The sequence below is a fragment of the Sphingomonas citri genome (assembly GCF_019429485.1).
Lineage (GTDB): Bacteria > Pseudomonadota > Alphaproteobacteria > Sphingomonadales > Sphingomonadaceae > Sphingomonas > Sphingomonas citri.
On sequence record NZ_JAHXZN010000001.1, the window covers coordinates 672898 to 898742 of the forward strand.

Genomic DNA, 225845 nt, shown 5'->3' on the forward strand with positions numbered 1-225845 from the left:
TTGACGCCGCTCTCCGCGCTGACCGACTGCGAGCAATAGCCGCAATCCTCCGGACAACCGCCGGTCTTGATCGACAGCAACGTGGAGAGCTGCACCTGCCCCGGCGCGTGATGCGCGCGGTGGACAGTCTGCGCCTGCCACATCAGCTCGTCGAACGGCAGGTCGAACAGCGCGGCGATCTCGTTCCGCGTCCAGTCGTTGCGTACCGCGCCCGTCACTTCGTCCACTGTATTCCCTTCAACTGCTGCGTTCGCGCGCGGGTCACCTTGGCCAGACATTGCGCCTGCGCCATCGGCTGAAGCGAGCCGCCGGCGAACTCGCCGCTCTCTAGCACGCATTGCTTGTCACGGAACTGGAGCCAGGCGCGCTGGCTGGCGAGCGCCGCCGCGGCATAGCCGAAGCCGCCGCCGCGTGAACCGTCGGCGGCGTCGCGCTTCTTCATGTCGGCGTAGAGCACGCGCCACGCCTGGGTCATCTGCGCGTCGGCCTGTTTGTAGGAGGCGCCGGCCTGCTGGTTCATCTGCGCCTGGGTCTGCGCCGCGGCGGGGGTGGCGACGAGCGCGAAGACCGCGAGCATGACGGCCCGTCCCGTCGTGTCCGGGGATCCATGCTTTCGGCGACGCGACGACCGATGGGTACCCGGCGCGGTGAACCCCGGAACACGTTCGGGATGACGATGGGGGGCGGGGCGCTCTGCCGCGTCGACGGGTGGATGGAGCAAGGACATCACGCGGCCTCCTCGTCGGGCGGCATATTGTGGCCGAGCAGGCGGAGCACCTCCTCCGCCGCCTGGATCAGGTTGGTACCGGGGCCGAAGATCGCCTGCACGCCGGCCTCGCGCAACATGTCATAGTCCTGCGCGGGGATGACGCCGCCCGCGATCACCTTGATGTCGGCGCGTCCGGCCTCGCGTAGGTGGCCGATCAGTTCGGGGATCAACGTCTTGTGCCCGGCGGCGAGGCTGGAGGCGCCGACCACGTCGACGTCCTTTTCGAGCGCGAGCGCGCTCGCCTCCTTCGGTGTCTGGAACAGCGGGCCTGGCACGACCTCGAAGCCGAGATCGCCGAACATGCTGCTGACGAGGTTGGCGCCGCGATCGTGGCCGTCCTGCCCCATCTTGGCGACCAACATGCGGGGCTTGCGGCCGAGACGCCGCTCGGTCGCCTCGACACCGCGGACGAGCCGCGCCCAGCGCTCGTCGTCGGCATACGCGCCGCCATAGACGCCCTTGACCGGCTTGGGTTGCGTGCCGAAGCGGCCGAACACATCCTCCATGGCGGCCGAGATCTCGCCGAGCGTCGCGCGCGCGCGGGCGGCGTCGACCGCGAGGGCGAGCAGGTTGTCGGAGCCGCGCGCGCCCTCGCGCAGCGCGTCGAGCGCGCGTTGGCACGCCGCCTCGTCGCGCGCCGCCTTCACCACGGCGATGCGCCGCACCTGCGCCTCGCGCACCGCGACATTGTCGACGTCGAGGATGTCGATCGGTGCCTCGCCCGCCAGCCGGTATTTGTTGACGCCGACGATCACGTCCTCACCGCGGTCGACCCGCGCCGCGCGCGCCGCCGCGGCCTCCTCGATCATCGCCTTGGGCCAGCCGGCCGCGACCGCCTTGGCCATGCCGCCCTCGCGCTCGACTCGTTCGATGATGTCCCAGGCGCCGTCGACCAGGCTCTTGGTCAGGCTCTCGACGTAATAGCTGCCGCCGAGCGGATCGACGACCTTGGTCATCCCCGTCTCTTCCTGCAGCACGATCTGCGTGTTGCGCGCGATCCGCGCGGAGAAGTCGGTGGGCAGCGCGATCGCCTCGTCGAGCGCGTTGGTGTGGAGCGACTGGGTGCCGCCCAGCATCGCCGCCATCGCCTCGATCGTGGTGCGCATCACGTTGTTGTAGGGGTCCTGCTCGGTCAGCGACACGCCGCTGGTCTGGCAGTGGGTGCGCAGCATCTTGGAGCGCTCGTCCTTGGCGCCGAGCTGCGTCATCGCGCGATGCCACAGCACCCGCGCGGCGCGCAGCTTCGCCACCTCCATGAAGAAATTCATGCCGATCGCGAAGAAGAAGCTCAAACGTCCAGCGAACTTGTCGATGTCGAGCCCGCTGGCGACGCCGTATTTCACATAGTCGATGCCGTCGGCGATGGTGAAGGCGAGCTCGTGGAGCTGCGTCGCCCCCGCCTCCTGCATATGATAGCCGCTGATCGAGATGCTGTTGAACTTGGGCATCTCGCGCGACGTATAGGCGAAAATGTCCGAGATGATCCGCATGCTCGGCTCGGGCGGGTAGATGTACGTGTTGCGGACCATGAACTCCTTGAGGATGTCGTTCTGGATGGTCCCGTCGAGCAGCTTGCGCTCGACGCCCTGTTCCTCGCCCGCGACGATGAAGAAGGCGAGGATCGGTATCACCGCGCCGTTCATCGTCATGCTGACCGACATCTGATCGAGCGGGATGCCGTCGAAGAGGATCTTCATGTCCTCGACGGTGTCGATCGCGACCCCGGCCTTGCCGACGTCGCCGGTGACGCGCGGATGGTCGCTGTCATAGCCGCGGTGTGTCGCGAGATCGAAGGCGACGCTGAGCCCCTTCTGCCCCGCGGCGAGGTTGCGCCGGTAGAAGGCGTTCGATTCTTCCGCGGTGGAGAAGCCGGCGTACTGACGGATCGTCCACGGCCGGCCCGCGTACATCGATGCGCGCACGCCGCGCGTGAACGGCGCGAAGCCCGGCAGGCCCGGATCCCAGCCCTCGACATCGGCGACGGTATAGAGCGGCTTGACGTCGATCCCTTCCGGCGTGTGCCAGGTCAGGTCCCTGCCCTTCACCTCCCGCGCGGCGGCGTCCTGCCAGTCGGCATGACTCGGTCGCGTCGTCGGCTCGGGCGCGGCGGTGGGCTCGCGGGTGCTGCCGGCGTCCTCGCCGAGGTTGGTCTCCATCTCGGCCATGTCAGGCGCCCTTGAACGCGGGCGCGCGCTTCTGCAGGAACGCCGAGCCGCCCTCGACCGCGTCGGCGGTGCCGCGCATCGCGCGCTGGTCCTCGGCCTCGCGCGCGAGCGCGGTGGCGAGGTCGCTCTCCAGCGCGGCGTGCAGCCCGCGGCGGATCGCGCCCAACGCCACCGTCGGCCCGGCGGCGAGCCGCTCGGCCAGACCGAAGGCGGCGGCGTCCAGGTCGATATCGGCGACCAGTCTGTGGATCATGCCCCAGTCGAGCGCCTTGGCGGCGAGCACCCGCTCGCCCAGCAGCATCATCTCCGCGGCGCGCGCACGCCCTATCAATCGCGGCAGCAGCCAGCTCGCGCCGCCGTCGGGAACGAGCCCGATGTTGACGAAGGCCTGGAGGAAATAGGCGGTGTCGCTGGCGACGCAGAGGTCGGCGGCGAGCGCGAGGCTGCACCCGATGCCCGCCGCCGGTCCGCGTACCGCACTCACCACGGGCACTCGCGCCTCGGCGACGGCGAGGATCCCGGGGTTGTAGGACTGGGTCAGTGCCGCGTGCGTCGCCGCGCCGGGATCGTCGCTGGCCAGCGCGCCCGCGCCGACGTCGGCGCCCGAGCAGAAGGCGCGACCGGCGCCCTTGATCAGAACCGCGCGCGCCGTGCCGACATCGGCGAAGGCGGCGGTGATCGCCTCGAACATCGCGGGAGGGGCGGCGTTGAGCCGGTCCGGTCGGTTCAGCGTCAGCACCAGCACGTCGCCGCGCCGCTCGGTGAGGATCATCGCCGGCTTAGTCATGCGGGTCTCCGTGCGGCATCTCCATCAGCTCGACGAGCACGCCGCCCATGTCGCGCGGGTGGACGAAAACGATAGGCGTGCCGTGCGCGCCGATCCGCGGCTCGCCCAAAACGGTCGCCCCCTGCGCGGTGAGATGCGCCACCGCGGCGTGGATGTCGGGCACCTCGAAGCAGACGTGATGCTGGCCGCCCGCCGGGTTCCTGCGCAGGAAGCCGGCGATCGGTGACGCATCGTCATAAGGCTGGATCAGCTCGATTTGCGTGTTGGGCGCATCGACGAAGCAGACGCGCACGCCCTGCGCGGGCAGGTCGAACGGTTCGCCGATCACGCTCGCGCCGAGCAGCGTGCGGTACGTCTCGACCGAGCGCTCGATCGAGGGCGTCGCGATGCCGACATGGTTGAGGCGGCCGAGGTCCATCGCAAGCGTCACCCTTCCAGTCGCGGCGCCGGGCGGCCGGTCCGCATCTCCTCGAACGTTTCCAGCCGGACGACGCGACGATCGATCGCGATCATCGCATTAGCCATCTGCTTCATCTGCCCGCGAGTTTCGCGCAGCTCATCTTCGAGCCGCTCCACCTTAGCCTGCAGCAAAAGCACCGACTGGATGGTCTTCATCGCATCGGCGATCATGCTCATCCGAACAGGCCCGCCTGGCGCATCATCGCGTTGATCTCATCGCGTGTCTCACGCAGGCCGTCGATCGAGCGGTCGAGACTCGCATGAATCCGCGGTAGCGCATCGTTCAGTTCCTCGACCAGCAACTCCAACCGCGATCCGTCGTCCATCTCTCCGTCAAGCAGATATCGGCTCGACGCCTCGCGCAGCAAATGGCCCACCGACTGCCTGCTGGACGCGGCGAAAGCTTCAAGCGCAGCCTTGTGTTCGGGGGTGGTCAGAAAGGTCACGCGTTCGGTCTGCATGGATCGCCTCCTTCACATGACCTTATAATATGCAGGGAGCTACTCACAACGGAATGTTGTCGTGCTTCTTCCAAGGGTTCTCCAGTGACTTGCCGCGCAGCTTGCGCAGCCCGAGCGCGATGCGGCGACGGGTGGAGTGCGGCTGGATCACCTCGTCGACGAAGCCCTTGCTCGCCGCGACGAAGGGATTGGCGAAGCGCGCCTCATACTCGGCGGTGCGCTCGGCGATCTCCTCGGGCGTGCGGCCGCGGAAGATGATCTCCACCGCGCCTTTCGCCCCCATCACCGCGATCTCGGCGGTCGGCCAGGCGTAATTGAGGTCGCCGCGCAGGTGCTTCGACGCCATCACGTCGTACGCGCCGCCATAGGCCTTGCGCGTGATCACGGTGATCTTGGGCACGGTCGCCTCGGCATAGGCGAAGAGCAGCTTGGCGCCGTGCTTGATGATGCCGTTATGCTCCTGCGCCGTACCGGGCAGGAAGCCGGGCACGTCGACGAAGGTCACGATCGGGATCTCGAAGGCGTCGCAGAAGCGCACGAAGCGCGCCGCCTTGCGGCTGGCGTTGATGTCGAGCACGCCCGCCAGCACGATCGGCTGATTGGCGACGATGCCGACGGTGCGCCCCTCGATCCGCCCGAAGCCGCACAGGATGTTGGCGCCGTGCGCCGGCTGGATCTCGAAGAAGTCGCCCTCGTCCACCACCTTCCGGATCAGCTCGTGCATGTCGTAGGGCTGGTTGGCGTTGGCGGGGACGAGCGTGTCGAGGCTCGGCTCGATCCGGTCCCAGGCGTCGGCGGTGGGTCGCTCGGGCGCCGCCTCGCGGTTCGACGCCGGCAGGAAGTCGATGAAATCGCGCGCGGCGAGCAGCGCCTCGATGTCGTCCTCGAACGCCACGTCGGCGACGCTGGTCTTGGTGGTGTGCGTCACCGCGCCGCCGAGTGCCTCCTGCGTGACCACCTCGTTGGTCACGGTCTTCACCACGTCGGGGCCGGTGACGAACATGTAGCTCGAATCCTTCACCATGAAGATGAAGTCGGTCATCGCCGGCGAATAGACCGCCCCGCCCGCGCACGGCCCCATGATCAGGCTGAGCTGCGGCACCACGCCGCTGGCGAGCACGTTGCGCTGGAACACCTCGGCATATCCGCCGAGGCTCGCGACGCCCTCCTGGATGCGCGCGCCGCCGCTATCGTTGAGGCCGATCACCGGCGCGCCGACCTTCATCGCCATGTCCATGACCTTGCAGATCTTCTGTGCGTGCCGCTCCGACAGCGAGCCGCCGAAGACGGTGAAATCCTGGCTGAACACGAACACCAGCCGGCCGTTGATCGTGCCCGAGCCGGTGACGACGCCGTCGCCCGGGATCACCTGCTCCGCCATGCCGAAGTCGACGCAATTGTGCTCGACGAACATGTCGACTTCCTCGAAGCTGCCCTCGTCGAGCAGCACGTCGAGCCGCTCGCGCGCGGTCAGCTTGCCCTTGGCGTGCTGCGCGGCGACGCGCTTCTCGCCACCTCCGGCTCGGGCGGCGGCGCGGCGGCGTTCCAGCTCGGCGATGGTCGAGGACATGCAGCTCTCCCGTGACGTGCGAGCGTCGTCCTGCCCGCCACGGCGCGCGCGCGCAAATGCGAAGTTGCGAACTTGCGAAGCATGGCCTTGCGAACTAGGCCGATGCGATGAGACAACGGCTCTACGCCGGCGCCGCGCTGCGCGACCTGCGTCGCGCCGCCGGCCTCACCCAACGCGCCATGGCGCAGCGGCTGACGCTGTCAGTGAGCTATCTGTCGCAGCTCGAGGGCGACGAGCGTCCGCTCACCGGTGCGGTGCTCGCCGCGCTCGCGCGCCACTTCCCGACCGCGCTGGCGCAGATCGAGGGCGAGGTGCCGGCGCGCCGCCTCGCCGCGCTGGCGCAGGCGCTGGCCGATCCCGCCGTCGCGCCGATGCCGCCCGACGAGGTCGCGCGCCTCGCCGAGCAGAGTCCCGACTTGGCCGACCGGCTGATCGCGCTCCACGCCGCCAAGCGCGCCGCGGACGCGCGTGCCGCGCTCGCCGAGGAAGCGATGACCGCCGGCGCGGGCGCACGGCTGCCGTGGGAAGCGGTGCGCGACTGGTTCCACGAGGCGGGCAATTACGTCGACCCGCTCGACCGCGCCGCGGAGGCGCTCGCCGGCGAGCAGGGCGGCGCGGGCAACGGCGAGTGGGTCGACGCGGCGCTGCGCGCGCAGGGGATCGCGATCGCGACCGACCAGCACGACGACGCCGCCCTCGCGCGCTTCGACGGCGCACGACTGACGCTCGCCGCGGCGCTCCCGGCCGAGAGCCGGCGTTTCCTGATCGCGCACCGCCTCGCCGCGCTCGTCTTCGCCGCGCCGATCGACGCGATCGTCGCCGCCGCGCCGCTCGTGCAGGACGAGGCACGCCGGCTGCTCGCTACCGGGCTAGCCAATTACGCCGCGGGCGCGCTGCTGATGCCCTACCGCGCCTTTCGCGCCGAGGCGCGACGCGTGCGCCACGACATCGACCGGCTCGCCCGTCGCTTCGCCACCAGCTTCGAGCAGACCTGCCATCGCCTCTCGACGCTGCAGCGCCCCAGTGAGGAGGGCATCCCTTTCTATTTCTGCCGCGTCGACATGGCGGGCAACATCACCAAGCGTCACTCGGCGACGCCGCTCCAGTTCGCGCGTTTCGGGGGTGCCTGCCCGCTGTGGCATGTCCATGAAGCCGCCGCGATCCCCGATCGGATCCTGGTCCAGCTCGCCGAGACGCCCGACGGCGCGCGCTACGTCTCGCTCGCCAAGGGGCTGGTCAAGCCGTCGGGCCAATTCGCGCGCAGCCCGCGGCGCTACGCGGTGCTGCTCGGCTGCGAGGCGCGCCACGCCCCCGACTTCGTCTACGCCGACGCGGTCGACCGGCGCGGCGCGGCGACCCCGATCGGCATCAGCTGTCGCCTGTGCCCGCGTGTCGACTGCGACCAGCGCGCCTTCCCGCCGACCGATCGCGCCATCGCGATCGATCCCGCGGAGCGGCGCGCGGTGCCATATCGGGTGATGTGAGCGGTGCCATCGGCAAGAAGGGAGTGGCGGGCTCGAGCGGCTATCTCCTGGCATCGTCTTGGACTTGTTCCAAGATCCACTGACCCGCGCGAGTAACGCTTTCGGCGTAAGCGGCGCGGTGGATCCCGGACCAAGTCCGGGATGACGGTCAGGGCGAAGAAGCCAGTGCTTAGTCATTGATCCGCGTCAGTCGGCAACCATCGCAGGGAACGCGCCGCCCCGTTCGCCCGTATCCCTCTCACTACTCACCCGCGGGAGAACGCATCCATGGCGCTCAGCCCGCGCCTGTCCGGTCAGGTCGCGGCGCGCGCGCACCACTCGTCCGCCGCCAAGCTCTTGCGCAAGATCGAGCCCTTCTTCGCGATCGGTCAGGTCTCGGGCGGGCCGCTGCTGCTCGCCTCGCTGATCGCGCTGGTGGCGATCAACTCGCCGTGGAGCGCGGACTATGCGCGGCTGTGGGACCGGCCGCTGCGGATCAGCTACGGCAGCTGGGCGATCGAGCGCTCGGTCGCCGAATGGGTCAACGACGCGCTGATGCCGCTGTTCTTCCTGATCATCGGCACCGAGGTGAAGCGTGAATTCGTCAAGGGTTCGCTGAGCTCGTGGCAGACCGCGGTGTTCCCAGTCGCGGGCGCGATCGGCGGGTTGGTGGTGCCGGTCGGCCTCTATCTTGCCTTCAACTACGGCACGCCGACGCAGCACGGCTGGGGCGTGGTGGCGGCGATGGACACCGCCTTCAGCCTCGCGATCGTGGCGATGTTCACCACCCGCCTGCCGCCGGCGGTCCGCGCGGTGCTGCTCGCCTTCGCCGCGATCGACGACGTCTTCGGGCTGCTCGTCATCGCGGTGGCTTATACCGAGACCTTGCAGCCGTGGTTCCTGCTGCTCGCCGCGATCGGCTATGCCGCGATGATGGTGTTGCTGCGGCTGCGCTGGGTGGCGCCGATCCTCTACATAGCGTGCGGTCTGGTGGTATGGGTCGGCGTGCTCGGCTCGGGCGTCCACCCGACCATCGCGGGCGTAGCGATAGGGCTGCTGCTGCCGACCAGTTCGCGCCTGTCGGAGAAGCGCTTCGTCGAGCGCGTGCAGAAGCCGGTCGACCAGCTCAAGGCCGCGCAGGCCGCGGCCGAGCGCGCGCGCGACGACGAAGAAGCCGAGCAATATCGGGAGAAAGCACAGCAGCGGCTCGGCTATCTGCACGAGATGGCGGCGGCGACCGATGAAGCGGCGGAGCGGCTGGTGCGCATTCTCACGCCCTGGGTGTCGTACATCGTGCTGCCGCTGTTCGCGCTGTCGAACGTGCGGATCCACTTCTCGGCGGCGCTGGTCGGCGACGCGGTGCAATCGCCGCTGGCGCTCGGCATCGTGGTCGGGCTGGCGCTAGGGAAGCCGGTGGGCTTCCTCGCGGCGACGTGGCTGGCGACCCGACTTGGCCAGGCGCGCTTGCCCGACGGCGTGACGTGGCGCATGGTGCTGGGCATCGGCGCCGTGGCGGGTATCGGGTTCACCATCTCGCTGTTCATCGCCGAACTCGCCTTCGCCGAGGCCGAACTGACCGAGATGGCCGCGCTCGCGGTGCTGGCGGCGTCGCTGGTGTCGGGCCTGTTCGGCTACGGCGTGCTGTGGCACGCAGCGTCCGTCGCCGAGGCGAATGCAGTGGAAGCGGGAGGCTAACGCAAGGCAGCCTGTCCGTGCGCGCCCGTTCACCTGCGCGGCGGGTTAGGACAGCGAGCAGCAGGAGCCTCACTCATGTCCGACAATCGCGCCAACGCCGGCGAAGGCGCCGACCCCGCCACCGACATCGACCAGCAGAATGACGGCACCACCACCGAGGATCTTGCCAAGCGCGGCACCGGTCAGAGCCGCGCGGGTGCGGGCGAAGGGCCGGACGCGGACGCGAACGACGAGGCGATCGACCAGGACGAGCGCGACTGACCGGCGCTACGCCGCTTCGTCGTACTGCACGCCCGCCGCGGCGGCGAGCAGCCGCTTCTCCAGCGCACGCTGCCGTGCGCCGGCCGCGAGCTTGTCGCCGGTGAGGTCGGTCAGGTAGAAGACGTCGACCGCGCGCTCGCCATAGGTGGCGACATGCGCCGAGTGGATCGTCACCTTCGACAGGAAAAGCGCGTGCGCCAGTTGGTTGAGCAGCGCCGGCCGATCCCGCGCCGCCACCTCCACCACGGTGAAGCGGTTGGAGGCCTTGTTGTCGACCAGCACGTTGGGCTCGATGCGGAAGGCGTCGGCGCGTGCGCGCGGCAGCGGCTTGGCGCGCAGGCGGTCGGTCAGCTTGCCGCGCCCCGCCAGCGCGTCCTCGATCGCGGTCTTGAGCCGCTCGAGCTGCCCCGCCTCGTCGAACGGCCGGCCGAGCGGGTCCTGCACGAGGAAATTGTCGAGCGCCATGCCGTCGCGGGTGGTGTGGATGCGCGCGTCGATGATGTTGCCGCCGGCGACGTGGATCGCGCCGGCGATGCGGCTGAACAGCCCGGGATGATCGGCGGCATAGACCGTGACCAGCGTCGCGCCGCGCTCGGGATAGACCTGCGCGTCGATTGACAGCAAAGCGTCGCCCGCGCGCGCCACGAAGGCGGCGTTGTGCGCGAGCACGTCGCCCGGCTCGGCGATCCAATAGGCCTCGGGCAGGCGGTGCGCGTAGGCGGCGAGTTCGGCCTCGCTCCAGTTCATCGCCGCGCGCAACCCGTCCTGCTTGGCGAGCAGCCGCTCGCCGCGCCCCTTCTGCTTGTGGCCGAGCCGCAGCACCTCCTCGGCGCGGTCGTACAGGTCGCCGAGCAACTGGCCCTTCCACCCGTTCCATGTCCCCGGACCGACCGCCTTGATGTCGACCACGGTGAGCACCAGCAGCAGCCGCAGCCGCTCGGGGCTCTGCACCACCTCGGCGAAATCGAGGATGGTCTTGAAGTCGGTGAGGTCGCGGCGGAAGGCGGTGGCGCTCATCAGCAGGTGGTGGCGTACCAGCCACGCCACCGTCTCGGTCTCCGCCGGGCTGAGTCCGAAGCGCGGGCCGAGCCGCTCCGCCACCTCGGCGCCGAGGATCGAGTGGTCGCCGCCGCGTCCCTTGGCGATGTCGTGGAGGAAGACCGCGACGTACAGCACGCGGCGCGACACGATCTGCTCGATCACCGCGCTGGGCAGCGGGTGCTCCTCGGCGAGCTGACCATGCTCCAGTCGGCTGAGCAGGCCCAGCGCGCGGATGGTGTGCTCGTCGACGGTGTAATGGTGATACATGTCGAACTGCATCTGCGCGACCACCCGCGCGAAATCGGGCACGAATTGGCCAAGCACGCCGGCCTCGTTCATCCAGCGCAGTGCCAGCTCAGGGTCGGCGTCGCCCGCGAGCAGCTCCAGGAATGCGGCGTTGGCGCGCGGATCGCGCCGCACCGTCGCTGCCAGCTTGGCGTCACGCGTGGCGGCGCGCATCGCGAGTGGGTGGATCTCCTTCGCCTCGCGCGCGGCGAGCGCGAACAGCTCGACCAGCCGCACGGGATCGGCGCGGAGGAACTCGTCGTCGGGCAACGCGATCCGGCCGCCGTCGACGGTGAAGCCGTGGAGCTTGCGCGGCGCGCGGCGCAGGCGTGGCAGGCCGTAGCGCCGCTTCGGCGCGAACCGCTCCTCGAGGTGGGCCAGGAACAGCCCGGTGAGCGAGCCCACCGCCTTGGCCTGGAGGAAGTAGAATTGCATGAAGCGCTCGACCGCCGGCTTCCCCGGTCGCGCCGCGTAGCGCATCCGCTCGGCGATCTCGCGCTGATAGTCGAAGGTCAGCCGGTCCTCGGCGCGCCCGGCGATCAGGTGGAGGTGGCAGCGCACCGCCCAGAGGAAATTGTCGGCGCGGTGGAAGGCGCGATATTCGGTGCGGGTGAACAGGCCGATGTCGACCAGCTCGGCGGCGCGCTGGACGTCGTAGACATATTTGCCGATCCAGAAGAGCGCGTGCAGGTCGCGCAGCCCGCCCTTCCCTTCCTTAACGTTGGGTTCGACCACGTAGCGCGTATCCCCCATGCGGACGTGGCGCGCGTTGCGCTCGGCCAGCTTGTCGGCGATGAACTGGCGCTCGGTGCCGTGCCGCACGTCGTCGTGGAAGCGCTTCGCCGCGTCGGCGTAGAGCGCCTCGTCGCCCCAGACGTAGCGCCCCTCCAGCAACGCGGTGCGTACCGTGACGTCGGCCTTGGCCTGACGCACCATCTCGTCGAGCGAGCGGCTGGAATGGCCGATTTTCAGCCCCAGGTCCCACAAGGTGTAGAGCATCGACTCGATCACCTGCTCGGCCCAGGGCGTCTGCTTGCCGGGCGTGAGGAAGCCGATGTCGACGTCCGAGAAGGGCGCCATCTCGCCGCGACCGTAGCCGCCCACCGCGATCAGCAGCAGCCGCTCGCCCGCGGTCGGGTTGTGGACCGGGTAGAGCCGCTGCGTCGTCACCTCGGCGAGCACGATCAGCAGCTGGTCGACCAGATAGGCCTGGGCGTTGGCCGCCTCGAGCCCGCGCGACGGCGACGCGGCGAGCCGGCGGGCGATCTCGGCGCGGCCGGCGTCGAGCGCCTCGCGCAGCAGTTGGCTCAGCCCGCGGCGCAGCGTCGCGGGATCGTCGCCCGGCAGCGTCGCGGCGGCCTCGACGAGCGCGCGACGGCTGACGATCGCGCGGCGGTGGGGTAGATGGTCGAAACGCCCGGTCATGCGCGCCAGATAGGTCAATCGAGCCGCCGCGTCGCCCCCTTCTGCCGAGCGATCCGGCCCCTCGCGCGAGGACGGCGAGCGCTCAGGCGAACAACGCCGCGAACGCGCGTTCGAACCGCGGTGCCGCTGCCTTGGCGAGCAGCTTGAGCGCGTGCATATCGGAGAGGAGCGCGATCGCCCTGGCATCGCCCTTGGCGATCGTGCGCACGCGCCCGCGATAGTCCGTCTCGTCCCCCATCGACGCGCCGATCGACAGTCGCTTCATATCTGATCATCCGGTCGAGGAAGTCCTCGACGTTGGTGGCGCCGGCCTCGGTGATGGCGACCCGAGCATCAGCAGCTTGCGGAGGAGCACGCCGAACTTCTCGCCCCAATCTTCTCGGACTCCAGGCGCAGGTCGGACGTGGTCTGGTTGACGCTCCCGATCGCGAAGAGTTTCGCGTCGCGCAACCGCGGCGCGAGCAGGTGAGCGGCCACCGTCGTCTTGCCGATTGTGCCCGTCTCATTGATGACCGCCACTCTCACCCGCCATTCCCCAGACCTGACGGCGGCCGCGATCCGAGATCGCCGCGTCTCGCCACCCGGGCACCGCGCGGTGCGGATAACCTCCTTCAATCGTGACCGTTATCAATCTACGCTGAGCGCATGGCGGCACAGAGCGAGCACGCGCGATTGGCGCAGGCGGGATATGAGGCGTTGCAGCGCGGCGACGCGAGCGCGGCACGCGACGCGTTCGAGCGCGTCGCCGCTGCCGGGGTGGCGACGCCGCAGCTATGGCTGCTGCTTGCCCAGGCGCGCGCCGGTACTGGCGCCGAGCGAGGTGCAGTCGCTGACGCGCTCGATCGCGTGCTCGCTGCCGAGCCGCGCCACCGCCAGGCACTGGTGCTGCGCGGCGACTATGCCCAGGACGATCGCGCCGCCTGCTCCTTCTACGCGCTGGCCTTGTCGGGAGCGCCCGAGACAGAGCGCGCGCAGCCGCTGCTCCGCGCGGCGCAGGATCGGCTCGCGGCGGCGTCACGGCGCTTCGCCGACCATCTGCGCGCCGAGGTGGCGGGCACGGACGCGGGCCCGCGCTTCAACGAGGCAGTGGCCCTGGTGACGGGCGAGAAGCAGCTGTTCCTCCAGCAGCCTACGAGCTTCTTCTTCCCCGGCCTGCCGCACCGCCAGTTCTTCGACGCGGCGGAGTTCGATTGGGCGCCGGCGCTCGTCGCCGCCGCGCCGGCGATCCGCGCCGAGCTGGAGGAGTTGATCGCGAGCGGCAGCGGCTCCGCCCCCTATGTCCAGGCCGACCCGACCCGCGCCAGCCGTGGCCACGCGCTGCTCGACGATCCACGCTGGAGCGCCTTTCACCTGCTCGAGAACGGCGTGCCGCATGCCGCGAACGCGCCGCGCTGCCCGGCGACGCTCGCCGCGCTGGCCGCCGCACCGCTGCCGCACATCGCGGGGCGCTCACCGATGGCGCTCTTCTCGGTGCTGCGACCGCACACCCACATCCCGGCGCATAACGGAATGCTCAACACGCGGCTTATCGTCCACCTGCCGCTGATCGTGCCCGAGCGCTGCCGCCTGCGCGTCGGCAACGAGGAGCGCGCGGTGCGCGCCGGCGAGCTGATGATCTTCGACGACTCAATCGAGCACGAGGCGTGGAACGACAGCGACGAACCGCGCGTGGTGCTGCTTTTTGAAATATGGCGCCCTGAGCTGACCGCGGCCGAGCGTGCCGGGCTAACCACGCTGTTCAGCGCGGTCGGACTGTACGACGGCGGGCAGTAGCGGGCGTCCTTTGCCGGGTGCTTCTCGCGTACGCAGGCGGCGGGCGCGCTGCGCCTCACATCTGAGGACGGGGGCGCGGTTCCGCCCTCACAATCCCGCCAGCACCGCCTCGCCCATCGCGGCGGTGGTCGCGTCGCCGCCCATGTCCGGCGTGCGCAGCTCGCGCCCCAGCGCCGCCGCGACCGCCGCCTCGACGCGGTCCGCCGCCGCGTCCTGCCCGAGCGAGTGGCGCAGCAGCATCGCCGCCGACAGGATCGCGGCGCACGGATTGGCCTTGCCCTGCCCCGCGATATCGGGCGCCGAGCCGTGGATCGGCTCGTACAGCCCCTTGCCCGCTCCATCCAGCGCGGCCGAGGGCAGCATGCCGATCGAGCCGACGCACATGCTCGCCTGGTCGGAGAGGATGTCGCCGAACAGATTGCCCGTCACGATCGTGTCGAACGCGCCCGGGTTGCGCACCAGCTGCATCGCGGCATTATCGACGTACATGTGGGTCAGCTCGACCTGCGGATAGTCCACCGCCACCTCCATCACCACGTCGCGCCACAGCTGCGACGTCTCCAGCACATTGGCCTTGTCGACCGAGCAGAGCTTGCCGCGCCGCTTGGCGGCGGTCTCGAAGCCGACGCGCGCGATGCGGCGCACCTCGTCCTCGTCGTAGCGCATCAGGTCATGCCCCTCGCGCTTCCCCGCCGGCGTGGTGCCACGCCCCTTGGCACCGAAATAGACGTCGCCGTTGAGCTCGCGCACGATCACCAGGTCGATCGCCCGCGCCACCTCGGGCTTGAGCGTGGAGGCGTCCTCCAGGCCGGGGAAGATCCGTGCCGGGCGCAGGTTGGCGAAGGTGCCGAGATGCTTGCGGATGCCGAGGATCGCCTGCTCGGGGCGCAGCGCGCGCTCGAGCGAGTCGAACGCCGGGTCGCCCACCGCGCCGAACAGCACCGCCGCGGCGCGATCGGCCAGCGCCAGCGTCTCCGGCGGCAGTGGATGGCCGCTGGTGCGATAGGCCGCGCCGCCGACAGGCGCCTCCTCGAAGCGGAGGCCGAGGTCGAGCGCCTCGAGCACGCGGCGCGCCTCGCGCGTCACTTCGGGGCCGATGCCGTCGCCGGGCAGGATCGCGATCAGGGTGGAGTCGGTCATGCCGCACCGCATGGCGCGGCGCGCGCGCTCACGCAACCGCCCGCGCGAGCCGCGCCACCAGCCGCTCGCGCGCGGCGAGCAGGTCGCGGCGGCGATCGACCAGCACGTCGCGCGCGAGGAAGTGTCCGGTGAGCGTCATCGCGGCGAGCACCTCGTCCCAGCTCGCCACCCCGCCCGAGAGCAGGAACGGCGGCAGCGCGAGCAGCCGCGCTTCATAGCCAAGCGCGCCGGAGCGGCTCACCGCGGCGCCGCTGCGCGGGCTGACATAAGCGAGGTCGTCGCGCGCCCCGGTGACGGTGCAGCCGCTCAGGTCGAGCCCGAAACCGAGCTCGGCGAGCAGCAGCAGCTCGTAGCGGGCGACGCTGCCGGCCCAGCCCTGCGCGCTCGGCGCCGCCTCGATCGCGTCGAACACCGCGGCGAGCGCGTCGTGCAGCCGCGGATAAGGCTGCGCCTCGGGCAAGGCGCCCGCGGTGAGCGCGCACAGCCATTCGATCGCGGCGGCCGGCAGCGGCTGGGCGAACAGCGGCGCGCGGCTGTGCACCAGCTCGACGGTGAGCGCGGCGAGCTGCTCGTCGCTGCGTGCGCGCCAGTCGCCGCGGACGACGTTGCCCGGCTGGAGCGACGGCCGCAGCCGGCGCGAGTGCCCGCCGCGGACATAGCCGGGGCGCACCCCGTCGTCGCGGGTGAAACCGCGCACCACCGCGCCATGCTCGCCGTGCGCGCGGGCGGAGAGGACCAAGGCGTCGGCGGCGAGATGCATGACAACGAGATAGGGCGCCGCTCGCGCGGCCGACAACCCTAGCGCGCGTGGTAGAAGTCGTAGACCTGCTGCGCCACCGCCGCGCTCACGCCCGGCGCCTTGCGCAGGTCCTCCAGGCTGGCGTTGCGCACCGCGCGGCCGGTACCGAAGTGCATCAGCAATGCCTTCTTGCGAGCGGGACCGATGCCGGGAACCTCGTCGAGCGGGCTGGCGCCGATCGCCTTGGCGCGCTTGGCGCGATGCGCGCCGATGGCGAAGCGGTGGACCTCGTCGCGCAGCCGCTGGAGATAGAAGAGCAACGGCGAGTTGACCGGCAGCGTCAGCTCGCGCCCGTCCATCAGGTGGAACACCTCGCGCCCCTCGCGGCCGTGGTGCGGCCCCTTGGCGACGCCGACGAGGCACACGTCCTCGATCCCGAGATCCTCCAGCACCGCCTTAGCGGCGTTGAGCTGGCCGCGCCCGCCGTCGAGCAGCACCAAATCGGGCCAGGCCTCGCCGTCGCGGTCCGGGTCCTCCTCCAGCGCGCGCGCGAAGCGGCGCTGGAGCACCTCGCGCATCATCGCATAATCGTCGTCGGTCGCGGCCTGCTTGATGTTGAACTTGCGATACTGACCCTTGCGGAACCCTTCCGGCCCCGCGACCACCATCGCGCCCAGCGCGTTGGTGCCCTGGATATGGCTGTTGTCATAGACCTCGATCCGGTCGGGCGAGTCGCCCAGCTCGAACAATTCGGCCAGCTCGCGATGCAGCCGCGCCTGGGTCGTGCTCTCGGCGAGGCGGCGCTCCAGCGCCTCCTTGGCGTTGCGGCTCGCCTGGTCGAGCAGACGCTTGCGCACGCCGCGCTGGGGCACGGTCAGCTCCACCTTGCGCCCGGCCTGCTCGCACAAGGCCTGGGTCAGCAGCTCGGCCTCGGGCAGCACGCGGTCGATCAGGATGGTGCGCGCGGGCGGCACCTCCTCGTAGAATTGCATCATGAACTGGGTGAGCACCTCGTCCTCGGGCACGTCGGCGGTGTGCGCGGGGAAGAAGCTGCGGTGGCCCCAGTTCTGCCCCCCGCGGATGAAGAAGGCCTCGATCCCGATCAGCCCCTCGTGGCTGGCGAGCGCGAAGATGTCGGCGTCGCCCACCCCTTCCGCGTTGATGAACTGCGTGCCCTGGATGAAGGTGAGCGCCTTGAGCCGGTCGCGCAGCACCGCGGCGAGCTCGAAGTCCATGTTCTCCGCCGCCGCCTGCATCTGCGCGCCCAGCTTGGCCTGCACGTCGGTGGCCTTGCCGGCGAGGAACTTCTTGGCGTCGCTCACCAGATCGGCATAGCCGGCGGTGTCGATCCGGCCGACGCACGGGGCGGAGCAGCGCTTGATCTGGTAGAGCAGGCACGGCCGGTCGCGCGTCTTGAAGAAGCCATCGGTGCAGCTCCGCAGCAGGAACAGCTTCTGCAACGCGTTGAGCGTGTTGTTGACGCTGCCCGCGCTCGCGAAGGGGCCGTAATAATCGCCCTTGGCGCGGCGCGCGCCGCGGTGCTTCTGGATGCGCGGGAAGTCGTGATCGGCGCGCAGCAGGATGAAGGGGAAGCTCTTGTCGTCGCGCAGCAGCACATTGTACGCTGGCCGGTAGCGCTTGATCAGCTGCGCCTCGAGCAGCAGCGCCTCGGCCTCGTTGTTGGTGGTGACGATCGTCATCGATCGCGTCTGCGACACCATGCGCTGGAGCCGCTTGGGCAGCCGCTCGACCTGGACGTAATTGGCCACACGGTTCTTCAGCGCGCGCGCCTTGCCAACGTAGAGCACGTCGCCCTTGGCATCGTGCATGCGATAGACGCCGGGCTTGAGCGGCAGCGTCTTGAGCACGTTGCGGATCGCCGCCTCGCCCGCCTTGAGGTCGGGGGCGTCGGCGCCGCGGATCGTGAAGGTGGCCTGCTCTTCGTTGAAGCGGTCGGGTGGGCCGTAACTGCCGTTCATCGCGGGCGATCTAGGGGCTGGCACGGCGCGGGACAACGGGGATGGGCGCGCGACGTGCGCCCCACTCCCCACGGCCGTCATCCTGAACTCGTTTCAGGATCCACGGCGCCGCACACCCAGATGCGGGAGCGTGCGCGGGAGGGTGGATCCCGAAACGAGTTCAGGATGACGGAGCAAGAAGAAGAGGTAGCGAGCCGATCGCGGTCCGTTACTTCCCCCCGCTCTTCACCCAATCGCCGATCTTCGCCTCGAGCACCGGCATCGGCAGCGCGCCCGTGTCGAGCACCTGGGCGTGGAAGGCGCGCGCGTCGAAGCGATCGCCCAGCTTCGCCATCGCGTCCGCCTTGAGCCGCGAGATCGTCAGCTGGCCGATCTTGTACGCCAGCGCCTGCCCCGGGATCGCGATGTAGCGCTCCACCTCGGCGGTCGCGTCGGTGCGCGCCATCGGCGAGTGCGAGAGCATGTAGGCGATCGCCTGATCGCGCGTCCAACCCTTGGTGTGGATGCCGGTATCGACCACCAGCCGCATCGCGCGCAGCATCTCGTCGTTGAGCCCGCCCATGCGCTGATAGGGGTCGGTCTCCATGCCCAGCTCAGGCCACAGCGTCTCGGCGTAGAGCGCCCAGCCCTCGACATAGGCAGTGTTGCCGCCGAAGCGCATGAAGGCCGGCAGCGACTCATTCTCCTGCGCCAGGCTGATCTGGAAGTGGTGTCCCGGCACCGCCTCGTGCAGGTACAAGGTCTCCATCTCCCACATGTAGCGGACCGGGAGGTCATAGGTGTTGTAGTAGAACACGCCCGGCCGCGACCCGTCCGGCGTGCCCGACTGATAGGAGCCACCCGCGTCGGTCTTCTCCTTAAAGGCCGGCACCGGGCGGATCTCGAGCGCAGTCTTGGGGATCAGCGAGAATTGTTCGCGCACACGCGAGTCGACGCGCCGCCCGATCGCCTCATAGCCGAGGCGCAGTTGCTCCTTGGACGACGGCTGGAATCTTTTGTCCTCGCGCAGGAAGGTGAAGAAGTCGGCGAGCGAGCCGGTGAAGCCGACTTTGGCCTTCTGCGCCTCCATCGCGCGCGTGATCCGTGCCACCTCGCTGAGGCCGAGTTGGTGGACCTTCTCCGCGGAGAGCGGCAGCGTCGTGTTCGACTCGATGAGATAGGCGTAGAGCTTGTCGCCACCCGGCATCGCAGAGAGGCCGACACTATCGCGCGCGACCGGCAGATACTCCTTCTGGAGAAAATCGCGCATGCGCCGCTGCGCCGGGTTGACCACCTCGGTGATCTGGCGCGTGTAGGCGGCGCGAAGACGTGCCTGATCGGCCGTCGGGATCGCGGCGGGGAAGGTCTTGACCGGGCCGTATAGCGGCGAGCCTTCCGCGCCGCCCTCGAGCAGATGATCGAACTGCGCGATCATGTTGAGCACCACCAGCTTGGGCTGCACGATGCGCGCGCGCATCCCCTCACGGAAGCGCGCGATCGCCTGGTCGAGCAGCTCGGCGTAGCGCGCGTTGCGCTTCAGATTGTTGTCATAGTCGGCAACGGTGTTGAACGGCGCCGCGCCCTGCCCGGAGGCGAGCTCGGGATAGAAGGTCTGCAGTCCGTAGAAATGGTCGAGTGGTCGGACGATGTTGAGCGCGACGAGATCGGGCGCGAGCCCGCGCAGGTTGACCGAGCTCTGCTGCCGGAAGACGTCATAGGCGATCTGGTCGGTGCGGGTGAGATTGGCGCGGTCGATCCGCGCGAGCGCGGCGAGATCGCTCTGCGCGGCGGCGCGCTCCGCGGCGATGTACGAGTCGGAGAAAGGATCGCCGAGCCGGTCGGCGTAGCGCAGGTCGCCGCGGAACAGCGCATTGACCGGATTGCGCTTCAGCGAGGCCTCGTCGCTCGCGGCGAACAGCGCCTTGAGCTTGGCGTCCTCCGCGGAGTCGCCGGGAGCGGCGGCGGCGGGGGCCGACTGGGCGAGCGCCGGCAGTGGCGCGGCGAGGCCGGACGCGAGCAGGAGGGCGACGGCGAACGGGCGCGACATCAGGTCACCTCGGGTGTTTGGAGTGGTGTTGGGATCATGGTAGGCCGAGGCGCCGTGATGCACCGAAGCGCGTGCCCGCACCATCCACCTTCCGTCATCCTAGACTTGTTTTAGGATCCGCGGTGCGGCGCTCTCAGCTGCCGCGGCACTCGTGGGACGGTGAATCCCGAAACGAGTTCAGGTTGACGCCGGTGTGGCCGGCGATGGCGCGCTTTACCGCAGACGACAGCCAGTCGCGCGCGCTCGGCCGGCACTGTAAACGCCGTGCTCCGGCGAGAAGTGGAGCCCAGGATCGCGGGCGATGCTCTTCGTGGCTCTGGGCTCCCGCGTCCGCAGGAGCACGCTAGCGGCGGAGGGACGTGCGAGACGCCCCTGCCCGCTCAATTGAGCCGACCCACCCCGGCGATGGCACGGTCGACCAGCGCCTTGTCGCTCTCGGCGCCGTGGCGCTCCGCGATCAGCGCGGCGGCAGCGGCGGCGGCGGCCTCGGCGGTGCGCGCGCGCACCTCGGCGATCGCGGCGCGCTCTGCGGCGGCGATCTTGTCCTCGGCCATGCGCGCGCGGCGATCCATCAGCTGCTCGGTGTCGGCCTTAGCCTTGGCGACGATCTCCGCGGCCTCATGGTGCGCATTCTCGCGCATCTTGGCGGCATCCGCCTCGGCCGAGCGCGCGCGCGCGGCATATTCGTCGCGCAGCGCCTCGGCCTCGCGGCGCAGCGCCGCGGCCTCGTCGAGCTGGTGGCGGATCTCGCCGATGCGCTTGTCGAGCATCGCCGCGATCGTCTTGGGCACGCGGACGAGCACCATGCCGATCAGCACCACCAGAGCGGCGATGCCGACCCAGCCGGTGTCGTTGAAGCCCAGCGCGGTCGGCGCCGCGTGATCGCCCGCGCCGCCATGCTCGGTCGCGGCGGCATAGCCGCTGCCGTTGGCGAGGTCGTGCGACTCCAGCCCTTCGGAGGCGGGACCCTGGGTGGGTTGAGCGGGAGCGTTAGCCATGGTTCAGCTGCCTGCGCACCGCCTCGTTGGCGGCCTCGGTGGGGACGGCGACGCCGGCGAGGCGCTGCACCAGCTCCTGCGCCGCCTCGGTCGCGATCGTCTGGACGTTGACCATCGCCGCCGCCTTGGCGTTCGCCACCGCGACGTCGTGGTGCGCGACGCGCTCGGCGAGGTCGGCGTCGGCGTGGCGCAGCTGCGCCTCGGCCGCCGCCGCGGCGCGCGCCTTGGCGGCGGCGACCTCGGCCTGGGCCGCGGCGCGCGCGGCGTCCATGTCGGCGTTCCACGCCGCCTCGGTCGTGTCGGCCGCGACGCGCGCGCTCTCCGCGCTCGCGAGGTCCTGCGCGATCTTCGATTCACGCAGGTCCATCACGCCCTGCACCCTGGGCACCATCAGCTTGCCGATCCCGAAATACAGGAGACCGAAGGTGATGAGCAGCCAGAAGATCTGCGAGGCGTAAGTGGCGGCGATCTGACTGATTTGAGGCATGGTGATCCGCTATCCTTGCGGCCCCGCCCGGTGGTCGGGCGGGGCTGGTCCGTCGGCGTCAGGTTACGCGACGAACACCAGGATGATCATCGTCACGAAGGCGAGCAGGCCGAGCAGCTCGGCGCCCGCGAAGCCGATGAAGAGGCGGCCCTGCTGGCCGTCGGCGGCACCCGGGTTGCGCAGCGCGCCCTCGAGGAAGGCGGCGAACACGTTGCCCACGCCCAGCGCGGCGATGCCCATGCCGATCGCGGCGAGACCGGCGCCGAGCAGCTTGGCGGCGTTTGCGTCCATGTCAGTAACTCCCGTTCTTAAACCAAAGGTTGGTGTGGAAACTTCAGTGCAGGTTGACCGCGTCGTTGAGGTAGACGCTGGTCAGCAGCGCGAAGACATAGGCCTGGATCGCCGCGACCAGCAGCTCCAGCAGCGTGATCCCCAGCATCAGCACGAAGCTGGGCACGGTGATCAGCACCGCATAGCCCGGCCCGAGGTTGATGCCGTTGATCACGAAGGCGGCGAGCACCTTGAGCAGGATGTGCCCCGCGGTCATCGCGACGAACAGTCGCAGGCCCAGCGAGAAGGGGCGCACCAGGAAGCTCATCAGCTCGACCACGAAGATCAGCGGCACCATCAGCGCCGGCGTGCCGTGCGGCACGAACAGGCTGAAGAAGTGGAAGCCGTGGCGGCCGAAACCGACGATCAGCACGATCGAGAAGCTGATGATCGCCAGCACGCCGGTGACGGTCAGGTGGCTGGTGACGGTGAAGGGGTGCCAGCCCGGCACGATGCCGACCGGCATGAGGCCGAGGATGTTGGCGAACAGGATGAACATGAACAGCGAGAAGACATAGGGCACGAAGCGCTTGCCCTCGGGCCCGACGTTCGACGTCAGCATGTTCTGGACGAAGCCGGTGAAGCCCTCGACCGCGGCCTGCCAGCGGCCGGGCACGAGCTCGCGCTTCATGCCCCCCAGCATGAAGAGCCACAGCACGACCAGCGTGATCACCATCCACAGCGCGGAGTTGGTGAACGACACGTCATAGCCGCCCACGATCCAGCGCTGACCGAGCACGGGCTCGATCAGGAACTGGTGCATCGGATCGATCTTGCCGCCTTCTGCCGCCACGTGCTGGTCCCTGCGCCTATAACATAGATCAAGCGCCCGGATCGTCCGGACGCTTGGTCGTCAACCGAATGATCTGCCTGAAGGCGACGCCGATCCCGAGGAACAGCATCACGATCAGCACCCAGGGCGTCGTGCCGAACCAGCGGTCAAGGAGCCAGCCGATCAGCGCCGAGCCGACGAGACTTCCGATGAGGGCGGCGAGCACGCGGTTGCCGAGCGCATAGCCCGCATCACCCCCGTCGCGCACAGCCCCCGTGCGAACCGCCTCGTCCCGACGCGCCTGCCTCAACCGATCGTCGAGCGAAGTCAGGCGCGGGTCCGCCGCGTCGTGGAAATCCTGTCCGGGGCCGTTCTCCGCCACGCCGCCACCCTCGCCCTGAAGTTCGTTGACCAGGAGAGAGTGCGCGCGAGCGGCGAGCAGCCCCGCCAAGGCGCCGTCCGGTTAGCCGGGGGGTCCGGGGGTGTCAACCTGTGTGGACGCGGGGTTAACGGAGGTTGCGCGTGACGACGTGGCGACCCGGGCCCATCGCGAACCGCGACCCGCACGGCCGACTTTGCTCCATTTCCGATCATCACGCCGGCGGGAACATCCCGGCATGCAACAAGAAAGCTTAAGCGCCAGATGCCGGAGCAGATAAGATCCTCCACAACGGAGACAAGACTTTTCCGACAAACGGGTCAAGATCCATGACGACGCTACACTTAGTACGCCACTGAGGAGGATCGACATGCGTAAGCTATTAGCGCTAACTTTAGTTTTTTATGTCACTGTGGTGACGCCGGCACAGGCCACCGATCTCGTTAAGAATGGTTCCTTTGAGGAAACCACTGTGAACGGCAAAGACACTTTTGCTGGGCACGTCGACGGCTGGAACGGCGGCGGTAACCTGACCTACATCGCACCGCCGGGGACCGCCGACGATGGGCAAGGTCTCGTTTCCTTATACGGGCCATTCCCCAAGACCAGTCCGGACGGCGGCAACTTCGTGATCGCCGATGGCGACTCCCCGTACCGTGACGCGATCTGGCAGACCATCGCCGGGCTGACCATCGGAGGCGTCTACGAGCTCAACTTCTTCCAAGCGGCAGGCCAGTGGGCCGGTCGCCCCTGGGCCAGCGACACGACCGAGCGCTGGCAAGTCTCCTTCGGCGACGAGACGAAGCAGTCGGACTCATACCAGCTGCCCTTCGAAGGCGTAGGCCCCTGGCAGTCGCAAACCATGCACTTCACGGCAACGTCCACCTCGCAGGTGCTGTCGTTCCTCGCCGACGGCACCCCGGCCGGCGCGCCCCCGATGTCACTCCTCGATGGCGTGTCGCTGTCCTTGACCGCGCTGCCGGAGCCCTCGACCTGGACGATGCTGCTGACCGGATTCGCGGCCGTGGGCGGCGCCATGCGCGCTCGCCGGCGTGGGCAGCAGCGCGCCGCCCTGGTCTGACCTGCCCGGAGGCAAGCATCACATGATCGCGCAGATGATACATCTCAGCGTGTGGCTGGCGGTGCTCGCCGCGATCTTCGTGCCGCTGGAACGCCTGTGCGCTATCCAGCGGCAGACCGGCTTTCGACGGCAATTGCCGCTCGATCTTTTCCTCTATTTCGCGAGCGGCTTCGTGCCGGCGCTCGTCCTCGCCGCTCCTCTCGCTGCGCTGACCGCGCTGGCGCAGTCCCACCTACCGGAGGACTATTGTACCGCGCTCGACCGCCTCCCCGGCCCCGGGCGACTTACAATCTCCTTTGCCGTCGCCGAGGTCGGCTTCTATTGGGGACACCGCTGGTCCCACGAATGGCCATGGCTGTGGCGCTACCACGCGCTTCACCATGAACCCGAGCGACTGGATTGGCTGGTTAACAGCCGCACCCATCCGATCGACATGATCTTCACGCGCCTGTGCGGGCTGGTGCCGATCCATCTGCTCGGCCTGGCGAGTGCGAAGTGGGATCGCGGCGGCGCCATCGCTGCCGCCGTTGTCGCGCTCTCGACATGGTGGGGATTTTTTCTCCACGCCAACGTCCGTTGGCGCTTCGGCTGGCTGGAGCAGCTCGTCGCCACGCCCGCATTCCATCACTGGCATCACGTCGCCGACACGCCGCTCAACCGCAACTTCGCCGCTACCCTGCCCGCGCTTGATCGGTTCTTCGGCACCTTGCACCTGCCCGCTCGGGACTGGCCCGAGCGCTACGGCATCGGCGCACCCCCGCAGCGCGACGCGTCGACTGATGAGCTTTAGCCGACGCTCCCCCTCACACGCAGCGCGAGTCGCGTTGCGGCGCGCCGGCGCCGCGCGTCTGCCAGCTGCCGTCGGGCGCCTTGTACTTCTCGCCCGGCTGGGTCTGCGCGATCAGGTTGCAGCCGCTGGTGAAAGCGAGCTGTTCCACCGTCGCGCCGCTCGCCTGCGCCTTTTGCGTATAGGCCGCTTTGCGCTGGATGTTGATGTTGCTCACCAGCGCGCGCAGCTCGGCGCTGCCGCCGCCGACCACGCCGAGATAGCCGTCGGGCTGCTCGCCGACCTGCCCGGCGGAACGCGCCGCGGCATAAGCGGGATCGCGCTGCGCCAGCGCGGCGGTGGAGAGGCCGGCGAGCGTCACCGCACCGGCGAGCATCAGATAGGCCTTCATCGTCATCACTTCAGAAAATCCCCGGGTTCTGCTGGATCAAGGTCTTCGCCTCATTGTCGAGGCGATACACCACTTCCTGCGTCACGTTGATGTTGAGGTTAATCTGGATCGGCTTGTCGGGCGCGGAGATGTTCACGCACCCCGCGGTGGCCGCCACCAGCGTCGCCGTCGTCATCGCGGTCAAGATCGGGAGGCGCATCGGGTTCGTCAATCCTTCTTGGGTTCTGCCACGGGGGCGCTTGCGGGAGGCTGAACGGTGCCGCCACGGCGATTCTGCTCCTCGATCAGCGCCTGGAGGTTGCGTTTCACCAGCCGCTGCGGGTCGTAGAAGCTCGCCGCCGAGTCGATGAGACCGCGGAACGGCGCACGAATGGTGATGTTGAAGCGGATCGGCAGCCGCGTCAGCCGCCGCAGCAGGAAGTTGCTCTTCGCCCCCTGCCCCTGGCGGATACCGGCGAAGCGCACGCCCGTGACCATCTCGCCCGCGAGCGGCCCGTTCATCTCCACCGCGAGATCGCGATAGGTGAGCGAGCGCAGCGACTGGAAGGCGAGATTGCCCCAGAAGCCGAGGTCCTTCTCGGTCAGCTCGCCGAGATAGGCGATGCTGCCGCCGCCCGCGCGCGCGACCAGCCGCCCGTCCGCGATCCGCCCGCCGCTCTCGTCGAACAGCATCGGCAGCACGCCGTCGAACGTGCCGGTCGCGCTCAGATTCTTGAAGTCGAACTGCTGGAGGAACTTGCCCGCGTCCATGCCGTCGACGCGGAAGGTCAGCCGACGCTCCTGGGTGTTGCCGAAATCGAGCAGGGTCGGCTCCAGCGTCAGCGTCCCGCCAGCGAAGGGCCAGCGCCCCTGCGCGACGCGGACGCGCGTGTTCGGTAGCGTCTGATAGGTGATGCGCCCGTCGAGCACGGGCACGCCGGGGTTGATCGAGCGCACCGTCGCGAACTGGTCGGGCGCGCTCTCCAGCGCGAGCAGGTCGGTGAAGACGATCGATCCCGCGATGCCCTCGACCGGGCCGAAGGCGGCGGCGAGATCGGTGCCTGGCGTGGTGAAGCGGCCGGTGCTGGTGACGCCCTCGGGGGTCCAGCTGATGTCGCCCGCGCCGCTCACCGTCCCGCGCACGTCCGCGATCACGCCGAAGGTCAGCCGGGTGAGCTTCTCGGGCTGGAGCGTCTCGCCGAAGGTAATCCCCGGCACCGCCAGATGCGCGCTACCCGTGCCGGCGGCGAGCCGGTGATCGATCGTGACGTCGGCCACCTTGGTGCCCGTCCCCGGCTCGTGGAGCGTGCCCGCGGCGGCGATGGCGCCGTCGCGCAAGGTCAGCGTGACGTCGCGCGCGGCGAGCGGCTCGAAGCGCGCGGGCGTGGCCTGATCGGCGACGGTGAGCGCCCCGTCCAGCGCGAGCGCGCCGCCGTCGAACCGCCATCGCCCGTCCGCCGCGCTCATCACCAGCGGCACGTTGGCGATCGCGCCGCCCGCCCCGGTGAAGCGCCCCGCCACGCCGGCGCCGCCAAGCGTGCCGTCGAGCCGCGCGGCGTCGATCCGGGTCACGCGGCCGGCCGGGCCGATCAGCGCAGCGACGTCGCTCAGCGCGAAACCGCGATCGGCGAGCCGCAGCCGCGCGTCGCCGGCGGTGAGCCGAAGCGGCGTCCCGCCCAGCGTACCACGCAGCGCCACGTCTTCGATCCGCGCCCCACCGCTCATCCGCCCATTCGCCACGCGGACCAGCGTGCCGTCGAGGGAGCAGAGCGTCAGCGCGGTACGATCCAGCGCCAGGCTGGAGATGACAAGGCGGTCGAACCGCAGCGGCGCGCAGCCGGACGCGAGCGTCAGCGCACCGCCGCGGCCGAGCCGCGCGTCGAGCGCCAGGCTGAGCCGCTCGACGCGTCCGCCGGGCAGCGGCCCCGACAGCGTCGCGCTGGCGCGGAGCCGAACGCCGTCGCTCGTGGGCAAGAAGGAGAGCGGGGTGAGGTCCAGCACGGCGCCGTCGCGGGCGTAGCGCGCGATCGTCGCTGTGCCGCCGACCGCCGAGCCGGGCGCCGCCTGCGTCAGCCGCACCGCCGTCGAGGGCAGCCCTCCGCCGCCGAGCGTCAGCCGACCCGCGAGTCGCGGCCCCGCGGGATGACCGAGCACGATCCCGCCGCCGTCGAGCGACGCGCGCGCGCCGGTCGCCGCGACGATCTCGGCACGGTCGACCGTCAGGAGCGTCGTCGCGCCGCTCGCCAGCGCCAGGTCGGCGGTGACGCGCATCCGCCGCGCCGCGGCGCCGAGGTCCTGAGCCAGCGCGGCGCCGAGCGGCGCCAGCGGCGTGCTGACCGTCGCGTCGCGCACGATCCGCAGCCGCGCCCGCTGGCTCGGCGCGAGCGCCACCGCCGCGGCGTCGAGCCGGCCGGCGAGCGTCGCGCCGCGCTCGGCGAGCCGCCACGTGCCGGAGAAGCGGGTCGGGCCGCCGCTCGCTGCCGCAGCGTGCAGCCGCGCCGCGGTGAGGGCGAGCGTTCCGCCGCTGCGCCGCGCGTCACCCGCGAAGCTGACCGTGCCACCCAGCCCGTCGAGCCGCCCCGCGGCCGCGGTCACCCCCGCCGCACCTAGCCGCGCGCTGCCGCGCCAGCGATCGAGCGCGGGCGACAGCGCGGCGTCGAGCGTGACCGCGGGCGCGACGACCTGCGCGCCCGCGCAGTCGAGCGCCGCGGCACGGACCGGTCCGGCGAGCCGCGGCGCCTTCGCCACCACGCGCACCGACACGCCCGCGTCGAGGCCGCGCAGCGCGCAGCCGCCCGCGTCGAGCAGCGGTGCGGCGGCGAGAAGGCGACCGCTGAACCCGCCGTCGAGCCGTCCGCGCCCGCTCAGCCGCAGTGCCACGTTGCCATGGGGCGTGGTCAGCGCGACCCGCGCGTCGGCGACGTCGAGCTCGATCGCGGGCAGCGCGAAGCCGCCGCCCGAGCCGGCCGGCAGTAGTCGGTCGATCGCGCCGAGCGACAGCTTGCCGTCCGCCAGTCGCGCCGACAGGCGAACATGCCCCGCGCGCACGCCGACCAGCTTCGGCCCAGCGAGACCGATGTCGGTGTCGGTCTCCACCCAGTCGGCCACGAGATCGGGCGCTCGCGGATCGCCGATCACCACCCCGGTGAGCCGCTGGCGACCGAAGCCGAGGTCCTCGATGGCGTAGCGGCCGGCGACCCCGCGTCTCGCCAACTCGCGATCGATCACGTGAGTCGCGATCGGCACGCGCGAGAGCCACAGAGTCGCGCCGGCGGCGAGCGCGAGTCCCGAGACGGCGATCAGAGCGCGTCGACGCGCGCTGGTCACCTCGGATCTCCGTCACGCGTCATTCGATCGCCAGCATAGGCCGCCGCGTCCACCGCGCGCAATTGCACACGATCCCGCGCTCGCCTAGGCGACCCGCGATGGTCGACGAAGAGATCGCCGCGAGCGACGTCCAGGGTCACCGCAAGCGGCTGCGCGAGCGGTTGCTCCTCGATCCCGACGGGCTGCACGATTATGAGTTGATCGAGTATCTGCTCGGCCTCACGCTCCGGAGGGTCGACACCAAGCCGATCGCCAAGGATCTGCTGCGTCGCTTCGGCAGCCTGAACGCCCTGATGGACGCGGATGCGATGGCGCTGACGCGGGTGGAGGGCCTCGGCGAAGTGAGTGTCGCCGCACTGCGCATCGCGCGTGCTACCGCGATCCGCCTGCTGCGTGAGCGCGCCACCGCCGCGCCGATCCTGTCGAATTGGCAGGCGCTGGCGGACTATCTTCATGCCGATATGGCGCACGACACCATCGAACGGTTCCGTGTGCTCCATCTGAATACGCGCAACATGATCATGCGCGACGAAGTGATGGCACAGGGCACGATCGACCAGGCGGCGGTGCACGTGCGCGAGGTGATCAAGCGCGCGCTCGACACCGGCGCCGCGGCGCTGATCCTCGTCCACAACCATCCCTCGGGCGATCCGTCGCCGAGCCGCGCCGACATCGACATCACGCGCGCGATCGTCGCCGCCGCGCGACCGCTCGGTATCTTGGTCCACGACCATGTCATCGTCGCGGGATCGGGGCAGCTGAGCCTGCGCGCGAAGGGGCTGATCTGAGCGGTCGCCGCGCCATTTGCCCCTCACGCCGCACGCTGCTACCCGCCCGCGCATCTTCCCGCCTCGCTCCAGGACCGCGCGCATGATCCCCCGCTATTCCCGCCCCGAGATGACCGCGATCTGGACGCCCGAGGCGCGCTACGCGATCTGGTTCGAGATCGAGGCGCACGCCACCGAGAAGCTCGCCGAGCTCGGCGTCGTGCCGCAGAGCGCCGCGGACGCGCTCTGGGCGTGGTGGGCGACCAAGCCCGCGATCGACGTCGCCGCGATCGACGCGATCGAGGCCGTGACCAAGCACGACGTGATCGCCTTCCTCACCTGGGTCGCCGAGCAGGTCGGCGACGAGGCGCGCTTCATGCACCAGGGCATGACCTCGTCCGACGTGCTCGACACCACGCTGGCGGTGCAGCTCGCGCGCGCCGCCGACCTGCTGCTCGCCGATCTCGACCGGCTGCTGGAGGTGATCGAACGCCGCGCGCGCGAGCATAAGCTGACGCCGACGATCGGGCGCAGCCACGGCATCCACGCCGAGCCGGTCACCTTCGGGCTCAAGCTGGCGCAGGCCTATGCCGAGTTTGACCGGTGCAAGACGCGGCTGATCGCGGCGCGCGCGGATATCGCCACCTGCGCGATCTCGGGCGCGGTCGGCACCTTCGCCAACGTCGACCCGCGCGTGGAGGAGCATGTCGCCGCCGCGCTCGGCCTCGCGGTCGAGCCGGTGTCGACGCAGGTGATCCCGCGCGACCGTCACGCCATGTTCTTCGCGACGCTGGGCGTGATCGCCGGCTCGATCGAGCGCGTCGCCACCGAGGTGCGTCACCTGCAGCGCACCGAGGTGCTCGAGGCGGAGGAATATTTCTCGCCGGGGCAGAAGGGTTCGTCGGCGATGCCGCACAAGCGCAACCCGGTGCTGACCGAGAATCTGACCGGGCTGGCGCGTATGGTCCGCGGCTATGTCACCCCCGCGCTGGAGAATGTGGCGCTGTGGCACGAGCGCGACATCTCGCACTCGTCGGTGGAGCGCTATATCGGGCCGGACGCGACGATAACGCTCGACTTCGCGCTGGCGCGGCTCACCGGCGTGATCGACAAATTGCTCGTCTATCCCGAGCGGATGCAGAAGAATCTCGACCGCATGGGCGGCCTGGTCCACTCGCAGCGCGTGCTGCTGGCGCTGACCCAGGCGGGCGTGAGCCGCGAGGACGCCTATCGGCTGGTGCAGCGCAATGCGATGAAGGTGTGGGAGTCGGATGGCGCGCTCTCGCTCCAGGAACTGCTCAAAAGCGACGCCGAGGTGACCGCGGCGCTGTCGGCGGACGAGATCGATGACAAGTTCGACCTTGGCTACCACCTCAAGCACGTCGACGCGATCTTCGCGCGCGTCTTCGGCGCCTAGCGTCGCACGGCGCCGCGGCGGGCAGCCGGCCCGCCGGTAGTGCCCGGCGCTCCTGACCGGCCGCCAAGCAGCTACGCCCTTGGCGGCTCGTGCTGAGGTCGCGCCCAACTCTGTGTTGTCGTCCCGGGCTGGACCCGGGACCCATGCTGCCGCACACGCCAGACTTCTCACGGAGACCAGGATTCGGACCGAATCCGGGATGCCGGCGGAGGCGTCGATCGCGCCGTGCGTTGATCAGCACGTTCGATCGGATCGTCCTCAAGCCGATGGACCGGGCACCGGCACGCTCAGTCGAGGTAGCGTTCCTCCTCCTCGATCTCCTCGACATAATCCTCTTCCGGCGCGGCGAGCTCGGGCGGCACCACGATCGTGCTCTGCGCCGAGAAGCGTCCCTCGACCTGCGCACCGTTCTCGACCGCCAGCGTGCCGTAGCGACAGTCGCCGAAGATGCGCGCGCTACGCTCGATCACGAGATTGTCGGCGTTGATGCTGCCCTCGACCTGGCCGGCGATGCGCGCTGACTTCGCGACGATGTTGCCGCAGATCACGCTCTCCGCGCCTTGCACCAGCGCGGCGCACTCCAGATCGCCGTCGATCCGACCGTCGATGTGGATGTCCACCGTCGCCGAGACGTTGCCCGTCACCACGACGTCGCCGCCGATCAGCGAGAAGGGCGTGTGCTTCGCGCCGGTCGCGGGCGCGGGCGGCACCAGCGCGGCGGCACGCGTGGGCGGCGCCGGAGGAGGGGGCGGTGCGTGCCGGCTGCCGAACATCGACATGATCATCTTCCTTTCGTGTCGCCGAAGGCGAGGAACGGCTGCGGGTTCACCGCCGTCCCGTGGAGGCGCACCTCGAAATGGACGTGGGTGCCGGTCGACCGGCCGGTCGAACCCATGCGCGCGATGCGCTGGCCGCGCGCCACCTGCTCACCCTGCGTGACGTCGGCGCCGGAGAGATGGCCGTAGCGCGAGGCGATGCCGTCGCCGTGATCGATCTCGACAAGCCGGCCGTAGCCAGCGCGCTCGCCGACGAAGCTGACCCGACCCGCCGCCGCGGCATAGATCGGCTCGCCGTAGCGGCCGCGGAAGTCGAGTCCGGCATGGAAGGTCGGGCGGCCGTTGAAGGGGTCGGCGCGTACCCCGAAGCTGCTGGTCTGGCTCGACTCGCGCGTGGGACGACCGGACGGCACCGAGGCGGCCCCCTGCCCGACCGCGGCCCAGTGCACCACCGAGGTCGCGAGCGCCTCCAGCGCGGCGGGCACGGCGGTGCCGTCGTCGGGCCAGGGGATGAGCGGCCCTCCCTCCGCCCGCCGGCCCCGCGCGGCGAGGCGCTCGGCGTCGAGCCCGAGCCGGTGCAGCGCCGCGGTGCGTCGCTCGCGGTCGGCGTCGAACGTCTTGCCGAGCCCGCGCGCGAACCCCTGCTGCGCCGCATCGAGCGCCCCCAGCGTGTCATCACCCTCGCGCACCGGCCGCTCCAACCCGTGGTGGACCACCGGTTGCCCCAGCTTGGAGGCGACGAGCTGCTCGATCAGCCGCTGGCGCCGGAGCAGCTCGCGGATCGCCGCCGTGTCACGCGGCGCGGCGGCGGGTGGCGCCGCACTCGGGTGAACGACGGCGGGCGGAGGCGCCACGACCGCGACGCGCGACACGCTCGGATCGAGCGCGGGCGCACGCAGGCTCCAAACCACCGCGGTGAGCGTGCCGCCGCCCCAGATCAGCAGCACCAGCGCGCCCGCGGCAAGGGCCCGCAGCTGCGTCCGCCGCGTGATCCGGATGAAGCGGACGCGCCCATCGGAGCGGAGGAACAACTCGCGGTCGACGAAAGTCTGTCGCGACCATGCTTCGATCGCACGCCACGAGCCGTTCTCCGACAAAAGACGCCACCCCGCCGTTGATCCCGTGACCCGCCTAACAACCGGCGCCGCGGTAAGCCAATCCGTCCGGCGCCATTCTCGCCAGAACGGGCCATCCGACCGCGCACGACTTCACGAGAACTATTTCAAATACAGGCCACTACTCGACATCGGTGCGCGGGAACTCTCCCATGGTCAACGGATCGAACACGCTTTCCCTCGCGGCTCTGGGACGCGACAAGGGTGGCATGATCAGGATCCTCGGTGCCGTCCTCGCCGGCGGCCAAGCGCGCCGGTTCGGCAGTGACAAAGCGCTCGCGTCACTCGACGGCACCGCGCTGCTCGACCACGCATTGGCGAGCCTGGCACCGCACGTCGCCGCGCTGGTGGTGGTCGGGCGCGTGTCGGCACCCGTGCCCGTGGTCCCGGATCGGCCGCACCCGGGCCTCGGCCCGCTCGGCGGCATCGCGGGTGCGCTGGCGTACGCCGCGGCGAACGGCTTCGACGCGGTGCTGACCACCGCCTGCGACACGCCTGCGCTACCCGAGTCGCTCATCACCGCGCTCCGCTCCGGCGGGGCTGCGCACGCCGCGGAAGCGCCCACGGTGGGTTACTGGCCGGTGACGCTGGCCGAGCCGCTCGCGACACATCTTGCTGCCGGCGGCGAGCGCTCGATCCGGCGATGGGCGGCGACCGCTGGTGTGATCGCGGCGTGTCCCGGCGTGACGCTGGCCAACGTCAACACGCCCGACGATCTGGCGCGGCTCGCGCGCCGCTGAGCCACGCGGCTCAGCGCGCCGCGGCGACCTCGCGCTCCTTGGCCTCGACCTGGTCGATCAGCGTGAGCACGTTCACGATGAGGACGCGCATCGCCGCCCGCGCCGCCTCGGCGTCGCGCGCCAGGATAGCGTCGCGCACCGCGGTATGTTCGGCAATGCTCGCCGATCGCCCCGATATCCGGTTGGTGAAGCGGATCGAGGTGCGCAGCGCGGTCTCGACGATGTCGCGCAGCCGCGTGAAGAACGGGTTGTTCGAGGCGCGCAACACCGCGACGTGGAAAGCGAGATCGGCGTCGAGCGTGTCGTCTTCCCCCCGCTCGGCGGCGCGCATCCGCTCCAGCCCGGCGCTGATCGCCGCCTGCTGCTCGGCCGTGGCGCGCTGTGCCGCCAGCGCGGCGCCCTCGGGCTCCATCGCGATGCGCAGCTCATTGAACTGGCGCAGCAGCTCGATCGAGAGCTTGCGCTCGAGCAGCCAGCGCAGCACGTCGGGATCGAACAGGTTCCACGCGTCCTGCGGGCGGACGAACGTGCCTTGCTTCGGGCGCGCGCCGAGGAGGCCCTTGGCCGCGAGCATCTTGACCGCCTCGCGCGTGACCGAGCGACTGACGCCGTGAGCCTTGACGATCTCCGCCTCGTTGGGAAAGGGTCGGTCGGCATAGTCGCCGACCACGATCGCGCGCCCGAGCACCTCCTGCAGGCCGTAGGTCAGGTTGCGACCGAGTTCATGCTGCACTGGCGGAGCCCCGTAGCTGACGCGGGCACCGATCGGCCCAACGCGCGACACTAGCCGACCTGATCCGTATCGAGAAGATTAATCATGCTTGTGGTGGCGCGACCCGGAACGGAGCGATCGACGATCAATCACCAGCAAGGCTTTGATATGATTATACCGCTTTTCTCTACCCCCGCGCTCGGCTAGATTGCGGATCAACCATGCAAAGCCTTATTCCTGCGCAACAAAATACGAGAGGAGATGAGATGATCCGCCACCTGCTGCTCGCCGGCACCGCAGCCGTCGGTGCCCTGACCGGGTTGGCGGGGGCGCTGCCTGCCGACGCGCGCGCGATGTGGTCGAAGGACGAGGCGAACCGTTGGTACGGCGGTCAGCCGTGGCTGGTCGGTGCCAATTTCACCAACCGCTCCGCGATCAACCAGTTCGAGATGTGGCAAGCGGACACGTTCAACCCGCGGCAGATCGATCAGGAGCTCGGCTGGGCGCAGGCGATGGGGATGAACGTCATGCGCGTCTATCTCCACAACATGTTGTGGGAGAATGACGCCGCCGGGCTGAAGCGACGCATGAAGCAGTTCCTCGACATCGCCGAGCGGCATCACATCCGCGTCATGTTCGTGCTGTTCGACAGCTGCTGGGACCCGGACCCGGTCGCGGGCCCGCAGCGCCCCCCGATCCCGGGCGTGCACAATTCCGGGTGGATGCAGGCGCCCGGCGCGGCGCGGCTCGCGGACGCCAGCCAGTACGGCAAGTTCGAGGCCTATGTGAAGGACGTCGTCGGCACCTTCGCGCGCGACAAGCGCGTCGTCGCCTGGGACGTGTGGAACGAGCCCAACAACGCGGGCGGCGGCAACTACAAGCCCACCCCGCGCAAGACCGAGCTGGTCGCCGGGCTGCTCGGCCAAGTGTTCGATTGGGCGCGCAGCGTCGATCCGACCCAGCCGCTCACCAGCGGCCTGTGGACCGGCGAGACCTGGGATCGACAGGACACGCTCGACGCGGTCGAGAAGATCCAGGTCGCGCAGTCCGACGTGATGAGCTTCCACGATTATAATTGGCCCGAGCAGTGGGAGAAGCGTGCGCGCCAGATGGCGAGCTACGGCCGCCCCGTCTTGTGCAGCGAGTATATGGCGCGCGGCAACGGCTCCACCTTCGACGGCTCGCTGCCGCTCGGCAAGAAGCTGAAGGTCGCGATGTTCAACTGGGGCTTCGTCGACGGCAAGACGCAGACGCGCATGCCGTGGGACAGTTGGAAGAAGCCCTACACCTATGAGGAGCCGACGGTCTGGTTCCACGAGGTGCTGCGCGCCGACGGCACGCCCTATCGCCCGGCCGAAGTGGCGCTGATCAAGCAGCTGACGACCGAGGCCAACGGCGCGCAGCGGTGAGGCGTGGCGCGTCGCTCGCGCTCGCCGTCGCGCTGCTCGCCGGCTGCGCGACGCCGGCGCACAATCCGCTGTTCGCGGGGGCTGACCCGGCGGTGCTGGTCGAGCATGATACCGTGCGCCTGCTGCCGACCGGTCGAGGCGACACGCTGCGTGGCTGGGTGCGCGAGCGCGGCCGCTGGCGCGCCGGGCCGCCGCTGATCGCGCTCGCCGATATCCGCTGGGCGCCCGACGGCGCGCCGCGCCACTTCCTCTGGGCGCCCGACATGCTGGCGACGAACGGACGCTACTACCTCTATTATTCGATCGGGCCGCAGAACCCGACGCCGAGCCGCATCGGCGTCGCGACCGCCGTTAGTCCAGACGGCCCCTTCGTCGACTCGGGTCGTCCGCTGCTCACCGGCGGCGCGGGGTTCGAGGCGATCGATCCGGCGGTGTTCGCCGACCCGCACGACGGTCGCACCTATCTGCTCGCGGGCGGCAGCGCGGGCGCGCGCCTGCGCATGTTCGAGCTCGCGTCCGACCGAGTCTCGATCGCGCGCGAGCTGCCGGTGACCCAGCCACCCGACTTCACCGAGGGCGCCTATCTGCACGAGCGGGATGGTACTTATTACCTCTCGTACAGCCACGGCCGCTACGATCGCGGCGACTATTCGGTCCACTATGAGACCGCGCCGAGCGTGGCCGGTCCCTGGACCTATCGCGGGCGGCTGCTCGCCAGTGACTCGCGCTACAAGGGGCCGGGACATCACAGCTTCTTCCGCGATCCGGCGGACGGGCGCTGGAAGATCGCCTATCATCGCTGGGAGCATGTCAGCGGCGACGGCCCCTATCGCGGCGAGCGCCAGGTCGCGATCGAGACGATCCGCTACCTGCGCGACGGCCGAATCGCGCCGATCCGGATGACGCCTTAGGGCAGGCGTGAGCCGCCCCTGAAATCCTCCCCGCTTGCGGAGAAGGGAACCGCCGGCCGCGGGCTGGTGCTGGAGGGGATTCTCCACGCAGCGCAGCGCTTGCGGTGAACCCCCTCCACCATGCTGCGCATGGTCCCCCTCTCAGTGCCGGGGAGGAACTCGGACGTCGCGCCACCTTTCTCCCACCGCGACGTTACGTCGCGACCGCATCCCCTTGCCACGGAGCACAACCGGACATATTGTCCGCTTACAACGACTCGCAGACCGCCCGCGGAGGCTCTCCGCGGGCGGTCTGCTGCTGCTGGACGAGACGACATGGCGGAACAGGCTGCGCACCAGAACGACACGCCTGCAGAGGAAGCCGACGACAAGGACGTGGACCAGTCGGCCCCCGCCAAGCGCAAGCTGAGCGGTCGTGCTAAGACTATCCTGATCGCGCTGGCGCTCGGCGCGCTAGCGGGGATCGCGATCTGGTACCTGCGCTACGAGAGCCATGGAAAGTATCTGCAGGACACCAACGACGCCCAGGTGCGCGCCGACATGGTCGTCGTCGCGCCGCGCGTCGCCGGCTATGTCGCTGAGGTGTTCGTGCAGGACAATCAGGACGTGCGCGTCGGCCAGCCGCTCGTCCGCATCGACCCGCGCGACTCGCGCGCCCAGGCGGCGCAGGCCAACGCGCAGATCGCGGTCGCCAACGCGCAGGCCGACAGCGCCCGCGCGCAGGTCGAGGAACAATATGCCGCGATCGACCAGGCGCAGGCGCAGCTGACCGCCGCTCAGGCACGTGCCGCGCACGACGCTGCCGAAGTGCGGCGCTACCGCCCCCTTGCCGCGTCGGGCGCAGAGAGCCGCGAGCAGCTCGCCTCGCTCGAGCTCGCTGCGCGCCAGTCCGCCGACCAAGCGCGCGCCCAGGCGGCCGCGGTGGAGATGCAGCGCCGCCGCGTCGCGTCCTACGGGACCCAGATCAGACAGGGCCTGGCGCAGGCACAGGCGGCGCGCGCGCAGCTCGCCTCGGCCAACGTCAACGTCGGCGCCACGCTGATCCGCGCCGCGATCAACGGCCGCGTCGGCGACAAGACGGTGGAAGTGGGTCAGTATGCGCAGACCGGCACGCGCCTCATGTCGCTGGTGCCGCTCGATCGGCTCTACGTCACCGCCAATTTCAAGGAAACGCAGCTGGCGCTGATGCGGCCGGGTCAGCCCGTCGAGATCAAGGTCGACGCACTCGACGGCATCACGCTGAAGGGCCGCGTCGCCAGCTTCTCGCCGGGCACGGGGGCGCAATTCTCGCTGCTGCCGCCGCAGAATGCGACGGGCAATTTCACCAAGATCACGCAGCGCGTGCCGGTGCGGATCGAACTGGAAGCCACCCCCGAGGTGCGGCGCCTGCTCGTCCCCGGCCTGTCGGTGACCGCGACGGTCGACACGATTTCGGCCAAGGACGAGATCGACCGGCTGCGCGATCGCCAGCGGCAGCTCAACCAGCGGGAGCGCTGAGGTGGCGAGTGCGGCCGCGCCGCGGCGCGGCGGTACCCCAACGCCGGCGCAGGCCACACCGCAGCGCGCCGACCTCGCGGCTTGGCTGGCGGTCGCGGCGGGGACGCTCGGCGCCTTCATGGCGACGCTCGACATCTCGATCGTCAACTCGGCGCTGCCCACGATCCAGGGCGAGATCGGCGCGAGCGGCACCGAGGGCGCCTGGGTGGCGACCGCTTATCTGGTCGCCGAGATCGTCATCATCCCGATGTCGGCCTGGCTCACGCGACTGTTGGGCTTGCGCACCTTCCTGCTGGTCGCGGCGACCCTCTTCACGATCTTCTCGGTGCTGTGCGGCACCGCCGACACGCTGCCGCAGATGATCGTCGGCCGCATCGGCCAGGGTTTCACCGGCGGCGCGATGATCCCCACCGCGCAGACCATCATCGCGCAGCGCCTGCCGCGCGAGCAGCAGCCGATCGGGATCTCCGCCTTCGGCATGACCGCGATCCTCGGCCCCGTGCTCGGGCCGCTGGTGGGCGGCTGGCTGACCGAGAACATCAGCTGGCATTATGCCTTCTTCATCAACCTGCCGATCTGCGCGATCCTGGTGGTGCTGCTGCTCGTCGGCTTGAAGCACGAGAAGGCGCAGCTCCACCTGATCGGCGAGGCCGACTGGCTCGGCATCCTCGGCCTGGCGCTCGGTCTGGGCGGACTCACCGTCTTCCTCGAGGAAGGGCAGCGCGAGCAATGGTTCTCGTCCGAGCTGATCCGCTACATGGCCGCCACGTCGCTGCTCGGCTTCGCGCTGCTGATGGCGGGGCAGTTCCTGGCGCGACGGCCGATCATCAAGCTGCGGCTGCTGCTCGACCGTCAGTTCGGCTCGGTCGCGCTGATGGGCATGGTGGTGGGCGTGGTGCTGTACGGCACCTCCTACGCCATCCCGCAGTTCCTCGCCGCGATCGCGGACTATAATGCGCTGCAATCGGGCAAGGTGGTGCTGCTCTCGGGCATCCCCAGCTTCTTCATGATGGCGATCGTGCCGATCCTGCTGCGGCACGTCGACGTGCGCATCGCGGTGGGCGCCGGACTGATGATCATGGGGACGTCGGCGCTGCTCGATTCGACGTTGACGATCGACGCGGTCGGTGCCGACTTCGTCGAGTCGCAGCTGCTGCGCGGCGTCGGCCAGATCCTCGCCATGCTGTTCCTCAGCCAGGCGGCGGTGCGCTCGGTGCCGCCGGTGGAGGCGGGTGACGCTTCCGGGCTGTTCAACTCGGCGCGCAACCTCGGCGGCAGCTTCGCGCTGGCGGGCATCTCGGTGATCCAGGACCAGCGCAGCTGGTTCCACAGCCGCCGCATCGAAGAGACGCTCAACGCCAACTCGGTGGTGGTGCAGGACTATATCAACGGCACCGCGCAGTCGCTGGGCGGCCGGTCGACCGCATTGCGCGCCCTCGGCCAGCAGATCCAGGGACAGGCGCTGGTGATGACCTATAACGACATTTTCTGGATCATGGGCATGGGCACGCTCGCGGTGCTGCCGCTGGTGCTGTTCCTCCGCCCGCTACCCAAGGGCGCCCCTCCGGCGGCGACACATTGATGCGACACGCTCCCCTGCCCGCTCTCGCGCTGCTCCCGCTGGCCCTGGTCGGCGCCTGTACCGTCGGCCCCGACTATCACGGCCCGCCCGCGACCGCGGCGGACGCGGTGCAGCGCGGCAGCTTCGTCCGCGCCGCCGACCCGGCGCTACGTCCCGGGCCGGGCGTGGCGCGCTGGTGGGCGGGACTCGGCGACGCCACGCTGACCGCGCTGGTCGACGACGCACTCGCGCACAGCCCGACGATCGATGCGGCGCAGGCACGCATCCGCGAGGCCGGCGCGCGGCTGCGCACCCAGCGCGCCAACCAGCTGCCGAGCATCAGCCCGAGCGCGACCTACCTCCACGCGCGGCTGCCCGGCACCGCGCTCGGCAGCGGCAGCGGCGGCAGTGGGGACGCCGGCGGCGAGGCCTCGTCGAGCGGCTCGGACAGCAGCGCGGTCGACTTCTACAATCTCGGCGGCACCGCCTCGTGGGAGCCCGACCTGTTCGGGGCGCGCCGTCGCGGCATCGAGGGCGCGCGCGCGACGGTGGAGGAGCGTTTCGCCGATCTGGCCGACGCGCAGGTGAGCCTCTCGGCCCAGGTGGCGCAGGCCTATGTCGGCCTGCGCGACGTGCAGGAGCGGGTGCGACTCAACGCCGAGTCGAGCCGGTTGCAGCAGCGTCAGCTCGAGCTCACCCAGCAGCGCTACGCCGCCGGCGCGGCGTCGCAGCTCCAGGTCGAACGGCTGCAGAACCAGCTCGAGAGCACCGACGCGCAGCGGATCCCGCTCGGCGCGCAGGTGGCACAATATCTCGACCAGCTCGCGGTGCTGACCGGCCGGACCCCCGGCGCGCTCGACCAGACGCTGACGACCGCCATGCCCGTACCGCTGCCGCCCGCGGAGGTGCCGATCGGCGATCCCGCGGCGTTGATCGCGCACCGGCCCGATATCCGCTCGGCCGAGCGCGCGCTCGCCGCCAGCAACGCGCAGATCGGCGTCAACACCGCCAAGCTGTTTCCATCGCTGAGCTTCCTCGGCATCTTCGGGCTCGGCGGCACCAACATCGGCGACGTGGTCGATCCCAACAAGCTGACCGCGCTGGTCGCACCGATGCTGAGCTGGTCCTTCCTCGACTTCGGCCGCACCCGCGCCGCGATCGACCAGTCCGAGGCGCAACGCGACGTCGCCGCCGCGCAGTATCGCGAGCGCGTGCTCGAGGCGCTGCAGGATGCCGAGACCAGCCTCTCGCGCTTCGGCAACACGCGGCTGCAATATGCGCAGCTGCTCCGCGCCGAACAGTCGGCCGCGCGAGCGGCGACGCTCAACAGCCAGCGCGTCGCGGCGGGGACGAGCAACGTCATCGATCAGCTCGACGTCGAGCGCCAGCGCCTTTCCGCCGCCATCGCGGTGGCGCAGGCCAAGGCACAGCTGACCGACAGCTATATCACGGTGCAGAAGAGCCTGGGTCTCGGCTGGAGCGAGCCACAAGGGCTCAACTCGCCCGCTAACGAGCGGTCACCCGAGGATAGCGACGACACCCAGCGGCACCGCCCACAATAAAAGGTAGCTGATCGAGCCCTGAGCAAGAGCTCGTTGGGCTGCGACAACGGCGCCGCGTGGATCGCGCGACGCCGCTGTCGTTCGTCAGGCGAAGCTGGCCTGCGCCATGCTCAGCAGCCCGGCGGTACCGAGCGACGCGGCGATCGCGCTAGCATCGATACGTGCGCCGACGCCGGCTACCTGTCCCTTTCGCCGCGCCGGTCGAGACGCCGCGCGCCGCAGCGACCGGATCAGATTGGCGGCTTCGTTCGCGACCGCGTCGGGGCCGTCGCTCGTGTCGAACAGCGGCAGGAGCGGCGAGGATCGCTTCGTCAGCGCGGTCTTGAGTTCCCGAAGATCGGCGGTGTCTTTGGCATCCCGAGGGCCAGTTGCCGCGCGCGAGATCTCCTCCGCCACCGACGTCAGCCCATCGAACACCGCCGGTCTGGCGGGCGCCGTCGCCTCGAGCGCGGCTTCACCGGCGACCGGAGGCGAATCCTTCCGCGAGGGGGTCTGCGGCCCCAGGATGGGCACCGGGCCGGCAGCCTCGGCGCTGATCGAGAGAGTCGCGTAGTCGCGCTCGGCGGCGATGATCGCTCGCGCCACATCTTCGAGTTCCTCGGCCAAGATCAAGGCTGCGCGGCGATCCCCCCGGGTGATCGCCGCGAGCGCCTGCATTTTCAGCAACGCCAGCTTCTGGCGCAGCGTCGCCAACGCACGCGCGGCGAGTTCGCCACGATGCGATCCGGCGAGTCTCGCTAGACGTGCCGCGACCTCCTCCATCACCTGGATCCGCCGCTTGGCGGCGCCGTCATCGTGCGAGGTCAGCGGACTCTCGGTCGACGCCATACCGCTGGCAGCCAACCGCGACGGGCGCGAATGGGACTCTAGCAACGTCGCGTAGGACGCTCGCCCCCACTCACCGCGCGCGAACGCGAACGCCACAGAATCAACATATTCCGGAACATGTTGCGCGGGTCGCGCCGCACTCACTGCTGTCACGATGCTCATGGTCGCTCCCCGATCTGCTCCCGACCGCGGCCGGGTTGACTATACAGCGGAGCCTAGCCGACGAACATCAGGATCAAACAATGTCGCGCGAGGCACTCCGTAGCTGTACGACTATATAGAAGAACAACGCCGTGCGGGAGAGGCCCGGCTCCGCCAGATTCACCAATATGACGCAACGATGCCGTACCTCCACCGACAAAGGCCGGACTTTCATGAGAGCGAATACTTTTAAGACCTTGATATTGACCGAGGCCGCAATCCCGCCAGCAGCAGCCGCAGCGCATCGTCGATCTGCTGGCGTCGCTCTGCCGCATTATTGTGCTTGAGCAGCAGCCCGCTCAGCATCCGCATCGCCAGCACTAGGTCGCGTGCGCCGAGCTCGGGCGCGAGTGTGCCGTCGCGGTGGGCGCGCTCGGCGATCGGCTCGAACAGCCGCTCGAGCCGCTGCCGCAACCCGTCGAAGGCAGCGCGGTCGGCACCGTCGCGGGGCATGTCGAGCGCGAGCCTGGCGAACAGCGTCGCGGTCTCGGCCCCGTCCAGGACGACCTGGGTCAGCGCCTCGTCGAGCGGCAGCGCGGGGTCGAGCCGCGCCCGCATCCGCTCGATCTCCTGCTCGAAGACCGCCAGCGCGAGCGCCATGCGATCCTTGAAGTTGCGGTAGAAGGTCCCGCGCCCGACGCCGGCGGCATCGGCGATATCTTCTAGCGGCACGAAATAACCCGCCCGCGCGAAGCACAGCCGCGCCGCCGCGATCAGCGCGTCGCGGCGCGCCTGCGCGTCGCGGCGTAGGGGGCGCGCCGCCACCACGCTGATCTCGTCGCTCATGCGCTCCTGTTAGAGGCTGCGCGGCGTCGGGGAAAGCATGGCCTAGCCAGCGGCGCGCCCCTCGCCTATCTGGCGCGCTTTCCCCATCATACAGGTTCTTCCCATGGGTTTCCGCTGCGGCATCGTGGGCCTGCCCAACGTCGGCAAGTCTACCCTCTTCAACGCGCTGACCGAGACGGCCGCGGCGCAGGCCGCCAATTATCCGTTCTGCACGATCGAGCCGAACGTCGGCAACGTCGGCGTGCCCGATACGCGGCTCGCCAAGCTGGCCGAGATCGCCAAGTCGGCCAAGGTGATCGAGACCCAGCTCGGCTTCGTCGACATCGCCGGGCTGGTGCGCGGTGCCAGCAAGGGCGAGGGTCTGGGCAACCAGTTCCTCGGCAATATCCGCGAGGTGGACGCGATCGTTCACGTGCTGCGCTGCTTCGAGAATGACGACATCCAGCACGTCGACAATCGGGTCGACCCGATTGCCGACGCCGAGACGGTCGAGACCGAGCTGATGCTCTCCGACCTGGAGAGCCTCGAGAAGCGAGTCCCCAATCTCGCCAAGAAGGGCCAGCAGGGCGACAAGGAGGCCAAGCTCGCCGCGGTCGTGCTCGGCCGCGCGCTCGACCTGCTGCGCGACGGCAAGCCCGCACGACTGACCGAGGCCAACGACGCCGAGGAGGCGCGCGTGCTCGACCAGGCGCAGCTGCTCACCGCCAAGCCGGTGCTGTACGTCTGCAACGTCAACGAGGAGCATGCGTCGGCGGGCAACGATTATTCCGCGCGCGTCTTCGCCAAGGCCGCGGCGGAGGGTGCCCAGGCGGTGGTGGTCTCCGCCGCGATCGAGGCTGAGATCGCGACCATGCCCGCCGACGAGCGCGGCGAGTTCCTGTCCGAGCTGGGGCTGGAGGAGACCGGGCTCGCGCGCGTGATCCGCGCCGGCTACGAATTGCTTCACCTGCTCACCTTCTTCACCGTGGGACCGAAGGAGGCGCGCGCCTGGACGATCGAGGCGGGCTCGAAGGCGCCGCAGGCGGCCGGCGCGATCCACTCCGACTTCGAGCGCGGCTTCATTCGCGCCGAGACGATCGCGTTCGACGATTATGTCGCGTGCGGCGGCGAGGCCGGCGCGCGCGACGCGGGCAAGCTGCGCCAGGAGGGCAAGGAATATGTCGTCCATGACGGCGACGTGATGCTGTTCCGCTTCAACGTGTGAGGCCGCCGCGGTCGGTGGCGTTGGTAGCGCTCGGTCTCGCGATCGGCGCGGCCTTCCACGCCGCCGACTTCCTGAGTTATGGCTGGTGGCCCTACCGATTTGGGCCGCCGGCGTTCCGGCTGTTCTGGAACGCGCTGCTGCCGCCCGACCTGACGGTCATGGTGCTGCTCGCGTGCCGCCGGCGCGTCGGCCTGGTGGCGGCGAGCGCGCTGATGACGGCGGATGTGGCGGTGAACGGCTATGCCTGGCGCGCTCGGCTACGATGCTTTCGCCGCGGCGGTCCCGATCCAGGCAGGGTTCGCCCTCTTCGTGCTGATCGTCGCGTACCGCTATTTGGCGGGCGGGCCCTTCACGACCGGCTGATCGAGCAGGTTGGCGTAAGGCGCGCTGGTCGGGGCGCCGGGTGCGTCACGCGGCTCCATCCACTCCGCCTCGTTGCCGGGCGCGGGCGTGATCTGCATCACCGGCGTCTTGGGTGCGGGGCCGGTCGGGCTGGGCGCGGGCGCGGCCTGGTTGCCGTCACCGTCCTTACCGCCGCTACCGCAGGCCGCCAGCGAGAGGAGAAGCAGGAGAGGAAGCGCGCGCATGGTGCGACAAAGCGCCAGCGCGCCGCACGTTCCCGCCGGCTGGCGCGAGCGCATGCGACCGGTTAAGGCCAGGGCGATGCTTCGGCTGTTCGTCTCCCTCCTCGCGCTACTGCTCGCGCTTCCCGCGGGCGCCGTGCCGGCGTGCCACGAGACCTCCACCACGGTGACGGCCCCGATGCAGCATCACGAGCATCGGCCCGCCGCCCCCGGCACGGCGGTCGCGCACGACTGCCTCGGCTGCGTCCCACCGCTCGATCTCGCGGGCGGCGTGGTCGTATCGCCTTGGCGACCGGCCGAGCGACAGCGACCGCCGATGCGCACGAGCATGACCGCCGGCGCGCTGCTGGTGCCGCTCTCCCCACCTCCGCGCGCGGCGTGACTTACCGGGGCGTCGCGCCCCGGACCGTCACGTCTGCAATCGGAGAAAATTGATGTTCCGCCACACCCTGCGTGCCGCAGCCGCGGCCGCTGCCTTGTGCCCGACGCTCGCGTCGGCGCAGCACCATCCGCCCGTCGCCGTACCAACGCCCGCGACCGCGCCTCGCCCGGCCTCAAGCGACGGCGGCCCGATGGACCACGGCGCGATGGGTCATGCCGCCGTGGCGCAGGACGCCGCGCCGACGGCCCACGAACACGCCGGCATGAACCACGCCATGCCGGCGGTCACTGCGTCGGCCGCGTGGCGCGACGCGTCCGACGATGCTCTGGCTCATGCGCCCGTGGGTGCTGCCATGAGCGGCATGACGATGGGCACCGCCGCCGGCTGGTACACGCCCGGCAGCGGCACGTCGCGTAACCCCGCCGGCGAGGGACCGATGCGCGGCGCGATGCTCCACGCCGGCGACTGGATGCTGATGACGCACGGCTATGCCTGGGCGATGGCGACCGATCAGGGCGGGCGCCGCGGTGGCGACGGCGCCTATGTCCAGTCGATGGCGATGGTGATGGCCGACAACGACCTGAGCGATCGCGTGCACCTTCAACTCCGCGGCATGGGCAGCCTGGAGCCCGCGATGGGCGCGCGCGGCTATCCCAATCTCTTCGCCACCGGCGAGACCGCGAACGGTCGCGCGCTCGTCGATCGCCAGCACCCGCACGACCTCTTCATGGAGATGGCCGCGCGCGTCGACTATCGGCTCGGCGGCGACACCAGCCTGTTCGTCTACGCCGCGCCGGTCGGCGAGCCCGCGCTGGGCCCGAGCGCCTTCATGCACCGCGGCTCGGCGCGCTACCTGCCGATGTCGCCGATCACGCACCATTGGTTCGACTCGACCCACATCACCTACGGCGTGCTTACCGCGGGCGTCTCCGCGCCCAAGGTCCAGCTGGAAGGCTCGTGGTTCAAGGGGCGCGAGCCCGACGAGCGGCGCTGGGGCTTCGATCCGATCCGACTCGACTCGTGGAGCGTGCGCGGGACGTGGACGCCCTCGCCCTATATCGCGCTGCAGGTCAGCCATGGGCGGCTCAAGGAGCCCGAGGCGCTCCACCCCGGCGAGGACGAGGACCGCACCACCGCGAGCATGAGCTACGCGCGCGCCGGGCTGGCGACGACGCTGGCCTGGTCGCGCAAGGACCGCCAGCCCGGTGACGTGCTCGACGCCTTCCTCGTCGAGGCCACCTACGAGCTGACGCCGCGCCACGCGGTGTTCGCTCGGGTGGAGAATGTCGCCAACGACGAACTCTTCCCCGACCACGACGACCCGCTCCACGATCGTCGCTTCCGCGTCACCAAGGCGGAGGCGGGTTATGCCTATCGGTTGCCGATCGTCGGGCCGCTCGGGGTCGCGCTCGGCGGCACGGTCGCGGCCTATGCCAAGCCGGCGGCGCTCGACGCCGCCTATGGCGACTCGCCGGTGAGCTGGACGATGTTCGCCAAGTTCGCGGTCGGTCTGTAGCCGCCTAAGCCTATCGTCTGGCGGCGGCGACCTCCGTCGCCGCTAGACTTTTCGCCGTCATCGCAGCGGCGTAAGCGCCCGGCATGACGCTACGCCCGCTCCTCGCCACCGCGCTCCTCACCCTCGGCGGCTGCGCCTACCCCTATACCCCGCCGGCCCTGCCACTCGTGACCGCGCCTGACTCGTCCCGCGCCGCTCCGGCGGGTGCGGCGACGACCGTGGCGGAGGCGAGCCGCCCTGCCCCGGTGACGATCCTCGTCTCGATCGACGGCTTTCGCCCCGATTATCTGCAGCGCGGCGTCACGCCACGGCTGTCGGCGCTCGCGGCGGGTGGAGTGAGCGCGGCGATGAGGCCTTCCTTCCCGTCCAAGACCTTCCCCAACCATTGGACGCTCGTCACTGGCCTGGTGCCGGACCGGCACGGGATCGTCGCCAACCGGATGGAGGACGAGGCTAGGCCGGGCGAGACCTTCACCATGGCGACCGACGATCCCTTCTGGTGGAACGCCGCCGAACCGCTGTGGGTCACCGCCGAGCGCGCCGGCATCGCGAGCGCGACGATGTTCTGGCCGGGCTCCAACGTCGCCTGGGGCGGCACGCGCGATCCCGCCCACCCGCACGCTGATGTCGGCGCGCGCCCGCACGACTGGCAGCAATATAACGAGGCGGTGAGCGACCGGCAGCGAGTCGACGCGGTGCTCGACTGGCTGCGGCGTCCGGCCGCCACTCGGCCGCGCTTCGTCACGCTCTACTTCGACGAGGTCGACACCGCCGGACACGAATACGGCCCCGCTGACCAGCGGACCCTGGCGGCGGTGGCCGCGGCGGACGCGGGTATCGGCCGACTGATCGACGGGCTCGCCGCCTCCGGCCAGTCCGCCAATATCGTGATCGTCTCCGACCATGGCATGGCGCCGATCGCGCCCGAACGACGCATCGCGATCGACTCGATCGTCCCGGCGACCGACGCGCGGGTGATCGAGAGCGGCCCCTACGCGACCTTCGCGCCGCTGCCGGGACGCGATGCCGCGGTGGCAGAGGCGCTGCTGCGCCCGCACCCGCATATGACCTGCTGGCGCAAGGGAGCGCTGCCGCCGCGCTTCCGCTACGGCCGCAACGCGCGCGTGCCCGCCTTCCTCTGCCTGGCCGAGGACGGCGCCGCAGGCGGCTGGATCCTCGCCAAGAACGCGAGCGACGAGGCCACGCACCGTGGCGCGCACGGCTATGACAACGACTCGCCGGACATGCGCGCGCTGTTCATCGCGAACGGACCTTCGTTCGCGGCGGGCCAGCGGCTGCCGACCTTCGACAACACCGACGTGGCGCCGCTGCTGCGAGACCTGCTCGGCCTGCCCGAGGGCGCCGCGCTGGACGGCGACGACGCGCCGTTCCGTCGCGTGCTGCGGCGCTGAGCGCCGCGCCGCTTGATCCGCCGCGACGATCATGGCGAAGTGGCACGCGAGAGGAGAGCGGCGCGATGCAGTATTTCGAGGACATCGCGGTCGGCGCCGTCGCGCGCTTCGGCCATTATGCCGTGACCCGCGACGAGGTGATCGAGTTCGCGCGCAAATACGACCCCCAGCCGTTCCACCTCTCCGACGAGGCCGCGGCGGCGACCCATTTCGGTCGGCTCTCGGCGAGCGGCTGGCACAGTTGCGCGATGGTGATGGCGATGCTGGTGGAGCAGCTCCGCGCAGTCGAGCAGGCGGGGCTAGGATCGCCCGGCATCGACGAGCTGCGCTGGCTCACCCCGGTCTTCCCGGGCGATACGCTGCGATGCGAGACCGAGGTGCTGGAGAAGCGCGTGTCGCGCTCGCGGCCCGAGATGGGGATCTACAAGAGCCGGCTGACCGCCTTCAACCAGCACGACGCGGCGGTGCTGACGATGGTGTCCAACGCGCTGATCGCGACGCGGCCGGCGGGGTGACACTATCAGGTGCCTCGATACGGTACTTCGACAAGCTCAGCGCCACCTCAGCACGAACGACCGGGCGATCCCATTCGCGCTGAGGTGGGACTGAGCCCGTTCAAGCCTCGTCTAAAAGCGCCCGCTACGCTCAGCGCTGAAGCGCGGCCACGCCCGGCAGCTCGCGGCCTTCCATCCACTCCAGGAAGGCGCCGCCCGCGGTCGAGACGAAGCTGAACTGCTCCGCCACGCCGGCCTGGTTGAGCGCCGCGACCGTGTCGCCGCCGCCCGCGACCGAGACCAGGCTGCCCTCCTTGGTCAGCGCTGCCGCGGTGCGCGCCAGCGCTACCGTCGCGGCATCGAACGGTGGCGTCTCGAACGCGCCGAGCGGGCCATTCCACACGAGCGTGCGGCAGGTCTTGAGCACGTCACCCAGCGCCTCGACCGCGGCGGGGCCGACGTCGAGGATCATCTCGTCGGCGGCGACCTCGTGGACATTGACGGTGCGCACCGGCGGGTTGGCGCGGAATTCCTTCGCCACCACCACGTCATAGGGCAGGTGCACGGTGCAGCCGGCGCGGTCCGCGGCCTCGAGGATCTCCTCGGCGGTGCCGGTGAGATCGTGCTCGCACAGGCTCTTGCCCACGTTCACGCCGCGCGCGGCGAGGAAGGTGTTGGCCATGCCGCCGCCGATGATGAGGTGATCCACCTTGCCGACGAGGTGCTTGAGCACGTCGAGCTTGGTCGAGACCTTGGCGCCGCCGACCACCGCCGCGACCGGATGCTCGGAAGCGCCGAGCGCCTTCTCGAGCGCGTCGAGCTCGGCCTCCATCGCGCGCCCGGCATAGGCCGGAAGCACCTGCGCCAGCCCCGCGGTGGAGGCGTGGGCGCGGTGCGCGGCGGAGAAAGCGTCGTTGACGTAGAGGTCGCCGAGCGCGGCAATGCGGTCGATCGTCTCGCGGTCGTTCTTCTCCTCGCCGGCGAAGAAGCGCGTGTTCTCCAGCACCGAAACGTCGCCGGGCTGGAGCGTGGCGACCGCCTCGGCGGCGCCCGCCCAGTCGACGAAGCGCACCGGGCGGCCCAGCACGTTCTCATACGGCCGGGTGATCTGCGCGAGCGAGAACTCGGGCGCGGGCTGCCCCTTCGGGCGGCCGAAATGCGCCAGCACGAGCACGATCGCGCCCTTGTCGGCGAGCTCGGCGACGGTCGCGACGGTGGCGCGCAGCCGCGTGTCGTCGGTGACCTGGCCGTCCTTGAAGGGGACGTTCAGGTCCTCGCGGACGAGGACCCGCTTGCCGGCGACGTCGCCGATATCATCGAGCGTTCGAAAAGACTTGGCCATGAATCCTCGATCCTGATCCTGTCACCGACGGCGATCGTGCCGCCTTGTATCACCATCGCGCAGGCGCCACCGCGCCAGTCGGGCGTCATCGCCTGTTTGAGGCCGGAGGCGAGCGCTTCCATCCGCTCGCACGGGTCGCACTCGCGCGTGATCTCGAGCAGCACGTCGGCGCCGATGCGGAGCACCACGCCCGCGCGCTGCGGCAGGTCGAGCGCGTCGACCAGCAGGTTGGCGCGCCGCTCGGTCCAGTCGATCGTGTGACCGACCAGCCGCATCGCCGCCTCCCAGTCGCCGCGCTCGATCAGCGTGACCTGGCGCTTGTACGGCTTGCCGCGCATCGCACCGCGAAAATCGCCGTGCACCCCGCGCGCGAGCGACACCTCAACGCGCGCGACCGTCTCGACCGGCGCGCGCGAGCGGGCGTGGCGCGCGATGCCGAGCAGCACGCCCGTCACGCCCGCCCGACCTCAGCCGAGCTTCGCCATCGCCGTCGCGGTGTCGACCATGCGATTGGAGAAGCCCCACTCATTGTCGTACCAGCTGACCACACGCACCAGCTTGCCGTCGATCACCGCGGTCTCGAGGCTGTCGACCGTCGACGAATAGGGCGTGTGGACGATGTCGATCGAGACGAGCGGCTCGTCCGAATAGTGCAGCACGCCCTGCATCGCGCCCTCGGCCGCGGCCTTGAGCAGCTGATTGACCTCTTCCTTGCTGGTGTCGCGCTTCGGCGTGAAGGTGAGGTCGACGAGGCTGCCGTCGGGCACGGGCACGCGGATCGCCGAACCGTCCAGCTTACCCTTCAGCTCGGGCAGCACCTCGCCCACCGCGCGTGCGGCGCCGGTGGTGGTCGGGATGATGTTCATCGCCGCGGCGCGCGCCCGGCGTAGGTCGCTGTGGATCTGGTCGAGGATCTTCTGGTCGTTGGTGTAGGCGTGGATCGTGGTCATCAGGCCACGCTCGATGCCGATCGCATCGTTGAGCACCTTCGCGACCGGCGCGAGGCAGTTGGTGGTGCACGACGCGTTCGACACGATCGTGTGCCCGGCCTCGAGCTTGTCGTGGTTGACGCCGTAGACCACGGTCAGATCGACGTTCTTGGCGGGGGCCGAGATCAGCACCTTCTTGGCGCCGGCGTCGATATGCTTCTGCGCGCTGGCGCGATCGGTGAAGAAGCCCGTGCATTCCAGCACGATGTCGACGCCCAGTTCCTTGTGCGGCAGGTTCGCGGGATCGCGCTCGGCGGTGACGCGGATGCGCTTGCCGTCGATCACCATGTCCTGTCCGTCGGCCTCGACCGTGCCGGCGTATTTGCCGTGGACGCTGTCGCGGCTGAACAGCCACGCGTTCGACTTGGTGTCGGCGAGATCGTTGATCGCCACCAGCTCGAGGTCGCTGCCACGCTCGATCAGCGCGCGCGCCACCAGCCGCCCGATCCGTCCGAAGCCGTTGATCGCTACCTTGGTCATGCGCCTGTCTCCGCGTAAGTTCGGTGTCGCGCGTGCCTTTGCGCCGGACGGCGCGCGGCCGTCAACCGCTGCGGTGCATCCGCTCGTCTCTACGCCATCTTGTCGGCGCGCGCGGGCGATCCTATCGCCTCTCCTCATGGACAATCCAGCGATCGACCGGCTCGATGCCGCCATCACCCGCGTCGAACGCGTCTTGGAACAGCGCCTCGCCGCCGCCGCCACGCTCGCGCGCCGCCACGAGGCCCTGCGTGACAAGTTGGGCGAGGCAGTCGCCGCGCTCGACGAGATCATCGCGCGCGGAGGGCAAGACTGATGGCACGCGTGACGCTGCGGATCGGCGAGACGAGCTACGACCTGGGCTGCGGTGACGGCGGCGAGGCGCGGCTGATGCAGGCCGCCGCGCTGATCGATGAGCGCTGGGAGGACGCGCGTCGCGCCGCAGGTGCGGGCGGGGTCAATCGCACGATGCTGCTCGCCGCGCTGATGGTGGCCGACGCGCTGATCGAGGCGCGCGAGGCGCCCCCGCCCGAGACACCCGAGGGGATCGCGCTCGATCGACTGTCGGAACGGCTCGAGAAGCTCGCCGCGGCCCTTGAGCAGGCGCCGCCGACGTCCTAGATAGGGGTCGGCGGGTTCTGCCCGGTACGAGCTAATAAATATCCCTGAGGCTATTCATCTTCCATGGGGGTTGTCCCTGCCCGGATCCTGGTCCGACGTACATGATCCCCACCTGACGTACTGGGCGTCAGTGGATACATCGGCCAACGGCCATGGCGGTCCCGCCACCCCGCCTTTTCCTTCGACATGACCGACAAGCGCGCGCTCCGCGCCGCCGCGCGGGCGGCCCGCGACTCGTTCGTCGCCGCGGGGGTGCCAGCGCTGGCCTGCCCGCGCGAGTTCATCGCGTTGCTCGCGACCGGCCTGGTGGTGGCGAGCTACGCGCCGATCGGCAGCGAGGCCGATCCCGCCGCACTGGAGGCGGCGGCCCGCGCGGCGGGTTGCCGGCTCGCGCTGCCGCACGTGGTCGATCGCGCGACGCCGATCCGCTTCCTCGCCTGGGACGCTGACCACAAGCTCGCTGACGGACCGTTCGGGCTGCGTCAGCCCGATGGTGCGCACGCCGAGGTGGTGCCCGACCTGGTGCTCACGCCGTTGGTCGCGTTCGACGCCGCACTGAATCGCATCGGCCAGGGCGCGGGCCACTACGATCGCGCCTTCGCCGCCTATCCCGCGGCGCTCCGCATCGGTATCGCCTGGAGCGTGCAGCAGCTCGACTCGATCACCCCCGACCCGTGGGACGCCCCGCTCGACGCGATCGTGACCGAGCGCGGCTGGATCGCGGGGGCGGCGCGATGACGCCGTCGTGGCGCAAGCCGGTGGGGATGCTCGCGATCCTGCTGCTGATCGCTATGTGGTGCGTGGCGATCGCGTCGCTCTCCGGCGTCATCGGGCGCTGGCCCGCGCTGCTGCAGCTCGGCTTCTACCTGGTCACGGGCATCGTCTGGATCGCGCCGCTCAAGCCGCTGCTGCGCTGGATGGAGACCGGGCGCTGGCGGTGAGGCCAAATTTCCGCCGGCACGGTTCACTTCTGCCGTCATGCTGAACTCGTTTCAGGATCCACTGGCCCGCAAGCGCCGCACGCTTCAAGTATGCGGCAAGGTGGCTCCTGAAAGGAGTTCAGGATGACGTGAGGCGAGTGGCGGATGCGCGCGCGCCGAGCGCCGATCGCGCGCTCGGATACCGACGACATGCTATGATGGTACGCGACACATCGACGATGGCCACCACCGACCGTGGCGCGAGTGACGGGGCTCGAACCCGCGACCTCCGGCGTGACAGGCCGGCGCTCTAACCAACTGAGCTACACCCGCAACGTGCCGGGCCGGGCCGAGTGGCCCGCCGCGACGTTCGACGGTCATGCTTGGATCTGCGGCCTCCCCGAGGGGTGGCGCGAGTGACGGGGCTCGAACCCGCGACCTCCGGCGTGACAGGCCGGCGCTCTAACCAACTGAGCTACACCCGCTTGCAGAAGCGTGAGGCGCGCCAACTAGGCGGCACGCCGAGGGCTGTCAACGGCTATTCCGCGTCTTTCTCACCGCGCCGCGCGAGCACGCCGCCGCGCCCCTCGCGGGTGCGAGTCAGCGTGCCGTGCTCGAACAGGAAGCCCGCGATATCGGGGCGTCCCGCCGCCGACAGGATGGTCTGCACGATGATCAGGATCGGCACCGCCAGCAGCGCGCCCACCGTCCCCCACACCCAGCCCCAGAACGAGATGGAGATCAGGATCATCACCGGGTTGATGGTGAGCCGGTGCCCGACGATCAGCGGCGTCACCACGTTTGCCTCGATCAGATGCGCCCCGTACATGATCGCGGGCGCCGACAGCGCGGTCCACACGTCGGAGAAGGTCATCAGCCCGCCCACCGCGAGCAGCAGCGCCGCCACCACCGGCCCGAAATAGGGAATGTAGTTGAGCAGCGCGACGATCCCGCCCCACATCAGTGGGAACGGCATGCCGAGCAGGTGGAGTGCGCCCGCGATGATCGCGCCGAGCGCGACGTTGATGACGGTGATCGTGCCCAGGTAGGAGGACACGTCGTCGACCATCTCCTGCAGCACGCGCGCGGTCGCCATCGCGCCGCCGAAGCTCGCGCGCTCGGTGATCATCCGCTCGCGCGTGCGGGTCCAGCCCGAGAGGAAGAAGAAGGCGACCAGGATGGCGTAGAACACCTGGATGATCACCGCTGGCGCCGAGGTGGCGGCGAGCTCGACGATCGAGCTGGGCGGCGCCACCGCCGCGGTGGGCGACGGGCGCACCGGCGTGCTGGCGATCTGGCGCAGCGTGCGGTTGGCGTATTTCTCGAGGCTCGAGTAGAGATCGAGCAGCGGCGCGAGATTGTCCTGGATTCGCCCGATCCGCGACGGCAGCAACCGGAAGAACTCGGTCGCGGGCACGACGATGGCGGCGAGCGCGACGTTGGCGATCAGCAGGAACAACAGCACGCAGACCAGCGCCGCCACCGCCGACGGCAGCCGCCGCCGCTCCAGCCACTCGAGCAGCGGGATCAGCGCGAGTGCGACCACCAGCGCGACAGCGGTGGGCATGAAGAACTCGGCACCCGATTTCAGCGCGAACGGCAGGCCGAGCATCAGCCCGATCCCCGAGGTGAGCGTCAGCGCGGCGAGCAGCCGGTCGCGCCGCAACACCACCTGCGGGTCTCCCTCCGCGGACAGAGCGGCGGCGTCGGGCGGAAGTGTGGCCGGCGTCAGGGCCGGCGGCGGCGGGAGATCGGCCATCGAGAGAACCTAGCGAGAGGAAAGACGGCGTGAAAGCGCGCGGGCGTCAGGCGGCGGCAGCCTGCCAGGGTCCTTCCTCGAGGTAGAGGTAATCGGGGTCGAACTCGCCGACGCGCGCCAGCCCGCTCTCGTCCAGGATCGTCACCGTACCGCGCACCGCCTCGACCAGCTTCTCCTCGCGAAGCCGCCGCAGCGTGCGGTTGACGTGGACGCTGGTGAGCCCGCACGCCTCGCCGAGATCCTGCTGGATCAGCGCCAGCTCGAACGTGCCGTTGCCGCCGCGCCCGGTCGCCTTGAGCCGGTGGTAGGTCTCCAGCAGGAAGTGCGCGATCCGCCCCGCGGCGTCGAGCCGGCCGATGCGGAAGATCCACTCGCGGTGCAGCGCGGCGTCGAGCAGCGTCGAGCGCCACAGGATGCGAGCGAGCTGGGGATGATCGGCGACGATCGAGTCGATCGCGGCGTGTGGGACCACCGCGACCCGCGCCTCGGTCAACGTGCCGACGTCGTGGTCGAGCCGGTGCAGCGGATAACCGTGGAGGTCGACGAAATCGCCGGGCACCTGCAAGGCGACGAGCTGACGGAAGCCGTCGCGCGCGTCCATGTAGCGGCACATCGCGCCCTCGAGCAGCAGCGTGCTGTTGCGCAGTCGGTCACCGCGCCGCGTCACGATCGTGCGCGCGGGCAAGGTATCGATGCGATCGACCGCGCGTTCGAGGATATCCTTGTCCGCCTCGCTCATCGCGTCGCGGCCGCGCCCGCGCAGGAAGTCCCGTGTCACCCGCATTGCCATTCCCCGCTCCACAGCGGAACAGCCCTACGCCGCGAAACGTTCCCGGAACAAGCCCTTGAGCTCGCGCTTGAGGATCTTGCCGTTGGCGTTGCGCGGCAGCGGCTCGGCGGTGAAGCGGATCGCCGCGGGCACCTTGAAGGCGGCGAGCCGCTCGCGCACCCAGCACTGCAATTCGGTTTCCCCGGCGGCGGCGCCCGGGATGAGCCGCACCACCGCGACCGGCTCCTCGCCGAGCACGCGATGCGGCGTGCCGATCACCGCGCATTCGCTCACCGCCGGATGCGCCTGGAGTACGTTCTCGACCTCGATCGAGTAGATATTCTCGCCGCCGCGGATCACCACGTCCTTGGCGCGGTCGAGGATGTAGAGGAACCCTTCCGCGTCGAGCCGGCCGACATCACCGGTGCGGACCCACCCCTCGACGAAGGTCTCGGCGGTCGCCTCGGGGCGGTTCCAATAGCCCGCCACCACCATCGGACCGCGCGCGCGGACCTCCCCTGCCGTGCCGACGGGAAGCGAGACCCCTTCGTCGTCGGTGATGATCACGTCGGCCACCGCCACCGGCAGGCCGGCGCTCTCCGGCCGCGCGAGATAATCCTCCGCAGCCAGCGAGGTCACCGTCGCCATCGTCTCGGTCATGCCCCAGCCGTTCTGCGGCCATACGCCGAACTCGGCGCGGAGCCGCTTCGCCAGTTCGGGCGCCGCCGGCGCGCCCCCGTACGCGATCGACTCGAGGCTGGAGAGATCGAAGCGCGCACGTTCGGGGTGGTCGAGCAACTGCCACGCGATGGTCGGCACGCCGCCGGTGACCGCGACCCGCTCGCGCTCGATCAGCTCCATCGCGCCTACCGCGTCCCAGCGGCGCATGAAGATCGAGGTCGAGCCGCTCGCTACCGCGCCCATCAGCGCCGCCGAGCAGGCGGTGACGTGGAACAGCGGGATCACCGTCAGCAACACGCGCGGCGTCGACGGCGGGGGCGCCTCGCCGCGGCGCAGCGCGTTTCGCGCCGCGGCATAAGCGCTGCTCATGATGTTGGTGGTGAGATTGCGATGCGTGCCGAGCGCCCCCTTGGGCCGGCCGGTGGTGCCGCTGGTGTAGAAGATCACCGCTGGATCGTCCGGCGCGAGCGCGACGGGGGGCAGCGGTCGCTCGGGCAGCGATCCCCATTGCGCAGGCGGGCCGATCAGCGCTTCCAGCGCGGTGGCCGGGCGTCCCAGCGTACCTGTGGCGCGAGTCACCAGCACATCGCCTAGGTGGCGCAACAGCCCGTACAGCGGGATCAGCCGCTCGTGCCGCTCGGCGTCGACGATCAGCATGCGTGCCCCCGAGTCGTCGAGCGCGTAGCGCATCTCCTCGCCGCTCCACCAGGCATTGAGCGGCACGGCGACCGCACCGAGCGCGGTGATGGCGAACAGCGCCACGGGGTAATCGGGCAGGTTGCGCATCGCGATCGCCACCCGGTCACCCGCGCGCACGCCCCGCGACACCAGCTCGGCGGCGAGCGCCGCCACCGCCCGCGCGTGTGCGGCGTAGCTGACCCGCTCGTCCTCATGGATCGTCATCAGCCGCTCGCCGTGACCACGGCTCGCCTCCAGCAGGGCACGCAGCGTCGGCGGCGCGTGCTTCCAGGTGCGCGTCGGCACCCCGCGGATCGTCACCGTCTCCATCTCGAAGGCACTGCCCGGCGCGGTGAGCAGCGCGCGCACCTCATCGTGCGACCGCGCCGGCCAGCCGGCACCCTGCCCGTCCTCCATCGCCATTGCCGCCTCTCTTCGCTCGAACATCGGGTTCGTTGTGGGGCGAGACTAGAGTTGATTTTCGGCCTGCTCAAGGCGATACAGCGTCCGAAGGTTAGAAGGTGAGGTATGGCCACGAAGGCAATAACACGCCGATGCGCCGGACGTTTGACGCAACTCGACCGACGTGTCCGGTACTGCGGTGCGAGGCACCGCCACGACCGACCGCGCCTTCACTGACCCATTCCGACCAGCGCAACACCGCCGCCGCAGGAGCAACGCCCGCATGACCGCCTCTTCCCCGATCCGCACCGAGCGCCACGGCGACGTGCTCGTCATCGTCTCCGACAACCCGCCGGTGAACGCGCTCGGCGCCGCGGTGCGGATCGGGCTGGAGGCCGCGATCAAGGAGGGCGCCGCGGACCAGTCGATCGCGGCGATGGTGATCCGCTGCGACGGCCGCACCTTCTTCGCGGGCGCGGACATCACCGAGTTCGGCAAGCCGCCGGTCGAGCCGTTGCTGCCGGTGCTGGTCGACATGATCGAGGCGTGCGGCAAGCCGGTGGTCGCCGCGATCCACGGCACCGCGCTGGGCGGCGGCTGCGAGGTGGCGCTCGGCTGCCACTATCGCGTCGCGGTGCCCTCCGCGAAGATCGGTACGCCCGAGGTGAAGCTCGGCCTGCTGCCGGGCGCGGGCGGGACGCAGCGGTTGCCGCGGCTCGCCGGGGTGCGGCTCGCGCTCGAGATGACCGCCAAGGGCGAGCCGATCTCGGCGCGGCGCGCGCAGGAGGCGGGGCTGATCGACCGGATCGTCGGCGAGGACAGTCTCGTCGCCGACGCGCTCGCCTTCGCCGACGAGGTCAAGGCGAAGCGACCGATCCCGCGCGCCGCCGAGAAGACCGTCGCGGCCGATCCGGAGGCGGTTGCCGCGTTCACGAAGGAGAACGCCCGCCGCTTCCGCGGCTTCGACGCGCCCGCCGCCAACATCGACTGCGTCGTCAAGGCGACCGAGCTGCCCTTCGCGGAGGGGCTCGCCTATGAGCGGCAGGCGTTCATGCGGCTGATGACCGGCACGCAATCGGCGGCGCAGCGCCACATCTTCTTCGCCGAGCGCCAGGCCGCCAGGATCGACGACGTCCCCACCGACACCGCGCTGCGCCCGATCGCACGGGTCGGCGTGATCGGCGCCGGCACGATGGGCGGCGGGATCGCGATGAACTTCCTCTCCGCGGGCATCCCCGTGACGATCGTCGAGATGGCGCAGGAGGCACTCGACCGCGGCATCGGCGTCATCCGCAGGAACTACGAGGCGACCGCTGCCAAGGGGCGGATGAAGCCCGAACAGGTCGAGGCGGCGATGGCGGCGCTGACGCCGACGCTCGACTTCGACTCGCTCGCCGACTGCGACCTCGTCATCGAGGCGGTGTACGAGAATATGGAGGTGAAGCAGGAGATCTTCGCCCGGCTCGACGGCATCGCCAAGCCGGGCGCGATCCTCGCCTCCAACACCTCCTATCTCGACATCGACGCGATCGCCGCCTGCACGAAGCGGCCGCAGGATGTGCTGGGCATGCACTTCTTCTCGCCCGCCAATGTGATGAAGCTGCTGGAGGTGGTGCGCGGTGCGGAGACCGCGTCCGACGTGCTCGCGACGGTGATGGCGCTGGCCAAGCGGATCCGGAAGGTCGCGGTGGTGGCGGGCGTCACCTACGGCTTCATCGGCAACCGCATGCTGATGCCGCGCCAGGTCGAGGCCAACAAGCTGCTGCTCGAAGGCGCCACGCCCGAGCAGATCGATCGAGTCCACACCGCGTTCGGCATGCCCATGGGGCCGTTCCAGATGGCCGATCTCGCAGGCGTCGACATCGGCTGGCACCGCGACCCGAGCCGCATCGAGAACGTCCGCGACGCGCTCGCCGCCGAGGGCCGCTGGGGCCAGAAGAAGCAGGCTGGCTTCTACGACTATGACGAGAAGCGCAATCCGAGCCCCTCGCCCCGCGTCGCCGAGATCATCCAGGAGTGGCGCGAGAAGACCGGCACGCCGCAGCATGAGGTGACCGACGAGGAGATCGTCGAGCGCACGCTCTACCCGATGGTCAACGAGGGCGCGCTGATCCTGGAGGAAGGCAAGGCGCAGCGCGCGTCCGACGTCGATGTGGTGTGGATCTACGGCTACGGCTGGCCGGTCTACCGCGGCGGCCCGATGTTCTGGGCGAAGACCGAGGGCTATGACAAAGTCGTCGCCGGGCTGGAGAAGCATGGCTTCACGGTGGCGAAGAGCCTGCGCGCGGGCACGATCAAGTGAGGGTGGCGGCCGGGCATCGGCGAGGCGGAAGGCGGCGGCAGCACGAGACCAACAGCGGTGACCCGCGCGTCCCAACCCCTTTCCGTCATCCTGAACTCGATCCAGGATCCACCGTCCCGCACACGCCGCCGCACCTGAGTAGGCGGCACCGTGGATCCCGAAACAAGTTCGGGATGACGCCGGTGGGCGGACGAGGCGGAGCAAGCGGCTCTAACTGCACCACCGCCGCCCCCGCCGCCCACCTCATCTCTCCCGCGAGGACCCAGCGATGACCGACCTCGACACCTTCCGCAGCGAGACCCGCGCGTGGCTCGCCGCGAACTGCCCGCCCGAGATGCGCGAACCGGTGCGCGCCGACACCGACATCTGCTGGGGCGGCCGACGCTACGATCCCGCCGCCAACCCGCCGCAGGCGCGCTGGCTCAAGGCGATGGCCGAGCGCGGCTGGACCGTTCCCGACTGGCCGAAGGAATATGGCGGCGGCGGGCTCTCTCCCGCCGAGACCAAGGTGCTGCGCGAGGAGATGGCCGCGATTAGCGCGCGCAACCCCCTCAACTCGTTCGGCATCTCGATGCTCGGCCCGGCGTTGCTGAAATACGGCACCGAGGCGCAGAAGTTGGAGCATCTGCCGAAGATCGCGCGCGGCGGAATCCGCTGGTGTCAGGGCTATTCCGAACCAAACGCCGGCTCAGACTTGGCCGGGCTCGCCGCCAGCGCCGAGGACGCGGGCGACCATTATGTCGTCAACGGCCAGAAGGTGTGGACCAGCTATGCCGACAAGGCCGACTGGATTTTCTGCCTGGTGCGCACCAGCAAGGAATCGAAGCAGGGCGGCATCAGCTTCGTGCTGTTCGACATGGACTCGCCCGGCGTCTCGACCAAGCCGATCCTGCTGATCAGCGGTTACTCACCCTTCTGCGAGACCTTCATGGACGGCGTGAAGGTGCCCAAGGCCAATCGCGTCCACGACGAGAACAAGGGCTGGGACGTCGCCAAATATCTCCTCGGGCACGAGCGCGAGATGATCAGCGGCATGGGGCTCGCGAGCGGCGGGCGCAACCCGCTGGTGGAGGGCGCGATCGCGACGGTCGGGCTCGATCACGACGGCCGCCTCGCCGACCCGCTGCTGCGCGCGCAGATCGCCTCGTTCGAGGTCCGCGCCAAGGCGTTCGCGGCAATGTCCGAGCGCTTCATCGACGAGCTCAAGGCCGGGCGCGCGCATCCCGCGCAGCCGAGCATGATGAAGTATGTCGGCACCGAGCTGAACAAGGCACGCCACGAGCTGATGATGGCGGCCGGCGGCTCGGACGCCCTCGAATGGGAGAGCGAGCGCTCGCGCGGCGGTGCGGGCGCGCGCGCCTGGCTGCGCACCAAGGCCAACTCGATCGAGGGTGGGACGAGCGAGATCCAGCTCAACATCGTCGCCAAGCGGATCCTCGAGCTGCCGGGGGCCTAGATCGAGACCGTGCTCCTGCGCACGCAGGAGCCCAGGGCCACAAAGCGGCGCACCCGGAACCCTGGGTTCCGGCGTCCGCCGGAACACGGGAATGCCACCATGCCGCTCTACCTCAATGACGAACAGACGATGCTGCGCGATACCGTCAAGGAGTTCGTCGCCGAGCACGCCCCCGTCTCCCACCTCCGCCACCTGCGCGACTCGAACGACCCCGCCGGCTTCTCGCGCGAGCTGTGGAAGCAGTTCGCCGAGATGGGCTTCACCGGCATCCTGATCGGCGAGGACCAGGGCGGGCTCGGGCTCGGCCATGTCGAGGCCGGCGTGGTGCTCGAGGAGATCGGGCGCAACCTCTCGCCCTCGCCCTTCCTCACCACGGCGGTCGCGGCGGTGGAGGCGCTGCGCGGCAGCGCGCAGGCGGCACGCTGGTATCCCGGCATCCTCGCGGGCGAGACGGTTGCCGCACTCGCTATCGACGAGGGCGCCAAGCACCGCGACCGTGTCGCGCTCCGCGCCGAGCGCGCCGGCAACGGCTTCCGCCTCTCCGGCGCCAAGCAGTTCGTCACGCACGGCCATGTCGCCGACGTGCTGATCGTCGCCGCGCGCACCGCCGGCGGCGACGACGACGTCGAGGGGATCACCTTGTTCGCGGTGCCGCTCGACGTCGCCGGGCTGACTGTCACGCCCGAGCGACTCGCCGACTCGAGCGTCGCCGCGCGGCTGACGCTGGAGGACGTGACGGTCGATGCCGACGCGGCGCTGGGCGAGGTCGACGGCGGCCGCACGGTGCTCGATCGAGTGCTGCGCGCCGGGCGCACCGGCGCGGCGGCCGAGCTGGTCGGCGTCGGCGCCGGCGCGATGGACATGACGATCGGCTATCTCAAGCAGCGCAAGCAGTTCGGCGTGCCGATCGGCAGTTTCCAGGCGCTGCAGCACCGCGCCGCGCATCTCTACAGCGAGATGGAAGTGGCGCGCGCCGCGGTGCTCAAGGCGCAGCAGCTGCTCGACGCGGGCAGCGACGCCGCCGACGAGGCGGTCTCGGTCGCCAAGGCGATGACCGGGCTGGCGACGACGCTGTCGGTGCAGGAGAGCGTGCAGATGCACGGCGGGATCGGCATGACCGACGAATATGACGTCGGCTTCTACATGAAGCGCGCGCGCGTGCTCGCCGAGATGTTCGGCGACACGCACTACCACGCCGACCGGCTCGCACGCGCGGCGGGCTATTGAGGCGCGCGATGGCGGAGACGACGCCCGCCGCGCTCGTCGCCGACCTCGTCGATCTGCTCGACGTGGTCGCGGTCGACGTCGACCTGTTCCGCGGGCGCCGCTCGACCGGCGGGGTCGGGCGCGTCTTCGGCGGACAGGTGGTGGCGCAGGCGCTCCAGGCGGCGCAGCGCACCGTCGACGGCCGCGCAGCGCACTCGCTCCACGCCTATTTCATGCGGCCGGGGTCGGAGGCCGCGCCGATCGACTATCGCGTCGCACGCGACTTCGACGGTGCCAGCTTCGCCACCCGGCGGGTGGTGGCGTGGCAGGACGAGCGGCCGATCCTGACGCTCACCGCCTCGTTCCAGCGCGACGAGGCCGGCTTGCACCACCAGTCGCCGATGCCCGACGTACCCGCGCCCGAGACGCTGCGGAGCGAGCGCGCGTGGCGGATGGAGCAGCGCGAGACGATTCCGGAGCGCTGGCGCGAGCCGCTGCTGCGCGAGCGCCCGATCGAGTTTCGCCCGGTCGCGCCGCGCCGCTGGACCGATCCCGCGCCGCGCGAGCCGGTGCAGCACAGCTGGTTCCGCACAGTGGCGCCGCTCGGCGACGACGCGGCGGTGCATCGCGCGATCCTGGCCTATGCCAGTGACACCGCGCTGCTCAGCACCTCGATGCTGCCGCACGGCGTGAGCTGGACGACGCCGGGGATGCAGACCGCGAGCCTCGACCATACATTGTGGCTGCACGCGCCGGCGCGCGCGGACGAGTGGCTGTTGTACGCGGCGGACAGTCCCTGGTCGGGCGGCGGCCGCGGTCTCAATCGCGGCACGATCTATGCGCGCGACGGGCGATTGGTCGCGAGCGTGGCGCAGGAGGGCTTGATCCGGCGGCGGTAGCCGATCAGCTATAAGCCGCTCAACATCGTCACGGTGCGCTACGCCGCGATCATCTGCCGCGCACGCAGCGTCGCCGCCTGGGTGTCGCCGGCCAGTTTCTTCACCTCGGCCGCGACCACCGCGAAACCGCGCCCGGCGTCGCCCGCGCGCGCCGCCTCGATCGAGGCGTTGAGCGCGAGCAGGTTGGTCTGCGCCGCGATGCCCGCGATCGCGTCGACCACACCGGCGAGCTGCTCGACCAACGTCTCCATCTTGCCACGATCGACCTCGGCCTGGCCGCGGTAGCGCTGGCTCTCGCGCAGCCGTAGCTCGACCTCGTCGGCGAGGTTGACCTCGGCGGTCACGTCGCTGGCGAACTTGACGATCCGCTCGACCGCGCCGTTCTCGCCCGTGATGGGAGTATAGACCGCGCGCAACCACACGGCGCTGCCGTCACGCGCGACGCGCTCGAAGAGGCCGCTCTGGTGCTTGCCCTCGGCCAGCGCGCGCCACAGCGCGGCATAGTCCGCCGAGGCGGCGAAGGCGGCGGGGCACAAGGTGCGATGGTGCCGCCCCTCCACCTCGCGCGCGGCATAGCCCATCGCCTTGAGGAATCGCTCGTTCACCCAGGTGATCGTGCCATCGGGCGTGAACTCGATCACCAGCTGCGATCGCTTGATCGCGTCCCACAACGGTCCCTCGCGCACGCGTACTTCCTCAATCACCTGAGAAATTACGTTAAATGCGCAGGCTTAACGAGATGATACCGGCGCGCCTCAGACCGGTTCGTGGATCGGACAACCGTTCGCTCGCGCGCGGAAGTCGGCCGAATGACGATAGGTGTCGCGGCGCGCGCGGTTGATGTTGCCCAGCGGCTGGTGCGCGGCGAGCCCGGTCCACACGCTGAAGCGCAGCTGTTCGTTGACCTGCTCGACCCGTGCCGGGTCCCAGCTGTCCTGCGCCCGCGTGCGGATCACGCCCACGCGGTGAAAGGGCGCCTCCTCCTCGTCCCACTCCACCGTGGGATCCTCTATCGACTGCTGATTCTCGTCGCGCGCGAGCTGGACGCGGAACTCCCACTCGCCCTCGATGTCGCGCAAGCCCTCCTGCACGGCGCGCCGGATCGCGTCGCGCTCGCCGTCGGTGTCGATGATATCGCCCTTGCGCGCGCGAAGCCCCGGCGCAGTCGGCCGAAGGCTGAACTTGGCGACATGATCGCCGTAGCGGAACGGCGTCACGCTGTAATAGGTCTCGCCGACGGGATCGACGTTGGGCGCGCCGCCGAGCGAGTTGATCGCCGGGCTCTCGAGGCCGACCGAGCCGATCACGCTCCGCACTCCGCGCAGCACCGCGGACAACGCCTTCTTCCCCCCTTCGATCGCGTCGGTGGTCGGCGCGAGCAGCTTGAGGCTGCCGAGGAATTTGTCCGCGTCCCTGGCCTGGAACACCTTGCCGTTGACCATGACGAAGTCCTGCGTGCGGCCCTCGGCACCGGGCAGGCGCTCGCCGTCTACGTCGAACACCTTGATCGCCAGCCCGCGCGGCAGGGAGATGGCATCGTCGAGAATATCACCCGGGTTGGTCGAGAGCCGCATCATGACTCGATGCTCCCCCGGCGTGGCGAACAGGCCCTGCGCCAACTCGGGCGGCAGGTCGGCATCGATCGTCAGCACACCCTCGAGCACGCCGTGCGCCTTGGCGTGAACGGCGCGAACGGCATGGCCGTAATCCTCGTGCGTCGTCTCCAGGATCCGGTCGAAGGTCGCGTTGAGCTGCGCGACCGTCTCTGCCTCGTCGGGCTTGACCTGCTCGAGGTCGGGGCGATAACGGATCGGGGCAGCGTACATCGTCGGCTCTCCTGGACGGGTTCTTCCACCAACCCAGGTTAGCCTCGCCCGTTCCACCGCCGGCTATGTCACTGCGTCGCTCGCCCGGTCCAGCGGTTCATCCAGCCGATCACCTCGCGATACCATTGGCGCGAATCCTTGGGCTTGAGCACCCAATGGTTCTCGGCCGGAAACACGAGCAGACGCGACGGGATGTCGCGGCGTTGCAGCGCCGTGAACGCCGCCAGCCCCTGCGTGTAGGGGATGCGGAAGTCCTTCTCGCCGGTGATCACCAGCTGCGGCGTCTTCCAGCGATCGACGTAGTTGACCGGGTTCCACTTCTCGAACGCTTGCGGGTCCTCGAAATAGGCCTTGCCGCCATGTTCCCACTCGTCGAACCACAGCTCCTCGGTCTCGTACGCCATGGCGCGCGCGTCGAAGACGCCATCGTGCTGGACGATGCACTTGAAGCGATCGGGCCAGCGCCCCTCGATCCAGTTCATCATATAGCCGCCGTAGCTCGCGCCGAGCGCGCAGGCGTTGCCGCCGTCCATCCAGTCGAACCGGGCGGTAGCGGCGGCGAGGCCCTTCTGCAGGTCCTCGAGCGGCCAGCCGCCCCAGTTGTCGCGGATCGCGTCGGTGAACGCCTGGCCGTAACCGGTCGAGCCGTGGAAATCGACCGCCACCAGCGCATAGCCCGCACCGGCGAACACCGCCGGGTTCCAGCGATACGACCAGCTGTTGTTGCTCGATCCCTGCGGCCCGCCGTGGACCATATAGGCGATCGGCAGCTTGCCGGTGCTGCCCGCCGGCCGCACCGCATAGCCCCAGACGGTGTCGTCGTTGGCACCCTTGAAGCTGAACCGCTCGACCGCCGGCATGTCGATGCCCGCGAGCCTGGCGGCGTTGACGCTGGTGAGCCGCTGCGGCGCGCGACCCGGCGCCACGCGGTAGAAGTCGTCGGGCGCGGTGAGGCTGTTCATCACCACCACCGCTCCGCGCGCGCCGACCGCCACGGCGGCGACATTGCCCTGCTCGGTCAGCCGCGTGACCTGCCCGCTGCGCGCGTCGACGCGCCACAATGGGTTCTCCTGCGTGTCCTCGGCGGTGACGTAGAGCGAGCGCGAGTCGGGCGCCCAGCGCAGCGACCCGACCGAGCGGTCCCAGCGCTCGGTCAGCGAGGTCGATCGCCCGGTCGCAAGGTCGCGCAGCGTGAGCACGTAGCGATCGGCCTCGTAGCCGGGGCGGCGCATCGCCAGATAGGCGAGCGTGCGGCCATCGGGCGAGACGCTCGGCTGGGTATCGGTGGCGCGGTTCGCGGCGGTCAGGTTGGTCGGCGCGGCGCTGGCGTCGGCCGGCACCTGGAAGACGTCGAGGTTGGTCGACAGCGGCTCGATCCGACCCGCCTCGCGCAGCGCGAAAAAGAGCGTGCGCCCGTCCGGGCTCCAGCTCACTTCCTCCCCGCCGCCGAACGGTTTGGACGGTGTGTCGCCGACCAGCCCGCCCATCACCGAGCGCCCGTTGCCGCGCGCGCCCTGCGCGGTGAGCGGGATCACGAAGAGCTGCGAGCGGGTGCCGTCCGCCCAAGTATCCCAGTGGCGCACGAACAGCTGGTCATAGGTGCGGCCCGCACCGGCATCGGCGCGCTTCTTCACCATCGGCAGTTCGAGCGTGGGCGCACCTGGGTTGCGGTCGGCCCAGACCACGAGCTTGTCACCGGTGGGCGCGACCCTGAAGCCGCCGAAGCCGCCCTTGAAGTCGGTGAGCCGGCGCGGCGTACCGCCAGTCACGGGCACCGCCCAGATCGCGTCGTCGGCGCTGAAATAGACGGTGGTGCCGACGATCTGCGGATCGTTCTCGTCGAGCTTGGGGTCGGCGGCGAGCTTCTCGGGGGCGGCGCCGGCGCGGGTCAGATCGAGCCGCCACAGGTCGTAGCGGCCACGGTCGGCGTCGAGGTCGGTCTCGCGCTGCGCCCACACCAGCCAGTGGCCGTCGTCGGACATCGCTGGCGCGCCGACACGGCTGAGCATCGTGACGTCGTCGATGGTGAGCTGGCGCGCGGTGGCGGGAGTGGCGAGCGCGGCGGCGGCGAGCGCGAGCAGACTCGCGACGGAGGTGCGGTTCATCGCGCGACGATACAGCAGAAGGTGACGGCTGAGACAATCCGCGCGGTGGCGCGCGGCGGTGGGGCGGATCGAGCGGCTCGCCCCCGAATCACCGCGCCGTCCTCCTGCGCACGCAGGGGCCCGGATGCGGCAGGCGACACGCTCGCAACCCTGGCCTCCTGCGTTCGCCGGAAGCCAGCTGCCCCGTCACGCCGCCGCGGTTGCCCCTTCCAGTGCCGCGCGAACCGCCGCGAGTGCCTCGGCCGCCCGTGACCCTTCGGGCCCGCCTCCCTGCGCCATGTCGGGCCGACCGCCGCCGCCCTGTCCGCCCAGCGCGGCGACCGCCCGGCGCAGCAATTCGACCGCGTTGAAGCGCGCCACCAGATCCTCGGTCACCCCGACCGCGACCGAGGCGCGCCCGTCGTTGACCGCGATCACCGCCGCCACGCCCGAGCCGATGCGCTGCTTGGCCTCGTCGACCGCACCGCGCAGGCCTTTGGCATCGAAACCGTCGAGCACCTGGCCGACGAAGGCGACGTCGCCGACCTGCTCCGGCCCCGCCGGCGCGCCGCCGGCACCGCCGCCGAGCGCGAGCGCCTTCTTCGCCTCGGCCAGCTCGCGCTCGAGTCGGCGCCGGTCGTCGAGCAGCGCGCTCACGCGCGCGGGCACCTCGTCGGGCGTGGTGCGAAGCGACGTCGCCACCGCGCGCAGCGTCTCGTCGCGCGCGCTCAGGTAAGCGCGCGCCGCCTCACCGGTCAGCGCCTCGACCCGACGCACGCCGCTGGACACCGCGCTCTCGCCGACGATCTTGAACAGGCCGATGTCGCCGAGCGCGCCGACGTGCGTGCCGCCGCACAATTCGATCGAATAGGTCGCGCCGTCGGCCTCGCGGCCCATCGACACGACGCGGACTTCGTCGCCATATTTCTCGCCGAACAGCGCCATGGCACCCATCGCGATCGCATCGTCCGGGGTCATCAGCCGCGTCTCGACCGCGCCGTTGCCGCGGATCTGCGCGTTGACCGCTGCCTCGGCCTCGGCGAGCTCGGCGGGCGACATCGGGCTGGGGTGCGAGACGTCGAAGCGCAGCCGCTCGGGAGCGACCAGCGAGCCCTTCTGCGCCACGTGAGTGCCGAGCCGCTGGCGCAGTGCCTCGTGCAACAGGTGCGTGGCGGAGTGGTTGGCGCGGATCGCGCCGCGGCGTGCATGGTCGACCGTCAGCCGCACCGCGTCGCCGACCGCCAGCTCGCCCGCGTCGAGCGTAGCGTGATGCACCCACAGCTTGCCGAGCTGCTTCGACGTGTCGGTGACCCGCGCGGCGGCGCCCGCGTCGGTGGCGAGCGTGCCCGCGTCGCCGACCTGGCCGCCGCTCTCGCCGTAGAAGGGCGTCTGGTTGACGATCACGTCGACCTGGTCGCCCGCCGCGGCGCGCTCCACCCGCGCGCCGTCCTTGACCAGCGCGAGCACCACGCCCTCGCCGCTCTCGCTGGCATAGCCGGTGAACTCGGTCGCGCCGAACTGGTCGGCAAGGTCGAACCACAATTCGTCCGAGGCCTTCGCGCCCGACCCCTTCCACGCCGCTCGAGCGGCGCGCTTCTGCTCGGCCATCGCCGCGTCGAAGCCGGCACGGTCGACGCGATAGCCCTGCGCGCGCAGCGCGTCCTCGGTGAGGTCGTAGGGGAAGCCGAACGTGTCGTAGAGCTTGAACGCGGTCTCGCCCGCCAGCGTGTCGCCCGGCTTCATCCCGCCGGTGGCATCGTCGAGCAGGCGCAGGCCCTTCTCCAGCGTCTGGCGGAAGCGGGTCTCCTCCTGCTGCAGCGTCGCCTCGATCAGCGGCTGCGCGCGCACCAACTCGGGGTAAGCGGCGCCCATCTCGGCGACGAGCGCGGGCACCAGCCGGTGCATCAGCGGCTCCTTGGCGCCGAGCAGGTGTGCGTGGCGCATGGCGCGGCGCATGATCCGGCGCAGCACATAGCCGCGGCCCTCATTGGCGGGCAGCACGCCATCGGCGACGAGGAAGCCGGAGCAGCGCAGGTGATCCGCGATGACGCGATGGCTCGCCTGATTGTCGCCGGTAATGGCGGTGTGGGTCAGCGCGCCCGAGGCGGCGATCAGCGCCTTGAACGTGTCGGTGTCGTAATTGTCGTGGACGCCCTGCATCACCGCCGCGACGCGCTCCAGCCCCATGCCGGTGTCGATCGACGGGCGCGGCAGGTCGCCGACGATCGCGTCGGCCTCCTGCACGAACTGCATGAAGACGAGGTTCCAGATCTCGACGAAGCGGTCGCCGTCCTCGTCCGGCGATCCCGGCGGGCCGCCCGGGATGTGCTCGCCATGGTCGTAGAAGATCTCGGAGCACGGCCCGCACGGCCCGTCCGATCCCATCGCCCAGAAATTGTCCTTGGTGGGAATGCGGATGATGCGGTGATCGGGCAGGCCCGCGATCTTCTTCCACAGGTCGAACGCCTGGTCGTCGGTGTGGAAGACGGTGGCGGTGAGCTTGTCGGCCGGCAGCCCCCATTCCTTGGTCAGCAGCGTCCACGCGTGCGTGATCGCCTGCTCCTTGAAGTAATCGCCGAACGAGAAGTTGCCGAGCATCTCGAAGAAGGTGTGGTGCCGCGCGGTATAGCCGACATTGTCGAGATCATTGTGCTTGCCGCCGGCGCGGACGCATTTCTGCGCGCTGGTCGCGGTGGTGTACGGCCGCGTCTCCAGACCGGTGAAGACGTTCTTGAACGGCACCATGCCCGCGTTGACGAACATCAGCGTCGGGTCGTTCTGCGGCACCAGCGGCGCCGAGGGGACGATGCGATGTCCGCTGCCGCCGAAATAATCGAGGAACGAGCGACGAAGGTCGTTGGTCGAGGTGGTGCTGGTCGAGCTCATGGCGGGGTGACTTAATCGCCCCGGGCGGCGCTGCCTAGCCTCGGGCGTTGCAAAGCGGCAACGGTGCGGCCCCATCCCGCTATGGGACAGAAGGTGGGCCTTTGTGAATTTATGGTTAACGGCTAGATGGCCGCGCACAGGAGTAGGGGGATCTCACGACATGAAGGTACGGAAGTGGCTTCTCGCCGCGGCGGCCGGTGCTGCGCTCGCGCCGCTTGGCGCCTCGGCGGCGACCATCGTCGCGACGGATAGCGAGTCGATCCTGCTGGGCGTCCCGCGCTTCGACTCGACGTTGGGCACTCTGAACAAGGTGACCCTCGACGTCAGCGTGACGAAGTTCCGCTCGTGGCTGCTCCGGGCGCCTTCCGGCACGGGGTCGCCGGTAACGCTTGACTGGTCGGTCAACGGCACGTGGCAGCTGCTCGGCAATGGTCTCTCGGCGCCGCTGCTCATCCCGATCGTCGGTAGCGGCAACAGCACCGTCGCGCTCACGCCCGGGGCGGACGTCGATGTCGGCTTTTTCGAGGTGTCCGGCAGCGGCGCCGGGTCGGCGACGCTCGACACCGGATATTTCATCGGCTCGCAGCGCGTCTACTTCAACGGCTTCGATCTCGGCTTCAACGCGCCGCCGGCGGGTGACACGACAATTACCGGCGTGCCGACGGGCGGCGCGGTGACCCATCTGTCGCGCTCCTGCCAGCTCGGCTTCGGCGGCACGCCGATGCCCGCGGACGACGATTTCTGCGGCAGCGTGCGCTACACGCTCACCTACGACTACACGCCCTTCGGCGCCGCGGTGCCCGAGCCGGCGACCTGGGCGATGATGCTGCTCGGCTTCGGCCTCGCCGGGGCCGCGATCCGGCGCCGCCGCGCGGCCGGTGAGCCCGCCGCCGCCTGACGCCTCAGACGGGCCGCTCGATCGACTCGGGCGGCTCGCTGAACCAACGCGGGCCGTCCGCGGTGACGTGGAAGCAATCCTCCAGCCGCACGCCGAACTTGCCGGGCAGGTACAGGCCGGGCTCGTCCGAGAAGCACATGCCGGGCGCGAGCCGGGTGGTCTCGCCGTGGACGAGGTTGACCGGCTCGTGCCCGTCCATGCCGATGCCGTGTCCGGTGCGATGCGAGAGGCCGGGCAGGCGATAGCCCGGGCCGTAGCCGAGCGGCTCGTAATAGCCGCGCACCGCATCGTCGACCGCGCCCGCCGCGACGCCCACCCGCGCGGTGCGAAAGGCGAGCGCCTGCGCCGCCTTCACCTGATCCCACACCCGCCGCTGCTCGGACGAGGCGCTGCCGTGCACCCAGGTGCGTGACACGTCGGACTGATAGCCCTGGACGGTGCAGCCGCAGTCCATCAGCACCACCTGGCCGTCGGCCACCCGGATCACCTCGCGGCTGCCGTGCGGCAGCGCCGCGGCGGGACCGATCAGCGCCAGGGCGAACTCGGGTTCGCCGCCTAGCTTCTCGGTCGCGGCGGTCATCAGCGCGCCGATCTGCTGGCCGGTCATGCCCTTCTCGACCCGCGCGTAGGTCCAGCGATAGGCCGCGAGCGTCACCTTGGTGGCGCGCTGCATCAGCGCGATCTCGCCGGCGGTCTTGATCATCCGGCAGCCGCGCACGACCGGGTTGGCACTGACCAGCCGCGCCCCCGGCAGGTTGCGCGCGACACCGGCATAGACGAAGTAGCGCACGCTCTCCTCGACGCCGATCGGGCGTGCCGCCAGCCCGCGGTCGCGCAGGAAGCCGGCGACCGTCGCGAGCGGGTCTTGGTCTTCCTGCCACACCCGTACCTCGGCCGGCACCGCCAGCGTCTGGCGTACCGACGGTTCCTCGAAGAAGGGCGTGACGACACACGGCTCGCCCTCGACCGGCAGGATCGCGGCGGTGAGCCGCTCGCTGCGCCCCCAGCGCACGCCGCTGAAGTAGATCAGGCTCGATCCCGGCTCGATCAGCACCGCGCCGATACCGAGCGCGCGCATCAGCGCCTGCGCCCGCTCCAGCCGCGAGGCGCGCTCGGCGGCGTCGATCGGGCGCGCGTCGGCGGTGAGGTCACGCAGCGCGGCGAGGTCGGGCGCGGCGGCGCGTACCACCGCGGCGGCCGCGTCAGCCGGCACCGCTCCGACTCCGGCGAGCAGCGCGGCACCGCCCGTCAGCACGTCGCGGCGGGCGGGGCGATAAGGGCTTCGCGTCGTCATGCGCCGGCAGTAGGGCGCTTGACCGAGTGCTCGCAATCCCCTTCCCTCGCGCGCGCATCAACCGGAGCGACGAATGGCCAAACGGCTGACCCTCTACATCCTCGTCGGGCTCGCGCTCGGCCTCGTGCTGGGCCTCGTGCTCAACGTGTGGCTCGACGACGGCACGCCCGCGGGGGCGACACGCGCCACCGAGGTCGCCGGTTATTTCTCGATCGTCACCACGCTTTTCCTACGGCTGATCAAGATGATCATCGCGCCTCTGGTGTTCGCGACGCTGGTGTCGGGGATCGCGCAGATGGGCGACACGCGCGCGCTAGGCCGGATCGGCGCGCGCAGCCTCGCCTGGTTCCTCTCGGCCAGCCTATTGTCGCTCACGCTCGGGCTGATCATGGTCAACCTGCTCCAGCCCGGCGTCGGCGTCGGGCTCGCGCTGCCGGCCGCGGGCGGGACCAGCGGGCTCGAGACCGCGGCATTCAACCTCAAGGACTTCTTCACCCATATCGTGCCGTCCTCGATGGTCGACGCGATGGCGAAGAACGAGATCCTGCAGATCGTCGTGATGTCCGTGTTCGTCGGCGTCGCGATCACCGCGGTGGGCGAGAAGGCGGCGCCCTTGGTGCGCGCGATCGACGCGCTGGTCCATGTCATGCTGCAGGTGACCGACTATGTCATGCGCGTCGCGCCGCTGGCGGTGTTCGCCGCCGTCGCCGGCACGCTGACCGAACGCGGGCCCGACGTGATCGGGCAGCTCGCCTACTTCATGGGCAGCTTCTATCTCACGCTGCTGGTGCTGTGGGCGGCGCTGCTGGGGATCGGCTTCCTCTTCCTGGGACCGCGCATCGGGGCGCTGATCCGCCACGTGCGCGAGCCGCTGCTGGTGGCCTTCTCCACCGCCTCGTCGGAGGCAGCCTATCCGCGCATGCTTGAGGCACTCGACCGCTTCGGCGTGCCGCCGCGGATCGCCAGCTTCGTGCTGCCGCTGGGCTATTCGTTCAACCTCGATGGCTCGATGATCTACATGACCTTCGCGTCGCTGTTCATCGCTCAGGCGTACGGCATCGACATGTCGCTGGGGCAGATGGTGACGATGCTGCTGGTGCTGATGGTGACGAGCAAGGGCATCGCGGGGGTGCCCCGTGCGAGCCTGGTGGTGATCGCGGCGACGCTGCCGATGTTCCACCTGCCCGAGGCGGGACTGCTGCTGATCCTCGCGATCGACCATTTCCTCGACATGGGTCGCACCGCCACCAACGTGATCGGCAATGCGGTGGCGAGCGCGGTGATCGCGAAGTGGGAGGGCGGCTTCGACCCACCCGAGCCGGTCGCGGTCGAATCGGCGCGCGCGCCGGCGGGCGGCGGCCCGGCGCGGCCGGTAGAGCGATTCGGCGACGTGTGAGGGGCGTCAGTAGCTCGGTCGCGGCGACCCCGACGGGTCGGGCATATCGTCCGGTCCCATCACGAAACGCACGCGATCGACACAGCCGCTGCGGCCGCGGTCGGAGGTAGGCAGCGTGGCGGATTGCATCACCATAATGGCCTGACTGCCGAAGTCGGCAGTCGGCTCGGCCGCGATCACGCTGAGGTGTCCGATCTCGCCCCAGGGTGCGACATCGTAACGGATCACCGCCCAGCCCTCGATCATTCGACGACGGTAGGGCTCGGGAAAGGTGAGCCGCGGCGGCGTCAGGAAATTCGGCCGGGCGGGACAGTCAGGGCCATCCTCGGCGGCGCGCGCCGCCTCAGTAAGCTCGGGCGCGACGAGCTTGGCGGGGCGGAGCCAGTACGGATATTGGCAGCCGGTGCGCGCACCCCCGGTGAAGCGGCTGGCGCGCGTCGCGCTCATCGCGGCGGCGTCGAGTGCGGGGTTGCCGGTGCCTTGGATCACCTGCGTGCCACGCGGCCGCCCACGCGCGTCGGTGTCGTACCGGACCATCGTCCAATCGCGCGCACCCGGAGTGGCTTTGATGTGATGGAAGTCTGGTAGGGCGCGGAGAAGCGCCTGGGGTCGCGGCAGATCGAGACACGTGCCCGCGAGTCGCACGCGATCCCAACCCTCCTGCGGCATCGTGCCATTGTCGGGCGCGAGCGTGTAGGCGATGAGGTCGGCGACCGCCGCCTCGGCGAGCGGAGCGATCCTCGGCGTGTAGGTGATCGCGCAGTTCGTCCGCGTTGCGCCCGGGGCGAAGCGAGAGGCGGCCAGCGCGGGTGCGAGGTCCGCGCTCGGCGCAACCTCCTTCGCTTCGGGTCGGATCGAAGTCGGGCGGCCGGTCGGGTCGAGCGCGAACTCCAGCGTCGCAGAGGCGCGAGTCTGCCCCGCGCCCCACAACAGTTCGACGGACGGTTGGCGCAAACCGGTGACGGTGACCAAGACACCGTCGCAGCGGACCTCGCCGGCGCTCCAGCTCAGCAGCTGCCGTTGCACCTCGCGATACGGATAATTAGGTGGAGGTGGAACCTGCGTGTAAGCGGCGAGCAGCGCGACGAGCATCATCCCAGGTGAGCTCCCAGCATCGTAGCCCGGGACTTTCCTCTTCCGTCGCACGGTTGGCAACGTGAACTTGCTCCGATGCGGTTATCCCACCGCCGCACGCCGCCGGTAGCTCAGCGCCTCGGCGAGATGCGAACGGCGGACCGTCTCGGAGCCGGCCAGATCGGCGATCGTGCGGCTTGTCCGCAGCACGCGGGTATAGCCGCGCGCGGACAGCCGCAGCGTCGTCGCGGCCTCCACCAGCAGCGCGCGTCCGGCATCGTCGGGCGTCGCGAAGCGATCGAGCAGGTCGCCGTCGAGCTCGGCGTTGGTGCGCAGCCCCGTGCCCGCGAGCCGCTCGCGTTGCACCTCGCGCGCGGCGGCGACCCGCGCGCCTACGTCGGCCGAGCCCTCCGCCGCGGGCGGCAGCGCCAGCTCGAGCGCGGTCAGCGCGGCGACCTCGACGTGCAGGTCGATCCGATCGAGCAGCGGGCCCGAGACGCGCGCCTGATAGTCGAGGCCGCAGCGCGGAGCGCGTCCGCACGACAGCGCGGGGTCGCCGAGATGGCCGCAGCGACACGGATTCATCGCCGCCACCAGCTGCACCCGCGCGGGATAGGTCACGTGCGCGTTGGCGCGGGCTATGCTGACGGTGCCGCTCTCGAGCGGCTGGCGCAGCGAGTCGAGCACTGCGCGCTGGAACTCGGGCAGCTCGTCGAGGAACAGCACGCCGTTGTGCGCCAGGCTCACCTCGCCGGGTCGCACGCGTAGCCCGCCACCGGTCAGCGCCGCGATGCTCGCCGAATGATGCGGGGCGCGGAACGGGCGCACGCGCGTCAACGCGCCGCCTGCGAGCGCCCCTGCGACCGACTGGACCATCGACACCTCGAGCGCCTCGGCCGAGTCGAGCGGGGGCAGGATGCCGGGCAGGCACGCCGCCATGAGCGACTTGCCCGCGCCGGGCGGGCCGACGAACAGCAGGTTATGCGCACCCGCCGCGGCGACCTCGAGCGCGCGCTTGGCACTCTCCTGCCCTCGCACCTGGCGAAGATCGGGGCCGTCGCGTCGCTCGATCACGTCGCCCGGGCGCGGCGCGGCGAGCAGCTGGCGGCCCTTGAGATGGTTGAGCAGCGCGATGAGATCGGGCGCGGCGATCACCTCCACCTGGCCGGCCCAGGCCGCCTCGCTGCCCTGCGCGGCGGGGCAGATCAGCCCCCTGCCGGCGGCGGCGGCGTGAAGCGCGGCGAGCAGCACGCCCGGCGACGGCGCCAGCCGCCCGTCGAGCCCGAGCTCGCCGACGACGACGTAGCGCTCAAGCGGCGCGGCATCGACCAGCCCCATCGCGGCCAGCAGCGCCAGCGCGATCGGCAGGTCGAAGTGCGAGCCCTCCTTGGGGAGATCGGCGGGCGAGAGATTGACCGCGATGCGCTTGGGCGGGAGCGACAGGCCCATCGCAGCGATCGCGCCGCGCACGCGCTCGCGGCTCTCGCCCACCGCTTTGTCGGCGAGACCGACGAGGTTGAAGGCGGGTAGCCCGGGGATGAGCTGCACCTGCACCTCGACGGCGCGCGCCTCGAGCCCCAGATACGCCAGCGTGGAGACGATCGCGACCATGAAGCCGAGGCAGACCGCGCCCGGCTCCGGCTTGTCAACGTGACGCACCCTCCCCTGCTGACCCGGCGTGGCCGATCGCGCCGCCCGGCCCTGCGCGCGTTGACTTTCGCGCGCCGTTCGCTTAGCGGCCCGGATCGTTCGGGCCGTCCGCGTGGCGGCCCTTTGCCATTCGAATTCGGGAAATGACACATGAAGCGGACCTTTCAGCCGAGCAATCTGGTGCGCGCCCGCCGTCACGGCTTCCGCGCGCGGATGGCCACGGTCGGCGGCCGGTCGGTGATCCGGGCGCGTCGCGCGCGCGGCCGCAAGAAGCTGTCGGCGTAATCGAGCGCTCCGCCGGCCCGGAGCCAAGAATGGCTGTGGGCCGGATGACAAAGCGGTCGGACTATCTGGCCGCCAATGCCGGGCGTCGCGCACCGATGCCCGGCTTCGTGTTGCTGGTGAAGGCGCGCGACGACGGCGACTCCAGCATGCGGCTCGGCATCACCGTCACCAAGAAGGTCGGCAATGCCGTGGTGCGCAACCGCATCAAGCGGCGCTTCCGCGCGCTGGCGCGGGAGGTCCTGCCGAGCCACGGGACGGCAGGCGCCGACCATGTGCTGATCGGCCGGCTGGCCGCGAAGGACCGCGACTGGGCGCAGCTCGGCGCCGACCTCACCCGCGCGCTGGCGAAGACACGCAAGTGATCGCGCGCGCGCTGATCTGGGTCGCGCGCGCCTGGCAGCTGGGGCCGTCGCTGGTGCTGCCGCCCTCGTGCCGCTTCCAACCATCATGTTCCGCCTATGCAATCGAGGCGCTTGGCCGCTATGGCGCGGTCAAGGGCGGGTGGCTGGCGGTGCGGCGGATCGCGCGCTGCCATCCCTGGGGCGGGCACGGCCATGATCCGGTGCCATAAGGAAAGCTTGGGACGCCTGTGAAGGACGAGAGCAAGAACTTCGTGCTGTTCGCGGTGATCGCCGCGCTCATCCTATTCGGATGGCCGCTGGTGCAGAACCGCTTCTTCCCGACGGCGAACCCGCCCGCGACCAAGGTCGAGCAGGGCAAGTCGCGCGCGCTGCCGCAGCCGAACGCCGATCCGACCGCCGACTCGCCCGCCGCACTGCGCGACCGTGCGCAGGTGCTGGCCGAGAGCCCACGCATCCGGATCGAGACGCCCGCGCTCAAGGGCTCGATCAACCTCAAGGGCGCGCGGATCGATGATCTCGTGCTGACCCGCTACAACGAGACGGTCGCCAAGGACTCGCCTCCGATCCGCCTGTTCTCGCCCGCAGGCACGCAGGACGCCTATTTCGCCGCCTTCGGCTGGCGCGACGAGGGGCTGCGCCCGCCCGCTGCCGACGCTGTGTGGACCGCCTCCGCGCCGGTGCTCACCCCGGGCACGCCGGTGACGCTCACCGCCAGCAACGCACAGGGCCAGCGCTTCGCGATCGAGCTGGCAGTCGACAACGACTATCTGTTCACCGTCAAGCAGACCGTCGCCAACGCGGGCCGCGGCGCGGTGCCGGTCGCGGCCTATGGTCTTGTCAACCGCATCGGCGTGTCCAAGGACCCGGACAGCTGGACGATCCACACCGGACCGATGTCGGTCAACAACGGCGCGGCGCATTATAATCCCAACTTCAAGGACCTCGCCTCGGGGCCGGCGCGCTTCACCAGCAACGGCGGCTGGCTCGGCTTCACCGATAAGTACTGGCTCGCCGCGATGGTGCCCGACCAGGGCCGCGCCTTCGACGGCCAGTTCCGCGCCGGTCCGAACCAGAGCTACCAGGCCGACTTCACCACCGCGCCGCAGCTGCTGCCGCCCGGCCGCCAGCTGAGCCAGACCGCCAAGCTGTTCGCCGGCGCGAAGGAAGTGAAGCTGCTCGACCGCTACACCGACACCGGCGCGGTGACGAAGCTCGACTATGCGATCGACTGGGGCTGGTTCCGCCTCGTCGAGAAGCCGATCTTCTATTATCTCGACCTGCTGTTCCGCCTGATCGGCAATTTCGGCGTCGCGATCATCATCCTGACGCTGACGATCCGGCTGCTCGTTTTCCCGATCGCGCAGCGCCAGTTCGCCAGCATGGCGGCGATGCGCGCACTCCAGCCCAAGATGAAGGCGATCCAGGAGCGCTACAAGGACGACAAGCCGCGCCAGCAGCAGGAGATCATGGCGCTGTACAAGGCGGAGAAGGTCAACCCGCTGGCGGGCTGTCTGCCGACCTTCATCCAGATCCCGATCTTCTACGCGCTGTACAAGGCGCTGCTGCTGACGATCGAGATGCGGCACCAGCCGTTCGCGCTGTGGATCAAGGACCTGTCCGCGCCCGATCCGGCGACTATCCTCAACCTGTTCGGCTACATTCCGATCACTTTGCCGCATTTCCTCGCCATCGGCGTGGTGCCGGTGCTGCTGGGCATCTCGATGTTCTTCCAGTTTCGGCTCAACCCGGCGCCGATGGACGACGCGCAGAAGCAGGTGTTCGCGATCCTGCCATGGGTGCTGATGTTCGTGATGGCACCGTTCGCGGTCGGGCTGCAGATCTATTGGATCACCACCAACTGCATCTCCATCGCACAGCAGAAGTGGCTCTACAGCCGGCATCCGCAGCTCAAGCAGGCGCCGGCCAAGTGAGCGAGGACGACGCCGCCTTCGACGAGGAGCTGATCGAGGCGGCGCGCAAGCGCTTCGCCGGTCCGGTAGAGTTCCTGAAGTCGGCGCCCGCGCTCGAATATCTGCCGCCGGCGGAGATGCCCGAGGTGGCGTTCGCCGGGCGCTCGAACGTCGGCAAATCGTCGCTGCTCAACGCGTTGGTCGGCCGCAAGGCACTGGCGCGCACCTCGGTCACGCCGGGGCGCACGCAGGAGCTGAACTTCTTCGACGTCGGCGAGCCGGCGGTCTTCCGGCTGGTCGACATGCCGGGCTACGGCTTCGCCAAGGCGCCCAAGGACGTCGTCAAGAAATGGCGCTTCCTGGTGAACGACTATCTGCGCGGGCGCCAGGCGCTCAAGCGCGCGCTGGTGCTGATCGACAGCCGCCACGGCATCAAGGAGGTCGACCGCGAGGTGCTCGCGATGCTCGACAAGGCCGCGGTAAGCTACCGCCTGGTGCTGACCAAGGCGGACAAGGTGAAGGCGACCGACCTCGCCGAGGTGCTGGCGCGTACCGAGGAGGAGGCACGCAAACGCCCGGCGGCGCACCCACAGATCCTGCGGACGTCGAGCGAGACCGGGATGGGGATCGCCGAGCTGCGCGCGGCGGTGATCGAGTCGATCGGCTAGGCCGCGGCACTGGGTCGGGACGGACGACAGGGTTTAGGCGCGCGGTGCGCGGGGCGGGCGTAGTCGACGCTTCCGATCATCCTTCTCAAGTCCTCTGCGCGAAGGCAGAAAATCCAGACACGCTGACCTTTGCGTTAGAGGCGAGACGTCCGCGCGTCTGGATCCCCGCCTTCGCGGGGATGACCGGAGAAGGGGCGCGGCGGCTCGCGCTCAGCCGCAGCAGGACGTCCGTTTTCGGTTCCCGCCACCAATTGCTGTCGTTCGCGTCTACGTGACATCCGCGCACGCGCCACCTTTGCTCAACCGCGTCAGTGCGCCCGCGCGCGTTCCAGCGCCGCGGCGATCTGGCGCCGCAGCAGTTCGGAGCGGCTCGGCGCGGCGACGGGCGAGCCGAATACCAGCCGCGGCGCCTCGACGAAGACGGGAGCGCGCGCCGAGAGGTCGGCGGTGCGAAGCGGCGTGGCGAGCGGGTCCAAGGTCATCGACGTTACCCTTCGGCCGGAATTGGCCGACGGTGACGCTACGACGGCCATCGCTGCCGCAGGCTCTACGAGCGCGGTTAACTGCGTGGACACGCCCGGCAGGACGACACGCGCGATTGCCCTCCTTGTCCTGCGCGCCTAACCAGCGGGGATGAAGCTGATCATCGGCAACAAGGCCTATTCCTCGTGGTCGCTGCGCGGCTGGCTCGCCTGCCGCCAGTCGGGGCTCGCCTTCGAGGAAGTGGTGGTGCCGCTCTACGACGAGGCGTGGGACAAGCGCCGCGAGGGCGACGAGTTCGCCCCCTCCTCGGGCAAGGTGCCGATCCTCTGGGACGGCGAGGCGGTGGTGTGGGACAGTCTCGCCATCGTCGACTATCTCGCCGACAAGGTCGGGCGTGCGCGCTTCTGGCCCGAGGACGAGGCGGCGCGCGCGATGGCCAGATCGATGGCGGCGGAGATGCACTCCAGCTTCGCGGCGTTGCGTCGCAAGCACGGCATGAACGTGCGCCAGATCTACGCGCCAGGCCCGATCGACGACGACGTCGCCGCCGACCTCACGCGAATCTTCGAGCTCTGGGCGCAGGCGCGCGCGCGCTTCGGTGGGGCCGGCGAGGGCGACTTCCTGTTCGGCGCGTTCGGCGCAGCCGACATCATGTTCGCGCCGGTGTGCACACGCATCGTCACTTACTCGCTCCCCGCCCCCCGCTTCGCCGCCGCTTATATCGGCGCGGTGCTGCGCCATCCCTTCCTCCAGGACTGGATCGCCGGCGCGCAGGAGGAAGAGTGGGTTATCGAGAAGTTCGAACAGCCGGTCGCCTAGTGCGTCCCCTCGTCATCGGGAGCCGACTCGGCCTCGTAGCCGTGCCGCGGATGCCAGCGCATCGCGATATCGGGATAATGGACCGTCGACGCCTCGGGCAGGCTCACCGCGAACAGCACGCAGGGCGAGTCGCTGTCGTTGCGGAGATGGTGCGCGTTCGCCTCCCCCTTGCGGAAGGTGGCGACGTCGCCGGCGCGCATGGGGTGACGACCGGTGTCGTCGACCAGCACCGCCTCGCCGCTGAGCACGACCACCACCTCGTCCTCGCCCTCGTGCCAGTGGCGCTGCGACGACCAGCCGCCCGGCGGCACGGTGACGTGCGTGGCGACGAAGTCGCCCAGCCCCATCACTTCGGACAGCACGCGCACCCTGCGATCGGACGCCGCCGCCGCGAACGGCTCGGGATAGTCGCTGCCCTCGTGCGACGGCAGGCGCTCGACATCGACCTTGGGCATAAGGGACTCCTCGCGTGATCGACGTGGTTCAACTCGCGAGCGCGCTGATCGCTGCCGAGAGCGTGACGCCGGCGCGCGGCGCGGTGTTCGACGTGCTCGAGGCGGCGTTGTGGCCGCTCGGCTTCGCGGTCGAGCGCTTCGTCGCGGGTGAGGCGCCCGACGGGCCGGTCGAGAACCTGCTCGCGACCCGCGGCAGCGGACGTCACCTCGCCTTCGCCGGCCACGTCGACGTCGTGCCGCCCGGGCCGGGCTGGAGCGCGGGCGCGTTCGAGCCCGTGATCGCCGACGGACTGCTGCGCGGGCGCGGCGCGGTCGACATGAAGGGGGCGGTGGCCGCCTTCGTCGCCGCCGCGGCGCGCGTGCCGGCCACGGCCGGGCAGTTGACGCTGATCATCACCGGCGACGAGGAAGGGCCGGCGACCTACGGCACCGTCGCGCTGATCGACCGCATGCGCGCGCGCGGCCTGCTCCCCGACCTGTGTCTGGTCGGCGAGCCCACCTCGGTCGCGGCACTGGGGGACATGGTCAAGATCGGGCGGCGCGGCTCGGTCAACATCTGGATCGACGTGCCGGGGCGTCAGGGGCACGTCGCCTACCCGCACCTCGCCGACAATCCGATCCCACCGCTGGTGGCGGCATTGGTCGAGCTGGACGCGCTGGTGCTCGACACGGGTAGCGACTGGTTCCAGCCCTCCAACCTCGAGATCACCGACGTCACCGTCGGCAATCCCGCGACCAACGTCATCCCCGCGCACGCCAGCGCGCGGCTGAGCATCCGCTTCAACGACCTGCATCGCGGCGCCGAACTGGCGGCGCGAGTCGAGGCGATCGTGCGCGCGCACGCCCCTGCCGCGCAAGTGACGGCGCGCGTGTCGGGGGAAGCCTTCCTGACCGAACCGGGCGCGCTCTCAGCGCTGGTGTCGGCGGCGATCCTCGAGGTGACCGGGCGGACGGCCGAGCTGTCGACCACGGGCGGCACGTCGGATGCGCGCTTCCTGCGGGCATTATGCCCGGTGGTGGAGTTCGGACTGCTCAACGCGACGATGCACAAGGCGGACGAGGCGGTCGGGCTGGAGGATCTGGCGCAGCTCACCGCCATCTATGAGCGGGTAATCGAGCGCGCGTTCGCGGGGTGAGACGCCACTTTGGCGGGTAGAGGGTCGCGTATGAGGTTCGCGCCCCCCGCTCCCATCACCATCGTCATCCCGGACCTGTTCCGGGATCCACTGCCCCACGCCGCCGAAGGCTGCGGATCAAGCCCAGCAGTAGACCCCGGACCAATTCCGGGGGGACGGAGGGAGGAATGGGCGAGGGAGGAAAGCTTCGATCACCGTTTGCGCCGCAGGATCACGTACAGCGCACCCGCGCCGCCGTGCCGCGGGTGCGCGTTGCGGACCGCGGCGATCGCGCCGGCGTGGCGGGAGAGCTGGAGCCAGTCGAGCACCGAAGCGCGGATCGCGCCGCGCGCGTGCGGGCGCTGGCTCTCCGGTCGCGGCGGCTTGCCCGTGACGAGCAGCACGACCCGCTCCCCGCGCGCGATCGCCGCGCCCAAGCCAAAGTCGAGCGCGCTGTGCGCCGAGGCGAGCGTGTGACCGTGCAGGTCGATCGTCCGCTCGGGTGCGACATGGCCGGTGGCGAGCCGTCGGTCCCAGCCGCGGTCGAGCGTCTCGCCGGGGCCGCGTGGCGCTGGCCGCACCGGCGCACTGACGGGAGTCGCCGCGGTCGACCGTGCCGGCGCGGCCGGCTCGGGCAGCGGCGGCGCCGCGGCGACCGACTCGGCGCGTCGTCCTGGCAGCGCGCGCACCGTGGCGCGCACGAGCGCCCACAGCGCTTCCTCGTCAGCGCCGAGGCGTCGTCCCGCCACCCACGCCTCCCGCGGCGCGGCGCGCTACCCAGCGGTCGTAGCTGCCGACCGGCAGCAGCAGGAAAGCGGTACCGCGCGCGCTCATCCCGCCCGCGGTGGCGCGCGCCCCCTCACCCGCGCCCCAGAAGGTGTCTACACGATTGGCGCCCTTGATCGCGCCGCCGGTGTCCTGCGCGATCCACACGCCGTTGGCGTCGGTCCGGTCCATCGAGAGGAAGATCGGCGCGCCCAGCGGCACGAAGCGCGGGTCGGCGGCTACGGTGACGCCGCCGGTGACGGGCAGCCCCAGCGCGCCGAGCGGCGGCCCGTCGAGCTCACGGAAGAAAACGTAGCTCTTGTTCTCGCGCATGATCGCGCGTCCTTCCTCGGGATGAGCGTGGAGCCAGGCGACGATCCCCTGCATCGACGACTGCCCCGGCCCAAGCAGCCCGCGGCTCTTCATCAGTGCGCCGATGCCGGTGTATTCGCGGCCGTTCTGCGTCTCATAGCCGATGCGCAGCACCTCGCCGCCGCGCATCCGCACCAGCCCCGAGCCCTGCACCTGGAGGAAGAACAGCTCGACTGGGTCGACGGCATAGCCGAGCACGCGCGCGCGCCCCTCCAGCGCGCCCAGCTCGATCGCGGTGCGGTCGTAATAGGGCACCAGCCGGCTGCCCTCGACCCGTCCACGGATCTTCTTGCCCGCGAGCGTGTCGACGAAGCTGCCGAGGTCGACGTCGATCAGGTCAGTGGGGCGCGCGTAGATCGGCGCGTAGCCGGGCCGCGGCTCGCGCGCGCCCGCGATCTCGGGGATGTAATAACCGGTGGCGAAGGCGCGGCCGTCACCGACCTGCACCGCCTCGAACCAACGCTGGAAGAACGAGGCGGCGTCGCGCTCGGCGGTAGTCGACGCCGCGGCGCAGGCCGCCTGCCAGTCGGCGCCGAGCGTCAGCCCGCTCGCGTCGGTGCGGCGGACTAGGCTGGGGCAGCTCAGCCGGAAGGCGGCGAGCGCGGCGCTGGCCTGCTCGCCCTCGAGCGGGAGCGTGCTGATCGCGGGTCCTCGCACGATGCCGTTGGCCGACGCGCTGACCGCTCCTGGTACGGTGATACCCGGCACCGGCGCGAGTGGGGTAGATGCGACCGGCTGTCGCGCCGGGCGATCCAGCGGGTAGGAGGTTCGCGCCGGCACGCGCTCGGGGCGGGATTTCGTCGGAGCAGCGACCGGGCGGCTCGCGCTGCTACGTGGCGGTGTTGGTCGCTCGCCGGGTCCGACGCACGCCGCGACCGCCATCGCGCTCGCCACCGCGAGCGCCCCCCTCATCCGCATCCCGCTTCTTTCCCTATCGCACCGTGACCCGCGGCGTCCTCACGCCTCGTCGGTGTCCGCGAGGATCCAGTTCGGGTCAGCGGTCTTCACCTGGCGCACGAACGTCCACACGTCGTGAGTCTCGACCGCGTCGCTGGTCGAGCCGGCGACAACCTGCCCATCGCCGTCGCGGGTAACCGCGGCGATGTCGGCGTCGAAGCGTACCGTCACACGGGCCTCACCGCCGCCGACCGAGGCGGAGGCGATGCTGGCGCGCTCGATCGAGATCAGGCGGTTGTCGAGCACGTGCCCGGCCGCCTGACGCGCCTCGATCGCCTCCTGGAAGGCGGCGAGCACGTCGGGCGCGACGAGCCCGCGCAACGCCTCCACGTCACCGCGCCAATAAGCCTCCAGGATCATGCGATAGGCCGACTTCGCGCCCTCGATGAAGCGGTTGACATCGAACTGCGGCTCGGCGGCGACGAGCGCGCGCAGGCCCGGCTCGGTGCCGCTGTCGAACGGCCGCATCACCGGCTCGCGCACCTCTGGCGTGACGTCCACGGTGCGCGGCAGCGCCGTCGCGCCGACTCGCTCCTCCGCCGGCTTGGGCAGCGGCTGCTCGTGGCCCGAGCGCTTGCCGAGAACCGAGTAGAGCCGCAGGGCGAGAAAGCCGGCGACCATGGCGAGCAGGACTACGTAGAACACGGCAACTCCAGACGGCTGGTCTGCGAAAACTCAACGTCGTACATAGGCATGACGGCGCCGAACATCAAACTGCCCTAGGTCAAATCGCCGGGGCGGCGATTGTATCCCGCCGACCGCGCTGCTAACCGCCGCTGACTGCTGCGCCCGGGCCACCGGCGCGCGCGACACAGGATCGGTGAAGGGACGGACGATGGACAGCCAGGACAATCTCGGCAACGAGCCGCTCGCCAACGGCGCGGACACGGGCCCGGCGGCGGGGCTGATCTCGCAGTACGTCAAGGACCTGTCGTTCGAGAACCCGAACGCGCCAGCGGTCTATCAGGAGCCCAACCCGCCCGAGATCAACGTCCAGTTCGACATCGGCGCGGCGCAGGTGGGCGAGGAAGTCCATGAGGTGACGCTCAAGATCGAGGTACGCGCCACCACGGGCGGCAAGACCGCCTTCATCGCCGAACTCTCCTACGCCGGCCTGTTCGGGCTGCGCAACGTGCCGGCCGAGCATGTCCAGCCGTTCCTGCTGGGCGAGGGCCCGCGGCTGCTGTTCCCGTTCGCGCGCCGCGTCGTCGCCGACGCGATCCGCGACGGCGGCTTCCCGCCGCTGCTGCTCGAGCCGATCGACTTCAACGCCTTGTTCCTCCAGCAGGCACAGGCGCAGGGCGTGTCGTTCGGCGGCGAGGTCGGCCAGGCCTGAGGTCGCGTACGTTCTTCCTGCGCACGCAGGAGCCCAGGGCGGCGAGCGCGGCTCCCGTGTCTCTGGGATCCCGCGTCCACGAGAACACGAGCGACCGTTAACGACATGAACCTCGCCAAAGCGCTCGGATCGGTCGGCGGGCTGACGCTCGCCAGCCGCGTGCTCGCGCTGGTGCGCGACACGCTGCAGGCGAGCTATGTCGGCGCGGGCTTCGCGTCCGACGCCTTCTTCGTCGCTTTCCGCCTGCCCAACATGTTCCGCGCGCTGTTCGCGGAAGGAGCCTTCTCCGCCGCGTTCATCCCGTTGTTCAACCGCAAGGTGGCCGAGGGAGGCGGCACCCCGGCGGGCGTCGACTTCGCCGAGCGCGCGCTGGCGGTGCTGTTCCCGGTGCTGCTCGTCTTCACCGCGGCGATGTTGATCGCGGCGTGGCCGATCACGCTGGCGCTCTCCGGCGGTTTCGACCGACAGCAGCCGACGCCCGAGCAGTTTGCTTTCGCGGTGACGCTGTCGCGCTTCACCATCCCCTATCTAATGCTGATCTCGCTGGTCTCGTTGCTGGGCGGCATTTTGAACTCGCTCAACCGCTTCTGGGTGAATGCCGCGGCGCCGATCCTGCTCAACGTGGCGATGGTCGGCGCGTTGGTGTTCTTCCACGGCGCAGACTCCTACGCCACCGCGCGGGTGCAGGCGATCTCGGTCACGGTCGGCGGCGCGTTCCAGCTCGCCTGGCTGTGGTGGGCGTGCGGTCGCGCGGGTGTCTCGCTCAGGCTGCGCCGGCCGCGCGTCGACGACGACGTGAAGCGGCTGCTCACGCTGATCGTCCCCGCCGCGGCAGGTGCGGGCGCGGCGCAGGTCAATCTCGCCATCTCGACCGCGCTCGCTGGCTGGCTGCTGCCGGCCGGATCGATCTCCGCGATCTACTACGCCGACCGGCTCAACCAGCTGCCGCTCGGCATGATCGGCATCGGGCTCGGCACGATCCTGCTGCCGGTCGTGTCGCGGCTGCTGAGCGAGGGGCGCGAGGCCGAGGCGATGGAGACGCAGAACCGCGGGCTGGAGCTCGCGCTGTTCCTCACCCTGCCCGCCACCGCCGCCTTCGTCTTCGCCGCCGAGCCGATCGTGCGCGGGCTGTTCCAGCACGGCGCCTTCACCGGCGCGGACAGCGCGCGCTCGGCGCAGGCACTCGCCGCCTTCTCGCTCGGGCTGCCGAGCTACGTGCTGGTCAAGGTGCTCACCCCCGGCTTCTACGCGCGCGCCGACACGCGCACGCCGGTGCGCCTGGCGCTCTACTCGGTCGCGCTCAACCTCGTCGGCAATCTCGTGCTGATCCCGACGCTGGCGCACTGGAACATCGGCCAGATCGGCCCGCCGCTCGCCACCGCGCTGGCGTCGACCGTCAACGTCGCCTCGCTGTACGTCGTGCTGGCGCGACGCGGCCATTTCGCGCTCGATCCGCAGCTCAAGCGCAAGGTGCCGCGGCTCGCGCTCGCCGCGCTGCTGATGGGCGGCGCGCTGCTGCTGGTGACGCCGCTGGTCGACCCTTATCTCACCGGCAGCCTCGTCGTGCGCGGCGTCGCACTGGCGGTGCTGGTCGGAGCGGGCGTGGCGATCTACGCGCTCGCCTGCTTCGCCACCGGCGCGTTCCGCGTCGCCGACCTCCGTTCCCTCCTCCGTCGCAGAGCCTCGTCCCGATGACCAAGATGCGCGTCGTCTCCGGTATCAAGCCTACCGGCAACCTCCACCTCGGCAATTATCTGGGGGCGGTGAAGCAGTGGGTCGCGATGCAGGACCAGATCCAGGCGCAGGGCGGCGAGACGATGTACTTCATCGCCGACCTGCACGGGCTCACCGAGTTCATCGCGCCCGCCGAGCTGACCGCCAACACGATCGAGATGACCGCCACGTTGGTCGCCGCCGGGATCGATCCCGAGCGCTCGATCCTGTTCAACCAGGCGCGCGTGCCCGCGCACAGCGAGCTCGCCTGGCTGCTCAACAATGTCGCGCGGGTCGGCTGGCTGAACCGCATGACCCAGTTCAAGGACAAGGCTGGGAAGAACCGGGAGGGCGCCAGCGTCGGGCTGTACGATTATCCCGTGCTGATGGCGGCCGACGTGCTGCTCTACAACGCCACGCACGTCCCCGTCGGCGAGGACCAGAAGCAGCATCTCGAGCTGGCGCGCGATATCGCGACCAAGTTCAACGCCGATTATGACAGCGACCTGTTCTCCTTGCCCGAGCCGCTGATCAGCGCCGCGGCGCCGCGGATCATGTCGCTGCGTGACGCGACGGCGAAGATGAGCAAGTCCAACCCGTCGGAGCAGTCGCTGGTGAAGCTGATCGACAGCGACGAGGTAATCGCGGACAAGTTCCGCAAGGCGAAGACCGACCCCGACCTGCTCCCCGCGACGATGGAGGAGCTCGACGGCCGACCCGAGGCGCGCAACCTGCTGACGATCTTCGCCGCGCTCGCCGATCGTTCGCCGCAGGACGTGCTGAGCGAGTTCGCCGGCAAGGGGTTCGGCGCGTTCAAGCCGGCGCTGGCTGACCTGGCGGTGGCAAAGCTCGCGCCGATCCGCGACGAGATGGTGCGGCTGCTCGACGACCGCGCCGCGATCGACTCGATCCTGGAGCGCGGCGCGGAGAAGGCGCGAGCGCTGGCGACACCGACGCTGAAGGCGGCACAGCGAGCGATGGGGTTGTTGGCGTAACCTGCGTGGGAGTGGTGGCGCATTTTACTGAATGATGGCGCGTTCCTCTCCGCCCGCGGCGTTCCTCTGCGACTCTCACCCGCCGTCATCCCGGACGTGTTACGGGATTCACCTTCTACGCGAGAACAACGCGTTAGAAGTACGCGGCACGGTGGATCCCAGGCCAAGTCCGGGATGACGGGCGAGTAAGGCACAGTAATCCCTCAGCAATGGGGTCGGGGATGCGGCGTCGCCGCCTTTCCGTGGCCGGCGCGTGCGGGGAAGCGCCTCAACCAGCCCTCCCCTGAAGGGAGGCAGATTAGGTTTGGCATCACTCTTGCTCAGCATCTCGCGAGCCGCGGCGACCGCCGCCCGAGAGAGCGAGAGAGCGCATGACCGACACCATCACCCCGCCCGCCCCGCGCGACAACCTCTTCGGCGTCTGCGCCGCGGTCGGCGCGGACCTGGGCTTCAATCCGCTGTGGCTGCGCGCCGCCTTCGCGGGCGCGCTGCTGTTCAGCCTGGAAGCGGTGCTGGCGACCTATGCCGCGCTGGGCGTGATCGTGCTCGCCAGCCGGCTGCTCTTCCCCGATCGCCGGCGCGCGCCGGCCACGGCCGAGATCACCCCGCTCCCGGCCGCGCTCGCGCCGAGCGAGGAGGAGCCGTTGCGCCGCGCGGCGTGAGCGGCGCTCAGGCGCCGAGCTGGCCGAGCAGCAGCCGCACCGCGCCGTCGACCTCGCGGTCGCTGTCGCGCAGCGATTCGATCCGCTTGACCGCGTGGATCACGGTGGAGTGATCACGCCCGCCGAACTTGCGGCCGATCTCGGGCAGCGAGCGGGTGGTGAGGCGCTTGGCGAGATACATCGCGATCTGCCGCGGCCGCGCCACCGCGCGCGCGCGGCGCGCCGAGATCAGGTCGAGCGGCTTGAGCTCGAAATGGTCCGAGACCAGCTTCTGGATCTGGTCGATCGTCACGCGGCGCTGATGGCCGCGCAGCATGTCACCCAGCGTCTGGCTCGCGAACTCGAGGTCGATCGTCGCCCCGGTCAGCATCGCGTAGGCGGTGACGCGGGTGAGCGCGCCTTCCAGCTCACGGATGCTCGCCGTGATCCGCGTCGCGAGCAGGTCGAGCACGTCGGCGGGCACGCGCACGTCGGGCATGTCCGCCACGCGGCGCGCGAGTACCTCGCGGCGCAACGCCAGCGACGAGGGGCGGATGTCCGCGACCAGCCCGCCGCCGAGCCGCCCGAGGATGCGCGGCTCGATCCCCTCGAGTGCCTGCGGCGCGCGATCGGCGGCGATCACCAGCCGCTTACCCGCGGCCATGATCTCGTTGACGGTGTGGAAGAACTCCTCCTGCGTCGAGTCCTTGCCCGCGATGAACTGGAGGTCGTCGATCAGCAGCAGGTCGAGCCCGCGCAGCTTCATCTTGAAAGCGAACGTGTCGCGCGCGCGCACCGCGGCGACGAACTCGAACATGAAGCGCTCGGCCGACATCAGCATCACGCGCGCGCCCGGGTGTGCCGCCAGAAAGGCGTGCGCCACCGCGTTCATCAGATGGGTCTTGCCCTGGCCGGTCGCGCCGTGGAGGAAGAGTGGGCTGAAGCGCACCGGACCGGGCTCGGCCAGCGCGCGCGCGGCGTTGACCGCGACCAGATTCGACTCGTCAACGACGAAGCGCTCGAAGGTGAGCCGCGGATCGAGCTGCGGGCGCTCGCCGGCCTCACCCGATCCCTCGGCGACCGGCTCGATCGGTGCCGCGACCGCGGCGGGGGCGGACAGCACGGCGGTGACAGGTGCGCGCGCCGCGGTCTCGACCTCGACGCTGCGCACGCCGGGCAGCACCGCGCGGAACTCGTGTACCAGCCGCTCGGCATAGTGGCTGCGCACCCAATTGGTCATGAACGGCGACGGCAGCGTCAGGCGGACGTCGAGCGGGTCGGTCGCGTCGGCCAGCGCGATCGGCGCGAGCCACTGGTCGAACAGGCGCGCCCCGGCCGACTGGCGCAGGTTGGCGCGCACCCGGGTCCAGGCCCGTGCCACGTCGCTCATCCCGTCCACTCGCTCCGCCACTTGCGCCACGCACAGCTCTCCCGTTGCCGCGAACGAGTGCGTTCGCGGATCCTTCATTCGCAAAGTCAAACGTCCCCCTGCCCGCGGCCCCTCGCGCGTCGGCTATCAGACGGTGTCTCTGTGCCGCGCCGGACGATCGCCGGTGCGGTTCGACAGGATTAGGAACAGCCGGCTGAGTCGATCAAGACCGGTCGCGGACACAAAATCGAAATAAAGCAGGTTGACTCGCCGCCAGCCGCGCAAATGCGTCGAATTTCGCACAAGCTACTGTAATCACTGGCATTATGTGGCGATATGGCGATCGTATCGGTTGCGAATCGCAGGATTCCCGAGGCTTTTGGAAAGAAGCGTCGACCCGGTCTGGAGATCACCGAAAACGCATACGAAAACGCCCGCCGGGAGCGTCCCGGCGGGCGTTTTCGTAGCGCTGAGAAGGCGTTAGCTTAAGCGAGCCCGGCCACGCGCTTGGTCAGGCGCGAGAACTTTCGCGCCGCCGTGTTCTTGTGGAGTACGCCCTTGGCCACGCCGCGCGCGATCTCGGGCTGCGCCGCCTGCAGCGCGGTCGCCGCCCCGGCCTTGTCGCCGGCCGCGAGTGCTGCCTCGACCTTCTTCACGAAGGTGCGGATCCGGCCGACGCGGTTACCGTTGACTTCGGCCCGGCGCTCGTTGCGGCGGATGCGCTTCTTGGCTTGCGGCGTGTTCGCCATGAACGTCCTCTGACTGTTTCGAATCGATGAAAAGCAGGGCGGCCGGCAACACCGTCACCCTCGAAGGCGCGGCCCATAGCGCGGGTGCCGCGCAGCGTCAACCGCGCTGACAGGCCGGGCACCAGAAGGTCGAGCGCCCGCCCTCGGCATAGCGATGCACCGTCCCGCCGCAGCCGCACGGCTCGCCCTCGCGGCCGTAGACCGCGAACTGCTTGGAGAAATAGCCGAGCTCGCCGTCGGGTCGGGCATAGTCGCGCAGGCTCGACCCGCCCGCCGCGATCGCGGACTCGAGCACGTCGTGCACCGCCTCGACCAGTCGTTGCAGCCGCGACCGGGCGATCCGCCCCGCCGCGCGGCGCGGGTTGATCCGCGCATGGTACAGCGCCTCACAGACGTAGATGTTGCCCAGCCCGGCGACCACCCGCTGGTCGAGCAGCGCGAGCTTGATCGACGTCGTCTTGCCCGCCAGCGCGGTGCGCAAGTGATCGGCGGTGAAGGCCGGGCCGAGCGGCTCGGGGCCAAGCGCGCCGAACGCCGGGAAGTGCGCCAGCTCGTCGGTGGGCCACAGATCGACCGAGCCGAAGCGACGGGGGTCGTTGAGCGCGAGCCGCCGCCCCGCCTGGGTCTCGATCAGCAGATGATCGTGCGCGAGCAACTCGGCCGGATCGACTCGCCAGCGCCCCGACATGCCGAGATGGAAGATCAGCGTGTCGCCGCGATCGGTGTCGATCAGGCCGTATTTGGCGCGGCGCGACAGCGCGGTGACCCGCGCGCCGGTGAGCCGCTGGCGCAGCTCCGCCGGGAACGGCCGGCGCAGATCGCCGCGGCGCGGCTCGACGCGCGCAAGCGTGGCGTCGAGCAGCACCGGCGTGAGCCCGCGCACGGTGGTCTCGACCTCGGGAAGTTCGGGCATAGTGGTGACTTAGTGGCTGTTCCGCGGCTGTACCACCGGTCAGAGATAGCTCAGCCACCAATCGCGCCGGCGTCGTTTCACGCCGGCCCACCAACGCGCGGGAAGGATCAGCACGGCGACCACGCCCAACCAGGCGACATACACGCCGGCGAGCGAGTAGCCCCAGGCGAGCGGCTGGATCGCACCGCTCGTCTGCGCGGCGATGACGTCGAGCGCAGCACCGGTCTGCCCGCTCGCGACCGCCAGCATCAGCATCGCGGCATGCGCGACGTAGATGTGCAGTATATAGGTGAAGAGCGGGGTGCGTCCGAAATCGAGCAGCACGCGCGCCACTGGGCCGCGCAGCCGGTCGAGCAGGAGGAAGACCAGTAGCGCGACCCCGAGCGTGACGAGCACATAGTCGGGCGACGGCGGGTATTTGGAGACGTTGAGGTACGACATGACGGAGCGGACCGGCTCGGCGCGCTCGGCCCAGGGAGATGGATCGCCGAAGCCGTTGCCCGTCCGGAGCAGGACCAAGGTAACCAGCAGGGCGAGCGCCAACGCCCCCAGTGATCGCGTGCGCGCTGGGTCGGGACGAACGAACAGCGGCGCGAGGCCGAAGCCGAGGCACATGATCCCGAACCAGGGCAGTGCCGGGTACATCGCCAGGCTCGGCACGCCCGGCAGGAAGCCGGGGGCGAGCAGCAGCGTACGCGAGACGCCGGCGAGACCGACAGCGCCCAGGCTCGCCGCCGCGGCCCAGGGGCAGGTCGCGACGAGCGCGACGCCGAGGGCGAGCACGAGCGGTGCGGGCAGCCGCGCGACCAGGCTCATCCCGATCATGCTCAGCCCGATCGCGTAGATCACCTGGAGGAAGACGAACGGCTCCCCGAAGTTGAAGCCGAAGCTGACGACGGTGAGTTCCAGCACGATCAGCCAGGCGCCACGCGACAGCAGAAAGCGCGACAGCGCCGCCGGCGTCTTGCCCGCGCGCGCTTGCAGGAAGATCGACACGCCGGCGAGCAGCACGAAGGTGGGCGCGCACAGATGCGTGATCCAGCGGGTGGCGTAGAGCAGCGGCCAGGACCGATCCGGGTCGGTGGGATCGTGCAAAGAGCTCGTCCCGAAGAAGTCGCGGACGTGATCAAGCACCATCAGCGCGATCATCAGCCCGCGCAGCCGGTCGATCGAGTCGAGCCGTCGTGCGCCGCCGCGAGTCCGGCCCGCGTCGGCCGGCTGGACCAGCGGGTCTCCGTTGCCGATCGGCGGCACCGTCGCTCGCATCTTCACCTCTTCCCGCGGCGTTCGGCCCGCCGCGGTTCATCTATCGAATGGATCAGCAGCATCGTCGAGTCAGTGGGCACGCGGGGAGCGACGACGCGATGGATCGCCCCCTTCCCTCCCCAAGGCGCACGCCCTAGAGCGGCGGGCATGAGCGATACCCCCGGCAGCGCCGCCAGCGAGCGCGTGGTCTCCTTCGGTTACGAGGACGTCACCCCGGTCGAGAAGACCGCGCGTGTGCGCGGCGTCTTCTCCAACGTGGCGAGCCGCTACGATCTGATGAACGACGCCATGTCGGGTGGCATGCACCGGCTGTGGAAGGACCGTTTCGTGCGCCGCGTGAAGCCGCGCGCGGGCGAGCAGATCCTCGACATGGCGGGCGGTACCGGCGATATCGCGTTCCGGCTGGCGCAGCACGGCGCGGCCGTGACCGTCGCCGACATCAACCCCGAGATGCTCGAGGTCGGCATGCGCCGCGCGCAGCAGCGCGGCATCGACGGCCTGGTGTGGACCGAGGCCAATGCCGAGACGCTGACCTTTCCCGACCGCTTCTTCGACGCCTATACGATCGCCTTCGGCATCCGGAACGTCACCGATATCCCCGCGGCGCTGCGCGAGGCGCATCGCGTGCTGCGCCGCGGCGGCCGTTTCTACTGCCTCGAATTCTCCACCACGCAATGGCCCGGCTTCGCGGAAGTGTATGACGCGTACTCGCACCGCATGGTACCGAAGCTCGGCCAGCTGCTCGCCGGCGACTCGGACAGCTACCGCTATCTGATCGAGTCGATACGTCGCTTCCCCGACATGCCCGCGTTCGAGCGGATGATCGCCGACGCGGGCTTCGTGCAGACGCGCGTCGAGGCGGTGCTGGGCGGGCTGGTGGCGATCCACAGCGGCTGGAAGATGTGACCTCACCCGTCGTCCACACCTGGCGGCTGCTCAGCTGGGGGCGCACGCTGGCGCGCCACGGCGCGCTGCGCGGGCTTGAGCGCGATCCCAACACGCCGCCGCGGCTACGCCGGCTGCTGCGGCTCGCGCGACTGGGCGCGCGCGTGCCCGCGACGCCGCGCTACGCCGACGCCTTCGAGGCGCTCGGGCCGGCGGCGATCAAGTTCGGTCAGACGCTCGCCACACGCCCGGACCTCGTCGGCGAGGAGGCCGCCCACGACCTGCTGCGGCTGCAGGACTCGATCCCGCCGGTGCCATACGCCGCGATCTCGCAGGTCATGCGGACCAGCTTCGGTCGCCCGCTCGACACCCTGTTCCGCGAGATCGAGGAGGTGCCGGTCGGCTCCGCCTCGATCGCGCAGGTGCACCGCGCGGTCACCACCGACGGCCGGCGCGTCGCGGTCAAGGTGCTGCGCCCCGGCGTCGAGGAGGATTTCGCGCGCGCGATCGACACCTATGAGTGGGCGGCAGCGCAGATCGAGCCGATGGGCGGCGAGATCGCGCGGCTCCAGCCGCGACTGGTGATCGAGACGTTCAAGCGCTGGACCGCGCGCGAGCTCAACTTCACGCGCGAGGCGGCCTCGGCGTCCGAGCTGGCCGAGACGATGACGGCCGAGCCCAAGTTTTTCGTCCCCGCGGTCGACTGGGCGCGTACCACGGGCAAGGTGCTGACGATCGAGTGGATCGACGGCATCAAATTGTCCGATCGGGCGGCGCTGATCGAGGCCGGCTACGACCTGCGCGAGCTCGCGCGCGTGCTCGTCCACGCTTTCCTGCGCCAGGCGATCGCCGACGGCTTCTTCCACGCCGACCTGCACCAGGGCAATCTGTTCGCGCTGCCGGGCGACCAGGTCGCGGCAATCGACTTCGGCATCATGGGGCGGATCGACCGGCGCGCGCGCGTGTGGCTCGCCGAGATCCTCTACGGCCTGATCACGGGCAATTACCGCCGCGTCGCCGAGATCCACTTCGAGGCGCAGTATGTCCCGGCGCACCACAGCGTCGAGGAGTTCGCCACGGCGCTGCGCGCCGTGGGTGAGCCGATGCGCGGGCTGCCGGTCAAGGACATGTCGATCGGCATGATGCTCGACGGGCTGTTCGGCATCACGCGCGACTTCGACATGGTCACCCAGCCGCACCTGCTGCTGCTCCAGAAGACGATGGTGATGGTGGAGGGAGTCGCCACCGCGCTCGACCCCGACATCAACCTCTGGGTCACCGCGGCGCCGCTGGTCGAGGACTGGATCCGCACCGAGCTCGGACCCGAGGCGGCGATCGCCGATCGGCTCGTCGCCGACGTGCGCACGCTCGCGCGACTGCCCGAGCTGGTGCGGCGAATCGAGGCGCGCTTCCCCGCGCCCGGCGGCGCGCCGCCGCGTCCGCCGCTCAAGGAGATCCAGGTGGTGCGCGTCGGCGGCGGCTGGCGCTACGCGCTGGTCGGCGCGCTCGGCCTAGTCGCGGGCGTGGGCGCGATGCTGCTGGCGGCGCCGTGGTGACGCCCACGCCACTGCTGCTCGTCGCGTCGACCCGCCTCGGCAGGGTCGAGCGCGGCGCGGCGCGGTGGTGGTGCGCGGCGCTGCTGCTCGGCCTGATCGCGGCGGTCGGCCTGTCCGAGGTGAGCGCGCGGCCCGCCGCCGAACTGCTCCACGATTCGATCGTCGCGGCGATGCGCCACGGCGGCCATTATTACGAGACCTTCCGCGACCTGGCGCGCACGGCGCCCGACGGCGAGGACGCGCGCGCGCTGCCGCCGACGCTCGCCGCCGTCAGTGCCGCTCTGCCGAATGAGGCGATGCTGCTGCTGGTCGGCGCCGCGCTCGCCGGGCTAGTCGCCGTCGGCGTGCAGCGGCTCGCCGCGCTGTTCGCCGGCGCGGCCGGCCAGGTGCTCGCCGCGCTGCTGCTCGTGGCGGGAACCGCTGCCGTAGCGCTGCTGTGGGAGCAGGCGCCGCACGCCGGCTGGGCCGCACTGCTCACCGCTTACGCCGTGCTGCTGCGCCGCGCCGAGCGCTGGGGCACCGCCGCCGCGCTCGGCTGCGCCGCCGCGGTGATCGATCCCGCCGCGCTGCTCGTGCCCGCGGTGATGGCGGGCTTCGCTCTTTATGACGGTGTCGCGCGCGAGGCGCTGGGCTGGCTCGGCGCGCTCGTCGTTGGCGGCGCGGTGCTGGGCTGCCACCTGTGGACAACCGCTGCCGTCGTGCCGTCGGCGGCGGAGACGCTGCCCACGCTCCCCACGCTGCTCGCGCCGCCGGGCGCGCTGGCGCGGCTGCTCGGCGCCGCGCTGCCGAGTGTCGCCCCCGGGCCGGCGGCGGCGCTGCTGCTGCTCGCGCTGCTCGGCTGGGCGGCGCTGCCGCGCGCGCTCGGTCCGCGCGTGGTCGCGCTCGTGCTGACGGGGCTTGCCGCCGACGGACACGTCGCCGGACTGCACAGCGCCACGTTAGCGACGGCGCTGGTCGCCCCCGGACTCGCGTTCGCGCCCGACGCGATCGCCGACCTGCTGCGGCGCGCGCCGGGACGACGTCGCATCACGGTGACAAGGGTGACACGATGAGCCGGATCCTGCTGATCGTCGGCGGTGGGATCGCCGCGTACAAGTCGTGCGAGCTGGTGCGCGAGCTGCGTCGCCGCGGCCACCGGGTGCGCTGCGTGCTGACCGAGGGCGGCGCGCACTTCGTCACCGCGATGACGCTCGCCGCGCTGAGCGAGGACAAGGTCTACACCGATCTGTGGGACCTCAAGGACGAGGCCGAGATGGGTCACATCCAGCTCAGCCGCGAGGCCGATCTCGTCGTCGTGGCGCCCGCCACCGCCGACCTGCTCGCGCGCATGGCGGCGGGGCTGGCGAACGACCTTGCCACCACGCTGCTGCTCGCCACCGACAAGCCGGTGCTGGCCGCGCCCGCGATGAACGTCCGCATGTGGCTACACGCCGCGACCCAGCGCAACGTCGCACAGCTGCGCGGCGACGGAGTCACGGTGATGGCGCCGGACGAGGGCGCGATGGCGTGCGGCGAGTTCGGCCCCGGCCGGTTGCCCGAGCCGCTGGCGATCGCCGACCGGATCGAGCGCGCACTCGCGCCGCGCGCGGCGGGTGTGTTGGCCGGGCGGCACGTGCTCGTCACGGCGGGGCCGACCCACGAGCCGATCGACCCGGTACGCTACATCGCCAATCGCTCGTCGGGCAAGCAGGGGTTCGCGATCGCCGCAGCGCTCGCCGAGCTCGGCGCGCGAGTCACGCTGGTGGCGGGCCCGGTGGCGCTCGCCACTCCCGCCGGGGTCGACCGGGTCGATGTCGAGACCGCGGCCGAGATGGCTGCGGCGGTCGGAGCCGCGCTGCCCGCCGACGCCGCGGTGATGGTGGCGGCGGTGGCCGACTGGCGCGTCGAGCAGGCGGCGGCGCAGAAGCTGAAGAAGGACGCCGCCGCGCCGGCGCCACTCGCGCTGGTCGCCAACCCGGACATCCTCGCCGGGCTCTCGACCGACCCGCGCCGGCCGCGCCTGCTGGTGGGGTTCGCCGCCGAGACCGAGCAGGTCGTCGCGCACGCCACCGCCAAGCGCGCGCGCAAGGGTGCCGACTGGATCGTCGCCAACGACGTCTCGGGCGACGTGATGGGCGGGGATGCCAACGCGGTGCAGCTCGTCACGGCGCAGGGGTTCGAGACCTGGGAGCGCTTGCCCAAGGCGGCGGTCGCGGCGCGGCTGGCGGAGCGGATCGCCGCCGCGCTGGCAGGCTGAGCGCGGCATCTCGCCCTCCCGAACTACCTCGTCTCTGCCGCCCGCGTCACTCCTCGAGATAGTGGAAATAGCGGAAGTCGGCCGGCTGCCCTGTGCCCGCCATGTCCTGGCACGCCATACCGATGAACGTTCCCGTGAAATTGGGCAGGCCGGGCAAGGTGGCCTCGTCGGAGAGCAGATCGGCGGCGAAGGTCTCGGGTAGCCACGTCCACTCTGCCTCATCCTCGGCACGCACCGCGAAGCGCAGCCGCTCGTGGTCGACCTCCACGCGCAGCGTCACCGGCCCCGCGCCGACCGCAACCGGCGCGCTCACCGTGCTGACGCCTTCGTCGAGCGGTAGCACCGAGAGCACCTGCGCCAGCCGCTCGCCCGCGTCGCCGACGGTGAGATGGAGGAAGTGGAATTTGGTCGCATTGTAATAGCATACGAGGCCCGCAGCCTGCTGGAAGTTGGTGGGGGCATAGTCGAGCAGGGTCTCCGCGGCGTAGCGGAAGGCGAGCGGACGACGCGCGACCAGCGCCTGGGTGAAGTGGCTCCCGATCGTCTCGCGCCCGTGCAGTCGCAGCCAGCCCGGCCGCGCGGTGAGGCTGAAGATCTGCTCGGGATAGGGCGTCCGCAGCCATTGGAAGGCGTGCGGCAGCACCGCGCCGGTGAAATCGTCGCGCTCGCACACCGGCGCGCGCGCGCCCGTGGCCGTGCCGATCGTGTCGACCGGCAGGGCGTCGCCGTTCAGCGTGCGCAGCCAGCCGTCCTCGTCCCAGCGCATCGGCTGGATCGCGGTCTCGCGCCCCAGCACGCAGCGGTCGCTCGCGGGTAGCGGACGCCCGCACAGATAGGTGAGCCAAGTGGTGCCGTCGGGCGCATCGACCAGGTCGCCGTGGCCGGTCCGCTGCAAGGGCGCGTGCGGGCGATCCTTGGCGGTGAGCACCGGGCCGTCGGGATGCGGCTCGTAGGGGCCGAACAACGTGCGCGCGCGCGCCATCACCACCGCGTGGTTGCGCTCGGTGCCGCCCTCGGCGACGAGGAGATGATACCAGCCGTCGCGCTTGTAGAGATGCGGCCCCTCGGTGAAGCCCAGCTCGGTACCGTCGAAGATGACGCGGCGCTCGCCGATCAGGCGGCCGGCGGCGCGATCCAGCTCCTGCGCCACGATCCCACCGAAGCGGCCGCGGCCGGGGCGATGGTCCCACAGCATGTTGAGCAGCCAGCTGCGCCCATCGTCGTCGTGGAACAAGGCCGGGTCGAAACCGCTGCTGTTGAGATGGACGGGATCGGACCAGTCGCCGTCGATCCGATCGCTCGACACCCAGTAATTGTGGAAGTCGCGCAGCGACACGCCCGCCGCGCCGCCCACCGTGGTGCGGCCGTAACGCTTCACGTCGGTGTAGACGAGGTGGAAGCGGCCGTCGGCGTGACTGAGGTCGGCGGCCCAGACACCGCAGGAATCGGGGTCGCCGCGCAGGTCGATCTGCGTGGCGCGGTGCAGCGGCCGCGCCACCAGTCGCCAGTCGGCGAGGTCGCGCGAGTGGTGGATCTGCACGCCGGGGAACCACTCGAAGGTCGAGGTGGCGAGGTAATAATCCGCGCCGACGCGGACGATCGACGGGTCGGGATTGAACCCGCGCAGGATGGGATTGCGGATGATCATGACGGCTTTCGAATGTTCGTCCAGAGCAGCGCGGCGCCGACGAGGTCGAGCAGGCCGAGCAGGATGAAGAAGGGCTGGTAGCCGACCTGATCGACCAGCGCGCCCAGCACCAGGGTGAAGATCAGCACGCCGAGGTTGGCGGCCGTCCCCGAGATGCCGGTCGCGGTCGCCACCTGGTCCTGCGGGAAGAGGTCGGACACCATCGTGATCACGGTAACCGACAGCGTCTGGTGCGCGAAGCCGCCGAGGCACAACAGCCCCACCGCCGCGATGGGACTGGTCACCGTGCCGACGAAGATCATGCCCGTCATCAGCACCGCGCCCAGCGTGAAGGCGCCGCGCCGGGCGTCGATCAGGTTGACCCCGCGGCGCTGCAGCCAGGCGACCACGGCCGGGCCGAACAGGCAGCCGAGGTCGGCGGCGAGGAAGGGCAGCCAGGCGAAGAGCGCGATCTGCTTGAGGTCGAAATGGCGCGCCTGGACGAGGTACAAGGGCATCCACAGCGACAGCATGCCCCACACCGGATCGGCGAGGAAGCGCGCGCCGGCGATGGCCCACAGGTTGCGCCGACGCAGCAGCTCGCCGAGCGGCGGCCGGCGGCGATGCTTCGCCAGCGCCGCCTCCTGCCCGTCCGCGATCAGCTGTCGCTCATCCGCCGAGATCAGCCGGTGGCGTGCGGGCGGTGCGTACCACAGCAGCCAGGCCACCACCCATAGCAGCCCCAGTCCACCCGCGACAAAGAAGGCGGCGCGCCAGCTGTGATGGAACACCGCCCAGGCAACTAGCGGCGGCGCGAACACCGCGCCGAACGAGGCACCGATCTGGTAGATCCCGCCGGCGACGCCGCGCTCGCGCGCGGGGAACCACTCCGCCACCACCTTCATGCCGGCGGGCTGGGCCGAGCCCTCGACCAGCCCGAGCGCGCCGCGCAGACCGGCGAAGCCGAGCCAGCCGGTCGCCAGACCGTGCCCGACGGTGATCAGCGACCATAGCGCCACGAACAGGGTCAAGCCGATCTTCAACCCGATGACGTCGAGCAGATAGCCGGCCACCGGCTGGAACATGATGCCGAGCTGGAATGCGCCGGTGATCCAGGAATATTGCGCCGAGGAGATCGACTGCTCGGCCATGATCGCGGGCGCGGCAACGCCCAGCACGCTGCGCGCGAGATAGTTGATCACCATCGCGCCGACGAACAGCGCGATGATCGTCCAGCGCACGTAGGGGAATCGCGCCACCCGCCCTCCTCGGTAACGTTACCAGCCATGTCGTACGCGGACGGACCCGCCGCTGACAAGCGCTCGCTAGCAGATCGCGCCGCGACCGATACCATTGACGCACCCTCCCGCGTCGATGCAGGTCGGTTCGCAGGAGGCGCCGTCGGCGATCGACGACGCGGAGGCAAGGATCGTCGTGCCCCAGCCGAGAGGACGTCGCCGCGGGGTGACGATCATCCATGTGGCCAAACAGGCCGGCGTGTCGCCGATGACGGTCTCGCGCGTGATCAACGGCGACCCGGGCGTGCGCGAGGAGACGCGGGTCCTGGTCAACGCCACGATCCGCGAGCTTAACTACACCCCCAACCTCTCGGCGCGCAGTCTCGTCACCTCGCGCGAGCTGCGCATCGGGGTGATCTATGCCAACCCCAGTGCCGCCTTCATGAGCGGCTTCCTCGCCGGCGTGTTCGAGGAGGCTTCGGCGCGTGCGGCGCAGCTGATCCTGCTCAAGGGCAAGCAGGGCGGCGTGCCGACCCATGAAGAGATCGAGCAGCTGATCGCCTCCGGGATCGGCGGCGTAATCCTGACGCCGCCGCTGGGCGAGTCGGACGCGGTGCGGCAGATCCTGCGCGATGCCGGGCTGCCGCTGGCGGTGGTGGCGGGGCGCGTGGCCGACGCCATCTCGGTCGGCATCGACGATCGCCGCGCCGCACACGACATGACGCGCCACCTGATCGCGCTCGGCCACCGCCGGCTCGGCTTCATCGTTGGCAACCCCGACCAGACCGCCAGCGCCGAGCGGCTCGCCGGCTTCAGCGAGGCGGCGCGCGAGGCCGGGGTGGAAACCTGCGTGGCGCAGGGCGACTTCAGCTACGCCTCGGGGCTGGTCGCGGGCGAGCGCCTGCTCGACGCCGCCGCGCCGCCCAGCGCGATCTTCGCCAGCAACGACGACATGGCCGCCGCGGTCGTCTCGGTCGCGCATCGCCGCCACCTCGACGTGCCGCGCGACCTCACCGTCGCTGGCATGGACGACAGCATCGCCGCCACCACCTTGTGGCCGCCACTGACGACGATCCGCCAGCCCGTCCAGGAGCTCGCGGGCGAGGCGCTGCGGCTGCTGATCGACGAGATGCGCGCGGCGCAAGGCAAGGGGCCGCGCTGCGTCGCGCGCGTGCTCGACCATATGCTGGTGGAGCGTGAGTCGACCGCACCGCCGATGCGCTGAGCGCCGCCCGTGCTCCGGCGAACGCCGTAGCAAAGGGCGCAGGCGCTTCGCTCTTGACGCTGAGCTCCTGCGCGCGCGCGATAAGCGCGCGACACTTCCGGGCTTGACCCCGGATCCGAGGTCCCGCGAACGCCGCGACCGTTGTTAGCGCTGGACCATGGATCGCGGCTTAAGCCCGGGATGACGGCTTCGACGAGCGTGTGACGACGCAGCCCGAACTCTACTGCCGGCCGCGCGACTCGACGCTATAGCCGTGCAGTCCCATCGGATAGGGATTCACCGCCACGCGCGTCCCCATCTGCCCCGCCGGGCCGCCGAAGCTGGCGCGGTGCCAACGGCCCTGTTTGGCGGTCAGCACGTCGCCGGGGGCAGCCGCCTTGATCAGCGGTTCGCCCTCGATCTGGAGGTCGACGTTGCCCTCCATCACGAACCAGAACTCGTCGTAGCCGACGTGGAAGTGGCCGAGGTTGGAGGATGGCGGCGTCGGCGTGGCGCGACCGCGGATGTTGTTCACGAAAAGGTGCTGCGTGGCGACGAAGGCGGTGGCGCGCGCGCCGCCCTGGACCACGTCCTTGTAGTAATCGAGGTACAAGGGATTGATCTCGTCGGGCGTGCCCGCCCCGCCCGATGCCAGCCGCCGCTCATAGTGGAAGCCGGCGACGTCGCGCGGCCGCTCGGTGGTGCTCGCCACCGGATAGAGCCGCATGTCCGTCGCGGCATGGATCTCGAACCACAAGGCCGGCTGGTCGCCGACGGTCTCGAGCGTGAAGGGGACGCGCAGCGGCACGTCGACCTCGAAGCCCTTGCTCGCGACGAAGCTCGGCTGCCCCGCGATGGCGACGCGCAGCTGCCCGCTCCATACGATGATCGCGGTGCGATTGTCCGAGTAGGCCATCTCGGTCGTCCGCTTGCCGGCTCCCTGTTGGTGCCAGTCGGCGACGAGATCGCGGTTGCGCACGATCGGCTGCGACCAGTCGCTGGCGCCGCGATGGAGCGCGAGCACGTCGGCGAGCTTCCACCACGGCCGATTGGGCGAGTCATAGGCGGCGAAGGGCGTCTTCTTGGGCACCCACATCTCGACCGGCGCGGGCGGCGCCGGGCGCGGCGCCTGCGCGGTGAGTACCAGCGCCGCGGCGGCCGCCGCGGCGACGCGCGCGCGGCGTCGAGTCAGATGGATCATGGTCGCTCCCTTCCTCTGTCGTGTCATTAAGCCGCGGCGACCGCGGTATCTTGGCGCGGCGCACGCTCGGCGCCGATCAGCCGGCGCGGGTCGACGATCGCCCAGGCGGCGATGCCGAGCACCACCACCGCCGCACCCGTGCCGAACGCCGCGGCCCAGCCGTAGCGCGCCGCGATCCACGGCGTCAGCGAGGCGGTGAGCGCGCCGCCGACCTGACAGCCGACGTTCATCAGCCCCGACACCACGCCGGTGTGACGCCCCGCGATGTCCGCGGTGACCGACCAGAAGGAGCTCTGCGACAGGTAGATCGCACCCCCGCCCAGCGCGAGCGTCAGCACCGCAAGCGGTGCGCTGTCGACCTGCGAGCCGACCAGCAGGAACAAGGCGGTCAGCGCGAAGGACAGCATCGCCAGTCCCGAACGCCCCCAGTAGAGACCGTGGCGACGCGATATCGCGTCGTTGATCACGCCGCCGGCGAGGCAGCCGACCGTCATCGCCAAGAACGGCGCCATGCCGAAGAGAGCGCTCGACTTCAGATCCAGTCCGCGTGCCTCGGCGAGATAGATGAAGAACCAGCTAAAGAAGATCCAGATCACGTAGCCGAACGCGAAATAGCTGAGGAACAAGCCCCACACCGCGCGGCTCGTCAGGATCGCGCGCCACGGGATCGGACCGGCGGCGCCCTCGGGCTCGCCGGGCAGCCCGGACTCGATGTGCGCGAGCTCGGCCGCGTTCACCGCGATATGGTCCTGCGGCCGGTCGCGTGCGATGGCGAACCACACGATCGCCGCGGCGAGGCCGATCAGCGCGCAGACGTAGAAGGAGGCGCGCCAGCCGCCATAAGCGATGACCGCGCTGATCAGCGGCGGGGTCAGCCCCGAGCCCGCGCCGACGCCCGCGAAGATCAGGCCGTTGGCCTTGCCGCGCTCCTGTGCCGGTACCCAGCGCGAGACGAACTGATTGCCCGAGGGATAGACCGCCGCCTCGCCGATGCCGAGCCCGAAGCGGACCAGCATCAGCAGCGTGATCGCGTGCGCGCTGCCGGGCGGCACCCAGGCGGTGGCGACGCTGAACACGCCCCACCACAGCAGAGCGAGCGTCAGCAGCCGGCGCGGCCCGATGCGGGCGGCGAGCCATCCCGCCGGCACCTGGAACGCAGCATAGCCGATCAGGAAGGCGCTGAAGACCCAGCCGAGCCGAATTTGGTCGATCTCATACTCCTGCCGCATCTGCACGCCGGCGACGGAGATATTGGTGCGATCGAGGAAGGCGATCGCGCTGATGACGAACAGCATCGCGACCAGCTTCACCCGGACGTTGCTCCGCCCCGCTCCCGTCATCACCGCTCTCCCGGACGCGCGGCCTTGTCACCGCATTATATCCTATATGATTCTGTGTAGAGCCGATGTAAGCGTGCGTAAAGCCCGGCGAAGTCGGGCGCGAGAAAGGGAGAGAGGGTGAAAGCGACCAGATCGCTCGCACGCCGTGCGATGCTACTCACGCTGGCGCTGGCCGGCTCCGCGACCGCGCAGCAGGCGCCCGCGCCGCGGCCGCTGGCGGAGCGCGTCGGCCACACCGATCCGGCCCGCTACCGTCAGCTCGCCAAGGTGCACGACGGCGCCGGGACCATGGCCTTCGCGCCGCTGCTCGGTGCCGACGCGCTCTCGACCAACCTGATCTTCGTCCACCGCGGCGTGATCTCGCCGCACAGCGGGATCGGTCAGCACTTCCACCACCAGTGCGAGGAGATGTTCGTCATCCTCGACGGCGAGGCGCAGTTCACCGTGGATGGCCGCACCGCCACGATCGCCGGACCAGCGGCGGTGCCCGACCGCATGGGCCACGCGCACGCGCTGTACAACGCCTCCGACCGGCCGGTGCAGTGGCTCAACATCAACGTCGGCCAGACGAAGCGCTACGACAATCTCGACCTCGGCGACTCGCGCGAGGGCGCGACGCTCGACCGCGTCGCGCAGTTCGCCGCGGTGAGGTTCGATCGCGATAGGCTCAAGCCGCAGGGCGCGGTCCGCACGCGCCGGCTGCTGGGGCCCGAGGTCTTCACCACGCCCTGGGCATTCGTCGACCATGTGCTGGTACCCCCCGGCGCCGCGCTCGACGGCGCCGCCGCGCCGGGCATCAGCGAGATGGTCTATGTCATCGCCGGCGCGGGCGAGGCGCGGGTCGCGGGCGAGCAGGCGCCGCTGCGCGCCGGCGACGCGCTACCGGTCGAGGTCGGCGCCGCGCGTACGCTGCGCGCCACCGGTGCCGCGCCGCTCGAGCTGATGGTGGTCGGCGTGGCGCGCGATCTCGCCGCCAAGGCCGCCTACGCCGCCTCGCTTCCCTCACGCTGATCCTCGGAAAGGACCTGCCGATGCAACGCCGCTCGCTCCTGCAACTGATCGCCGCAATAGGGGCCGGCTCGACCGTGCCAGCCGCCGCGCGTGCCGCCGCGCCGATGCGCAAGCCGATCGTGCTCTACTGCGATCTCGCGGTCGACCCCGCGCGCGAGCAGGAGATGCTCGACGCCTTCCACCAGCATTTCCTCCCCGCGGCGCAGAGCTTCCGCGGTCGCGGCTTCATCGACCTCAAGATGCTCAAACTCCGCAGCGTGATCCAGGGCCAGCCGACGCCGCCCGCCGGGGTGAACTATCGCTTCCAGCTCACCTATGAGAGCGAGGAGCAGCGACAGGTGTGGATCCGCTCGGACGTGCACCAGCGCAACTGGCCGCTGATCGAGCGCACCGTGCTCAACCGCGACTATCTCGTCCTGCTGACCGACGCGGTATGAGCATGCGGACCGCCCCCCTGCTCGCGGCCGCGCTGCTCGCACCGCTCGCGCTCCTCGCCCCCGCCGCCGCCCAAGAGACGGGTCCGCGGGTCGAGCGGCTCGATCCCGCGCTCGACTCGCTGATCGCGCCGGGCACGGCGGTCGAGCGGATCGCGACCGGCTTCGGCTTCACCGAGGGTCCGCTGTGGCACGACGGCCGGCTGTGGTTCTCCGACGTCAGCGGCGACACGCTGCGCGCGGTCGACCCGGCCGGCCGTGTCGAGGAGCTGATCGGCAATGCCGGCGGCCTCCCCAACCCGCCCGCAGGCAAGAGCATCGGCCCCAACGGGATGGTGTCCGACCGCGACGGTAGCGTGCTGATGGCGCAGATGGGCGCTCGCCGCATCGTGCGCGTGGATGCGAACCGCCGCGTCACGCCGGTGATCACCGACTACCGCGGCAAGCGGCTCAACAGCCCCAACGACCTCGTCTTCGCCGCCGATGGCGCGCTGTGGTTCACCGACCCGCCGTTCGGGCTGTACAACGGCATGGACAGCGATCCCGCCAAGCAGCTGCCGTACAACGCCGTGTTCCGCTACGCCGGTGGCGAACTGACACCGGTGATCACCGACCTGAAGCTTCCCAACGGCATCGGCTTCTCGCCGGACGGACGCACCTTGTACGTCACCGATTACGGGCCGCCGGGCATGATCTACGCCTACGATGTCGGACGCGGCGGGACGATCTCTCGGCGGCGTGTGCTGATCAGCTTTCCCGCGGGCGGGGCCGGCGGCGCCGATGGTCTCAAGGTCGATCGCCGCGGCAACGTCTGGGCGACCGGGCCGGGCGGCATCCGCGTGATCTCGCCCGCTGGGAAGGTACTCGGCCGTGTCGTACTGCCCGAGGCCGCCGCCAACCTCGCCTTCGCGGGTGACGGGCACACGCTGTACATCACGGCGTCGACCAGCGTTTACCGGCTGCGGACCGCGGTGGCGGGGATGCTGCCGCGCTACGCTCGGTAGTAGGTGGCGATCGCCTCGCCCACACCGTCTCGCGCCCTCGCCACGCCCTGCCCAGCGTCATCCTGAGCTCGTCTCAGGATCCACTGTTCCGCAAGCGGCGTGGCACCTGAGTGTGCGGACGGGTGGATCCTGAAACGAGTCCAGGATGACGCTGGGCGGGGCTCGGCTGAGCATCGACTCCGAACGCGGGTGCGCTCCGGCTCAGACGTCCCCCTCAATGCCCCGTCGCGCCGGCCTTCTTGTCCGTCGCCAAGTTCGCCACGAGATAGTCGCTCATCACCTTCTGCTCCTCGGGCGAGAGCTCCGCACCGCGATCGATCATCGACTGCACCAGCGCTGGCCACTCGGCCGCGGTCTTGTGCGCGGTGAAGACCTGGTTGGTGGTGTGACAGAAGCCACAACGCTCGTTGATCAGGTCCAGCCCGGGGCCCGCCGCGGGCGCAGCGGCCGGCGCGGCGGGCTGCTGCGCCGCCAGCGCCACCGCGCCGAGCAGCGCGGTACCGGCGAAGGCGGCGCAACCCGCGGCGAGGCGGACGATCGGGTCGATACGCGTCATGGCAGGCATCCTCAGCGGACGGCGAAGGCGACAACTTGGTCGCTGGTCGCGGGTTGGAAGGCGAAGCCGCCGGTCGCCACCGCGGCGACCATCTGGCGACCGTCGGCGGCCTGATAGGTCATCGGCGTGCCGTAGTTGGAGGCGGGCAACGGCGCGGACCACAGCAGCGCGCCGCTCTTCGTCTCAAAGGCGCGGATCGTGGCGTCGCGCGTCGCGCCGATGAAGGTCAGCCCGCTGGCAGTGGTGATCGGTCCACCCGCGCTGATCACGCCATTCGCGCCGAAGGCGGGATCGTCGTTCGTGCCCAGCACCTTTCGCCACGCCACGGCGCCGGTGTCGACGTTCACCGCGACCAGCTCGCCCCATGGCCCCTTCTGGCACGGCAGGCCGGTCTCCTTGTCCTGGAAATAGGCGTAGCCCGCCTTCATGCCCCAGCTGCCGTCGGGCTGCTGCGCGAGCTGCTGCGGGCTGGCGAGATTGTTGACGTTGACGACGTACAGCCCGCTCTTCGGGTCGAACGCGCCCCCGCCCCAGTCGACCCCGCCGAGGCTGCCGGGGAAGAAATTGACCGCGCTGTCGGCGCGCAGCGGCTGGAACGGCTTGCTCGGCGCGACGGTGAGATCGGCCACCAGCTTCTCGCACGCGGCGCGCAGCGCTGGCGGCCCCTCGACGAGATCGGTAGCGGCATAGCTCAGCCGCGCCAGCGGCGGCGGCGTGACCGGCATCGGCTGGGTCGGCCAGGGCTGCTCGCCGGGGATGTCGGTGTCGGTCGGGACTGGCACCTCGCGCACGTCGTACAGCGGCTTGCCGGTGACGCGGTCGAGGATGAACATCATCGCGGTCTTGTTCATCACCGCGATCGCGGGGATCGTGCGGCCGCGGCGGCGCACCTCGATGAGCGTCGCGCTGGGCAGGTCGACGTCCCAGATGTCGTGGTGGACGGTCTGGAAGTGCCAGAGGTACTTGCCCGTCGCCGCCTCCACCGCGACGATGGAGTTGCCGTAGAGGTTCTGCCCCTTGCGATCCCCGCCCCAGCGATCGAACGTCGGCGCGCCGACGGGCAGATAGGCGATGCCGCGCTTGTCGTCGACGAGCACGAAGGTCCAGACGTTCGTGCCCGAGCGCTTCTGCCAGCTGTCGCCCTCCCAGGTGCCGAAATTGGGCTCGCCCGGCTGCGGGATGGTGTGGAAGGTCCAGAGCAATTTGCCGGTGCGCGCGTCCCAGCCGCGCACGTCGCCGGCGGCACCTTTCACGGGCATCTCCTGCACGCGCGAGCCCGTGATGATGACGTCGCGGTAGATCGCGGGCGGGCTGCTCATGCCGAGCGGCGCGCGCGTGCCGTTCATCACCTCGGGCGTCTTCATGTCGACCGCGCCCGCGGTGCCGAAGCCGGCGGCGGGCTGACCGGTGGCGGCGTCGAGCGCGATCAGCTTGCCGCTGCGCGTGCCGAAGACGATCCGCGCGCCGATCCCCTTGCCGCCAGGCCAGTAAGCGACGCCGCGGGTAGAGGGCTGATCGTTGCCGGGCAGCTGGAATACCCAGCGCTCGGCCCCGGTCGCGGCGTCGAGCGCGACGACGCGCTTGTAGGGCGTGGCGAGATACATGATCCCTTTGACCACCAGGGGCGTCGCCTCGGAGGCCGAGAAGCCGGTGCGGAACTTGGCGGGAACGCTGTCGGGCATCGGGATCGTCTCGCCCGTCGTGCCCGCGGGGCGCATGTGATAGGTCCACACCTGCCGCAGCTTGGCAACGTTCACGGGCGTGATCTCGGTCAGCGGCGAGTGGCGCGCGTGGCTCTCGTCGCGGCCGTAGCCCTGCCAGTCGCCCTTGGCCTGGGCGAGCAGCGGCGCGCCCGCGCCCGACGCCAGCGCCACCGCCGCGACCAGCAGCGTCCCCGCCTGCCCGACGCGCCTCTCAGCGCGCTTGATCCTGCTCGCCACGCTTCACTCTCCCGTTCGGCGACGTTGCGTTCCGCACCGGGCGGCCACAACGTTGTCCTGTCATTTCAACGGTGCTAGCAAGCCGCTCGATCCTATACAATATGATCTGTGGCGGATCGGCGCGGGTTGAGACCGCACGACGCGTGAGGAGAGAGACATGCCGGACTTGCCACTGAAGGGCCTGAGAGTGCTCGACATCTCCCAGGTGATGGCGGGACCGTTCTGCTGCATGCTGCTCGGCGACATGGGCGCGGACGTGATCAAGATCGAACCGCCCCGCACCGGCGATTCGACCCGCCATTCGATGGGCTTCCGGCTCAAGGGCGAGGACAGCCCGGGCTTCCTCGCGCTCAACCGCAACAAGCGCAGCATCACGCTCGACCTGAAGGACGAGGCCGACCGCGCGGTGCTCTACGCCTTGGTGCAGACCGCGGACATCGTGGTGGAGAACGCGCGCCCCGGCGTCGCGAAGCGGCTCGGCATCGACTATGACACGCTTTCCGCGCTCAACCCGCGGCTGATCTACGCCAGCATCTCCGGCTTCGGCCAGACCGGGCCCTGGGCGCAGCGCCCCGGCTTCGACCTGATCGCGCAGGCGATGTCGGGCGTGCTCAGCTCGAACGGCTTCCCCGGCATGGAGCCGGCCAAGAACTCGATCGCGGTGGCCGACCTCGGCGCGGGGCTGTTCTCGGTCTACGGCATCCTCAGCGCGGTGATCGGGCGGCAGGCGTCGGGCGAGGGGCAATATATTGACGCGTCGCTGCTCGAGGCCGCGATGGGGCTCTCGATCTGGGAAACGACCGAATATTGGGGCACCGGCCGTGCGCCGACGCCGATCGGCTCGGCCAACCGCATGTCGGCACCCTATCAGGCGGTGCACGCGTCGGACGATTGGTTCGTGATCGGCGCGGCGAACCAGGGATTGTGGCTCAAGCTGCTCCAGGTGATCGGCCGACCCGAGCTGCAGGACGACGAGCGCTACGCCACCAACGCCGCGCGCGTGGCGAACCGCGAGCTGCTGATCGACGATCTCGCGCCGACCTTCGTGACGCGTACCAGCCAGGAGTGGATCGACGCGCTGCTCGCCGCCGGCGTGCCCGCCGCGCCGATCCTCGACTATGGGGAGGCGGTGGCGAGCGAGCAGGCAGTCGCGCGCGACATGGTGATGCAGGTGCCGCATCCGGTCGAGGGCGAGTTCCGCGCGCTCGGCTTTCCCGTCAAGATGCGCGGGACGCCGCAGGAAGTGCGCCTGCCCCCGCCCCTGCTCAACGAGCATGACGCCGAGATCCGCCGCGAGCTGGCCGAGCGCGGGCTGCTCCCCGCGGCGACCGAGGCGGTGGCGTGAGCGGGATCGTCGTCACGCGTGACGGTGACGCGGTCCATGTCCGCTTCGACAACCCTGCCGCGCACAACGCGCTGACCGGCACGATGTGGCTGGCGCTGCGCGACGCCGCGCGCGCGGTCGCGGACGATCCCAGCGTGCGCGTGGTGACCTTCCGCGGCACCGGCGGGAAGGCGTTCATCTCGGGCACCGACATCACCAAGTTCGCGGACTACGCCGAGGGGGCGCAGGGCGTCGCCTACGAACGCGAGATCGACGAGTGTATGGGCGCGATCGACGCCTTGCCCTGCACGACGATAGCGGTGGTGGAAGGCTGGGCGGTCGGCGGCGGGCTCAACATCAGCTCGGCGTGCGACTTCCGCGTGGCGACGCCTGACGCGCGCTTCGGCTCGCCGATCGGGCGGACGATCGGCAACTGCCTCTCCGCCGCGAGCCTGGCGCGGATCGGCGGCGCGGTGGGCGTGGCGGTGGCGCGGCGGATGGTGCTGCTCGGCGAGATCGTCGCGGCGGAGGAGCTCCGCGCGAGCGGCTTCCTGCTCAAGGTGGTGGAGCGCGACGCGCTCGACGCCGAGGTGGCGGCGCTGTGCGCACGCGCCGCGGAGAACGCGCCGCTGACCACGCGGGTGACGAAGGAGACGCTGCGGCGGATGACCTTCGACGGCCTGCCCGCGATCGAGCCGCTGATCGAGCAGGTGTACGGCAGCGCCGATTTCCGGCGCGGCGTCGCGGATTTCCTCGCGAAGACCAAGCGCGTGCCGGCGTGGACGGGGCAGTGAGGGCGGTCTGAGATCCTCCCCGCTCGCGGGGAGGATTTAGCGCCCTATCCCACGGGTTTCGGCGCGATCATGATCCCGGCCGCCATCGGCTGGCTCGGCGGCAGCGGCAGCTTGCCCGCGGGGAAACCGTTGACCTCGAAGATATAGGCCTGGATGTCGGCGACGGTCTTGCCGGGCAGGCTGCCGGGCGCGCTCAGCGGCATCGTCGTCTTGATCCGCGAGAACAGGTCGCCCGCCGAGGTGCCGTTCCAGTTGTTGAGGAAGCCGCCCCCGACCAGCGCGGGCGCGACGTCGATCCCCGCGAGCGTGTCGCCGTGGCAGGCGGCGCAATTCTCCGCATAGGCCACCTTGCCTCGCGCGGCCTGCTCCGCGGTGTAGACGCCGTTCCAGACATCGCGCTGCCCGCCCTGCGCCCGCACCACCACCGCGCTGCCGAGCGTCAGCGCCGCCGCGCCGAGCGCCCAGAGGCCATATCGCGTCGTTCGCTCCATCATCACGCTACTCCCGGCAGTCGGTAGGCGACCAGCTCCGCGCTGGCGTTGCCGCCGCCCGTGGCGACGACGATATATTGCCGCCCCTTCAGACGATAGGTCATCGGCGAGCCGCTCTGCGGCGCGGTCATGTACACCGCGCCTTTCTCCTCGCCCGTGGCCTTGTCATAGGCGCGCAGCATCGCGCCGCGGATGCCGTACTCGTTGGTGTAGAAGCCCGCCTCGCCGCAGATCACCAGCGTCTTGGTCACCAGCGGGCCGAGATTGCCGGCGCGGCCCGTGCGCGGGATCTTTAGCCCCTTCAGCGCGGGATGGTTGCGCACATTGTCAGGCGTCTCGCCGTGCGCGACCTGCCAGGCGAGGTCCCCCTTGCTCAGGTCGATCGCGGTGATCCGTCCATAGGGCGGCTTGAGCAACGGCAGGCCGTCGACGGCGAGGAAACCCGGCGGAGGTCCCTTGGAGGCACCGGCGGGCTTGCCACCCGCCGGGGCGCCCGCGGGCGGCGCCTCCATATTGGGCATCCTCGGCCTGGTCGAGCCCATCGCCGGCATCGCGCGCGCCTCGCGGCCGGCCACGCCATGCACCTGCGGGAACTCGGACACCTCGGGGTCGGCGTTGGGCACGATCCCCATCAGCGAGGGCTGCGTCTTCGAATAGACGTAGACCATGTGCGTCTCGGGGTCGTAGCAGCCGCCCGGCCAATTGGTCCCGCCCTGGACACCCGGCGCCGAGATCGTACCCCAGCGGCCCGGCTTGCTCACCGTCGGCGGGGTGAAGAGCGGGCCGATCTTGTACGACTTCACGAACTCCACCGCCTTGGTCCGGAGCGCCGGGGTGAAGTCGATGAGGTCGTCCTCGGTGACGCCCTGCACGTCATAGGCGGGCGGTTTGGACGGGACCGGCTGAGTCGGGCTGTACCATTCGCCGGGCACGTCGCCGCGCTCGACCTTGCGTTCGACGATCGGCCAGATCGGCTTCCCCGTCTCGCGGTCGAGCACGTACAGGAAGGCCTGCTTGGTCGGCTGCGCGAGCGCCTTGACGGTGCGCCCGTTCACCGGGATGTCGCACAGGATCGGTGCACACGGAATGTCGCGATCCCACAGCCCGTGATGCACCATCTGATAATGCCAGCGGCGCTGCCCGGTCTCAAGGTCGAGCGCCACCAGCGACTCGCCGAACAACGCGTTTCCACGGCGGAACATGCCCATCTCGTCGCCGGTCGGCAGCTCGACCGGGACGTACACGAGCCCGAGCTCCTCGTCCGCGGACATCTCGGCCCAGGCCCCGGCGTTGCCGGCCTCGTCGGCGTCACCGTTGAGCCAGGTGTCGTAGCCGAACTCGCCCTCGCGCGGGATGGTGTGGAAGATCCACTTGCGCTTGCCCGTGCGCACGTCGAAGCCGCGGATATAGCCCTTCACGTTCTTGCGCACCGCCGGCACGTCGCCCGCGGTGTGCGCCGCGCCGACCACCACCGTGTCGCGCGCCACCATCGGCGTGGCGTGAAGGCCGACGTCGGCGGTGTCGACGTCGAGCTCCTGGTCGAAGTCCTTCTTGAGATCGACGATGCCGTTGGTGCCGAAATTGGGATCGGGGATGCCCGTGTTGGCGTCGAGCGAGACCAGCTGATAGCCGATCGTGACATAGAGGATCCGCTCCATCGTGCCGTCGGTCCAATAGGACACGCCATGGCCGGAGAGCTGGCGCGGCGAGTTGAGCGCGCGCTGGCCCTCGTCCACCCGGTGCATCCACAGCAGCTCGCCCGTCGCCGCGTCGAGCGCGACGCAATCGCGGCGCGAGCCGGCGGGGAGGAACAGCCGGCCCTTCACCAGCAGCGGGGTGGGCTCGAACTGATATTCCTTGCGCGCGCCGAACACGTCGGTCTTGACGCTCCAGGCGATCTCGAGGTCGTTGAAATTGTCGGCGTTGATCTGGTCGAGCGGCGAGTAGCGCGTGTTGGCCTTGTCCGCGGCGTAGCTGCGCCACTCGGTGTCGGGCGGCGGCGCGTCCGCGTCCTGCATCGGCGCCGCCAGCGCCGCCGGGTCGATCGCGAGCACCAACGCCGAGGCGGCGGTGCCCGCCAGCAGGTGGCGTCGGGTGAGACCGGGCGCGCTCACCACGTCACCGCGATGTACTTCGCCTCGCAATATTCGAGCAGGCCATGGTGCGACCCCTCGCGACCCAGCCCGCTCTGCTTCATGCCGCCGAACGGCGCGGCGGCGTCCGACACCAGCCCGCGGTTGACCGCGACCATGCCGCACTCGATCCGCTCGGCCACTGCCAGCGCGCGCTTGAGGTCGCCCGAATAGACATAGGCGGCAAGGCCATATTCGGTGTCGTTGGCGAGCGCGACTGCCTCGTCGGCGGTGTCGAACGCGGTCACCGCCGCGACGGGGCCGAACACCTCTTCGCGCAGGATCTCGGAGCCGGGCTTCACGTCCGCGATCACCGAGGGCGGGTAGAAATAGCCGTCGCCCGCCGGGGTCTCGCCACCCAGCTCGACGCGCGCGCCCTTGCCCACCGCGTCGACGACGAGCCGCTCGATCTTGTCGACCGCCTTGCGGTTGATCATCGGGCCGCACTGGGTGGCGGGATCGGTGCCGGCGCCGACCTTCAGCGCGCCCATGCGCTCGACCAATCTGGCCACGAAAGCGTCGTGGATGCCGCGCTGGACGTACAGCCGGTTGGCGGCGGTGCAGGCTTCGCCGGCGTTGCGCATCTTGGCGACCATTGCGCCCTCGATCGCGGCGTCGAGGTCGGCGTCGTCGAACACCACGAAGGGGGCGTTGCCGCCGAGCTCCATCGACGCGCTGATCACCTGGTCCGCCGCCTCGCGCAGCAGCACGCGACCGACCTGGGTCGAGCCGGTGAAGGAGAGCTTGCGCACGCGCGGATCGTGCAGGATCGCGCTGCACACTGGGCCAGGCTGGCTGGTGGTGACGACGTTGACCACCCCCGCGGGTACGCCGGCGCGGCGCATGATCTCGGCCACCGCCAAGGCGGTCAGCGGGGTTTCCGACGCGGGCTTGAGGATGCAGGTGCAGCCTGCCGCGAGCGCCGGCGCGATCTTGCGCGTCGCCATCGCCGCGGGGAAGTTCCACGGCGTGATCAGCAGCGCGATGCCGATCGGCTGGTACTGCACCATGATGCGGTTGCCGCCCGCGGGCGACGTCGCCAGCTCGCCGGGGATGCGCACCGCTTCCTCGGCGTACCAGCGGAAGAACTCGGCGGCATAGGCCACCTCGCCGCGCGCGTCGGGCAGCGCCTTGCCGTTCTCGAGCGAGATCAGCTGCGCCAACCATTCCTGCTGCGCCATCATCGCATGGAAACAGGCGAGCAGCACGTCGGCGCGCTTGCGCGGCGCGGTCGCGGCCCATTCCGCCGCGGCGGCGGCGGCGGCGTCGACCGCGGCGATCCCCTCCGCCACCGCGGCGTCGGCGACCTCGGTGAGCGTCGCGCCGGTGGCGGGATCGTCGACCGCGATGGTCGCGCCGCTCGCGGCGGCGGTCCAGCGCTCGCCGATCAGCAGGCCGGTGGGAATGGCGAACGGGCCGTCGCCCGGCGGGGTGTAGCTGGTCATCGGAGGCGTCCCGTGCATCAGGCGTGGAGGAGCGTGGCGCGGTCGCCCGCGAAGGCGGCGCGCGTGATGGTCTGCATCGCTGCCAGATCGAGCGGCCGCGGGTTATTCTTGATCAGCCGCGCCGCGTTGAGCGAATATTCCGCGACATGGTCCTGTTGGTCGGCGCGCAGCCCGAGGTCGGCGAGCGAGCGCGGGATGGCGATCCGCTGGAACAAGGCGTCGACCGCGTCGATGAACGCCTGCGCGCGCTCGGGCGGCGTCGCGCCCGCGATCCCGACCAGCTCGGCGAGCTCGGCGAAGCCGTCGGCGCAGGCGGGGCGGTTGAACTGCATGACATAGGGCAGCAGCGTCGCCACGCCCTGCCCGTGCGCGGTGTGCGTGAGGTTGCCGACGGGATATTGCAGCGCGTGCGCCGCCGCGGTGCCCGCGGTGCCGAAGGCGCAGCCCGCCGCGAGTGACGCGAGCATCACGCCCTCGCGTGCCTCGATGTCGCTGCCGTTCACCACGGCGCGCTCGAGGTAGCGGAACACGTTGGTCACCGCCAGCTTGGCGAAATGGTCGGAGAGCACGTTCTTGCCGACGAAGACGTGCTGCTCGGTCAGCATCGCGTCGATCGGGCGCGCCAGCGTCGTATAGGCTTCCACCGCATGGGTCAGTGCGTCGGCGCCGGAGAAAGCGGTGAGCGCGGGCGGACAGGTGACGGTCAGCTCGGGGTCGCAGATCGCCACCTGCGCGATCAGGTGCGGGCTGGCGATGCCGACCTTGGCGCCGCGCTCCTCGTCGGCGACGACGGCGACGGGGGTCGCCTCCGAGCCGGTGCCCGAGGTGGTCGGGACGGCGACCAGCGGCATCACCGGGCCGGGCACCGCGAACTCGCCGTAGTAATCGCGCACGCTCCCGCCATGGGCGAGCAGCACCGCCGCCACCTTGGCAAGGTCGAGCGAGCTGCCCCCGCCGACGCCGATCACCACGTCCGCGTCGTAGCCGCTCGCCGCGGCGACGCAGGCGTCGATCGAGCGCAGCGGCAGGTCGGGCACGGTGCCGTCGAACACGCGCGTCTCCACCCCGTGCGCGGCGAGGTCGGCGAGCATCGCGGCGAACTCAGGTTGCGCGGCCTGGCGCTCGTCGGTGCAGAGCAGCGCGCGCTTGCCGAGCCGCGCTGTGGCCGAGCCGAGCGCGGCACGCTGCCCGCGCCCGAACAGGATGGAACGCGGCAGGCGCGCCGCGCCGAACAGGGCGGGCGCGGTCGGGTCGGACGTCATCGAAGTGTCTCCAGGGGTCATGCCGCGGCGACCGCGTCGGCGGTGGCGAGCCGCCGCGACGCGTCGATCCGCAGGAAGAGAAGAGCGGCGATCGCGCAGAGCACCGCGAGCACCATGAAGGCGGGAAACCAGCCGCTGACCGTGACGATATAGCCCGTCACCGCGGCGGCGATCGCCGCGCCGAGATTGCCCAGCGTGTTCATCACCGCCGAGACCGAGCCCGCGAACTCGCCGCCGATGTCGAGCGTCACCGCCCAGGAAACGCCGACGGTCAGCTCGAGCCCGAACACCGCGACGCAGAAACAGATGATGCTGGCGACGGGCGCGTCGATCGCGGCGGCGAGCGGCATCATCACCGCGGCGGTGACGAAGCCGACCACCGCGACGACGCGCCGCGCCATCTTCAACCCGGCACCGCGCTTGACCAGCAAATCCGAGGTCCACCCGCCGGCGAGATCGCCCACCACCCCCGCCATCAGCGGCAGGCTGGCGAACAGCCCCATGACCGCGAGATCGTAGCCGCGGGCATCGTGGAGATACTTCGGGAACCAGGTCAGGAAGATGTTGATGCAATAGGCGTAGCAGAAATACATCGCCGACAGCGTCCACAGCTGCGGCTGGCGCAGCAGCCGGCGCCACGGCACCTTGGCGCGCGCCGGCCCTGTGCCGAGCGCCTCCTCGATCATCGCGCGCTCGGTCGCGTTCACGCCGCGATGCTCGCGCGGCGTGTCGCGATAATAGACGAACCAGCAGAACGCCCAGACGAGACCGACGCCGGCGAAGAGCAGGAACGGCATGCGCCAGCCGAAGTCGACGATCAGCAGCGCCACGAACACCGGGGTCACCGCGCCGCCGAGCCGGGCGCCGGCGTGGGTGAGCCCCTGCGCCCAGCCGCGCTCGGCGGGCAGCATCCAGCGCGACAGCGAGCGCGTCGCGATCGGAAACGCCCCCGCCTCGCCCATGCCGAACAGGAAGCGACACACCATCATCGATCCAGCCGACCAGGTCAGCGCGGTCGCCGCGGTGAAGGTCGACCACCACACCACCACGCCGGTCAGCGCGCGGCGTGGCCCGAAGCGGTCGCCGAGCCAGCCCCCGGGGATCTGGAACAGCGCATAGGCGAACTGGAAGGCGGCGAAGATCCAGCCCATCGTGACGAGCGAGAAGCCATATTCCTTCTGGATCGACGGCGCCGCGGTCGCGATCACCACGCGGTCCATATAGGTGATCAGATAGGCCAGCACGGTGAGCCACAGCACCGCGTGACGCACCCGCGTCGGGCGCAGCGCTCCCTCGCCCGCTGCCGGTACCGGCTCCGCCAGCGTGCTCGCGGGGATCACGGCTTGGCCGTGCCGCACGCGTCGGCGGCGCGGCCGACGCAGGTCTGCCAGATCGTCGGCACCTTGCGCCCGGCGACATAGACCGCGTTGATCGCGCGCGTGTTGCGGATGTCGAGCGTCGGGTCGCGATCGAGCACGAGCAGGTCGGCCCATTTGCCCGGCTTCAGCACCCCGCTCTCGTTCTCGCGCAGGAAGCTGGCGTTGGTGCCGGTCGCGGCGGTGAGCGCCTGGAGCGGGGTAAGCCCCGCCTTGACCATCAGCTCCAGCTCCCAGTGCGCGAAATAGCCGGGGAAGCGAGCGGTCGGCCCGCTGTCCGTCCCCATGCCGTAGCGCACCCCCGCCATCGCCTCGGCGGCGAGGCTGGCCATCGCGTTGCGCAGCACGGGCGGATATTTGGGGAAGAGCGGTGACGCGGCGAGCTTCTGCTGGCGCTCCTGGCTCTTCAGCGTGGCGATCGTCGCGGGCGCGACTCCGCGCGAGAAGAAGGGCTCGTCGACGAAGGGCAGCAGCGTGTAGGTGAAGCTCGCTTCGCGGCTGAGCGTCGAGGCGAGCTGCCACGTGCCGCGCCGCTTCATCGCGGCTGTCAGCGCCGGGTCGGCGACCCGGTCGCGCACCTGGTGCATGAAGACGTCGACGCCCTCGCGCGTCAGCTCCGCGGCGTTGTCGTAGTAGAAGATGTGCGCCGCCGCCTTCTTGTTCGCGGCGTGGGCGGCGTCGATCACCGCTTTGCTCACCTCATAGGGCATGCGCTTGGCGACGGTGCCGAACTCGTCGTCCATCCACAATTTGACGAAATCGTCGCCCTTGGCGGTCTCGCGCTGGACCATCGCGGTCGCCTCGGCCGGCGTCGCCACCGATTGCTCCAGCCCCGGCACGCCGCCGTAGCTGCCCTTGTACACCACCCCGCGTCCGGCGGTGTAGGCGCGCGCCACGTCGATCCGCCCGGCGCGGCGCTGATCGGCGATCACCTGGTGGATCAGGTCGCCGTCGGTGCCGAGCGTGTAGACCGAGGTGACGCCATAGGCCGCGTACAGCTTGAGCTGTGCCTCGACGTTGGCGCGATCATAATATTTGGGGAAGCTCTGGTCGACGCCGTCGACCAGCCCGAGGTGGACGTGACTGTCGATCAGGCCCGGCATGAGGAACTTGCCGCGAAGATCTTCGACCGTGGCGTCGCTCCGCTTCGGTCGCGCCGCCGAGGCACCAACCCAGGTGATGCGCCCGTCGGTCATGACCAAGGCCTGGTCGGGGCGCGGCGCGCTACCGGTGCCGTCGAACAGCGTGACATGGTCGAGCACCACCGTCTCCGCCGCGGCCCCGCCGCCGAGACACAGCGCAGCTACCGCGACGCCGACGCGAGCCATCGCCCGCGAGCGACCTGGGCGAAACCGCCGCATCGCACTCCCCTCCATGTCATATCCTATATGATCTGACTAAGTAGGGGGGGCTGGACTGTCAAGCGCCGGAACGTCGCGCCAGTCGAATGTTCTCAGGTGCTTGGCGTACCTTCCGCAAGCACGTCGTCCATCCGCTGCTGCGAGCATAAGAGATGATGGCGTACCGCCTGCTCGGCCGCAGCGGGATCGTGCGCTACCAACGCGTCGATGATGGCGCGATGCTCGCGCGCGGCCTCGTGCGGCGCGTTGGTGGCATAGAGCGCGCGGAAGATATGGAGATGCGCGTGGAGCCGCTCGATCGTGTCCGCGATCAGGCGGTTTCCGCTGGCGGTCGCGATCAGCCGGTGAAGCGCGGCATCGGCCTCAGCGAAGCGCGAGTAAGCGCGCGCGTCCCCGTCCGCGACGCCCGACATGTCGCGGTCGATCGCGCGCAAGGTCGCGATGGCCTCGTCGGTCATCGCCTCGGCGGCTCGCGCGGCGGCATAGGGCTCGATCAGCTGGCGCAGCGTGTAGAGATCGCGCACCTCGTGCCGCGTCATCTGCGGGCTGGCGCGGTAGCCGACGTTCGGCATCTTGTAGACCAGCTTCTCGGCCTCGAGCTGGCTCATCGCCTCGCGCACCGGCGTCTGCGAGATGCCGAGCTGGCGCGCGACGGTGTCGATCGCGATCCGCTCGCCCGGCGCGATCTTGAGGCTCATCAGCATGTCGAGCAGATGGTCGTACGCGCGCTCCACCATCGTCGGCCCAGGCGCAGGGCGCGCCGCGCGCGCGTGGGTCGGGGCGGTGCTGGTCGTGTCAAGGTGCCGCAAGTGAGTTCGCCGGTCCATGGGAGGTATGGACCCGATCATATAGGGTTTATACGATCAACGTAAGATGCTGTGCTTGGGCAGCTGTATCCGCGCGACCTTATGATCGAGCGTGCGGGCGTTCGCTGTGGATCGAGCGTGCCGCGCTCTCCTGGTCGATAGAAAGCTGCAGACCAACGGTCCTGGAGGTTGTGAGACCTTGGCGGACTTCCCGCAACGCTTCCCCTCTTCCGTCATCCCGGACTTGTTCCGGGAACCACGCCTCCGCGAGAACAACGCGCCGTCGGTTTGCGGCACGGCGGATCCCCGACCAAGTCCGGGATGACGGTGAATAGGCGAAGGCCCGAATACCTCCGGGATGACGGAGAAGGCGCGAATGCCCACTACTCCGGGGGTGGCGGAGAATGTCGCAGATGCCCGTGCGTCTGGATGACGCACGGGTCGACGCCACCATCATAAGCTGAAGCGCACCCCCAGACGATAGGTCCGTCCCAGCACGTCGTACAGCGCCGGGTTGACGAAGAAGGGCGACTTGGCGGGATCGCGATTGAAGAGGTTGTCGACCTTGGCATAGGCCGTGACCGCCTCGGTGATGTTATAGGTCCCGCCGATGTCCATGTAGAACGCGCCCGGCATGAAGTTCTGGTCGATCGTCGGGCGCTGCGGCGTCGACTCCGGGCAGGTGCCCGGGGCGCATTCGATATATTGGTGGCCCAGCACACCGTCGCTGAACCAGCGCTCCTGCACCAGCAGCGAGAAGTCGTCGGTCTCGTAGGTCTGCACCGCCAGCCACTTCCAGTCGGGCGTGTTGCCGGTGTTCACGCCCGCCGTATCGTTGGGGATCGTGCCGGTAAGACCGGTGTCGGTGACGAACTTGCTGATATGCGTCGCCAGCGCGCGCACGGTGAACCGGCCCGGCAGCCCCAGCGGCCGCTGCCAGCGGTAGCTCGCCTCGATGTCGAAGCCCGACGTGTCGATCGACGCCAGGTTGAATGCCTGGACGTTGATGAAATTGGGGCCGGCCTGGTTGTTCAGGTTGAACGCGCTGCACGTCTCGGGGAGGACATTGCGGAAGCACAGGTTGACGATGTCACCCGCGCCGAGGCTCGAGATCACGTCGGTGATCCTGAGCTTGTACCAGTCGAACGACAGGCTCAGCCCCGGCGCCCAGCTCGATCCCGAGAAGGAGATGCCCGCGGTGGTGTTGCGGGCGATCTCCGGCGTCAGGTTCGGGTTTCCGATCGTGTTCTGGATCGCGAGCACGTTGACGTTGCGGAACGGGTCAAAGAAGTTCGGCTGTGTCGTCGTCACCGGCGCGGCGAACAGCTCGGACAGGTTGGGCGCGCGCACGTCGCGCGAGGTCACGCCGCGCAGGCGGAAGCCGTCGATCGGCAGGTCCCAGGTACCGCCGACCTTCCACGCCCAGACCGTACCCGAGGTGCTGTAGTCGGTGACGCGCGCCGCGCCGTTGACGCTGGCACGACCGACCGAGTCGCCGTTGAGCAGCGGCACGTCGACCTCGACGAACGCCTCCTTCACGCTATAGGCGCCGGTGCCGTTCTTGTAGTTGCCGGCATACCAGTTGTTGCCCCCGGGCAGCTGGACCGGATCGAACGGATAGATCGAGTCGTACGGCTGGTTCTCGATACCCGCGCCATAAGGGTCGGCGGTGACCTTGTAGAACTCGTGCCGGAACTCGCCGCCGAACGCGAGCGACACCGGCCCGGCCCAGGAGCTGAACGGCGAGCCCGAGAAGTTGAGGCTGGCGACGTCCTGCGTCTGGCGCGTGCGCTGCCGCGGGCCATTGGCGGGCATGACATAGTCGAGCGCCTGCTGCGACGGGTTGCCGCCGAAGACGTTGAGCGGCTGGCAACCCGCGGCGCGCGCGACCGGATTGGCGCAGACGATCGCGCCGTCGAGCGTCGTGGCGTTGATCGCGTTGTTGAAGCGGTTGGTCAGCAGGATGTTGTCGACGTCGATCTTGGTACGGTTGGTGCCGTGCTCGACGTAGATATCGTAGCTCCAGTCCGATCCGAACACCGGCTGGCGTCCTTTGGCGCCGACCACGAAGCGATACTGGCGCCGATCGGTATGGACCTGGGTGTTGCCCAGCGCGGCGTTGCTGGTGCCGAACTGGAATTGCGTGATCCCCGCCGTGGCGCAGGCCGCCTTGACCTGCGCGGGGACATAGGGATTGGCGCACTGGATCGTCAGCGCCGGGCGGTTCTGCCCGCCGACAGGCTGGTTGTTGGTCTTAACCTGCGCGATGTTCGAGGTGACGTAGATCTCGCTGTTGGGCGCGAAGTCGAAGCCGATTCGACCGTAGCTGTTGATACGCTCCAGCCCCGACAGCAGCGAGCGTCCGGCGTCGACGTTGCCGGAGAGATCCCCGCCCTGGCAGAACCCGGCGAAACAGCCGATCACCGCCCCCGACGACGTCCGCGACGGCACGCCGTTCGACCCGTACTGGAATTGGAACGGGCTGCCCGACTGGTCGAAGGCGATACCCTGCAGCGGCCCAGCGGTGATCAGGCCGTATTTGGCGAAGGTGATCGACTGGGCATAGTCGCGCAACACGTACTGCGGCGAGCCGTCGTTGGTGACGTTGCGGTTGACCAGCGTCGTCTGCTTGAACCAGTCGCGACCGCCGGCGAGCCCGATGCCGAACTCGCCGCCGCCGACGCCCTCGTCGCGCGCATATTCGGTGCTGCCGACGATGTGGAGCCGGTCGTCGAGCAGGCTGGTGCCGGCGGCGAGCTGGACGAGCACCTGCTCGTTGTCGCCATAATCGGTGATGCCGCCCTGGACGTTGCCCTTCACGCCCTTGAAGCGCGTGTCGGTGATGAAGTTGACCACGCCACCGACCGCGTCCGAACCATAGGACGCGGAGGCGCCGCCGTTGACCACATCGACCCGCTTGATCAGCAGCTGCGGGAATTGGCTGACGTCGGGCACGCCGGTGACGTTGGCGCCGACGACGCGCTGGCCATCGATCAGCGTCAGCGTGCGGATCGCGCCCACGCCGCGCAGCGAGAAGGAGCTCAGCCCCTGTGCGCCGCTCGAGGTGCTGAAGGTGTTGACGCTGGTGCCGCTCGAGCCCTGAAGCGACGGCAGCTGCGCGATCGTGGTGAAGACGTTGGGCTGCGCGTTGGCCGCGATCGCGCCGGAATCGATCACCGTCGTCGGCGTCGGTGCGGTGAAGCCTCCCGTGGTGATGCGTGATCCGGTGACGATGATGTCCTGCGCGGCGGCATCGCGCGCGCCCACGCTGTCCTGGTCCGACTGGGCGGTGGAACCTGCGGTGGTATCGAGCTGTGGCGGCACCTCGGACGGCGTCGTCGCGGCGCCTGCTTCCTGCCCGGCCGGCGTCGACTGCGCCGCGGCGACCGCGGGCAGCGCGATCGCGGTGACCAGCGCGGCGAAGGCCACGCCAGCCCGCATTCCGGCGCGGCGTGCGCTCGTGGTGGCTCTCATCATCGTCCCCTCCTCCAAGAGTTTGTGTCGTTGATCTCTGATCGGCAGCAGTGTGCGGCAGCCGGCTCCGCCATGAGCCGCACTCATCCGCAACGTCGTGGTAGAGTTCGGGTGCTCGCGGGAAGTGCTCTCCCGGCAGTCTTCATCGACCCCCGCTCCGGCGCTCACCCAGCACTTCGCAACGAAAGCTTTCCCCATCGCCGCGACGATGGTGCGTCACCCTCCTCCTCTCACACGTTCTACCATCGCTGGCGAACATACCTCTCCGATCAGCGGATCGATTCGGCAGCGAACGGCGAACGGTAACGTTACCATTGAAGCGTAATCATGCCTTCGTCGGTGTCAACACTCTCTTGTGAATAAAAACTACCTGTGACTATTCGGTGTTTTCGCTGCCACCAACTCTGCGCCCCAGATGATTACGGCTTAAGAATCAATATGTAAGATCGCGGCTGCCGCTACCGGTCGCGAAACAGCAATGGCGCCATTTGATACAGGCTGCGCCGCCACGACAGGAACTCGTGACCGGTATCGGGTGACACGTAGAAGACGCTGTTGAGCCCCGCCCGCTTCAGTGCCTCGGCGTTGGCGCGCGGGTCGGTGCTCGGTCGTCCCGGACCGCCGCGGGTGCGCCCGCCCTCGAGCTCGCGGCTGCCGTAGCTGACGAAGGTGAGGCGGACCTTGTCCTTATAGCCCGGCGCGGCGGCGACGTCCTCGGGCGCGATGGTACCGCCGCTCAGCAGCCCGATCGCGCCGAACGTGTCGAGGTTCTTGGGCGCGATCAGCTTGGTCTCGAACCCGCCCATCGAAAGCCCCGCCATCGCGCGATGCGGCGCATCGGCCTGGGTGCGATAGTGGCGGTCGACATAGGGGATCAACTCGTCAATGAGCACGGTGCGGAACGGCGTGATGTCGAAGCTGGCGAGACCGCCCGGGCTGCCGGGTCGGACGTCGTTGGTCATGCCGTAGGTCATGACGATGATGAACGGCCTCGCCTTCCTGGCGGCGATCAGATTGTCCATGATGAGATTGGCATGGCCCTGGTTGGACCAGGCGGTCTCGTCCTCGCCCCAGCCGTGCTGGAGGTACAGCACCGGGTAGCGCTTGTCATCCGCGGCGTCATAGCCAGGCGGCGTGTAGACGAAGGCGCGGCGGTGCGTGCGCGTGCTCGGCGAGGCGAACAGGATCTGCTCGACGCGGCCGTGCGGCACGTCCTTCACCGCGTAGAAATCGGCGTCGCGCGCGGGGATCTCGATCCCGCTCTCCCACCGCGTCGAGCCGTAAAAATTGAGCGTGCCCGGATCGTTGAAGGTGCCGCCGTCGACGGTGAGGTGATAATAATGGAAGCCCTCGTCGAGCGGCCCCTCCGACGTGCCGGTCCAGCTGCCGTCCGCCGCCTTCGTCAGGACGGTGCCGCCGCGCCCGCCCAGACCGAGGCTGACCCGCACCGCCTTCGCGTCGGGCGCGGTGACGCGGAAGCGGACGTAGCCTTGCGAGTTGACCTGCGGATAGGCCTGGCCGGGCTGGTTGAGCGATGACGGTTTGAAATCTTCGGCGATCGCCGCCGAAGGTGCCGGCGGTGTCGTCTGCGCGAGCGCCGGCGTGGCGGCGACGACGCACGCGATCATGGTGGCACGAGCTAGTCTCATCGCCCCTCTCCTCACCCGGTTCGCGATGCTCTACTCGGCCCGACGAATCCTATCAGATATGTTCTACAGCATTCCGGGAGCGGTGCAAGCCATGGAGGTCTTGGCGATCAGAAGCGGCGCGCCGCATCTGCTCTAGCCACCGGAAAAACATGCGCGGCTTGCCATGGTAGCGGTAACTCGTACGATGCAACGTAACGATAGGGAGAGGCGAGATGCGGCGAGTCATCGGGCGGCTGGGCACAGGTGCGGCCACGCTGCTGGCGGTCATCGGTGCTGCCGCCTCAGCGCAGGTCGCGCGGTTCGAGCGCTTCACCTACCAGGGACGCACGCAGGAGCAGGCGCCGCTGTCCGCCGGCCAGTATCGCAACCCCATATTGAGCGGCTATTACCCGGACCCGTCGGTCACGCGCGTCGGGGACGATTACTACCTCGTCAACTCGTCGTTCGCGCACTTTCCCGGCCTGCCCGTGTTCCACTCGAAGAACCTGGTCGATTGGACCCAGATCGGCAATGCGATCGACCGGCCGGACCAGCTCGACTTTACCGGTCGGCGCGTCTCGGAGGCTGTGTTCGCGCCGGACATCTCCTACCACGCCGGCGTCTTCTACATCGCCAACACCTGCGTCTCCTGCGGCGGCAACTTCGTCATCACCGCGCGCGATCCGGCCGGCCCCTGGTCCAAGCCGATCTGGCTGCCGTTCGAGGGCATCGACCCGTCGATCTTCTGGGAGGGTGACCGCGCCTACATCGTCAACAATCGCGCGCCCAACGAGCCGCCGCGCTACGACGGCCATCGCGCGCTGTGGGTGCAGGAATATGACTGGCGCGCGGGCAAGATGGTCGGGGAGAGCACGCAGCTCGTCAACGGCGGCGTCGACCTCGCGACCAAGCCGGTATGGATCGAGGGGCCGCACCTGCTCAGGAAAGACGGCTTCTATTATCTTACCGCGGCGGAGGGCGGCACCGGCGACAACCACTCGCAGATGGTGTTCCGCTCGCGCGCGCTGCGCGGACCGTTCATACCCTATGCCGGCAACCCGATCCTGACCCAGCGCGATCTGCCGGCGCACCGGGCGCACCCGGTCACCTCGGCGGGGCACGCCAAGCTGGTGAAGACGCAGAACGGCGACTGGTGGGCGACCTTCCTGGCGACGCGCCCCCATGCCGACGGTCATTACAACATCGGTCGCGAGACCTTCCTGCTGCCGGTGACGTGGCGCGGCGGCTGGCCGCACATACTGGAGCGCGGCCGCGCGATCCCCTTCACCGCCGCGCGGCCCCGGCTTCCCGCCAGTCCCGCTCCGACGCTGCCGACGAGCGGCGACTTCGGCTATGTCGACGAGTTCGACGGCGCCACGCTCGGCCTGCAGTGGATCGGCATCCGCACGCCGCGCCAGCCTTTCTACCGGCTCGACGGGGGTGCTCTCGAGCTGAGCGCCGCCGCGCGCTTCGGCGACCTGAGCGGCACGCCCGCCTTCCTCGGTCGGCGCCAGCAGCACCATGTCGCCACGGTGTCGACGGTGCTGCGTTTCGCCCCCGAGCGCGACGGCGTACGCGCCGGGCTGGCGGCGGTGCAGAACGACCGCTCGTTGCTCAAGTTCGCGGTCACGCGCCTCGGCGGCAAGACGATGGTGGCGCTGTACAAGCGCGACCTGGCGGACAGCGACACGCTGGTCGCCTCGGCGCCGGTTGACCCGGGCAGCGGGGTGACGCTGACGATCCGCGCCGACGGCGGGACGATGGCGTTCGACTATGCGACCCGCGGTGCGCGACGAACGCTGACCGACCGGCTCGACACGACCTTCCTCAGCACGCAGCGCGCGGGCGGCTTCGTCGGCACCGTGATCGGGCCGTTCGTCGAGGCGCCGTGACGGGGCTGCACGGGCGCGGCTGCGGCAACGTGGCCCGATAGGATCGAGCAACTCGCTCCTCGTCACCCCGGACTCGTTCCGGGGGCCACTCACCCGCTAGCGCGACCGTAGGGGGCGCTCGCACGGTAGATCCCGGACCTAGTCCGGGATGACGGCTGGGCGCAGTGGCAGCGTTCGCCACAACCCGGAGACGAAGGTACGGGTCAGCCGCGCCGCAACTCCGGCCCGCGCAGCCGCAGCACGTCGCCCGCGCTTAGTCGCGCGGTGACGCGCCTCGTACCGGCACGCACCGTCACCGACCCCGCCAGGTCGGCGCTGACCACCACACGCTCGACGATCCCCGCGCGCCAGGTCAGGTCGACCCGCCGCGCGCCGCGCGCGCGCAGGCCGCGCACCCCGCCGCTCGGCCAGGCGCGCGGCAGCGCCGGCAGCAGCAGGAGCTCGTCGCCGCGGCTCTGCATCAGCATCTCGGCGATCGCGCGCGCGCCGCCGAAATTGCCGTCGATCTGGAACGGCGGGTGCGAGTCGAACAGATTGGGGTAGGTCCGCTCGGGGCCGAGCAGATAGGCGAGGATGCGGTGCGCATGCTCGCCGTCGCGCAGCCGCGCCCACAGATTGGCGCGCCACGCGGTCGCCCAGCCGGTCGACTCATCGCCACGCAGCTCGAGCGAGCGCCGCGCCGCGGCAGCAAGCGCGGGGGTGCGCTCGACGTCGATCTGCGTGCTCGGGAACAGGCCGTACAGGTGCGAGACGTGGCGATGGTGCGGCTCGGGCGCGGCGGCGTCCCAGTCCTCCTGCCACTCCTGCAATTGGCCCTGCGCGCCGATCTTGTCCGGAGCGAGCCGAGCGCGCGCCGCGGCGAGCTCGTTCGCGAAGGCGGCGTCGGTGCCGAGCAGCGCCGCGGCGCGCGCGGTCTGATCGAACAGGTCGCGCAGGATCTGCTGGTCCATCGCCGGGCCGGCGCAGATCGCGGCGCCGCGGGGATGGACGTTCTCCGGCGAGAGCGACGGGCTGGTCACCAGTCGCCCGCTCGCCGCGTCGACCTGGAGCGTGTCGAGGAAGAACAACGCCGCGCCGCGAATCAGCGGGTACACCGAGCGCAGATAGTCGAGGTCGCGGCCGTAGTCGTAGCGGTCCCACAGATGCGTGCAGAGCCAAGCGCCGCCGGTCGGCCACAGGCCATATTGCGCACCGTCGATCGGCGCGGTCGCGCGCCAGCCATCGGTGTTGTGGTGCGCCACCCAGCCGCGCGCGCCGTACATCGCGCGCGCGGTACGCTCGCCCGTCACCGCCAGCTCGCGCACCATCTGCACCAGCGGTGCGGTGCACTCGGGCAACGCGGTCGCCTCGGCCGGCCAATAGTTCATCTCGGTGTTGATGTTGATCGTGTACTTCGAGCCCCACGGCGGCTTGACGCTCTCGTTCCATAGCCCCTGAAGATTGGCGGGCTGGCCCCCGGGCCGCGACGAGCAGATCAGCAGATAGCGGCCATAGTCGAAGTAGAGCTGCGCCAACGCGGGGTCGTCGCCCTGCTGGCTGGCGCGCACGCGCTCGTCGGTCGGCCGCTCGGCCGCGGCGGTGCGGCCGAGGTCGAGGGTGACGCGGCGGAACAGCCGGCGGTTCTCGCGCGCGGCGTCGTCAGCGATTTGGGCGAACGGCTTCGTCGCCGCGCGCTCGAGCTGCGCCGCGGCGATCGCACCGGCGTCGCCGCCGACATCGTCGAAGCGGCGGTAACTCGTCGCCATCGCGACCAGGATGGTCACCGCGGCGGCCCCGCGCACCGTCAGACGCGCGTCGCCCGCGCTCACGGAGCCACCATGCGCCGATACCCGTACGCGCGCCGCCAACCGTGTGGCACCCGCGACGCCGTGCTCGTCGGGCGCACGGCCATCGAGCGCGAGCATATGACCGGTGGCAGTCGCCGCGCCGCGCTGTGGCGTGGTGAGCGCGACGTCGAGGTCGATCGCGCCGGGGCTGTCGACGCTGAGCTCGACCGCGATGACCTGATCCACCGGCGAGGCCAGCACGCGTCGGCGGTGTCGCACCCCGCCCGCGGTGAAGGTGGTGGTCGCGAGCGCCGCGTCGAGGTCGAGCTCGCGGTGATAGTCGCTCGTCGCGCCGAGGCCGGGCAGCTCCAGGATCAGGTCGCCGATCGGCTGGTACGACATCTGACTGAGCGGCTGCGCCATGACCTTGGCGTTGGCGAGCGCCTGCGCCTCGGCGTAGCGCCCAGCGGCGATCAGCCGGCGCACCTCGGGCAGCGCCGCACGCGCCGCCGGATTGACCGGATCATACGGCCCCCCGCCCCACAGGCTGCTCTCGTTGAGCTGGATCCGCTCGCGCGCGGTGCCGCCGAACACCATCGCGCCGAGCCGGCCGTTGCCGACCGGCAGCGCCTCGGTCCACACGGTCGCCGGCTGGCGATACCAGAGCCGCTGCCGGTCGGCCGACCCTTCCTCGCCGCGCACGGGGAGCGCCGCGAGCGCCGCCGATCCCGCCGCCGCGCCGAGGGCGTCGCGCCGCGTCACCCCGTCCCGCCGTGTCATCACGCCCTCCCCCGCTCAACCGCGCAACAGCCGCATCACCGTAGCGCGGATACGCCCGCCCTGCCCGCGCGCCAGCAGCCCGTGCTGCGCCTCGGGCAGATGCGCGAGCGGGTGACCGTCGGGGCGAAACACGTAATGGTCGAAGAAGGCGCGCCATGCCGCGCGCTCGCGCTCGGGCCGCTCCGCGATCGCCGCGACCGCGAGCAGCATCGCGGTGTAAGGCGCATCGGGGCCGGCGCCGACCGCGTCCCACCAATAGTTCACCAGCACGTTGACCGGGCTGAGCGCCTCGACCTGATGCCACCACAGCTTGGGCAGATAGAGCGCGTCGCCAAGTTCGAGCTCGACCGTGATCGCACGCGTCCGCGCGGCGGCGAAGCGCGGGTAGCGCGGGTCGCCCGGCGCCGCGCCGACGGCGAGCCCGACCGGCTGCCCCGCCATGTTATGGTCGATCGGGCCGACGTAGAGGTCGGCGATCGTCTCGGGCGCGAACAGCGTGAAGCGTCGCCGGCCGGCGACGACGCAGGCGAGATTGTCCGAATTATCGTGGTGGCATGCCACCGTGGAGGCGTGGCCGAGCCAGATGCGGGGACGCGCCGTGGCGGGAAGCAGCGGCATCGCATTGTCCTCCGCGAACCCCGGCAGATAGGCGGCGGTCGGGAGCGACCCGAGATAGAGCGTCGCCGCGTCGTCGACGCCCGCTGTGTCGATCACGCGCCGCAGCGCCGCGCCCACGCCAATCGTCTCTCGCTCGAAGTTGAAGCCGTCGAGCGCGTCCTCATAGTAATAGCGACCGCTGATCGCGGGTGCGCCGACAAAAGCCTCCGCCGACTTGCCGGCGTCCAGCGCGACCACATAGTCGAGCAGCGCCGCCGGCGACCGGCTCGCCGCCCGTGTAACCGGCCAATCGGCGCATAGCCCGCGCACGACGAACGGCTCGCACGCCGCGACAAGCTCACCGAAGCGGTCTGGCGCGCCGACCTCGGCGGGCGTGTAGTTCGCGGCGGTAGCGCTCACGCGCCCGCCAGCCGCTCGTTGCGCCGGTGCGCGAGCAGAGCGATCTGCGCGAGCGAGTTGACCAGCGTGTAAACGTGGTGGAGATGGCCGGCGCGGAACAGGCTCAGCGCCGTCGCGTCGTCGAGCTCCGCCAGCGCGTCGCGGCTGACCGTGTACAGGCCATCGAGGCGCAGCCGCTCGCCGTCATCGAACGAGAGCGAGACGTCGATCGGCTCGATCAGCCGCGCGCCGAGCAACGCCGCCAACAGCGCCTCGCTCTCGGCCAGTCCGGCGTGGAGCAGCCCGAGCGCGCGCTGGACGCGGCGGAGGTGCGCGGAGGGCTTCTGCTCCGCGTCGAACAGCGCCAGCTCTCCCTCCTCCGCGGCGAAGCGGGCATGGTCGAGGTCGATCGCGATGTCCTGCTCGACGACGAAGAAGCCTTCGCGTTCGAGATCGAGCGGCATGAGGCCGTCGATCGCGCCGTCGGCGTCGGCGACGAGGGTCTCGCCCGGCACCAGGCCGAGCAGCGCGCCGGCGTAGAAGCGGCCCGTCTCGGGATGTTTGGTGAGCACGATCGGGCAGCGCGTCGCGATCTTGGCGAACTCGCTCGGCACGACTTGGACGAAATGACGTCCCGCGGCGCTGGCGCGGCGCATCGCGAGCGCGGCGTGTCGCTCGCTCGCCAACAGCTGCCAGACCGCCATGTCCCCTCCTCCTCGCCGGGCGCTCGCCTCGGTTCGCGCGAAGGATCAGCGGGCACACGATCAGCGTCAAGTCGTTAGCGCTAAACTGATCCTATATGATCACTTGCCAGATCGGATCGGGCTTATATGTTAGCGCTACATCGAGGTGACAGCCGGGCCGGTCGAGTCGGGCGCACGCGATGATCGATCACGCCGGTGCCGCCGGTACAGAGGAGGAGAGGGGCCATGAGAGAGCCTGAGAGCGTACGTCCTGTCGGTCGCGGCGGACGCGCCACCACCCGTCGCACCCTGATCGCCGCTTGCAGCGGCGCCGCGCTCACCGCCGCGCTGATCGCGCCGGCGCCCGCGATGGCGCAACAGGCCGATCCCGGCAGCGTGCAGAACAGCCAGGCGCAGCCCTCCGCGGGCGTGCAGCCGGCGGTTCCCTCCACCGCCAACACCACCAGCGCCAGCGAGGCGGGCCGCCCGCAGGACGAAGCCACCGCGCCCGACACCAACGGCGCCAACACCGCTGGAAACCAGGCCGGGCTGGACGGCGACACGACACGCGACATCATCGTCACCGGCCTGCGCGGCTCGCTCCAGCGCAACCTCGATATCAAGCGCACCGCCACCGGCGTGGTCGACGCGATCTCGGCCGAGGACATCGGCAAATTTCCTGACACCAACGTGGCGGCGTCGCTCCAGCGCCTGCCCGGCGTGTCGATCCAGCGCTCGGGCACGCGCGGCGAGGCGACGGGCATCACCGTCCGCGGCTTCGGCGGCGACTTCAATACTACGCTGTACGACGGCCGCCGCATCTCGACCGGCACCGGCAACCGCCAGATCGACTTCTCGACCGTCGGCTCGGACTTCATCGGCCAGCTCAGCGTGCTGAAGACCCCCGACGTCACGCTGGCGTCGAGCTCGATCGGCGCCACCGTCGACATCCAGTTTCCCAAGCCGTTCGATCATCCCGGCCTGCGCGTCGCGGCGAGCGCCGCGGGATCGATCCAGGACCGTTCGGGGAAGATCGTCCCGACCGCGGGCGTGCTCGTCAGCAACACCTTCGCCGGCGACACGCTGGGCGTGCTGGCCGACGTGATCTACACGCGGCGCGACACCAAGACCAACCGAGTCTCGGTCTCGGGCTGGGCCGGCGGCTTCTACGCGCCATGCCAGCTGCAGGGCAGCACCGCGGCGAGCTGCAATCCCACCGCCGACACCACCGCCGCCGCGGCGCAGCGCCAGACCGTGGTGGGCTGGTTCCCGCAGCAATATGTGATCGACCAGCAGAACACCAAGGACGAGCGCGTCGACGCCCGCCTCGCGCTGCAATGGCATCCGTCCGAGGACGTGATGGTCACCCTCGACGACAATTTCTCGCGCCAGGAGATCGTCACGCGCTCGTCGGCGCTGGGCGTCTGGTTCAACCAGGGTGCGCTGCGCAACGTCGAGCTCGACGACAACGGCACCGCGATCGACTTCACCCAGGCGGGTTCGCCGACCGACTTCACGGCCGCGCTCAACACGCAGGTCCTGCGTACCAACCAGATCGGCGGCAACGTCAAATGGGACGTCAGCGAGAATTTCACGCTGGAGGGTGATCTCTCCTACGCGAAGAGCTGGCTCAACCCCGACGACGACACGATCGGCAGCCAGAACGGCGACATCGGCTACGGCGGCAATCTCGCCAACAACACCGGGCTCCAGATCAACGGCAAGAGCACCAACAGCTTCCCGTCGCTCACCGTCGTCGGGCCGAACGGCAACGCCGCGGCCTTCGCCGATCCCACGCTGATCGGCTCGCACGTCACGGTGAACCAGACGCAGCAGAACACCGACGAGCTCAAGCAGGCGCGCTTCACCGCGACGTGGAAGCAGGACGACCTGACCATCCGCGCCGGCGGCCAGTATGTCGACGATCAGTTCCGCCTGTCGAACAAGAGCACCTTCACCAACAACTTCTGGCAGGCCTATGCGGGCTATGGCACGCCCTCGGGCCAGGGCAGCGGGATCGCGCCGCTGCCGGCATCGCTCTACCAGGGTAGCGTCTCGCTCGGGCGCAACTTCATCCCGGGCTTCAAGGGCTCGCTGCCGCCGTCGCTGATCGTGTTCAGCCCGGTCGCCTACCAGCAGTTCCTCAGCGGGCTCGGCAACCCGCAGGCGCAGAACATCCCGGGCTTCAACTACCCGACCAACAGCACGGACGGGCTGAACGGCTTCACCGGCAGCTTCGATCAGCTGGTCGATCCCAACAGCCTCCAGAACATCAACGAGAAGACCTGGTCGCTCTACCTCAACGTCGCCTACACCGCCGATATCGCGGGGATGCCGTTCCACTTCGCGGCCGGCGTGCGCAACGAGAACACGCATCTCACCTCGACCGGCCAGGGTCGCCTGCCCGTCTCGATCTCGACGAGCACCGCGGACCCGACGCTGCTCAGCGTGGCGTTCGGCGAGGTCTCGCCGATCAGGGCGAAGAGCAACTACTCGTACCTGCTGCCGACCGTCGACCTGCGGCTCGAGGTCACGCCCGAGTTGCAGCTGCGCTTCGACGCGTCGCGCACGCTGACCCGACCGGGCTTAGCCACGCTCAACCCCGTGCTCGCGGTCGGCAGCGGTCAGCGCGTCGGCGCGCTGACCGCGAGCGGCGGCAACCCAGCGCTGCAACCCTATCTCGCTGACAATTTCGACGTCGCCGCGGAATGGTATTACAAGCGCAACTCCTACCTGTCGGTCGACTTCTTCCTGAAGAACGTCAGCAACTTCATCGTGCAGGGCGTGACGCGTCAGGCGATCAACGGCGTGGTCGACCCGACCACCGGCAACGCTGCGAACTTCGCCGTCTCGCAGCAGGTCAACGGCCCCGACGCGACCGTGCGCGGCGTCGAGCTGGCATGGCAGCAGGTGTTCGGCGACACCGGCTTCGGCTTCCAGGCCAACGCCACGCTGGTCGACACCAACAAGCCCTACGACCCGACCGATATCTCGCAGACTGGCTTCGCGGTGACGGGGCTGGCGAACTCGGCCAATTTCGTCGGCTTCTATGACAAGAACGGCTTCCAGTTCCGCGCCGCGCTCAACTGGCGCGACGAGTATCTGCTGCAATTCGGACAGAACCAGAATACCAGCCAGTTCGGTGCCGAGCCGACCTTCGTCAACTCGAGCCTCCAGCTGGATCTCTCGACGAGCTATGACATCAACAAGAACTTCAGCATCTTTGCCGCGGCGGAGAACCTGAACAACAACCAGCAGAGCACGCACGGCCGCTTCAGCAACCAGCTGCTCGACGTGTTCGATTATGGGCGCCGCTTCATCGTCGGCGGCCACGTCCGCTTCTGACCGGCTCGGGGCCGCGCTTCACCGCGCGGCTCCGCTTCCCGTCACCGCCGCGGTGGCAGCACCGCGGCCGACGCGCTAAGGCTTGGTGCGACAGACGAAGGATGACGGGGCCGATGGCGGAACGGGATGCGGCGCGCGTGGTGGAGCTGCGCGTCATCGACGAGCGGCTGCACGACTGGGGGCTGCCGCGCTATCAGACGGAGATGGCGGCGGGGATCGACCTGCACGCCTGCATCGATGCGCCGCTGACGCTCCAGCCGCAGGCGCCAGCGGTGCTGATCCCCTCGGGCATCGCGCTGCTGATGAACGACCCCTACATGGCAGCCGTGTTGCTCGCCCGTTCCGGCCTGGGCCATAAGAGAGGCCTGATCCTCGGGCAGTCGGTCGGGTTGATCGATGCCGATTACACCGACCAGATCTACATCAGCGCCTGGCTGCGCACGCCGCCGGGCTCCGCGCCGATGGTGATCGAGCCGGGTGACCGGGTCGCGCAGCTCGTCTTCGTGCCGATCCTTCGGCCGGCGCTGCACGTGGTGGAAGCCTTCTCGTCCGAAACGGGTCGCGGCCTTGGCGGGTTCGGCTCGACCGGTTACGGTAGCGCCGCCACGCGGTCGCCCGCGAGCGAGTGAAGGGAGACCGGACGGACTTGTCGATGATCGATGGCGACTCGTGCCAGCGCCGCGCTCGCGAGCTCGTCCGGCCGAGCGGCTGCTCGATCGTGGCGCTGCCGCGGCGCAGGGTGACCAACCGGTGATCGTCGCGCTCGCGCTGCTGCTCCAGGGATCCCCGCTGGCGCCGCCGACCGACTGGAGCGCGCTTCAGCAGGTCCCCTTGCTGCGCCGCTGGGAGCCGGGCGAGCAGGTCACCGCCTTCGTCCACGACGAGGTGCGCGCGGGGCGCTGCGCGACGCCTGACACCAGGCGGATCACGGTCGATCTCGTCGTCTTCCTCGGGGCCGAGGGCCAGGTCCGCCGGATCGTGCCGCGCGCGATCGATTGCCCGACGGTGGAGCAATATGCCTCCGGGCTGACGCTGCGGGCGATGCGCGGCAACGTCGCCGACGTGCCCGCCGCCGGCTGGTACCGCAGTTCGATCACCTTCGAGTGGCCCTGATGCTCAGCGCCGACGAACTCGCGCGCTACGCGCGCCACATCGTGTTGCCCGAGATCGGCGGCGCCGGGCAGCTGCGGCTGCGGCGCGCGCGCGTGGTCGTCATCGGCGCCGGCGGGATCGGCTCGCCGGTGCTTCACTATCTCGGCGCCGCGGGTGTGGGGGGGCTCGACGTCGTCGACGACGACCATGTCGACGCCAGCAACCTCCAGCGCCAGACGCTCTACACCACCGCCGATCTGGGGCAGGCCAAGGCGGCGGCGGCGGCCGCCGCCGTAGCACGGCTCAACCCGCACGTGACCGTGCGGCCGCTGGTGTCGCGCATCGACGTCGCCAACGCCGCGACGCTGATCGATGGCGCCGACGCGGTGATCGACGGCAGCGACAATTTCGAGACTCGGCTCGCCGTCGCCGACGCGGCGCTGGCGCTGCGCGTACCGCTGATCTCCGCCGCGGTCGGCCGGTTCGAGGGACAGATCGGCGTGTTTCGCGGCTGGGAGCCCGACCGGCCCTGCTACCGCTGCTTCGTCGGCGCCGCGCCGCAGCGCGACGGCCTCACCTGCGCCGAGGAAGGCGTGCTCGGCCCCGTGACGGGCGTGATCGGCAGTCTCGCCGCGCTCGAGGTAATCCGCCAGTTGGCGCCGTTCGGCGACGACAGCGCGGGCAAGCTGGTGCTGATCGACCTGCTCGCCCTACGCTTCCGCACCTTGTCACTGCCCAAGGACCCGGGCTGCCCCTCCTGTGGAGCGGGCGCGGGCTGAGCGAGCGGCCTTCCCCGCGGGCCGAACCTCAGCCGAAGAAGCTCGCCGCTGAGCAGACATCGCCATCCCAGCCTCGAGCCGGGATGGCGATACGATGGATCGCGACGTATCGCCCTTCTACCCCAGCCGCTGCTGCGCGAAGGCGCGCACCGCCGGACCGATGTCGTCGCGGGCGAGCGCCAGCGCGAGATTCGCCATGATGAAGCCGGTCTTGTCGCCGCAGTCGAAGCGCTCGCCGTTGAAGGTGAAGCCGTGGAACGGCTGGCGGCCGATCAGCTTGGCCATCGCGTCGGTCAGCTGGATCTCGCCGCCCGCACCCGTCTCCTTGGCGTCGAGGATCTGCATGACCTCGGGCTGGAGGATGTAGCGGCCCGGGATCATCAGGTTGGACGGGGCCGAGCCAGCGGCCGGCTTCTCGACCAGCGCGGTAACCTCGGTCAGCGCGCCGTCGCGCTGGCCCGGCGAGATGATGCCGTACTTGTTGGTCTCCTCCGGGGCGACCTCGAGCGCGCCGATGACGTTGCCGCCGACCTGCTGGTAGGCGTCGACCATCTGCTTGAGGAAGTTGGGCGAGCCCACCATCAGCTCGTCCGGGAGCAACACCGCGAACGGCTCGTCGCCGACGATTTCGCGCGCGCACCACACCGCGTGACCCAGCCCGAGTGGTTCCTGCTGGCGGACATAGACCGGCGAGCCCGGCTGCTGGCGGATCGTCTCGATCACCGCGAGGCTCTTGCCGCGCGCGCGCATCGTCGTCTCGAGCTCGAACGAGACGTCGAAATGATCCTCCAGCGCGCCCTTGCCGCGCCCGGTGACGAAGATCAGCTGCTCGATGCCGGCCTCGAGCGCTTCCTCGACGGCATATTGGATCAGCGGCTTGTCGACGACCGTCAGCATCTCCTTCGGCATCGCCTTGGTCGCGGGGAGGAAGCGCGTCCCCAGTCCGGCGACGGGGAAAATGGCCTTACGCACGGGCTTGATGGTCATTCGGTCCTCCTGATGGCGCCGGCTGTGTACCGGCCGCCTTGGTTCGCGGCAAACCGTTAGCGCGCGCGTAACGACGCCGCGAGCCGATTCGTGTTGCGCTGCACCAAATCCGGGCCCTATGGGACGCGCAAGCGCGGTTGCTCCGTGCCGACGCCGCCCTTATGGCGACGCGTTTCCGCTCCCGTGCCGGCCGTCCGCGACCATGCTGTCCAAATTTCTCCGCTCCTCCCGCCCGGCCCCGGCCGCGAGTTTCTCCGTCGCGCCCGGAGAGCGCCTGTACGCGATCGGCGACGTCCACGGCTGTCGCGACGAGCTGGAGCGGCTGCTGGCGCTGATCGACGCCGATGCCGCCGCCCGGGGTCCGGCGGAGACGTCGCTGATCTTCCTCGGCGATCTGGTCGACCGCGGGCCTGATTCCGCCGGCGTGGTAGCACGGCTGCTCGAGCTCGGGCGAGAGCGCCCGGCCACGCGTTTCCTCAAGGGCAACCACGAGGAAGTGTTCCTGCTCGCGCTGGGCGGTGATCGCGAGGCGTTGCGACTGTTCTGCCGCGTCGGCGGTCGCGAGACGCTGATGAGCTACGGCCTGTCGCGTGAGGACTACGACGCGCTCGACTATGACGAACTGACGGAGCGGCTGCCCGACCTGGTGCCGGCGACGCATCGCGACTTCCTCGATTCCTTCGAGGATCTCGTGATCTCCGGTGATTACGCCTTCGTCCATGCCGGGATCCGGCCCGAGGTACCGTTCGAGGAGCAGGTGCCCGCCGACCTTCGCTGGATCCGCGGCAGCTTCCTCGATTATCGCCGCCCGCATCCCAAGATGATCGTCCACGGCCACACCATCACCGACGACATCGATCGGCGCGCCAATCGCATCGGCATCGACACCGGCGCCTATGCCAGCGGGAAGCTCAGCGCACTGGGGCTCGAGGGTACAGAATCGTGGACGCTGCAAACCTGATCTCCAACGTGGCGGATATACCATAGGATCGCCATAATCGCGCACCTCCCCCCTTGCTTTTCGTCCTCGCGTCGGTAAGTGACAGGCGGAATGCAAAGGGAGTTTGACATGCGTCTTGCCAAGTACATGCTCGCCGCTGCCGCCGCCACGATGGCGGTTGCTCCGGCGGTTGCCGCTCCGGCCAACCCGGCGGCGAGCCTGTCGGTCGCCAAGTCGGCTCGCGCCGGCTCGGCCTCGGCGAAGAAGAGCGACGTCGCTGGCGGCGGCATCATCGTCGCGGTCCTGGCGGCCGCTGCGGTAGTCGCGGGCATCGTCGTCGTCGCTGACGAGGACGACAGCGCGGACAGCAACTGAGCTGACCCGGCTCCCTCGGGAGTAAGAGATAGCGGCCTTCGGGCCGCTATTTTTTTTGCCCGCTTTCCACGCCCTGCCCAACGTCTTGCCTAGACTTGGCCGCGATCGGATACATCTTGGCGCGAGTCAGAGAGCACACCGACGCGTGCGATCAAGCTGATCGGTGCGCAGGAGGACGGCAGCCGTGCCGGCCGTGATCTCACGTTTGCACCAGGCATCGGACTGAACGCCCCACCACATACCGCCCGAGCGCCGGTCCGGACGTCGAACGAAAAAGGGCGACCTCTCGGCCGCCCCCTACTCGTCTCGTCTCGTGACCGTCGACGCGCTCAGCGGCCGCCCGGTGCTCCGCCCGGCATCCCAGGCATGCCGCCGCCGGGCATGCCGCCCATCATCTGCTGCTGCATCTGCAGCTGACGCAGCGTCGCTTCAGGAATGAAGTCCTGCAGCTCGACGTCGAACACCAGCGTCGAGTTGGGCGGGATCGGCCCCGTGGAGCGCTCGCCATAGCCCAGCTCGGGCTTGATCCACAGGCGATACTTGCCGCCCTTGTGCATCAGCTTGAGCCCCTCAGAGAAGCCCGGCACCACGCCCGAGACCGGGAGCGGGGTCGGCTGCTGCGACTTGTCGAAGACCGTGCCGTCGAGCAAGCGACCTTCATAGTTCACCAGCGTCACGTCGGCGTTGGTCGGGCTCGGTCCCTTGGTGTCGCCGGCCTTCAGCACCTTGTAGCGCAGCCCCGACGGAGTGGTGATGATCCCGGTGTCCCCCGCGCGCGCCAGCGCGACCCCGGCGACGAGCGCGATCAGCAGGCCGGCGACCAGCCACAGCACATAGGCGCGCTTGACCGGCTGGAGCGGGACGGCGGTGACGGTTGACATCGGTTCAGGACACCCCGGTTGCGCCGCCACCGGCGGCGATCACGTACGGCAGACAGATACGTCAGCACCGGGCGGGCAACGAGCGCCCGCCCCTTATCCCCGCGCCCGAGAGCGCGCGGACTGCCGCTTACCGCGCGCCGTCGCGCTCGGCGCGCTTGCGCTCCAGCTTCCGCGCACGACGAACCGCGGCGGCGCGCTCGCGCGCGCGCTTCTCCGACGGCTTCTCATAGTGGCGACGCAGCTTCATCTCGCGATACACACCCTCGCGCTGCAACTTCTTCTTGAGCGCGCGAAGGGCCTGGTCGACGTTGTTGTCGCGAACGATGATCTGCATAAAACCGATAAACTCCGGATCAAACGGCTAAAGCGGCAGCGGACGAGGTCCGCGCCGAACACGCCGCCTCTAGCAGCATGGGTGCGCCCCCGCAAGCACCGCGGCTCAGCCGATCACCATCGGCGCGGGAATGACGCGGCGGTGCTGCAACGCGGGCACGCGCGCGCGGACCTCGCGCTGCATGTCGGGGTCGATCTCGGCATAGCCGATGCCGGCGCCCTCGCCCATGTCGAGCAGCACCTCGCCCCAGGGATCGACCACCAGCGAGTGGCCGAAGGTGGCGCGCCCGTCCTCATGAACCCCGCTCTGCGCGGCGGCGACGACATAGCATGCCGCCTCGATCGCGCGCGCGCGCAGCAGCACGTGCCAGTGCGCCGCGCCGGTCGGCCGCGTGAAGGAGGCGGGCACCGACAGGATCGCGGCCCCATTGTCCGACAGTGCGCGGTACAGGTCGGGGAAGCGCATGTCGTAGCAGATCGAAAGGCCCATCCGTCCCAGCGGCGTCGCCGCCAGCACCGGCCGGTCGCCGGCCGCATAGGCCGCTGATTCGCGCCAGCTCTCACCGCTGGGCAGATCGACGTCGAAGAGGTGCATCTTGTCGTAACGCGCGCGGATGTTGCCCTGCGAATCGATCACGAAGCTGCGGTTGGCGTAACGCGCGTCGTGGCGCCGCAGCGCCAGCGAGCCGAGCTGCACCCACACGCCCGCGCGCGTCGCCGCCTCGCGCACCGCGACCAGCACCTGGTCCTCGCCCTCGCGCACGATCGACTGCGCCGCGCGCGCACGGTCGCGGTCGAGCACGCCTGACATCTCGGGCGTGAACACCATCTCCGCGCCGTTCGCGCCCGCCTCCTCGATCGCCGCGGCCAGCGCCGCCGCGTTGCGCGCGGGATCGATCCCGCTGGTGGTCTGGACAACCGCGATCTTGGTCAAACCTTACTCCTCGCCCGCTCCCCAAGAGCAACGCGGTTCGCCGCGCAAGTGTTGCACGCGCGACACAGGGAGTGTGCGAACGCGCTTTGTTGCAGCGGCGTCATCCGCGCGATACGCGTGGTCACCAGTCGGGTCACCATGCCCGACGCCTCGCTCGCTCTCGCCCCGGACCTCGCCGTGGACCTCGCCACCCGCATCCTCATCGTCGACGACGATCCCGGCATCCGCGAGCTCACCGCCGCCTTCCTCGCCGGCCACGGCTATGTCGTCGACGTCGCGGCAGACGGCGTCGAGATGCGCGCGCGGCTCGAGCGGGAGAGCTATGCGCTGATCGTGCTCGACGTGATGATGCCGGGTGAGGACGGCTTGTCGATCCTGCGCTCGCTCGATCGCTCGACCAGCCCGGCGGTGATCATCATGTCGGTCATCAGCGAGGAGGTCGACCGCATCGTCGGGCTCGAGATGGGTGCGGACGATTATGTCGCCAAGCCCGCCAACCCGCGCGAGCTGCTGGCGCGGATCCGCTCGGTCCTGCGCCGCAACCAGGCCGCGGCCAGCGCGACGCCTAGCTCGGGGCGTCCTTATCTTCGCTTCGCGGGCTGGCGGCTCGATCCGGTCGGACGCCAGCTGTTCGACCCCGACCAGGTCGTCATCAACCTCTCCGACGGCGAGTTCCGCCTGCTGCTCGCCTTCGCCGAACACCCGCGGCGCGTGCTGACCCGCGACCAGTTGCTCGACCTGTCGCGCGGGCTCAACGCCGAACATTTCGACCGCGCGATCGACGTCCAGGTCAGCCGACTGCGCCGCAAGCTCACGCGCGACGACGCGCCCGGGGGCGACGAGCTGATCCGCACCGTGCGCAACGAGGGCTATATGTTCACCAGCGACGTCGAGCGGCGCTGAGGCGCCGGCGATGACGCGCCCGTTCCGGCGAGCCCATTCGATCGCGCAGCCGATCTTCGCGCTGGTGATCGCCTCGGTGGTCGCCGCCACCGCGATCCTGTTCTTCGTGACCTTCAGCGGGCCGCCGCCGCGCGTGCCGCCGCGCCCGCTCGAGGCGATCACCGCGGCGCTGCGCGGCCTGCCGCCGCCGCCACTGCCGCCCGAGTTTCGCCGCTTCCGGCCGCCCAGCGGTCGCTTTCGCACGTGGCGGATCGAGCCGCTGGAGACGCTCACCGCAGCCGCCGCGCCGACCCCACGCTGGCGCGAGAAGCTCGACGCGCTGACCCAGGCGCGCATCGCCGCGCTGCTCCACGTCGCACCGCGCGACGTGCTCGCTTTCACTGAGCTGAGTCCGCGCGGCGGCGGGCGCGAATTGTTCGGCTCCTTTACCGTCGCCTGGCGCCTGCCGCAGGGCTGGCGCGTGGTGCGCAGCCCGGCGCTGCCGCTGTTCACGCGCTGGCACCTGAACACGCTGATCGCGATGCTGGTCGCCATCGTAGCGCTTTCGGTCCCGGCGTGGATGCTGTCGCGCGCGATCTCACGCCCGCTCGCTCGGCTCGCCGCCGCGGCCGACCGCGCCGGTACCGGCGCGCCGCTGCCGCCGCTGCCTGAGGGCGGGCGCGAGGTGCGCGAGCTGGCGCACGCGGTCTCGACCATGCACGCGCGGCTCGCCGGCCATGCCGAGTCGCGCACCGCGATGCTGGCAGCGATCGCGCACGATCTCGGCACGCCGCTGTCGCGCCTGGCGTTCTGGGTCGAGCAGCTGCCGGAGGGCGCGCGCGACCGTGCGGTGGCCGACATCGACGAGATGCGCCTGATGATCGCCGAGGTCCTCCGCTTCGCGCGCCATGACGTCGGCCGGCGCGAGGAGACGTTGGTCGAGCTGTCGAGCCTGCTCGATAGCCTGGCCGAGGACATGGCGGTCGGCGGCGCCGCCGTGACGGTCGCGGCGGGTGGCCCTCGCGCGGTGGTAAGCGGCGACCCAAGCGGACTGCGCCGCCTCTTCGCCAACCTGATCGGCAACGCGCTGCGCTACGGCGACTCCGCGGAGCTCACCTGGCGGATCGAGGACGGGCGCGTCACCGTCTCCGTCGCCGACCGAGGGCCCGGCATCGATCCGGCGCAGGCGGAGCGGCTGTTCGAGCCGTTCGTGCGCGGCGATCCCTCGCGCAACCGCTCGACCGGCGGCACCGGGCTGGGGCTCGCGATCGTCCGCTCGATCGCCGCGCGGCATGGCGGCACCGCCGTGCTCGCCAATCGCGACGGTGCGGCAGGCGCGGTCGCGACCGTGACACTGCCGCTGGCGCGCTGACACAATCGGCAACGTCGCGGTAGCGCCCCGACATCACGGCGTGCGGCAGGAGCGGCAGGAGGGTCGCGACGTTCGGGAGCGTCGCTGTTTTCCCCGTCATGGCGGACATGATCCGGCATCCATCGTTCTGCGCGAGCCACGATCGTGGCTCGCGCAATGGCATGGACCCCGGCGCAGGGCCGAGGTGACGATGAGGCGGACGGCGGGGCCCCGACAGCGAAAGGGACCCCGATGCACCACGACGACCACGACCACGACCTCGGCCTCGCGCACGACCTCCAGATCATGGAGCGGATGGTGCAGCGCCGCCGCGCGCTCAAATGGTTCGCCGGCGCGGGCACCGTCGCACTAGTGGCGGGCTGCGGCAGCGGCTCGGGCGACGCCGAGACCGACGTGACAACCACCGCCACCGCCATGCCGACCCCCTCGCCCACGCCGACTCCCAGCGCTACCGCCACCAGCACGAGCAGCGCGACGACCGGCTGCGTCCTCAACGCGACCGAGACCGCTGGCCCCTACCCCGCCGACGGCACCAACTCCTCGAGCGGTTCGACCTCGAACGTGCTCACCGCGACCGGGATCGTGCGCAGCGACATTCGCGCCAGCTTCCTCGGCAGCACCACCGCCGCCACGGGCGTGCAGGTGACGCTCACGCTCACCCTGGTCGACGTCAACCAGTCCTGCGCGCCGCTCGCCGGTTACGCCATCTATCTGTGGCATTGCGATCGCGAGGGGCATTACTCGCTCTACACCGCCGCGGCGGAGAGCTACCTGCGCGGGGTGCAAGTGACCGACAGCAACGGTCAGGTGACCTTCACCACGATCTTCCCGGGCTGCTACGACGGGCGCTGGCCGCACATCCATTTCGAGGTCTTCTCCAGCCTCGCCAACGCCCTCGGTGGCCGTTACGCCACGCTCACCTCGCAGCTGGCCCTACCGTCCTCGACCTGCGCGACCGTCTATGCCGACACCGCCACCTACCCCTCGAGCGCGAGCAACTTCGCCCGCGTCGCGCTGTCGAGCGACAATGTCTTCGGCGACAACACCACCGCGCAGAACACGCAGATGACGCCCAGCTTCACCGGCACGCCGACCGCCGGCTATGCCGCCACCGCGGTGATCGGCTTGGCGCGCTGAACCGGCACAGCTAAGAGGCGCGCCATGACCGGCGCGCCCCTGATCCTCTACAACAGCCTGACCCGCGAGCCGGAGACCTTCCGCCCGCTCGACCCGTCGAACGTGCGCGTCTACTCGTGCGGGCCGACGGTCTATCACTACGCGCACATCGGCAACCTGCGCGCCTATGTCTTCACCGACACGCTCGCGCGCGTGATCCGCTGGAAGGGCTGGCCGCTCACCCATGTCATCAACATCACCGACGTCGGCCACCTCACCTCCGACGCCGACGCGGGCGACGACAAGATGGAGGCCGCGGCGCGCGCCTCCGGCCGCGACATCTGGGCGATCGCGCGCCATTATACCGAGGCGTTCGAGCGCAACCTCGCCGAGCTCAACATCGTGCCGCCGACCCACCTGCCGCGCGCGACGGATCACGTCGCCGAGATGATCGCCTGGGGCGAGGCGATCGCCGAGCGCCACTGCTACCTGCTCGACGACGGCCTCTATTTCGACACCAGCACGGTGCCCGATTACGGCCGGCTCGCCGGCGGGCAGGACGATGCCGCGCACGCGCGGATCGAGGCGGTGGCGGGCAAGCGCCACCCGCAGGACTTCGCGATCTGGCGCCGCACCCCGGCGGGCGAGATGCGCCAGATGGAGTGGGACTCGCCCTGGGGCCGCGGCGCGCCGGGCTGGCATCTCGAATGTTCGGTGATGAGCCGCCGCTATCTCGGCGCGGCCTTCGACATCCACACCGGCGGGATCGACCATCGCGAGATCCACCACCCCAACGAGATCGCGCAGAACCAGGCCTATTGCGACTGCGCCGACACCGGCGCGCAGATCTGGATGCACAACAATTTCGTCGTCGACCGCGGCGGCAAGATGAGCAAGTCGTCGGGCGAGTTCATGACGCTCGACCGACTGGTCGAGCGCGGCTTCCACCCGCTCGCTTATCGTTTGATGTGTCTCCAGGCGCATTATCGCAGCGAGCTCGACTTCTCCTGGGAGAACCTGGCGGCGGCGCAGGTGCGGCTGAAGCGGCTGGTCCACGCCGTCGCGGCGCTGCGCGCGCGCGACCCTGGCGTCGCCAAAGGCGCACCCACAGTCTATCGCGACCAGCTCGACGCCGCACTGAGCGACGACCTCAACACGCCGCGCGCGCTGCCCGTGGTGGACGCGCTGCTCGCCGACAAGCGGATCTCGGCCGCTGACCGGTTGGCGCTGCTCGACGAGGTCGACGCGCTGCTCGGGCTGGGACTGGCGACGCTGACGCGCGAGGCGCTGCGCGTCCGCCCGGCGGCCGCGACGATCGACGAGGCCGAGATCGCCGCCGCGCTGGAGCAGCGTCGTGCGGCGCGCGCGGAGAAGGACTTCGCCCGCTCGGACTCGATCCGCGACGAACTCGCCGCGGCGGGGGTCGAGGCGATGGACGGCGATCCGCTGGGATGGGACTGGAAGATAACGATATAGGTCTTTGTCCGTTTCCTGTGCCCCGGCGCAGGCCGGGGCACAGTTGGGGAACGTTGGTAGCTTCCACAACGGCTTCCCAACTGGACCCCTGCCTCCGCCGGGGCACAGCAGGAGGGGCGAAGTCGCCTCACCCGTCACGTTAGGAGGAACCGTACATGCAGCTCGGGATCGAGGGACGTCGCGCCATCGTCTGCGCGTCGAGCCAGGGGCTCGGCCGCGCCTGCGCCGAGGCGCTCGCCGCCGCGGGCTGTGCGCTGGTGCTCAACGGGCGCGACGCCGAGGCGCTCGCCGCCACCGCCGACGCGATCCGTGCCGCGCACGGCGTCGCGGTCGAGACGGTCGCCGGCGACGTCGCCGACGAGCAGGTCCAGGCCGCGCTGGTCGACGCCGCGGGCGGAGCTCCCGATATCCTCGTCAACAACAACGGCGGCCCGCCGCTGCGCGACTTCCGCGCGATCGACCGCGACGCGCTGCGCGCCGGGGTGGAGGCGAACATGATCACACCGATCCGCCTCACCCAGCGCGTGATCGACGGCATGGTCGAGCGCGGCTTCGGGCGGATCGTCTGCATCACCTCGGCCTCGGTGAAGGCGCCGCTCGCCGGGCTCGACCTGTCGAGCGGCGCCCGCGCCGGGCTGACCGGCTTCCTCGCCGGCGTCGCGCGGCAAGTGGCGCAAGCCGACGTCACGATCAACTTCCTCCTTCCCGGCCAGTTCGCGACGCGCCGGCTCGACAGCGTCCACGCCGCGGCGGCGGAGAAGCAGGGCGTCGACGTCGCCGAGGCGGCGCGCCGCGGGGCCGAGCGGATCCCGGCGCAACGCTACGGCGATCCCGCCGAGTTCGGAGCCGCCTGCGCCTTCCTCTGCTCCGCCAAGGCGGGCTATATCACCGGGCAGAGCCTCTTGATCGACGGTGGCGCCTATCCTGGTATCCTATGAGGCCGGATCGATACCGATGAACATTGCGAGTCGCGCACGTTTCGTTCAAGGCGCGCGACGAAATGGAAGGAAGATTACCGATGGCCACGTCATGGGCCCCCGACAGCTGGATCAAGGCCGAAGCGCGCCAGCTGCCTGACTATCCCGACACCGCCGCGCTCGCCACCGCGACGCATCGGCTCGCCACCTTCCCGCCGCTCGTGTTCGCGGGTGAGGCGCGCAACCTCACCGCCGATCTCGCCAAGGTGGCGGAGGGCAAGGCCTTCCTGCTCCAGGGCGGCGACTGTGCCGAGAGCTTCGCCGAGTTCCACCCCAACAACATCCGCGACACGTTCCGCGTCATCCTGCAGATGGCAGTGGTGCTCACCTTCGCGTCGAAGCTGCCGGTGGTGAAGGTCGGGCGGATGGCGGGCCAGTTCGCCAAGCCTCGTTCGACTGCGACCGAGGTGATCGACGGGGTCGAGCTGCCGAGCTACCGCGGCGACAACGTCAACGACATCGCCTTCACGCCCGAGTCGCGCCTGCCCGATCCCGAGCGGATGGTGCGCGCCTATGCGCAGTCCGCCGCGACGCTCAACCTGCTGCGCGCCTTCGCGCAGGGCGGCTATGCCAACCTCCACCAGGTGCATCGCTGGACGCACGACTTCATGGGTCGCAGTCCCTGGGCGAAGAAGTACGCGGAGACCGCGGATCGCATCGGCGAGGCGCTCGACTTCATGGAAGCCTGCGGGATCAGCCCCGATACGGTGCCGCAGCTGTCGCAGACCACCTTCTACACCAGCCACGAGGCGCTGCTGCTCCCCTTCGAGCAGGCGCTGGCGCGGCAGGATTCGCTCACGGGCGACTGGTACGACACCTCGGCGCATTTCCTCTGGATCGGCGACCGCACGCGCTTCGAGGGCTCGGCGCACGTCGAGTTCCTGCGCGGCATCGGCAACCCGATCGGCGTCAAGTGTGGCCCGTCGCTCGAGCCCGACGCGCTGCTGCGCATGCTCGACACGCTCAACCCCGGCCGCGTGCCGGGCCGGATGACGCTGATCACGCGCTACGGCTTTGACAAGATCGAGGCGCATCTGCCGCGGCTGGTGCGCGCGGTGACGCGCGAGGGCCATCCGGTGGTGTGGAGCTGCGACCCGATGCACGGCAACACCGTCAAGGCGGCGAGCGGCTATAAGACTCGCCCGTTCGATCGCATCCTCGCCGAGGTGCGCGGGTTCTTCGCGGTCCACCGCGCCGAGGGCACGCACGCCGGCGGCATCCACGCCGAGATGACGGGGCAGAACGTCACCGAATGCACCGGCGGCGCGATCGACGTGACCGAGCAGAGCCTGGCCGACCGCTATCACACGCACTGCGATCCGCGGCTCAACGCCGGGCAGAGCCTCGAGCTGGCCTTCCTTCTGGCCGAGATGCTCAACGCGGAGATGGCGGAGCGTCGCAAGGCGGCGTGATCGGTCTCGCACCCAAGGCCGCGCGAGAAAAGCGCGTGACCTTGGGTGCGGCGCGGCGAAAGTCGCTTGACGGCGCGTTCACCGCCACCTAACAGCGCGCCTCCACACCGCGCACGGCCCCTTCGTCTAGCGGTCTAGGACGTCGCCCTCTCACGGCGAAAACACGGGTTCGAGTCCCGTAGGGGTCACCATTTCGGATCGTCCACGATGTGGGCGGCGTCCGGCACGATCGAGCGGCGCTTGACCGGACGTGTCGCACCGATCAGTTGCGAAGCGGTGGGACTGCACTGTCACCTGCCCCTTCGCTGATGCCGAACTTGCCTGCGGCGGTGGGCTCTTAGGAAGTATCCGGGGCGCTCTCCCGCTGGCGTGGACCGGATCCGTGGCAGCACCTCATCCATCCTCGGCGACGCCTGTACGAACTTGGGCCTATTCGGTTTAAATAACTGATCCTTACTGATTTTCCTTTCTGGTATCCGCGCCAGAGGGGGGAAAATCATCGTGGTCATGGGTCTCATCCGGGGCGTCGTCGGCGCGCCGCTATCGCATGGTCATAACAGCGCCCGGAAAGGGCCTGAGCCAAAGACCGTCCCGTCCGCAGGGCTGCTGCGAACACTCGCCGCCCTGCCCTTGGCCTATGTGCGCAAGCGGGAAGCGGTCGCAGCCGCGCGGGTCGCCGCCGGCTATTGCGCCGACTGCGGCATGCTGCCGATCGGCGAAGAAGATCTGTGCGAGGGCTGCTGGGTCGAGCAGCATGCCGGCCCCTGAGCTGATGCGATGCACGCCCGATCTGTCATCGTGCACCTCCATCTCGATGGTCGATGGCGCATCGACGACAAGGGCCACCGCATCGTCGCGACATCGCGACCCCGCTCCTTTTCCGCTGACGCAATGCTATCGCGGGCGCGGCGGCTCGGCGCGACGCAGGCAGTCGGCGGCCTCGTCGCGATAGGCCCGCATCAGTTCGGGATCCTGCGCCTGCTCGGCGAGCAGCGCGTATCGGCGCGCGCGCCGCAGCAGCTTGATCCGGGTCTCGCCGTCCAGCGTGGGTGGGATCGGCGACATTCCTACACTCCGGACCGCGGCGCGAACCGTCACGCGCCCGTCACGACCGTGCGGGCGGAGCGGATCAGCGACAACTTCTCTTCGTGATATACCTCTCCGGCGCGATCGCGGCCCGCTCGGGGCAGCCGCTCAATCGAGCGAGTCGAGGCTCTCGATGATTCGATCCGCCTCGTCCCCGGCGGAGGCCGCTCGCACCTCGGCATGGAGACCGCCGGCGCGCACGATCCGCACCGTGTGCCACCCCAACTGGCGCGGCGCGACGAAGTCCTTCGACGGATTGTCGGCGACATAGGTGAAGGAGGCTCCGCTAAGGCCGAAGGCCGCCTCGAGATGGTCGAAGGCGCGCCGGCTCGGCTTCCAGGCCGCGCGCCCCCAGCGATCGGTACAGACCGCCTGGCGCACGCCGCGGCGGAACAGGTCGAGCGCGCGGAGCTTGCGGCGTTGCGCGTCGAGGAAACCGTCGGTCACGATGGCCACCGCGGTTCCCGCGTCGCGCCGATCGAGGTAGCGCGTGGCGTCGGTTGCCAGCGCGATCCGCGGCCGGTGCTGGCGGTACACCGCGAGCAGGCGCGCCACCAGCGCGGGCGTGGCGGTCTGACCGAGCGCCGCGAGCGAGTCGTCGAAGATCCGTTGCCGCGCCCCCGCCTCGAAGCGCTCGCGCATGAGCGGGCCGAGCCGGTCGAGGCCGAGCCGCGCGCGCGCCCAGTCGCCCGCCGCGGTGAGTCCGCTGACGACATAGTCGCGCTCGAGGTAGAGCGTATCGTCGAGGTCGAATACCATGACCCGCTCGGGTGCGGGCAGCTCAGAGGAAGACGGCATCGTCGTAGCGCAGCATGGTCACGCCGGCGTCCCAGACGTCCGCCGCGCTCGTCGCCTGACCGAGCCGCTCCTCGAGCAGCCAGCGCGCGAAGGTCGCGCCCGCGCGGTGCGCCAGCGGGTAGCCGCCGCCGAAGCGCGCGTTGATCTCGAACACCGAGGGGGCGCCGTCCGAGCCGACGAAGGCCTGGAAGCACCACGCCCCGCGCACCCGCCCGCGCACCGCCGCGCCGAGCCGTCGCGCCACGTCGAGCAGCGCCTCGTGGCGCTCGGTCACGCCCTTCTCGACCTCGCCCGCGCGCACCGCTACGCGGCGGTGCGGCACCGCACAGCGCAACGTACCGGCGTCGTCGAAGAACAGGTTCACTGTATATTCCTGCCCGCCGAGCAGGTGCTGGACGATGTAGGGTTCGGGTCGCGGCAGTGCGGCCAGCTCGGCGAGCGAGCCGAGCCGAGCCAGGCCGCGGCTGGAGCTGCCCCCGCGCGGCTTGGCGATCGCGGGCCAGCGCCAGTCCTCGTCGACTGCCTCTGCCGCCGCGGTGGTCGGCGTCGGCACCCCGGCGCGATCGAGGAAGCGCGCCGTCTCGAGCTTGTCGCGCGCCATCGCCACCAGCTCGGCGTCAGCCACCGCGACATGCGTGCCGACCGCGGCGAAGCGGTCGCGCGCGAGCGCCAGCGCGTAGAGCTCGGTGTCGATCGTCGGCACCAGCAGGTCGATCCGCTCGCGCGCGCAGATCGCCAGCGTCGCCTCGACATAGGCCGGGGTCGTCGCCGCGGGCGCGGCGTGCACGGCGTCGGCCGAGGCACAGGCCGCGCTCCACTCGGGCGCGAGGTCGGTGGCATGGACCTCGAGCGTCGCGCCCAGCGCCGCGGCCGACTCGCGGAAGCAGCGCAGCAGCGCGACCCGGCGCCCGGCCGAGCCTAGCAGCAGGCGAAGATCGGCCATCACCCGACCTCGCGGATGAGCACGAACGCCTCAGCGGCGTGGCGCCCGACGCACGAGCCGCGCACCATCGCCAGCGCGCGCAGCGTCTCGATCGAACGCTCGTCGGGGAAGGCGTGGCACTGCGACTCGAAGCAGCGGAAGGCGTTCAGCTTGGCGTCCAGCGTGTCGGCGACGTCGATGAAGACGTTGGGCTGGAACGACGGCGCCAGATAGGGCGCGGCCCAGTTGGTTTCCGACACCGTCTCGTAGGCGAGCACGCGCGCGGGATAGTCGCTGCCGCGCGGCCGCGCCGCCACCATCGCCGCGTCGAAGATCAGCTGATGGTCGCGGTGCAGGTCGCCGACGAAGGGGACGAACAAGGTGTCCGCGCGCGACGCCACCAACGCGGCGCGGACCGCGGCGTTGATATCAGCCTGCGCCACCCGATCGAGCTCGACCGCGGGCAGGTCGAGATAATGCGTCGTCGCGACACCGAGCAGCGCGTGCGCCGCCGCCGCCTCGCGTCGCACCGCCGCCACCTGCTCGGCAGCGAAGCGCGGCGCGGTGCCGCGCGTGACCACCGCCACCTCGACGTGACGCCCCAGCGCGGTCAGCCGCGCGATCGTGCCGCCGCAGCCGAGCACCTCGTCGTCGGGATGGGGCGCGAGCACCAGCGCGCGCTCAATCCGGTCCAGCATCATTCCCCCTTCGCTCACGCTCGTTATCCCAGCCGCACGTGGAGCGGCGGCGGGCCGGGCCGGTCGCGCTGCCAGCGCGTCACGCACAGCAACTCGCCGTCGCCGCAGCGCACCGTGAAGCTGGCGTCGTCGCGCGCCACCACCTGCCCCGCGAACGCGGCGTCGTGGCCGCGGCCCGGCCGTCGCTCGGCGGCGAGAACAGTGATCTCGCCGCCCGCCGATCGGGTGCGCGCGCCGGGATAGGGTTCGCCGCAGGCGCGGATCAACCGGTCGATCGTCGCCGCGTCGTCGCGCCAGTCGATCTCGGCGTCCTCGGGACGGCGGCGCGCGGCATAGGTGGCATGGCGCTCGTCCTGCGGCGCGCCCGCGGTATCGCCGGCGGCGAGCCGCGTCAGCAGCGGCGGCAACATCGTGGCGAGCGCGGCCATGTGCTTGTCGTAGAGCGTCTGCGCGGTCTCGTCGCGCGCGACGTGGAAGAAGTGCTGCGCCAGGATGGGACCGCTGTCGGTGCCCGCGTCGATGACGAACAGGCTGCCCGCGGTGATCGGCTCATCTAGCAGGATCGTCCAGGGGATCACGCCGCGTCCGCGCAACCGTGGCAGCGCCGCGGGATGGTAGCCGACGGTGCCCATCGGCGCGACCGCACGAAAATCGGCGCCGCACAGCTGCGACCAGCCGATCACCAGGATCACATCGGGCGCGAGCGCGCGCAGCCGGTCGAGCACCGCCAGCTCGTTGCAGTTGGCGGCATGCACGACCTCGGCGCCGAGCGCGCGTGCCGCGTCGCCCAGATCGACGAAGTCGGAATGTCGCGCGCTGAGCTCGGGCGGCAGCGTGACCAGCGCGGCGAGCGTCCAGTCCGGCGCAGCCGCCAGCGCGCGCAGCGCCACCTGGGTGCTCTCAACCGCGCCGACGAGGATCGCCCGCATAGGCACTCCGTATGGCGTCCGCATTGCGCCGCTCGCCGCCGCCGCCGGCGACGAGCAGGGTGCGAAACAGGATCTCCAGATCGAGCCGCAGCCCGCGATGCTCGATGTACCACAGGTCGAGCGCGAGCTTCTCCGCCTCGCTCAGCCGCGTGTTGCCGTTGACCTGCGCCCAGCCGGTCAGCCCCGGGCGCACCCGCGCCCGCGCCGCGCCCTGCTCGCCCGCTGCGGCAATCGTCACCGGCAGCAAGGGGCGCGGCCCGATCAGGCTCATCTCGCCGCGCAGCACGTTCCACAGCTGCGGCAGTTCGTCCATGCGGGTGGCGCGCAGGAAGCGCCCGGTCGGCAGCAGCCGTTGTTCGTCGGGCAGCAGCACGCCAGCGGCGTCGCGCCGCTCATTCATCGTGCGGAACTTGCGGAGCGTGAAGGGCCGCTGTGCCAGCCCCGAGCGCGCCTGCACGAACACGATCGGCCGACCCGCCACGGCCGCCTGCACCAGCGCGAGCAGCAGCAGCAGCGGCGCGACGAAGATCAGGCCCACTGCCGCGACGACGATGTCCACCGCCCGTCGCGCGCTCACGCCGCGGCTTCCTCGAATGAAGGTCCCGCCACCGATGCCGTGTCCGATCGGGTCGCTGACAGGTCCATCGTGTCGAGCAGCAGCCGATTGACGCGCTGCACGGCGTAGCGTTCCGTGGCAACGCGGCGCGCCACCGCGCCCATCCGCGCCGCGAGCGTGGGATCGGCGCAGAACCGCTCCATCGCGGCGGCCAATGCGGCCGGATCGCGCGCCGGCACGACGAGGCCGTTCGCGCCCTGATCGATCGGGTCGCGGCAGCCGGGGCGGTCGGTGGTGATCACCGCTCGCCCGCTCGCCATCGCTTCAAGGATCGTGCGCGGCAGCCCCTCGCGATACCAGCTCGGCAGCACGAACACGCTCGCCCCGGCGATGAAGGGGCGAACGTCGCACGTCTCACCGAGATAGTCGATCACGCCCTCGTCGGCCCATCGCGCGATCTCGCCGGCGGTCACGCCGTCGGGGCCGGGATCGGTCGGCCCGAGCAGACGGAAGCGCGCCCCGGGATAGCGCGCGCGCACCGCGCGCGCCGCCTCGGCATAATCGTCGACGCCCTTGGCCCGCAGCAGACGCGCGATCATCAGGAACACCGGCCCTGGCGGCGGCGGGGTCGCGGCGAAGCGCGTGACGTCGACGCCGGAGCCCGGCACCTGGATCACGCGCGCGTCCGGCGCGATGATGGCGTGGCGCAGCATCTCGGCGCGATCGTCGCGGTTGAACACGAAGACTGCGCGCGCCTCACGCACCGCCGCGCGGTAGAGCAGCGACACGCCGCGGCGCAGCAGCCGCATCCGCGGTGACGCGTCCTCGCCGTAGACATGGCCGAGACCGCTCACCATCGCGTAGAAGCGCGTGCTTGTCAGCCGTGCAGCGAGCCCGGCGTAGATGATCGGCTTCTGCGTGTAGGCGAGCACCACGTCGGGTCGCTCGGCGCGCAGCAGCGCGACGAGCGAGCGCAGCGTGCCGAGGTCCACCAGCGGGTTGAGCCCCACTCGCGCCATCGGCACGCGGCGCAGCGCCACGCCCATCTCGGCGAGGCGTGCGCGCACAGGCGCGTCGTCGTCGGGCGCGCAGGCGATCACCTCGTGACCTGCGGCGACCATGTCGGCGAGCAGCTGCCCGCGAAAGTTGACCAGCGAGTAGGCCAGGCTCGCGACCACCACGACCCTCACGCGCGTGCCCTCGCCCAGTCACGCGAGGTCGGCGTCGAGCGCGCGGCGTCACGGTAGAGCGCGGCGTAGCGGTCGACCACGTCGCGGATGTCATGACGGGCGCGGACGCGCTCGCGCGCGCGCTCGCCCAGCGCCGCGCGCTGGGTCGCGGGCAGCGTGCCGAGCCGCACCAGCGCCGCCGCCAGTGCCGCGGCATCGCGCGGCGGCACCATCGCGCCGGTGTCGCCGATCAGCGCGGCGCTGTCCCCCACGTCCGTGGCGACGCACGGCACGCCCGCCAGCATCGCCTCGCCCACCACGTTGGGAAAACCCTCGCCCCAGGCGGAGGAGAGCGCCAGCAGATCGAGCCCGCCGAGCCAATCGGCGACGTCGCCGCGATGACCGCGACGGATCACGCTGTCCTCGGGCAGTCCGAAGGCGGCCGGCCCGAGCGCGGGATCCTCGTCCATTCCCTTGCCCACCAGCAGCACGCGCGCGGCGAGCCCCTGCCCGCGCGCGATCTCCACCGCGCGGAGCAGGTTGGGCACGTCCTTCATCGGCGCAGCGCGGGCGACCATGCCGATCAGCGGACTGTCGTCGCCATTGATCCCGAGTCGCTCGCGCAGCCTCGCGCGAGCGACCTCGCGCGGCACCGGCGCGACCAGGTCGAAGCCGTTGGGGATCACGCGCTGGTCCGGCGCGCGGAAGCCGAGGCGACGGTACTGATCGGCCGCCGCGTGCGAATTGTAGACGATCGCGCGCGCTCCGCGCGACAGCAGCGCCTGCGTCCGCAGCACCAGCCGCGTCAGCGGCTTCTCCTCGGCGAGGTCGGCGACCGAGTGGCGCACGTTCCAGATCACCGGTGCGCTGAGCCACGGCCGCGCCAGCGCGGCGGCGAGCGTCGCGGCGAGCTGCGCGTGGTGCATCCAGGCGACGATCACGTCGGGCCGTCGCACCGCGATCGCGCGCGCGAGCGACAGCAGCGCGCGCGGCGACGGCATTCCCGCGGACATGCCGAGATCCGCCACCGGCACGCCGGTCGCCGCGATGCGCGCGCCGCCGCGCCCGGGTGGGATCAGCGACACCACCTCGGAACACAGATGCGGGTGGCGGCGGCCGTGCTCGAGCAGCCGCGCCAGCATCGTTTCCGCGCCGCCGACATCCAGTCCCGTGATGACGTGCAGCACCCTCACCGGCCGCACCGCCCGCTACGTCGTCCCACCACGATCAACACACTCCCCCGTACGGCCCGCATCCTAGCCGCAGCCGGCGGCGCGATGGCCTAGCGATTGGGCACATCACCCCTTCGAGTGAGCGCTCGGGACCGGAAGAGCAGCGTCGCCCACCGATCGGAGAGCCGTCGGGAGCGAACGAGCAACCCGGCGTTCACCGGAATCGACCGCGCGTATCGCCCGATGCGTACCGTCATGCTGCGCCGCAACGGGCTACTCTCCTGCGGTCGCGTCCGGCGCCTGGGGGCAGGCAGGGGGAGCTTATGCCGCGGATCTTGAACTACCAACGTTACTCGCGGCGCGTGCGTCGCACCGCCAACCAGCTGTTCGACGCGGTGGCGATCGTCGCGTCGCTGGCGATCGCGCTGCTGCTGCGGATGAGCGGCGCGGTTCCCGCCTCGATGTGGGAGGGCCTGGCCTGGAGCGCGCCCGTCTTCATCGCGGTGGGCTTCCTGGTGTTCAACGCCACCGGCATCTACCGCCGTGTCTGGCGGCTCGCCTCGCTGCCCGACGCGCTGCTGCTGATGGGCGCCGCCGCGCTGGCGGTGACGCTGTCGGTCGGGCTGCTGTCGGTTTCAGGCAATGCCACCTGGCTGCCGCTGTCGGTGCCGGTGATCCACTGGTTTGTCCTATCCGCGACCATGACGGCCGCGCGGCTGTGGCGCCGCGTCGCCAGTGAGCTGCCGCGTCGCGCCCGGGCCGCCTCGGCCGCGCCGCGCGGCGCCGCCACGATCGTCAGCCAGCAGCGCGCGTTGCTCGTTGGCCGCCCCGAGGACGTCGAGGTGTTGCTGCGCCAGATCGAGCAGGAGGAGAGCCCCGCCTATCTGCCCGTCGGGATCCTCGACCTCGACAGCCATGACGCCACGCTGCGGCTGCGCGGCGTGCCGATCCTCGGCATGGTCGACGCGATCGACCACGCGGTCGACACGCTCACCGCGCGCGACGAGCGCCCCAGCGTCGTGATCATCGCCGAGGGGCGCAACGGGGGCGGTGGGCTGCCCGGCGCGCGTCGCGTGCAGCTCGTCAACGCGGCGCAGGCGCTCCATCTCTCGGTACGGAGCGCCACCCCCGATGCCAGCGTGCGCCAGTCGCTCGACGCCGAGTCGATCGACCTCGCCGACCTGCTCGAGCGCCCCGCCACCGACCTCGACGCCGCGGTCGCGGCGCGCGCGATCGAGGGCAAGCGCGTGCTGGTCACCGGCGCGGGCGGCACGATCGGGCGCGAACTCACCCGCCAGATCGCGGCGATGAGGCCCTCCGACATCGTGCTGGTCGATTGCGGGGAGTACAACCTCTACCTCGTCGAGATGGAGCTGCGGGAGAACTACCCGCAGGTGCCCTGCACCGCGGTGCTGTGCTCGATCCGCCAGCGCCAGCATGTGATGGCGGTGTTCGAGCAGTACATGCCCGACTATGTCTTTCACGCCGCCGCGCTGAAGCACGTGCCGCTGGTCGAGTTGAACGTCTGCGCCGGAATCATGACCAACGTGATCGGCACGCGCAACGTCGCCGATGCGGCGCTGCGCTTCGGTGCGCGTGCCTTCGTCCAGGTGTCGACCGACAAGGCGGTGAACCCCGTCAGCGTGATGGGCGCGACCAAGCGGCTCGGCGAATTGTACGTCCAGGCGATGGACTTGCAGGGCGCGGGTCGCCCCGACAGCCCGCGCTTCATGACGGTACGATTCGGCAACGTGCTGGGCTCGAGCGGGTCGCTGATCCCCCTGTTCCAGCGCCAGCTGGCGCGCCGCGCGCCGCTGACCGTCACCCATCCGGAGATCACCCGCTTCTTCATGACCGTCCACGAGGCGGTACAGCTGGTGCTGCACAGCACCGCGCGCACGATGGAGCGCAACGTGCAGCGCGGGCGGATCGTGGTGCTCGACATGGGCGAGCCGATCCGCATCCTCGACATCGCACGCCGGATGATCAAGCTGGCCGGATTGGTGCCCGACCGCGACGTACCGATCCACATCGTCGGATTGCGGCCGGGCGAGAAGCTGTACGAGGAGCTGTTCGACGCGCGCGAGCAACGGCTGCCCTCGGCGATCGAGGGTGTGTTCGAGGCCGAGCCGATCCCCGTCCCCTTGCCCGCGCTCCAGGCGCAGTTCACGCGGCTGGCCGAGGCGGTCGGCGAGCATGATCAAGACCTCGCGCGCGCTCTGCTGTTCGAGCTGCTCGACCCCGACCGGATCGTCGCCGCCAAGGCCGCGGACGAGCATGCCGGCGCGGTGGTCCGCTCGCTCCACGGCAATCGTGAGGGGGCGGCGGCATGAGCGCCGGGCTTCACCAAGCCGCCGCGGCATCGGCTGCGCTGCTCCACGCGGTCCCCGCGCCGATCGCGAGCCGCTGGCCGCGCTACGAGGCGGACGAGATCGCCGCGGTCGAAGGGGTGCTGCGCTCGGGCAAGGTCAACGCGCTCCACCACGGCACGCACAACGCGTTGCTGCAGGACGGCTTCGCCGCGCTCTGCGCGATGCCCCACGCGATCGCGCTGGCCAACGGCACGCTGGCGCTGGAACTGGCGCTGTACGCGCTGAACGTTGGTGTCGGCGACGAGGTGATCGTGCCCGCGCGCAGCTTCGTCGCCTCGGCGAGCTGCGTCGTCACGCGCGGCGCCACCCCGGTGTTTGCCGACGTCGATCCGGACACCCAGGCGCTATCGGCCGAGACGATCGCGGCGCAGCTCACCCGGCGCACCAAGGCGATCATCGTCGTCCATCTCGGCGGACGGCCGGCAGACATGGCGCCGATCGTGGCGCTGGCGCGCGCGCAGGGGCTCCTGCTGATCGAGGACTGCGCCCAGGCGCACGGCGCCACGATCGACGGCCGCGCAGTCGGCGGCTTCGGCGACGCGGCAGCATTCTCCTTCTGCACCGACAAGATCATGTCGACCGGCGGCGAGGGCGGACTGCTGCTGCTGCGCGACGAGGCCGCGTGGCGTCGTGCCTGGTCGATGAAGGACCATGGCAAGGACGCGCGCGAGATCGGCGGTGGCGGCGGCGCTACCGGGTTCCGCTGGCTCCATCACGAGGTCGGCAGCAACTATCGTCTGACCGAGATGCAGGCGGCGATCGGCGTCGCTCAGCTGGCCAAGCTGCCGGCGTGGCTCGCCGCGCGCCGCCGCAACGCCGCGGCGATCCTCGATCCGCTCCGCGGGCTCGACGCCGTCCGGCTGGTCGAGCCGCCGGCCGGGGTGGGCCACGCCTACTACAAGTTCTACGCCTTCGTCCGGCCCGAGACGCTCGCGCCGGGCTGGACGCGCGATCGGATCGTCGCCGAGGCGATCGCGCGCGGCGTCCCCTGCCTCACCGGCAGCTGCCCCGAGATCTATCGCGAGCGCGCCTTCGTCGAGCGCGGGCTCGGCCGCGACACGCCGTTGCCCGTGGCGAAGCTGCTCGGCGAGACCAGCCTGATGCTGCCGGTCGACCCGACGCTCGACGAGGAGGAATGCCGCTACATGGGCGAGACGTTGCGCGCGATCGGGCTCGAGGCGATGGGGCGGACGCATGGTTGAGGGCCTGCCCAGCTTCCTGGTCATCGGCGCGGTCAAGGCCGCGACGACCTGGATCTCGCACCAGCTGCGCTGCCACCCCGAGCTGTGGCTGCCCGATGCCGAGCCGCATTTCTTCAGTGACGACTACGAGCGCGGGCTCGACCATTACCGCTCGCTGTTCGCGCCCGCCCCGGCGGGGCGGCGGATCGGCGAGAAATCGGCCGACTATCTCGCGCATCCCGAGGCCGCCGCGCGCATCGCGGCGGTGCTGCCCGGCGTGCCGATGGTGGTGCAGCTGCGCGATCCCGTCGAGCGCGCCTATTCGGACTATTGCATGCTCTTCCGGCACGGTCGCGTCGGCGGCGACCCGCGCCGCTACCTCGAGAAGCGCGACCCCGCTGGCGCGCGCTTCCTCGACGGCGGCCTCTACGCCCAACATCTCGCGCGCTTCCACGCGCACCATGGGCGCGATCAAATCGCGGTGTTCCTCTACGAGGACGTGATCGAGCAGCCCGAACGCGTGATCGCGCGGGCGTGCGAGCATATCGGCGTCGCGCCGCACATCGAGCCCGCCGCGGTGGCGAGCCGCCGCAACGATGGTGCGGCGGCGATGCTGCCGCTGCCCGTCCGCCGCGTACTGCGCCCGATGCGACCGCTGCTCGACCCGCTGCGGAGCAACCCGCTGCTGGCGCGGCTGCGCGGCACGATGGCGCGGCCGGTGCGCTACCCGCCGCTGACGATGGAGCTGCGCGCGCTGCTGCGCGACTATTACCGCGACGATGTGCTACGCCTGGAGGCGATGATCGGGCGCGACCTGTCGCGCTGGCGCACGGGCGCCGCGGCGGGGGCCAATGACGATCGAGTGACGGCGGCGTCCTGAGCGGATGATCGACCGAGTGACGCGTGAGGGGGGAAGGATGATGCGGACGTGGCTGGGGCTGGCAGCGGCCGGGCTGTCGCTGGCGGGATGTGCGAGTGAATATCGCGGACTGGCGCCGCTGCCCGAGGTGGCGGCGAGCGAGTATCGGCTCGGGCCGGGCGACGAGCTGCGCGTCAGCGTCTTCGGGCTCGACGCGGTCAACAACACCTATATCGTCAGTGACACCGGCGCGATCGCGCTGCCGCTGCTCGAGCCCATCGCGGTGAGCGGCGAGACGGTGCGCGAGGCCGAACGCGCCATCGCCGCCGAGATCAGCCGCCGGCAGCTCGTCAACCAGCCGCGCGTCAGCGCGCAGGTGCAGAGCTATCGTCCCTTCTTCATCACCGGCCAGGTGCAGAAGCCGGGCCAATACGCCTATGTGCCGGGCATGACGCTGATGACCGCGGTCTCAATCGCGGGCGGCTATACCTTCCGCGCCGACACGGACCGCGCGGTCGTGCGCCGCGGCGGCAGCAAGGGCGTCGCGCAGCCGGACGCGCGCATCCTGCCGGGCGACGTCGTCACCGTGGCCGAGAGCACGCTGTGACGGCACCGCGCGGGGCGGGAGCGCCGCCGTGTCGCTGAAGCTGCTGCGCTGCGTGCTGCTCACCGCCGGCGGGGCGATGTGCTGCGCGCAATCACCCGCCGATCCGCAGCGCTCCACCGCCATCGCCGACCTGCCCCGCCCGGGCTACGAGCCGCGCACGCTGACGCTCGGCGGGATCGTGGTGACGCCGCGCGTCGACCTCGGCGCGACCTACAACGACAACATCTTCGCGACGCGGGACGGCGAGATCGGTGACGTCGTGTTCAATCTCCAGCCAGCGCTGGAGGGCCGGCGCCAGACCACGAGCAGCGACCTGCGGCTCGCCGCCAATGCCAACCTCATCCGCTACGCCCGCTACGATCGCGAGAACGTCACCACCTTCCGTGGCCTGGCCGACTGGCGCGGCGATGTCGCGCCGCGCCAGTCGATCCGCGCGCGCGCCTCGTTCGACCGCAGTTATCAGCGGCGCAGCGACCCCGAGGCGGACTTCGGCGCCGGGCGCCGGCCGACGCTGATCGACGTCGCCGAGGCGGGGCTCGACTATCGCTTCACCGGCGCGCGGCTCGGCATGCTCGCGAGCGCGACCGCGACCAATTACAACTTCCTCCCGGCCGCCGACGCCGACCGCGACCTGGCGGTCTACCGCGTCGCTTTGCGCGGCTCCTATGCGGTGAGCGGACGCACCAGCGTGTATCTGCAGGGCTATGCGGTGCGGCGCGACGCGCGGCTTCGGGTCGATCGCTACGGCGTCGACCGCGACGCGTCGACCGCGGGCGCGCTCGCCGGCGTGTCGTTCGACGTCAGCTCGCGCGTGCAGGGCGAGCTAGGGGTCGGCGCCTTCCGCTCCGACCCGTCCGACCCGACGCTGCGCGCCTTCTCCGGGCTCGCCGCGAGCGGACAGCTCACCTGGCAGCCGCGCGTGCGCACGGCGATCACGCTGGACGCGTTCCGCGGCGACGTGGCGACGATCCGGGCCGGCGCGATCGGGCGGATCGATACCCGGCTGAGCCTGGCGATCGACCAGGAGCTGCGCCACGACGTCCTCGCGCGCGCCGCGGTGGGGATCCGCGACATCGCCTATCGCGGCGCGATCGACCGTGACCAGCGCTTCCGCTTCGCCGAGCTGGAGGGCACCTACCTGCTCAACCGCCACCTAGCCGTGCTGGGCAACGGCAGCTTCACCCGCCGCGACGCCGACCAGCCGATCGAGCGGTTCAGCCGCTGGACTGCCACGCTCGGACTTCGGCTCACCTACTGAGCCGCGCGCGCCGAGCAGCGAGTCGATCAGCGCGCGCCACTCGGCGGTGATCGCCGTGGGAGCATAGCGCGCGGACGCCGCCTGCGCCGCGGCCCCGAGCCGCTCGCGCAGCGCGGCGTCCGCCACCAACATCTCCAGGGCGGCGGCGAGCCCGGCGACGTCGCCGGCGGGGACGAGCAGCCCGGTCTCGCCGGAGACGATCATCTCGTCGGGACCGAAAGCGCAGGCGAAGGCCGCCGCGGGGACACCGGCGGCCATCGCCTCGCCGAGCACGTTGGGCATGCCCTCGTAGCGCGACGACAAAGCGAACACCCCCACCTGGTCGAGCCAGCCGCCCGGGACCGCGCTGTTGCCGGGGAGCGTGGCGCACTCGCCGAGACCGAGCGCGGCGATGCGCGCCTCGAGCGCAGCCCGCTCGGGCCCCTCGCCCCAGATCACCAGTTTCCAGTCGGGATGCGCGGGCGCGAGCCGCGCGAAGGCGTCGATGAGCAGATCGAAGCCCTTCTGGCGATCGAGCCGGCCGACGCCGACGATCGTCCTGCCCGGCCGGCGCTCACGCGCCGGTGCCGCCATGGGATTGGCGATCACGAGCGCGCGGCGCCGCGCCCGCGCGTCGAGCAGGCTGAGACTCGCCCGCGTCTGCATGACGATCGCGTCGGCGCGCGGCAGCAGTGCGCGCAGCATCATGCCCCAGCCGCGGTTCGCCGGCTGCGCGCGCGGGTTGTTGCGCTCGGACACGATCAGCCGGTGCCGCCGCCCGAGCGAGGCGAGCAGCGCCACCACGTTGATCTTGGTGAGGAACGACACGACCACGTCGGGGCGGAGCTCGCTCAGCGCGCCGCGTAGCGCGACGACGCGGCGCGCGACCAGCAGCGGCCCCGGCGCCGCTCCCGGCGGCAGGCCGAGCCGGACCAGCGGCACGCCCACCGGGAAGGCGTGGAACACCGGGTCGGCGGGGCGATCGAAGCTCACCACCGTCACCTCATCGCCGCCGCGCACCAGCGCCGCCGCGATCAGACTGACGACGCGTTCGGCACCGCCGGCGCCGAGGCCGGCGAGCACGAAGACGATCGAGCGCGGCTCAGATGATGTGGAAATCGGTCGCTCCCAGCACTGGCTTTGTCGACAGCAGCGCGATCTGCACCATCGCCGCGCCGCCGGCGCCGTCCGCGTCATAATAGAGCGCGCCGGTGGCCTGGTTGTAGACGAGATGCTGGTCTGCCGTGGTCGCGGCGCCGCCGATCGCCAGCTCGGACGCCGAGATCGCGCCGGTTCGCCCGGCGAAGGCGGTGAAGACCGCGCCAGCGAGCACGAGCTTGTCCTCGCCCGCGACGAAGTCCTTGACCGTGTCGCGCTCGCTCGCCGCCCCGAGATAGTCGAACACGAAGCGGTCCGCACCCGCGCCACCGATCAGCTCGTCGCTTCCCGCGCCGCCGACGAGCGTGTCCGCCCCCGCCCCGCCCTGGAGATAGTCGCCGCCGGCCTCGCCGTAGAGCGTGTCGTTGCCCTCCATGCCGATCAGCAGGTCGCCGCCGAGCCCGCCGCGGATGACATTGTCGCCCGCGTTGCCGGTCATGGTGTTGGCGAAGTCGTTGCCGGTGGCGCTGAGATTGCCGCTGCCCAGCATGGTGAGCTGCTCGACATTGGCCTCCAACGTGAAGTCGACGCTGGTATAGACTAGGTCGGTACCTTCGCCGTAATATTCGATCACGCGATCGCCGACGTCGTCGACGTAGAAGGTGTCGGAGCCGATCCCGCCGTACATCATGTCGGCGCCGCCTGCGCCGTCCAATATGTCGTTGTTGGCGTCGCCGTACAGCACGTCGGAGCTGGCGTTGCCGGTCAGCACGTCGTTCCCGCCGAGCCCGTGCATGGTCCACAGGTCGTTGGTCGGCGCGATGAAGGTGTTGGCGCTGTTGCTGCCGGTATAGCTCTTCGGCTCGGGCAGATTGTTGAGCGAGATGGTGAAGCTGGCGTCGAAGGTCGCGCCGGCGGCGTCGGTGACGCGCGCCTGGATCAGGTGCGAGGTGGCGGTCTCGTAGTCGAGCAGCGCGCCGTTCGCGACCGTCACCGCGCCGGTAATCGCGTCGACCGCGAAGCGCCCGCCGGCGTCGTCGACCAGACGGTAACGCAGCGTCTCGTCATGATCGACGTCATAGCCGCTGAGCGTGCCGACGACCGTGCCCGCCGCGGCATTCTCGTCGACGCGGGCGCGATCCAGCGACAGCGCCGCGGGCGCGTCGTTGGCACCGACGAAGGTGAGCGTGACCGAGGCGGTGGAGGTCGCCCCCGCGTGATCGGCGACGGTATAATCTAAGTGATCCACCACCGTCTCGCCCGCGCGCAGCGCCTGGTAGCTCGCCGGCGTCGCCACCTGGATCGCCGTGCCCGCGAGCGTCAGCGCCAGCCCGTTGGCGGTGGTGCCCGCCACCGCGGTGAGGCGCAGCGTGTCGCCCGGATCGATGTCGCGGTCGTTGGCGAGCAGCGCGGCCGCGGCGATGCTCGTCGCGCCCTCGTCGATCGAGAGCTGGTCCGCGGCGGCCACCGGCGCGTCGTTGACGTTGGCGACCTGAACGTTGACCCGCCCGATCGCGGTCTCGCCCGCGCTGTCGGCGATCGTGTAGGTCAGCAGCGCGGTGCCGGCGAAATTGGCCAGCGGCGTGAAGACGACGTTGCCGTCGGCGTTGATCGCGGCAGTGCCGCCCGACAGCGCCGCCACTCCCGTCAGCGCGAAGGGCGCGCCGTTGGAGTCAGTGTCGTTCGCCAGCAGCGCCGCCGCGGCGATGACCGCCGTCTGGTCCTCGGTGGCGGCGACCGTGTCGGCGCGCGCGATGAGCACCGGCGGCGTGCCTTGCGAGGCGAGCGGGTCGAACAGCCGGTACTTGACGCCCGTCGCCTGATCGTCGCCGCCCTGCCCGCCATAATCGGTCCAGCTCACCAGGAACCCGCCGTCGCCGGTGCCGGTGATCGCCGGATCCACCTGGCTGCCGAGCGTCTGGTGGTTGACGAGGAACTCGCCGCCCACCGTGGTGCCGTCGCCGGCGAACACCTGCGCCTTGATCCCGGCGGTGCCGACCTCGGCGCCGACGCCGCTATAGTCCGCCCAGCCGATCGCGAAATTGCCGCCGGCGAGCGCGGTGATGGTCGGCGCGAGCTGACCCGCCAGCGTCGTCGTGTTGGCCAGCGTCTCGCCGCCGACGCGGGCGCCGGCCGCGTCGTACAGCTGGAAGCGGATGCCGAAATAGTCGGCGTCGGCCCCGCGCGAGCTGTTGTCCGCCCAGGCAATCGCGAAGCCGCCGGTCGACAGTGCCGCCACCACCGGTGCCTGCTGCGAGCCCGCGGTCTCGGTGTTGACCAGGAACTCGCCGCCGATCTTGCTGCCGTCGCTGCCGAACAGCTGCGCCTTCACCGCGTCCTTGCTGGCGTCGCCGCCCTGCAGGCTGCCGTCGCGCCACGTCACGACGAAGCCGCCGCCCTGAAGCCCGGTGACCGCCGCCGAATCCTGCGCACCGTTGGTGGCGGTGTTGACGAGCAGCTCGCCGCCGACATGGTTGCCCGCGGCGTCGTACACCTGCGCCTTGACGCTGGTCGCGCTGGCGTCGCCGCCCTGCAGGCTCGCGTCCGTCCAGGACACGACGAAGCCGCCGTTGGCCAACGCAGCGATCACCGGCGCCTTCTGCGCGTTCAGCGTGGCGGTGTTGACGAGCAGTTCGCCGCCCACCGCGGCGCCGCTGGCGTCGAAGAGCTGCGCCTTAACCGAGCTGGCGGAGCCGTCGCTGCCGGCATTGGCGTCGCTCCAGGTCACCGCGAAGCCGCCGGAGGCGAGCGCGGTCACCGCCGGCGAGTCCTGCGCGCCCAGCGTCTGCGCGTTGACGCGGAACTCGCCGCCGATCTTGCTGCCGTCCGCCGCGATCAGCTGCGCCTTGATCCCGAAGGAGCTCGAGTCGCCGCCGACGCCGCTGCCGTCGGTCCACACGATCACCGAGCGACCGTCGGTCAGGGTCGCCACCGCGGGGGCGAGCTGGCTCGCGGCGATGTTGGTGTTGGCCAGCACTTCGGGCGCGCCGGAATAGCGATATTCGTTGACCGCATCGGTCAGCCCGAAGGTGAAGGTCTTGTCGAACGTGTCGCCGAACGTGTCGGTCGCGCGCACCGTGATCGAGACGACTGGGTTGGTCTCATAGTCGAGCGCGAGGCTGTCCTCTACGATCAGCTTGTTGCCCTCGATCGCGAAGGCGCCGCCGGTGGAATCATCCACCAGGCGGTAGCTGTAGCTCGCGTTGAGCGCGCCCACGCCCGAGAAGACTGCGACGATGCTGTTCTCCACCTCGGTCTCGGAGAGCGCGTTGCGCGATACCTCGATGTCGGTGATCGCGGGCGTCGTCGGCGCGAACAGCCGCGCCTTGAGCCCTCCGTCGACGTCGCCGGAGGCGGTGCTGTAGTCGGTCCAGCCGACCAGCAGCGCGCCCGAGGCGAGCACCGTCACCGCGGGCATCTCCTGGTTGCCGCTCACCACCTCGTTCGCCTGGAACTCGCCGCCCAATTTCTGCCCGACCGCGTCGAACAGCTGCGTCTTGATGCCGAAACCGCTGGCGTCCGCGGCGGTGTTGCTGTTGTCGCGCCAGCTCACCGCGAAGCCGCCGTCGGCGGTCGCCGCGATGCTCGGCTGGTCCTGCGCGTTGAAGGTGGTGGTGTTGACGCGGAACTCGCCGCCCGTCCGAGCGCCGGTGGCATCGTAGATCTGTCCACGCAGCCCCGAGGCGCTGGTGTCGCCCAGTCCGCTGTTGTCACGCCACACGATCGCGAAGCCGCCGCCGGCGAGCGCGGTGATCGCGGGCTGGTCCTGCGCGCCCAGCGTCGTGCTGTTGACGAGCAGCTCGCCGCCCAGCTTGGCGCCGCTGCTGGAGAAGAGCTGCGCCTTGATCGAGGTGCCGCTCGAATCGCCGCCGAGCCCGCTATAGTCGATCCAGGTCGAGACGAAGCCGCCCGAGGCCAGCCCGGCGAGCGCCGGTGCGACCTGGCTGCCGGTGATGGTGCTGTTGACCAGGAACTCGCCGCCGATCTTGGTGCCGGTGGCGGAGAACATCTGCGCGCGCACGCCGCTGCCCTTGGCGTCGGGCGCGGTCGCGCTGGCATCGACCCAGCTGACGATGAAGTTACCGCCCGCGAGGGCGGTGATGGTCGAGTCCGACTGGCCCGCCACCGTGGTGGTGTTGGCGAGGAACTCGCCGCCGACGCGTGCACCCGCCGCGTCGTAGATCTGCGCCTTGACCGAGCCGCGATCGGCGTCTCCGCCGAGCCCGCTGGCATCGCTCCACGTCACCACGAACCCGCCGGTCTTCAGTGCGGTGACGCTGGCGCGGTCCTGGTTGTTGCCGGTGGCGCTGTTGATCAGGAACTCGGCGCCGACCGCGACGCCGGTCGAGTCGAAGCGCTGCGCCTTGACGCTGGTACCCGACGAGTCGCCACCGGTGCCGCTCAGGTCGGTCCAGATCGCGACGAAGCCGCCGTCCGCCAGCGCGGCGAAGGACAGATCGGTCTGCACCCCGGTCCATGTCGAGTTGACACGAAACTCGCTGCCAGCGCTCGTGAACGCGCCGTTCGCCATACGCCCCTCCCCCGAAAAGCGCCGTCCGCCCCCAGCGTGACCGGCGACGGGAGATTAGGTCCGAAGCGGTATCGCGGTAAGTGGGGTATCGGGGCGCAGGTTGGCTCCGAAGGGGTAGTCCGTCTCAGCGCACCGTCACCAGCGCTGAGTCGATCGCGTCACCGCCGTAGCGGCCGATACAGTCGATCTCGTAGACCCGCGTCGCCTTGACTCTCACGACGCGCGCACCCGCCTCGCCCGCGGCGGCGCCGTCGAGCTTGCACGAGCGGATATTCTCGCCGCTCCACCGCAGCGTCACGGCGCCACCGCCCGACACCTGCGCGGGATCCGCGCTGAGGGCGATCGACGGCAGCGGCCCCGGGTCGGCGATGGCGCGGCCGCAGGCGGGGCGCGGCACCAGGGACGGCTGCACCGTTACCGTTGCGCGATCCCCCGCCAGCTCGGAGAGATAAGCCTCTAGCTTGGTATAGCCGTCGCCGCCGAGCATGTTGCGATCGTTCGGGTTGGACGGCGACAGGCCGTGCGCGAGTTCCCACTCGTCCGCGATGCCGTCACCGTCGCGATCGGCCGGCGCGGCGCCGCCGGTGAGCGCAGGCCAGCCACCGACCTGCGCCGGGTCGTCGAGCACCGCGCCGCGACACGCGACCAGACCGCCGACGACGCGGGAGTCAGCGGCGTCGCGCCGCGGCCGCGTTGCTCCCACCGCGGCGACGACGCGGCGGTAGGCGGTGCCGGCGTCGTCGATCTCGCTCGCCGCCATCGAGAGCGTGCCGATCGGCGCCGCCGAGACGTAGCGCCAGTCGCCGGGCTCGAGCACCAGCCGCTCGTCGCCGCGATCCTCCAGCCGGTGCACGTCGAGGTTGCCGCGCAGGTGGATCCGGAAACGCGCCGGATAGTCGCGGAAGTAGTTGACGAGGTACAGCTGCTTCGTCGCCTCGGACGAGGGGCCCATGATCGCGCTGTTGCCGATCGCGTTGACGTCGAGGTCGCCGAAGCGCGTGTACAGCTCGGCGTTGTAGCTCACCGAGTTGAAGATCACGTTGTCGATCATGTCGAACTGCCCGCGCAGGTTGACGAGCGGGTTGCGGCGGACGTTGCTGGCGATGAGGTTGTGGTGGAACGTCACCGCGTGCGCGCCATAGCCGAAATAGGTGCCGCGGCTGTGTGGACCACGGTTGGCGCGGTTGAGCCCCTCGGCCAGGATCGACCATTGCACCGTCACATTGCGGGTCTGCCCGCAGCGACCGGTCTCATGCCCGGCGCCGACGATGTTGATGCCCTCGTCGGTCGGCCAGGAGGTCGAGAGATGATCCAGGATGACGTCATGCGCGCCGCCGCTGATCTGGATCGTGTCGACGTTGTCCGACGAGCGCGGCGAGGCGCCCGGACGCAGGCGGAAGTGGCGCAGCACTACGTCGTGCGTGCGCACCAGCATCGGCGCGTTCCCCGAGGCGCCGTTGCGCAGCGCGACGCCGCCGGGCGAGGTCTGGCCGGCGACGGTGAGGAACGGCTGCGTCACCTTGATCCAGTCGCGCAGCACGATCGTGCCGCTCACCCTGAAGACGCAGGTACGCGCGCCGCTCGCCTCGGCGCAGTCGCGCAGCGAGCCCGGTCCCGAGTCGGCGAGCGTCGTCACCGCGATCACGCGTCCGCCGCGGCCACCGCGCGCGTAGCGGCCGAAGCCCTGTGCGCCCGGGAAGGCGGGAAGCGCGTGCGGCGCGTCACTGGTGTCGCAGTCGACGGGGAAGCTCTCCTCCGCCGCCGCGGGCACCGCGACCCCGCCCTCGATCGCGGGGAGCAGCAGGGCGCCGAGCAGCAGCAACGCGGCGATGAGCAGGACGCGCGTCCGCGTCATCTCACGCCTCGACGCGGCGCGAGAGCAGCGCGGCCACCGCGCGCGGCGTCCGCCGCACCGCACCGCCGTGCGCCATCGCCAGCGACAGGATCACCGGCACCGACCACAGCCGCGCGTACATGTGCGGGCTGGCGGCCGAGAAGATCAGGAAGGTCACCAGTACCGCCAGCACCAGCCCGGCGACGTCGCGCTCGCGCCGCAGCGTCGACAGCGCCACCATCACCAGCACCACCAGCATGCCGAGCCAGCCGAGCAGCGCGACCAACCCGCCCTCGACCCAGACCAGTAGATACATATTGTGCACCGGCGCTTTCAGCTTGCTGATCACGCGATGCTGGTCGACGCCGACGCCGCTGAACGGGTGCTGCTCGATCATCGACCAGGCGTCGTCGATCAGCGCGACGCGGCCGGTGAACGTGCCGGCCTCGCTGATGTCGCCGTTCTCGATCGCGCCGGCGACTCGCTTGTTGAAGGTTTCGGGCAGCATCAGCCCGGTCTGGCTCACCACCAGCGCGGCGGCGAACAGCCCGCCGACCACCCAGCGCGGCAGCCGGATGCCCGCGATCACGCCGAAGATCGCCAGCCCGATGGCTGCGCTGGAGAAAGCGGTGAAGGAGGCGGTCAGCAGTAGCGACACCAGCAGCACCGCGAAGGCGACCAGCATCGCCGCGGTGCGCAGCCGCCCGGCGCGCCACAGGAAAAGGACGAAGGGCAAGGTCATGGCGATCGCCGCGCCGTTCCAATTGGCATCGGTGGCAAACACGCCGAGCCGGCGATTACCCGAGAGGAAGTCGAGCCCGAGCACCTTGCGCGCGACCTCGAACGAGGCCTGGAACGAGACATAGATGAGGATGCCGAACGCCTCCATCGCCACCATCCCCGCCACCAGCGCGCGCGCCAGCGTGGTGGCGTAGGCGCGGCCATGGCCGGCGATCGCGAACGGCAGCACCACCCAGGCGAAGGCATATTGCATGGCGACGATCAGCCAGCGCGACGGATCACGCGCGCCGAGCGAGGCGACCAGCAGCCCCGCCATCATCACCGTGAACGACATCAGCCACGCCGGCTGCAAGGCGCCGAACGGCTGCAGCGGGAGGCGGTGGCGCGAGGCGAGCAGGCCGAGGCCGAGCAGGAAGAGTAGGTCGCTCAGCGTGAACATGATGTCGAGCGAGGGTCGCCACGACAGATAGGAGGACAGCGCCACCGCGAGGATGATCGGCCGTGGCACCTCAGCGCCGGTCGCGCCCCGCGACCGCGACAACGGGAGCGCGGCGGCGGTCACGCGCGCTGGGCCGTCATGGTGGCGTCGGTCGCCGCGTCACCGCGCGCGATCCGGTCGGCGCGATAGATGCGCTGGCGGAAGAAGCGCTCGTAGGGCCAGCGCTCGAGCCAGAGATGGACGACATGGCTCGCCACCAGCGACCCGCCCGCGACCAGCAGCGCGAAGGGCAGCATCGAGTGGAGCAGATCCTCGGTGAACAGGCCGTGGCGCACGAACAGCTTGCGCAGCGCGAGATAGATATAGGGGTGGACCAGGTACAGGCTGTAGCTGATCGTGCCGAGGTAGGCGAAGACGCGGTTGCCGAGCAGCCGCTCGGTCCAGCTCCCCGGCGCCACCGCGCAGTAGAAGTAGGTGGCGGTCGAGAGGATCAGCGGGACCACGACCGGGTCGCGGAAATCGCGCCACCTATACTCGTAATGCGCGTGGCTCGCCAGCGCCGTCATCGCGGCGAAGGCGAGCAGCTCGACCCAGCGCGTCGCGCGGCTGCCGTCGGGATAGCGCCAGCGCAGCAGCCGGATGGCGACACCGGCGACGAAATAGAGCGCGATCGGGAACGCAAGCACGAAAGCCAGCGCCGCCGCCACCGCCAGTGTTCCTGTCAGCCGGTCGCGCCGCTTCACCGCCAGGGTCACCACCGCGCAGGTGAGTGCGTAGAACATCACCTCGTAGCTCAGGCTCCAGGCGTTGGGAGTAAGCTGGTCGGTGCCGGTGAAGAGATTGGTGAAGGTGAAGCCCGCGACGACCGCCAACGGCGTGTTGATCTTGGGATAGGCGTCAGTCACCGCGTTGAGCGCGACGAACAGCACCGAGAGGACCGCGAAGAGCGGGTACAGGCGCAGCCCGCGCCGCAGCGCGAACTCGCCGGGGGCGTAGCGCAGCGAGCTCGGCAGGATGACGAAACCGCTGATGACGAAGAACAGCATCACGCCGAAGGTGGCGACGTGCCAGGGCGCCCGTGTGAGCGCGACATAGGTCGCGTTGTCGGCGTAGACGTGGCGCGCCGGGCCGCCGATGATGTGAGCGAACACCACCATCGCCGAGGCGAGCCCGCGCAGCCCGTGCGCGGCGACGACATGCTCGCCGCGCGCTCCCTTACCCACGACCGACGCCGACCTCACGCGCGCACTCCTAGCTGACGCCCCGGCTCGGCGCGGCGAGCGACACCGCCGGGGCGTCGTGCCCGCGCGCTGGCTGCGAGCGGAAATGATGATAAGCGTCGAACAGGATGTCGGCGTCGCGGCGGCTCGGCGACCAGTCGAGCGCGGCGCCGGTCGCGGCTGTGTCGAGCACATAATCCGCATCGGCGATCGCGAACTGTTCGGGGTAGAGCAGCGGCACGCCGGCCCGGTCCATCGTCGCCAGCGTACGCTGCACCAGCCTGGCGGGGGTCGGCAGCACGACCGAGCGCGAGCCCGCACGCGCGATCAGCGAGCGCAGCAAATCGCGCACCGTCGGCGGCTCGCTCGAGCCGAGATTGAACGGACCCGGCGGCAGCCCACGGTCGGCGGCGCGGATCAGCGCGGTAACGCAATCCTCCACCGCGATCATCTGGTAGCGGTTGCGCCCGCTGCCGATCATCGGCACCGGCAGCCCCAGCGCGATCAACCGGAACAGCTTGGCGAGAATGCCGAGCCGCCCCGCCCCCGCGATCAGCCGCGGGCGGAAGACGGTGGCGCGCAGCCCGAACTCGTCCGCCGCGGCGGCGATCAGCCGCTCCGCGCCCACCTTGCTGCGACCGTACGGCCCGATCGGCACCTGCTGATGCGTCGGCGGCACCGGGGTGTGGACGGGCACGCCATAGGTCATGTCGGTCGAGACGAAGAGCAACTGGCGCGTCCCGGCCGCGCGCATCGCCGCCAGCAGCGCGCGCGTGCCCTCGACGTTCACAGCGGCAAACCAGCCGTCGCGGTCGTGCCGCGGCACCGCGCCGTGGAACTGGCGCGCCGCGAGATGGTGCACCACGTCGTCGCGGCCGAGCCGGAGCCGCGCGAGGTCGTCGGTGCTCGCGACATCGCCGAGGACCACCTCGTCGATCGCGGCACGCGGCGCGACCTGGTCGAACACCGTGACCCGCTCGCCCCGCGCCGCCAGCGCGGCGGCGAGCCGCTCGCCGAGGAAGCCGGCGCCGCCGGTGATGACGTGGCGGCGGCTCACGCCGTCTTCCCCACGACGAGCACGCCGAGGCAGATCAGCGCGATCCCGGCCGCCCGCGCCGGTCCCACGGTCTCGCTGAGGAACAGCACGCCCAGCACCGCGGCGAGAACATAACCCATCGACAGCATCGGATAGGCGACGCTCACCTGGGTCCGGCTCAGCACCACTAGCCACAGGCCGATGCTGGCGGCGTAGCAGGCCATGCCCGCCCACAGCCACGGGTTGGCGACGAGGCTTGTGCCGAGCGCGATCGGCTCGGACAGCGCGGGGAGCGCGCGAAAGGTCATCGCCTTGCGCAGCGCCACCTGGGCGAGCGCGTTGAGCGAGACGCTGACGACGATGAGAGCGAAGAGTGCCAGCGTCACGCGACCCTTCCTCCCACCGCGACGAGCCATAATCCCGCCACCGCGGCGGCATGCCACCAGCTCACCCGATCGCGCAGCGCGAAGATCACCGGGTCGTCGTCGAGCGCGCCGCGGTGCGCGAGCAGCCAGACGCGCATGACCCACAGGCAGAGCACCGCCGGGATCAGGTACAAGGCGCCGTCGAGCGCGTAGAGCCCGCTCGGCATCGCGTCGACCGACATATACATGACCATGACCAGCACCGAGACGACGCCGGCGGCGACGCCGAGCGCGAGCGTCAGCGGCTCATCGCCGGGGAGATAGCCGCGACCGTGCACCGGCCGCCCGCTGCGCGCCGCCTGCACCAGCTCGGCCGAGCGCTTCGCCAGCGCGAGCGAGAGGAACAGCGTCGCGGTGAAGGTCGCCAGCCACAGCGAGACAGGATGGCCGATTACCACCATGCCGGCGACGACGCGCAGCGTGAACAGCGCGGCGATGGCGGCGACGTCGACCAGCGGCTCGCGCTTGAGCCGGAAGGAGTAGAGCAACGTGAGGGCGGCGTAGCAGGACAGTGCCGCGCCGAACGCGGGCGCGAGCAGCCAGCCGGCGATCAGCCCGGCGCCCAGCAGCCCCGCCGCGAGCGGCACCGCGGCGGCGAGCGGGATCAGGCCGGCGGCGAGCGCGCGATAGCGCTTGCTCGGGTGGCGGCGGTCGGCCGAGAGATCGGCGAGGTCGTTGATCAGATAGGTCGCGGAAGCCACGACGCCGAACAACACGAAGGCGGCGAGCGCCTGGAGCAGCAGCGCCGGCGCGACGAACTCATGGCTCAGCACGATCGGCGCGAGCACGAGCAGGTTCTTGCTCCACTGGTGGAGGCGGAGCGCCTTCACCCAGTCGCGTGCGCGCACCGGACGGCGCGGCAGCAACTCGGGCACGATCCGCTCGTGCGCGAGCCGCCGCGCCACGCCGCGCCGGTCCCCCGCCAGCAGCGCGGCATCCGCGCGACGCCACACGGGCAGGTCGGCCAGGCTGTCGCCGACATAGTCGAAGCCGTTCGGGAAGCGCCGCGCGAGCGCCTCGGCCTTGGCCTCTGCCTTGAGGTTCGCCGCGCCGTCGCTGCCGGTCGCGCTGTCGAACAGCCCGGTCGCGGCGGCCACGCCGTCGGCGATGAGCTGGTCGGCGGCGGTGACGAGATGGACCTCGCCGCCCGAGGCACGCCGACGCGCGATCGCCTCGACCACCGCCGGATCGAGCGGCAGCGCCTCGCAGTCGAGACCGGCGTGGAGCATCGCGGCGCGCTTGAAGGCAGCACGGCCCTGCCCCAGCGCGCGCGCCACCGTCGGGACCCGCCGGGGATAGCGGAAGACGAGCGTGACCAGGCACTCGTGCAGCGTGTCGGTCCGCACCAAGCTATGGTCGAGATCGACGACGAGCGGGCGGGATCGCGCCGGGGCGTCGCCCCGCACCTCCGCCATCGCCAGAGCCGTCCCGTCGTCCATCGGCTGCCCCCAACCCTTCGTCCCCGCGGCGACGATGCGAGATCGCGCCGGCGAAGTCGCACGGTCAGGCGGGTAAAACCGGGCGCAACCGGGCTAATGCGATCGATGCCCGCTACCACCAATGATCGCGCGTCCGCTCCGCTCGCGCGCTTCGTCTCGTGGCGACATCCGATACGATCGCGACGAACACGCGGTCGGGGGCGGATGAATGGCGAGTGTGGCTGCGGCGATAGTACCGGCGCGCGTGGGCAAGGCGACGCGATCGCGCGCGCTGCTCGCGGCGATGGTGGCGATCGGGCTGGCGTTGGTCGGGCTGTTCGGCCGGCTGATGACCTATCCGCTGCGCCACGACGAGCAGATGTACCTGCCGATCGCCACCATGCTGGCGCGCGGCCGGCTCTACGACGATTACGGCTTCAACAATTTGCCCAATCTGCCGCTGCTGATGCACGCGGTGCTGCGCGTGACCGGCGCGGAGCAAGTGCTGCTCGCCGGGCGGCTGACGATCTTCGCCGGCTGGCTGGTGGCGGCGACGGCGATGCTGCTGCTGGTGCGGCGGCTCACCCGCTCGTGGCCGCTCGGGGCGCTCGCCGCGCTGCTGCTGCTCACCCATCCGCTGCTGCTCGGCCCGGCGGGGATGCTGGTCACCAACAACTTCCTGCCGCTCGCCTTCGTGCTGATGGCGACCTACCTGCTGATCGCCGGCGCCGATCGCGACGTCCCCGCGCCGCTGCTGGTGGCAGCGAGCGGGCTGTGCCTCGGCGTCGCCGCGGGCTTCAAGGCCAATTACGTCTTCGCGCTGCCGCCGTTCGCGCTCGCCGCGCTGCTGGCCCCGGCGCGGCTGCCGCTGATGACGCGTATGCGGCGGGTGACCTTACCCTTCGTCGCGGGCGGGATTATCGGCGCGCTGCCGCCGCTGATCTATCTCACGAAAGACCCGAGCGGCTTCGTCACGCACGTGCTCGGCTACCATAGCGGCCCCCACGTCGCATATTGGACCGCCAACGCCGATCTCGACGGCGCCAAGATCCTCGACCTGCCCGGCAAGCTCGTGCTCGCCGTCAAGGTGTGGCTGATCTCGTCCGCCGGCCTGATCGCCGTCGCGCTTCTGCTCGCGGCGACCGCGGCGTGGCGGCTGCGCGGCTATGGCGCGGCGCGGGTGCGCTGGCCGCACCGACTGATCGTCGCGCTGCTCGTGGGCGGCCTGCTGGTGTCCTTCGTGCCCAGCCCCGCCTTCCCGCAATATTACGCGCCGCCGGTCCCCTTCGCGATCGCGCTGGCGGTCACGCTGGCGGGCCGGATCAAGGGCCGCGCCCGCGCCGCCGCGCTGCTGCTGCTGCTCGGCGCGCTGCTGCTGTCGGCGCCGCGGCTGGCGCTCGGCTGGCCCGATGCGGTGCGCAGCGCGCGCTGGACCGGCACGGTGACGCACGATCAGGGGCAGCGCCTCGCCGCGCTGCTCCGCGCCGAGCGCCGCGGTGCGACGATCGCGACGCTGGCACCGCTCTACGCGGTCGAGGGTGGGCTGGCCGTGCCGGCGGCGCTCGCCACCGGGCCGCTGGTGTACCGGGTCGGCGACTACGTGCCGCTGCGGCAGCGCCGCCATTATGCGAACTGGGTATCGCCGACCACGATCGACGAGCTGCTCGCCGCGTCGCCGCCGGCGGCGGTGCTGGTCGGGTTCGAGGGTAAGCTGGACGGGCCGCTCGCCTCGTTCGCACGATCGCGCCGGTACCGCCGGGTCACACTGCCGTGGCTCAGCGACCGCTACGGCAGCGGTACGCTCTATCTGGCGCCGGCGGCCAGCATCTCGTCGTAGACCGCCATGATCGCGTCGGCATGCGCCTGCTCGCCGAAGCGCGCGCGCGCGTCGGTCGCGGCGTCGCGCGCGATCCGCGCCGCGAGCGCCGGCTCGCCCAACACGCGCGCGCAGCCGTCCGCGAGCGCGACGGCGTCCTCGGCCGCCACCAACAGCCCGGTGCGCTCGTGCGCGATCGCCTCGACGTTGCCGCCCGACCGAGTCGCCACCACCGGCGTGCCGACCAGCATGGCCTCCACCAGGGTGCGGCCGAACGGCTCGTCCACCGCGGGCACCATCAGCACGTCGCTCGCCGCCAGCCAATAGGCGCCTGGGGTACGGTGACCGAGCAGGTGGATCCGGTCCGCCACGCCCGCCACGGCGGCGCGCGCGCGCACCTGCTCGTCCATGCCGTCGAGTGCCTCACCGAACATCACGCCGGCGACGTCGAGCTCGGGCCGGCGCGCCTTGAGGGCGGCGATCGCGTCGACGAACAGCAGCGGGCGCTTCCGCTCGATCATCACCCCGGCGTAGGCGACGTAGCGCGTCCCGCCGCCCGGCGGGATCAGCGCGGCGAGCGCGGCGCGCGCCTCGGCGCGGTCATGCTGCATGTGATGGTCGAACGGGCTGCGGATCACGCGCGTGCGCGCCGCGGCGGAGTAGCGCCCCGGCTTCGGCGCGGAGAAGGCCGACACCGACACGACCCGGTCGGCGAGCAGCGGCGCGACCACGCGAAGCCCCATCGCGTCCGGCGCCCCGCGGTGGTGCCACAGCAGCCGCGCCCGCGCGAGCTTGGCGGCGAGCCCCCAGGTCGCGTGGCTGCGCCCGTCGTTGCTGTGGACGATGCCGATCCCGCGCGCGCGCAGATAGTCGCGCAGCCGCAGCGAGGTGGCGACCAGTCGCGCCGCCCCGGCGGGGGACACGGCGCGGCCGTGCACCAACTCGGGCGACAGCGGCGCGGGTTCGGTCGCGATCCCGGCCTCGGCGAAGAAGCGCGCCATCGCGCCGTCGGGGTGCTGCAACAGCACCAGCGGCGTGTAGCGCGCGCGATCGAGCCGCCGGATCAGCCCGGCGGCCGAGACGTGGCTGCCGCCGATCAGGTCACCGACGAACGGAAAACAGACCGTCGTCACTCACTTGTTCCAGGCGGGCAGTGATGCCTCCAGCGCGAGCCACTCGGCCTCGGCGCCGCCGTTGAAGCGATCCGCGATCTCGAGCCGCGCGCCGTCGTCCGAGACGCGGAACAGCGTCGCGACGTGGCGCCGCTTGAGCGTCCGCGCCAGCAGCAGCCACGCGCCCGGACCCGAGAGATAGCTCACCGTATGCGCGATGCCGAGCCGCAATTGCTCGACGTTGAAATAGCCGGGATGCAGCAGGTTGGCGACGCGCACCAGGTCGAAACGGCGGTGATAGGCCGCGGTCGGCGCGAAGATGTCGTTGCACTCGATCGTCACGCGCGGGCGCTCGGCCAGCCGCGGGCTGACGAGCCGCACCGCGCTGGCACCGGAGGCGCCCGCCGCGACCAGCCGCCGCGCGCGCCCGCCGAGCGTGGCGTTGAGCGCACTGCGTACGCCGCGCATCCCGGTGTAGCGGTCGGCGCGGCGGAACCACGGGCGAACCGGCAGGCCGAACAGATCGTGCTGGATGGGCGCGCCGCCGTCGTCGAGCAGCGTCCGCACTCCCGGTAGCACGCGGACGAGATGCCCGCTGACCGACCGGTCGGTCCCCGTCACGCGCGCGTCGATCCCGGCCTCGCGAAGCCGGTCGTACAGCGCCAGCGTCGTCGTGCCCGAGGAGACGCCGATGTCGAGCACCTCGCGGATCGGTCGCGCCGACTGGCGCAGCAGCGCGATACAGGCGGCGTCGAGATCGGCGAAACGATCGTGCGCGGTCGTCTTGTACGTGGCATTATCGGTGCGCAGCTCGTTGAAGAAGCTGTCCTCCTGCGCGGGCCAGATCTCCTTCGGATCGGCCGCGAAGAAGCGCGCTGCGGTCATCGGCATGTTCAGTCCCCCCGGTCGCCGCGATCCTAGCAAAGCCGTCGTCGCGACCGGGCGGCGATTCGGGATTACGCCCGCGGGACGCCGCCGCGACCGCCCGCATGCGCTAGAACGGGTCCGTATGAGGGGGACGGGCGTGACGGGTGAGCGGTTGAGGACGGCGGCGACATGGGCGCTCACACCGGCACGGTGGCGCGCGCTGCTTGGTGAGCGGCGCGTCCGGGCGGTCGGGCATCTGCTGACCGGCACCGCGGCCACGGTGGGGATCACGCTGATCACCGTCGGGCTCGCGGCGCGCGCGCTCGGACCGGCTGGCTACGGCGCGCTCGCACTCGTGCTGACGCTCGGACAGGCGTGCGAGCGACTGCTCAGCTTCCAGTCATGGCAGCCGCTGATCCGCTACGGCGCCGCGCTCGACTCGCCCGAGCACGAGGCCGACTATCGCAGCCTGCTGAAGTTCGGGCTGCTGCTGGATCTCGGCGGCGGCGCGCTCGCCTGGGCGGTGGCGAGCCTTTTGGTGCTGGCGGGCCGACTGCTGTTCCACCTCGACGGCGGCACGGTGCTGCTCGCCCTCGCCTACATGGTGTCGCTGCTGTTCAACCTGAACGGTATCAGCACCGCGATCTTCCGGCTGACCGGCCAATTCCGGCTGGTCGCGCGGGTGCAGGTGATCAACGCCATCGTCCGCCTCGCCTGCGTCGCCGCTGCCTATGCGGCCAACGCCGGGCTGGCGAGCTTCGTGCTGATCTGGGCGGTGACTCAGGCGCTCGGCTCACTCGCCAATTTCGGGACCGCCTGGTGGCTGCTGCGGCGGACCGGACGCCATCGGCTGTGGCGCGCCTCGCTGACAGGGCTGCGCGAGCGTTTTCCCGGCCTGTGGCGCTTCGCGCTCGGCTCCAACCTGTCGCTAAGCCTCTGGGCGAGCGCGCAGCAGGTCGACACCTTGCTGGTCGGCTGGCTCGCCGACCCGGTCTCGGCGGGCCTCTTCCACATCGCCAAGCGGATCAGCCGCGTCGTCCAGCAGGTCGGCAGCCAGGTCGAATCGGTGGTCTACCCCGATCTCAGCCGGCTCGCTGCGGCGGGCGAGCAGCGCCAGTTCAACCGCGTGCTGCTGCAGACCGAGGCGATCCTGGCGGCGTTCGGGGGAGCCTGCTTCCTCGGCGCGCTGCTGCTCGCGCCGACGCTGCTGCGGCTCGCCGCCGGCCCCGGCTTCGCCGCCGCGGCGCCGCTGCTGACCGTGCAGATCCTCGCAGTGTCGCTGACGATCAGCGGCGCGGCGAGCCGTGCGGCGCTGCTCGCCAGGGGGGCGCAGTCGGCGGTGCTGCGCGTCGTCGGCGCGGCGACCGCGACCTTCTATCTCACCGCGCCCTTCCTGGTGCTGTGGATCGGCGCAATGGGCGCCAATGTCGCGCACGTGCTGTTCGGCACGGTGTGGCTCGCGGGGCTGACGCTGTCGCTGCGGCGCCTGCCGCCCCAGACGATCGGGGCGGCGGCAGTGGCCTAAGCGTCCCTCGAGTCTCGGCTCAGTAGGCGCGCGCGACCGCGAACTCGACCGCCTCGATCATCGAGTCCTTCGCTGCGCTCCCGGGGAAGGCGGCGAGCGAATCGATCGCGAGCTGGCCGTAGTGACGCGCCCGGGCGAAGGTGTCGTCCACCGCGCGCGACTGGCGCACCAGCGCCACCGCCTGGGCGAACTCCTCGTCACCGGCGCGCCGCCCGGAGACGGCGTCGCGCCAGAACGCGCGCTCGTCCTCGCCGCCGCGGGCATAGGCCAGGATCACCGGCAGGGTCATCTTGCCCTCGCGGAAGTCGTCGCCCGCGTCCTTGCCCATGGTCCCCGAGTCGCTGGTGTAATCGATCGCGTCGTCGACCAGCTGGAAGGCGATGCCGAGGTTGCGGCCGTAGGAGTCGAGCGCCAGCTCCTCCGCCTCGCCGCGGTCGGCCACCACCGCGGCGATGCGGCAGGCGGCGGCGAACAGAGCGGCCGTCTTGGCGCCGATAATGTCGAGGTATCGCTCCTCGCCCAGGTCGATCCGGCGCACCGCGGTGAGCTGGTTGACCTCGCCCTCGGCGATCACCGCGCTGGCATTGGACAGGATCTCGAGCGCGCGCAGGCTGCCACCCTCGACCATCAGCTCGAAGGAGCGCGAGAACAGGAAGTCGCCGACCAGCACGCTGGCGGGATTGCCCCAGATGATGTTGGCGGTGCGCTTGCCGCGGCGCAGGTCGGAGCCGTCGACCACGTCGTCGTGCAGCAAGGTCGCGGTGTGGATGAACTCCACCGCGGCGGCGAGCAGGTGATGGCGAGTCCCGCCATAGCCCAGCAGCCGCGCCCCCGCGAGCGTCAGCATCGGTCGCAAGCGCTTGCCGCCCCCCGCGATCAGGTGCCCGGCGAGCTCGGGGATCAGCGGGATCTCCGACCGCATGCGGTCGACGATCACGCGATTGACCGCCGCCATGTCCTCGGCGACCAGATCGATCATCGGATCGAGCGACGGCGACGTGCCGGCGAGACGGTGGAGAGTGGCGCTCATCTACGCTCGCCCTTAGGGGGTCGCACGCGCGCAACGCAAGCGCGGGCTTGCTGTTCGTCATCTCGATCAGCAAGGAGACCGCGCACGCGAGGGAGCCAGCGATGACCGACGACGTCCTGAAACGCTACCGCAAGAGCATCGACAATATCGATGCCGCCTTGGTCTGCCTGCTGGCCGAGCGCTTCAAGATCACCCAGGCGGTCGGCGAATATAAGGCGACGACGGGCCTGCCCGCGGCCGATCCGGGGCGCGAGGAGGCGCAGATCGCGCGGCTGCGGCGGCTCAGCGAGGAGGCCGAGCTCGATCCGGAGTTCTCCGAGAAGTTCCTGCGCTTCATCATCGACGAGGTCATCCGCCACCACCGCGCCGCGCAGCAGGGCTGAGCCGGCTCAGCGCACCTGGAGCCGCTCCAGCCGCGCCACCACCATGCCGGCCTGGCGGCGGAGATAGCCGCGATCGCTGGTCGAGAAGCGCGCGCGCGGCGCGCGATCGAACACGCACAGCGTGCCGAGCGGCAGGCCGGGCCCGGCGAGCAGCGGCGCCGCGGCGTAGAATCGCAGCGAGTCGCGCTCGGTCAGCGCCGGGTTGCCCGCGAAGCGGCGGTCGGCTGCGATATCGGCGACGTGGAACACCTCGCCCGGCGAGAGGATGGCGTGACCACACAGCGAGGTGCGTCGGCTGTAGGCGCCGGCGGCATAGCCCGCCCCGGCGATGATATACTGCCAATCCTTGTAGACGATCGACACCGCCGCGGCATGGGTCTGCAGCGTCTCGCGCACGTCCTCGACCAACGACTGCAGCGCACCGTCCTCGCGGACGCCGAGCGCACCCGACCCTTCGACCAGGCGCTCGCGCGCAGGCTCGTCGGGCGGCACTGATGCCGGCTCGTAGACGGTGATCCCCATGTAATCCTGCTGCCCTGTCGCGGAAGGAAGTTTGTAGCGGAGGAGTGATGAAGGACACGCTTACATCGCCTCCGAAACGACAGTGATCGCGTCATCTGTCGCTTGGACGCGGCACCTTGTCGCGCTCGCGCGTTGGCGCCATCACCGACGCGTCCGGCGCCGGCTTCGAGGAGACTGCATGGCCACGCTCGCCGCGCGGGTGCGCGAGAATATCGTCCTATACGGCGCGCTCGCGGCAAATGTCGGCATCGCGATCGCCAAGTTCGTCGCGGCCGGGATCTCTGGGTCGTCCTCGATGCTGACCGAGGGGGTCCACTCGCTGGTCGACAGCGGCAACCAGATCCTGTTGCTCTACGGCCAGAGCAAGGCACGCCGGGCGCCCGACGCCGCGCACCCGTTCGGCTATGGCCGCGAGCTGTACTTCTGGTCGTTCGTGGTGGCGATCCTGATCTTCGCGGTCGGCGCGGGCGTGTCGATCTACGAGGGTTGGAAGCACTGGCGCGAACCCGAGCCGCTCGCCGACCCGATGCTCAACTATATCGTGCTGGTGATCGCCTTCGCGCTGGAGGGCACTTCCTGGTTCATCGCGATGCGCGAGTTCGCGGCGGCCAAGGGCGACACCGGCTGGTGGCTCGCGATCCGCGAGTCGAAGGATCCGCCCGGCTTCATGGTGCTGTTCGAGGACTCGGCCGCGCTCGCCGGGCTCGTCATCGCCGCGATCGGGGTCTGGGCGAGCCACGCCTACGCCGACCCGCGGATCGACGGACTCGCCTCGATCGCGATCGGCGTGATCCTGGCGCTGGTGGCGGTGCTGCTCGCGCGCGAGAGCAAGGGATTGCTGATCGGCGAGCGCGCCGACCCGGCGGTGGTCGCGACGGTGCGCGCGGTGGTGGAACGCCAGCGCGGCGTCACCGCGGTGAATCATGTCCGCACGATCCACACCGCGCCCGACAGCATCTTCGTCGCGATTAGCGCCGACTTCGACGACTCGCTCACGATGGGCGAAGGCGAGCGGATGATCGAGGCGATCGAGGATCAGCTGCGCGCGGCCGAACCGCGGCTCTCGTCGATCTACATTCGGCCCGAGCGGCGCGAGGACGCCGCCGCCCTTTCCGCCGAGGTGAAGGCGTGATCGCACGCGCGCTCGCGGCGCTGGCGGCGGGACTGCTCACCCTCGCCGTTTCGCCAGCGCAGGCGGCGGTGACGATGACCTTCTGGAGCCGCGACTTCGGCGATTACTTCCCGCACGCCTTCTTCCGGCTGCGCGGAACGCTCGACGCCGGCGGGGCGCCGGTGGACGCGAGCTACGGCTTTACCGCACGCTCGGTGACGCCCGCGATCCTTTTCGGCAACGTCGCAGGGCGGATCGAGCGGCCCAAGCTCGGCTACATGCAGGGCAGCAAGGTGCGCTTCGCCGTGACGCTGAGCGATGCACAATATGGCGCGGTGCTCGCGCTGGTGCGCGAATGGGACGCGACGACGGGCGACTCGACCTACAATCTCGGCAAGCGCAACTGCGTCACGTTCGTGCGCGAGGCGGCGCGACGCGCCGGGCTGACGACCGTGGACTTCCCGAAGCTGATGAAGAAGCCGACGGGCTTCCTGCGCGCGGTGGCGGCGGCCAACCCGGCACAGGTTCGCGTGATCGAGCAGGACGGCAAGACCTATCTCGCCGAGCACCCGCCGCTCGACGGCGTGGTGCCCGTGGAGGCGCCGGTGGCGACGCCGGGCACGCTACCGGCGAAGAAGGCGGACGAGTCCGAAAGGTAGCCGCGGCCTACCTCGCTGGCACGAGCTCCACCACGTCGAGCAGCGACTCGAACGCCGGCTGCGGCAGCGCCACGCGCCAGCGCGCCGGGCCGATCCGCTCGACCCAGCCGGCCAGGTCGCGCGCCGGCTCACGACCGTAAGGATAGGGCCGCGCCTCGTCGCCGAGGATCATGACTCCGAGGAAGACGGCGCGGAGCCCGTTATCGGCGAAGATCACCCCCGTCGGGCGCTGCGAGCCGGTGAGCTTCTCCAGCCGGACCGTACCGCCCTCGTCGGCCGCGACGCGGCAGGCGAAAGCGGGATAATCGACATAGTCGAGCTGCCCCGGCTGCCGCGCGCCGAGCTTGTACACGCGGCAGTTGTAGCTCCCCAGCGGAGGAATGGGCTGATCCAGCGCGCGGTCATAGTCGAACAGCGCGCCTTGGGCGGCGACCGCTTCGGGCGCGGCGCGGCGGGCGGCGGCGAGCGCGCGCTGCCAGGTCTGGCGCCACGCGCGCAGCCGCTCGCGGTCGCTCGGCGTTGCGACCCGGCGCCAGTCGCTGCCGGCAGCGACCGGGATCAGCCGCGGCGCCGCGCTGTTGCCGCAGCCGAAGAGCGCGGCGACGAGCGCGAGCGCGATGGTGCGCCTCACGCCGCGGTCCAGCCACCATCGACCGACAGATTGGCGCCCGTGACCGCGCTCGCCGCGTCTCCGCAGAGGAAGAGCACGAGCGCGGCGACCTGCTCCGACGTGACGAACTGCTTGGTCGGCTGCGCGGCGAGCAGCACGTCGTCGATCACCTGCTCGCGCGTCAGCCCGCGCGCCGCCATGGTCGCGGGGATCTGCTGCTCCACCAGCGGCGTCCAGACATAGCCGGGCGAGACGCAATTGACGGTGATGGCCTCGGCCGCGGTCTCCAGCGCGACCGTCTTGGTCAGCCCGACCAGCCCGTGCTTGGCGGCGACGTAGGCGGACTTGTTGGGGCTGGCGACCAGACTGTGCGCCGAGGCGGTCGACACGATCCGGCCCCAGCCCCGCGCGCGCATGTGCGGCACCGCGGCGCGCATCGCGTGAAAGGCGCTGCTCAGGTTGATCGCGAGGATCGCGTCCCACTTTTCCGCCGGGAAGTCGGCGATCGGCGAGACGAACTGGATCCCGGCGTTGTTGACGAGAATGTCGGGCCCGCCCCAGGCATGATGCGCTCGCTGGATCATCGCCGCGATCTCGTCGGGGCGGGCCATATCGGCGGGATCGTGCAGCGCCTCGGCGCCGCTCGCCCGCGTGAGCTCGGCGAGCGCGGTCGCGATCGTTTCCTCCTCGCCGAAGCCGTTGATCATGACCCGAGCGCCCTCGGCGGCGAGCGCGTGCGCGATCGCCAGACCGATGCCCGAGGTCGACCCGGTCACCACGGCGCTCTTACCTGTCAGGATCATCCGCTCGTCTCCTTTGGCTGCCCCCATCGGTGAGCCGGCACGCGCTTGCAACCCGCCAGCCCCCGAACGCATTCATGCCGTGACGGATACGAAACGCCTGGGGGGACCCGATCGATGCGGCTCGACGATTATGACAACGACATCAACGTCGGCGAAGCGCGCGGCGGCGGAGGGCTCGGCGGCGGCGGCGGTGGCGGTGGACTGCTGCTCGGTCTGCTGCCGCTGATCGGCAGCCGGTTCGGCTGCGGCGGCATCGTCGTGGTGCTGCTGCTGCTGGCGGTGTTCGGCGGGCTGGGCAACCTCGGCGGCCTGCTCAGCGGAGGCGGCACGACCTCGGCGCCGACCGCGCAGGTCGGACCCTCTGAGGGTGGTAGCGTCCGCCAGATCTGCGACGCCTCTCCTCAGCGGCGCGAGACCTGCCAGGCATTCAGCAACGCGCAGAACACATGGGAGCAGATCTTCGCCAAGGAAGGGCAGCGCTTCAGCCCGCCGATGCTGCGCTTCTTCGACGGCAGCGGCCAGTCGGGCTGCGGCCAGGCGATGTCCGCGATGGGTCCGTTCTACTGCCCGACCGACAACGGCATCTACCTCGACACCGAGTTCTTCGACGAGCTGACCAACCGCTTCAAGGCGCCCGGCGACTTCGCGCAATATTACGTGATCGCACACGAGTTCGGCCATCATATCCAGAAGCTGCTCGGCACCTCCGATCAGGTGCAGCGCGCCCAGGCGCGCGGCGGCGAGCGCGAGGGCAACGCGCTGTCGGTGCGGCTCGAGCTCCAGGCCGACTGCTACGCGGGCGTGTGGGCGGCGCAGAACCGTCAGCGGCTCGACCCCGGCGATGTCGAGGAAGGTATGCGCGCGGCGCAGGCGATCGGCGACGACACGCTCCAGAAGGAAGCGCAGGGGCGCGTCGTACCCGACAGCTTCACCCACGGCACCTCGGCGCAGCGCCAGACCTGGCTGCGGCGTGGCATGGAAAGCGGCGACCCGGCACAGTGCGACACCTTCTCGGGCGCGATCTGAGAAAGCGCCGCCCTCCCCTCCTATGTTACCGTCATCCCGGATTTGTTCCGAGATGACGGTACGAAGATGACGGCCCTCCTCTCGCCGGCCGTCCCTCACCCAGATTAGTAGCCGCATTTTAAGCATTTCCGGTCACGTAAGGCCAAGATCGGCGCGCGCGACGCGCCTCCCTAAGCTGAACGAAGATCGGGTTTGTACATGCGAGCAGTGGCGAAGACGCTGGTGGGGCGGAGCCTGTCCGCCAAGATAACGATGCTGATCGTGCTGTCGCTCGGTCTGCTCGCGCTGGTGACCGCCGGCGTCACCGCGACGATCCTCGGCGCCAACGCCGAGCAGCGCGCCACCGAGCGTCAGGAAGCGAACATGCGCGTCGCCTGGGACGTGCTCCACCGCTACGGCCGCGCCGCCCGCGTCGAGGGCGACACGCTGGTGATGGGCGCGCACGCGCTCAACGGCGACAATGATGCGGTCGACCATGTGAAGGCGCTGGTCGGCGGCACCGCCACGATCTTCCGCGGCGACACGCGTGTCGCCACCAACGTCAAGAACCCCGACGGCACGCGCGCGGTCGGTACCACGCTCACCAGCCAGGCGGTGCGCGACGCGGTGCTGCGCGACGGGAAGCCCTATCGCGGCCGCGCCGACATCCTCGGCACCCCGTTCTTCACCGCCTATGATCCGATCACCGATGCCAGTGGCAAGGTGATCGGCGTGCTGTACGTCGGTATCCCCGCGGCGCAGTTCCTCGCCGACCTCCACGAGGTGCAGTTCAGCATCGCGCTCGCCGCGCTGCTCGTCACCGTCGCGGCGGCGCTGGCCTGCCTCGCCGTGACGCGGCGCATGTTCCGGCCGCTGGGCGAGATGCGCGGCGCGATGCAGCAGCTAGCGCGCGGGGAGCTCCAGGTCACCGTCCCTGGGCTCGACCGCGGCGATGAGATCGGCACCATGGCCAAATCGGTCAGCGTCTTCCGGGAGGGCGCCTTGGCCAAGGCCCGTGCCGACTCGGAGCAGCACGAGGTCGTCGAGACGCTCGCACGCCACCTCGCCGCGCTCGCCGCCGGGCAGCTCACCGCGCGCATCGACGGTACCTTCCCCGACAGCTACGAGCGGCTGCGCGCCGATTACAACAACGCGCTCGACGAGATCCGCGGCGCGATTGGCGCGATCCGCGACGGCAGCGCCGCGGTGCACGGCCACACCGCCGAGCTGAGCCAGGCGTCCGACGACCTGTCGCGTCGCACCGAGCACCAGGCGGCCAGCCTGGAGGAAACGTCGGCGGCGATGAGCGAGATCGCCGGCACGATGCGCCAGGCCGCCGACGGCGCCTCCAAGGCGCATGAGGCGATGGAGACGGTCCACGACGAGGCGCAGCGCGGCGGCGCGGTGGTGCGCGACGCGGTCGCGGCGATGGGGCGACTGGAGCAGGCCTCGGCCGAGATCGGCGCGATCATCGCGGTTATCGACGCGATCGCTTTCCAGACCAACCTGCTCGCGCTCAACGCCGGGGTCGAGGCAGCACGCGCCGGCGACGCCGGCAAGGGCTTCGCGGTGGTCGCCAACGAGGTGCGCGCCCTCGCCGCGCGCTGCGCCGACGCCGCGACCGACGTGCGCCAGCGCATCACGCAGAGCGGCGAACAGGTCGACGCCAGCGTCCGCCTCGTCAACGAGACCGGCGCCGCGCTGGAGCGTATCACCGGGCAGATCGGCGCCATCGGCGGCCTCGTGGCCGAGATCGCGACCTCGGCCCGCGCGCAGGCCAGCGGGCTCGACCAGATCGACGTGGCACTCAACCAGATCGACGGCGTGACGCAGCAGAATGCCGCGATGGTGGAGGAGATCACCGCGGTCTCGCGCAACCTCGAGAGCGAGGCCGACTCGCTCACGCAGGAGGTGTCGCGCTTCGTCGTCGACGCGCGCGCGCTCGGCCGTACCGAGGCGCCGCGTCGCGCGCTCGCGGCCTGAAAAGAAGGCCCCGGGCGTCACCGCCCGGGGCCTCTGTGTCGCGCAGGTCAACGACCCGCACGCGCGGCCGTCTGGGTTCAGTACGTGCCCGAGAAGCTACGGTTGAGGTTGGTCGAACCGGTGTCGTCGCCGATCGCCGAGCCGGTCGCCGACGAACCGGCGGTCGAACCCGACGCGGCCGTGCTGCTGCCCGAGGTCGCACTCGTGCCCGACGTGGCGCCGCGGCTCAGCGAACCGTCACGCTGGCGGTCGCTGTCGTTGCCGCGATCGCCGTAGCCGAACATCGCCTGGTTCTTCTCCTCGGTGCGCCAGTGCTGCTTGGCCTCGTCCGCGGTCTTGGTCAGCGTGACCTTCTTGTCCTCGACCGACTTGATCCAGCGCGACGGGATCGAGTGGTGCTGCCCACCCGCGTCGGCGTCGTTCTTGGTCAGCAGGATGCGGTCACCGCGCACCTTGTCGACGGTCCCGACATGGCTGCCGTCCGAGCCGACGACCTCGTCATGCTCCTGCACCTTGTCGAGCGAGTCGCGCTGACCCTGGCGCTCGCTCCGCCACGAGGCGAACTCGTTGTGGAACTTCGTCCGGTTCTCCTGACGATACTCGTCATAGTCGCGATCGAACGATGCGATCTGGCCCGAGCGCCAGCTGTGATAGTCGCCGTCGCGATGGCGGTCGCTCTCGTCACGCTGGTTATAGTAGCGCTCGTCGTAGCGGCTGTCGGCCTCGCGGCGGCGCTCGGCGTCCTCGTCACCGAACCAGCTTCGGACCTCGTCACCAGCGCGTGCCAGGAAGCCGCGCTCGTCGTAATCATAGCCCTGCGGCTGGCGACCATAGTCGCGCCCGCCTTGCTGGCGACCGCGGTAATTGTCGTCGTCGGCGTGGCGACGCGAGCCGACGTCGTCGAAGCGACGTCCGTCCGAGGCGTAGCTGCCGTGATAGTCGCTGCCTTGGCCCTGCTGGCCATAGCCGCGGCTCTGCGACCCATAGCCCTGCTGGCCATAGCTGCGATTGCCATAGTTCTGGTTGCCATAGTCCTGGCGCTGGAAGCGGTCACGATCCTGACCGTACCCGGACTGACCATATTGCTGCGCACCATACCGGCCGCGGTCATTGCCGCCGAAGCCGCCCTCGCCATAGCCCCGGTCGCCGTAGCTGCGCTCCCCGCGATTGTCGTCGCGATAGCCGCTCGCGTAGCCGGCGTTGCCATATTCGCGACGGCCATAGGAGCCGCGATCGTCATCGTCGCGGTCGCGGTCGAACGCGCCGGCCGCCTGATAGTCGCGCGCACTCGAGTAGCTCTGGTTGCGGCCCGATCCATAATCGCGACCATAGTCCTGAGTCTCACTGCGGCCGTAATAGTCGCCCTGGGGATTGGTACCGCGCGGATAGCGTTCGTAACCCATGATGGTTCTCCTACGTGACACGTCGCGCGGCGCCTTGCGTCGTCGCGAGCGGGCAGACTGACAAGGATCAAACGGGCCGATCGTTCCTACCGTTGCGCGCGCGCAACAGCTCCTTGTCGCAGGCGGCTAACGGCTCGCCTGCGCGACAGGATTTCGAGGTTATCGACGATTTCGTGTTGCGCGCCCCGGACGTGCCGGCTAAGGGCGGCGCTCCCCGGCGATGCCAGGGAAGCGGGCGGGGCTGTAGCTCAGATGGGAGAGCGCTGCAATCGCACTGCAGAGGTCAGGGGTTCGATTCCCCTCAGCTCCACCACCCGCCCGATCGCTCCCCTGCGCCGCCGCTGAGGCACGATCGCGGGGACACGCATGATCGATCCCGACGATGACGCGACACTACCGCCGGCAATTCCCGCCGCGACGCTGATCGTGTTCCGTGACCGCGCGGGCCTGCCGCCCGAGCTGCTGCTGGTCGAGCGCTCGCCGCGACTCGCCTTCGCGCCCGGCGCCACCGTCTTCCCCGGCGGGCGGGTCGACCCCGGCGACGTGGCGTTCGCCGACGCGCTCGGGCCGAACGCCCCGGCCGACGCCGCCGCGCGCATCGCCGCGATTCGCGAGACGATCGAGGAGACCGGCGTCGCGATCGGCGTGGCCGCACCGGCCTCCGTCGACCCGATCCGCGCCGCGCTCCGCCACGGCGCGGCGTTGCGCGAGGCGCTGGGCGGCAGCGCGCTCGACCTGGGCCAGCTGGTGCCGTTCGCGCATTGGCGGCCGCGCGAGCACCACGCGCGCGTGTTCGATGCGCTCTTCTATCTCGCCCGCCTGCCCATCGACGCCCTGCCCGCCCGCGTCGACTCGACCGAGAACGTGCGGCTCGACTGGGCCAGCGCGCGTGAGACGCTCGACGCTGCCGCGCGCGGCGAGCGCACCCTGATCTTCCCGACCCGCCGCAACCTCGAGCGGCTGGCGCAGTTTGCCAACTATGACGAGGCGGTGGCGCACGCGCGCGCCACGCCGGTGCGGCGGATCACGCCGTGGATCGAGCCGCGCGACGGAGTCGACCACCTCTGCATCCCCGACGATCTCGGCTATCCGATCACCGCCGAGCCGGTGGCAGTCGTGCGACGCGACTGAGCGCGGGCGCGCGCCTGCTTCGCGGGACGCGCCGCACGCTCGCGGCGGCGGTGGTGCTGGTGCTGCTCGCCGCGGCGGCGCTGGTGGCGTGGAGTTACCTGCGCGGCCGTCCGCAGGACCTGCCCTGGGCGCCGCTCGACCTCGGCCAGCCGGTCGGCCTGTTCACCGGCCGCAAGCTCGCCGCGCTCGACGGCGCGCCGGCGCGCTGCGCCGCGCTGCTCGACCAGGCGGGGGTGCGTTACGCTGCCGTGCCGGCCCGGCGACCGGCGGAGTCGCAGTGCGGCTATGACTCGGCGGTGCGGCTGGAGAACGGCGGCGCACGGCGGATCGCGCTCGCCCCCGCGAGCGTCGCGGTTGCCTGCCCCGTCGCCGCTGCGCTGGCCGTGTGGGAATGGGACGTGGTCGCGCCCGCCGCGCAGCGTCACTTCGGCACGCGCGTCAGCCGGATCGAGCATCTCGGCAGCTATTCCTGCCGTCGCATGTACGGTCGCAGCACCGGCGGCTGGAGCGAGCACGCCACCGCCAACGCGCTCGACGTCGCCGCTTTTCAACTCGCCGACGGCACGCGCGTCAGCGTGCTGGGCGATTGGGCCGGCGGGGATGCCAAAGCGGCGTTCCTGCGCGACGTGCGCGACGGCGCCTGTCGCGTGTTCGCCACGGTGCTCTCGCCCGACTATAACGCCGCTCATCGTGATCACCTCCACCTCGACCAGGCCGCGCGCGGCGCGACGGGCTGGCGTGCGTGTCGGTAGGTCAGGGATCTCGCGAAAGAAGTGCGTCGAGGTCATTTACCTGTCGGCGCGTCGGCGTCGATAGGTCCGCGCGCCCGATGACTTGCGCATGAGGGATCCGCTCACTCTTCGCCTCGACGCGCGCGGCTGGTACTCGCGCGAAGCGATGTGGCGCGCGCTGCTCGACGCGCTCGGCGCGCCCGAGTGGCATGGCCACAGCCTCGACGCGCTCTACGACTCGCTCGTATCGGGGCTCGATCGCGTACGCCCGCCGTTGCTCGTGGAGCTGGTCGGCGCGGCAGAGTGCCCGGCGGCGCTCGTGGCGTATCTGACCCGCGTCCGCGAGGTGTTCGCCGACGCGGGCGCTGTCTTGGGCGGGATGGTCGAGCTGCGCTTCACGCCCACACCGCCGCGATCGCGCCCCCCAACGCGATCGCGGCAATAGCAGCGCTCAGTTGGGCAGCGCGGTGACGTCGACCTTCTCGACCCAGGCCGGGAAGAAGGCGGGCTGCCGCGACGACCAGCCCGACGCGGTGGCCGCCGCCTCGCTGATCGACTGGAGCAGCGCTCGGCGCAGCTCGGGGTGAAGATGCGGCATCGCCGCCGCGGCGCAGAAGGCCGAGGGCAGCCACGGCCGCACCTGCGCGCCGACCAGCCGCTCGTAGAGGAAGCGATAGGCCGAGAAGGTGGTGATCCGTCCCTGCCCGAGATCGAAGGCGGAGAGCGTGATCAGCGGCGCGAGCAGCTGCTCGGCTGCCTCGAGCCCGCTGTCGTCGGGCACCAGCGCGCGGATCGCGGGGAGGCGGCGATAATGATGCGCCTGCGCGCGGATGCTGGCCGCCTCGACGACGTCGCGGGACCAGCGCACCATCGCGTCCTCGCGATCAAGCCCGACATCGAGGCTGCGGCGCACGTAGCGCTGGGTCGCCGCCGCGAAGCCCGCGAATTCCTTCATCTCGGCCAATGTCATCGCGCCCTCGGCCGGCTTCCTTCTGGCACCCATGATCCGTACCCCGCCCCAGCGTTTCAACCGGGAGGATCATGCGCGAAAAGGGTTAACGCAGCCCTTAACGCGCGTGCCTTCCGATTGTCATCAATCCATCACGATCTGTGCCGCACCGCAACATGGATGCGACCAGCGGTTGTATCATGGTGGAAAAGACCCCTGGGACGCGACTTTCGAGCAACATAAGATTGCTCGGCGCGGGTACTCGAACTGGTGGTCAGGACGAGACGCCCGATGCACATGAGGGTCGAGGGTCAGCAGCGATACGCTAGGTGGGAGGCACATATACTATACGCGACCTCTCCACCCGGCGCGGAGCTAAGCCGAGCTGGCCATCGTCTACGCTCGGGCAGCGGCTCCTAGCTCACCCGCCCGCCACTATCACGCGTCGCGCTGACGCTCCGCTTCCTCGGCCTCGTCATACCCCGACGAGGGCGCAGGATCCTCGCGACCCGGCTGGGTCGCCGAGACGGGATCGGATGCGTCCATCGACTCGTCCAAACCTTGGTCGACCTTCGCGTCGGCGCTGTCGGGGTGCTTCTGCAGCCGCTTCTCGATCGAGCGATCCTGCCCGGCGTCCTGGCGCGGGTCCTTCGAGCCGCCGGCGTTGCCCGCCTCGGGCGCCACCGAGAGGCTGTCGAGCGCGCGGTCGTCGATCGGGCTCTGGTCGGTCATGTCTCTCTCCTGCGATGCTGGCAACAGTCTGACACGCCCAACGCCGCGCCCTGGGTGCGCGTTCCTGCGCGATCAATCCGCGATGCGCTCGACCCGCACGGTCTGCGTCCAAAGGTTGGCGGTGCCGAACACGGTCATGAAGGCGATGTCGGTGGCATCGCGGCCCACCGTCACCACCGCCATCTCGTCGGCGCGCGCCATGCCGGTGGCGTCGACGAGGTGCCAGCTGCCGTCGAGCCACAGTTCGGCGACCGCATGGAAATCGGGCGGGTCGACGCCGGGAGCATAGACCGCGACGCAGCGCGCCGGGATCTCGGCCGCGCGCGCCAGGGCGACGAGCAGGTGCGCATAGTCGCGGCAGACGCCCCGTCCCGACGCGAACGTCTCCATCGCCGTGGTGCGCGCGTCCGTGTCCGCGCCGTCGTAGCGGAGGTGCCCGCGCACGAAGTCTGTGAGCGCGAGCGCCAGCGCACCGCCGCTCAGCCCCTCGAAGCGACGACGAACGAGATGCTCGAACCGATCCGACTCACAATAGCGGCTCGGCAGCAGATACGGGATCGTCGCGGCGGGCAGCGACGTGACCGGAGTCGCGGGCAGCATCGCAAGGTCGAGCGCGGCACGCTCGATCGCGACGACCGCCTCGTAGCGCGCCACGAGCCGGCCCTTGCCCCGCGCCCAGCAGCGCTGCCCCACTCCCTCCTCGCCCGCGACCGCGCGGATCGGATGGTCCGACTCGATCACCAGCGCCTGCGTCTCGAGCCGCTGCGCGGGCAGCGCCGCGGCCTCGATCTGGAGCAGCACGTCAGCGGGTTCGGGGAAGCCATAGTCGAGCAGGACCTGAATCGAGAGGCGCATGGCTTGGGTCTCCGGCCCGCCACCGCGAACCCACGAGAGAAAGGGCCCGGCGGTCACCCGCCGAGCCCTTCCGTAAGGCCGCCGATCGAGGATCGGCTACGCGGCTCAGTCGCGATTGCCGCCGAACAGCCGCAGGATGAAGAGGAACATGTTGATGAAGTCGAGGTAGAGGCTCAACGCCGACATCACCACCGCCTTGCCAACCATCTCGGGGCCATGGCCCGCGACCTGGAAGTACAGGCTCTTGGTGCGCTGCGTGTCATAGGCGGTCAGGCCAGCGAACAGCAGCACGCCGACGATCGAGATCACCAGCCCGAGCGGGCCCGAGTTCACGAACAGGTTGATCAGGCTGGCCACGATCAGGCCGACCAGACCGATGATCAGGAACGCGCCGAACGCGGACAGGTCGCGCTTGGTGGTGTAGCCGTAGAGGCTCAGCGCGGCGAAGCCCGCCGCGGTTGCGGCGAACGCCTGCGCGATCGCGACCGGCGAGTAGACGAAAAAGATCGACGACAGCGACAGACCCATCGCCACCGCGAAGCCCCAGAACATCGCCTTGAGCGTCGAGGTCGTGAACTTGCCCTGGCCGAAGCTCATCGCGAAGACGAAGCCGAGCGGCAGCAGCGCGATCACCCAGCGCAGCGGCGACTGGAACGCGGCCTGGGCATAGCCCGAGAGCGCGAACGCCAGCGCGACGATGCCGGTGAGCAGCACGCCCGAGGCCATGTAATTGTAGACGGACAGCATGTACGACCGCAGCCCGGCGTCGAACGCCGCGTTGCGGGTGCCCGAAGCGGTTCCGCCGAACGCGGCGGCGGAGGGCCGGGGATCGGACCAGTTGGCCATTGTCTCAAAACTCCTTCACCCGGCACTCATGCCGGATGGCTCGAATATCGCCGCGCGCCGTTTCCTTTTCAAGGAACGGGCTCCCCGTTCCGACGACAGCAACCGTTCGTTACAGAGATTTCATGCACCGCCTGTTCGTCGCCTTGCGCCCCCCGCCGGCGATCCGCGCCGCGCTGCTCGCTGCCACGGGCGACGGCGCCGCGGGCGTGCGCTGGCAGCACGACGAGCAGCTTCACCTGACGCTGCGCTTCATCGGCGAAGTCGAACGGGTACAGGCGGAGGACGTCGCCGCGGCACTTGCCGGCGTTACCGCACCGGTGCCGACGGTACGGGTCGACGGCGTCGGCGCGTTCGACCAGCGCGGGCGGGTCGATACCTTATGGGCGCGGGTCGTGCCCGCCGAGCCGCTCGCCGCGCTCCACCGCAAGGTCGACCAGGCGCTGCGACGCGCCGCGGTGGCGCCCGACCAGCGTCGGTACCTGCCGCATATCACGCTCGCGCGGCTGGCCCGTCGCGGCGCCGATCCGGCCGCGGTGGCGCGCTGGACCGAGGCGCATGCGGCGCTCGCCACGCCCGACTTCCGGCTAGAACACCTGCTGCTGTACGAGAGCCACCTCACCGCCGCGGGTGCGCGCTACGAGGCGGTGGCGCGCTGGCCGTTGGGGTGAGCCGCCGCTCTACTCCTGCGCGCTGACCTGCACCTCGACCTCGAGGCACTCGCGCCCCTCGCCGAGCCGCGATCCCGCCACCGGGGACGAGCCCGTCGCATCCAGCGCGACCGCGACTCGGACGTGATGCTCCTCGGGCGACTCACCCAGTGTCGGGTCGAAGCCGACCCAGCCGAGATCGTCGACCCACGCCTCGGCCCAGCCGTGCGGCGTGGCGCGGCGGCCGTCCTGCAGGTCGCAATAGCCAGTAACATAGCGCGCCGGCACCGCCAGCGCGCGCGCCGCGGCGACGAACAGCTGCGCCAGGTCACGCGGAGTCGCGTTCGCGCGCGCGAAGGCGTCGGCCGCAGTGAGCCCCGGATCGGGGCGCTCCGACGAAACGGCGAAGCGCTCGTGCAGCGCGCGGTTGAGCGCGTGCAGCGCCGGGATCGGCGCGGCGCCACCGACCGCCGCGCGCGCGAAGTCCTCGATCGCCGCGTCCGCGGCCGTCGTCGGGGTCGCGCGCAGGTAGAGCGCAGGCGGCAACGGCTCGAACGTGCCGTGCAGCACGCCGCGCGACGTACTCGTCACCACCTCGCCCGCCACCGCGATCTCGATGCCGTCGAGCGGCCCCTCGGCGTAGAGCATCGTGGTGCGGTTGCCGAAGCCGTCGCGGTGCTCGCGCAATCGCGCGTCGCAGTCGACCGAGATATGCCACTCGGCGACGGTCTGGTCGTGGCTGTTGCGCGGCGTCATGCGCAGCAGCTGGACGATCCGCGCCTGCGGGGCGGTGAAGCGATAGCTCGTGCGATGCTCGATCGAGAGGCGCATCAGGCGAACTTGAACTGCCGGCCGATCGCGACGTGCAGATGCGCGTTCTCGGCGATCACGGCCTGGAGATGCTGGTGCAGCCCGGCGCTGATGACATCGCTGGTGCGCGTGCGCGCGATCCGCGCCGAGCGCGTGCGGGCCATCCGGTCCGCCTCGCCCTGGGTGCCGCTCGATCGCGCCAGCCCGGTGAGCGCGGTGACGGTCTCCTCGGTCGCGGCGGCGACGCTGCGCGGCAGCTCGCCGCGGCTGAGCAGCAGGTCGATCACGTTCGCCGGCGCGAGCCCGTCGCTGTAGAGCCAGCGGTAAGCCGTCACCGCCGACACCGTCTGGAGGATCGTGGTCCATTGATCACGGTCGACCGTGCCGCCGACAGGCTCGCCCGCGGGCAGCAGCAGATGGTATTTGACGTCCAGCAGCCGCGCGGTGTTGTCGGTGCGCTCCACCGCCTGGCCGAGCCGGATGAACAGCGTCGTCTGGTTGCGCAGCATCCGGTGGACCGCGCCCTCGAAGCCGCGCGTCTCCGCCTTGACCGAGTCGACCAGCGCCAGCGTCGTCGCGGGGTCGAGCCGCGCGACGCGCTGGTCGAACAGCAGCCAGGCGCCGTTGATCGCCTGCCACGCCTCGCGGCTGAGCGCGGTGCGCACCGCGCGGGCGTTGTCGCGCGCCATGCCGACGCAGCGCAGGATCGAGCCGGGGTGACCGGCGTCGGCGAGCAGAAAGCGCGCCACCTCCTCGCGGGTCAGCTCGCCGCCCACCGCGGCGAAGGCGGGCTCGGTCTCGGTCACCGCCAGCGCCGAGCGCCACGCGTCCTCGCCCGCGGGGCGGGTGGAGAGCACGTCAAGCCGCAGCGTCGCCTCGACCAGCCGCGCGATGAAGTCGGCACGCTCGACGTACCGCCCGAGCCAGTAGAGCGAGGCGGCGGTGCGGCTGAGCATCAGCCCTGCCCGCCGAGCGTCTGGGTCATGCCGCCCATGGTCTGGGTGCCGGGCGACTGCGACATCGTCGGCGCGCCGGGCATCAGCACGAAACTGTCCTTGGTGCCGCCGCCCTGCGAGGAATTGACCACCAGCGAGCCCTCACGCAGCGCGACCCGGGTCAGTCCGCCGGGCACGACCTGCACCCCGCGCGCGCCGCTCAGCACGAAGGGCCGGAAGTCGACGTGGCGCGGCGCCACCCCCTGCTCCACCAGCGTCGGCACGGTGGAGAGTGCCAGCGTCGGCTGCGCGATGTAACGGTGCGGCTCGGCCATCAGCGCGGCGCGGAAGCGCTCGATCTCGCTCTTGGACGCGGTCGGCCCGACCAGCATGCCGTAGCCGCCCGAGCCGTCGACCAGCTTGACCACCAGCTCGTCGAGATGGTCGAGCACGTAGCGCAGCGCCTCGGGCTCGCGGCAGCGCCACGTCTCGACGATCGGCAGCTTCGCCTCGCCGCCCGAGTAGAAGCGCACGATCTCGGGCATGTAGCTGTAGATCGCCTTGTCGTCGGCGATGCCGTTGCCGGGCGCGTTGATGATCGCGACGTTGCCGGCGGCGTAAGCGGCGATCAGCCCGGGCACGCCGAGCAGCGACTCGGGGCGGAACACCAGCGGATCGAGGAAGTCGTCGTCGACGCGGCGATAGATCACGTCCACCTTCACGCGCCCGGCGATCGTGCGCATGTAGACGAGATCATCGTCGACGACGAGGTCCGCCGCCTCGACCAGCTCGATCCCCATCGAGTCGGCGAGGAAGCTGTGCTCGTAATAGGCGGAGTTGTAGTGGCCCGGCGTCAGCAACACGCAATTGGGATGCTGCCCGCTGCCGCGCGGCGCGACCGACTTCATCGTCTCGAGCAGCATGTCGGGGTAGCTGTCGACCGCGGCGACGCGGAACTTGGCGAACAGCTCGGGGCACAGCCGCACCATCGCCTCGCGGTTCTCGAGCATGTAGCTCACCCCCGAAGGCGTCCGCGCATTGTCCTCGAGCACGTAGAACTGATCCGGCCCGGTGCGCACCAGGTCGATGCCGCAGATATGCGCCCAGACGTCGTGCGGCGGGCGGATGCCGGCGATCTCGGGGCGGAACTGCGGGTTGCCGAGGATCAGGTCGGCGGGAAGCACGCCTTCCTTGAGGATGCGGCGCTCGCCGTAGATGTCGACCAGGAAGGCGTTGATCGCCTCGACTCGCTGCACCAGCCCCTCGGACAGGCGCGCCCATTCGTCGGCGAGGAAGACGCGCGGCACGATGTCGAACGGGATGATGCGCTCGCTCGCCTCGCTCTCGCCATAGACCGCGAAGGTGATGCCGAGCTGGCGGAAGGTGACCTCGGCGGAGCGCTGGCGGCGGCGCAGCTCGTCGGACGGCGTCTCGTCGAGCCAGCGACACAGGTCCGCCAGCTCGGGGCGGGCACCGTCGCGATCGGCCGCCCCCATGATCTCGTCGAACGCCGCTGTCCCCATCTACCCCCGTCAACTCACGAGCCGAGATTTCGACCCATGCTGGCGAAGTTGGTTGCGCTGCACAAGCGGGTGGAGCGATTTTGGATCAATGGGCTCCGTGTACGACACGCCGCGCTCCTGCGGACGCGAGACCGTTGCGAACGTCGCGCGACGCTCCTCCTCTTCCGTCATCCCGGACTTGGTCCGGGATCCACTCCTCCGCAAGAACAGCGCGACGTGAGTGTGCGGCACGGTGGATCCCGGACCAAGTCCGGGATGACGGAGGGGTTTTACAAGGTCTCGCGAACACAGGAGCCCAGAACCGAAGGGGTCGACCGGTGTGGCGCTGGGTTCCTGCGTGAGCAGGAACACAGGCGTGGCCGGCTCAGCGCTCCGTGGGCAGCGCGGCGAGCATCCCGCTGGTGAGCACCTGGGGCAGCACACGCGGTGCGCCGGCACCCGGCTTGTACCAGAGGTAGAGCGGCACGCCGGCCCGGTTGTGCGCCTCGATGAAGCGGCCGAGCACCGGGTCGCCGTCGGTCCAGTCGCCGACCAGCACCGCCACCTTGCTTTGCTTGAACGCGGCGGCGGTGGTGGCGGTCTCGATCGCGGCCTTCTCGTTGACCTTGCAGGTGAGGCACCAGTCGGCGGTGAAATAGGTGAAGACCGGCCTGCCCTCGGCACGCAGCGCGGCGAGTCGCGCCTCGCTGAACGGCTCCGCGCCGGGCAGCCCCGCCACGGCGCTGGCGCCGCTCGCCGCCGGCCGCACCAGCGCGACGCCGCCGAGCGCGAGCAGCAGCGCGACGCCGGCGGGCCACCAGGCCGCGCCGCGCCCGGCGTGCTGGCGCAGCCCGGTCCACCACAGGCCCACCGCGGCGAGCAGCGTCGCGGCGAGGCCGAGCGTCATCCCGTCCACCCCGGCCTGGCGGCCCAGCACCCAGGCGAGCGCGAGCGCGGTCAGCCACATCGGCAGGGACAGGATCCGCCGCAGCCGCGTCATCCACGCGCCTGGCCGCGGCAGCCGGGCGCGCAGCGCGGGCACGAAGCCGATCAGCAGGAAGGGCAAGGCGATCCCCAGCCCCAGCCCGGCGAACACCGCCAGCGCCGCCGCGGCGGGCAGCACCAGCGCGGCGCCGAGCGCGGCCCCCATGAACGGCCCGGTGCACGGCGTCGCCACGAACGCCGCCAGCGCGCCGGTCGCGAACGCCCCCGCCGCCCCGCTCTTGGCGGCGAACCGCGGCGTCGGCAGCTCGAACAGCCCGGCGAGGTTGAGCGCGATCGCGGTGACGAGCAGCAGCAGCGCGCCGATCACGCGCGGGTCCTGCAGCTGGAACGCCCAGCCCGCGCTCGATCCCGCCGCGCGCAGCGCCAGCAGCCCCGCGCCGAGCCCGACGCACACCAGCAGCACGCCCGCGGTATAGGCTAGAGCCTCGCGCCGCGCGTGCGCCGCGCTCTCGCCCGAGCGGGCGAGGCCGAGCGCCTTGAGGCTGAGGATCGGGAAGACGCAGGGCATCACGTTGAGCAGCAGCCCGCCCAGCACCGCGCCGGCGAAGGCGACGAGCGCGGTGGCGAGCATGGCGTCGCCGCCGCGCGGTGCCGCGACCGCGCCGGGCCGAGCGCTGAGCGCCAGCCCGCCGCCGTCGCCGGTGGCGAGCACGCCCGCGATCTCGCCCGTCGCCGGCTCGGCCGCGGCCTTGGTCTCCACCGTCAGCGTGTCGCCGTCGCGCGTGACCGTCTGCGGCGCGGCATAGTCGATCGCGCCGCCGCTCGCCGGATAGAACCACACGCCGCTCGCGGGCGCGTCTGCGGGAAAGGGGACCGCCAGCCGGAAGCGGTCACCGGCGCGCTGCCACGTCGCGGGCGTGGAGAGCGGGCGCGGGAGCGCGCGGCGCCAGCCGTCGAAGGCGGCGCGACGCGCGGGATCGATCGCACCGTCCCCTACCGTCAGGTCGAGCGTGAGCGTCTGCGTCTCGGGGACGCAGATCTCCGCGGTGCAGACGAGATAGTCGAGCTTGGCGACGAGCGGCAGCCGCGTGCCCGGCGCCAGCTCCACGGGCAGGCGGAGCGTCGTCAGCAGCGCCCAGGGCCTCTCGTAGACATAGTTCATCAGCCCCGCGATCAGCAGGCGCGACGGCACCGGATAGTCGAGCTCACCGGCGCGCGCGCCGGCGGGCAGCGTCCAGGTCACGCGAGTCGGCACGCCCGCGTCGCCGGGGTTGCGCCAATAGCCGTGCCATCCAGGCTGCGGCACGGCGGCGAACGCCAGCGCCACCTCACTGCCGGCGGCGGGCCGGTCGCTCTCCGCCACCAGCGTCAGCGCGACGTGGCGCGCGGGCTGCGCGAGCGCGCCGCTCCCGACCAGCAGTGTCACGAGGATGAAAAGCGCCGCGCGCACAGCTTGCCTGACCATCGGACGCGGACCATAGCCGCGGTCGCTCCCGCATGCATCAAGGTTGGCCATGAAATCGCTCCTCCTCGCCCTGCTCGCCACCGCCGCCGCGGTTCCCGCGACCGCGCAGACCGCGGCGCCCGTCTCGTCGGCGACCGCCGCGGCGCCGCGCACGCCGCCCAAGCTGATCGTGGCGATCTCGGTCGACCAGTTCTCCGCCGACCTGTTCGCGCAATATCGCAACCATTTCACCGACGGCATGGCGCGGCTGCTGACCGGCGCGGTGTTCCCCTCGGGCTATCAGAGCCACGCCGCGACCGAGACCTGCCCGGGCCACTCGACCATCCTGACCGGCATGCGGCCGGCGCATACCGGGATCATCGCCAACAATTGGCTCGACCAGAAGGTCGGCCGCGCCGACAAGACGGTCTATTGCGCCGAGGACGAGCGCGCCGGCGACGACCACGAACATTACACGCCCTCCGATCTCCACCTGAAGGTGCCGACGCTCGGCGACATGATGAAGCGTGCCGACCCGCGGTCGCGCGTCGTGGCGGTGGCGGGCAAGGACCGGGCCGCGATCATGATGGGCGGCCACACCACCGACCAGGTCTGGTTCTGGGGCGGCCAGAAGTTCATCTCGCTGGCGGGGCGGCAGGAGCCGGCGGTGGTCACCCGCGCCAACGCCGCGGTGGGTGCGCTGCTCGCCAAGCCGCAGGAGGCGCTGCCGCTGCCGGGCTATTGCAAGACGCTGTCGCGCCCGATCGCGGTCGGCGGCCAGACGCTCGGCACCGGGCGGTTCGAGCGCGCCGCGGGCGACGCCAAGGCGTTCCGCGCCTCGCCCGCGCTCGACGGCGCGGTGTTCGCGCTCGCCGCGGCGATGATCGAGGACATGAAGCTCGGCCACGGCCCCGCCACCGACCTGATCGCGGTCGGTGCCTCGGCGACCGACTATGTCGGCCACTCGCTCGGCACGCAGGGATCGGAGATGTGCATCCAGATGGCGCAGCTCGACGAGTCGATCGGCGGCTTCCTCGCGGAGCTCGATCGTACCGGCATCGACTATGAGGTGGTGCTCACCGCCGATCACGGCGCGCACGACATGACCGAGCGTCAGCAGCAGCGCGCGATGCCGATGGAGCAGCATGTCGCGCCCGAGACGTCGGCGACGACGATCGGCGCCGCGATCGGGCGCGACCTCGGCGTTGCCGGCCCGGTGCTGCTCGGGCCGGAGGGCGACGTCTATGTCGCCGAATCGGTGCCCGCGGCGAAGCGCGCGCAGGTGCTGGGCGAAGCCAAGAAGCGCTTCCTCGCGCAGCCGCAGGTCGCCGCCGCCTTCACGCGCGACGAGCTCGCCGCCACCCGCATGGCGACCACTCCGCCCGAGACCTGGACGCTGATCGAGCGCGCGCGCGCCTCGTTCGATCCGGAGCGCTCGGGCGACCTGACCGTGCTGCTGCGCCCGCGCGTTACCACGATCAAGGCGCCTGGACCGGGCTATGTCGAGACCCATGGCAGCCCGTGGGACTATGATCGCCGCGTGCCGATCCTGTTCTGGCGCAAGGGGATGGCCGGGTTCGAGCAGCCGCTGTCGGTGGAGACGGTCGACATCGCGCCGACGCTGGCGGCGACGATCGGCCTGCCCGTGAGCGGACTCGACGGCCGCTGCCTCGACCTCGATGCGGGTGCGGGCGACACCTGCCCCGCGGGGTGAGCTTCGCGGGTGGGCGGCCGCCCAGCTCCTCCCGCGGGCGTCTATGGCTTCGTAGGTCGGCAACCTTCACCAGCGGCCTCACCCCACTTCGTCCTCCAGCCACGCGAGGTAGTCCAGCCCCGCCGCGACGATCGGCTGCGCCAGGATCTCGGGCACGGCGTAGCTGTGCAGCTCGCGGATGCACGACGCGACCGCGTCGTAGCGGCGCGACAGCGTCTTGGCGGTGAGCAGTACCTCGTCGTCGCGCTGCGTCTCGCCCTCCCAGCGGTAGACGCTCTCCACCGCGCTGAGCTGGACGCACGCGGCGAGGCGGCGATCGACCAGCGCGTTGGCGATGGTCCGCGCCTGATCGCGCCCGGCGCAAGCGCAGCTGATCGTGATCGCCCCGCTCATCGCGCCAACCGCTCCGGGGCGTAGCGCGCCACGTCGATCGTCGAAGGCGGCGTTTCCCCGAGCAGCAGCGCGGCGCCGACCGCCGCGGCCGCGGGCGCGGTCTGGATGCCGAAGCCGCCCTGCCCCGCGAACCAGAAGAAGCCGGGCTCGGCGAAGCCATAGACCGGCAGCCGGTCGGGCGCGAACGAGCGAAGCCCCGCCCAGCTGCGCTCGACGCGGCGCACGCGCCAGTCGATCGCTGCCTCGAAACGGTCGATCGCCACCGCCACGTCGAGCTCCTCCGCGGCGACGTCGTGGGGCACCACCGGGTGCTCGTCGTGCGGGCTGAGCCACAGCCGCCCGCCCGCCTCGGGCTTGAAGTAGAAGCCGCCGCCGGCATGGATCACGAACGGCGTGGCCGCGGGCACCGGCGGGTCGGTGGCAAGCTGCGCGACGGTGCGGCGGTACGGCCGGATGTCGAGCGGTCGCGCGCCGGCGAGATGCGCGACCGGATCGGCCCAGGCGCCGGCGGCATCGACCAGGATCGCCGCCCGCGCCGCGCGCCCGTCGGCCAGCGTCAGCCGCCAGCCGGCGCCGCCCCGCTCCGCCGCGGCGAGCCGCGCCGTGGTCAGCAGCGTCGTCCCCGCGCGCTTCGCCGCACCGAGGTAATCGCCGTGGAGCCGCGCCGCGTCGATATAGGCGCAGCTCGGCTCGCGCACGCCGAGCGACCAGTCGTCGCGCAGTCCGGGCACGAGCGCGCGCGGGTCAACCGCGGTGAGTTCGACGCTGCTGCCCGCGAACTCGGCGAGCAGCGCGTCGATCGCGCGCGCGTCCTCGGCGCGGCCGACATGGACCGCGCCGAGCGGGTCGAGATAGCCGCCCGCGCGCAGCGCCCTCTCCGACGCGGTGGTGAGCGGCTGGATCGCGGGGCCACCGTAGGTCTCCGACCAGAAAGCGGCGGAGCGACCGGTGGCATGATAGCCCGGCTGATCCTCGCCCTCGAGCAGCAGGACACGCGCCCGATCGCCGATCGCCGCGGCGAGGCTCGCCCCGGCGATGCCCGCGCCGACGATGGCGATGTCGGCGGTGAGAACGTCCGCGCTCACGCGGCATGCTCGGCGAGGAAGGAGTCGATCGCGTCGAGCGCGCGATCACGCACCGCATCGCGCTCGCGCAGCAGCTCGTGCGCCGCGCCGTCGCCGAAGCGCACCAGCGTGGCGCGCCGCAGCCTTGCCGCCACGCGACGGGCCGCGCGCGCATCGACCAGCCGATCGCCCTCCGCCACCAGCAGCAGCACCGGCACGTCGAGCTTCGCCAGCGCCGGGTCCTGACGTAGCCGCGCGGTCGCGGCGAAGGCCTCGTCGAGCCACGCCCAGCTCGGCGGACCGAGCCGCAGCGTAGGGTCGTGCTCATACCACCAGGCCTCGTCGGCATACCTCTGGGCGTCGCCGGTGAGCAGCCGCTGACGCGCGGCGAAACCGGGACGCTCACTCTTCCACGCCGCGCGCGCGGGATCGCCGCGCCGCCGCATCAGATGCGCGACTCGCCCGCCGAGCCACGCGCCCACCGGCGAGGCGAGCCCGAGCATCGGCGCCACCAGCACCGCCGCGCGCGGCTGGATCGCGTCGTCGAGCAGCGACCGCAGCGCGAGATAGCCGCCCATCGAGTGGCCGACGATCACGTGCGGCCCCGGCATCGCCGTGACCCAGTCGCACCACTGTTCAGCGAGGTCGGTCAGCCAGGGTGCGAAATCGTCGCAATGGCCGACCTGCGCGTCGGCGCACAGCCGCCCGGAGCCGCCCTGCCCGCGCCAGTCGAATGCCGCGACGCTCCATCCCTGCGCGTGCCAGTGAGCGAACGACTCAAGATATTTCTCGAAAACGTCGGCGCGTCCGGTCTGGAAGAGGATCGTACCGCGCCCACCGCCGGGCCACTCGAAGCGGCGCAGCGGCCAGCCGTCCGCGGCGCGCGCGGTGGCGACTCGCGCCTCGGCGGGGATCAGGCGGCGGTTCATGGGCTCCAGCATCATCCCGATCATGGTTACGGTTTCTCAAACCCTGTCGTCTAGCACCGCCGATATGGGTCAAACTCTCCTCGCCTGGCTGCTCCCCGCGATCATGGGGGCGCTGCTGCTCTCCGCCGGCGTGGAGGACGCGCGCGTGCGCGAGATCGCCAATTGGAAGAACGCGGCGATCGCACTGCTCGCGCCGGTCTGGTGGTGCGTGATCGGACTCTCTCCCTGGCCCGAGATGGCGCTGCAACTCGGCGTCGCGCTCGTGGTGTTCGCGCTGTTTATCGGCGCCTTCGCGATTGGGCAGATGGGTGGCGGCGACGTCAAGCTGATCGGCGCGCTGGCGCTGTGGCTGCCGCCGATGCGCCTGCTCGACACGCTGCTGGTGATGTCGGTGCTGGGCGGCGTGCTCACGCTCGTCTTCGTGATCGAGCGCCGTTGGAAGCCGAGCGAAGCCGCGGTCGAGGTGCCGTACGGCGTCGCGATCGCGGTGGCCGGGCTGATCACGTTAGCCGAACCGCTTCTTAACCAATTTCGCCCATAATTTACGTCAAGTTGGCGCCGGCTGGCGCACTCAGAGGATGCTCTCCCCGATGGACAGTCGCAAGCTCATCATGCTGGTCGGCGCGCTGGTGGTCGCAGTGGTGACCGCGGTGGCGGCGCGAACCCTGGTCGCCGGCGCCGCGGCACCCGAGGCGGCCGCGGTCGCCGCACCGGCCGCCCCCGTGGTCGACGGCCCCGAGGTGCTCGTCGCCACGCGCGCCCTGCCCGTCGGCACCATCCTCGACGCCACCGCGCTGAAGTTCCAGCCTTGGCCCAAGGAGCTGGTCGAAAACGCCTATTTCCAGAAGGACCAGACCGATCTGGCCAAGTTGCTCGGCACGGTCGTGCGGCTGCCGGTCACCGCCGGCCAGCCGGTGACGCAGGGCCAGCTGGTCAAGCCCGGCGACCGCGGCTTCCTCGCCGCCGCGCTCGGCGCGGGCATGCGCGCCGTCACCGTGCCGGTGTCGGCGCAGACCTCGGTCGCGGGCTTCGTCTTCCCGGGCGACCATATCGACCTGATCCTCACCCAGTCGGTCGACGGCGGCGGCGACGGCCCTCCGCTCAAGGCGAGCGAGACGGTGATCCGCAACCTGCGCGTGCTCGCCACCGACCAGCGCACCGGCGACCAGAAGGACGCGAACGGCAACACGGTCGTGCAGACCTTCTCCAACGTCACCGTCGAGGCGACGCCGAAGATCGCCGAGCAGATCGCGGTGGCGCAGACGATCGGCACGCTGTCGCTGTCGCTGCGCTCGATCGCGGACAATGCCTCCGAGCTCGACCAGGCGATCGCCTCGGGCGCGATCAGCCCCGGCGACGCCAAGGACCCCAAGGCCGAGGAGGCGATGCTCAGCCGCCTCGCCAACACGCCGCAGGCGGGCGACAGCACCTATGCGGTCGGTGCCGACGTGTCGCGCTTCCAGCGCCGCACCGTGCCCGCCAAGACGGCCGCGCCGGCCGGGCCGGTCGTCCCCGGCGCCCCGATCGTCGCCGGCGTCGCGCCGTCGCCTGCCACGCCGATGGTGCGCATCGCGCGCGGCAACAACGTCACCGAAGTCTCCGTCGCAGGGAAGAACTGAGATGCGCCTCCACTCCCTCCTCGCGCGCGGTGTCGCGCTGGCCGCGCTGGCCGGCGTCGCGCTGCCCCCGGCAGGCGCCGCTCCCGCGACCCGCCGCACCGTCTCCGCCAGTGCGGCAGCGACCGGTCGTCCGGCGCGCGCCGGCCTGCCCCCCGTCGGCGTCACCAAGCCGACGGTCGAGAAATGGTTCTCGATCGGCGAGGGCGAGCTGATCACGCTGCCCTCGACCGTCAGCGAGGTGTGGACCTCCAACCCCGAGACGGCCGACGTCTATGTCGCCAACCCGCGGCAGATTCACCTGTTCGGCAAGGCGTTCGGCGAGTCGACGGTGTTCGCGACCGATCGCAGCGGCGCCGTGGTGTTCTCGGCGAGCGTCCATGTCGCGCAGAACGCGACCTCGATCGATCGCATGATGAAGGCGGCGATGCCGGGCGCGGACATCCACGTCACCCAGGTCGGCCAGATCGCCGTGCTCAACGGCACCGTCGACTCGCCCGCCGATGCCGAGCAGGCGCAGCGGCTGGTGGCAGGGCTGCTCAACCCGGGCGTCGACGTGAGCGCGGACAACGCGGTGCTGAAGATCGGCGTGGTCAACCGGCTGCGTACCGCGACGCCGCTGCAGGTCAACCTGCAGGTCAAGTTCGCCGAGGTGAGCCGCTCGTTCCTGAAGAACTTCGGCAACAACTTCATCACCCGCGACAAGAGCGGCGGCTTCACCTTCGTCGGTCAGTCGGGGCGCAACCCGGGCAGCATCTCCGACCTGGACACGTCCAACCTGCCGACGCTGGACGCCTCGTCGCTCTACGGCCTTCCCGCGGGCTCGATCTCGCTGCCGTTCGACCCGGTCAAGCGCCAGTTCGTCACCGGCGGCACGCAGTTCAGCACGACCAAGGACAACAGCGGCACGCGCACGACCCTGGGCCTCGCCGGACGCCTGCTCGGCATGGACGTGCTGTCCGCGATCGACCTCGGCGAGACGATGGGCCAGGTGACGACGCTCGCCAACCCGAACCTCACCGCGCTCTCGGGCGAGACCGGCACCTTCCTGGCAGGCGGCGAGATCCCGATCCCGGTAAGCCAGGCGCTCGGCACCACCACGATCGAGTACAAGCAGTTCGGCGTCAGCCTCGCCTACACGCCGACGGTGATGTCCGACGGGCGCATCTCGCTGCGCGTCCGCCCGGAGGTTTCGCAGCTCGACTATGCCAACGCCGTGACGGTCGGCAGCGGTCGCGTCCCGGCGCTCACCACGCGACGCGCCGAGACGACGGTGGAGCTCGGCTCGGGCCAGAGCTTCATGATCGCGGGCCTGATGCAGAACACGCACAACAACACGTACGACAAGACGCCGGGCATCGCCGACCTGCCGGTGATCGGCGCCTTGTTCAAGTCGAACGGTTTCCAGCGCAACGAGACCGAGCTGGTGATCGTGATCACGCCGTATCTGGTGAAGCCAGTGAACGGCAACGACATCAAGCTGCCGACCGACAGCTATCGTGCGCCCAGCGATCTGGAGCGCGTGTTCGTCGGTTCGCTGGAGGGCGGCAACCGCGCCGCCGATCGGCCCAAGCCGGTGATGCAGGCGCCGACCCCCGCGGCCGCCCCGACGGTCGGCGCGGTCGCGCCTGCCCCGGTCCTCCCGAGCCCGGCGCCCGCCCCCGCCACACCGACCGAGGCCCCCGCCGACCGCAAGGCGGTCAAGCCGTCGAACCGCAAGGCCGCGACGCCCGCGCCCGGCTTCTCGATCAACTGAGGTCCCAGACGATGCTTCACCGCCCGCTCCTCCTCGCCGCGCTCGCGCTCGCGGTGCCGCTCGCCGGCTGCAACAGCTATCGCGGCGTCGAATCGATCCACCAGCCGGTGGTGTCGCGCAGCGACTATGCGCTCGACGTGCAGTCGACCGCAGACGGTCTTGCCCCGGGTGAGCCGGAGCGGCTGCGCGGCTGGCTCGACGCGCTGCGCCTGGGCTATGGCGACACCGTCGCGCTGGATCAGGGCGGCGCCGAGAACGGCGGCGCGCGCGCCGATGTTGCCGCCATCGCCGGTCGCTACGGCCTGCGCCTCGCCGCGGCGGCGCCGATCGCCGGCGCCGCGGTCGCGCCAGGAACCGTCCGGGTGACGGTGAGCCGCACCACCGCGGCGGTGACGAGCTGCACCCCGCAGAGCAACCGCGGCCTCCTCAACTTCGACTCGCACACCAGCGGCAATTACGGCTGCGCCGTCAACGGCAATCTCGCCGCGATGGTGGCCAACCCGAGCGATCTGGTGCGCGGCGTCGCCGACAGCGGCGGCTATGACAACGTGACCGGTGGCAAGGCCATCGCGGCGAACCGCCGCGCCGCGCAGACGGGCGGCGGTGGCGCCACGGTGAAATCCGAGTCGACGGGAGGCAAGTGAGATGAACGCACCCTGGAAGCCCGGTGTCGCCGGCAGCCGCGCGCCCTTCCTGGCTTTCGCCTGCGACGACGGCTCGGTCGAGGCGCTGCGCCCGATCGCAGCCGAGCTGGGTTGGCCGACCGAGAACGTCTACAAGGGCGGACTGCGCAACGCGGTGCAGACGCTCTCGGTGACGTCGAGCCCGCACGTGCTGTTCGTCGACCTCGCCGAGTCGAGCGATCCGCTGGGCGACATCAACGGTCTCGCCGAGGTATGCGAGCCCGGCACGATCGTGATCGCAGCCGGTCAGGTCAACGATGTCCGGCTGTACCGCGACCTGCTCGCCAGCGGCATCCAGGACTATCTGCTCAAGCCGCTGCATCCCGACGCGGTGCGTGACGCGCTCGGCCAGGCGCAGGCGATGCTCAACGCGCCCAAGCCGGTCGAGGTCTCGCTCGATCGCCCGCACTGCTCGGTGGCGGTGATCGGCAGTCGCGGCGGCGCGGGTGCCTCCACCATCGCCACTTCGCTGGCATGGCTGATGAGCGAGCGCGGCAAGCGCGCCACCGCCCTGCTCGACCTCGACGTGCATTTCGGCACCGGCGCGCTCGCGCTCGACCTCGAGCCCGGCCGCGGCCTCACCGACGCCATCGAGAATCCCAGCCGCATCGACGGCCTGTTCATCGAGCGCGCGATGGTACGCGCGTCGGACAAACTGTCAGTGCTCTCGGCCGAGGCGCCGATCAGCGCGCCGGTGATCACCGACGGGGCCGCCTTCTACCAGCTACAGGAGGAGATGCGCGCCGCCTTCGAGGCGACCATGATCGACCTGCCGCGATCGATGCTCGTGCAGCACCCGCACCTGCTCGCCGACGTCAACGCCGCGGTACTGGTCACCGAGCTGACCCTCGCCTCGGCACGCGACTCGATCCGGCTGCTGTCGTACCTGCGCAGCAACGCGCCACAGGTGCAGGTGACGGTACTCGCCAATCGCGTCCACGCCGGCGCGCAGCCCGAGATCTCGCGCAAGGACTTCGAGGGTTCGATCGAGCGCAAGATCGACCTGATGGTCCCCTTCGACCAGAAGCTGGCGGCGCAGGCGGCCAAGCTGGGCAAGCCGTTCGCCGAGGCGGGCAAGGCGAGCAAGACGGTCGCGCCGCTCGCGGATCTGGCCGACCAGCTGCTGCGCAGCGCCGATGACGGCCAGATGCCGTCGGGGGCGCCGCGCGGCGGGTCACTACTGTCCAAATTCGCCGATCTCAAGGGGCTGATCCCCAAGAAGGCAGCGAAGGCCAAGTGACCGCCCGCCCGATCACACCGGAGCCGCCATGCCGATCCTGCCCTTGATCCTGCTGTTCGCGGGCGCCGCGCTGACGCTGCTGCTGCTCGTCACCGCGCTCGCCGGGCCGTCGACGAACAAGGCGACGACGCGCCGACTCGCCGCGCTGCGCGAGCGCCACACCGCCTCGCCGACCAACGCCATAGAGGCGCAGATGCGCCGCATTACCGGCAAGAGCGCGACCCGCGCCGATCTCGCCGCGATGCGGCTGCTGCCCAACGTGGCGCAGCTGCAGAAGCGGCTGTCGATGACGGGGAAAAGCTGGACGGTCGGCCAATATGGCGGAGCCACGGTCGGCGTCGCCGTCGTGGTGGCGCTGCTGCTGCTGCTCAAGAGCATGCCGCTGCTGCTGGCGCTGTTCATCGGTGCCGCCATGGGCGGTCTTGTGCCACATCTCGCGGTCGGCATGCTCATCAAGCGCCGCATCAACGCTTTCACCGCGAAGTTTCCCGACGCGATCGAGCTGCTGGTGCGCGGTCTGCGCTCGGGCCTGCCGATCTCGGAGACGATGCAGGTGGTCGGCGCCGAAGTGCCGGGACCGGTCGGCGACGAGTTCCGCTCGGTCTCCGACAAGATGAAGATCGGCCGCTCGATGGACGTGGCCTTGCAGGAGACCGCGGACAGGCTCGGGACGCCCGAGTTCCAGTTCTTCGTCATCACCATCGCGATCCAGCGCGAGACCGGCGGCAACCTCGCCGAGACGCTGCAGAACCTCGCCACGGTGCTCCGCCAGCGCGGGCAGATGAAGCTGAAGATCAAGGCGATGTCGTCCGAGTCCAAGGCCTCGGCCTATATCGTGGGCTCCCTGCCCTTCCTTGTCTTCGGCGTGATCTACATGATCAATGCGCCCTACATGCTGAACTTCTTCGTCGATCCCCGGCTGATGGTGGCGGGCGGTGGCGGGCTGATCTGGATGGGGATCGGCGCCTTCATCATGGCCAAGATGGTGAGCTTCGAGATCTGATATGGAACCTGCGCACGCCACCTTCTTCGGCATCGACGTGGTCTGGGCCGCGACCTTGCTCTCCGGCATCGCCGCCGCGGCGGTGTTCGTCGCGATCTACGCCGCGCTCGGCGTCCGCGACCCGATGACCAAGCGCGTCCGCGTGCTCAACGATCGGCGCGAGCAGCTCAAGGCGGGCATCACGGCCTCGACGAGCAAGCGCCGCGCCAAGCTCGTCCAGAAGAACGAGGCCGCCGACCGGATGCGCAGCTTCCTGTCGTCGCTGCGCGTGCTGCAGGACGAGCAGCTCAAGGCCGCGCAGCACAAGCTGATGCAGGCCGGCATCCGTAAGAAAGAATGGGCAGTCGCGGTCATCTTCGGCCGGCTGGTGCTGCCGATCGTCTTCGGCGGGCTGATGATCGTCTACGTCTACCTGCTCGACGCCTTCCCCGACTGGAGCCCGCTCAAGCGCTACGGCCTCGTCGCCTCGACGCTGGTGCTCGCCTACAAGGCGCCCGACCTGTTCCTGAAGAACAAGATCAACAAGCGCAGCGACGCGATCCGCAAGGGCCTGCCCGACGCGCTGGACCTGCTGGTGATCTGCGCCGAGGCGGGCCTCACGGTCGACGCCGCCTTCCACCGCGTCTCGCGCGAGCTCGGCAAGGCCTATCCCGAGCTGGGCGAGGAGTTCGCGCTCACCGCGATCGAGCTGGGCTTCCTCACCGATCGCCGCCACGCGTTCGAGAATCTCGCGATGCGGGTCGATCTGGACGCGGTGCGCGGTGTGGTGACGACGATGATCCAGACCGAGAAATACGGCACGCCGCTGGCCAGCGCGCTGCGCGTGCTGTCGGCCGAGTTCCGCAACGAGCGGATGATGCGCGCCGAGGAGAAGGCCGCGCGGCTGCCCGCGATCATGACGGTGCCGCTGATCCTGTTCATCCTGCCGGTGCTGTTCGTCGTCATCCTCGGTCCCGCGGCCTGCTCGCTCAACGACTCCTTCATCAACGCCAAGTGATCTGACGCGGTGTTCCGGTGCGATCGAGTGCGCCGGAACACCGCCTCGGCGCCGGTCGTTGCTATGACGTTATGGAGGCGCCGTGGGTGTCTCCGGCGGCAGGGAGGATGCCATGCTGTTCACGACGTCGACGCAATATATCGCGCTCGCGGTGGCACTGATCGCGGGCTGGCTGTTCGGGCTGGCGAGCCATCCGGGTGGGCGGAAGTGGAAGACGCGCTACGCCGCCGAGCGTGATGCGCACGCGGCCACCACCAGGCGCGTAGCGGAGCTGGAGCGCGATCACGGTCGCCTAGCCGAACTGGAGCGCGACAACGCGCGGATCGGCGAGCTTGAGCGGGAGAACGCCCGCATCGCCGAGCTGGAGCGCGAGAACGAGCGGCTGCGCGCGACCCCGCCCATGGTGGAAGAGCGCCTTGTCCGCGACGAGCGCCCGATCCTGGGCGACCGGCCTGGCTACGACGAGCGCGTCGTGCGCGACGAGCGAGCTTTCCGCGACGAGCGCAACTATCGCGACGAGAGCGTGGTGCCGCGCTCGTCCGCGGCACCGGCGCACCCGACCGATCGCCGGATCATCTGAGCCGCCGTACCGACTTTTAGCCGGAATCCATGCTTCCGCAGAAGCAACACCCGGTGCCCATGCGGCCCGATTGATCCCGGCTCGAGGCCGGGATCACAGGAGAGATTGTCAGGCGCGTTGGGCCGGACCCCTCTCCGCGCTAGCCTCTCGCCTGATCGTAGGGGGCGCTACCGCACCGCGAGCGCCGCCTGCGCGGCCGCTAAACGCGCGATCGGCACGCGGTACGGTGAGGCCGAGACGTAATCCAACCCGACCTGTTCGCAGAAGGCGATCGACGCCGGATCGCCGCCATGTTCGCCGCAGATGCCGAGCTTGATCCCCGGCCGGGTCGCGCGCCCGCGCTCGGCCGCCAACGCGACCAGCTCGCCCACCCCCTCGACGTCGAGGCTGACGAACGGGTCGCGCGCGTAGATCCCCTGCTCCACGTACGCGCCGAGGAAGCGCGCCGCGTCGTCGCGGCTCACCCCCAGGGTCGTCTGGGTCAGGTCGTTGGTGCCGAAGGAGAAGAACTCGCCGCTCTCGGCGATCTCGCCGGCCTTGAGCGCGGCGCGGGGCAGCTCGATCATCGTGCCGACCAGATACTCCACCCGCCGCCCGCGCTCGGCGAACACCGCCTCGGCGGCGCGGTCGACCACCGCCTTCATGAGGTCGAGTTCGCGCTTGGTCGCGACCAGTGGGATCATCACCTCAGGGATCGGGGCTTCCCCGCTCTTCTCCGCTACGTCGAGCGCGGCCTCGAAGATCGCGTGCGCCTGAGTCTCGTATATCTCGGGATAGGTCACCCCGAGCCGGCAGCCGCGGTGCCCCAGCATCGGGTTGAACTCGTGCAGCTCGGCGGCGCGGCGCCGGAGCACGTCCACCGCCACCCCGGCCGCCTGGGCGACCTCGGCGAACTCCTTCTCCTCGTGCGGCAGGAACTCGTGGAGCGGCGGGTCGAGCAGCCGCACCGTGACCGGCAGCCCGGCCATCACCTGGAAGATCGCGGTGAAGTCGGCGCGCTGCGCGGGAAGCAGTTTATCCAGCGCGGCGCGACGGCCGCGCTCGTCGCTCGCCAGGATCATCTGGCGCACCGCCGTGATGCGGTCGCTCTCGAAGAACATATGCTCGGTGCGGCACAGCCCGACGCCCTCGGCGCCGAAGTCGCGTGCGGTGCGGCAATCCGCCGGCGTCTCGGCGTTGGCGCGCACCTTGAGGCGGCGCACCGTATCCGCCCATTCCATCAGCGTGCCGAAGTCGCCCGCCAGCTCGGGCTGGATCGTCGCCACCTCGCCCGCCATCACCTCGCCGGTGGCGCCGTCGATCGTCAGCACGTCGCCCTCGCGCAGCTCGCGCCCGCCGACGCGCGCCACCTTGGCGCGCGCGTCGATCGACAGCGCGCCCGCGCCCGAGACGCACGGCCGCCCCATGCCGCGCGCCACCACCGCGGCATGGCTGGTCATCCCGCCGCGCGCGGTGAGGATGCCCTTGGCGGCGTGCATGCCGTGGATATCCTCGGGGCTGGTCTCGGTGCGCAGCAGGATCACCGCGCGCCCGTCGGCGGCCCAGCGCTCGGCGGTGTCGGCGTCGAACACCGCCGCGCCCGAGGCGGCACCCGGCGAGGCGGGCAGCCCCTTCGTCAGCACGTCGCGCGCCGCGGCGGGGTCGAGCGTCGGGTGGAGCAGCTGATCGAGCGCGGACGGGTCGACGCGCGCGATCGCCTCCTCGCGCGTGATCAGCCCCTCCTCCGCCATGTCGACCGCGATCTTCAGCGCGGCCTTGGCGGTGCGCTTGCCCGACCGCGTCTGGAGCATCCACAGCACGCCCTGCTGCACCGTGAACTCGATGTCCTGCATGTCGCGGTAGTGCGTCTCGAGCGTGTCGAACACGCGCGCCAGCTCGGCGTAGACCGCGGGCAGCGCCTCCTCCATCGACAGCGGCTTGGCCCCCGCCCGCTCGCGCGCCGCGCGGGTGAGGTATTGCGGCGTGCGGATCCCTGCGACGACGTCCTCGCCCTGCGCGTTGATGAGGAACTCGCCGTAGTAAGCGCGCTCGCCGGTCGAGGGATCGCGCGTGAAGGCGACGCCGGTGGCGCTGGTGTCGCCCATGTTGCCGAACACCATCGCCTGGACGTTCACCGCGGTGCCCCAGTCGCCCGGGATGTGGTTGAGCCGTCGGTACACTTTGGCGCGATCCGACTGCCACGAACCGAACACCGCGCCCACCGCGCCCCACAATTGATCGTGGACGTCCTGCGGGAAGGCGCGGCCCCACAGCTGCTCGACCAGCTGCTTGTACTCGGCGACCAGCCCGCGCAGGTCGTCGGCGGACAGCTCGGTGTCGAGCGTGTAGCCGCGGTCCTCCTTGGCGATCTCGAGCGCTTCCTCGAACGCGCCGTGATCGAGCTCGAGCACCACGTCGGCGTACATCTGGATGAAGCGGCGATAGCTGTCCCAGGCGAAGCGCGCGTCACCGCTCGCCGCCGCCAGCCCCTCGACCGTGGCGTCGTTGAGCCCGAGGTTGAGGACGGTGTCCATCATCCCCGGCATCGACACGCGCGCGCCCGAGCGGACCGAGACGAGCAGCGGGTCGGCCGCGTCGCCGAAGCGTCGGCCGGTGACGCCCTCGATATGCGCGATGCCCGCTGCCACCTCGGCGCGCAGCGAGTCGGGGAAGCGTTCGCCCTCCTCATAGTAACGCGCACACATCGCGGTGGAGATGGTGAAGCCCGGCGGCACCGGCAGGCCGATCGAGGCCATCTCGGCGAGGTTGGCGCCCTTGCCGCCGAGCCGGTTCTTGTCGCCCGCCTTGCCCTCCGACACCCCGCCGCCGAAGCGATAGACGTACTGCTCGGTCATGCTTCCAAGTCCTTGTTTCGGCGAGGGCGGACGCGCGAATGTTGAGTAAGTTGAGTCGCTGGCGCGGTGCGGCTCAACCTTCGATCTTGGCGAAATCGGCGACCTCGTGGACCGCGGCGCGGACGCGCGCGAGCAGCGTCAGCCGCGCCGCGCGCTTCGCCGGATCGGGGTCGTTGACGGTCACAGTGTCAAAGAAGGCGTCGATCGGGGCGCGGAGCGTCGCGAGAGCGGCCATCGCACCCTCGAAGTCCTCGCGCGCGACCGCGTCGGCGGCGGCGGGCTCGGCCGAGTCGAGCGCGGCGATCAGCGCGGCTTCGTCCTTTTCGGGCGTGTAGGACAGGGTCTCGTGCCGCTGCGCCGGTGCGGTGTCGGTGATGCCTTCCTTCTTGAGGATGTTGGCGGCGCGCTTGTAACCCGCGAGGAGGTTGGCGCCGTCCTCGGTGTCGACGAACGACTGGAGCGCACGCACCCGTGCGAGCAGCCGGACGAGATCGTCCTCGCTACCGAGCGCGAACACCGCGTCGATGAGGTCGTGACGCACGCCGGCCTCGCGCTGCTGCACCTTGAGGCGGTCGGCGAAGAAGTCGAGGACGTCGCGCGACACGACATGGCCGAGCGGGAAGCGCAGACCGTTGTCGATGATCAGCGCGATCACGCCCAGTGCCGAACGGCGCAGCGCGAACGGGTCCTTGGAGCCGCTCGGGCGAAGGTCGGCGCCGAAGAACTGAGTGATGCTGTCGAGCTTGTCGGCGAGGCTCACCGCCACCGTCACCGGCGCGGTCGGCACGTCGTCGCCCTGCCCGACCGGCTTGTAATGGTCGCGCACCGCTTCCGCGACCGCGGCCGGCTCGCCCTGCGCCGCGGCGTAATAGCCTCCCATCCGCCCTTGAAGCTCGGGAAACTCGCCGACCATGCCGGTGACGAGGTCGGCCTTGGCGAGCCTGGCGGCGCGATACGCCTGCTCCGCCAACTCCGCGTCACCCCGGCGCAGGCCGGGGTCCAGTTGCGCGCGTTCCGTTGCTGGACCCCGGCCTTCGCCGGGGTGACGGGAAGCGGCATCGCCCGAGCCGCCGACGATACCCTCTTCCACCAGCCAGCGCGCCAGCTTGGCCACCCGCCCCACCTTGTCAGCGACCGTGCCGAGCTTCTCATGGAACACGATCTTGCCGAGCTTCTCCGCCTGCTGCTCGAGCGGCACCTTGAGATCGGTCTCGTAGAAGAAACGCGCGTCGCTCAGCCGCGCCGCCAGCACCTTGCGGTTGCCGTCGACGATCCGCGCGCCGCCGTCGCTCGCGGCGATGTTGGCCGTGCAGACGAACGCGTCCGCGAGCCGCCCGTCAGCGTCGCGGCACACGAAATACTTCTGGTTCACGCGCGCGGTGAGCTGGATCACCTCGGGCGGCACGTCGAGGAAGGCCGGGTCGAAGCGGCCGAGCAGCGGCACCGGCCATTCGGTGAGCCCGGCATTCTCCGCCACCAGCCCCTCGTCCTCGACCAGCACCAGCCCCGCCTCGGCCGCCAGCGCGGCGGCGCGGTCGCGGATCAGCGCGGCGCGCTCGTCCTGGTCGACGATGACGTGGCAGGCGCGCAGCTTCTCGACATAGTCCGCCGCCGAGCCGATCGTGATCGCGCCGGGATGGTGGAAGCGGTGGCCTAGCGTCGCCGCGCCGCTCTCCACGCCGGCGATCGACACCGGCACGACCTCCTCGCCGAACAAAGCGACGATGCCATGGAGCGGGCGGACCCAGCGCAGGCTCTCGGTCGAGCGCGACTCCGCGCCCCAGCGCATCGACTTGGGCCAGGGGAAGGCGCGGATCACCGCCGCGACCGCCTCGGCGAGCACGTCGGGAGTGGCACGGCCGGGCTTCTCGCTCACCGCGTAGAGCACGCCGTCGCGCTCGCTGAGCTGCTCGCGGGCGAGCCCGGTCTTGCGCAGGAAGCCCTCGAGCGCCTGCGGTGGAGCGGAGGTGCGCGGGCCCTTGATCTCCTCCGAGACGGCGGCAGTCGCCTCGGGCAGGCCGCGCGCGATCAGCGCGAGCCGGCGCGGCGTGGCGTAGGTGACCGTCTCTGTCGCGGCGAGCCCGGCGCGCGCGAGCTCGGCGGCGAACAGGCGGGCGAGGTCCTCGCGCGCCTTCGCCTGCATGCGGGCGGGGATCTCCTCCGAGCGGAGTTCGAGCAGGAAGTCGGTCATGTGGTTCACGCCGCCCACCCGTTCTTCTCCATCCACGCCCCGCACGCGCCCTTCGCCAAATCGCGGACGCGGCCGATATAGGCCTGACGCTCCGCCACCGAGATCACCCCGCGCGCCTGGAGCAGGTTGAACGTGTGGCTCGCCTTGATCGCCTGCTCATAGGCCGGGATCGGCAGCCCGGCGGCGAGGCTGTTCTCGCACTCGGCCGCGGCCTTGCGGAAGGCGTCGAACAGCGTCCCGGTGTCCGCCACCTCGAAGTTCCACGCGCTCATCTGGCGCTCGTTCTCGAGGAAGACGTCGCCGTAGCTCACGCCCGCGTCGTTGAAGCGCAGGTCGTAGACGTTGTCGACGTCCTGGATGTACATCGCCAGCCGCTCGAGCCCGTAGGTCAGCTCGCCCGCCACCGGCTTCATGTCGAAGCCGCCCATCTGCTGGAAGTAGGTGAACTGGGTCACCTCCATCCCGTCGCACCAGACCTCCCAGCCGAGCCCCCAGGCGCCGAGCGTCGGGCTCTCCCAATCGTCCTCGACGAAGCGGATGTCGTGGACGCCCATGTCGACCCCGATCGCGGCGAGGCTGCCGAGGTACAGCTCCTGCAGGTCGGGCGGGCTCGGCTTCAGGATCACCTGATACTGGTAATAATGCTGGAGGCGGTTGGGGTTCTCGCCGTAGCGGCCGTCGGTGGGGCGGCGACACGGCTGGACGAAGGCGGCATTCCACCTGTCCGGCCCCAGCGCGCGCAGCGTGGTGGCGGGGTGAAAGGTGCCCGCGCCCATCTCCATGTCATAGGGCTGGAGGATCACGCAGCCGCGCTCCGACCAATATTGGTGGAGCCGCAGGATCATCGCCTGGAAGCTGAGCGGGCGGTTGGCGCTGGTGTCGGTCACGTCGGCGCTGTGGCGGAAGCCCGGCGGGGAATCAAGCGAGTGGCGTCGGGGCTGGGTCGCGATCGGCCGAACCGCGCGCGGCCAAGTCATCGGCGATGGTAGCGCAACATCGCGCCAGCGCGACGAAGGGCCCGCGACGCGGCACGCGCGGTGCGCAAGTCTAGTCGGCCGCGGTTAAGCCTAGGGTTGCTACCGCTCCCATCGCCAGATCGACGAAAGGAGTGATACTCTTGGCCTATGCCTTTCTCTTCACTGCTCTTCTTCTCGGCGCGACTCCGACACCTTCGCCCGCCACCTCGCCCGTCGCCGCCGAGCGCGCGGCGCACACGCTCCCGGCGTGTCGCCCGCTCGGGCTCGCCCCCGGCGTCGTGCCGGCGACCTCGGTGCTGGCGACGCGCGCGAACGTGCTCCAGGCCGATATTGCCACCGCGCGCAAGGCGCGCGCGCTGACGCAGGAGCAGGCCGACGCGCTGTGGCAGCAGGCCGACCAGGTGCGGCAGCGGGTCGCGGGCAAGGTGCGCCTCCCGGTCGCCACCCGCGCCGCGACGCATCGCACGCTCGAGTCGGTCGCGACGCAGCTGTGCCACCGCTGACGCTCCGCCCAGCGCGTGCGCCGCGCTTGCCCGGCGCGGCGCACGCGCCGATAGCGCACCCTTTCCTTCGCCGGGACGCCGCCGCATGAACGCTGCCATGAAGACCACTCTCTCCGCCCTCGCGCTGCTGCTCGCAATCCCCGCCTGCGCGCAGCAGGCCCCCGCCCCCGCCGCGCCGGCTGACGCCGATCCCGCTTTGTGGGTGGTGAAGGACAAGGACACGACGATCTACCTGTTCGGCACGATCCACGTGCTCAAGCCCGGGCTGTCCTGGTTCGACGAGGGCGTGAAGAAAGCGTTCGACGGCGCGCAGACCCTTGTGCTCGAGATGGTCGAGCCGGACGCGCAAACCGCGCAGAAGATCGTCGCCGCCAAGGCGTTCGCGCCGACGGGCAGCACGCTGACCGAGCAGCTGCCGCCCAACTATCGCCCCGCCTTCGCCAAGGCGATGGGCGAGGGCGGCGTCACCGCCCAGGCCTATGACAGGATGCGGCCGTGGTTCGCCGCGGTGACGCTGTCGCTGCTGCCGGTGCAGAAGCTCGGCTATCAGGCCGCCAACGGCCCCGAGAAGGTGCTGACCGAGGCGGCGCGCGCCGCGGGCAAGCAGGTGGTCGGGCTGGAGACGTTCGAGGGCCAGCTCGGCATCTTCGACACGCTGTCGCAGCCCGCCCAGCTCCAGCTGCTGGAGAGCACGCTGGACGAGCTGCCCACCGCGGAGCGCACCTTCGACCGGCTCGTCACCGCTTGGTCGAAGGGCGATCCCGACGGTGTGGCGAGCGAGATGAACGACTCGCTCAAGGACTCGCCCGAGGTCGCCCAGGCGCTGCTGGTCGACCGCAACAAGCGCTGGGCCGCCTGGATCGCGGAACGGATGAAGCGGCCGGGCACCGTCTTCGTCGCGGTCGGCGCGGGGCATCTCGCGGGCGCGCAGAGCGTCCAGGCGCAACTCGGCGCGTACCGCCTCAGGGCGGTGCGGGTGAACTACTGATTGCGTTTCAGCCGCGTCGCAGCTAAGCGCGCGCACTTCCGTCATGGTCATCCCTGGAGGCGTGGCGGGAGCATATCAGTCATTCCACGTTTCGGAGCACCAACATGAGCGATACCATCACGCTCGCGGCCGAGACGCGTGACCGGGTTGGCAAGGGAGCCTCCCGCTCGCTGCGTCGCGAAGGCCGCGTCCCCGCCGTGATCTACGGCCAGAACAAGGAGCCGTCGGCGATCCACCTCGAGGAGAAGGCGCTGGTCAAGGCATTGATGACCGGCCACTTCATGAACTCGGTGATCATGGTCGGCGGGCAGCGCACGCTGGCCAAGGACGTCGCCTTCCACCCGGTGACCGACCGCCCGACCCACGTCGACTTCCTCCGCATCGCCGCCGACGCGACCGTCACCGTCGCGGTGCCCGTGGTGTTCGCCGACGAGGACAGCTCGCCGGGCCTGAAGAAGGGTGGCGTGCTCAACGTCGTGCGCCACGAGCTCGAGCTGGTGGTCGACGCCAGCAACATCCCGAGCGAGATCACCGTCTCGGTCGCGGGCAAGGACGTGGGCGACTCGATCCACATCAGCGAGGTGACGCTGCCCAAGGGCGCGACCCCCGCGATCGAGGACCGCGACTTCACCGTGGCGACGCTGGTCGCGCCGTCGGCGCTGAAATCGGAGGGCGCCGCCGACGAGGCCGAGGACGCCGCGGCAACCGAGGGCTCGGACGAGGCCTGATCGTCGCGCTCCGCGTGAGCCGTACGGGGGGCAGGGTGGCGGCGACGCTCCCCTGCCCCTTTCGTTTTCATGGAGAGGGCGATGCTGTCGCGACCGATCGCGCAGCCACGTCACCTTCGTCGACCCGGACTTGTTCCGGGACCCACCGTACCGCACAGCCACCTGTCGTGGGGCCGTGTGGGACCATGGGCCCCGGAACGAGTCCGAGATGACGGATAGAGGGGCCGCGGCTCACCCCATCAGGAGACCAACATCGTGCAACTCTGGGTCGGGCTCGGCAATCCGGGCGCGCAATATGCGATGCACCGCCACAATGTCGGCTTCATGGCGGTCGACTCGATCGCCGAGGTCCACGGCTTCGCCGCGCCGGCCAAGAAGTTCCAAGGCTGGCTCCAGGAGGGGCGCGTCGATGGCGTGAAGGTGCTGCTGCTCAAGCCCGCCACCTTCATGAACGACAGCGGCCGCTCGGTCGGCGAGGCGCTGCGATTCTACAAGCTGGGGGTCGAGGCGCTGACCGTGTTCCACGACGAGCTCGACCTCGCGCCGATGAAGGTCAAGGTGAAGCAGGGCGGCGGCACCGCGGGGCACAACGGGCTGCGCTCGATCGACCAGCATCTCGGGCCCGACTTCCGCCGCGTGCGGATCGGCATCGGCCATCCGGGGCACAAGGACCGCGTGACCGGCCACGTGCTCGGCAACTACGCCAAGAGCGAGATCGATCCGCTCAGCGACCTGCTCGGCGCGGTCGCGGGCGAGGCGGGCTGGCTCGCCAAGGGCGACGACGTGCGCTTCATGAACGACGTCGCGCTGCGGCTGGGGAGCTGAGCAAATCCCCCCGCTCGGCGGGGAGGATTTTCCCCGTCGCTCGCCTTCGGCTAAGCGCTCGCCCCACCACCAAGGACCCGCCATGCCCACCCGCCAGCTCTTCCCCACGCATTTCTACGAGGCGCAGCTCGACCAGCCCGCGCTGCTCGCCGAGCTGGCCGGTTCCTGTCGCGCGCTCGCCGCGGAGGACGTCGCCGGCAAGCGCTGGTCCAAGGCGCACGGCTATCGCGGCTACACCAGCTACGCCTCGCTCGACGACCTGCCCCAGCGCGACCCCGCCTTCGCCGACCTCAAGCGCCTGCTCGACCGTCACGTCGCCACCTTCGCCGCCGAGGCCGGGCTCGATCTCGGCGGGCGCAGGCTCAAGCTCGACAGCCTGTGGGTCAACGTCATGAAGCCCGGCGGCACCCACTCGGGGCATCTCCACCCGCACAGCGCGGTGTCGGGCACCTTCTACGTCGCGGTGCCGCCCGGCTCGGGTGCGCTCAAGCTGGAGGACCCGCGACTGCCGATGCTGATGGCGGCGCCACCGCGCGACGGCACCTTCATTTATGCCGAGCCCGCGCCGGGCACGCTCTTCCTATGGGAGAGCTGGCTGCGCCACGAGGTGATGCCCAGCACCGCCAAGGAGGAGCGCGTCTCCGTCAGCTTCAACTATCGCTGGTAGCCTCGGCCGGGAAGTCGGCGCCGAGCGCGGCGTCGCGCTGCGCCTCGATCTCCGTGACGCGCGCGCGCAGCCGCTCGGTCACCGCGTCATAGCCCCATTTGCCGAGCACGAGATGCCGCGGCGGCGTGTCGCGCTCGACGGCCGCGATCATCGCTTCCGCCGCGCGCACCGGGTCGCCGGGCTGGTTACCCGAGACGCCCTTGGTGGATTCCATCCGCGCGCCGGCGGTGCCGGCATAGTCGGCGATCGTGCTCGGCGTCTGGCGCAGCGAGCGGCCAGCCCAATCGGTGCGGAACGGCCCCGGCTCGACGCAGGTGACCGCAATCCCGAGCGGCGCCACCTCGGCGGCGAGCGAGTCGGAGAAGCCCTCCGCCGCATGCTTGGAAGCGGCGTAATAGCCCGAGGACGGGAAGCCGACGAGGCCCGCGACCGAGGTCACGTTGACGATCGCGCCGGCGCGGCGCTCGCGCATGCCGGGCAGCACCGCGCGGGTGAGCGCAAACAGGCCGAAGACGTTGGCGTCGAACTGCGCGCGGATCTCGTGATCCTCGCCCTCCTCGATGCTCGACTGATAGCCGTAGCCCGCGTTGTTGACGAGCACGTCGATCCGGCCGAAGCGCTCCCCCGCGGCCGCCACCGCGGCGTCGATCTGCGCCTGGTCCACCACGTCGAGCGACAGCGCCAGCGCACGGTCGCCGTACTGCTCGACCAGATCGGCGACGCGGTGCGAGTCGCGCGCAGTCACCACCGTGCGCCAGCCGCGCTCGAGCACCAGCCGCGCGAGCTCGCGTCCGAAGCCGGTGGAGCAGCCGGTGATGAACCATACGGGGTCGTTGACGAGCGCCATATCGCGTCTATCCTGCCGTGATCGGGAGAAAAGCGCCGAACGTCCCGCGCCATTGCGCCGTTCCCACTGGCATTTTCGCGCCATCGCGCCCATGTGCGCAGTCCTCATGGACTTTCCGAATCTTCCTGTCGCGCTGGGCAGCGCGCTCGCCGCGCGTGGCTATACCGCGCTCACCCCCGTCCAGTCCGAGGTCACGGCCGAGGCCGCGCACGGCCGCGACCTCCTCGTCTCCGCGCAGACCGGCTCGGGCAAGACCGTCGCCTTCGGGCTCGCCATGGCCGAGCAGTTGCTGAGTGAGGACGGCGCGCTGCCCCCCGCCGCGGCGCCGCTCGCGCTGGCGATCGCGCCGACGCGCGAGCTCGCGCTCCAGGTCGCCAAGGAGCTGGCGTGGCTCTACGCCGACGCGCGCATCGCCACCTGCGTCGGCGGCATGGACGCCAGCCGCGAGCGCCGCGCGCTCAACCACGGCGCGCATATCGTCGTCGGCACGCCGGGCCGCCTGCGCGACCATGCCGAGCGCGGCGCGCTCAAGCTCGGCCAGCTCCGCGTCGCGATCCTCGACGAGGCCGACGAGATGCTCGACATGGGCTTCCGCGACGATCTCGAGGCGCTGCTCGACCAGACCCCGACCGAGCGCCGCACCTTGCTCTTCTCGGCGACGCTGCCGCGCCCGATCGTCCAGCTCGCCAAGACCTATCAGCGCGACGCGCTGCGCATCTCCACCGTCAGCGAGCAGCGCGGCCACGGCGACATCGCCTATCGCGCCGTCACCGTCTCGCCCGCCGACATCGAGCATGCGGTGATCAACCTGCTGCGCTTCTACGAGGCGGAGACCGCGATGCTGTTCTGCGCGACGCGCGACAACGTCCGCCACCTCCATGCCGGGCTGGTCGAGCGCGGCTTCGCCGCGGTGGCGCTGTCGGGCGAGCATTCGCAGAACGAGCGCAACCAGGCGCTCCAGGCGCTACGCGACCGCCGCGCGCGCGTCTGCGTCGCGACCGACGTGGCCGCGCGCGGGATCGACCTGCCGACGCTCAGCCTGGTCATCCACGTCGAGATGCCGCGCGACGCCGAGGTCCTCCAGCACCGCTCGGGACGCACCGGGCGCGCGGGCAAGAAGGGCACCGCGGTGCTGATCGTGCCCTATCCGCGGCGTCGCCGGGTCGAGATGATGCTGCGCGGCGCGCGCATCGCGACGGAGTGGGGCGAGGTGCCGAGCGCCGAGGAGATCCGCGCCAAGGACCGCGAGCGGCTGCTCGAGACGCTGCTCGCACCGGTCGAGGTCGACGACGACGACCGCGCGCTCGCCGCCGAGCTGCTGGCGCAGCGTTCGCCCGAGGACATTGCCGCCGCATTGGTGGCGGCACAGCGCGCCGCGCTGCCCGCGCCCGAGGAGCTGACCGGTCAGGCGCCGAGCGACGGGCCGAAGGCGCACCGTGACGGCTTCGACGACGTGGTGTGGTTCCGCATGAACATCGGTCGGCGCCAGAACGCCGACCCGCGCTGGGTGCTGCCGCTGCTGTGCCGCCGTGGCCACGTTACCAAGAGCGAGATCGGCGCTATCCGGATCGGGCCGATGGAGACCCAGTTCCAGGTGCCGCGCGCGCTGGCCGCGCGCTTCGCCGCGGCGGTGCGCGCCTCCGCCAACAGCGACGGTGAGGACGAGAACGGCGTCCGCATCGAGCCGATGGAAGGCGCCGCGCCGCCGCGCGCGGCGCGCGTGCCGCAGCGGCGCCCAGGCGGTGGTGCGGCGGGGCCGCGCGGGCCGCGGCGGCGAGGATGAGGGGCGCGCGGCCCTACCTCTGTCGCCCCGGCGAATGCCGGGGCCCAGTTGGGAAGGCCGTAGTGAGGCTCACCAGCGTCCCGCAACTGGACCCCGGCTTTCGCCGGGGCGGTCTAGGGAGGAACGAAGCGCTCGCCCCGGAACACCTTCTTCCTTGCCCCCGACACCCAGGCCGCTACTACCGCGCCGCCATGACTCTCCCCCGCGCGCTCGCGCTCGCGCTCGTCACCGCCCCAACGCTCGCCGCGACGACACCCTCCGCCATCGTCGCCAGC

The 225845-nt window shown here is 70.5% G+C and carries 207 protein-coding genes and 4 tRNA genes (2 of these 211 only partly in view); 98 read left to right on the forward strand and 113 right to left on the reverse strand.

What is annotated here, in order from left to right:
- The 8 genes from bioB to KZ820_RS03325 all read right to left on the reverse strand — a co-directional run.
- A protein-coding gene (gene bioB / locus KZ820_RS03290; RefSeq protein ID WP_373368994.1) for a biotin synthase BioB crosses the window boundary here: on the reverse strand, positions 1-278 show its 5' end (the start). Its footprint begins 781 nt before the window's first position; 278 of the gene's 1059 nt are visible here — the first part of the coding sequence; the start codon lies at positions 276-278; its stop codon lies off the left edge, out of view.
- The gene (locus tag KZ820_RS03295) at positions 215-577 is read right to left on the reverse strand and encodes a lysozyme inhibitor LprI family protein (RefSeq protein WP_219747243.1); all 363 of its coding nucleotides are present in this window, start codon (positions 575-577) and stop codon (positions 215-217) included. The genes bioB and KZ820_RS03295 overlap by 64 nt, the downstream gene beginning before the upstream one ends.
- Positions 578-726: 149 nt before the next feature.
- Positions 727-2934, reverse strand: a complete 2208-nt coding sequence (gene scpA, locus KZ820_RS03300; protein ID WP_219747244.1) for a methylmalonyl-CoA mutase — start codon at positions 2932-2934, stop codon at positions 727-729.
- 1 nt (position 2935) lies between these two features.
- Positions 2936-3721: an enoyl-CoA hydratase-related protein gene (locus tag KZ820_RS03305; protein ID WP_219747245.1), complete on the reverse strand. Its 786-nt coding sequence runs from the start codon at positions 3719-3721 to the stop codon at positions 2936-2938.
- Entirely contained in the window at positions 3714-4139 is a 426-nt protein-coding gene (mce, locus tag KZ820_RS03310; RefSeq protein WP_219747246.1) for a methylmalonyl-CoA epimerase, read from the reverse strand. Before mce ends, KZ820_RS03305 begins: the two co-directional genes overlap by 8 nt.
- Positions 4140-4147: 8 nt before the next feature.
- Positions 4148-4357 carry a hypothetical protein gene (locus tag KZ820_RS03315; protein WP_219747247.1) on the reverse strand — a complete coding sequence of 70 codons (210 nt, stop codon included), beginning with the start codon at positions 4355-4357 and terminating at the stop codon, positions 4148-4150.
- Positions 4354-4641 carry a hypothetical protein gene (locus tag KZ820_RS03320; protein WP_219747248.1) on the reverse strand — a complete coding sequence of 96 codons (288 nt, stop codon included), beginning with the start codon at positions 4639-4641 and terminating at the stop codon, positions 4354-4356. The genes KZ820_RS03315 and KZ820_RS03320 overlap by 4 nt, the downstream gene beginning before the upstream one ends.
- A 43-nt stretch (positions 4642-4684) precedes the next feature.
- Positions 4685-6211 carry an acyl-CoA carboxylase subunit beta gene (locus tag KZ820_RS03325; protein WP_219747249.1) on the reverse strand — a complete coding sequence of 509 codons (1527 nt, stop codon included), beginning with the start codon at positions 6209-6211 and terminating at the stop codon, positions 4685-4687.
- 107 nt (positions 6212-6318) lie between these two features.
- Here KZ820_RS03325 and KZ820_RS03330 point away from each other — a divergent pair, with 107 nt between their 5' ends.
- From KZ820_RS03330 to KZ820_RS03340, 3 genes are all read left to right on the forward strand, one after another.
- Positions 6319-7695, forward strand: a complete 1377-nt coding sequence (locus tag KZ820_RS03330) for a helix-turn-helix domain-containing protein (RefSeq protein ID WP_219747250.1) — start codon at positions 6319-6321, stop codon at positions 7693-7695.
- A 267-nt stretch (positions 7696-7962) separates the two neighbouring features.
- Positions 7963-9369, forward strand: coding sequence for a Na+/H+ antiporter NhaA (nhaA, locus tag KZ820_RS03335; protein WP_219747251.1), 1407 nt, complete (start codon positions 7963-7965; stop codon positions 9367-9369).
- 75 nt (positions 9370-9444) lie between these two features.
- Positions 9445-9630, forward strand: coding sequence for a hypothetical protein (locus KZ820_RS03340; protein ID WP_219747252.1), 186 nt, complete (start codon positions 9445-9447; stop codon positions 9628-9630).
- A 6-nt stretch (positions 9631-9636) separates the two neighbouring features.
- Here the strand turns inward: KZ820_RS03340 and KZ820_RS03345 are convergent, their stop codons facing one another.
- From KZ820_RS03345 to KZ820_RS03355, 3 genes are all read right to left on the reverse strand, one after another.
- Entirely contained in the window at positions 9637-12381 is a 2745-nt protein-coding gene (locus KZ820_RS03345; protein ID WP_219748074.1) for a [protein-PII] uridylyltransferase, read from the reverse strand.
- Positions 12382-12463: 82 nt separating this feature from the next.
- Positions 12464-12646 (reverse strand): hypothetical protein, encoded by a 183-nt coding sequence (locus KZ820_RS03350; RefSeq protein WP_219747253.1) that lies wholly within the window; start codon positions 12644-12646, stop codon positions 12464-12466.
- Positions 12647-12714: 68 nt separating this feature from the next.
- Entirely contained in the window at positions 12715-12900 is a 186-nt protein-coding gene (locus KZ820_RS03355; RefSeq protein ID WP_219747254.1) for a hypothetical protein, read from the reverse strand.
- Positions 12901-13026: 126 nt separating this feature from the next.
- Here KZ820_RS03355 and KZ820_RS03360 point away from each other — a divergent pair, with 126 nt between their 5' ends.
- On the forward strand, positions 13027-14154 hold the full coding sequence (locus tag KZ820_RS03360) for an aspartyl/asparaginyl beta-hydroxylase domain-containing protein (protein ID WP_219747255.1): 1128 nt from the start codon (positions 13027-13029) through the stop codon (positions 14152-14154).
- A gap of 87 nt (positions 14155-14241) precedes the next feature.
- Here KZ820_RS03360 and leuB read toward each other — a convergent pair whose 3' ends face one another.
- From leuB to KZ820_RS03405, 9 genes are all read right to left on the reverse strand, one after another.
- Positions 14242-15294, reverse strand: a complete 1053-nt coding sequence (leuB, locus tag KZ820_RS03365) for a 3-isopropylmalate dehydrogenase (RefSeq protein ID WP_258047715.1) — start codon at positions 15292-15294, stop codon at positions 14242-14244.
- 28 nt (positions 15295-15322) lie between these two features.
- Positions 15323-16054, reverse strand: a complete 732-nt coding sequence (recO, locus tag KZ820_RS03370; protein WP_219748076.1) for a DNA repair protein RecO — start codon at positions 16052-16054, stop codon at positions 15323-15325.
- 38 nt (positions 16055-16092) lie between these two features.
- Positions 16093-18012, reverse strand: coding sequence for an excinuclease ABC subunit UvrC (gene uvrC, locus KZ820_RS03375; RefSeq protein ID WP_219747256.1), 1920 nt, complete (start codon positions 18010-18012; stop codon positions 16093-16095).
- A gap of 208 nt (positions 18013-18220) precedes the next feature.
- Positions 18221-20038, reverse strand: a complete 1818-nt coding sequence (locus tag KZ820_RS03380; protein WP_219747257.1) for a DUF885 domain-containing protein — start codon at positions 20036-20038, stop codon at positions 18221-18223.
- Between the two features lie 380 nt (positions 20039-20418).
- Entirely contained in the window at positions 20419-21036 is a 618-nt protein-coding gene (locus tag KZ820_RS03385; RefSeq protein WP_219747258.1) for a F0F1 ATP synthase subunit B, read from the reverse strand.
- On the reverse strand, positions 21029-21523 hold the full coding sequence (locus KZ820_RS03390; protein WP_219747259.1) for a F0F1 ATP synthase subunit B family protein: 495 nt from the start codon (positions 21521-21523) through the stop codon (positions 21029-21031). Before KZ820_RS03390 ends, KZ820_RS03385 begins: the two co-directional genes overlap by 8 nt.
- 63 nt (positions 21524-21586) lie before the next feature.
- Positions 21587-21814 carry a F0F1 ATP synthase subunit C gene (locus KZ820_RS03395; protein WP_019515901.1) on the reverse strand — a complete coding sequence of 76 codons (228 nt, stop codon included), beginning with the start codon at positions 21812-21814 and terminating at the stop codon, positions 21587-21589.
- 43 nt (positions 21815-21857) lie between these two features.
- Positions 21858-22646: a F0F1 ATP synthase subunit A gene (locus KZ820_RS03400; protein ID WP_132909269.1), complete on the reverse strand. Its 789-nt coding sequence runs from the start codon at positions 22644-22646 to the stop codon at positions 21858-21860.
- A 28-nt stretch (positions 22647-22674) separates the two neighbouring features.
- The gene (locus KZ820_RS03405) at positions 22675-23007 is read right to left on the reverse strand and encodes an AtpZ/AtpI family protein (RefSeq protein ID WP_132909436.1); all 333 of its coding nucleotides are present in this window, start codon (positions 23005-23007) and stop codon (positions 22675-22677) included.
- 367 nt (positions 23008-23374) lie between these two features.
- On the opposite strand from KZ820_RS03405, the gene KZ820_RS03410 reads away from it, so the two are divergent.
- On the forward strand, positions 23375-24085 hold the full coding sequence (locus tag KZ820_RS03410) for a PEPxxWA-CTERM sorting domain-containing protein (protein WP_219747260.1): 711 nt from the start codon (positions 23375-23377) through the stop codon (positions 24083-24085).
- 34 nt (positions 24086-24119) lie between these two features.
- Positions 24120-24875, forward strand: a complete 756-nt coding sequence (locus KZ820_RS03415; RefSeq protein WP_219747261.1) for a sterol desaturase family protein — start codon at positions 24120-24122, stop codon at positions 24873-24875.
- Positions 24876-24888: 13 nt separating this feature from the next.
- On the opposite strand, the gene KZ820_RS03420 is transcribed toward KZ820_RS03415, so the two are convergent.
- The 3 genes from KZ820_RS03420 to KZ820_RS03430 are packed head-to-tail and all read right to left on the reverse strand — an operon-like array spanning position 24889 to position 28569.
- The gene (locus KZ820_RS03420; RefSeq protein WP_258047857.1) at positions 24889-25269 is read right to left on the reverse strand and encodes a YdbL family probable chaperone protein; all 381 of its coding nucleotides are present in this window, start codon (positions 25267-25269) and stop codon (positions 24889-24891) included.
- Positions 25270-25273: 4 nt separating this feature from the next.
- On the reverse strand, positions 25274-25462 hold the full coding sequence (locus KZ820_RS03425) for a YnbE family lipoprotein (protein ID WP_132909268.1): 189 nt from the start codon (positions 25460-25462) through the stop codon (positions 25274-25276).
- An 8-nt stretch (positions 25463-25470) separates the two neighbouring features.
- Positions 25471-28569, reverse strand: coding sequence for an intermembrane phospholipid transport protein YdbH family protein (locus KZ820_RS03430; RefSeq protein ID WP_308462111.1), 3099 nt, complete (start codon positions 28567-28569; stop codon positions 25471-25473).
- Between the two features lie 98 nt (positions 28570-28667).
- On the opposite strand from KZ820_RS03430, the gene radC reads away from it, so the two are divergent.
- Entirely contained in the window at positions 28668-29357 is a 690-nt protein-coding gene (gene radC, locus KZ820_RS03435; protein WP_219747262.1) for a RadC family protein, read from the forward strand.
- Positions 29358-29439: 82 nt separating this feature from the next.
- Positions 29440-30753: an adenylosuccinate lyase gene (gene purB / locus KZ820_RS03440; RefSeq protein ID WP_219747263.1), complete on the forward strand. Its 1314-nt coding sequence runs from the start codon at positions 29440-29442 to the stop codon at positions 30751-30753.
- A 287-nt stretch (positions 30754-31040) separates the two neighbouring features.
- Here the strand turns inward: purB and KZ820_RS03445 are convergent, their stop codons facing one another.
- Together KZ820_RS03445 and KZ820_RS03450 are read right to left on the reverse strand one after the other, a co-directional pair.
- Positions 31041-31532: a bactofilin family protein gene (locus KZ820_RS03445; RefSeq protein WP_258047716.1), complete on the reverse strand. Its 492-nt coding sequence runs from the start codon at positions 31530-31532 to the stop codon at positions 31041-31043.
- 2 nt (positions 31533-31534) lie between these two features.
- Positions 31535-32560, reverse strand: a complete 1026-nt coding sequence (locus KZ820_RS03450) for a M23 family metallopeptidase (protein ID WP_219747264.1) — start codon at positions 32558-32560, stop codon at positions 31535-31537.
- 293 nt (positions 32561-32853) lie between these two features.
- On the opposite strand from KZ820_RS03450, the gene mobA reads away from it, so the two are divergent.
- A complete protein-coding gene (mobA, locus tag KZ820_RS03455) occupies positions 32854-33384 on the forward strand; it encodes a molybdenum cofactor guanylyltransferase (protein ID WP_219747265.1) in 531 nt (176 codons plus the stop codon).
- A 10-nt stretch (positions 33385-33394) separates the two neighbouring features.
- Here the strand turns inward: mobA and KZ820_RS03460 are convergent, their stop codons facing one another.
- Positions 33395-34117, reverse strand: coding sequence for a FadR/GntR family transcriptional regulator (locus KZ820_RS03460; protein ID WP_308462112.1), 723 nt, complete (start codon positions 34115-34117; stop codon positions 33395-33397).
- Between the two features lie 245 nt (positions 34118-34362).
- On the opposite strand from KZ820_RS03460, the gene KZ820_RS03465 reads away from it, so the two are divergent.
- The 5 genes from KZ820_RS03465 (at position 34363) to KZ820_RS03485 (ending at position 41036) form a co-directional block, all read left to right on the forward strand.
- Positions 34363-35505 (forward strand): cellulase family glycosylhydrolase, encoded by a 1143-nt coding sequence (locus tag KZ820_RS03465; protein WP_219747266.1) that lies wholly within the window; start codon positions 34363-34365, stop codon positions 35503-35505.
- On the forward strand, positions 35502-36416 hold the full coding sequence (locus tag KZ820_RS03470; RefSeq protein ID WP_219747267.1) for a family 43 glycosylhydrolase: 915 nt from the start codon (positions 35502-35504) through the stop codon (positions 36414-36416). The genes KZ820_RS03465 and KZ820_RS03470 overlap by 4 nt, the downstream gene beginning before the upstream one ends.
- A gap of 315 nt (positions 36417-36731) precedes the next feature.
- The gene (locus KZ820_RS03475) at positions 36732-37913 is read left to right on the forward strand and encodes an HlyD family secretion protein (RefSeq protein ID WP_219747268.1); all 1182 of its coding nucleotides are present in this window, start codon (positions 36732-36734) and stop codon (positions 37911-37913) included.
- Position 37914: 1 nt separating this feature from the next.
- On the forward strand, positions 37915-39495 hold the full coding sequence (locus KZ820_RS03480; RefSeq protein ID WP_219747269.1) for an MDR family MFS transporter: 1581 nt from the start codon (positions 37915-37917) through the stop codon (positions 39493-39495).
- Entirely contained in the window at positions 39495-41036 is a 1542-nt protein-coding gene (locus KZ820_RS03485; protein WP_219747270.1) for an efflux transporter outer membrane subunit, read from the forward strand. The genes KZ820_RS03480 and KZ820_RS03485 overlap by 1 nt, the downstream gene beginning before the upstream one ends.
- Before the next feature lie 84 nt (positions 41037-41120).
- Here the strand turns inward: KZ820_RS03485 and KZ820_RS03490 are convergent, their stop codons facing one another.
- Together KZ820_RS03490 and KZ820_RS03495 are read right to left on the reverse strand one after the other, a co-directional pair.
- Complete coding sequence (locus tag KZ820_RS03490) at positions 41121-41864, reverse strand: hypothetical protein (RefSeq protein WP_219747271.1); 744 nt, start codon at positions 41862-41864, stop codon at positions 41121-41123.
- 390 nt (positions 41865-42254) lie between these two features.
- On the reverse strand, positions 42255-42851 hold the full coding sequence (locus KZ820_RS03495) for a TetR/AcrR family transcriptional regulator (protein ID WP_219747272.1): 597 nt from the start codon (positions 42849-42851) through the stop codon (positions 42255-42257).
- A gap of 103 nt (positions 42852-42954) precedes the next feature.
- Here KZ820_RS03495 and ychF point away from each other — a divergent pair, with 103 nt between their 5' ends.
- Complete coding sequence (gene ychF, locus KZ820_RS03500; RefSeq protein ID WP_219747273.1) at positions 42955-44055, forward strand: redox-regulated ATPase YchF; 1101 nt, start codon at positions 42955-42957, stop codon at positions 44053-44055.
- A 329-nt stretch (positions 44056-44384) separates the two neighbouring features.
- Here the strand turns inward: ychF and KZ820_RS03505 are convergent, their stop codons facing one another.
- Positions 44385-44642, reverse strand: coding sequence for a hypothetical protein (locus KZ820_RS03505; RefSeq protein ID WP_219747274.1), 258 nt, complete (start codon positions 44640-44642; stop codon positions 44385-44387).
- Here KZ820_RS03505 and KZ820_RS03510 point away from each other — a divergent pair.
- The 4 genes from KZ820_RS03510 (at position 44641) to KZ820_RS03525 (ending at position 48464) form a co-directional block, all read left to right on the forward strand.
- Positions 44641-45021: a hypothetical protein gene (locus KZ820_RS03510; RefSeq protein WP_219747275.1), complete on the forward strand. Its 381-nt coding sequence runs from the start codon at positions 44641-44643 to the stop codon at positions 45019-45021. The two genes, KZ820_RS03505 and KZ820_RS03510, sit on opposite strands and share 2 nt — an antisense overlap.
- Positions 45022-45073: 52 nt before the next feature.
- A complete protein-coding gene (locus KZ820_RS03515) occupies positions 45074-46537 on the forward strand; it encodes a hypothetical protein (protein ID WP_219747276.1) in 1464 nt (487 codons plus the stop codon).
- Between the two features lie 83 nt (positions 46538-46620).
- Complete coding sequence (locus KZ820_RS03520; protein ID WP_219747277.1) at positions 46621-47949, forward strand: alkaline phosphatase family protein; 1329 nt, start codon at positions 46621-46623, stop codon at positions 47947-47949.
- A gap of 65 nt (positions 47950-48014) precedes the next feature.
- A complete protein-coding gene (locus KZ820_RS03525) occupies positions 48015-48464 on the forward strand; it encodes a MaoC family dehydratase (RefSeq protein ID WP_219747278.1) in 450 nt (149 codons plus the stop codon).
- A gap of 130 nt (positions 48465-48594) precedes the next feature.
- Here the strand turns inward: KZ820_RS03525 and KZ820_RS03530 are convergent, their stop codons facing one another.
- Genes KZ820_RS03530 through gap form a run of 3 tightly spaced genes read right to left on the reverse strand, consistent with a single transcriptional unit; the run spans position 48595 to position 51254 of the window.
- Positions 48595-49785, reverse strand: coding sequence for a phosphoglycerate kinase (locus KZ820_RS03530; protein WP_219747279.1), 1191 nt, complete (start codon positions 49783-49785; stop codon positions 48595-48597).
- Positions 49710-50240 (reverse strand): MOSC domain-containing protein, encoded by a 531-nt coding sequence (locus KZ820_RS03535; protein ID WP_219747280.1) that lies wholly within the window; start codon positions 50238-50240, stop codon positions 49710-49712. The genes KZ820_RS03530 and KZ820_RS03535 overlap by 76 nt, the downstream gene beginning before the upstream one ends.
- Positions 50241-50252: 12 nt before the next feature.
- Positions 50253-51254 carry a type I glyceraldehyde-3-phosphate dehydrogenase gene (gap, locus tag KZ820_RS03540; RefSeq protein WP_219747281.1) on the reverse strand — a complete coding sequence of 334 codons (1002 nt, stop codon included), beginning with the start codon at positions 51252-51254 and terminating at the stop codon, positions 50253-50255.
- On the opposite strand from gap, the gene KZ820_RS03545 reads away from it, so the two are divergent.
- The 4 genes from KZ820_RS03545 (at position 51247) to KZ820_RS03560 (ending at position 52813) form a co-directional block, all read left to right on the forward strand.
- On the forward strand, positions 51247-51567 hold the full coding sequence (locus KZ820_RS03545) for a hypothetical protein (RefSeq protein WP_219748174.1): 321 nt from the start codon (positions 51247-51249) through the stop codon (positions 51565-51567). The two genes, gap and KZ820_RS03545, sit on opposite strands and share 8 nt — an antisense overlap.
- Positions 51567-51872: a cell division protein ZapA gene (locus KZ820_RS03550; RefSeq protein WP_132909244.1), complete on the forward strand. Its 306-nt coding sequence runs from the start codon at positions 51567-51569 to the stop codon at positions 51870-51872. Before KZ820_RS03545 ends, KZ820_RS03550 begins: the two co-directional genes overlap by 1 nt.
- A gap of 186 nt (positions 51873-52058) precedes the next feature.
- Positions 52059-52610, forward strand: coding sequence for a 5-formyltetrahydrofolate cyclo-ligase (locus KZ820_RS03555; RefSeq protein WP_219747282.1), 552 nt, complete (start codon positions 52059-52061; stop codon positions 52608-52610).
- On the forward strand, positions 52607-52813 hold the full coding sequence (locus KZ820_RS03560) for a DUF2842 domain-containing protein (protein WP_219747283.1): 207 nt from the start codon (positions 52607-52609) through the stop codon (positions 52811-52813). Before KZ820_RS03555 ends, KZ820_RS03560 begins: the two co-directional genes overlap by 4 nt.
- Before the next feature lie 235 nt (positions 52814-53048).
- On the opposite strand, the gene KZ820_RS03565 is transcribed toward KZ820_RS03560, so the two are convergent.
- From KZ820_RS03565 to KZ820_RS03585, 5 genes are all read right to left on the reverse strand, one after another.
- A tRNA-Asp gene (locus KZ820_RS03565) sits at positions 53049-53125 on the reverse strand.
- A 75-nt stretch (positions 53126-53200) separates the two neighbouring features.
- A tRNA-Asp gene (locus KZ820_RS03570) sits at positions 53201-53277 on the reverse strand.
- A 53-nt stretch (positions 53278-53330) separates the two neighbouring features.
- Complete coding sequence (locus tag KZ820_RS03575) at positions 53331-54551, reverse strand: AI-2E family transporter (protein ID WP_219747284.1); 1221 nt, start codon at positions 54549-54551, stop codon at positions 53331-53333.
- Between the two features lie 46 nt (positions 54552-54597).
- Positions 54598-55335, reverse strand: a complete 738-nt coding sequence (locus KZ820_RS03580) for a Crp/Fnr family transcriptional regulator (RefSeq protein WP_219747285.1) — start codon at positions 55333-55335, stop codon at positions 54598-54600.
- Positions 55336-55365: 30 nt separating this feature from the next.
- Positions 55366-57126: a class I adenylate-forming enzyme family protein gene (locus tag KZ820_RS03585; protein WP_373368996.1), complete on the reverse strand. Its 1761-nt coding sequence runs from the start codon at positions 57124-57126 to the stop codon at positions 55366-55368.
- Positions 57127-57364: 238 nt separating this feature from the next.
- Between KZ820_RS03585 and KZ820_RS03590 the strand changes: the two genes are divergently transcribed.
- The 4 genes from KZ820_RS03590 (at position 57365) to KZ820_RS03605 (ending at position 62944) form a co-directional block, all read left to right on the forward strand.
- The gene (locus tag KZ820_RS03590) at positions 57365-59383 is read left to right on the forward strand and encodes a 3-hydroxyacyl-CoA dehydrogenase NAD-binding domain-containing protein (RefSeq protein ID WP_219747286.1); all 2019 of its coding nucleotides are present in this window, start codon (positions 57365-57367) and stop codon (positions 59381-59383) included.
- 268 nt (positions 59384-59651) lie between these two features.
- Positions 59652-60839: an acyl-CoA dehydrogenase family protein gene (locus KZ820_RS03595; RefSeq protein WP_219747287.1), complete on the forward strand. Its 1188-nt coding sequence runs from the start codon at positions 59652-59654 to the stop codon at positions 60837-60839.
- Between the two features lie 99 nt (positions 60840-60938).
- Positions 60939-62066 (forward strand): acyl-CoA dehydrogenase family protein, encoded by a 1128-nt coding sequence (locus KZ820_RS03600; protein ID WP_219747288.1) that lies wholly within the window; start codon positions 60939-60941, stop codon positions 62064-62066.
- An 8-nt stretch (positions 62067-62074) separates the two neighbouring features.
- Positions 62075-62944 (forward strand): acyl-CoA thioesterase, encoded by an 870-nt coding sequence (locus KZ820_RS03605; RefSeq protein WP_219747289.1) that lies wholly within the window; start codon positions 62075-62077, stop codon positions 62942-62944.
- Between the two features lie 38 nt (positions 62945-62982).
- Here the strand turns inward: KZ820_RS03605 and KZ820_RS22115 are convergent, their stop codons facing one another.
- From KZ820_RS22115 to alaS, 4 genes are all read right to left on the reverse strand, one after another.
- The gene (locus tag KZ820_RS22115; protein ID WP_308462113.1) at positions 62983-63630 is read right to left on the reverse strand and encodes a methyl-accepting chemotaxis protein; all 648 of its coding nucleotides are present in this window, start codon (positions 63628-63630) and stop codon (positions 62983-62985) included.
- A gap of 69 nt (positions 63631-63699) precedes the next feature.
- Positions 63700-64770 (reverse strand): catalase family protein, encoded by a 1071-nt coding sequence (locus KZ820_RS03615; RefSeq protein ID WP_219747290.1) that lies wholly within the window; start codon positions 64768-64770, stop codon positions 63700-63702.
- A 68-nt stretch (positions 64771-64838) separates the two neighbouring features.
- Entirely contained in the window at positions 64839-66875 is a 2037-nt protein-coding gene (locus tag KZ820_RS03620) for a S9 family peptidase (RefSeq protein ID WP_219747291.1), read from the reverse strand.
- Between the two features lie 186 nt (positions 66876-67061).
- On the reverse strand, positions 67062-69740 hold the full coding sequence (gene alaS, locus KZ820_RS03625; protein ID WP_219747292.1) for an alanine--tRNA ligase: 2679 nt from the start codon (positions 69738-69740) through the stop codon (positions 67062-67064).
- A gap of 160 nt (positions 69741-69900) precedes the next feature.
- On the opposite strand from alaS, the gene KZ820_RS21745 reads away from it, so the two are divergent.
- Entirely contained in the window at positions 69901-70638 is a 738-nt protein-coding gene (locus KZ820_RS21745; protein WP_258047717.1) for a PEPxxWA-CTERM sorting domain-containing protein, read from the forward strand.
- A gap of 4 nt (positions 70639-70642) precedes the next feature.
- Here the strand turns inward: KZ820_RS21745 and KZ820_RS03635 are convergent, their stop codons facing one another.
- Positions 70643-71932: a M24 family metallopeptidase gene (locus KZ820_RS03635; RefSeq protein ID WP_219747293.1), complete on the reverse strand. Its 1290-nt coding sequence runs from the start codon at positions 71930-71932 to the stop codon at positions 70643-70645.
- Between the two features lie 73 nt (positions 71933-72005).
- Here KZ820_RS03635 and KZ820_RS03640 point away from each other — a divergent pair, with 73 nt between their 5' ends.
- Positions 72006-73328 carry a dicarboxylate/amino acid:cation symporter gene (locus KZ820_RS03640; protein WP_219747294.1) on the forward strand — a complete coding sequence of 441 codons (1323 nt, stop codon included), beginning with the start codon at positions 72006-72008 and terminating at the stop codon, positions 73326-73328.
- Positions 73329-73334: 6 nt separating this feature from the next.
- Here the strand turns inward: KZ820_RS03640 and KZ820_RS03645 are convergent, their stop codons facing one another.
- Positions 73335-74423 (reverse strand): energy transducer TonB, encoded by a 1089-nt coding sequence (locus tag KZ820_RS03645; RefSeq protein ID WP_219747295.1) that lies wholly within the window; start codon positions 74421-74423, stop codon positions 73335-73337.
- Positions 74424-74504: 81 nt separating this feature from the next.
- Positions 74505-76013, reverse strand: a complete 1509-nt coding sequence (locus tag KZ820_RS03650; RefSeq protein ID WP_219748082.1) for a YifB family Mg chelatase-like AAA ATPase — start codon at positions 76011-76013, stop codon at positions 74505-74507.
- Positions 76014-76202: 189 nt separating this feature from the next.
- Between KZ820_RS03650 and rpmH the strand changes: the two genes are divergently transcribed.
- The 5 genes from rpmH to yihA are packed head-to-tail and all read left to right on the forward strand — an operon-like array spanning position 76203 to position 79277.
- Entirely contained in the window at positions 76203-76337 is a 135-nt protein-coding gene (gene rpmH / locus KZ820_RS03655; RefSeq protein WP_076743215.1) for a 50S ribosomal protein L34, read from the forward strand.
- Positions 76338-76381: 44 nt separating this feature from the next.
- A complete protein-coding gene (gene rnpA / locus KZ820_RS03660) occupies positions 76382-76699 on the forward strand; it encodes a ribonuclease P protein component (protein WP_183920887.1) in 318 nt (105 codons plus the stop codon).
- Positions 76696-76908 carry a membrane protein insertion efficiency factor YidD gene (yidD, locus tag KZ820_RS03665; protein ID WP_132910560.1) on the forward strand — a complete coding sequence of 71 codons (213 nt, stop codon included), beginning with the start codon at positions 76696-76698 and terminating at the stop codon, positions 76906-76908. The genes rnpA and yidD overlap by 4 nt, the downstream gene beginning before the upstream one ends.
- An 18-nt stretch (positions 76909-76926) precedes the next feature.
- Positions 76927-78630, forward strand: a complete 1704-nt coding sequence (gene yidC / locus KZ820_RS03670; RefSeq protein ID WP_219747296.1) for a membrane protein insertase YidC — start codon at positions 76927-76929, stop codon at positions 78628-78630.
- The gene (yihA, locus tag KZ820_RS03675) at positions 78627-79277 is read left to right on the forward strand and encodes a ribosome biogenesis GTP-binding protein YihA/YsxC (protein WP_219747297.1); all 651 of its coding nucleotides are present in this window, start codon (positions 78627-78629) and stop codon (positions 79275-79277) included. Before yidC ends, yihA begins: the two co-directional genes overlap by 4 nt.
- Before the next feature lie 308 nt (positions 79278-79585).
- Here yihA and KZ820_RS03680 read toward each other — a convergent pair whose 3' ends face one another.
- Positions 79586-79759, reverse strand: coding sequence for a hypothetical protein (locus tag KZ820_RS03680; RefSeq protein WP_219747298.1), 174 nt, complete (start codon positions 79757-79759; stop codon positions 79586-79588).
- A gap of 151 nt (positions 79760-79910) precedes the next feature.
- Between KZ820_RS03680 and KZ820_RS03685 the strand changes: the two genes are divergently transcribed.
- Positions 79911-80579: a glutathione S-transferase family protein gene (locus tag KZ820_RS03685; RefSeq protein ID WP_219747299.1), complete on the forward strand. Its 669-nt coding sequence runs from the start codon at positions 79911-79913 to the stop codon at positions 80577-80579.
- Here KZ820_RS03685 and KZ820_RS03690 read toward each other — a convergent pair.
- Positions 80576-81034, reverse strand: a complete 459-nt coding sequence (locus KZ820_RS03690; RefSeq protein WP_219747300.1) for a cupin domain-containing protein — start codon at positions 81032-81034, stop codon at positions 80576-80578. The two genes, KZ820_RS03685 and KZ820_RS03690, sit on opposite strands and share 4 nt — an antisense overlap.
- A 14-nt stretch (positions 81035-81048) precedes the next feature.
- Between KZ820_RS03690 and dapE the strand changes: the two genes are divergently transcribed.
- On the forward strand, positions 81049-82170 hold the full coding sequence (gene dapE / locus KZ820_RS03695; RefSeq protein WP_219747301.1) for a succinyl-diaminopimelate desuccinylase: 1122 nt from the start codon (positions 81049-81051) through the stop codon (positions 82168-82170).
- A gap of 191 nt (positions 82171-82361) precedes the next feature.
- Here dapE and KZ820_RS03700 read toward each other — a convergent pair whose 3' ends face one another.
- From KZ820_RS03700 to KZ820_RS03710, 3 genes are read right to left on the reverse strand one after another with little or no spacing between them, the layout of a single operon-like run.
- Positions 82362-82898, reverse strand: a complete 537-nt coding sequence (locus tag KZ820_RS03700) for a Smr/MutS family protein (protein WP_219747302.1) — start codon at positions 82896-82898, stop codon at positions 82362-82364.
- Positions 82873-84204 carry a murein transglycosylase A gene (gene mltA / locus KZ820_RS03705; RefSeq protein WP_219747303.1) on the reverse strand — a complete coding sequence of 444 codons (1332 nt, stop codon included), beginning with the start codon at positions 84202-84204 and terminating at the stop codon, positions 82873-82875. The genes KZ820_RS03700 and mltA overlap by 26 nt, the downstream gene beginning before the upstream one ends.
- 39 nt (positions 84205-84243) lie before the next feature.
- Complete coding sequence (locus tag KZ820_RS03710) at positions 84244-84888, reverse strand: Tim44/TimA family putative adaptor protein (RefSeq protein WP_219747304.1); 645 nt, start codon at positions 84886-84888, stop codon at positions 84244-84246.
- A gap of 190 nt (positions 84889-85078) precedes the next feature.
- Between KZ820_RS03710 and secB the strand changes: the two genes are divergently transcribed.
- The 4 genes from secB to KZ820_RS03730 all read left to right on the forward strand — a co-directional run bounded on the left by secB (position 85079) and on the right by KZ820_RS03730 (position 88949).
- Positions 85079-85579, forward strand: a complete 501-nt coding sequence (gene secB, locus KZ820_RS03715) for a protein-export chaperone SecB (RefSeq protein WP_219747305.1) — start codon at positions 85079-85081, stop codon at positions 85577-85579.
- A gap of 105 nt (positions 85580-85684) precedes the next feature.
- Positions 85685-87274 (forward strand): murein biosynthesis integral membrane protein MurJ, encoded by a 1590-nt coding sequence (murJ, locus tag KZ820_RS03720; RefSeq protein WP_219747306.1) that lies wholly within the window; start codon positions 85685-85687, stop codon positions 87272-87274.
- 5 nt (positions 87275-87279) lie between these two features.
- On the forward strand, positions 87280-88287 hold the full coding sequence (gene trpS / locus KZ820_RS03725; RefSeq protein WP_219748083.1) for a tryptophan--tRNA ligase: 1008 nt from the start codon (positions 87280-87282) through the stop codon (positions 88285-88287).
- A 371-nt stretch (positions 88288-88658) separates the two neighbouring features.
- A complete protein-coding gene (locus KZ820_RS03730) occupies positions 88659-88949 on the forward strand; it encodes a PspC domain-containing protein (protein WP_219747307.1) in 291 nt (96 codons plus the stop codon).
- Between the two features lie 7 nt (positions 88950-88956).
- Here KZ820_RS03730 and dnaA read toward each other — a convergent pair whose 3' ends face one another.
- From dnaA to KZ820_RS03750, 4 genes are all read right to left on the reverse strand, one after another.
- Positions 88957-90318: a chromosomal replication initiator protein DnaA gene (dnaA, locus tag KZ820_RS03735; protein ID WP_219747308.1), complete on the reverse strand. Its 1362-nt coding sequence runs from the start codon at positions 90316-90318 to the stop codon at positions 88957-88959.
- Between the two features lie 464 nt (positions 90319-90782).
- On the reverse strand, positions 90783-91046 hold the full coding sequence (gene rpsT, locus KZ820_RS03740; protein ID WP_132909366.1) for a 30S ribosomal protein S20: 264 nt from the start codon (positions 91044-91046) through the stop codon (positions 90783-90785).
- A gap of 97 nt (positions 91047-91143) precedes the next feature.
- The gene (gene mutM / locus KZ820_RS03745) at positions 91144-91959 is read right to left on the reverse strand and encodes a bifunctional DNA-formamidopyrimidine glycosylase/DNA-(apurinic or apyrimidinic site) lyase (protein ID WP_219747309.1); all 816 of its coding nucleotides are present in this window, start codon (positions 91957-91959) and stop codon (positions 91144-91146) included.
- A gap of 39 nt (positions 91960-91998) precedes the next feature.
- On the reverse strand, positions 91999-93225 hold the full coding sequence (locus KZ820_RS03750) for an acetyltransferase domain-containing protein (protein ID WP_219747310.1): 1227 nt from the start codon (positions 93223-93225) through the stop codon (positions 91999-92001).
- A 147-nt stretch (positions 93226-93372) separates the two neighbouring features.
- On the opposite strand from KZ820_RS03750, the gene KZ820_RS03755 reads away from it, so the two are divergent.
- The 4 genes from KZ820_RS03755 to coaBC are packed head-to-tail and all read left to right on the forward strand — an operon-like array spanning position 93373 to position 97902.
- On the forward strand, positions 93373-94131 hold the full coding sequence (locus tag KZ820_RS03755) for a class I SAM-dependent methyltransferase (RefSeq protein WP_219747311.1): 759 nt from the start codon (positions 93373-93375) through the stop codon (positions 94129-94131).
- A complete protein-coding gene (ubiB, locus tag KZ820_RS03760) occupies positions 94128-95666 on the forward strand; it encodes a 2-polyprenylphenol 6-hydroxylase (RefSeq protein WP_219747312.1) in 1539 nt (512 codons plus the stop codon). The genes KZ820_RS03755 and ubiB overlap by 4 nt, the downstream gene beginning before the upstream one ends.
- On the forward strand, positions 95663-96718 hold the full coding sequence (locus tag KZ820_RS03765; RefSeq protein ID WP_219747313.1) for a hypothetical protein: 1056 nt from the start codon (positions 95663-95665) through the stop codon (positions 96716-96718). The genes ubiB and KZ820_RS03765 overlap by 4 nt, the downstream gene beginning before the upstream one ends.
- Positions 96715-97902, forward strand: a complete 1188-nt coding sequence (gene coaBC / locus KZ820_RS03770; RefSeq protein ID WP_219747314.1) for a bifunctional phosphopantothenoylcysteine decarboxylase/phosphopantothenate--cysteine ligase CoaBC — start codon at positions 96715-96717, stop codon at positions 97900-97902. Before KZ820_RS03765 ends, coaBC begins: the two co-directional genes overlap by 4 nt.
- A 46-nt stretch (positions 97903-97948) precedes the next feature.
- Here coaBC and KZ820_RS03775 read toward each other — a convergent pair whose 3' ends face one another.
- Together KZ820_RS03775 and KZ820_RS03780 are read right to left on the reverse strand one after the other, a co-directional pair.
- Complete coding sequence (locus KZ820_RS03775; RefSeq protein WP_219747315.1) at positions 97949-99550, reverse strand: glycoside hydrolase family 43 protein; 1602 nt, start codon at positions 99548-99550, stop codon at positions 97949-97951.
- Positions 99547-100788: an MFS transporter gene (locus tag KZ820_RS03780; protein ID WP_308462114.1), complete on the reverse strand. Its 1242-nt coding sequence runs from the start codon at positions 100786-100788 to the stop codon at positions 99547-99549. The genes KZ820_RS03775 and KZ820_RS03780 overlap by 4 nt, the downstream gene beginning before the upstream one ends.
- A 220-nt stretch (positions 100789-101008) precedes the next feature.
- Between KZ820_RS03780 and KZ820_RS03785 the strand changes: the two genes are divergently transcribed.
- Positions 101009-101992, forward strand: a complete 984-nt coding sequence (locus tag KZ820_RS03785) for a LacI family DNA-binding transcriptional regulator (protein WP_308462115.1) — start codon at positions 101009-101011, stop codon at positions 101990-101992.
- Between the two features lie 220 nt (positions 101993-102212).
- Here KZ820_RS03785 and KZ820_RS03790 read toward each other — a convergent pair whose 3' ends face one another.
- The gene (locus KZ820_RS03790) at positions 102213-103172 is read right to left on the reverse strand and encodes a cupin domain-containing protein (RefSeq protein ID WP_219747316.1); all 960 of its coding nucleotides are present in this window, start codon (positions 103170-103172) and stop codon (positions 102213-102215) included.
- A gap of 26 nt (positions 103173-103198) precedes the next feature.
- Positions 103199-104512: an MFS transporter gene (locus tag KZ820_RS03795; protein WP_219747317.1), complete on the reverse strand. Its 1314-nt coding sequence runs from the start codon at positions 104510-104512 to the stop codon at positions 103199-103201.
- Between the two features lie 117 nt (positions 104513-104629).
- Between KZ820_RS03795 and KZ820_RS03800 the strand changes: the two genes are divergently transcribed.
- The 3 genes from KZ820_RS03800 to KZ820_RS03810 are packed head-to-tail and all read left to right on the forward strand — an operon-like array spanning position 104630 to position 106961.
- On the forward strand, positions 104630-105523 hold the full coding sequence (locus KZ820_RS03800; RefSeq protein ID WP_308462116.1) for a cupin domain-containing protein: 894 nt from the start codon (positions 104630-104632) through the stop codon (positions 105521-105523).
- 20 nt (positions 105524-105543) lie between these two features.
- The gene (locus KZ820_RS03805) at positions 105544-105960 is read left to right on the forward strand and encodes a hypothetical protein (protein ID WP_219747318.1); all 417 of its coding nucleotides are present in this window, start codon (positions 105544-105546) and stop codon (positions 105958-105960) included.
- A 2-nt stretch (positions 105961-105962) separates the two neighbouring features.
- The gene (locus tag KZ820_RS03810; protein WP_258047718.1) at positions 105963-106961 is read left to right on the forward strand and encodes an SMP-30/gluconolactonase/LRE family protein; all 999 of its coding nucleotides are present in this window, start codon (positions 105963-105965) and stop codon (positions 106959-106961) included.
- 214 nt (positions 106962-107175) lie between these two features.
- Here KZ820_RS03810 and KZ820_RS03815 read toward each other — a convergent pair whose 3' ends face one another.
- Both KZ820_RS03815 and KZ820_RS03820 read right to left on the reverse strand, forming a co-directional pair.
- Positions 107176-107517 carry a hypothetical protein gene (locus KZ820_RS03815; protein WP_258047719.1) on the reverse strand — a complete coding sequence of 114 codons (342 nt, stop codon included), beginning with the start codon at positions 107515-107517 and terminating at the stop codon, positions 107176-107178.
- A gap of 11 nt (positions 107518-107528) precedes the next feature.
- A complete protein-coding gene (locus KZ820_RS03820) occupies positions 107529-109457 on the reverse strand; it encodes an outer membrane protein assembly factor BamB family protein (protein ID WP_219747320.1) in 1929 nt (642 codons plus the stop codon).
- 157 nt (positions 109458-109614) lie between these two features.
- On the opposite strand from KZ820_RS03820, the gene KZ820_RS03825 reads away from it, so the two are divergent.
- Both KZ820_RS03825 and KZ820_RS03830 read left to right on the forward strand, forming a co-directional pair.
- Positions 109615-110802, forward strand: a complete 1188-nt coding sequence (locus tag KZ820_RS03825; protein ID WP_219747321.1) for a CaiB/BaiF CoA transferase family protein — start codon at positions 109615-109617, stop codon at positions 110800-110802.
- A complete protein-coding gene (locus KZ820_RS03830) occupies positions 110799-111575 on the forward strand; it encodes an enoyl-CoA hydratase (RefSeq protein ID WP_219747322.1) in 777 nt (258 codons plus the stop codon). The genes KZ820_RS03825 and KZ820_RS03830 overlap by 4 nt, the downstream gene beginning before the upstream one ends.
- A 44-nt stretch (positions 111576-111619) precedes the next feature.
- Here KZ820_RS03830 and KZ820_RS03835 read toward each other — a convergent pair whose 3' ends face one another.
- The 9 genes from KZ820_RS03835 to KZ820_RS03875 all read right to left on the reverse strand — a co-directional run bounded on the left by KZ820_RS03835 (position 111620) and on the right by KZ820_RS03875 (position 125571).
- A complete protein-coding gene (locus tag KZ820_RS03835; RefSeq protein ID WP_258047720.1) occupies positions 111620-112069 on the reverse strand; it encodes a c-type cytochrome in 450 nt (149 codons plus the stop codon).
- The gene (locus KZ820_RS03840; protein ID WP_219747323.1) at positions 112069-114180 is read right to left on the reverse strand and encodes an outer membrane protein assembly factor BamB family protein; all 2112 of its coding nucleotides are present in this window, start codon (positions 114178-114180) and stop codon (positions 112069-112071) included. The genes KZ820_RS03835 and KZ820_RS03840 overlap by 1 nt, the downstream gene beginning before the upstream one ends.
- On the reverse strand, positions 114177-115643 hold the full coding sequence (locus tag KZ820_RS03845; RefSeq protein WP_258047721.1) for an NAD-dependent succinate-semialdehyde dehydrogenase: 1467 nt from the start codon (positions 115641-115643) through the stop codon (positions 114177-114179). Before KZ820_RS03845 ends, KZ820_RS03840 begins: the two co-directional genes overlap by 4 nt.
- A gap of 17 nt (positions 115644-115660) precedes the next feature.
- The gene (locus tag KZ820_RS03850) at positions 115661-116905 is read right to left on the reverse strand and encodes an iron-containing alcohol dehydrogenase (protein WP_219747325.1); all 1245 of its coding nucleotides are present in this window, start codon (positions 116903-116905) and stop codon (positions 115661-115663) included.
- Positions 116906-116922: 17 nt separating this feature from the next.
- On the reverse strand, positions 116923-118245 hold the full coding sequence (locus tag KZ820_RS03855) for an MFS transporter (protein ID WP_219747326.1): 1323 nt from the start codon (positions 118243-118245) through the stop codon (positions 116923-116925).
- Positions 118242-119609: an amidohydrolase family protein gene (locus tag KZ820_RS03860; protein WP_219747327.1), complete on the reverse strand. Its 1368-nt coding sequence runs from the start codon at positions 119607-119609 to the stop codon at positions 118242-118244. Before KZ820_RS03860 ends, KZ820_RS03855 begins: the two co-directional genes overlap by 4 nt.
- A gap of 125 nt (positions 119610-119734) precedes the next feature.
- Complete coding sequence (locus tag KZ820_RS03865) at positions 119735-120451, reverse strand: GntR family transcriptional regulator (RefSeq protein ID WP_258047722.1); 717 nt, start codon at positions 120449-120451, stop codon at positions 119735-119737.
- A 450-nt stretch (positions 120452-120901) separates the two neighbouring features.
- On the reverse strand, positions 120902-123922 hold the full coding sequence (locus KZ820_RS03870) for a TonB-dependent receptor plug domain-containing protein (RefSeq protein ID WP_219748089.1): 3021 nt from the start codon (positions 123920-123922) through the stop codon (positions 120902-120904).
- A gap of 458 nt (positions 123923-124380) precedes the next feature.
- Positions 124381-125571, reverse strand: coding sequence for an alpha/beta hydrolase-fold protein (locus tag KZ820_RS03875; RefSeq protein WP_219747329.1), 1191 nt, complete (start codon positions 125569-125571; stop codon positions 124381-124383).
- A gap of 212 nt (positions 125572-125783) precedes the next feature.
- Here KZ820_RS03875 and KZ820_RS03880 point away from each other — a divergent pair, with 212 nt between their 5' ends.
- Positions 125784-127442 (forward strand): glycoside hydrolase family 43 protein, encoded by a 1659-nt coding sequence (locus KZ820_RS03880; protein ID WP_219747330.1) that lies wholly within the window; start codon positions 125784-125786, stop codon positions 127440-127442.
- A gap of 203 nt (positions 127443-127645) precedes the next feature.
- Here KZ820_RS03880 and KZ820_RS03885 read toward each other — a convergent pair whose 3' ends face one another.
- The 3 genes from KZ820_RS03885 to KZ820_RS03895 are packed head-to-tail and all read right to left on the reverse strand — an operon-like array spanning position 127646 to position 131688.
- Positions 127646-129988, reverse strand: a complete 2343-nt coding sequence (locus KZ820_RS03885; RefSeq protein WP_219747331.1) for a glycoside hydrolase family 95 protein — start codon at positions 129986-129988, stop codon at positions 127646-127648.
- A gap of 15 nt (positions 129989-130003) precedes the next feature.
- Positions 130004-131005: a cupin-like domain-containing protein gene (locus KZ820_RS03890; protein WP_219747332.1), complete on the reverse strand. Its 1002-nt coding sequence runs from the start codon at positions 131003-131005 to the stop codon at positions 130004-130006.
- Positions 131002-131688, reverse strand: coding sequence for a SapC family protein (locus KZ820_RS03895; RefSeq protein ID WP_219747333.1), 687 nt, complete (start codon positions 131686-131688; stop codon positions 131002-131004). The genes KZ820_RS03890 and KZ820_RS03895 overlap by 4 nt, the downstream gene beginning before the upstream one ends.
- Positions 131689-131913: 225 nt before the next feature.
- On the opposite strand from KZ820_RS03895, the gene KZ820_RS03900 reads away from it, so the two are divergent.
- The 4 genes from KZ820_RS03900 (at position 131914) to KZ820_RS03915 (ending at position 136883) form a co-directional block, all read left to right on the forward strand.
- A complete protein-coding gene (locus KZ820_RS03900) occupies positions 131914-135012 on the forward strand; it encodes a TonB-dependent receptor (RefSeq protein WP_219747334.1) in 3099 nt (1032 codons plus the stop codon).
- Between the two features lie 113 nt (positions 135013-135125).
- Complete coding sequence (gene dut, locus KZ820_RS03905) at positions 135126-135641, forward strand: dUTP diphosphatase (protein WP_219747335.1); 516 nt, start codon at positions 135126-135128, stop codon at positions 135639-135641.
- 40 nt (positions 135642-135681) lie between these two features.
- Positions 135682-136125: a hypothetical protein gene (locus tag KZ820_RS03910; protein WP_308462117.1), complete on the forward strand. Its 444-nt coding sequence runs from the start codon at positions 135682-135684 to the stop codon at positions 136123-136125.
- Positions 136122-136883 (forward strand): HesA/MoeB/ThiF family protein, encoded by a 762-nt coding sequence (locus KZ820_RS03915; RefSeq protein ID WP_219748090.1) that lies wholly within the window; start codon positions 136122-136124, stop codon positions 136881-136883. Before KZ820_RS03910 ends, KZ820_RS03915 begins: the two co-directional genes overlap by 4 nt.
- A gap of 117 nt (positions 136884-137000) precedes the next feature.
- Here the strand turns inward: KZ820_RS03915 and galU are convergent, their stop codons facing one another.
- On the reverse strand, positions 137001-137870 hold the full coding sequence (galU, locus tag KZ820_RS03920; RefSeq protein ID WP_219747336.1) for a UTP--glucose-1-phosphate uridylyltransferase GalU: 870 nt from the start codon (positions 137868-137870) through the stop codon (positions 137001-137003).
- 202 nt (positions 137871-138072) lie between these two features.
- Here galU and KZ820_RS03925 point away from each other — a divergent pair, with 202 nt between their 5' ends.
- Positions 138073-138831 carry a metallophosphoesterase family protein gene (locus KZ820_RS03925; RefSeq protein ID WP_219747337.1) on the forward strand — a complete coding sequence of 253 codons (759 nt, stop codon included), beginning with the start codon at positions 138073-138075 and terminating at the stop codon, positions 138829-138831.
- Positions 138832-138939: 108 nt separating this feature from the next.
- On the forward strand, positions 138940-139185 hold the full coding sequence (locus KZ820_RS03930; protein ID WP_183920927.1) for a hypothetical protein: 246 nt from the start codon (positions 138940-138942) through the stop codon (positions 139183-139185).
- A 329-nt stretch (positions 139186-139514) separates the two neighbouring features.
- On the opposite strand, the gene KZ820_RS03935 is transcribed toward KZ820_RS03930, so the two are convergent.
- From KZ820_RS03935 to KZ820_RS03945, 3 genes are all read right to left on the reverse strand, one after another.
- On the reverse strand, positions 139515-140066 hold the full coding sequence (locus KZ820_RS03935) for an FKBP-type peptidyl-prolyl cis-trans isomerase (protein ID WP_219747338.1): 552 nt from the start codon (positions 140064-140066) through the stop codon (positions 139515-139517).
- A gap of 127 nt (positions 140067-140193) precedes the next feature.
- The gene (gene rpsU, locus KZ820_RS03940; protein ID WP_007404630.1) at positions 140194-140400 is read right to left on the reverse strand and encodes a 30S ribosomal protein S21; all 207 of its coding nucleotides are present in this window, start codon (positions 140398-140400) and stop codon (positions 140194-140196) included.
- A 105-nt stretch (positions 140401-140505) separates the two neighbouring features.
- Complete coding sequence (locus KZ820_RS03945; RefSeq protein WP_219747339.1) at positions 140506-141333, reverse strand: carbon-nitrogen hydrolase family protein; 828 nt, start codon at positions 141331-141333, stop codon at positions 140506-140508.
- A 138-nt stretch (positions 141334-141471) separates the two neighbouring features.
- Here KZ820_RS03945 and KZ820_RS03950 point away from each other — a divergent pair, with 138 nt between their 5' ends.
- The 8 genes from KZ820_RS03950 to KZ820_RS03985 all read left to right on the forward strand — a co-directional run bounded on the left by KZ820_RS03950 (position 141472) and on the right by KZ820_RS03985 (position 149336).
- The gene (locus KZ820_RS03950) at positions 141472-142236 is read left to right on the forward strand and encodes a response regulator (protein ID WP_219748092.1); all 765 of its coding nucleotides are present in this window, start codon (positions 141472-141474) and stop codon (positions 142234-142236) included.
- Positions 142237-142246: 10 nt separating this feature from the next.
- Complete coding sequence (locus tag KZ820_RS03955; RefSeq protein WP_219747340.1) at positions 142247-143587, forward strand: sensor histidine kinase; 1341 nt, start codon at positions 142247-142249, stop codon at positions 143585-143587.
- Between the two features lie 231 nt (positions 143588-143818).
- Complete coding sequence (locus KZ820_RS03960) at positions 143819-144724, forward strand: intradiol ring-cleavage dioxygenase (RefSeq protein ID WP_219747341.1); 906 nt, start codon at positions 143819-143821, stop codon at positions 144722-144724.
- Positions 144725-144748: 24 nt separating this feature from the next.
- A complete protein-coding gene (cysS, locus tag KZ820_RS03965) occupies positions 144749-146179 on the forward strand; it encodes a cysteine--tRNA ligase (protein ID WP_219747342.1) in 1431 nt (476 codons plus the stop codon).
- Between the two features lie 155 nt (positions 146180-146334).
- Positions 146335-147117 carry an SDR family oxidoreductase gene (locus KZ820_RS03970; RefSeq protein WP_219747343.1) on the forward strand — a complete coding sequence of 261 codons (783 nt, stop codon included), beginning with the start codon at positions 146335-146337 and terminating at the stop codon, positions 147115-147117.
- A gap of 80 nt (positions 147118-147197) precedes the next feature.
- The gene (locus tag KZ820_RS03975) at positions 147198-148568 is read left to right on the forward strand and encodes a class II 3-deoxy-7-phosphoheptulonate synthase (RefSeq protein WP_219747344.1); all 1371 of its coding nucleotides are present in this window, start codon (positions 147198-147200) and stop codon (positions 148566-148568) included.
- Positions 148569-148683: 115 nt separating this feature from the next.
- Positions 148684-148759, forward strand: a tRNA-Glu gene (locus KZ820_RS03980).
- Positions 148760-149069: 310 nt separating this feature from the next.
- Positions 149070-149336: a hypothetical protein gene (locus KZ820_RS03985; RefSeq protein WP_219747345.1), complete on the forward strand. Its 267-nt coding sequence runs from the start codon at positions 149070-149072 to the stop codon at positions 149334-149336.
- A 126-nt stretch (positions 149337-149462) separates the two neighbouring features.
- Here the strand turns inward: KZ820_RS03985 and KZ820_RS03990 are convergent, their stop codons facing one another.
- The 8 genes from KZ820_RS03990 to KZ820_RS04025 form a co-directional block, all read right to left on the reverse strand.
- Positions 149463-149633 carry a hypothetical protein gene (locus KZ820_RS03990; RefSeq protein WP_219747346.1) on the reverse strand — a complete coding sequence of 57 codons (171 nt, stop codon included), beginning with the start codon at positions 149631-149633 and terminating at the stop codon, positions 149463-149465.
- Positions 149634-149762: 129 nt separating this feature from the next.
- Positions 149763-150413: an HAD family hydrolase gene (locus tag KZ820_RS03995; protein WP_258047723.1), complete on the reverse strand. Its 651-nt coding sequence runs from the start codon at positions 150411-150413 to the stop codon at positions 149763-149765.
- Between the two features lie 22 nt (positions 150414-150435).
- Complete coding sequence (locus KZ820_RS04000; protein ID WP_219747348.1) at positions 150436-151395, reverse strand: ATP-grasp domain-containing protein; 960 nt, start codon at positions 151393-151395, stop codon at positions 150436-150438.
- Entirely contained in the window at positions 151395-152072 is a 678-nt protein-coding gene (locus KZ820_RS04005) for a PIG-L deacetylase family protein (protein ID WP_258047724.1), read from the reverse strand. The genes KZ820_RS04000 and KZ820_RS04005 overlap by 1 nt, the downstream gene beginning before the upstream one ends.
- A 23-nt stretch (positions 152073-152095) precedes the next feature.
- Positions 152096-153001, reverse strand: coding sequence for a methionyl-tRNA formyltransferase (locus tag KZ820_RS04010; protein ID WP_258047725.1), 906 nt, complete (start codon positions 152999-153001; stop codon positions 152096-152098).
- Positions 152973-153578 carry a sugar transferase gene (locus KZ820_RS04015; protein ID WP_219747350.1) on the reverse strand — a complete coding sequence of 202 codons (606 nt, stop codon included), beginning with the start codon at positions 153576-153578 and terminating at the stop codon, positions 152973-152975. Before KZ820_RS04015 ends, KZ820_RS04010 begins: the two co-directional genes overlap by 29 nt.
- A complete protein-coding gene (locus tag KZ820_RS04020) occupies positions 153575-154747 on the reverse strand; it encodes a glycosyltransferase family 4 protein (RefSeq protein WP_219747351.1) in 1173 nt (390 codons plus the stop codon). The genes KZ820_RS04015 and KZ820_RS04020 overlap by 4 nt, the downstream gene beginning before the upstream one ends.
- On the reverse strand, positions 154744-155928 hold the full coding sequence (locus tag KZ820_RS04025) for a glycosyltransferase (protein ID WP_219747352.1): 1185 nt from the start codon (positions 155926-155928) through the stop codon (positions 154744-154746). Before KZ820_RS04025 ends, KZ820_RS04020 begins: the two co-directional genes overlap by 4 nt.
- 293 nt (positions 155929-156221) lie before the next feature.
- On the opposite strand from KZ820_RS04025, the gene KZ820_RS04030 reads away from it, so the two are divergent.
- From KZ820_RS04030 to KZ820_RS04050, 5 genes are read left to right on the forward strand one after another with little or no spacing between them, the layout of a single operon-like run.
- Complete coding sequence (locus tag KZ820_RS04030) at positions 156222-158231, forward strand: polysaccharide biosynthesis protein (RefSeq protein ID WP_219747353.1); 2010 nt, start codon at positions 156222-156224, stop codon at positions 158229-158231.
- Entirely contained in the window at positions 158228-159472 is a 1245-nt protein-coding gene (locus tag KZ820_RS04035; protein ID WP_219747354.1) for a DegT/DnrJ/EryC1/StrS family aminotransferase, read from the forward strand. The genes KZ820_RS04030 and KZ820_RS04035 overlap by 4 nt, the downstream gene beginning before the upstream one ends.
- Complete coding sequence (locus KZ820_RS04040) at positions 159465-160331, forward strand: sulfotransferase family protein (RefSeq protein WP_219747355.1); 867 nt, start codon at positions 159465-159467, stop codon at positions 160329-160331. Before KZ820_RS04035 ends, KZ820_RS04040 begins: the two co-directional genes overlap by 8 nt.
- Before the next feature lie 37 nt (positions 160332-160368).
- Entirely contained in the window at positions 160369-160917 is a 549-nt protein-coding gene (locus KZ820_RS04045) for a polysaccharide biosynthesis/export family protein (RefSeq protein WP_219747356.1), read from the forward strand.
- Positions 160918-160945: 28 nt separating this feature from the next.
- Positions 160946-162175, forward strand: a complete 1230-nt coding sequence (locus tag KZ820_RS04050) for an outer membrane beta-barrel protein (protein WP_219747357.1) — start codon at positions 160946-160948, stop codon at positions 162173-162175.
- On the opposite strand, the gene KZ820_RS04055 is transcribed toward KZ820_RS04050, so the two are convergent.
- The 8 genes from KZ820_RS04055 to KZ820_RS04090 form a co-directional block, all read right to left on the reverse strand.
- Positions 162071-163237, reverse strand: a complete 1167-nt coding sequence (locus tag KZ820_RS04055; RefSeq protein ID WP_308462118.1) for a glycosyltransferase family 4 protein — start codon at positions 163235-163237, stop codon at positions 162071-162073. The genes KZ820_RS04050 and KZ820_RS04055 overlap by 105 nt on opposite strands.
- Before the next feature lie 19 nt (positions 163238-163256).
- On the reverse strand, positions 163257-167783 hold the full coding sequence (locus KZ820_RS04060) for a beta strand repeat-containing protein (RefSeq protein ID WP_219747359.1): 4527 nt from the start codon (positions 167781-167783) through the stop codon (positions 163257-163259).
- A 124-nt stretch (positions 167784-167907) separates the two neighbouring features.
- Complete coding sequence (locus tag KZ820_RS04065) at positions 167908-169638, reverse strand: hypothetical protein (protein WP_219747360.1); 1731 nt, start codon at positions 169636-169638, stop codon at positions 167908-167910.
- A gap of 1 nt (position 169639) precedes the next feature.
- The gene (locus tag KZ820_RS22120; protein ID WP_219747361.1) at positions 169640-170866 is read right to left on the reverse strand and encodes an O-antigen ligase family protein; all 1227 of its coding nucleotides are present in this window, start codon (positions 170864-170866) and stop codon (positions 169640-169642) included.
- A gap of 50 nt (positions 170867-170916) precedes the next feature.
- Positions 170917-172020, reverse strand: coding sequence for an acyltransferase family protein (locus KZ820_RS04075; protein ID WP_219747362.1), 1104 nt, complete (start codon positions 172018-172020; stop codon positions 170917-170919).
- A 28-nt stretch (positions 172021-172048) separates the two neighbouring features.
- Complete coding sequence (locus KZ820_RS04080) at positions 172049-173074, reverse strand: NAD-dependent epimerase/dehydratase family protein (protein WP_219747363.1); 1026 nt, start codon at positions 173072-173074, stop codon at positions 172049-172051.
- A complete protein-coding gene (locus KZ820_RS04085; protein ID WP_183920954.1) occupies positions 173071-173439 on the reverse strand; it encodes a DMT family transporter in 369 nt (122 codons plus the stop codon). Before KZ820_RS04085 ends, KZ820_RS04080 begins: the two co-directional genes overlap by 4 nt.
- A complete protein-coding gene (locus tag KZ820_RS04090) occupies positions 173436-174917 on the reverse strand; it encodes a UbiA family prenyltransferase (RefSeq protein WP_219747364.1) in 1482 nt (493 codons plus the stop codon). The genes KZ820_RS04085 and KZ820_RS04090 overlap by 4 nt, the downstream gene beginning before the upstream one ends.
- A 208-nt stretch (positions 174918-175125) precedes the next feature.
- Between KZ820_RS04090 and KZ820_RS04095 the strand changes: the two genes are divergently transcribed.
- Positions 175126-176733, forward strand: coding sequence for a hypothetical protein (locus KZ820_RS04095; RefSeq protein ID WP_219747365.1), 1608 nt, complete (start codon positions 175126-175128; stop codon positions 176731-176733).
- Here the strand turns inward: KZ820_RS04095 and KZ820_RS04100 are convergent.
- The gene (locus tag KZ820_RS04100) at positions 176700-177845 is read right to left on the reverse strand and encodes a glycosyltransferase family 4 protein (RefSeq protein WP_219747366.1); all 1146 of its coding nucleotides are present in this window, start codon (positions 177843-177845) and stop codon (positions 176700-176702) included. The two genes, KZ820_RS04095 and KZ820_RS04100, sit on opposite strands and share 34 nt — an antisense overlap.
- Positions 177846-178715 carry a hypothetical protein gene (locus KZ820_RS04105; protein WP_219747367.1) on the reverse strand — a complete coding sequence of 290 codons (870 nt, stop codon included), beginning with the start codon at positions 178713-178715 and terminating at the stop codon, positions 177846-177848. It lies immediately after the preceding gene.
- A 118-nt stretch (positions 178716-178833) separates the two neighbouring features.
- Between KZ820_RS04105 and KZ820_RS04110 the strand changes: the two genes are divergently transcribed.
- On the forward strand, positions 178834-180216 hold the full coding sequence (locus tag KZ820_RS04110; RefSeq protein ID WP_219747368.1) for a lipopolysaccharide biosynthesis protein: 1383 nt from the start codon (positions 178834-178836) through the stop codon (positions 180214-180216).
- 19 nt (positions 180217-180235) lie between these two features.
- On the opposite strand, the gene KZ820_RS04115 is transcribed toward KZ820_RS04110, so the two are convergent.
- A complete protein-coding gene (locus KZ820_RS04115; RefSeq protein WP_219747369.1) occupies positions 180236-181246 on the reverse strand; it encodes a polyprenyl synthetase family protein in 1011 nt (336 codons plus the stop codon).
- A 101-nt stretch (positions 181247-181347) separates the two neighbouring features.
- Between KZ820_RS04115 and KZ820_RS04120 the strand changes: the two genes are divergently transcribed.
- Positions 181348-181629, forward strand: a complete 282-nt coding sequence (locus KZ820_RS04120) for a chorismate mutase (RefSeq protein ID WP_183920961.1) — start codon at positions 181348-181350, stop codon at positions 181627-181629.
- Between the two features lie 6 nt (positions 181630-181635).
- On the opposite strand, the gene KZ820_RS04125 is transcribed toward KZ820_RS04120, so the two are convergent.
- Positions 181636-182151, reverse strand: a complete 516-nt coding sequence (locus tag KZ820_RS04125; protein WP_219747370.1) for a GAF domain-containing protein — start codon at positions 182149-182151, stop codon at positions 181636-181638.
- A gap of 178 nt (positions 182152-182329) precedes the next feature.
- On the opposite strand from KZ820_RS04125, the gene KZ820_RS04130 reads away from it, so the two are divergent.
- Positions 182330-183283 (forward strand): cation diffusion facilitator family transporter, encoded by a 954-nt coding sequence (locus tag KZ820_RS04130; protein ID WP_219747371.1) that lies wholly within the window; start codon positions 182330-182332, stop codon positions 183281-183283.
- The gene (locus KZ820_RS04135) at positions 183280-183921 is read left to right on the forward strand and encodes a hypothetical protein (RefSeq protein ID WP_219747372.1); all 642 of its coding nucleotides are present in this window, start codon (positions 183280-183282) and stop codon (positions 183919-183921) included. Before KZ820_RS04130 ends, KZ820_RS04135 begins: the two co-directional genes overlap by 4 nt.
- A gap of 7 nt (positions 183922-183928) precedes the next feature.
- On the opposite strand, the gene KZ820_RS04140 is transcribed toward KZ820_RS04135, so the two are convergent.
- On the reverse strand, positions 183929-184552 hold the full coding sequence (locus KZ820_RS04140; RefSeq protein ID WP_219747373.1) for a DUF4893 domain-containing protein: 624 nt from the start codon (positions 184550-184552) through the stop codon (positions 183929-183931).
- Positions 184549-185334, reverse strand: coding sequence for a 3-hydroxybutyrate dehydrogenase (locus KZ820_RS04145; RefSeq protein WP_219747374.1), 786 nt, complete (start codon positions 185332-185334; stop codon positions 184549-184551). Before KZ820_RS04145 ends, KZ820_RS04140 begins: the two co-directional genes overlap by 4 nt.
- A 114-nt stretch (positions 185335-185448) precedes the next feature.
- On the opposite strand from KZ820_RS04145, the gene ypfJ reads away from it, so the two are divergent.
- A complete protein-coding gene (gene ypfJ, locus KZ820_RS04150) occupies positions 185449-186360 on the forward strand; it encodes a KPN_02809 family neutral zinc metallopeptidase (RefSeq protein ID WP_219747375.1) in 912 nt (303 codons plus the stop codon).
- 198 nt (positions 186361-186558) lie between these two features.
- Positions 186559-188322, forward strand: a complete 1764-nt coding sequence (locus KZ820_RS04155; RefSeq protein WP_219747376.1) for a methyl-accepting chemotaxis protein — start codon at positions 186559-186561, stop codon at positions 188320-188322.
- 77 nt (positions 188323-188399) lie between these two features.
- On the opposite strand, the gene KZ820_RS04160 is transcribed toward KZ820_RS04155, so the two are convergent.
- Positions 188400-189725 (reverse strand): DUF2171 domain-containing protein, encoded by a 1326-nt coding sequence (locus KZ820_RS04160; protein WP_219747377.1) that lies wholly within the window; start codon positions 189723-189725, stop codon positions 188400-188402.
- 237 nt (positions 189726-189962) lie between these two features.
- On the opposite strand from KZ820_RS04160, the gene KZ820_RS04165 reads away from it, so the two are divergent.
- The 4 genes from KZ820_RS04165 (at position 189963) to KZ820_RS04180 (ending at position 192032) form a co-directional block, all read left to right on the forward strand.
- Positions 189963-190038, forward strand: a tRNA-Ala gene (locus KZ820_RS04165).
- 53 nt (positions 190039-190091) lie between these two features.
- Positions 190092-190856, forward strand: coding sequence for an NUDIX hydrolase (locus KZ820_RS04170; protein WP_219747378.1), 765 nt, complete (start codon positions 190092-190094; stop codon positions 190854-190856).
- Positions 190857-190909: 53 nt separating this feature from the next.
- On the forward strand, positions 190910-191608 hold the full coding sequence (locus tag KZ820_RS04175) for an extensin-like domain-containing protein (RefSeq protein ID WP_373368998.1): 699 nt from the start codon (positions 190910-190912) through the stop codon (positions 191606-191608).
- Between the two features lie 88 nt (positions 191609-191696).
- Positions 191697-192032, forward strand: a complete 336-nt coding sequence (locus KZ820_RS04180; protein ID WP_219747379.1) for a barstar family protein — start codon at positions 191697-191699, stop codon at positions 192030-192032.
- A 6-nt stretch (positions 192033-192038) separates the two neighbouring features.
- Here KZ820_RS04180 and KZ820_RS04185 read toward each other — a convergent pair whose 3' ends face one another.
- From KZ820_RS04185 to KZ820_RS04200, 4 genes are all read right to left on the reverse strand, one after another.
- Entirely contained in the window at positions 192039-192590 is a 552-nt protein-coding gene (locus KZ820_RS04185; protein ID WP_219747380.1) for a hypothetical protein, read from the reverse strand.
- A gap of 384 nt (positions 192591-192974) precedes the next feature.
- Positions 192975-193268 (reverse strand): hypothetical protein, encoded by a 294-nt coding sequence (locus tag KZ820_RS04190; RefSeq protein WP_219747381.1) that lies wholly within the window; start codon positions 193266-193268, stop codon positions 192975-192977.
- Between the two features lie 72 nt (positions 193269-193340).
- Positions 193341-194123 carry a transglutaminase-like domain-containing protein gene (locus KZ820_RS04195; RefSeq protein ID WP_219747382.1) on the reverse strand — a complete coding sequence of 261 codons (783 nt, stop codon included), beginning with the start codon at positions 194121-194123 and terminating at the stop codon, positions 193341-193343.
- 105 nt (positions 194124-194228) lie between these two features.
- The gene (locus KZ820_RS04200; RefSeq protein WP_219747383.1) at positions 194229-194969 is read right to left on the reverse strand and encodes a Bax inhibitor-1/YccA family protein; all 741 of its coding nucleotides are present in this window, start codon (positions 194967-194969) and stop codon (positions 194229-194231) included.
- 122 nt (positions 194970-195091) lie between these two features.
- Between KZ820_RS04200 and thpR the strand changes: the two genes are divergently transcribed.
- Positions 195092-195637, forward strand: coding sequence for an RNA 2',3'-cyclic phosphodiesterase (gene thpR / locus KZ820_RS04205; RefSeq protein WP_219747384.1), 546 nt, complete (start codon positions 195092-195094; stop codon positions 195635-195637).
- 9 nt (positions 195638-195646) lie between these two features.
- Here the strand turns inward: thpR and KZ820_RS04210 are convergent, their stop codons facing one another.
- The 4 genes from KZ820_RS04210 to KZ820_RS04225 all read right to left on the reverse strand — a co-directional run bounded on the left by KZ820_RS04210 (position 195647) and on the right by KZ820_RS04225 (position 201273).
- Entirely contained in the window at positions 195647-196447 is an 801-nt protein-coding gene (locus KZ820_RS04210) for a transglutaminase N-terminal domain-containing protein (protein ID WP_219747385.1), read from the reverse strand.
- A complete protein-coding gene (locus tag KZ820_RS04215) occupies positions 196447-197382 on the reverse strand; it encodes an alpha-E domain-containing protein (RefSeq protein WP_183929292.1) in 936 nt (311 codons plus the stop codon). Before KZ820_RS04215 ends, KZ820_RS04210 begins: the two co-directional genes overlap by 1 nt.
- Positions 197382-198884, reverse strand: a complete 1503-nt coding sequence (locus tag KZ820_RS04220; RefSeq protein ID WP_219747386.1) for a circularly permuted type 2 ATP-grasp protein — start codon at positions 198882-198884, stop codon at positions 197382-197384. The genes KZ820_RS04215 and KZ820_RS04220 overlap by 1 nt, the downstream gene beginning before the upstream one ends.
- Positions 198885-199248: 364 nt before the next feature.
- Entirely contained in the window at positions 199249-201273 is a 2025-nt protein-coding gene (locus tag KZ820_RS04225) for a protein-disulfide reductase DsbD family protein (RefSeq protein WP_219747387.1), read from the reverse strand.
- 49 nt (positions 201274-201322) lie between these two features.
- On the opposite strand from KZ820_RS04225, the gene KZ820_RS04230 reads away from it, so the two are divergent.
- Positions 201323-202966, forward strand: coding sequence for an alkaline phosphatase family protein (locus KZ820_RS04230; protein ID WP_219747388.1), 1644 nt, complete (start codon positions 201323-201325; stop codon positions 202964-202966).
- 78 nt (positions 202967-203044) lie between these two features.
- Here the strand turns inward: KZ820_RS04230 and cutA are convergent, their stop codons facing one another.
- Genes cutA through KZ820_RS04245 form a run of 3 tightly spaced genes read right to left on the reverse strand, consistent with a single transcriptional unit; the run spans position 203045 to position 205352 of the window.
- On the reverse strand, positions 203045-203359 hold the full coding sequence (gene cutA, locus KZ820_RS04235; RefSeq protein ID WP_219747389.1) for a divalent-cation tolerance protein CutA: 315 nt from the start codon (positions 203357-203359) through the stop codon (positions 203045-203047).
- Positions 203356-204444, reverse strand: coding sequence for an NAD(P)/FAD-dependent oxidoreductase (locus KZ820_RS04240; RefSeq protein WP_219747390.1), 1089 nt, complete (start codon positions 204442-204444; stop codon positions 203356-203358). The genes cutA and KZ820_RS04240 overlap by 4 nt, the downstream gene beginning before the upstream one ends.
- The gene (locus KZ820_RS04245) at positions 204441-205352 is read right to left on the reverse strand and encodes an alpha/beta fold hydrolase (protein WP_258047726.1); all 912 of its coding nucleotides are present in this window, start codon (positions 205350-205352) and stop codon (positions 204441-204443) included. Before KZ820_RS04245 ends, KZ820_RS04240 begins: the two co-directional genes overlap by 4 nt.
- Positions 205353-205416: 64 nt before the next feature.
- Here KZ820_RS04245 and KZ820_RS04250 point away from each other — a divergent pair, with 64 nt between their 5' ends.
- The 8 genes from KZ820_RS04250 (at position 205417) to KZ820_RS04285 (ending at position 213227) form a co-directional block, all read left to right on the forward strand.
- Positions 205417-205893, forward strand: coding sequence for an A24 family peptidase (locus tag KZ820_RS04250; RefSeq protein WP_219748095.1), 477 nt, complete (start codon positions 205417-205419; stop codon positions 205891-205893).
- 49 nt (positions 205894-205942) lie between these two features.
- Complete coding sequence (cpaB, locus tag KZ820_RS04255; RefSeq protein ID WP_219747392.1) at positions 205943-206971, forward strand: Flp pilus assembly protein CpaB; 1029 nt, start codon at positions 205943-205945, stop codon at positions 206969-206971.
- A 1-nt stretch (position 206972) separates the two neighbouring features.
- Positions 206973-208724 carry a type II and III secretion system protein family protein gene (locus KZ820_RS04260; protein WP_219747393.1) on the forward strand — a complete coding sequence of 584 codons (1752 nt, stop codon included), beginning with the start codon at positions 206973-206975 and terminating at the stop codon, positions 208722-208724.
- A gap of 11 nt (positions 208725-208735) precedes the next feature.
- Positions 208736-209368: a CpaD family pilus assembly lipoprotein gene (locus KZ820_RS04265; RefSeq protein WP_219747394.1), complete on the forward strand. Its 633-nt coding sequence runs from the start codon at positions 208736-208738 to the stop codon at positions 209366-209368.
- Position 209369: 1 nt separating this feature from the next.
- Positions 209370-210647: a CpaE/TadZ family protein gene (locus tag KZ820_RS04270; protein ID WP_219747395.1), complete on the forward strand. Its 1278-nt coding sequence runs from the start codon at positions 209370-209372 to the stop codon at positions 210645-210647.
- Between the two features lie 28 nt (positions 210648-210675).
- A complete protein-coding gene (locus KZ820_RS04275; protein ID WP_219747396.1) occupies positions 210676-211650 on the forward strand; it encodes a type II secretion system F family protein in 975 nt (324 codons plus the stop codon).
- 1 nt (position 211651) lies between these two features.
- Positions 211652-212647 (forward strand): type II secretion system F family protein, encoded by a 996-nt coding sequence (locus KZ820_RS04280; protein WP_219747397.1) that lies wholly within the window; start codon positions 211652-211654, stop codon positions 212645-212647.
- Between the two features lie 112 nt (positions 212648-212759).
- The gene (locus tag KZ820_RS04285; protein WP_219748175.1) at positions 212760-213227 is read left to right on the forward strand and encodes a hypothetical protein; all 468 of its coding nucleotides are present in this window, start codon (positions 212760-212762) and stop codon (positions 213225-213227) included.
- Positions 213228-213394: 167 nt separating this feature from the next.
- On the opposite strand, the gene ppdK is transcribed toward KZ820_RS04285, so the two are convergent.
- From ppdK to KZ820_RS04300, 3 genes are all read right to left on the reverse strand, one after another.
- Entirely contained in the window at positions 213395-216061 is a 2667-nt protein-coding gene (gene ppdK, locus KZ820_RS04290; RefSeq protein WP_219747398.1) for a pyruvate, phosphate dikinase, read from the reverse strand.
- Positions 216062-216134: 73 nt separating this feature from the next.
- Positions 216135-218252 (reverse strand): glycine--tRNA ligase subunit beta, encoded by a 2118-nt coding sequence (gene glyS, locus KZ820_RS04295; protein ID WP_219748097.1) that lies wholly within the window; start codon positions 218250-218252, stop codon positions 216135-216137.
- A gap of 5 nt (positions 218253-218257) precedes the next feature.
- Positions 218258-219097: a glycine--tRNA ligase subunit alpha gene (locus KZ820_RS04300; protein WP_219748096.1), complete on the reverse strand. Its 840-nt coding sequence runs from the start codon at positions 219095-219097 to the stop codon at positions 218258-218260.
- A 272-nt stretch (positions 219098-219369) separates the two neighbouring features.
- On the opposite strand from KZ820_RS04300, the gene KZ820_RS04305 reads away from it, so the two are divergent.
- From KZ820_RS04305 to KZ820_RS04325, 5 genes are all read left to right on the forward strand, one after another.
- Positions 219370-219732, forward strand: coding sequence for a hypothetical protein (locus KZ820_RS04305; protein WP_219747399.1), 363 nt, complete (start codon positions 219370-219372; stop codon positions 219730-219732).
- A 97-nt stretch (positions 219733-219829) separates the two neighbouring features.
- Positions 219830-220720: a TraB/GumN family protein gene (locus KZ820_RS04310; protein WP_258047727.1), complete on the forward strand. Its 891-nt coding sequence runs from the start codon at positions 219830-219832 to the stop codon at positions 220718-220720.
- A 104-nt stretch (positions 220721-220824) separates the two neighbouring features.
- A complete protein-coding gene (locus tag KZ820_RS04315; protein WP_219747401.1) occupies positions 220825-221448 on the forward strand; it encodes a 50S ribosomal protein L25/general stress protein Ctc in 624 nt (207 codons plus the stop codon).
- 255 nt (positions 221449-221703) lie between these two features.
- Complete coding sequence (gene pth, locus KZ820_RS04320) at positions 221704-222273, forward strand: aminoacyl-tRNA hydrolase (protein ID WP_219747402.1); 570 nt, start codon at positions 221704-221706, stop codon at positions 222271-222273.
- 82 nt (positions 222274-222355) lie between these two features.
- A complete protein-coding gene (locus KZ820_RS04325) occupies positions 222356-222940 on the forward strand; it encodes a TIGR02466 family protein (protein ID WP_219747403.1) in 585 nt (194 codons plus the stop codon).
- On the opposite strand, the gene KZ820_RS04330 is transcribed toward KZ820_RS04325, so the two are convergent.
- Positions 222924-223787, reverse strand: coding sequence for an oxidoreductase (locus tag KZ820_RS04330; RefSeq protein ID WP_219747404.1), 864 nt, complete (start codon positions 223785-223787; stop codon positions 222924-222926). The two genes, KZ820_RS04325 and KZ820_RS04330, sit on opposite strands and share 17 nt — an antisense overlap.
- A gap of 106 nt (positions 223788-223893) precedes the next feature.
- Here KZ820_RS04330 and KZ820_RS04335 point away from each other — a divergent pair, with 106 nt between their 5' ends.
- Positions 223894-225570, forward strand: coding sequence for a DEAD/DEAH box helicase (locus KZ820_RS04335; RefSeq protein WP_219747405.1), 1677 nt, complete (start codon positions 223894-223896; stop codon positions 225568-225570).
- Positions 225571-225761: 191 nt separating this feature from the next.
- A protein-coding gene (locus tag KZ820_RS04340; protein WP_219747406.1) for a sialidase family protein crosses the window boundary here: on the forward strand, positions 225762-225845 show its start. 960 nt of this gene lie beyond the right edge of the window; the window shows 84 of its 1044 coding nt (coding positions 1-84); it begins with the start codon at positions 225762-225764; its stop codon lies off the right edge, out of view.

What these genes read in the sequence shown, in the direction of transcription:
- KZ820_RS03295 (WP_219747243.1), bottom strand. Translation starts at nt 577, where the DNA reads ATGCTCGCGGTCTTCGCGCTCGTCGCCACCCCCGCCGCGGCGCAGACC.
- scpA (WP_219747244.1), bottom strand. Translation starts at nt 2,934, where the DNA reads ATGGCCGAGATGGAGACCAACCTCGGCGAGGACGCCGGCAGCACCCGC.
- KZ820_RS03305 (WP_219747245.1), bottom strand. Translation starts at nt 3,721, where the DNA reads ATGACTAAGCCGGCGATGATCCTCACCGAGCGGCGCGGCGACGTGCTG.
- mce (WP_219747246.1), bottom strand. Translation starts at nt 4,139, where the DNA reads ATGGACCTCGGCCGCCTCAACCATGTCGGCATCGCGACGCCCTCGATC.
- KZ820_RS03315 (WP_219747247.1), bottom strand. Translation starts at nt 4,357, where the DNA reads ATGAGCATGATCGCCGATGCGATGAAGACCATCCAGTCGGTGCTTTTG.
- KZ820_RS03320 (WP_219747248.1), bottom strand. Translation starts at nt 4,641, where the DNA reads ATGCAGACCGAACGCGTGACCTTTCTGACCACCCCCGAACACAAGGCT.
- KZ820_RS03325 (WP_219747249.1), bottom strand. Translation starts at nt 6,211, where the DNA reads ATGTCCTCGACCATCGCCGAGCTGGAACGCCGCCGCGCCGCCGCCCGA.
- KZ820_RS03330 (WP_219747250.1), top strand. Translation starts at nt 6,319, where the DNA reads ATGAGACAACGGCTCTACGCCGGCGCCGCGCTGCGCGACCTGCGTCGC.
- nhaA (WP_219747251.1), top strand. Translation starts at nt 7,963, where the DNA reads ATGGCGCTCAGCCCGCGCCTGTCCGGTCAGGTCGCGGCGCGCGCGCAC.
- KZ820_RS03340 (WP_219747252.1), top strand. Translation starts at nt 9,445, where the DNA reads ATGTCCGACAATCGCGCCAACGCCGGCGAAGGCGCCGACCCCGCCACC.
- KZ820_RS03345 (WP_219748074.1), bottom strand. Translation starts at nt 12,381, where the DNA reads ATGACCGGGCGTTTCGACCATCTACCCCACCGCCGCGCGATCGTCAGC.
- KZ820_RS03350 (WP_219747253.1), bottom strand. Translation starts at nt 12,646, where the DNA reads ATGAAGCGACTGTCGATCGGCGCGTCGATGGGGGACGAGACGGACTAT.
- KZ820_RS03360 (WP_219747255.1), top strand. Translation starts at nt 13,027, where the DNA reads ATGGCGGCACAGAGCGAGCACGCGCGATTGGCGCAGGCGGGATATGAG.
- leuB (WP_258047715.1), bottom strand. Translation starts at nt 15,294, where the DNA reads ATGACCGACTCCACCCTGATCGCGATCCTGCCCGGCGACGGCATCGGC.
- recO (WP_219748076.1), bottom strand. Translation starts at nt 16,054, where the DNA reads ATGCATCTCGCCGCCGACGCCTTGGTCCTCTCCGCCCGCGCGCACGGC.
- uvrC (WP_219747256.1), bottom strand. Translation starts at nt 18,012, where the DNA reads ATGAACGGCAGTTACGGCCCACCCGACCGCTTCAACGAAGAGCAGGCC.
- KZ820_RS03380 (WP_219747257.1), bottom strand. Translation starts at nt 20,038, where the DNA reads ATGTCGCGCCCGTTCGCCGTCGCCCTCCTGCTCGCGTCCGGCCTCGCC.
- KZ820_RS03385 (WP_219747258.1), bottom strand. Translation starts at nt 21,036, where the DNA reads ATGGCTAACGCTCCCGCTCAACCCACCCAGGGTCCCGCCTCCGAAGGG.
- KZ820_RS03390 (WP_219747259.1), bottom strand. Translation starts at nt 21,523, where the DNA reads ATGCCTCAAATCAGTCAGATCGCCGCCACTTACGCCTCGCAGATCTTC.
- KZ820_RS03395 (WP_019515901.1), bottom strand. Translation starts at nt 21,814, where the DNA reads ATGGACGCAAACGCCGCCAAGCTGCTCGGCGCCGGTCTCGCCGCGATC.
- KZ820_RS03410 (WP_219747260.1), top strand. Translation starts at nt 23,375, where the DNA reads ATGCGTAAGCTATTAGCGCTAACTTTAGTTTTTTATGTCACTGTGGTG.
- KZ820_RS03415 (WP_219747261.1), top strand. Translation starts at nt 24,120, where the DNA reads ATGATACATCTCAGCGTGTGGCTGGCGGTGCTCGCCGCGATCTTCGTG.
- KZ820_RS03420 (WP_258047857.1), bottom strand. Translation starts at nt 25,269, where the DNA reads ATGACGATGAAGGCCTATCTGATGCTCGCCGGTGCGGTGACGCTCGCC.
- KZ820_RS03425 (WP_132909268.1), bottom strand. Translation starts at nt 25,462, where the DNA reads ATGCGCCTCCCGATCTTGACCGCGATGACGACGGCGACGCTGGTGGCG.
- radC (WP_219747262.1), top strand. Translation starts at nt 28,668, where the DNA reads ATGGTCGACGAAGAGATCGCCGCGAGCGACGTCCAGGGTCACCGCAAG.
- purB (WP_219747263.1), top strand. Translation starts at nt 29,440, where the DNA reads ATGATCCCCCGCTATTCCCGCCCCGAGATGACCGCGATCTGGACGCCC.
- KZ820_RS03445 (WP_258047716.1), bottom strand. Translation starts at nt 31,532, where the DNA reads ATGTCGATGTTCGGCAGCCGGCACGCACCGCCCCCTCCTCCGGCGCCG.
- mobA (WP_219747265.1), top strand. Translation starts at nt 32,854, where the DNA reads ATGATCAGGATCCTCGGTGCCGTCCTCGCCGGCGGCCAAGCGCGCCGG.
- KZ820_RS03465 (WP_219747266.1), top strand. Translation starts at nt 34,363, where the DNA reads ATGATCCGCCACCTGCTGCTCGCCGGCACCGCAGCCGTCGGTGCCCTG.
- KZ820_RS03475 (WP_219747268.1), top strand. Translation starts at nt 36,732, where the DNA reads ATGGCGGAACAGGCTGCGCACCAGAACGACACGCCTGCAGAGGAAGCC.
- KZ820_RS03485 (WP_219747270.1), top strand. Translation starts at nt 39,495, where the DNA reads ATGCGACACGCTCCCCTGCCCGCTCTCGCGCTGCTCCCGCTGGCCCTG.
- KZ820_RS03490 (WP_219747271.1), bottom strand. Translation starts at nt 41,864, where the DNA reads ATGGCGTCGACCGAGAGTCCGCTGACCTCGCACGATGACGGCGCCGCC.
- KZ820_RS03495 (WP_219747272.1), bottom strand. Translation starts at nt 42,851, where the DNA reads ATGAGCGACGAGATCAGCGTGGTGGCGGCGCGCCCCCTACGCCGCGAC.
- ychF (WP_219747273.1), top strand. Translation starts at nt 42,955, where the DNA reads ATGGGTTTCCGCTGCGGCATCGTGGGCCTGCCCAACGTCGGCAAGTCT.
- KZ820_RS03510 (WP_219747275.1), top strand. Translation starts at nt 44,641, where the DNA reads ATGGTGCGACAAAGCGCCAGCGCGCCGCACGTTCCCGCCGGCTGGCGC.
- KZ820_RS03505 (WP_219747274.1), bottom strand. Translation starts at nt 44,642, where the DNA reads ATGCGCGCGCTTCCTCTCCTGCTTCTCCTCTCGCTGGCGGCCTGCGGT.
- KZ820_RS03515 (WP_219747276.1), top strand. Translation starts at nt 45,074, where the DNA reads ATGTTCCGCCACACCCTGCGTGCCGCAGCCGCGGCCGCTGCCTTGTGC.
- KZ820_RS03520 (WP_219747277.1), top strand. Translation starts at nt 46,621, where the DNA reads ATGACGCTACGCCCGCTCCTCGCCACCGCGCTCCTCACCCTCGGCGGC.
- KZ820_RS03525 (WP_219747278.1), top strand. Translation starts at nt 48,015, where the DNA reads ATGCAGTATTTCGAGGACATCGCGGTCGGCGCCGTCGCGCGCTTCGGC.
- KZ820_RS03530 (WP_219747279.1), bottom strand. Translation starts at nt 49,785, where the DNA reads ATGGCCAAGTCTTTTCGAACGCTCGATGATATCGGCGACGTCGCCGGC.
- gap (WP_219747281.1), bottom strand. Translation starts at nt 51,254, where the DNA reads ATGACCAAGGTAGCGATCAACGGCTTCGGACGGATCGGGCGGCTGGTG.
- KZ820_RS03550 (WP_132909244.1), top strand. Translation starts at nt 51,567, where the DNA reads ATGGCACGCGTGACGCTGCGGATCGGCGAGACGAGCTACGACCTGGGC.
- KZ820_RS03555 (WP_219747282.1), top strand. Translation starts at nt 52,059, where the DNA reads ATGACCGACAAGCGCGCGCTCCGCGCCGCCGCGCGGGCGGCCCGCGAC.
- KZ820_RS03560 (WP_219747283.1), top strand. Translation starts at nt 52,607, where the DNA reads ATGACGCCGTCGTGGCGCAAGCCGGTGGGGATGCTCGCGATCCTGCTG.
- KZ820_RS03575 (WP_219747284.1), bottom strand. Translation starts at nt 54,551, where the DNA reads ATGGCCGATCTCCCGCCGCCGCCGGCCCTGACGCCGGCCACACTTCCG.
- KZ820_RS03580 (WP_219747285.1), bottom strand. Translation starts at nt 55,335, where the DNA reads ATGCGGGTGACACGGGACTTCCTGCGCGGGCGCGGCCGCGACGCGATG.
- KZ820_RS03585 (WP_373368996.1), bottom strand. Translation starts at nt 57,126, where the DNA reads ATGTTCGAGCGAAGAGAGGCGGCAATGGCGATGGAGGACGGGCAGGGT.
- KZ820_RS03590 (WP_219747286.1), top strand. Translation starts at nt 57,365, where the DNA reads ATGACCGCCTCTTCCCCGATCCGCACCGAGCGCCACGGCGACGTGCTC.
- KZ820_RS03595 (WP_219747287.1), top strand. Translation starts at nt 59,652, where the DNA reads ATGACCGACCTCGACACCTTCCGCAGCGAGACCCGCGCGTGGCTCGCC.
- KZ820_RS03600 (WP_219747288.1), top strand. Translation starts at nt 60,939, where the DNA reads ATGCCGCTCTACCTCAATGACGAACAGACGATGCTGCGCGATACCGTC.
- KZ820_RS03605 (WP_219747289.1), top strand. Translation starts at nt 62,075, where the DNA reads ATGGCGGAGACGACGCCCGCCGCGCTCGTCGCCGACCTCGTCGATCTG.
- KZ820_RS03615 (WP_219747290.1), bottom strand. Translation starts at nt 64,770, where the DNA reads ATGTACGCTGCCCCGATCCGTTATCGCCCCGACCTCGAGCAGGTCAAG.
- KZ820_RS03620 (WP_219747291.1), bottom strand. Translation starts at nt 66,875, where the DNA reads ATGAACCGCACCTCCGTCGCGAGTCTGCTCGCGCTCGCCGCCGCCGCG.
- alaS (WP_219747292.1), bottom strand. Translation starts at nt 69,740, where the DNA reads ATGAGCTCGACCAGCACCACCTCGACCAACGACCTTCGTCGCTCGTTC.
- KZ820_RS21745 (WP_258047717.1), top strand. Translation starts at nt 69,901, where the DNA reads ATGAAGGTACGGAAGTGGCTTCTCGCCGCGGCGGCCGGTGCTGCGCTC.
- KZ820_RS03635 (WP_219747293.1), bottom strand. Translation starts at nt 71,932, where the DNA reads ATGACGACGCGAAGCCCTTATCGCCCCGCCCGCCGCGACGTGCTGACG.
- KZ820_RS03640 (WP_219747294.1), top strand. Translation starts at nt 72,006, where the DNA reads ATGGCCAAACGGCTGACCCTCTACATCCTCGTCGGGCTCGCGCTCGGC.
- KZ820_RS03645 (WP_219747295.1), bottom strand. Translation starts at nt 74,423, where the DNA reads ATGATGCTCGTCGCGCTGCTCGCCGCTTACACGCAGGTTCCACCTCCA.
- KZ820_RS03650 (WP_219748082.1), bottom strand. Translation starts at nt 76,013, where the DNA reads ATGGTCGCGATCGTCTCCACGCTGGCGTATCTGGGGCTCGAGGCGCGC.
- rpmH (WP_076743215.1), top strand. Translation starts at nt 76,203, where the DNA reads ATGAAGCGGACCTTTCAGCCGAGCAATCTGGTGCGCGCCCGCCGTCAC.
- rnpA (WP_183920887.1), top strand. Translation starts at nt 76,382, where the DNA reads ATGACAAAGCGGTCGGACTATCTGGCCGCCAATGCCGGGCGTCGCGCA.
- KZ820_RS03680 (WP_219747298.1), bottom strand. Translation starts at nt 79,759, where the DNA reads ATGACCTTGGACCCGCTCGCCACGCCGCTTCGCACCGCCGACCTCTCG.
- KZ820_RS03685 (WP_219747299.1), top strand. Translation starts at nt 79,911, where the DNA reads ATGAAGCTGATCATCGGCAACAAGGCCTATTCCTCGTGGTCGCTGCGC.
- KZ820_RS03690 (WP_219747300.1), bottom strand. Translation starts at nt 81,034, where the DNA reads ATGCCCAAGGTCGATGTCGAGCGCCTGCCGTCGCACGAGGGCAGCGAC.
- mltA (WP_219747303.1), bottom strand. Translation starts at nt 84,204, where the DNA reads ATGCGGATGAGGGGGGCGCTCGCGGTGGCGAGCGCGATGGCGGTCGCG.
- secB (WP_219747305.1), top strand. Translation starts at nt 85,079, where the DNA reads ATGGACAGCCAGGACAATCTCGGCAACGAGCCGCTCGCCAACGGCGCG.
- murJ (WP_219747306.1), top strand. Translation starts at nt 85,685, where the DNA reads ATGAACCTCGCCAAAGCGCTCGGATCGGTCGGCGGGCTGACGCTCGCC.
- trpS (WP_219748083.1), top strand. Translation starts at nt 87,280, where the DNA reads ATGCGCGTCGTCTCCGGTATCAAGCCTACCGGCAACCTCCACCTCGGC.
- KZ820_RS03730 (WP_219747307.1), top strand. Translation starts at nt 88,659, where the DNA reads ATGACCGACACCATCACCCCGCCCGCCCCGCGCGACAACCTCTTCGGC.
- dnaA (WP_219747308.1), bottom strand. Translation starts at nt 90,318, where the DNA reads ATGAGCGACGTGGCACGGGCCTGGACCCGGGTGCGCGCCAACCTGCGC.
- rpsT (WP_132909366.1), bottom strand. Translation starts at nt 91,046, where the DNA reads ATGGCGAACACGCCGCAAGCCAAGAAGCGCATCCGCCGCAACGAGCGC.
- mutM (WP_219747309.1), bottom strand. Translation starts at nt 91,959, where the DNA reads ATGCCCGAACTTCCCGAGGTCGAGACCACCGTGCGCGGGCTCACGCCG.
- KZ820_RS03750 (WP_219747310.1), bottom strand. Translation starts at nt 93,225, where the DNA reads ATGCGAGCGACGGTGCCGCCGATCGGCAACGGAGACCCGCTGGTCCAG.
- KZ820_RS03755 (WP_219747311.1), top strand. Translation starts at nt 93,373, where the DNA reads ATGAGCGATACCCCCGGCAGCGCCGCCAGCGAGCGCGTGGTCTCCTTC.
- coaBC (WP_219747314.1), top strand. Translation starts at nt 96,715, where the DNA reads ATGAGCCGGATCCTGCTGATCGTCGGCGGTGGGATCGCCGCGTACAAG.
- KZ820_RS03775 (WP_219747315.1), bottom strand. Translation starts at nt 99,550, where the DNA reads ATGATCATCCGCAATCCCATCCTGCGCGGGTTCAATCCCGACCCGTCG.
- KZ820_RS03790 (WP_219747316.1), bottom strand. Translation starts at nt 103,172, where the DNA reads ATGATCCATCTGACTCGACGCCGCGCGCGCGTCGCCGCGGCGGCCGCC.
- KZ820_RS03795 (WP_219747317.1), bottom strand. Translation starts at nt 104,512, where the DNA reads ATGACGGGAGCGGGGCGGAGCAACGTCCGGGTGAAGCTGGTCGCGATG.
- KZ820_RS03805 (WP_219747318.1), top strand. Translation starts at nt 105,544, where the DNA reads ATGCAACGCCGCTCGCTCCTGCAACTGATCGCCGCAATAGGGGCCGGC.
- KZ820_RS03810 (WP_258047718.1), top strand. Translation starts at nt 105,963, where the DNA reads ATGCGGACCGCCCCCCTGCTCGCGGCCGCGCTGCTCGCACCGCTCGCG.
- KZ820_RS03815 (WP_258047719.1), bottom strand. Translation starts at nt 107,517, where the DNA reads ATGACGCGTATCGACCCGATCGTCCGCCTCGCCGCGGGTTGCGCCGCC.
- KZ820_RS03825 (WP_219747321.1), top strand. Translation starts at nt 109,615, where the DNA reads ATGCCGGACTTGCCACTGAAGGGCCTGAGAGTGCTCGACATCTCCCAG.
- KZ820_RS03835 (WP_258047720.1), bottom strand. Translation starts at nt 112,069, where the DNA reads ATGATGGAGCGAACGACGCGATATGGCCTCTGGGCGCTCGGCGCGGCG.
- KZ820_RS03845 (WP_258047721.1), bottom strand. Translation starts at nt 115,643, where the DNA reads ATGACCAGCTACACCCCGCCGGGCGACGGCCCGTTCGCCATTCCCACC.
- KZ820_RS03850 (WP_219747325.1), bottom strand. Translation starts at nt 116,905, where the DNA reads ATGACGTCCGACCCGACCGCGCCCGCCCTGTTCGGCGCGGCGCGCCTG.
- KZ820_RS03860 (WP_219747327.1), bottom strand. Translation starts at nt 119,609, where the DNA reads ATGGCTCGCGTCGGCGTCGCGGTAGCTGCGCTGTGTCTCGGCGGCGGG.
- KZ820_RS03870 (WP_219748089.1), bottom strand. Translation starts at nt 123,922, where the DNA reads ATGAGAGCCACCACGAGCGCACGCCGCGCCGGAATGCGGGCTGGCGTG.
- KZ820_RS03875 (WP_219747329.1), bottom strand. Translation starts at nt 125,571, where the DNA reads ATGAGACTAGCTCGTGCCACCATGATCGCGTGCGTCGTCGCCGCCACG.
- KZ820_RS03880 (WP_219747330.1), top strand. Translation starts at nt 125,784, where the DNA reads ATGCGGCGAGTCATCGGGCGGCTGGGCACAGGTGCGGCCACGCTGCTG.
- KZ820_RS03885 (WP_219747331.1), bottom strand. Translation starts at nt 129,988, where the DNA reads ATGACACGGCGGGACGGGGTGACGCGGCGCGACGCCCTCGGCGCGGCG.
- KZ820_RS03895 (WP_219747333.1), bottom strand. Translation starts at nt 131,688, where the DNA reads ATGGCGGTCTGGCAGCTGTTGGCGAGCGAGCGACACGCCGCGCTCGCG.
- KZ820_RS03900 (WP_219747334.1), top strand. Translation starts at nt 131,914, where the DNA reads ATGAGAGAGCCTGAGAGCGTACGTCCTGTCGGTCGCGGCGGACGCGCC.
- dut (WP_219747335.1), top strand. Translation starts at nt 135,126, where the DNA reads ATGGCGGAACGGGATGCGGCGCGCGTGGTGGAGCTGCGCGTCATCGAC.
- galU (WP_219747336.1), bottom strand. Translation starts at nt 137,870, where the DNA reads ATGACCATCAAGCCCGTGCGTAAGGCCATTTTCCCCGTCGCCGGACTG.
- KZ820_RS03925 (WP_219747337.1), top strand. Translation starts at nt 138,073, where the DNA reads ATGCTGTCCAAATTTCTCCGCTCCTCCCGCCCGGCCCCGGCCGCGAGT.
- KZ820_RS03930 (WP_183920927.1), top strand. Translation starts at nt 138,940, where the DNA reads ATGCGTCTTGCCAAGTACATGCTCGCCGCTGCCGCCGCCACGATGGCG.
- KZ820_RS03935 (WP_219747338.1), bottom strand. Translation starts at nt 140,066, where the DNA reads ATGTCAACCGTCACCGCCGTCCCGCTCCAGCCGGTCAAGCGCGCCTAT.
- rpsU (WP_007404630.1), bottom strand. Translation starts at nt 140,400, where the DNA reads ATGCAGATCATCGTTCGCGACAACAACGTCGACCAGGCCCTTCGCGCG.
- KZ820_RS03950 (WP_219748092.1), top strand. Translation starts at nt 141,472, where the DNA reads ATGCCCGACGCCTCGCTCGCTCTCGCCCCGGACCTCGCCGTGGACCTC.
- KZ820_RS03955 (WP_219747340.1), top strand. Translation starts at nt 142,247, where the DNA reads ATGACGCGCCCGTTCCGGCGAGCCCATTCGATCGCGCAGCCGATCTTC.
- KZ820_RS03960 (WP_219747341.1), top strand. Translation starts at nt 143,819, where the DNA reads ATGCACCACGACGACCACGACCACGACCTCGGCCTCGCGCACGACCTC.
- cysS (WP_219747342.1), top strand. Translation starts at nt 144,749, where the DNA reads ATGACCGGCGCGCCCCTGATCCTCTACAACAGCCTGACCCGCGAGCCG.
- KZ820_RS03970 (WP_219747343.1), top strand. Translation starts at nt 146,335, where the DNA reads ATGCAGCTCGGGATCGAGGGACGTCGCGCCATCGTCTGCGCGTCGAGC.
- KZ820_RS03975 (WP_219747344.1), top strand. Translation starts at nt 147,198, where the DNA reads ATGGCCACGTCATGGGCCCCCGACAGCTGGATCAAGGCCGAAGCGCGC.
- KZ820_RS03990 (WP_219747346.1), bottom strand. Translation starts at nt 149,633, where the DNA reads ATGTCGCCGATCCCACCCACGCTGGACGGCGAGACCCGGATCAAGCTG.
- KZ820_RS03995 (WP_258047723.1), bottom strand. Translation starts at nt 150,413, where the DNA reads ATGGTATTCGACCTCGACGATACGCTCTACCTCGAGCGCGACTATGTC.
- KZ820_RS04000 (WP_219747348.1), bottom strand. Translation starts at nt 151,395, where the DNA reads ATGGCCGATCTTCGCCTGCTGCTAGGCTCGGCCGGGCGCCGGGTCGCG.
- KZ820_RS04005 (WP_258047724.1), bottom strand. Translation starts at nt 152,072, where the DNA reads ATGCTGGACCGGATTGAGCGCGCGCTGGTGCTCGCGCCCCATCCCGAC.
- KZ820_RS04010 (WP_258047725.1), bottom strand. Translation starts at nt 153,001, where the DNA reads ATGCGGGCGATCCTCGTCGGCGCGGTTGAGAGCACCCAGGTGGCGCTG.
- KZ820_RS04030 (WP_219747353.1), top strand. Translation starts at nt 156,222, where the DNA reads ATGCCGCGGATCTTGAACTACCAACGTTACTCGCGGCGCGTGCGTCGC.
- KZ820_RS04035 (WP_219747354.1), top strand. Translation starts at nt 158,228, where the DNA reads ATGAGCGCCGGGCTTCACCAAGCCGCCGCGGCATCGGCTGCGCTGCTC.
- KZ820_RS04040 (WP_219747355.1), top strand. Translation starts at nt 159,465, where the DNA reads ATGGTTGAGGGCCTGCCCAGCTTCCTGGTCATCGGCGCGGTCAAGGCC.
- KZ820_RS04045 (WP_219747356.1), top strand. Translation starts at nt 160,369, where the DNA reads ATGATGCGGACGTGGCTGGGGCTGGCAGCGGCCGGGCTGTCGCTGGCG.
- KZ820_RS04060 (WP_219747359.1), bottom strand. Translation starts at nt 167,783, where the DNA reads ATGGCGAACGGCGCGTTCACGAGCGCTGGCAGCGAGTTTCGTGTCAAC.
- KZ820_RS04065 (WP_219747360.1), bottom strand. Translation starts at nt 169,638, where the DNA reads ATGACGCGGACGCGCGTCCTGCTCATCGCCGCGTTGCTGCTGCTCGGC.
- KZ820_RS04090 (WP_219747364.1), bottom strand. Translation starts at nt 174,917, where the DNA reads ATGGACGACGGGACGGCTCTGGCGATGGCGGAGGTGCGGGGCGACGCC.
- KZ820_RS04095 (WP_219747365.1), top strand. Translation starts at nt 175,126, where the DNA reads ATGGCGAGTGTGGCTGCGGCGATAGTACCGGCGCGCGTGGGCAAGGCG.
- KZ820_RS04105 (WP_219747367.1), bottom strand. Translation starts at nt 178,715, where the DNA reads ATGCCGATGACCGCAGCGCGCTTCTTCGCGGCCGATCCGAAGGAGATC.
- KZ820_RS04110 (WP_219747368.1), top strand. Translation starts at nt 178,834, where the DNA reads ATGAGGGGGACGGGCGTGACGGGTGAGCGGTTGAGGACGGCGGCGACA.
- KZ820_RS04115 (WP_219747369.1), bottom strand. Translation starts at nt 181,246, where the DNA reads ATGAGCGCCACTCTCCACCGTCTCGCCGGCACGTCGCCGTCGCTCGAT.
- KZ820_RS04120 (WP_183920961.1), top strand. Translation starts at nt 181,348, where the DNA reads ATGACCGACGACGTCCTGAAACGCTACCGCAAGAGCATCGACAATATC.
- KZ820_RS04125 (WP_219747370.1), bottom strand. Translation starts at nt 182,151, where the DNA reads ATGGGGATCACCGTCTACGAGCCGGCATCAGTGCCGCCCGACGAGCCT.
- KZ820_RS04130 (WP_219747371.1), top strand. Translation starts at nt 182,330, where the DNA reads ATGGCCACGCTCGCCGCGCGGGTGCGCGAGAATATCGTCCTATACGGC.
- KZ820_RS04145 (WP_219747374.1), bottom strand. Translation starts at nt 185,334, where the DNA reads ATGATCCTGACAGGTAAGAGCGCCGTGGTGACCGGGTCGACCTCGGGC.
- ypfJ (WP_219747375.1), top strand. Translation starts at nt 185,449, where the DNA reads ATGCGGCTCGACGATTATGACAACGACATCAACGTCGGCGAAGCGCGC.
- KZ820_RS04155 (WP_219747376.1), top strand. Translation starts at nt 186,559, where the DNA reads ATGCGAGCAGTGGCGAAGACGCTGGTGGGGCGGAGCCTGTCCGCCAAG.
- KZ820_RS04160 (WP_219747377.1), bottom strand. Translation starts at nt 189,725, where the DNA reads ATGGGTTACGAACGCTATCCGCGCGGTACCAATCCCCAGGGCGACTAT.
- KZ820_RS04170 (WP_219747378.1), top strand. Translation starts at nt 190,092, where the DNA reads ATGATCGATCCCGACGATGACGCGACACTACCGCCGGCAATTCCCGCC.
- KZ820_RS04180 (WP_219747379.1), top strand. Translation starts at nt 191,697, where the DNA reads ATGAGGGATCCGCTCACTCTTCGCCTCGACGCGCGCGGCTGGTACTCG.
- KZ820_RS04185 (WP_219747380.1), bottom strand. Translation starts at nt 192,590, where the DNA reads ATGGGTGCCAGAAGGAAGCCGGCCGAGGGCGCGATGACATTGGCCGAG.
- KZ820_RS04190 (WP_219747381.1), bottom strand. Translation starts at nt 193,268, where the DNA reads ATGACCGACCAGAGCCCGATCGACGACCGCGCGCTCGACAGCCTCTCG.
- KZ820_RS04195 (WP_219747382.1), bottom strand. Translation starts at nt 194,123, where the DNA reads ATGCGCCTCTCGATTCAGGTCCTGCTCGACTATGGCTTCCCCGAACCC.
- KZ820_RS04200 (WP_219747383.1), bottom strand. Translation starts at nt 194,969, where the DNA reads ATGGCCAACTGGTCCGATCCCCGGCCCTCCGCCGCCGCGTTCGGCGGA.
- thpR (WP_219747384.1), top strand. Translation starts at nt 195,092, where the DNA reads ATGCACCGCCTGTTCGTCGCCTTGCGCCCCCCGCCGGCGATCCGCGCC.
- KZ820_RS04210 (WP_219747385.1), bottom strand. Translation starts at nt 196,447, where the DNA reads ATGCGCCTCTCGATCGAGCATCGCACGAGCTATCGCTTCACCGCCCCG.
- KZ820_RS04215 (WP_183929292.1), bottom strand. Translation starts at nt 197,382, where the DNA reads ATGCTCAGCCGCACCGCCGCCTCGCTCTACTGGCTCGGGCGGTACGTC.
- KZ820_RS04220 (WP_219747386.1), bottom strand. Translation starts at nt 198,884, where the DNA reads ATGGGGACAGCGGCGTTCGACGAGATCATGGGGGCGGCCGATCGCGAC.
- KZ820_RS04225 (WP_219747387.1), bottom strand. Translation starts at nt 201,273, where the DNA reads ATGGTCAGGCAAGCTGTGCGCGCGGCGCTTTTCATCCTCGTGACACTG.
- KZ820_RS04230 (WP_219747388.1), top strand. Translation starts at nt 201,323, where the DNA reads ATGAAATCGCTCCTCCTCGCCCTGCTCGCCACCGCCGCCGCGGTTCCC.
- cutA (WP_219747389.1), bottom strand. Translation starts at nt 203,359, where the DNA reads ATGAGCGGGGCGATCACGATCAGCTGCGCTTGCGCCGGGCGCGATCAG.
- KZ820_RS04245 (WP_258047726.1), bottom strand. Translation starts at nt 205,352, where the DNA reads ATGAACCGCCGCCTGATCCCCGCCGAGGCGCGAGTCGCCACCGCGCGC.
- KZ820_RS04250 (WP_219748095.1), top strand. Translation starts at nt 205,417, where the DNA reads ATGGGTCAAACTCTCCTCGCCTGGCTGCTCCCCGCGATCATGGGGGCG.
- cpaB (WP_219747392.1), top strand. Translation starts at nt 205,943, where the DNA reads ATGGACAGTCGCAAGCTCATCATGCTGGTCGGCGCGCTGGTGGTCGCA.
- KZ820_RS04260 (WP_219747393.1), top strand. Translation starts at nt 206,973, where the DNA reads ATGCGCCTCCACTCCCTCCTCGCGCGCGGTGTCGCGCTGGCCGCGCTG.
- KZ820_RS04265 (WP_219747394.1), top strand. Translation starts at nt 208,736, where the DNA reads ATGCTTCACCGCCCGCTCCTCCTCGCCGCGCTCGCGCTCGCGGTGCCG.
- KZ820_RS04270 (WP_219747395.1), top strand. Translation starts at nt 209,370, where the DNA reads ATGAACGCACCCTGGAAGCCCGGTGTCGCCGGCAGCCGCGCGCCCTTC.
- KZ820_RS04275 (WP_219747396.1), top strand. Translation starts at nt 210,676, where the DNA reads ATGCCGATCCTGCCCTTGATCCTGCTGTTCGCGGGCGCCGCGCTGACG.
- KZ820_RS04280 (WP_219747397.1), top strand. Translation starts at nt 211,652, where the DNA reads ATGGAACCTGCGCACGCCACCTTCTTCGGCATCGACGTGGTCTGGGCC.
- KZ820_RS04285 (WP_219748175.1), top strand. Translation starts at nt 212,760, where the DNA reads ATGCTGTTCACGACGTCGACGCAATATATCGCGCTCGCGGTGGCACTG.
- ppdK (WP_219747398.1), bottom strand. Translation starts at nt 216,061, where the DNA reads ATGACCGAGCAGTACGTCTATCGCTTCGGCGGCGGGGTGTCGGAGGGC.
- glyS (WP_219748097.1), bottom strand. Translation starts at nt 218,252, where the DNA reads ATGACCGACTTCCTGCTCGAACTCCGCTCGGAGGAGATCCCCGCCCGC.
- KZ820_RS04300 (WP_219748096.1), bottom strand. Translation starts at nt 219,097, where the DNA reads ATGATCCTGCGGCTCCACCAATATTGGTCGGAGCGCGGCTGCGTGATC.
- KZ820_RS04310 (WP_258047727.1), top strand. Translation starts at nt 219,830, where the DNA reads ATGAAGACCACTCTCTCCGCCCTCGCGCTGCTGCTCGCAATCCCCGCC.
- KZ820_RS04315 (WP_219747401.1), top strand. Translation starts at nt 220,825, where the DNA reads ATGAGCGATACCATCACGCTCGCGGCCGAGACGCGTGACCGGGTTGGC.
- KZ820_RS04325 (WP_219747403.1), top strand. Translation starts at nt 222,356, where the DNA reads ATGCCCACCCGCCAGCTCTTCCCCACGCATTTCTACGAGGCGCAGCTC.
- KZ820_RS04330 (WP_219747404.1), bottom strand. Translation starts at nt 223,787, where the DNA reads ATGGCGCTCGTCAACGACCCCGTATGGTTCATCACCGGCTGCTCCACC.
- KZ820_RS04335 (WP_219747405.1), top strand. Translation starts at nt 223,894, where the DNA reads ATGGACTTTCCGAATCTTCCTGTCGCGCTGGGCAGCGCGCTCGCCGCG.